The 230,686-nt window shown below is 70.4% G+C and carries 205 protein-coding genes, 2 pseudogenes and 2 riboswitches (2 of these 209 only partly in view); of the genes and pseudogenes, 87 read left to right on the top strand and 120 right to left on the bottom strand.

Going from position 1 to position 230,686, the window contains the following annotated elements:
• A protein-coding gene (locus tag IQ210_RS17885; RefSeq protein WP_194080033.1) for a purple acid phosphatase family protein crosses the window boundary here: on the top strand, positions 1-882 show its 3' portion. It extends 678 nt beyond the left edge of the window; 882 of the gene's 1,560 nt are visible here — the last part of the coding sequence; the start codon falls outside the window, past its left edge; its stop codon occupies positions 880-882.
• A 59-nt stretch (positions 883-941) separates the two neighbouring features.
• Here the strand turns inward: IQ210_RS17885 and IQ210_RS47905 are convergent, their stop codons facing one another.
• Both IQ210_RS47905 and IQ210_RS17880 read right to left on the bottom strand, forming a co-directional pair.
• Entirely contained in the window at positions 942-1,073 is a 132-nt protein-coding gene (locus IQ210_RS47905) for a hypothetical protein (protein ID WP_020121043.1), read from the bottom strand.
• A 221-nt stretch (positions 1,074-1,294) separates the two neighbouring features.
• Entirely contained in the window at positions 1,295-2,236 is a 942-nt protein-coding gene (locus IQ210_RS17880) for a LysR family transcriptional regulator (protein ID WP_194079990.1), read from the bottom strand.
• Between the two features lie 107 nt (positions 2,237-2,343).
• On the opposite strand from IQ210_RS17880, the gene IQ210_RS17875 reads away from it, so the two are divergent.
• Together IQ210_RS17875 and IQ210_RS17870 are read left to right on the top strand one after the other, a co-directional pair.
• Entirely contained in the window at positions 2,344-3,336 is a 993-nt protein-coding gene (locus IQ210_RS17875; RefSeq protein ID WP_194079989.1) for an NADP-dependent oxidoreductase, read from the top strand.
• An 81-nt stretch (positions 3,337-3,417) separates the two neighbouring features.
• A complete protein-coding gene (locus IQ210_RS17870; protein ID WP_194079988.1) occupies positions 3,418-4,296 on the top strand; it encodes an alpha/beta fold hydrolase in 879 nt (292 codons plus the stop codon).
• A 49-nt stretch (positions 4,297-4,345) separates the two neighbouring features.
• Here the strand turns inward: IQ210_RS17870 and pruA are convergent, their stop codons facing one another.
• Both pruA and IQ210_RS17860 read right to left on the bottom strand, forming a co-directional pair.
• Positions 4,346-5,977 (bottom strand): L-glutamate gamma-semialdehyde dehydrogenase, encoded by a 1,632-nt coding sequence (pruA, locus tag IQ210_RS17865; protein WP_194079987.1) that lies wholly within the window; start codon positions 5,975-5,977, stop codon positions 4,346-4,348.
• Between the two features lie 51 nt (positions 5,978-6,028).
• A complete protein-coding gene (locus IQ210_RS17860) occupies positions 6,029-6,955 on the bottom strand; it encodes a proline dehydrogenase family protein (protein ID WP_194079986.1) in 927 nt (308 codons plus the stop codon).
• Between the two features lie 142 nt (positions 6,956-7,097).
• On the opposite strand from IQ210_RS17860, the gene IQ210_RS17855 reads away from it, so the two are divergent.
• Complete coding sequence (locus IQ210_RS17855; protein WP_194079985.1) at positions 7,098-8,330, top strand: PucR family transcriptional regulator; 1,233 nt, start codon at positions 7,098-7,100, stop codon at positions 8,328-8,330.
• 13 nt (positions 8,331-8,343) lie between these two features.
• Here the strand turns inward: IQ210_RS17855 and IQ210_RS17850 are convergent, their stop codons facing one another.
• Positions 8,344-9,045 carry a helix-turn-helix transcriptional regulator gene (locus IQ210_RS17850; protein WP_194079984.1) on the bottom strand — a complete coding sequence of 234 codons (702 nt, stop codon included), beginning with the start codon at positions 9,043-9,045 and terminating at the stop codon, positions 8,344-8,346.
• Between the two features lie 84 nt (positions 9,046-9,129).
• On the opposite strand from IQ210_RS17850, the gene IQ210_RS17845 reads away from it, so the two are divergent.
• The 5 genes from IQ210_RS17845 to IQ210_RS17825 all read left to right on the top strand — a co-directional run bounded on the left by IQ210_RS17845 (position 9,130) and on the right by IQ210_RS17825 (position 14,540).
• Positions 9,130-9,552: a hypothetical protein gene (locus tag IQ210_RS17845; RefSeq protein ID WP_194079983.1), complete on the top strand. Its 423-nt coding sequence runs from the start codon at positions 9,130-9,132 to the stop codon at positions 9,550-9,552.
• A gap of 111 nt (positions 9,553-9,663) precedes the next feature.
• On the top strand, positions 9,664-11,154 hold the full coding sequence (locus IQ210_RS17840) for an ABC transporter substrate-binding protein (RefSeq protein WP_194079982.1): 1,491 nt from the start codon (positions 9,664-9,666) through the stop codon (positions 11,152-11,154).
• A gap of 41 nt (positions 11,155-11,195) precedes the next feature.
• The gene (locus IQ210_RS17835; protein ID WP_322656381.1) at positions 11,196-12,962 is read left to right on the top strand and encodes an ABC transporter permease subunit; all 1,767 of its coding nucleotides are present in this window, start codon (positions 11,196-11,198) and stop codon (positions 12,960-12,962) included.
• Complete coding sequence (locus IQ210_RS17830; RefSeq protein ID WP_194079981.1) at positions 12,943-13,872, top strand: ABC transporter ATP-binding protein; 930 nt, start codon at positions 12,943-12,945, stop codon at positions 13,870-13,872. Before IQ210_RS17835 ends, IQ210_RS17830 begins: the two co-directional genes overlap by 20 nt.
• A complete protein-coding gene (locus IQ210_RS17825) occupies positions 13,869-14,540 on the top strand; it encodes an ATP-binding cassette domain-containing protein (RefSeq protein WP_194079980.1) in 672 nt (223 codons plus the stop codon). Before IQ210_RS17830 ends, IQ210_RS17825 begins: the two co-directional genes overlap by 4 nt.
• On the opposite strand, the gene IQ210_RS17820 is transcribed toward IQ210_RS17825, so the two are convergent.
• Positions 14,527-15,108 carry a TetR/AcrR family transcriptional regulator gene (locus IQ210_RS17820; protein ID WP_194079979.1) on the bottom strand — a complete coding sequence of 194 codons (582 nt, stop codon included), beginning with the start codon at positions 15,106-15,108 and terminating at the stop codon, positions 14,527-14,529. The genes IQ210_RS17825 and IQ210_RS17820 overlap by 14 nt on opposite strands.
• 76 nt (positions 15,109-15,184) lie before the next feature.
• Here IQ210_RS17820 and IQ210_RS17815 point away from each other — a divergent pair, with 76 nt between their 5' ends.
• Positions 15,185-16,702: an MFS transporter gene (locus IQ210_RS17815; RefSeq protein WP_194079978.1), complete on the top strand. Its 1,518-nt coding sequence runs from the start codon at positions 15,185-15,187 to the stop codon at positions 16,700-16,702.
• A 64-nt stretch (positions 16,703-16,766) separates the two neighbouring features.
• Here IQ210_RS17815 and serA read toward each other — a convergent pair whose 3' ends face one another.
• The 6 genes from serA to IQ210_RS17785 form a co-directional block, all read right to left on the bottom strand.
• Entirely contained in the window at positions 16,767-18,356 is a 1,590-nt protein-coding gene (gene serA, locus IQ210_RS17810; RefSeq protein WP_194079977.1) for a phosphoglycerate dehydrogenase, read from the bottom strand.
• A 254-nt stretch (positions 18,357-18,610) separates the two neighbouring features.
• The gene (ilvC, locus tag IQ210_RS17805) at positions 18,611-19,609 is read right to left on the bottom strand and encodes a ketol-acid reductoisomerase (protein WP_079310755.1); all 999 of its coding nucleotides are present in this window, start codon (positions 19,607-19,609) and stop codon (positions 18,611-18,613) included.
• Between the two features lie 117 nt (positions 19,610-19,726).
• A complete protein-coding gene (ilvN, locus tag IQ210_RS17800) occupies positions 19,727-20,251 on the bottom strand; it encodes an acetolactate synthase small subunit (RefSeq protein WP_059198117.1) in 525 nt (174 codons plus the stop codon).
• Between the two features lie 21 nt (positions 20,252-20,272).
• Positions 20,273-22,126 (bottom strand): acetolactate synthase large subunit, encoded by a 1,854-nt coding sequence (locus tag IQ210_RS17795; protein WP_194079976.1) that lies wholly within the window; start codon positions 22,124-22,126, stop codon positions 20,273-20,275.
• A 223-nt stretch (positions 22,127-22,349) separates the two neighbouring features.
• The gene (locus IQ210_RS17790) at positions 22,350-25,355 is read right to left on the bottom strand and encodes a putative bifunctional diguanylate cyclase/phosphodiesterase (RefSeq protein ID WP_194079975.1); all 3,006 of its coding nucleotides are present in this window, start codon (positions 25,353-25,355) and stop codon (positions 22,350-22,352) included.
• Between the two features lie 417 nt (positions 25,356-25,772).
• On the bottom strand, positions 25,773-26,735 hold the full coding sequence (locus tag IQ210_RS17785; protein WP_194079974.1) for a 2-hydroxyacid dehydrogenase: 963 nt from the start codon (positions 26,733-26,735) through the stop codon (positions 25,773-25,775).
• Positions 26,736-26,813: 78 nt separating this feature from the next.
• Here IQ210_RS17785 and IQ210_RS17780 point away from each other — a divergent pair, with 78 nt between their 5' ends.
• Together IQ210_RS17780 and IQ210_RS17775 are read left to right on the top strand one after the other, a co-directional pair.
• Positions 26,814-27,812 carry an aldo/keto reductase gene (locus tag IQ210_RS17780; protein ID WP_194079973.1) on the top strand — a complete coding sequence of 333 codons (999 nt, stop codon included), beginning with the start codon at positions 26,814-26,816 and terminating at the stop codon, positions 27,810-27,812.
• Positions 27,813-28,271: 459 nt separating this feature from the next.
• Positions 28,272-29,426 (top strand): PQQ-dependent sugar dehydrogenase, encoded by a 1,155-nt coding sequence (locus tag IQ210_RS17775; protein ID WP_194080031.1) that lies wholly within the window; start codon positions 28,272-28,274, stop codon positions 29,424-29,426.
• Positions 29,427-29,485: 59 nt separating this feature from the next.
• Here the strand turns inward: IQ210_RS17775 and IQ210_RS17770 are convergent, their stop codons facing one another.
• From IQ210_RS17770 to IQ210_RS17740, 7 genes are all read right to left on the bottom strand, one after another.
• Entirely contained in the window at positions 29,486-29,686 is a 201-nt protein-coding gene (locus tag IQ210_RS17770; protein ID WP_194079972.1) for a DUF6191 domain-containing protein, read from the bottom strand.
• Between the two features lie 39 nt (positions 29,687-29,725).
• Positions 29,726-32,770 carry a helix-turn-helix transcriptional regulator gene (locus IQ210_RS17765; RefSeq protein ID WP_194080030.1) on the bottom strand — a complete coding sequence of 1,015 codons (3,045 nt, stop codon included), beginning with the start codon at positions 32,768-32,770 and terminating at the stop codon, positions 29,726-29,728.
• Positions 32,771-32,991: 221 nt separating this feature from the next.
• Positions 32,992-33,177, bottom strand: a complete 186-nt coding sequence (locus IQ210_RS17760; RefSeq protein WP_194079971.1) for a hypothetical protein — start codon at positions 33,175-33,177, stop codon at positions 32,992-32,994.
• Between the two features lie 198 nt (positions 33,178-33,375).
• Complete coding sequence (locus IQ210_RS17755; RefSeq protein WP_194079970.1) at positions 33,376-33,969, bottom strand: hypothetical protein; 594 nt, start codon at positions 33,967-33,969, stop codon at positions 33,376-33,378.
• 35 nt (positions 33,970-34,004) lie between these two features.
• Positions 34,005-34,577 (bottom strand): GNAT family N-acetyltransferase, encoded by a 573-nt coding sequence (locus IQ210_RS17750; RefSeq protein WP_194079969.1) that lies wholly within the window; start codon positions 34,575-34,577, stop codon positions 34,005-34,007.
• Positions 34,555-36,789: an MMPL family transporter gene (locus tag IQ210_RS17745; RefSeq protein WP_194079968.1), complete on the bottom strand. Its 2,235-nt coding sequence runs from the start codon at positions 36,787-36,789 to the stop codon at positions 34,555-34,557. Before IQ210_RS17745 ends, IQ210_RS17750 begins: the two co-directional genes overlap by 23 nt.
• A gap of 192 nt (positions 36,790-36,981) precedes the next feature.
• Positions 36,982-37,284, bottom strand: a complete 303-nt coding sequence (locus tag IQ210_RS17740) for a hypothetical protein (protein ID WP_194079967.1) — start codon at positions 37,282-37,284, stop codon at positions 36,982-36,984.
• Positions 37,285-37,423: 139 nt separating this feature from the next.
• On the opposite strand from IQ210_RS17740, the gene IQ210_RS17735 reads away from it, so the two are divergent.
• Positions 37,424-38,233: an SAM-dependent methyltransferase gene (locus IQ210_RS17735; RefSeq protein WP_194079966.1), complete on the top strand. Its 810-nt coding sequence runs from the start codon at positions 37,424-37,426 to the stop codon at positions 38,231-38,233.
• Positions 38,234-38,289: 56 nt separating this feature from the next.
• Here IQ210_RS17735 and gatB read toward each other — a convergent pair whose 3' ends face one another.
• The 10 genes from gatB to IQ210_RS17685 form a co-directional block, all read right to left on the bottom strand.
• Positions 38,290-39,804 (bottom strand): Asp-tRNA(Asn)/Glu-tRNA(Gln) amidotransferase subunit GatB, encoded by a 1,515-nt coding sequence (gatB, locus tag IQ210_RS17730; RefSeq protein WP_194079965.1) that lies wholly within the window; start codon positions 39,802-39,804, stop codon positions 38,290-38,292.
• Between the two features lie 15 nt (positions 39,805-39,819).
• Positions 39,820-40,059 carry a hypothetical protein gene (locus IQ210_RS17725; RefSeq protein ID WP_059198130.1) on the bottom strand — a complete coding sequence of 80 codons (240 nt, stop codon included), beginning with the start codon at positions 40,057-40,059 and terminating at the stop codon, positions 39,820-39,822.
• Positions 40,056-41,561, bottom strand: coding sequence for an Asp-tRNA(Asn)/Glu-tRNA(Gln) amidotransferase subunit GatA (gene gatA, locus IQ210_RS17720; RefSeq protein ID WP_194079964.1), 1,506 nt, complete (start codon positions 41,559-41,561; stop codon positions 40,056-40,058). The genes IQ210_RS17725 and gatA overlap by 4 nt, the downstream gene beginning before the upstream one ends.
• Before the next feature lie 6 nt (positions 41,562-41,567).
• Complete coding sequence (gatC, locus tag IQ210_RS17715; RefSeq protein ID WP_007384860.1) at positions 41,568-41,864, bottom strand: Asp-tRNA(Asn)/Glu-tRNA(Gln) amidotransferase subunit GatC; 297 nt, start codon at positions 41,862-41,864, stop codon at positions 41,568-41,570.
• Positions 41,865-41,946: 82 nt separating this feature from the next.
• Positions 41,947-42,435 carry a cupin domain-containing protein gene (locus tag IQ210_RS17710; RefSeq protein ID WP_194079963.1) on the bottom strand — a complete coding sequence of 163 codons (489 nt, stop codon included), beginning with the start codon at positions 42,433-42,435 and terminating at the stop codon, positions 41,947-41,949.
• Between the two features lie 69 nt (positions 42,436-42,504).
• Positions 42,505-44,766 (bottom strand): putative bifunctional diguanylate cyclase/phosphodiesterase, encoded by a 2,262-nt coding sequence (locus tag IQ210_RS17705; RefSeq protein WP_194079962.1) that lies wholly within the window; start codon positions 44,764-44,766, stop codon positions 42,505-42,507.
• Positions 44,767-45,058: 292 nt separating this feature from the next.
• A complete protein-coding gene (gene ligA / locus IQ210_RS17700) occupies positions 45,059-47,251 on the bottom strand; it encodes an NAD-dependent DNA ligase LigA (protein ID WP_194079961.1) in 2,193 nt (730 codons plus the stop codon).
• Between the two features lie 15 nt (positions 47,252-47,266).
• Complete coding sequence (locus IQ210_RS17695; RefSeq protein ID WP_194079960.1) at positions 47,267-48,274, bottom strand: methionine synthase; 1,008 nt, start codon at positions 48,272-48,274, stop codon at positions 47,267-47,269.
• Between the two features lie 34 nt (positions 48,275-48,308).
• On the bottom strand, positions 48,309-48,998 hold the full coding sequence (locus IQ210_RS17690; RefSeq protein ID WP_194079959.1) for an SDR family oxidoreductase: 690 nt from the start codon (positions 48,996-48,998) through the stop codon (positions 48,309-48,311).
• A gap of 16 nt (positions 48,999-49,014) precedes the next feature.
• On the bottom strand, positions 49,015-49,554 hold the full coding sequence (locus tag IQ210_RS17685; protein ID WP_194079958.1) for an LOG family protein: 540 nt from the start codon (positions 49,552-49,554) through the stop codon (positions 49,015-49,017).
• 51 nt (positions 49,555-49,605) lie between these two features.
• Here IQ210_RS17685 and IQ210_RS17680 point away from each other — a divergent pair, with 51 nt between their 5' ends.
• The gene (locus IQ210_RS17680) at positions 49,606-49,932 is read left to right on the top strand and encodes a DUF427 domain-containing protein (RefSeq protein ID WP_194079957.1); all 327 of its coding nucleotides are present in this window, start codon (positions 49,606-49,608) and stop codon (positions 49,930-49,932) included.
• A gap of 29 nt (positions 49,933-49,961) precedes the next feature.
• Positions 49,962-50,744 (top strand): alpha/beta fold hydrolase, encoded by a 783-nt coding sequence (locus IQ210_RS17675; RefSeq protein WP_194079956.1) that lies wholly within the window; start codon positions 49,962-49,964, stop codon positions 50,742-50,744.
• Positions 50,745-50,785: 41 nt separating this feature from the next.
• Here the strand turns inward: IQ210_RS17675 and mnmA are convergent, their stop codons facing one another.
• Positions 50,786-51,913, bottom strand: a complete 1,128-nt coding sequence (gene mnmA / locus IQ210_RS17670) for a tRNA 2-thiouridine(34) synthase MnmA (protein WP_194079955.1) — start codon at positions 51,911-51,913, stop codon at positions 50,786-50,788.
• A 60-nt stretch (positions 51,914-51,973) separates the two neighbouring features.
• Between mnmA and IQ210_RS17665 the strand changes: the two genes are divergently transcribed.
• Entirely contained in the window at positions 51,974-52,639 is a 666-nt protein-coding gene (locus IQ210_RS17665; protein WP_194079954.1) for an N-acetylmuramoyl-L-alanine amidase, read from the top strand.
• Positions 52,640-52,651: 12 nt separating this feature from the next.
• Here IQ210_RS17665 and IQ210_RS17660 read toward each other — a convergent pair whose 3' ends face one another.
• Genes IQ210_RS17660 through IQ210_RS17650 form a run of 3 tightly spaced genes read right to left on the bottom strand, consistent with a single transcriptional unit; the run spans position 52,652 to position 54,337 of the window.
• Entirely contained in the window at positions 52,652-53,815 is a 1,164-nt protein-coding gene (locus tag IQ210_RS17660) for a cysteine desulfurase family protein (RefSeq protein WP_194079953.1), read from the bottom strand.
• A 52-nt stretch (positions 53,816-53,867) separates the two neighbouring features.
• The gene (locus IQ210_RS17655) at positions 53,868-54,137 is read right to left on the bottom strand and encodes a DUF4190 domain-containing protein (RefSeq protein ID WP_194079952.1); all 270 of its coding nucleotides are present in this window, start codon (positions 54,135-54,137) and stop codon (positions 53,868-53,870) included.
• Positions 54,138-54,172: 35 nt separating this feature from the next.
• A complete protein-coding gene (locus tag IQ210_RS17650; RefSeq protein WP_194079951.1) occupies positions 54,173-54,337 on the bottom strand; it encodes a hypothetical protein in 165 nt (54 codons plus the stop codon).
• A gap of 146 nt (positions 54,338-54,483) precedes the next feature.
• On the opposite strand from IQ210_RS17650, the gene IQ210_RS17645 reads away from it, so the two are divergent.
• Positions 54,484-55,110, top strand: a complete 627-nt coding sequence (locus tag IQ210_RS17645; RefSeq protein ID WP_194079950.1) for a TetR family transcriptional regulator — start codon at positions 54,484-54,486, stop codon at positions 55,108-55,110.
• Between the two features lie 75 nt (positions 55,111-55,185).
• Here the strand turns inward: IQ210_RS17645 and IQ210_RS17640 are convergent, their stop codons facing one another.
• The 3 genes from IQ210_RS17640 to IQ210_RS17630 all read right to left on the bottom strand — a co-directional run bounded on the left by IQ210_RS17640 (position 55,186) and on the right by IQ210_RS17630 (position 57,628).
• Positions 55,186-55,578 carry a hypothetical protein gene (locus IQ210_RS17640; RefSeq protein ID WP_194079949.1) on the bottom strand — a complete coding sequence of 131 codons (393 nt, stop codon included), beginning with the start codon at positions 55,576-55,578 and terminating at the stop codon, positions 55,186-55,188.
• 114 nt (positions 55,579-55,692) lie between these two features.
• Positions 55,693-56,697 carry a helix-turn-helix transcriptional regulator gene (locus tag IQ210_RS17635; RefSeq protein ID WP_194079948.1) on the bottom strand — a complete coding sequence of 335 codons (1,005 nt, stop codon included), beginning with the start codon at positions 56,695-56,697 and terminating at the stop codon, positions 55,693-55,695.
• Positions 56,698-56,773: 76 nt separating this feature from the next.
• Complete coding sequence (locus IQ210_RS17630; RefSeq protein ID WP_194079947.1) at positions 56,774-57,628, bottom strand: thioesterase family protein; 855 nt, start codon at positions 57,626-57,628, stop codon at positions 56,774-56,776.
• Positions 57,629-57,774: 146 nt separating this feature from the next.
• Between IQ210_RS17630 and IQ210_RS17625 the strand changes: the two genes are divergently transcribed.
• Positions 57,775-58,998, top strand: coding sequence for an alpha/beta hydrolase (locus tag IQ210_RS17625; protein ID WP_194079946.1), 1,224 nt, complete (start codon positions 57,775-57,777; stop codon positions 58,996-58,998).
• On the opposite strand, the gene IQ210_RS17620 is transcribed toward IQ210_RS17625, so the two are convergent.
• The 10 genes from IQ210_RS17620 to IQ210_RS17575 all read right to left on the bottom strand — a co-directional run bounded on the left by IQ210_RS17620 (position 58,907) and on the right by IQ210_RS17575 (position 70,287).
• Entirely contained in the window at positions 58,907-59,563 is a 657-nt protein-coding gene (locus IQ210_RS17620; protein WP_194079945.1) for a trimeric intracellular cation channel family protein, read from the bottom strand. The genes IQ210_RS17625 and IQ210_RS17620 overlap by 92 nt on opposite strands.
• 46 nt (positions 59,564-59,609) lie before the next feature.
• The gene (locus tag IQ210_RS17615; RefSeq protein WP_194079944.1) at positions 59,610-61,010 is read right to left on the bottom strand and encodes a M1 family metallopeptidase; all 1,401 of its coding nucleotides are present in this window, start codon (positions 61,008-61,010) and stop codon (positions 59,610-59,612) included.
• Positions 61,011-61,107: 97 nt separating this feature from the next.
• Positions 61,108-62,397 carry an ABC transporter ATP-binding protein gene (locus IQ210_RS17610; protein ID WP_314203038.1) on the bottom strand — a complete coding sequence of 430 codons (1,290 nt, stop codon included), beginning with the start codon at positions 62,395-62,397 and terminating at the stop codon, positions 61,108-61,110.
• Positions 62,398-62,408: 11 nt separating this feature from the next.
• Entirely contained in the window at positions 62,409-63,506 is a 1,098-nt protein-coding gene (locus IQ210_RS17605; protein ID WP_194079943.1) for an ABC transporter ATP-binding protein, read from the bottom strand.
• Positions 63,503-64,501: an ABC transporter permease gene (locus tag IQ210_RS17600; protein WP_194079942.1), complete on the bottom strand. Its 999-nt coding sequence runs from the start codon at positions 64,499-64,501 to the stop codon at positions 63,503-63,505. The genes IQ210_RS17605 and IQ210_RS17600 overlap by 4 nt, the downstream gene beginning before the upstream one ends.
• 110 nt (positions 64,502-64,611) lie before the next feature.
• Complete coding sequence (locus IQ210_RS17595; protein WP_194079941.1) at positions 64,612-66,411, bottom strand: ABC transporter substrate-binding protein; 1,800 nt, start codon at positions 66,409-66,411, stop codon at positions 64,612-64,614.
• A 69-nt stretch (positions 66,412-66,480) separates the two neighbouring features.
• Positions 66,481-67,488 (bottom strand): ABC transporter permease, encoded by a 1,008-nt coding sequence (locus IQ210_RS17590; RefSeq protein WP_194079940.1) that lies wholly within the window; start codon positions 67,486-67,488, stop codon positions 66,481-66,483.
• Between the two features lie 313 nt (positions 67,489-67,801).
• The gene (locus IQ210_RS17585; protein ID WP_194079939.1) at positions 67,802-68,596 is read right to left on the bottom strand and encodes an enhanced serine sensitivity protein SseB C-terminal domain-containing protein; all 795 of its coding nucleotides are present in this window, start codon (positions 68,594-68,596) and stop codon (positions 67,802-67,804) included.
• A gap of 148 nt (positions 68,597-68,744) precedes the next feature.
• On the bottom strand, positions 68,745-69,530 hold the full coding sequence (locus IQ210_RS17580) for an enhanced serine sensitivity protein SseB (protein ID WP_194079938.1): 786 nt from the start codon (positions 69,528-69,530) through the stop codon (positions 68,745-68,747).
• A gap of 76 nt (positions 69,531-69,606) precedes the next feature.
• On the bottom strand, positions 69,607-70,287 hold the full coding sequence (locus IQ210_RS17575; RefSeq protein WP_194080029.1) for an AAA family ATPase: 681 nt from the start codon (positions 70,285-70,287) through the stop codon (positions 69,607-69,609).
• Between the two features lie 184 nt (positions 70,288-70,471).
• Positions 70,472-70,566, top strand: a riboswitch (glycine riboswitch).
• A riboswitch (glycine riboswitch) is annotated at positions 70,567-70,672 on the top strand. It abuts the riboswitch before it with no gap.
• 38 nt (positions 70,673-70,710) lie between these two features.
• Here IQ210_RS17575 and gcvT point away from each other — a divergent pair.
• The 6 genes from gcvT to IQ210_RS17545 all read left to right on the top strand — a co-directional run bounded on the left by gcvT (position 70,711) and on the right by IQ210_RS17545 (position 76,210).
• Positions 70,711-71,829, top strand: a complete 1,119-nt coding sequence (gcvT, locus tag IQ210_RS17570) for a glycine cleavage system aminomethyltransferase GcvT (protein ID WP_194079937.1) — start codon at positions 70,711-70,713, stop codon at positions 71,827-71,829.
• 97 nt (positions 71,830-71,926) lie between these two features.
• Positions 71,927-72,304, top strand: a complete 378-nt coding sequence (gene gcvH, locus IQ210_RS17565; protein ID WP_062026852.1) for a glycine cleavage system protein GcvH — start codon at positions 71,927-71,929, stop codon at positions 72,302-72,304.
• A 15-nt stretch (positions 72,305-72,319) separates the two neighbouring features.
• Positions 72,320-73,582, top strand: coding sequence for a serine hydroxymethyltransferase (glyA, locus tag IQ210_RS17560; RefSeq protein WP_228047874.1), 1,263 nt, complete (start codon positions 72,320-72,322; stop codon positions 73,580-73,582).
• Between the two features lie 59 nt (positions 73,583-73,641).
• Positions 73,642-75,009 carry an L-serine ammonia-lyase gene (locus IQ210_RS17555; RefSeq protein WP_194079936.1) on the top strand — a complete coding sequence of 456 codons (1,368 nt, stop codon included), beginning with the start codon at positions 73,642-73,644 and terminating at the stop codon, positions 75,007-75,009.
• 85 nt (positions 75,010-75,094) lie between these two features.
• Positions 75,095-75,652 (top strand): glycoside hydrolase family 25 protein, encoded by a 558-nt coding sequence (locus IQ210_RS17550; RefSeq protein WP_194079935.1) that lies wholly within the window; start codon positions 75,095-75,097, stop codon positions 75,650-75,652.
• A 15-nt stretch (positions 75,653-75,667) separates the two neighbouring features.
• Positions 75,668-76,210 (top strand): MOSC domain-containing protein, encoded by a 543-nt coding sequence (locus IQ210_RS17545; RefSeq protein WP_194079934.1) that lies wholly within the window; start codon positions 75,668-75,670, stop codon positions 76,208-76,210.
• A 50-nt stretch (positions 76,211-76,260) separates the two neighbouring features.
• On the opposite strand, the gene IQ210_RS17540 is transcribed toward IQ210_RS17545, so the two are convergent.
• Entirely contained in the window at positions 76,261-76,938 is a 678-nt protein-coding gene (locus tag IQ210_RS17540) for an NADPH-dependent F420 reductase (protein WP_407699706.1), read from the bottom strand.
• Positions 76,939-77,005: 67 nt separating this feature from the next.
• On the bottom strand, positions 77,006-78,004 hold the full coding sequence (locus tag IQ210_RS17535) for a zinc-dependent alcohol dehydrogenase family protein (protein WP_194079932.1): 999 nt from the start codon (positions 78,002-78,004) through the stop codon (positions 77,006-77,008).
• Positions 78,005-78,106: 102 nt separating this feature from the next.
• Here IQ210_RS17535 and IQ210_RS17530 point away from each other — a divergent pair, with 102 nt between their 5' ends.
• Positions 78,107-79,039 (top strand): AraC family transcriptional regulator, encoded by a 933-nt coding sequence (locus tag IQ210_RS17530; protein WP_194079931.1) that lies wholly within the window; start codon positions 78,107-78,109, stop codon positions 79,037-79,039.
• Here the strand turns inward: IQ210_RS17530 and IQ210_RS17525 are convergent.
• Positions 79,036-79,719, bottom strand: a complete 684-nt coding sequence (locus IQ210_RS17525) for a FadR/GntR family transcriptional regulator (RefSeq protein ID WP_194079930.1) — start codon at positions 79,717-79,719, stop codon at positions 79,036-79,038. The two genes, IQ210_RS17530 and IQ210_RS17525, sit on opposite strands and share 4 nt — an antisense overlap.
• Before the next feature lie 180 nt (positions 79,720-79,899).
• On the opposite strand from IQ210_RS17525, the gene IQ210_RS17520 reads away from it, so the two are divergent.
• A complete protein-coding gene (locus IQ210_RS17520; RefSeq protein ID WP_194079929.1) occupies positions 79,900-81,543 on the top strand; it encodes a 2-isopropylmalate synthase in 1,644 nt (547 codons plus the stop codon).
• Between the two features lie 133 nt (positions 81,544-81,676).
• Positions 81,677-81,901 (top strand): hypothetical protein, encoded by a 225-nt coding sequence (locus IQ210_RS17515; protein ID WP_062717586.1) that lies wholly within the window; start codon positions 81,677-81,679, stop codon positions 81,899-81,901.
• A 275-nt stretch (positions 81,902-82,176) separates the two neighbouring features.
• Here IQ210_RS17515 and IQ210_RS17510 read toward each other — a convergent pair whose 3' ends face one another.
• Complete coding sequence (locus IQ210_RS17510; RefSeq protein WP_194079928.1) at positions 82,177-82,389, bottom strand: EF-hand domain-containing protein; 213 nt, start codon at positions 82,387-82,389, stop codon at positions 82,177-82,179.
• Positions 82,390-82,440: 51 nt separating this feature from the next.
• The gene (locus IQ210_RS17505; RefSeq protein ID WP_194079927.1) at positions 82,441-83,355 is read right to left on the bottom strand and encodes a helix-turn-helix domain-containing protein; all 915 of its coding nucleotides are present in this window, start codon (positions 83,353-83,355) and stop codon (positions 82,441-82,443) included.
• Between the two features lie 50 nt (positions 83,356-83,405).
• Here IQ210_RS17505 and IQ210_RS17500 point away from each other — a divergent pair, with 50 nt between their 5' ends.
• The gene (locus IQ210_RS17500) at positions 83,406-84,074 is read left to right on the top strand and encodes a GNAT family N-acetyltransferase (protein WP_194079926.1); all 669 of its coding nucleotides are present in this window, start codon (positions 83,406-83,408) and stop codon (positions 84,072-84,074) included.
• Here the strand turns inward: IQ210_RS17500 and IQ210_RS17495 are convergent.
• The 7 genes from IQ210_RS17495 to IQ210_RS17465 form a co-directional block, all read right to left on the bottom strand.
• Positions 84,028-84,639 (bottom strand): ADP-ribosyltransferase, encoded by a 612-nt coding sequence (locus IQ210_RS17495; protein ID WP_194079925.1) that lies wholly within the window; start codon positions 84,637-84,639, stop codon positions 84,028-84,030. The two genes, IQ210_RS17500 and IQ210_RS17495, sit on opposite strands and share 47 nt — an antisense overlap.
• 75 nt (positions 84,640-84,714) lie before the next feature.
• Positions 84,715-85,893: a YncE family protein gene (locus IQ210_RS17490; RefSeq protein ID WP_194079924.1), complete on the bottom strand. Its 1,179-nt coding sequence runs from the start codon at positions 85,891-85,893 to the stop codon at positions 84,715-84,717.
• Positions 85,893-86,660, bottom strand: a complete 768-nt coding sequence (locus tag IQ210_RS17485; RefSeq protein WP_194079923.1) for a polysaccharide deacetylase family protein — start codon at positions 86,658-86,660, stop codon at positions 85,893-85,895. Before IQ210_RS17485 ends, IQ210_RS17490 begins: the two co-directional genes overlap by 1 nt.
• 20 nt (positions 86,661-86,680) lie before the next feature.
• On the bottom strand, positions 86,681-87,184 hold the full coding sequence (locus IQ210_RS17480) for an ATP-binding protein (RefSeq protein WP_059198166.1): 504 nt from the start codon (positions 87,182-87,184) through the stop codon (positions 86,681-86,683).
• 300 nt (positions 87,185-87,484) lie between these two features.
• Complete coding sequence (locus tag IQ210_RS17475) at positions 87,485-88,252, bottom strand: enoyl-CoA hydratase/isomerase family protein (protein ID WP_194079922.1); 768 nt, start codon at positions 88,250-88,252, stop codon at positions 87,485-87,487.
• Positions 88,253-88,331: 79 nt separating this feature from the next.
• Positions 88,332-89,576: a L,D-transpeptidase gene (locus IQ210_RS17470; protein WP_194079921.1), complete on the bottom strand. Its 1,245-nt coding sequence runs from the start codon at positions 89,574-89,576 to the stop codon at positions 88,332-88,334.
• Between the two features lie 167 nt (positions 89,577-89,743).
• Positions 89,744-90,961, bottom strand: a complete 1,218-nt coding sequence (locus tag IQ210_RS17465) for a L,D-transpeptidase (protein WP_194079920.1) — start codon at positions 90,959-90,961, stop codon at positions 89,744-89,746.
• 150 nt (positions 90,962-91,111) lie between these two features.
• On the opposite strand from IQ210_RS17465, the gene glgX reads away from it, so the two are divergent.
• The 3 genes from glgX to IQ210_RS17450 all read left to right on the top strand — a co-directional run bounded on the left by glgX (position 91,112) and on the right by IQ210_RS17450 (position 98,059).
• The gene (gene glgX, locus IQ210_RS17460; protein WP_194079919.1) at positions 91,112-93,355 is read left to right on the top strand and encodes a glycogen debranching protein GlgX; all 2,244 of its coding nucleotides are present in this window, start codon (positions 91,112-91,114) and stop codon (positions 93,353-93,355) included.
• Positions 93,356-93,430: 75 nt separating this feature from the next.
• The gene (locus tag IQ210_RS47900) at positions 93,431-96,526 is read left to right on the top strand and encodes an NACHT domain-containing protein (RefSeq protein ID WP_194079918.1); all 3,096 of its coding nucleotides are present in this window, start codon (positions 93,431-93,433) and stop codon (positions 96,524-96,526) included.
• A 129-nt stretch (positions 96,527-96,655) separates the two neighbouring features.
• The gene (locus IQ210_RS17450; protein ID WP_194079917.1) at positions 96,656-98,059 is read left to right on the top strand and encodes a sulfatase family protein; all 1,404 of its coding nucleotides are present in this window, start codon (positions 96,656-96,658) and stop codon (positions 98,057-98,059) included.
• Here the strand turns inward: IQ210_RS17450 and IQ210_RS17445 are convergent.
• From IQ210_RS17445 to IQ210_RS17430, 4 genes are read right to left on the bottom strand one after another with little or no spacing between them, the layout of a single operon-like run.
• Positions 98,056-98,685 (bottom strand): response regulator, encoded by a 630-nt coding sequence (locus tag IQ210_RS17445; RefSeq protein WP_194080027.1) that lies wholly within the window; start codon positions 98,683-98,685, stop codon positions 98,056-98,058. The genes IQ210_RS17450 and IQ210_RS17445 overlap by 4 nt on opposite strands.
• 22 nt (positions 98,686-98,707) lie before the next feature.
• Positions 98,708-99,937, bottom strand: coding sequence for a sensor histidine kinase (locus IQ210_RS17440; protein WP_194079916.1), 1,230 nt, complete (start codon positions 99,935-99,937; stop codon positions 98,708-98,710).
• Between the two features lie 25 nt (positions 99,938-99,962).
• Entirely contained in the window at positions 99,963-100,697 is a 735-nt protein-coding gene (locus tag IQ210_RS17435) for an ABC transporter permease (protein WP_194080026.1), read from the bottom strand.
• A 29-nt stretch (positions 100,698-100,726) separates the two neighbouring features.
• A complete protein-coding gene (locus tag IQ210_RS17430) occupies positions 100,727-101,632 on the bottom strand; it encodes an ABC transporter ATP-binding protein (protein ID WP_194079915.1) in 906 nt (301 codons plus the stop codon).
• Between the two features lie 183 nt (positions 101,633-101,815).
• Here IQ210_RS17430 and IQ210_RS17425 point away from each other — a divergent pair, with 183 nt between their 5' ends.
• The 8 genes and pseudogenes from IQ210_RS17425 to IQ210_RS17395 all read left to right on the top strand — a co-directional run bounded on the left by IQ210_RS17425 (position 101,816) and on the right by IQ210_RS17395 (position 113,849).
• A complete protein-coding gene (locus tag IQ210_RS17425; RefSeq protein WP_194079914.1) occupies positions 101,816-103,636 on the top strand; it encodes an ABC transporter ATP-binding protein in 1,821 nt (606 codons plus the stop codon).
• On the top strand, positions 103,633-105,495 hold the full coding sequence (locus IQ210_RS17420; protein WP_194079913.1) for an ABC transporter ATP-binding protein: 1,863 nt from the start codon (positions 103,633-103,635) through the stop codon (positions 105,493-105,495). Before IQ210_RS17425 ends, IQ210_RS17420 begins: the two co-directional genes overlap by 4 nt.
• Positions 105,496-105,514: 19 nt before the next feature.
• Positions 105,515-107,287: an ABC transporter ATP-binding protein gene (locus IQ210_RS17415; protein WP_194079912.1), complete on the top strand. Its 1,773-nt coding sequence runs from the start codon at positions 105,515-105,517 to the stop codon at positions 107,285-107,287.
• A pseudogene (locus tag IQ210_RS17410) lies at positions 107,284-108,492 on the top strand (ABC transporter transmembrane domain-containing protein); the annotation flags it as partial. The gene IQ210_RS17415 and the pseudogene IQ210_RS17410, both read left to right, overlap by 4 nt.
• A gap of 73 nt (positions 108,493-108,565) precedes the next feature.
• Positions 108,566-109,039, top strand: coding sequence for an ABC transporter ATP-binding protein (locus IQ210_RS48480; RefSeq protein WP_407699704.1), 474 nt, complete (start codon positions 108,566-108,568; stop codon positions 109,037-109,039).
• A 327-nt stretch (positions 109,040-109,366) separates the two neighbouring features.
• A complete protein-coding gene (locus tag IQ210_RS17405; RefSeq protein WP_265679118.1) occupies positions 109,367-111,376 on the top strand; it encodes a M4 family metallopeptidase in 2,010 nt (669 codons plus the stop codon).
• A gap of 208 nt (positions 111,377-111,584) precedes the next feature.
• A complete protein-coding gene (locus IQ210_RS17400) occupies positions 111,585-113,252 on the top strand; it encodes a M4 family metallopeptidase (protein ID WP_194079910.1) in 1,668 nt (555 codons plus the stop codon).
• Positions 113,253-113,321: 69 nt separating this feature from the next.
• Positions 113,322-113,849, top strand: a complete 528-nt coding sequence (locus tag IQ210_RS17395) for a DUF1990 domain-containing protein (RefSeq protein ID WP_194079909.1) — start codon at positions 113,322-113,324, stop codon at positions 113,847-113,849.
• A gap of 37 nt (positions 113,850-113,886) precedes the next feature.
• On the opposite strand, the gene IQ210_RS17390 is transcribed toward IQ210_RS17395, so the two are convergent.
• Entirely contained in the window at positions 113,887-116,508 is a 2,622-nt protein-coding gene (locus IQ210_RS17390) for a glycosyltransferase family 1 protein (RefSeq protein ID WP_194079908.1), read from the bottom strand.
• A 332-nt stretch (positions 116,509-116,840) separates the two neighbouring features.
• Between IQ210_RS17390 and IQ210_RS17385 the strand changes: the two genes are divergently transcribed.
• The 6 genes from IQ210_RS17385 (at position 116,841) to IQ210_RS17360 (ending at position 126,905) form a co-directional block, all read left to right on the top strand.
• Positions 116,841-118,043, top strand: a complete 1,203-nt coding sequence (locus IQ210_RS17385) for a S8 family peptidase (RefSeq protein WP_194079907.1) — start codon at positions 116,841-116,843, stop codon at positions 118,041-118,043.
• 225 nt (positions 118,044-118,268) lie between these two features.
• Positions 118,269-120,338, top strand: coding sequence for an alpha-1,4-glucan--maltose-1-phosphate maltosyltransferase (locus tag IQ210_RS17380; protein ID WP_194079906.1), 2,070 nt, complete (start codon positions 118,269-118,271; stop codon positions 120,336-120,338).
• A complete protein-coding gene (gene treS / locus IQ210_RS17375; RefSeq protein ID WP_194079905.1) occupies positions 120,335-122,035 on the top strand; it encodes a maltose alpha-D-glucosyltransferase in 1,701 nt (566 codons plus the stop codon). Before IQ210_RS17380 ends, treS begins: the two co-directional genes overlap by 4 nt.
• A gap of 94 nt (positions 122,036-122,129) precedes the next feature.
• Complete coding sequence (locus tag IQ210_RS17370) at positions 122,130-123,500, top strand: maltokinase N-terminal cap-like domain-containing protein (protein WP_194079904.1); 1,371 nt, start codon at positions 122,130-122,132, stop codon at positions 123,498-123,500.
• A gap of 27 nt (positions 123,501-123,527) precedes the next feature.
• Positions 123,528-126,011 carry a 1,4-alpha-glucan branching enzyme gene (gene glgB, locus IQ210_RS17365; protein ID WP_194079903.1) on the top strand — a complete coding sequence of 828 codons (2,484 nt, stop codon included), beginning with the start codon at positions 123,528-123,530 and terminating at the stop codon, positions 126,009-126,011.
• Positions 126,012-126,077: 66 nt separating this feature from the next.
• The gene (locus IQ210_RS17360; protein WP_194079902.1) at positions 126,078-126,905 is read left to right on the top strand and encodes a hypothetical protein; all 828 of its coding nucleotides are present in this window, start codon (positions 126,078-126,080) and stop codon (positions 126,903-126,905) included.
• On the opposite strand, the gene IQ210_RS17355 is transcribed toward IQ210_RS17360, so the two are convergent.
• The 4 genes from IQ210_RS17355 to IQ210_RS17340 all read right to left on the bottom strand — a co-directional run bounded on the left by IQ210_RS17355 (position 126,902) and on the right by IQ210_RS17340 (position 130,526).
• Entirely contained in the window at positions 126,902-129,115 is a 2,214-nt protein-coding gene (locus IQ210_RS17355) for a HelD family protein (protein WP_194080025.1), read from the bottom strand. The two genes, IQ210_RS17360 and IQ210_RS17355, sit on opposite strands and share 4 nt — an antisense overlap.
• 153 nt (positions 129,116-129,268) lie before the next feature.
• Positions 129,269-129,583 (bottom strand): thioredoxin family protein, encoded by a 315-nt coding sequence (locus IQ210_RS17350; protein WP_079306119.1) that lies wholly within the window; start codon positions 129,581-129,583, stop codon positions 129,269-129,271.
• A 17-nt stretch (positions 129,584-129,600) separates the two neighbouring features.
• Positions 129,601-129,987: a MerR family transcriptional regulator gene (locus tag IQ210_RS17345; protein WP_194080024.1), complete on the bottom strand. Its 387-nt coding sequence runs from the start codon at positions 129,985-129,987 to the stop codon at positions 129,601-129,603.
• 29 nt (positions 129,988-130,016) lie between these two features.
• The gene (locus tag IQ210_RS17340; protein WP_194079901.1) at positions 130,017-130,526 is read right to left on the bottom strand and encodes an Lrp/AsnC family transcriptional regulator; all 510 of its coding nucleotides are present in this window, start codon (positions 130,524-130,526) and stop codon (positions 130,017-130,019) included.
• Between the two features lie 45 nt (positions 130,527-130,571).
• Here IQ210_RS17340 and IQ210_RS17335 point away from each other — a divergent pair, with 45 nt between their 5' ends.
• Both IQ210_RS17335 and IQ210_RS17330 read left to right on the top strand, forming a co-directional pair.
• Positions 130,572-131,486 (top strand): NAD-dependent epimerase/dehydratase family protein, encoded by a 915-nt coding sequence (locus IQ210_RS17335; RefSeq protein ID WP_194079900.1) that lies wholly within the window; start codon positions 130,572-130,574, stop codon positions 131,484-131,486.
• Position 131,487: 1 nt separating this feature from the next.
• Positions 131,488-132,363, top strand: coding sequence for an aldo/keto reductase (locus IQ210_RS17330; RefSeq protein WP_194079899.1), 876 nt, complete (start codon positions 131,488-131,490; stop codon positions 132,361-132,363).
• On the opposite strand, the gene IQ210_RS17325 is transcribed toward IQ210_RS17330, so the two are convergent.
• Positions 132,360-133,655, bottom strand: a complete 1,296-nt coding sequence (locus IQ210_RS17325; protein ID WP_228047871.1) for an AAA family ATPase — start codon at positions 133,653-133,655, stop codon at positions 132,360-132,362. The genes IQ210_RS17330 and IQ210_RS17325 overlap by 4 nt on opposite strands.
• A 142-nt stretch (positions 133,656-133,797) precedes the next feature.
• Entirely contained in the window at positions 133,798-134,436 is a 639-nt protein-coding gene (locus IQ210_RS17320) for a maleylpyruvate isomerase family mycothiol-dependent enzyme (RefSeq protein ID WP_194080023.1), read from the bottom strand.
• Between the two features lie 107 nt (positions 134,437-134,543).
• Between IQ210_RS17320 and IQ210_RS17315 the strand changes: the two genes are divergently transcribed.
• Positions 134,544-134,984: a MarR family winged helix-turn-helix transcriptional regulator gene (locus IQ210_RS17315; protein ID WP_194079898.1), complete on the top strand. Its 441-nt coding sequence runs from the start codon at positions 134,544-134,546 to the stop codon at positions 134,982-134,984.
• A 41-nt stretch (positions 134,985-135,025) separates the two neighbouring features.
• Positions 135,026-135,493, top strand: a complete 468-nt coding sequence (locus tag IQ210_RS17310) for a hypothetical protein (protein WP_194079897.1) — start codon at positions 135,026-135,028, stop codon at positions 135,491-135,493.
• Positions 135,494-135,509: 16 nt separating this feature from the next.
• Here IQ210_RS17310 and IQ210_RS17305 read toward each other — a convergent pair whose 3' ends face one another.
• Entirely contained in the window at positions 135,510-136,289 is a 780-nt protein-coding gene (locus IQ210_RS17305; protein ID WP_194079896.1) for a DUF2127 domain-containing protein, read from the bottom strand.
• A gap of 220 nt (positions 136,290-136,509) precedes the next feature.
• Positions 136,510-137,901: a cation:dicarboxylate symporter family transporter gene (locus tag IQ210_RS17300; RefSeq protein WP_194079895.1), complete on the bottom strand. Its 1,392-nt coding sequence runs from the start codon at positions 137,899-137,901 to the stop codon at positions 136,510-136,512.
• A gap of 151 nt (positions 137,902-138,052) precedes the next feature.
• Between IQ210_RS17300 and IQ210_RS17295 the strand changes: the two genes are divergently transcribed.
• Together IQ210_RS17295 and IQ210_RS17290 are read left to right on the top strand one after the other, a co-directional pair.
• Entirely contained in the window at positions 138,053-139,753 is a 1,701-nt protein-coding gene (locus IQ210_RS17295) for a sensor histidine kinase (RefSeq protein ID WP_194079894.1), read from the top strand.
• A complete protein-coding gene (locus IQ210_RS17290) occupies positions 139,750-140,448 on the top strand; it encodes a response regulator (protein ID WP_194079893.1) in 699 nt (232 codons plus the stop codon). Before IQ210_RS17295 ends, IQ210_RS17290 begins: the two co-directional genes overlap by 4 nt.
• Here the strand turns inward: IQ210_RS17290 and IQ210_RS17285 are convergent.
• The gene (locus tag IQ210_RS17285; RefSeq protein WP_322656380.1) at positions 140,445-142,883 is read right to left on the bottom strand and encodes a tetratricopeptide repeat protein; all 2,439 of its coding nucleotides are present in this window, start codon (positions 142,881-142,883) and stop codon (positions 140,445-140,447) included. The genes IQ210_RS17290 and IQ210_RS17285 overlap by 4 nt on opposite strands.
• Before the next feature lie 22 nt (positions 142,884-142,905).
• Positions 142,906-143,442 carry a hypothetical protein gene (locus tag IQ210_RS17280; RefSeq protein WP_194079891.1) on the bottom strand — a complete coding sequence of 179 codons (537 nt, stop codon included), beginning with the start codon at positions 143,440-143,442 and terminating at the stop codon, positions 142,906-142,908.
• A 26-nt stretch (positions 143,443-143,468) separates the two neighbouring features.
• Between IQ210_RS17280 and IQ210_RS17275 the strand changes: the two genes are divergently transcribed.
• The 6 genes from IQ210_RS17275 to IQ210_RS17250 all read left to right on the top strand — a co-directional run bounded on the left by IQ210_RS17275 (position 143,469) and on the right by IQ210_RS17250 (position 150,116).
• Positions 143,469-144,329, top strand: coding sequence for a 5'-methylthioadenosine/S-adenosylhomocysteine nucleosidase (locus IQ210_RS17275; protein WP_194079890.1), 861 nt, complete (start codon positions 143,469-143,471; stop codon positions 144,327-144,329).
• A 103-nt stretch (positions 144,330-144,432) separates the two neighbouring features.
• Positions 144,433-146,403 carry a tetratricopeptide repeat protein gene (locus IQ210_RS17270; RefSeq protein WP_228047870.1) on the top strand — a complete coding sequence of 657 codons (1,971 nt, stop codon included), beginning with the start codon at positions 144,433-144,435 and terminating at the stop codon, positions 146,401-146,403.
• A 262-nt stretch (positions 146,404-146,665) separates the two neighbouring features.
• Positions 146,666-146,803 (top strand): hypothetical protein, encoded by a 138-nt coding sequence (locus tag IQ210_RS17265; RefSeq protein WP_194079889.1) that lies wholly within the window; start codon positions 146,666-146,668, stop codon positions 146,801-146,803.
• Between the two features lie 220 nt (positions 146,804-147,023).
• On the top strand, positions 147,024-148,403 hold the full coding sequence (locus tag IQ210_RS17260; RefSeq protein WP_194079888.1) for an extracellular solute-binding protein: 1,380 nt from the start codon (positions 147,024-147,026) through the stop codon (positions 148,401-148,403).
• A complete protein-coding gene (locus tag IQ210_RS17255) occupies positions 148,400-149,260 on the top strand; it encodes a carbohydrate ABC transporter permease (RefSeq protein WP_194079887.1) in 861 nt (286 codons plus the stop codon). The genes IQ210_RS17260 and IQ210_RS17255 overlap by 4 nt, the downstream gene beginning before the upstream one ends.
• Positions 149,261-149,264: 4 nt before the next feature.
• On the top strand, positions 149,265-150,116 hold the full coding sequence (locus IQ210_RS17250; RefSeq protein WP_194079886.1) for a carbohydrate ABC transporter permease: 852 nt from the start codon (positions 149,265-149,267) through the stop codon (positions 150,114-150,116).
• Here IQ210_RS17250 and IQ210_RS17245 read toward each other — a convergent pair.
• The gene (locus tag IQ210_RS17245; RefSeq protein ID WP_194079885.1) at positions 150,053-152,248 is read right to left on the bottom strand and encodes a tetratricopeptide repeat protein; all 2,196 of its coding nucleotides are present in this window, start codon (positions 152,246-152,248) and stop codon (positions 150,053-150,055) included. The genes IQ210_RS17250 and IQ210_RS17245 overlap by 64 nt on opposite strands.
• A gap of 31 nt (positions 152,249-152,279) precedes the next feature.
• The gene (locus tag IQ210_RS17240) at positions 152,280-152,762 is read right to left on the bottom strand and encodes a PPOX class F420-dependent oxidoreductase (RefSeq protein WP_256783081.1); all 483 of its coding nucleotides are present in this window, start codon (positions 152,760-152,762) and stop codon (positions 152,280-152,282) included.
• A 161-nt stretch (positions 152,763-152,923) separates the two neighbouring features.
• Between IQ210_RS17240 and IQ210_RS17235 the strand changes: the two genes are divergently transcribed.
• Positions 152,924-153,637, top strand: coding sequence for a helix-turn-helix domain-containing protein (locus tag IQ210_RS17235; protein ID WP_194079884.1), 714 nt, complete (start codon positions 152,924-152,926; stop codon positions 153,635-153,637).
• Positions 153,638-153,654: 17 nt separating this feature from the next.
• On the opposite strand, the gene IQ210_RS17230 is transcribed toward IQ210_RS17235, so the two are convergent.
• A complete protein-coding gene (locus tag IQ210_RS17230) occupies positions 153,655-154,680 on the bottom strand; it encodes an ATP-dependent 6-phosphofructokinase (RefSeq protein ID WP_194079883.1) in 1,026 nt (341 codons plus the stop codon).
• 226 nt (positions 154,681-154,906) lie between these two features.
• Between IQ210_RS17230 and pta the strand changes: the two genes are divergently transcribed.
• From pta to pyk, 3 genes are all read left to right on the top strand, one after another.
• Positions 154,907-157,000, top strand: coding sequence for a phosphate acetyltransferase (gene pta, locus IQ210_RS17225; protein ID WP_194079882.1), 2,094 nt, complete (start codon positions 154,907-154,909; stop codon positions 156,998-157,000).
• Positions 156,997-158,211: an acetate kinase gene (locus IQ210_RS17220; protein WP_194079881.1), complete on the top strand. Its 1,215-nt coding sequence runs from the start codon at positions 156,997-156,999 to the stop codon at positions 158,209-158,211. Before pta ends, IQ210_RS17220 begins: the two co-directional genes overlap by 4 nt.
• A gap of 82 nt (positions 158,212-158,293) precedes the next feature.
• A complete protein-coding gene (pyk, locus tag IQ210_RS17215) occupies positions 158,294-159,718 on the top strand; it encodes a pyruvate kinase (protein WP_194079880.1) in 1,425 nt (474 codons plus the stop codon).
• Between the two features lie 164 nt (positions 159,719-159,882).
• Here the strand turns inward: pyk and IQ210_RS17210 are convergent, their stop codons facing one another.
• From IQ210_RS17210 to IQ210_RS17195, 4 genes are all read right to left on the bottom strand, one after another.
• Entirely contained in the window at positions 159,883-161,175 is a 1,293-nt protein-coding gene (locus IQ210_RS17210) for a hypothetical protein (RefSeq protein WP_194079879.1), read from the bottom strand.
• Positions 161,165-161,734 (bottom strand): DUF6114 domain-containing protein, encoded by a 570-nt coding sequence (locus IQ210_RS17205; RefSeq protein ID WP_194079878.1) that lies wholly within the window; start codon positions 161,732-161,734, stop codon positions 161,165-161,167. Before IQ210_RS17205 ends, IQ210_RS17210 begins: the two co-directional genes overlap by 11 nt.
• A gap of 137 nt (positions 161,735-161,871) precedes the next feature.
• Complete coding sequence (locus tag IQ210_RS17200; protein WP_109496011.1) at positions 161,872-162,504, bottom strand: DUF6230 family protein; 633 nt, start codon at positions 162,502-162,504, stop codon at positions 161,872-161,874.
• A 647-nt stretch (positions 162,505-163,151) separates the two neighbouring features.
• Positions 163,152-164,132, bottom strand: coding sequence for a tetratricopeptide repeat protein (locus IQ210_RS17195; protein WP_194079877.1), 981 nt, complete (start codon positions 164,130-164,132; stop codon positions 163,152-163,154).
• Between the two features lie 236 nt (positions 164,133-164,368).
• Here IQ210_RS17195 and IQ210_RS17190 point away from each other — a divergent pair, with 236 nt between their 5' ends.
• The gene (locus IQ210_RS17190; RefSeq protein ID WP_228047868.1) at positions 164,369-165,064 is read left to right on the top strand and encodes a TetR/AcrR family transcriptional regulator; all 696 of its coding nucleotides are present in this window, start codon (positions 164,369-164,371) and stop codon (positions 165,062-165,064) included.
• A 49-nt stretch (positions 165,065-165,113) separates the two neighbouring features.
• Here the strand turns inward: IQ210_RS17190 and IQ210_RS17185 are convergent, their stop codons facing one another.
• Positions 165,114-166,814 carry an acyl-CoA mutase large subunit family protein gene (locus tag IQ210_RS17185; RefSeq protein ID WP_194079876.1) on the bottom strand — a complete coding sequence of 567 codons (1,701 nt, stop codon included), beginning with the start codon at positions 166,812-166,814 and terminating at the stop codon, positions 165,114-165,116.
• A 64-nt stretch (positions 166,815-166,878) separates the two neighbouring features.
• Between IQ210_RS17185 and IQ210_RS17180 the strand changes: the two genes are divergently transcribed.
• A complete protein-coding gene (locus IQ210_RS17180; RefSeq protein ID WP_194079875.1) occupies positions 166,879-167,220 on the top strand; it encodes a DUF3817 domain-containing protein in 342 nt (113 codons plus the stop codon).
• A gap of 473 nt (positions 167,221-167,693) precedes the next feature.
• On the opposite strand, the gene IQ210_RS17175 is transcribed toward IQ210_RS17180, so the two are convergent.
• On the bottom strand, positions 167,694-168,203 hold the full coding sequence (locus IQ210_RS17175) for a MarR family winged helix-turn-helix transcriptional regulator (RefSeq protein WP_097269112.1): 510 nt from the start codon (positions 168,201-168,203) through the stop codon (positions 167,694-167,696).
• A 21-nt stretch (positions 168,204-168,224) separates the two neighbouring features.
• Entirely contained in the window at positions 168,225-169,490 is a 1,266-nt protein-coding gene (locus IQ210_RS17170; RefSeq protein ID WP_194079874.1) for an MFS transporter, read from the bottom strand.
• Positions 169,491-169,570: 80 nt separating this feature from the next.
• Here IQ210_RS17170 and IQ210_RS17165 point away from each other — a divergent pair, with 80 nt between their 5' ends.
• Complete coding sequence (locus IQ210_RS17165) at positions 169,571-170,551, top strand: ArsR/SmtB family transcription factor (protein WP_194079873.1); 981 nt, start codon at positions 169,571-169,573, stop codon at positions 170,549-170,551.
• Between the two features lie 153 nt (positions 170,552-170,704).
• Complete coding sequence (locus tag IQ210_RS17160; protein ID WP_194079872.1) at positions 170,705-171,706, top strand: glycoside hydrolase family 6 protein; 1,002 nt, start codon at positions 170,705-170,707, stop codon at positions 171,704-171,706.
• Positions 171,707-171,718: 12 nt separating this feature from the next.
• On the opposite strand, the gene glxA is transcribed toward IQ210_RS17160, so the two are convergent.
• The 8 genes from glxA to IQ210_RS17120 form a co-directional block, all read right to left on the bottom strand.
• Entirely contained in the window at positions 171,719-173,674 is a 1,956-nt protein-coding gene (glxA, locus tag IQ210_RS17155) for a radical copper oxidase GlxA (protein WP_194079871.1), read from the bottom strand.
• A 3-nt stretch (positions 173,675-173,677) separates the two neighbouring features.
• Entirely contained in the window at positions 173,678-175,468 is a 1,791-nt protein-coding gene (locus IQ210_RS17150; protein ID WP_228047867.1) for a glycosyltransferase family 2 protein, read from the bottom strand.
• An 80-nt stretch (positions 175,469-175,548) separates the two neighbouring features.
• A complete protein-coding gene (locus tag IQ210_RS17145) occupies positions 175,549-176,457 on the bottom strand; it encodes an SMP-30/gluconolactonase/LRE family protein (RefSeq protein WP_194079869.1) in 909 nt (302 codons plus the stop codon).
• Between the two features lie 31 nt (positions 176,458-176,488).
• Positions 176,489-177,139 (bottom strand): TetR/AcrR family transcriptional regulator, encoded by a 651-nt coding sequence (locus IQ210_RS17140; RefSeq protein ID WP_059192288.1) that lies wholly within the window; start codon positions 177,137-177,139, stop codon positions 176,489-176,491.
• Entirely contained in the window at positions 177,136-177,852 is a 717-nt protein-coding gene (locus IQ210_RS17135) for a DUF4166 domain-containing protein (RefSeq protein WP_228047866.1), read from the bottom strand. Before IQ210_RS17135 ends, IQ210_RS17140 begins: the two co-directional genes overlap by 4 nt.
• Positions 177,853-177,947: 95 nt before the next feature.
• On the bottom strand, positions 177,948-178,721 hold the full coding sequence (locus IQ210_RS17130) for a hypothetical protein (RefSeq protein WP_194079868.1): 774 nt from the start codon (positions 178,719-178,721) through the stop codon (positions 177,948-177,950).
• A gap of 150 nt (positions 178,722-178,871) precedes the next feature.
• Complete coding sequence (locus IQ210_RS17125; RefSeq protein WP_109496024.1) at positions 178,872-179,165, bottom strand: MTH1187 family thiamine-binding protein; 294 nt, start codon at positions 179,163-179,165, stop codon at positions 178,872-178,874.
• Positions 179,162-179,509, bottom strand: coding sequence for a DUF3817 domain-containing protein (locus tag IQ210_RS17120; RefSeq protein ID WP_079311664.1), 348 nt, complete (start codon positions 179,507-179,509; stop codon positions 179,162-179,164). Before IQ210_RS17120 ends, IQ210_RS17125 begins: the two co-directional genes overlap by 4 nt.
• Before the next feature lie 134 nt (positions 179,510-179,643).
• Here IQ210_RS17120 and IQ210_RS17115 point away from each other — a divergent pair, with 134 nt between their 5' ends.
• The 5 genes from IQ210_RS17115 to IQ210_RS17095 all read left to right on the top strand — a co-directional run bounded on the left by IQ210_RS17115 (position 179,644) and on the right by IQ210_RS17095 (position 182,736).
• Positions 179,644-179,961, top strand: a complete 318-nt coding sequence (locus IQ210_RS17115) for a DUF6191 domain-containing protein (RefSeq protein ID WP_194079867.1) — start codon at positions 179,644-179,646, stop codon at positions 179,959-179,961.
• 126 nt (positions 179,962-180,087) lie between these two features.
• Complete coding sequence (locus IQ210_RS17110; RefSeq protein WP_126277227.1) at positions 180,088-180,720, top strand: AIM24 family protein; 633 nt, start codon at positions 180,088-180,090, stop codon at positions 180,718-180,720.
• Position 180,721: 1 nt separating this feature from the next.
• Positions 180,722-181,372 (top strand): AIM24 family protein, encoded by a 651-nt coding sequence (locus tag IQ210_RS17105; RefSeq protein WP_194079866.1) that lies wholly within the window; start codon positions 180,722-180,724, stop codon positions 181,370-181,372.
• Positions 181,369-182,166, top strand: a complete 798-nt coding sequence (locus IQ210_RS17100) for an AIM24 family protein (RefSeq protein ID WP_194079865.1) — start codon at positions 181,369-181,371, stop codon at positions 182,164-182,166. The genes IQ210_RS17105 and IQ210_RS17100 overlap by 4 nt, the downstream gene beginning before the upstream one ends.
• Positions 182,167-182,259: 93 nt before the next feature.
• Positions 182,260-182,736 (top strand): MarR family winged helix-turn-helix transcriptional regulator, encoded by a 477-nt coding sequence (locus tag IQ210_RS17095; RefSeq protein ID WP_059192295.1) that lies wholly within the window; start codon positions 182,260-182,262, stop codon positions 182,734-182,736.
• A 35-nt stretch (positions 182,737-182,771) separates the two neighbouring features.
• On the opposite strand, the gene IQ210_RS17090 is transcribed toward IQ210_RS17095, so the two are convergent.
• Together IQ210_RS17090 and IQ210_RS17085 are read right to left on the bottom strand one after the other, a co-directional pair.
• Entirely contained in the window at positions 182,772-184,178 is a 1,407-nt protein-coding gene (locus tag IQ210_RS17090; protein ID WP_194079864.1) for a sensor histidine kinase, read from the bottom strand.
• Entirely contained in the window at positions 184,175-184,849 is a 675-nt protein-coding gene (locus IQ210_RS17085; RefSeq protein ID WP_194079863.1) for a response regulator transcription factor, read from the bottom strand. Before IQ210_RS17085 ends, IQ210_RS17090 begins: the two co-directional genes overlap by 4 nt.
• 127 nt (positions 184,850-184,976) lie before the next feature.
• Between IQ210_RS17085 and IQ210_RS17080 the strand changes: the two genes are divergently transcribed.
• On the top strand, positions 184,977-185,591 hold the full coding sequence (locus tag IQ210_RS17080) for a PepSY domain-containing protein (RefSeq protein WP_194079862.1): 615 nt from the start codon (positions 184,977-184,979) through the stop codon (positions 185,589-185,591).
• Between the two features lie 23 nt (positions 185,592-185,614).
• Here the strand turns inward: IQ210_RS17080 and IQ210_RS17075 are convergent, their stop codons facing one another.
• The 3 genes from IQ210_RS17075 to IQ210_RS17065 all read right to left on the bottom strand — a co-directional run bounded on the left by IQ210_RS17075 (position 185,615) and on the right by IQ210_RS17065 (position 189,339).
• Positions 185,615-187,003, bottom strand: a complete 1,389-nt coding sequence (locus IQ210_RS17075; protein WP_194079861.1) for an MFS transporter — start codon at positions 187,001-187,003, stop codon at positions 185,615-185,617.
• 148 nt (positions 187,004-187,151) lie between these two features.
• Entirely contained in the window at positions 187,152-188,108 is a 957-nt protein-coding gene (gene meaB, locus IQ210_RS17070) for a methylmalonyl Co-A mutase-associated GTPase MeaB (protein WP_194079860.1), read from the bottom strand.
• A 34-nt stretch (positions 188,109-188,142) separates the two neighbouring features.
• Entirely contained in the window at positions 188,143-189,339 is a 1,197-nt protein-coding gene (locus IQ210_RS17065) for an acetyl-CoA C-acetyltransferase (protein ID WP_059192300.1), read from the bottom strand.
• 147 nt (positions 189,340-189,486) lie between these two features.
• Here IQ210_RS17065 and mce point away from each other — a divergent pair, with 147 nt between their 5' ends.
• The 3 genes from mce to IQ210_RS17050 all read left to right on the top strand — a co-directional run bounded on the left by mce (position 189,487) and on the right by IQ210_RS17050 (position 195,187).
• Entirely contained in the window at positions 189,487-189,927 is a 441-nt protein-coding gene (mce, locus tag IQ210_RS17060; RefSeq protein WP_093906564.1) for a methylmalonyl-CoA epimerase, read from the top strand.
• A gap of 209 nt (positions 189,928-190,136) precedes the next feature.
• Positions 190,137-194,048, top strand: a complete 3,912-nt coding sequence (gene scy / locus IQ210_RS17055; protein WP_194080017.1) for a polarized growth protein Scy — start codon at positions 190,137-190,139, stop codon at positions 194,046-194,048.
• Positions 194,049-194,251: 203 nt separating this feature from the next.
• Complete coding sequence (locus tag IQ210_RS17050) at positions 194,252-195,187, top strand: coiled-coil domain-containing protein (RefSeq protein WP_194079859.1); 936 nt, start codon at positions 194,252-194,254, stop codon at positions 195,185-195,187.
• Between the two features lie 165 nt (positions 195,188-195,352).
• Here IQ210_RS17050 and IQ210_RS17045 read toward each other — a convergent pair whose 3' ends face one another.
• Positions 195,353-195,913, bottom strand: a complete 561-nt coding sequence (locus IQ210_RS17045; RefSeq protein WP_194079858.1) for a TetR/AcrR family transcriptional regulator — start codon at positions 195,911-195,913, stop codon at positions 195,353-195,355.
• Positions 195,914-196,005: 92 nt separating this feature from the next.
• On the opposite strand from IQ210_RS17045, the gene IQ210_RS17040 reads away from it, so the two are divergent.
• From IQ210_RS17040 to IQ210_RS17020, 5 genes and pseudogenes are all read left to right on the top strand, one after another.
• Positions 196,006-197,343 (top strand): DHA2 family efflux MFS transporter permease subunit, encoded by a 1,338-nt coding sequence (locus IQ210_RS17040; RefSeq protein WP_194079857.1) that lies wholly within the window; start codon positions 196,006-196,008, stop codon positions 197,341-197,343.
• A 9-nt stretch (positions 197,344-197,352) separates the two neighbouring features.
• Positions 197,353-198,306, top strand: a complete 954-nt coding sequence (locus tag IQ210_RS17035; protein ID WP_194079856.1) for an ABC transporter ATP-binding protein — start codon at positions 197,353-197,355, stop codon at positions 198,304-198,306.
• Between the two features lie 2 nt (positions 198,307-198,308).
• On the top strand, positions 198,309-199,079 hold the full coding sequence (locus tag IQ210_RS17030) for an ABC transporter permease (protein WP_194079855.1): 771 nt from the start codon (positions 198,309-198,311) through the stop codon (positions 199,077-199,079).
• Between the two features lie 103 nt (positions 199,080-199,182).
• Positions 199,183-200,565 (top strand): annotated as a pseudogene (locus IQ210_RS17025) (ABC transporter ATP-binding protein); the annotation flags it as partial.
• A 254-nt stretch (positions 200,566-200,819) separates the two neighbouring features.
• Entirely contained in the window at positions 200,820-201,728 is a 909-nt protein-coding gene (locus IQ210_RS17020) for an ABC transporter permease (RefSeq protein ID WP_194079854.1), read from the top strand.
• Positions 201,729-201,740: 12 nt separating this feature from the next.
• Here IQ210_RS17020 and IQ210_RS17015 read toward each other — a convergent pair whose 3' ends face one another.
• A complete protein-coding gene (locus IQ210_RS17015) occupies positions 201,741-202,070 on the bottom strand; it encodes a hypothetical protein (protein ID WP_059192308.1) in 330 nt (109 codons plus the stop codon).
• 223 nt (positions 202,071-202,293) lie between these two features.
• Between IQ210_RS17015 and IQ210_RS17010 the strand changes: the two genes are divergently transcribed.
• The gene (locus IQ210_RS17010) at positions 202,294-203,328 is read left to right on the top strand and encodes an LLM class flavin-dependent oxidoreductase (protein ID WP_194079853.1); all 1,035 of its coding nucleotides are present in this window, start codon (positions 202,294-202,296) and stop codon (positions 203,326-203,328) included.
• Between the two features lie 82 nt (positions 203,329-203,410).
• Here IQ210_RS17010 and IQ210_RS17005 read toward each other — a convergent pair whose 3' ends face one another.
• A complete protein-coding gene (locus tag IQ210_RS17005; RefSeq protein ID WP_059192310.1) occupies positions 203,411-203,803 on the bottom strand; it encodes an SCO5389 family protein in 393 nt (130 codons plus the stop codon).
• Positions 203,804-204,057: 254 nt separating this feature from the next.
• Between IQ210_RS17005 and nucS the strand changes: the two genes are divergently transcribed.
• Positions 204,058-204,729: an endonuclease NucS gene (gene nucS, locus IQ210_RS17000; protein ID WP_194079852.1), complete on the top strand. Its 672-nt coding sequence runs from the start codon at positions 204,058-204,060 to the stop codon at positions 204,727-204,729.
• Between the two features lie 78 nt (positions 204,730-204,807).
• On the opposite strand, the gene IQ210_RS16995 is transcribed toward nucS, so the two are convergent.
• The 4 genes from IQ210_RS16995 to IQ210_RS16980 form a co-directional block, all read right to left on the bottom strand.
• On the bottom strand, positions 204,808-207,315 hold the full coding sequence (locus tag IQ210_RS16995) for an ATP-binding protein (protein WP_194079851.1): 2,508 nt from the start codon (positions 207,313-207,315) through the stop codon (positions 204,808-204,810).
• 275 nt (positions 207,316-207,590) lie between these two features.
• Positions 207,591-207,914 (bottom strand): STAS domain-containing protein, encoded by a 324-nt coding sequence (locus tag IQ210_RS16990; protein WP_059192313.1) that lies wholly within the window; start codon positions 207,912-207,914, stop codon positions 207,591-207,593.
• Positions 207,915-208,075: 161 nt separating this feature from the next.
• Positions 208,076-208,924: a 3-hydroxyacyl-CoA dehydrogenase family protein gene (locus tag IQ210_RS16985; RefSeq protein WP_194079850.1), complete on the bottom strand. Its 849-nt coding sequence runs from the start codon at positions 208,922-208,924 to the stop codon at positions 208,076-208,078.
• A gap of 137 nt (positions 208,925-209,061) precedes the next feature.
• Positions 209,062-209,703, bottom strand: coding sequence for a TetR/AcrR family transcriptional regulator (locus IQ210_RS16980; RefSeq protein ID WP_194079849.1), 642 nt, complete (start codon positions 209,701-209,703; stop codon positions 209,062-209,064).
• A gap of 80 nt (positions 209,704-209,783) precedes the next feature.
• Here IQ210_RS16980 and IQ210_RS16975 point away from each other — a divergent pair, with 80 nt between their 5' ends.
• The 3 genes from IQ210_RS16975 to IQ210_RS16965 are packed head-to-tail and all read left to right on the top strand — an operon-like array spanning position 209,784 to position 211,915.
• Entirely contained in the window at positions 209,784-210,566 is a 783-nt protein-coding gene (locus tag IQ210_RS16975) for an ABC transporter ATP-binding protein (RefSeq protein ID WP_194079848.1), read from the top strand.
• A gap of 13 nt (positions 210,567-210,579) precedes the next feature.
• The gene (locus tag IQ210_RS16970) at positions 210,580-211,329 is read left to right on the top strand and encodes an ABC transporter permease (RefSeq protein WP_194079847.1); all 750 of its coding nucleotides are present in this window, start codon (positions 210,580-210,582) and stop codon (positions 211,327-211,329) included.
• A 13-nt stretch (positions 211,330-211,342) separates the two neighbouring features.
• Positions 211,343-211,915: a cob(I)yrinic acid a,c-diamide adenosyltransferase gene (locus IQ210_RS16965; RefSeq protein WP_194079846.1), complete on the top strand. Its 573-nt coding sequence runs from the start codon at positions 211,343-211,345 to the stop codon at positions 211,913-211,915.
• A gap of 5 nt (positions 211,916-211,920) precedes the next feature.
• On the opposite strand, the gene IQ210_RS16960 is transcribed toward IQ210_RS16965, so the two are convergent.
• On the bottom strand, positions 211,921-212,454 hold the full coding sequence (locus tag IQ210_RS16960; protein ID WP_194079845.1) for a hypothetical protein: 534 nt from the start codon (positions 212,452-212,454) through the stop codon (positions 211,921-211,923).
• 152 nt (positions 212,455-212,606) lie between these two features.
• On the opposite strand from IQ210_RS16960, the gene IQ210_RS16955 reads away from it, so the two are divergent.
• The 3 genes from IQ210_RS16955 (at position 212,607) to IQ210_RS16945 (ending at position 216,362) form a co-directional block, all read left to right on the top strand.
• Positions 212,607-213,776, top strand: a complete 1,170-nt coding sequence (locus tag IQ210_RS16955; RefSeq protein ID WP_228047865.1) for a sensor histidine kinase — start codon at positions 212,607-212,609, stop codon at positions 213,774-213,776.
• On the top strand, positions 213,773-214,414 hold the full coding sequence (locus tag IQ210_RS16950; protein WP_194079843.1) for a response regulator: 642 nt from the start codon (positions 213,773-213,775) through the stop codon (positions 214,412-214,414). The genes IQ210_RS16955 and IQ210_RS16950 overlap by 4 nt, the downstream gene beginning before the upstream one ends.
• Positions 214,415-214,532: 118 nt before the next feature.
• The gene (locus IQ210_RS16945; protein WP_194079842.1) at positions 214,533-216,362 is read left to right on the top strand and encodes a glycoside hydrolase family 18 chitinase; all 1,830 of its coding nucleotides are present in this window, start codon (positions 214,533-214,535) and stop codon (positions 216,360-216,362) included.
• 11 nt (positions 216,363-216,373) lie between these two features.
• Here the strand turns inward: IQ210_RS16945 and IQ210_RS16940 are convergent, their stop codons facing one another.
• The 16 genes from IQ210_RS16940 to prfA form a co-directional block, all read right to left on the bottom strand.
• A complete protein-coding gene (locus tag IQ210_RS16940) occupies positions 216,374-216,820 on the bottom strand; it encodes a DUF2550 domain-containing protein (RefSeq protein WP_059192320.1) in 447 nt (148 codons plus the stop codon).
• Positions 216,821-216,948: 128 nt separating this feature from the next.
• A complete protein-coding gene (locus tag IQ210_RS16935) occupies positions 216,949-217,323 on the bottom strand; it encodes a F0F1 ATP synthase subunit epsilon (RefSeq protein WP_046262507.1) in 375 nt (124 codons plus the stop codon).
• 110 nt (positions 217,324-217,433) lie between these two features.
• A complete protein-coding gene (gene atpD, locus IQ210_RS16930) occupies positions 217,434-218,870 on the bottom strand; it encodes a F0F1 ATP synthase subunit beta (RefSeq protein WP_194079841.1) in 1,437 nt (478 codons plus the stop codon).
• Positions 218,870-219,787 carry a F0F1 ATP synthase subunit gamma gene (locus IQ210_RS16925; protein ID WP_194079840.1) on the bottom strand — a complete coding sequence of 306 codons (918 nt, stop codon included), beginning with the start codon at positions 219,785-219,787 and terminating at the stop codon, positions 218,870-218,872. Before IQ210_RS16925 ends, atpD begins: the two co-directional genes overlap by 1 nt.
• 21 nt (positions 219,788-219,808) lie before the next feature.
• Positions 219,809-221,398, bottom strand: a complete 1,590-nt coding sequence (gene atpA / locus IQ210_RS16920) for a F0F1 ATP synthase subunit alpha (protein ID WP_079311050.1) — start codon at positions 221,396-221,398, stop codon at positions 219,809-219,811.
• Between the two features lie 126 nt (positions 221,399-221,524).
• Positions 221,525-222,346: a F0F1 ATP synthase subunit delta gene (locus IQ210_RS16915; RefSeq protein ID WP_194079839.1), complete on the bottom strand. Its 822-nt coding sequence runs from the start codon at positions 222,344-222,346 to the stop codon at positions 221,525-221,527.
• Entirely contained in the window at positions 222,343-222,897 is a 555-nt protein-coding gene (locus IQ210_RS16910) for a F0F1 ATP synthase subunit B (protein WP_194079838.1), read from the bottom strand. The genes IQ210_RS16915 and IQ210_RS16910 overlap by 4 nt, the downstream gene beginning before the upstream one ends.
• Before the next feature lie 40 nt (positions 222,898-222,937).
• Positions 222,938-223,162 carry an ATP synthase F0 subunit C gene (gene atpE / locus IQ210_RS16905; RefSeq protein WP_030860414.1) on the bottom strand — a complete coding sequence of 75 codons (225 nt, stop codon included), beginning with the start codon at positions 223,160-223,162 and terminating at the stop codon, positions 222,938-222,940.
• Between the two features lie 78 nt (positions 223,163-223,240).
• A complete protein-coding gene (gene atpB, locus IQ210_RS16900; RefSeq protein ID WP_194079837.1) occupies positions 223,241-224,086 on the bottom strand; it encodes a F0F1 ATP synthase subunit A in 846 nt (281 codons plus the stop codon).
• A 216-nt stretch (positions 224,087-224,302) separates the two neighbouring features.
• Complete coding sequence (locus IQ210_RS16895) at positions 224,303-224,734, bottom strand: hypothetical protein (RefSeq protein WP_194079836.1); 432 nt, start codon at positions 224,732-224,734, stop codon at positions 224,303-224,305.
• Positions 224,735-225,045: 311 nt separating this feature from the next.
• Complete coding sequence (locus IQ210_RS16890) at positions 225,046-226,377, bottom strand: MraY family glycosyltransferase (protein ID WP_194079835.1); 1,332 nt, start codon at positions 226,375-226,377, stop codon at positions 225,046-225,048.
• A gap of 162 nt (positions 226,378-226,539) precedes the next feature.
• Complete coding sequence (locus IQ210_RS16885; protein ID WP_194079834.1) at positions 226,540-227,781, bottom strand: serine hydroxymethyltransferase; 1,242 nt, start codon at positions 227,779-227,781, stop codon at positions 226,540-226,542.
• 68 nt (positions 227,782-227,849) lie between these two features.
• Positions 227,850-228,521 (bottom strand): arsenate reductase/protein-tyrosine-phosphatase family protein, encoded by a 672-nt coding sequence (locus IQ210_RS16880; RefSeq protein ID WP_194079833.1) that lies wholly within the window; start codon positions 228,519-228,521, stop codon positions 227,850-227,852.
• Positions 228,518-229,165 carry an L-threonylcarbamoyladenylate synthase gene (locus IQ210_RS16875; RefSeq protein ID WP_194079832.1) on the bottom strand — a complete coding sequence of 216 codons (648 nt, stop codon included), beginning with the start codon at positions 229,163-229,165 and terminating at the stop codon, positions 228,518-228,520. The genes IQ210_RS16880 and IQ210_RS16875 overlap by 4 nt, the downstream gene beginning before the upstream one ends.
• Positions 229,166-229,217: 52 nt before the next feature.
• Positions 229,218-230,057: a peptide chain release factor N(5)-glutamine methyltransferase gene (prmC, locus tag IQ210_RS16870; RefSeq protein ID WP_194080016.1), complete on the bottom strand. Its 840-nt coding sequence runs from the start codon at positions 230,055-230,057 to the stop codon at positions 229,218-229,220.
• A gap of 92 nt (positions 230,058-230,149) precedes the next feature.
• Positions 230,150-230,686, bottom strand: the end of a protein-coding gene (prfA, locus tag IQ210_RS16865) for a peptide chain release factor 1 (RefSeq protein WP_194079831.1). Its footprint extends 540 nt past the window's final position; the window shows 537 of its 1,077 coding nt (coding positions 541-1,077); its start codon lies off the right edge, out of view; it ends in the stop codon at positions 230,150-230,152.

Below are 230,686 nucleotides of genomic sequence, written 5' to 3'. Positions count from 1 at the left end.
TACGCCGACGTCAACGGCCGCGGCGAGAAGACGGACGGCTACGACCCGGCGTACTGGGACCTGTTCCTGAAGCAGAACGAACAGATCGCGCGGTCGGTGCCGTGGATGGTGACGACCGGGAACCACGACATGGAGGCCTGGTACTCCCCCGAGGGCTACGGCGGCCAGCTCGCCCGCTGGTCCCTCCCGGACAGCGGCTTCGACGCCCGCACGGCACCGGGCGTGTACTCCTTCGTGTACGGCAACGTCGGTTTCGTGGCGCTGGACGCCAACGACGTGTCGTACGAGATCCCCGCGAACCTCGGCCACACGGGCGGGAAGCAGACGGCGTGGCTGGACGACAAGCTCGGGGAGCTGCGCAAGGCGGTGGACTTCGTCGTCGTCTTCTTCCACCACTGCGCCTACTCGACCTCGTCGCACGCCTCGGACGGCGGGGTGCGCGAGGAGTGGCTGCCGCTGTTCGCGAAGCACCAGGTGGACCTGGTGATCAACGGGCACAACCACGTCTACGAGCGGACCGACGCGATCAAGGCCGGCGAGGTGGGCCGGCGGGTGCCGATCGGTGCGTCGACCGATCCGACGCGCGACGGGATCGTGTACGTCACCGCGGGCGGGGGCGGCAAGGACCTGTACGGCTTCCCGGCGGGCGTGAAGGAGAGCTACGAGGGCCGGGTGCGTGACCTCGACTCCGTCGACACCTTCCAGTGGACGAAGGCACGGGCCACGAAGGCGGAGACGGTGGAGTGGTCACGGGTGCGCTACCGGGGGTTCTCGCTGCTCAAGGTGGAGGCGGAGAGCGGCAGCGCGCCGCGGCTCAGGGTGTCGGCGCTCGCGCAGAACGGGGAGCGGATCGACCATTTCGAGGTGCGGCGCGGGAGGTGAGACCGCGCCGCACCCCGGCGGGTGCGGCTCCCGGGTACGTGGGGTGCTGCTGACCGGCCTCAGTGGCCGGTCGAGCCGCCGTTGTCACGGCGGTCGAGGGCGCGCTGGAGGGCGGCCGCGGCGTTCTTGCGGTCGGACTCGCTCGTGCGGGACGTGTGACGGACTCGACGGCGGGCGGTCGTCTCGGCCATGAGAAATCGACTCCTTCGAATTCATGGAGGCAACGGGGGGTTGCGAGACGCCGGAAGGGGCGGGGAGCGGTGGGCCGCAGGGGTTGCCTGCGCGGGGCCCGGCTCACGACCGCCATTCGCTTGATCGAGCGAGACGTTCGGCTTCTACAAAGCTAAGGGAGGAGGCCGTGTCTGTCTCCACAATTACTCGGACTTCCTACTATCTGAGACGGTGGATTGGGTCACACCGCTCTGAGCTGGGGTTTTGTGGTGGTCGCGGCGGGATTGGCATGTGCCCGCAGCTCGCGGGGCTCTCGGAGCTCGCGGAGCTCTCGGACGAGGGCGCGTACGGCGGCCGTGCCGGCGAGCTCGGGAGTGGTGACGTACCCGATCTGACGGGTGGGCCGGTCCGGACCGAGATCGGTGATCTGTGTCGAGAGCGGTGCTCCGGTGAGGGACAGCGCGGGCATGATCGCCATTCCGAGACCACTGCTCACCATCGAGAGCACCGCTCCGTCGTCCTCGGCGCGGACGGTCGCGGTGGGAATCCAGTCCTGGGCGGCCCACCAGGTGCGGGTGTAGGAGGAGCAGTTCTCCAGCCAGTCGACGAGGGGCAGTGAGCGCGGATCGGGGTGACCGGCCGGGTGCACGAGCGAGTACGGCTCCTCCAGGAGTACGTCCCCCACGAGCTCCGGCGGGATCGGCGCACTGGTGCCGAAGGTGGCGATACCGAGGTCGGCCCGCCCCTCAGCCACCGCACCGGCGGTCCCCGGCCCGACCTCCCGGACGACGGTGACGGTCGGCTCCAGCGCCGGGTGCCGGGCGGTGAGGCGTTCGAGTACGGGCGGGAGCAGATGGAGGGCGGCGCTGCGGAAGGCGGCGATGCGGAGGGGGCCGGCGACCTCGGCGGGCGAACCGCTCCTGGTCTCGGCGACCAGCACGTCGAGCATCCGCAGCACGCGCCGCCCGTGGGAGACGGCCCGCGCGCCGGCCGGGGTGGGCCGGGCTCCGAACCGCCCGCGCTCGAACAGCACGACGCCCAGTTTGCGTTCGATGCCGCGCACGGCATGGGACACGGCGGACTGGGTGGTGCCGAGCCGGACGGCGGCGGCCGAGAAGCCACCCTCCTCGGCGACGGCGACGAGGGTCCGCAGCTCCTGCGGCGCGAGATCGACGGTGCTCACTTCCGGGCTCCCCACCTGCGAAGCTATGAGGGCGACTCATGGATGCGCCCGTTGCATGAGCCCAACCCTCTGCCCGGCCGGGGCATTCCTCCGTACGTTCCTCGCTCATGACCGACATCGCGCTCACCGTCCAGCAGACCGCCCGCCCGACCGGCTTCCCGACCCCGGACCACTTCCGCTTCGCGGAGTCACCGGTGCCCGACCCCACTCCCGGCACGGCACTGGTGGAGAACCTGTACTGGTCGGTCGACCCCTACCACCGCGAAATGATGGACGGCGACTTCGAGTTGAACGCCCCGCTGGAGGGCCGCACGCTGGGCCGCGTCATCGCGTCCCGCACGCCCGAGCTGCCGGAGGGCGCGATCGTCTTCCACCGCCGGGGCTGGCGCACGCACGCCGTGGTCGGCCCGGCGGAGGCCAGACGCGTCCCCGGGTACCAAGGCGTCCCGCTGTCGGCGCACTTGAGCGTGCTCGGCGGCACGGGCCTGACGGCGTACGTGGGGCTGACCAGGATCGCCGGGCTGCGTGAGGGCGACGACGTCTTCGTCTCGGCGGCGGCCGGCGGCGTCGGTACGGCGACGGGCCGCTTCGCCCGCCTCCTGGGTGCGGGCCGCCTGATCGGCAGCGCGGGCTCGCCCGCCAAGGTCCGGCATCTGACGGAACGGGTCGGCTACGACACGGCGTTCGACTACCACGAGGGCGCGGTGCGGGACCTGTTGGCGAAGACGGCCCCGGACGGCATCGACGTCTTCGTGGACAACGTGGGCGGCGACCACCTGGCCGCGGCGATCGGCGCGCTCCGGGAACGCGGCCGCGTGGTCAGGATCGGCACGGTCGGCCAGTACAACACCCCGGGTACCACCCAGGCCCACTTCAACCACGCGGACGTCGTCGAAAAGAGCCTGCGCATCGAGGGGTTCCTGGTGAGCAACTACCGGGATGTTCAGCAGGAGTTGGAGGAGTTCGCCGTCCCGCACCTCCAGCGCGGCACGCTCGCCCTCGACGAGACGGTGATCGACGGCTTCGAACGGATCGTGGAGGCGTTCCTGCTGATGCTGCGGGGCGGGAACACGGGGAAGATCCTGGTGCGGGCGATCTAACCACTCAAGCGTGCTTGACCGGTGCGGCGACGCGTGATGGACTGACCTAACCATCAAACACTCATTAAGAGGTTAGACAGCATGGCCACCGCTCATCGCACCACCACCGTCCGCGGCCTCGACATCCACTACCGCGAGGCCGGTCCCGCCGACGCCCCGGTCCTCCTCCTGCTGCACGGCTTCCCCACCAGCTCGCACATGTTCCGCGAGCTGATCCCCCGCCTCGCCGACCGGTACCGGCTCATCGCCCCCGACCACATCGGCTTCGGCCGCTCGGCGGCCCCGGACGCCGCCGACTTCCCGTACACCTTCGCCGAACTCGCCGACATCACTGGCGAGTTCACCGAGCGGCTCGGGATCGAGCGGTACGCGCTCTACGTCCAGGACTACGGCGCCCCGATCGGCCTGCGGCTCGCCCTCGCCCACCCCGAGCGGGTCACGGCGATCGTCACCCAGAACGGCAACGCCTACGAGGAGGGGCTGGGGAAGGAGGCCTGGGCGCCGGTGCTCGCGCTCATCGCGGAGCGGACGCCGGAGACGGAGGCGCCGGTGCGGGAGATCAGCTCACCGGAGGGCATCAAGTGGCAGTACCTGCACGGCGTACCGGAGGAGTACCGGGCTCTCGTCGCGCCGGAGGCGTACGAGCACGACGCGGCGCTGATGGCGCGCCCCGGCCAGCCGGAGATCCAGCTGGACCTGATCTCCGACTACGGTTCCAACTTCGCCCTGTACCCGGCCTTCCAGGACTACTTCCGCACCAGCCAGGTCCCCCTCCTCGCCGTCTGGGGCGCCCACGACGAGATCTTCGTGCCGGCCGGGGCGTCGGCCTTCCAGCGCGATCTCCCGAAGGCCGAGATCCATCTGCTCCCCACGGGCCACTTCGCCCTGGAGACCCACGCGGCTCAGATCGCGGACCTCATGCGGGGTTTCCTGGGCCGGCATCTGCTGCCCGCAGGATGACCGAAGGGGCCGGACAACAGCCCGGCCCCTCAGTTCATGTGATGTGACGTCAGCCCATGTGCGGGTACGTGTAGTCGGTCGGCGGGACCAGCGTCTCCTTGATGGCGCGGGTCAGGGTCCAGCGCATCAGGTTCTGCGGAGCGCCGGCCTTGTCGTTCGTGCCGGAGGCGCGGCCGCCGCCGAAGGGCTGCTGGCCGACGACGGCGCCGGTCGACTTGTCGTTGATGTAGAAGTTGCCGGCCGCGTAGCGGAGCTTCTCCATCGTGTACGCCGCCGCCGCGCGGTCGGCCGAGATCACCGAGCCGGTCAGGGCGTAGTCGGACGCCGACTCCATCTGGGTCAGCATCTCCTCGTACTTGTCGTCCTCGTAGACGTGCACGGCGAGGAACGGGCCGAAGTACTCGGTCGTGAAGACCTCGTTCTCCGGGTCGGAGCACTCGACGACGGTCGGGCGGACGAAGTAGCCGACCGAGTCGTCGTACGAGCCGCCCGCGACGATCGTGCAGGTCGGGTCGGACTTGGCGCGGTCGATGGCCGCCTTGTTCTTGGCGAACGCGCGCTCGTCGATGACCGCGCCGATGAAGTTCGACAGGTCGGTGACGTCACCCATGGTCAGGTAGTCGACCTCGGCCGCGAACTCCTCCTTGAAGCCGGAGTTCCAGATCGACGCCGGGATGTACGCGCGGGAGGTGGCGCTGCACTTCTGGCCCTGGTACTCGAAGGCACCGCGGGTCAGGGCGGTCTTGAGGATCGCCTTGTCGGCGCTCGGGTGGGCGACGACGAAGTCCTTGCCGCCGGTCTCGCCGACCAGGCGCGGGTAGGAGCGGTACTTCTCGATGTTGGCGCCGACCGTCTTCCACAGGTACTGGAAGGTCTTGGTCGAACCGGTGAAGTGGATGCCGGCGAGGTCGCGGTGGACCAGGGCGACCTTGGAGACCTCGATGCCGTCACCGGTGACCAGGTTGATGACGCCCTTCGGCAGGCCCGCCTCCTCCAGCAGCTGCATGAGCAGCACGGCGGCGTGGGTCTGGGTCGGGGACGGCTTCCAGACGACGACGTTGCCCATCAGGGCGGGCGCGGTCGGCAGGTTGCCCGCGATCGCCGTGAAGTTGAACGGCGTGATCGCGTAGACGAAGCCTTCCAGCGGGCGGTGGTCGAGCCGGTTCCAGACGCCCGGGGAGTTGGCCGGGGGCTGCTCGGCGAGCAGGTCGCGGGCGTACTTGACGTTGAAACGCCAGAAGTCGACGAGCTCACAGGGGGTGTCGATCTCGGCCTGCTGGGCGGTCTTGGACTGGCCGAGCATGGTGGAGGCGGCCAGCGTCTCGCGCCAGGGGCCGGCGAGGAGTTCGGCGGCGCGCAGGATGATCGCGGCACGGTCGTCGAAGGACATCGCGCGCCAGGCGGGCGCGGCGGCGAGGGCCGCGTCGATCGCGTCCTGGGCGTCCTGCTGGGTGGCGTTGGCGTACGTGCCGAGGCGGGCCTTGTGGTTGTGCGGCTGCACGACGTCGAAGCGGTCGCCGCCGCCCATCCGCTTCTCGCCGCCGATGGTCATCGGCAGGTCGATCGGGTTCTCGGCCAGCTCCTTGAGCTTGGCCTCCAGGCGGGCACGCTCGGGCGAGCCGGGGGCGTAGCCGTGCACCGGCTCGTTGACGGGGGTGGGGACCTGGGTCACAGCGTCCATGAGATCCGTAACTCCTTGAACTTGAGCGGGTGTTCGAGCGGGTGGGCGGGCTCAGCCCTTGCTGACCATCGAGCGCAGGAAGAAGCGCAGGTTCGCCGGCTTCTCCGCAAGCCTTCGCATGAAGTAGCCGTACCAGTCGGTGCCGTAGGCGGTGTAGACGCGCATGCGGTGGCCCTCGGCGGCGAGGCGCAGGTGCTCGTCGCCGCGGATGCCGTACAGCATCTGGAACTCGTACTCGTCGAGCTTGCGGCCGGCCTTGCGGGCGAGTTCCTGGGCGATGGAGATCAGACGCGGGTCGTGGGAGCCGATCATCGGGTACCCCTCGCCCTCCATCAGAGTCTTGAGGACGCGGACGTACGCCTTGTCGATCTCGTGCTTCTGCTGGTACGCGACCTCGGCGGGCTCCTTGTAGGCGCCCTTCACGAGCCGGACGCGGCTGCCGGCCTCGGCGAGGCGGCGGGCGTCGGCCTCGGTGCGGAAGAGGTAGGCCTGGATGACGCAGCCGGTCTGCGGGAAGTCCTTCCGCAGCTCCTCGTGGATGGCGAACATCGAGTCGAGGGTGGTGTGGTCCTCGGCGTCGAGGGTGACGGTCGTACCGATCGCGGCGGCGGCCTCGACGACGGGACGGACGTTGGCGAGCGCGAGCTCGTGCCCGCCCTCCAGTGCCTGCCCGAACATCGACAGCTTCACGGACATCTCGACGCGCTCGCCGAGGCCGAGGTCGCGCAGCCGGTCGACCAGCGCGAGGTAGGCGTCGCGGGCGGCGTAGGCCTGCTCGGGGGTGGTGATGTCCTCGCCGACGACGTCCATCGTCAGCTCAAGACCCTGGTCGGTGAGGCTCTCGATGATCGGTACGACGTCGTCGACGGTCTCGCCGGGGATGAAGCGGTCGACGACCTGCTTGGTCACCGGCATCGCCGAAATCAGACGTCGCATCCTGTCGCTGCGCGACGCGGCGAGAATCACGGGACCCAGCACGGGGCACCTCCACAAACCAGCAGGAACATGCCGCATTCCCACAACTCGGGTACGGCACGGAGAACCACCGTGAAACCTAAGGATCCCTCCGATCGTCGACCATCGACAGCTGTCACGCATCCGTGCCGCAGATCTCAGACAGATGTATGAAGGGTCTGCGATTGTGCGGGAGAATGCGGGAGTGACCGCGGATTACAAAGGTGACTATCAGGAGCTGGTCGACGAGATCTCGGAGCTCCTCGGCGTCCCGGCGACCCTGGAGAACCGCGACTTCGAGCTGATCGCCTTCGGGGCGTACGACAGTGAGGGCGACCTCGATCCCTCGGCCCTGGACCCGGTCCGCACCCGCTCGATCCTGACCCGGCGCTCGACGACGGCCGTCCGGACCTGGTTCGAGGGCTTCGGCATCACGCGCGCGACCGGCCCGGTCCGCATCCCGCCGACCCCGGAGGCGGGCGTCTATCGCGGACGGATCTGTCTCCCCGTACGCCATCGGGGTGTCGTCCTCGGATACGTCTGGCTGCTGGAGTCCGACCCCGGGCCCACCGACGCCCAGCTGACCGCCGCCATGGAGGTGACCGTCCGCATCGGCGCGCTGCTCGCGGACGAGGCACAGCACGGGGCGGATCTGAGCCGGGAGTTGCGGGCGGTACTGACCGCCGAGCGCGGCTGGCAGGGCGACATGGCGGTGGCGGCGCTGCGTACGGCTCTCGGCCCGCGCGGCGACGGCCCGCACGCGGTGGTGTGCGTCGCCCCGTGGCCGTCCGCCGACCCGGACGACGCCCCGTCGGCCCGTACGGTCCCGCACGCGACGGCGCTGTGCACGGTGCCGTGGGGCACGACGGCCCACAGCCTCGCGCTCCTGGTCAGGCTGCGGTCCCCGGAGGCACGGACCCCCGCGCTGACGGCGGCACAACGGCTGCTCGGCGAGACCGAGGCCGGGGCCGCCCGTGCCGCCGGCGCCGCCCGTGCCGCCGGTGTCGGCGAACCCCGCACGAACCTGGCCGACCTGCCGGCGGCCTGGCAGGAGGCCTCGGCCGCGGCCCGCGCCGCCCTGGCGGAACCGGCGCTGGGCCCGATCGCACACTGGTCCGCCATCGGCCCCTACCGCCTGCTGACCGCGCTCCCCGCGGACACGGCCCACGACCCCGCCGTACGCCCCCTCCTCTCCCCCGCCCACCGCGACCTCGCGCGCACCGCCGAGACGTACCTCGACTGCGCGGGGCAGGCCGGCCGCACGGCGGCGGAGCTGGGCATCCACCGGCAGACGCTCTACTACCGCCTGTCCCGGGTCGAGCAGCTGACCGGCCTCGACCTGGACGACGGCGAGGACCGGCTGCTGCTGCACATGGCGTTGAAGGGGGCACGCCTCTAGGCGAGGCGAGGGGTCAGGGTGAGGTCGGCTTGAGGCGCACGCAGCAGTGGCCGGGCTCGGGGGCCAGGCATGCCTCGAAGCCGCTCTCGCCGGAGCCGTTTTCGTCGAGGCCGCGCAGCACCCCCCTCATCAGATGCAGGTTCATGCCGCACACGGTCTGCGTGTGGTCGCGCGCCAGGGCGTGGAAGGGGCAGTTGTCGAGGACGACGGTCGCCCCGTCGCGCCGGGGTTCAAAGCCGTAGCGCTCCAGCAGGTCGAACACGCCCTCGCCGTCGTCCTCTTCGGCCAGCCATAGGCCCAGCTCGTGGGCCTTGCGGTGCAGGACGGTCCGGGTCGGCTCGCCCGTGACCTCGGACTCCTCCAGGGCCTGGGCGAGGAGCCGGCCGGCCAGTTCGTAGTGCCGCTCGGGCAGGTTGACGGTGATCTGCCGGGCGGAGCGTTTGTAGAGCTTGGCGGGGCGGCCCGCGCCGGGGCCGGAGCGTCCGCTGCGGCGCTCGTAGACCACGTCGAGCAGTGATTCCTCGGCCAGCTTGTCGAGATGGAAGGCCGCGGTCTGCCGGGCGAGCCCCAGGGCGGCCGCGGCCTCGTCGCGTCCGACCGGTCCGGGGGCGCGCACGACATGGTCGTACAGCCTCCGGCGAGTGGGTTCGTCCAGCGCGGCGACGGCGGAGACGTCGGGATCGGGTGCTGCTGCCTTCGGAGCGGTCACGAACACCAGTGTAAAAGCAGCGGCGGTTGACTAAAGAGAGCTGGAGCGCTTCTATAACTAGTGAGAGTTGTTGATAGAAGGAGAGTCGCCATGACCTCAGCACCAGCAGCCACCCCACGCCCCCGGGAATCCCTCGCCGACCCCGGCTACCAGGCGTTCGCCGTCCTGCGCATCGGGTTCACGGTGGCGCCGATCCTGTTCGGCCTGGACAAGTTCACCAACTGGCTCGTCGACTGGCCCGGTTACCTCGCGCCGTGGATCGACGACATCGTTCCGGGCAGCGCCCAGCAGGCCATGTACGCGGTGGGCGTCATCGAGATCGTCGCGGGCCTCGTCGTCGCCGTCGCACCCCACTTCGGCGGCTGGCTGGTGGCCGGATGGCTGGCCGGGATCATCGTCAACCTGCTGACCATCCCGGACTACTACGACATCGCCCTGCGCGACTTCGGCCTACTGCTCGGCGCGGTCGCCCTGGCCCGGCTGGCGGAGAGGTATCACCACACGTCCGACTGAGCCGGGGGCAGCCCGGGAAACGGGGAGCCGAGGCGATTACTGAAAACGATTGTCATCATGCTACGGTCGGCGCACACCGTCTCTTGACCACCTCTTTACCCGGAGGGTCCCGTGCGCCTGCCCGCTCGCCGTCTGCTCCCCGTCACCGCCCTCACGGCGACGTCCGCACTGCTCACCGGCTGCTTCTCCGGGGCGGACTCCGCCGCCGAGGGCGACGGCAAACGCGTCCGCGTCGCGATGATGCAGCCGCCGCGCTCGGGGCTCTCCCCGTTGTCGGACGACGCGTTCAAACTGTCCCGCTGGTCGACGGCCGAGACGCTGGTGAAGCTGGACGCCGACGGGGACGCCGAGCCCGCGCTCGCCACCAAGTGGCAGCAGAGCGGCCGTACTTGGACTTTCGAGATACGCGACGGCGTCACCTTCCACGACGGCAGCGAGCTCGACGCGAAGGCGGTCGTACGGTCGCTCACCACCGCCGCCACCGCATCCCCCAAGCCCCGCATCCTCGACGGCGTCGAACTGACCGTGCAGGCCCAGGACTCCGACACGGTCACCGTCACCACGGCCGACGAGGACCCCCTCGTCCCGCAGCGGCTCAGCTCGCCCCAGCTGTCGATCCTCGCGGCGAAGGCGTACCGCGGGAAGACCGTGAATCCCGTCGGCGCCGGCACCGGCCCCTTCGAACTCACCAAGGTCAACGGCACCTCCTCCGCCGCTCTCGACCGCTACGACGGCTACTGGGGCGAGCAGGCCAAGTCCCCGGGAATCGACGTGAAGTTCGTCCCCGACGGCACCGCGCGCGCCGCCGCGCTCAGGAGCGGCGAGGCCGACATCGTCGAGGCCGTCCCGGTGTCGCAGGCCGCGCTGCTGGACGAGGAACTCGTCACCGAGGTGCCGATGCCGCGCACCAACACCCTCTACCTCAACACCTCCGACGGGCCCTTCCGCGACGCCGGCCTGCGCGCCGCCGCCCGTGAGGCGATCGACGCCAAGTCGATCGTGGAGGGCGTGTACGAGGGGCGCGCCGATATCGCCGAGGGGCTGCTGGGGCCCGCGCTGCCGTGGGCGGCCGAGTTGCGGTCGGACGTCAAGCGCGCCGCCGCCGAGAAGCCGGACGGGCGGACGATCACCATCGGCACCTTCACCGACCGCGCCGAACTGCCCGAGGTCGCGGCCACGCTGCAACAGCAGCTCCAGAAGGCCGGGTTCAAGGTCAAGCTGGAGATCCGCGAGTACGCCAACATCGAAACCGACGCGCTCGCCGGGGAGTTCGACGCGTTCATCCTGTCCCGCGCCACCGTCCTCGACTCGGGCGACCCGGCCGCCTACCTCTACAGCGACTTCGCCTCCGACGGCTCCTTCAACATCTCCCAGCTCGCCGACGCCCAGGTGGACGCGGCGTTGAAGAAGGCCGCCGGGACCGGCACGGGTGAGGCCCGGCGGAAGGCGGTCATCGCCGCCGAGGCCGCCGTGCTGGCCACCGACGCCGCGATCCCGATGCTCCACGAGCGGGTGATCCAGGGCGACGCCACCGGGGTCGTCGGCGCCGCGCACGACCCGCGCGAGCGGGAGCTGGTCACCGCGGACACGTACGTCAAGTGAGCGTGGCGAAAGCAGGGCCCAGCCCCAGGAAGGCGTGGCAAGTGCGGCCCTGGACGCGGGCGTTGCCCTCCGCCGCCGGAGTGACCCGCGCTCTCGGCCTCCTCGCGGTGGTCGCCGCCGTGGGTCTCCTCCCCTGGCTCTCCGGCAAGGACCCCGCCCTCACCGTCCTGCGCGCCCGGTCCGCCGAGCAGGAGCCGACGAAGGAGGCGCTGGACGCCGTACGGCGGGATCTCGGGCTGGACGCCGGTCCCCTGTCGCTGCTGGGGAGTTGGGCGTCCGGGCTGGTGCGCGGGGACCTCGGTACGTCATGGGTGTCGGGGACCGAGGTGCTGCCCTCGGTCGTGGCCGGGTTGCAGGTTTCGCTGGCCTTGATGGGGGCGGCCTTCGGCGTCGCCCTGGTGCTGGCCTGTGCGCTGGTCGCGCCGGTGCTGGTGCGGGGGCGGCGGTCGGCCGGGGCGTTCGCGGCGATGCTCGCGGCCGTGCCCGAGTTCCTGCTGGCCACCGTCGCGCTGCTGGTGTGCGGGGTGTGGCTGGGGTGGCTGCCGACGTCGGGGTGGCAGGGGCCTCAGTACATGGTGCTGCCCGCGCTCGCGCTCGGGGTGCCGGCGGGCGGGCTGCTGGGGCGGCTGGTCGCGGACGCGCTGCCGGGGGTGCTGGACGAACGGTGGGTGGAGCTGTGGCGGGGCGCCGGGGTGAGCCGACGGCTGATCGCGGGGGCCGCGCTGAAGCGCGTACTGCCGCCGCTCGTCCCGCAGTTCGGGATGGCCGCCGTGGGGCTGACGGGTGGCGCGGTCGCCGTGGAGACCGTGTTCGCGGTGCCCGGGATCGGGCGTACGGCGCTCGGCGCGGCCAAGTCGCAGGATCTGCCGCTGCTCCAGGGGGCAGTGCTGGCGCTGTTGACGCTCGGGTTGGTCATGGGGGCGCTGGCGGCGTTCACACGGCGTCGGCTGCTGGGCCCCGCCCTGCGTGACGCCTCCCTCGCGCTGCCTCCCGCTCGCCCGGTCCGTACACACCCGGCGGTCCCGTTGATCCTGTTCACACTCCTCGCCGCGGCGATCGGCTGGGGCCTGCTGCGCGACCCGTACGCCGTCCACACCGCCGACCGGCTCGCCGCGCCCTCCTGGTCCCACCCCCTCGGCACCGACGGCCTCGGCCGTGACGTCCTCGCCCGGCTCGGTCACGGCGCCGCCCCCACCGTCGGCACGGCCGCCGCCGTCTGCCTGCTGAGCCTGCTGGTCGCCCTCGCGCTCGGCTTCCTCCCCGGCATCGCCGCCGGCGCGGCCGACATCGCCAACGCCCTCCCCCCGGTCATCGTCGGCATCCTGGTCGCCGCGGCGGCGGGCCCCGGCACCGGCGGCGCGGCCCTCGCGGTCGCCCTGATCTCCTGGCCACCGCTGGCCGCACACGCGGCGGCACTGGTCCAGGAAGTACGCGCGTCCTCGTTCCTGCTGGCCCAACGCGCCATCGGCGCACCCCCATGGTGGATCCTCACCCGGCACGTCCTGCCGTCCGTCGCCGCCCCGGTCGCCCGGCACGCCCTCCTCCGGCTGCCCGGCATCGCCCTCGCCCTGGCCTCCCTCGGCTTCCTGGGCCTGGGCGCCCAGCCGCCCGCCCCGGAGTGGGGCCTGCTCCTCGACGAGTCCCGCGCCTACGTCGAACGCGCCCCCTGGGCCGCCCTCGCCCCGGCAGTGGCGCTGGCCCTGCTGGCGGGGCTCGCGGTATCGGGGGCGGCGTACGCGCAAGGGCGCCGCGCGCCTCGTAGCAGCGAAAGAAGGAAGGTGACCTCCGTTGACCCAGTCGGCGTCTGACCCCCTGCTCTCCGTACGCGATCTGCGCATCGCCTTCGACGGCGTCGAGGTGGTCCGGGGACTCTCCTTCGACGTCCACGCGGGCGAAGTCCTCGCCTTGGTCGGCGAGTCGGGCGCGGGCAAGTCCCTGACAGCGCGGGCGCTCCTCGGGATGCTGCCGTCCGATGCCGTTCAAACAGGCTCCGTGCGGCCGGACTTGTCGACCGCTCGCGGCCGCCGTATCGCCCTCGTCCCCCAGGACGCCCTGTCCGCACTCTCCCCCGTGCACCCGGTGGGCGACCAACTCGCCACCGCCGTACGGTCGGTGGCCCGGGTCTCCCGTGCGGAGGCCAGGGCCAGGGCGGTGGCGGCGCTCGACCGGGTGGGCATCCCGGACGCCGCGCGCCGGGCACGGTCATATCCGCACGAGTTCTCCGGTGGCATGCGGCAGCGCGCGGTCGTCGCGATGGCCACGATCAACGAACCCGACGTCCTGGTCGCCGACGAACCCACCACCGCCCTCGACGAGGAGCGCCGCGACCAGGTCCTCCACCTCCTCACCGAGCAGCGGGAAGCCGTGGGCGCGGCGCTCGTGCTGGTCACGCACGACCTGGACGCGGTACGACGACACGCGGACCGCGCGCTGGTGATGTACGCCGGCCGGATGACCGAACTAGGCCCGGTGCGGGACGTGTTGGAACACCCTCTCGCCCCCTACACGGCGGGACTGCTGGCCTGCCTCCCGCAGACCGCCCGAGGTCGCCGCCTCCCCACCCTCCCCGGCATGCCCCCGACCCCGGACGCGCTGCCGCCGGGCTGCGCCTTCGCACCTCGGTGCACGCGCGCGACGGACGTGTGCCGACGCGAGGAGCCGGAACCGGTACGGGTGGACGGCCACCAGGTCGCCTGTCACCACTGGGAGAAAGTGTGAGTCGTTCGCTTCTCGACGTCCGCGACCTCGTCGTCCGCTACGGCGCGGTGACGGCCGTCGACCACGTCTCCTTCACCCTGGAGGCGGGCGAGACGCTCGCCATCGAGGGCCCGTCCGGCTGCGGCAAGTCGTCGACGGCCATGGCCGTGCTGCAACTGCGCCGCCCGGACAGTGGCGAAGTCCGCTTCGAGGGCCGGGAGTTGACCGGCCTCACCGAACCCCAACTCCGCCCGCTCCGCCCCCGTATGCAGCCCGTCTTCCAGGACCCGTACGGCTCGTTGAGCCCCCGCCACCGCATCCGGGACGCGGTGGCCGAACCACTGCGCCTCCAGGGACTGCGCCCCACCGCCACCGAGATCGCCGAACTCCTCGACCGCGCCGGCCTGGACCCGTCGTACGGCGACCGGCGCCCGCACGAGCTCTCCGGCGGCCAGTGCCAACGCGCCGGAATCGCCCGCGCGTTGGCCTCGAACCCCCGCCTGCTGGTCCTGGACGAGCCGGTGTCGGCGCTGGACCCGTCGGTACGCGCAGGGATACTGAACCTCCTGGCCGACCTCCAGGACGAGCTGGGCCTGGCGTACCTGTTCATCTGCCACGACCGGGCGGTCGTACGGCACTTCGCGGACCGGGTGATCGCGATGCGGGACGGGCGGATCACTTCCCGGTGATGCCCTCGATCACCTGACGGAGGCCCTCCGTGAGCGCGTCGGCGTCGGGCGCGTTCTTGGGATCGAAGATCCACTGGGTGATGAGCCCCGTCATCAGGGTCGTGTAGAACCTGCCGAGGGTGTCACGTGTCTCGTCCGGGACGTCCTCCTCCGGCACACCCATGAAGAGCGAGACGAGAGCCCGTTCGGCATCCCGCTGCTGCTGCGCCAAGTGATCGCGCACGGCGGGCAGTTGATCGCCCATCGCCACGATCTCCACGCTGAGGCGCCACATCGAGCCGGGCCCGCGCATGGTGCCGATGATGTTCGACCACACCTCGCGGAACCGCTCCATCGAACCGGGCGCCGCAACGATCCCGGCGGCCTCACCGTCGAAGGCTTCGGAGAGATCCCCGACCAGCGCCAGGTACGCCTCCGCGAGCAGCGCGTCCTTCGAGCCGTAGTGGTAGCCGATCGAGGCGAGGTTGGTCCCCGACTCCTTGACGATGTCGCGCGCGGTGGTGCGTGCGAAGCCCTTGGCCAGCAGGCAGCGCTTGGCGCCCTCGAGCAGATCCTCACGGTGTCCCATGCGCCCACTCTATCTAGACAAGCGACTTATACAAGCGTCATAGACAAGCGTTTAAGACGTGCGTATAGTCCCTGCCATGACGAACTCGACGAGCACCAACTCCCGCGCCGGACGCCGGGAATGGACCGCCCTCGGCGTGCTGATGCTCCCGCTGCTGCTGGTCTCGATGGACGTCTCCGTCCTCTACTTCGCGATCCCCTCGATCAGCGCGGACCTGGAGCCGTCCGGCACCCAGCAGCTGTGGATCTTCGACATCTACGCGTTCGTGCTGGCCGGCCTGCTGATGACGATGGGCTCGCTGGGTGACCGCATCGGACACCGCCGGCTGCTGCTGATCGGCGCCACCGCCTTCGGCGCCGCCTCACTCCTCGCGGCGTACGCGAACAGCGCCGAGACCCTGATCGCGGCCCGCGCGGTCCTCGGCATCGGCGGCGCGACCCTGATGCCGTCGACGATGGCGCTGCTGCGCACGATGTTCACCGACCCCGGCCAGCGCGCCAAGGCGATCGGCCTGTGGTCCGGCGTGATGACGGCCGGTATCGCGCTGGGCTCGGTGATGAGCGGGGTGCTGGTCGAGTACTTCTGGTGGGGCTCGGTCTTCCTGGTCAACCTGCCCGCGATGGCGCTGCTGCTGGTGCTCGGCCCGGTACTGCTGCCGGAGTCCCGCAACCCGGCGACGGGCCGCTTCGACTGGCTGAGCGTGCCCCTGTCCATGGCGGCCGTGCTCCCGGTGATCTACGGCCTGAAGGAGATCCCCTCCGAGGGCTGGAACGTCCGCTACGTCGTCTCGATCACCGTCGGCCTGCTCTTCGCGGCCCTGTTCGTCCACCGCCAGCGCACCGCGGTCTCACCGATGATCGACCCGGCCCTGTTCCGCGGCCGCGGCTTCGCCCCCGCTGTCGCGCTGAACCTCGTCTCAGCGTTCGGGATCATGGGGTCGGCGTACTTCACCACGCAGTATCTGCAGTCGGTGCTCGACAAGAGCGCCCTGGAGGCGGCGCTGTGGGCGCTGCTGCCTTCGGTGCCGATCGGCGGGGCGGCGCCGGTGGCGACGAGCCTGGTCCAGAAGGGCGTGGCCCGCGCTCGCGTCGTCACCGCGGGTTTCGTGATCGCCGCGGCCGGGTTCGTGGTGCTGGCCTTCGCCGGTACGGACTCGCTGTGGCTGGTGCTGACCGCGTGCGCGGTGCTCGCCGTCGGCGGTGTCGTGGTGATGTCCCAGATCATGGACCTGGCGATGGGCACCGCCCCGGCCGAACGGGCGGGCGCCGCGTCCTCCCTGATGGAGACGGGCTCGGAGTTCGGCGGCGCGCTGGGCATGGCGCTGCTCGGCTCGATCGGTACGGCCGTCTACCGCCACGAGATGCCGGCGTCGGCCCCGGACGTGGCCCGCGAGACGCTGGGCGGGGCGCTCGCGGTGGCCGACCGGGTACCCGGCCTGGCGACGGTGGCCCGGGAGGCGTTCACCAGCGGGATGCAGGGGGCGGCGATCGGAGGAGCGGTGTTCTTGGCGGGGGCCGCGGTGTTGGCGGCGGTGATGCTGCGGGGGGTGGAGGTGCGGGAGCCGGTGGAGGAGCCGGAGAAGGCGGCTGCCTGACGCAAGGAAAAGGCGGGGCGAGCTGAGGATCGACCTCAGCGCGCCCCGCCTTTTGCGTGGTACGTCAGACCAGGTTCACCGCACGCGCCGATGTCGCGCCGATCTCCGCCTCGACCTCCGCCAGCACCGACGCCGCGACCGTGTCGTCGACGGTCAGTACAGCCAGCGCTTCGCCGCCTGCCGCCGCGCGGGCGACCTGCATGCCGGCGATGTTGATGCCTGCCTCGCCGAAGACGCGGCCCACGGTGCCGACGACGCCGGGACGGTCCTCGTACTTGAGGACGACCATGTGGTCGGCGAGCGCCAGGTCGACGTCGTAGTCACCGACGGCCACGATCTTCTGGAGGTGCTTCGGCCCGGCCAGCGTGCCGGAGACGGACACCTCCTCGCCGCTGCCGAGCGTGCCGCGCACGGTCACCACGTTGCGGTGGTCGGACGACTCCGAGCTGGTCGTCAGCCGCACCTCGACGCCGCGCTCCTGGGCGAACAGCGGGGCGTTGACGTAGGAGACCGTCTCGTCGACGACGTCCTCGAAGACACCCTTGAGGGCGGAGAGCTCCAGCACCTTCACGTCGTGCTGGGTGATCTCGCCGTAGACCTCGACGTCCAGCCGTACGGCCACCTCGCCGGCGAGCGCGGTGAAGATCCGGCCGAGGCGCTCGGCGAGCGGGAGGCCCGGCTTGACGTCCTCGGCGATGACGCCGCCCTGGACGTTGACCGCGTCCGGCACGAGCTCACCGGCGAGGGCGAGACGCACCGAGCGGGCGACGGCGATACCGGCCTTCTCCTGGGCCTCGTCGGTGGAGGCACCGAGGTGCGGGGTGCAGACGACCTGGTCGAGCTCGAAGAGCGGGGAGTCCGTGCAGGGCTCCTTCGCGTACACGTCGAGACCGGCGCCGGCGACGCGGCCCTCCTTGAGGGCGGAGAACAGCGCGGCCTCGTCGACGATGCCACCGCGCGCGGCGTTGACGATCCGGACGCTCGGCTTGACCTTGTGCAGGGCCTCGTCGCCGATGAGACCGAGGGTCTCGGGGGTCTTGGGGAGGTGGACGGTGATGAAGTCGGAGACCTCGAGCAGCTCGTCCAGCGACAGCACCTTGACGCCCATCTGCGCGGCGCGCGCGGGCTGCACGTAGGGGTCGTAGGCGACGACCTTCATGCCGAAGGCGGACATGCGCTGCGCGACGAGCGCGCCGATGCGGCCGAGGCCGACGACACCGAGGGTCTTCTCGGCGAGCTCGACGCCCGTGTACTTGCTGCGCTTCCACTCGCCGTTCTTCAGGGCGGTGTTGGCCTGCGGGATGTGACGCGCGGTGGCGAGCAGGAGGCCACAGGCCAGCTCGGCGGCGGTCACGATGTTGGAGGTCGGGGCGTTGACGACCATCACGCCGGCCTTGGTGGCGGCGGAGACGTCCACGTTGTCCAGGCCGACGCCGGCTCGCGCGACGACCTTCAGCTTGTTCGCGGCGGCGATCGCCTCGGCGTCCACCTTGGTGGCGGAGCGGATCAGGATCGCGTCGACGTCGGCGATGGCGGGCAGCAGCTCGGCGCGGTCCGCGCCGTTGCACTGCCGGATCTCGAAGTCGGGGCCAAGCGCGTCGACGGTCGCGGGCGACAGCTCTTCAGCGATGAGTACGACAGGTTTCGAGCTCACGTGGGTCCTCACAAGTCCAATGCATGCGGACGGCCGTCCCGACGGCCGCAGGCGGTGGAGGGATGTCGCGACCCAAAGGTCGCTTGAGCCGCGTGGAAGACGCACGACGCTGTGGGCCTGACGCGTATGTGTGCAGCAGTGTAGTGGCGTATGCGACGGGCTTTTACGCCACTGCGGAAGGATCACCCGTCCGTGGTCGGACAGGTTGGACAACGGGGCCGGAGCATGCCGCTCCGGCCCCGCGGTCGGAGGACTTACGCCTCCTCGTCGACCCAGCTCATCAGCTTGCGCAGCTGCTTGCCGGTGGTCTCCAGGAGGTGCTCGGAGTCCGCGGTCTTGTACTCGTTGTACTTCTTCAGACCGCCGTGGTACTCGGCCATCCACTCACGCGCGAAGGTGCCGTCCTGGATCTCGGCGAGGACCTTCTTCATCTCGGCCTTGGTGGCGTCGGTGATGATGCGCGGGCCGGTGACGTAGTCGCCCCACTCGGCGGTCTCGGAGACGGACCAGCGCATCTTCTCCAGGCCGCCCTCGTACATGAGGTCGACGATCAGCTTCAGCTCGTGCAGGCACTCGAAGTAGGCGATCTCCGGCTGGTAGCCCGCCTCGACGAGGGTCTCGAAGCCGGCCTTCACCAGGGCGGCGGTGCCACCGCACAGGACGGCCTGCTCACCGAACAGGTCGGTCTCGGTCTCCTCGGTGAAGGTCGTCTTGATGACGCCCGCGCGGGTGCCACCGATGCCCTTGGCGTACGACAGGGCCAGCGCGAAGCCGTTGCCGGTCGCGTCCTGCTCGACGGCCACGATGCAGGGAACGCCGCGACCCTCCTCGTACTGACGACGCACGAGGTGACCCGGGCCCTTGGGGGCGACCATGCACACGTCGACGCCCGCCGGGGGCTTGATGAAGTCGAAGCGGATGTTCAGGCCGTGGCCGAAGAACAGCGCGTCGCCGTCCTTCAGGTTCGGGGCGATCGACTCCTCGTAGACCTGGGCCTGGATCGGGTCCGGGACGAGGATCATGATGACGTCGGCCTCGGCGGCGGCCTCCGACGGGGTCACCACGCGCAGGCCCTGCTCCTCGGCCTTGGCCTTGGACTTGGAGCCCTCGTGCAGACCGACACGGACGTCGACACCCGAGTCACGGAGCGACAGCGCGTGGGCGTGGCCCTGGCTGCCGTAACCGATGACCGCGACCTTGCGGCCCTGGATGATGGACAGGTCGGCGTCGGCGTCGTAGAACAGCTCGGCCACTTTGGGTTCTCTCCTTGAGTGCAGGTGTTGCGTCCCACCGTATGACGGCGGGGTGAAGTGAAGTCTCGGGGTCTCGCTATACGGGCGGCCCGGGAGCCCGGCCGCCCGTACCCAGCGTCAGGCAGATCGGTCGAGCGCGCGCAGCGACCGGTCGGTGATCGACCGCGCGCCGCGGCCGATCGCGATGGTGCCGGACTGGACGAGCTCCTTGATGCCGAAGGGCTCCAGCATCTTGAGCATGGCCTCCAGCTTGTCGCTGGAGCCGGTGGCCTCGATGGTGACGGCCTCCGGGGAGACGTCGACGGTCTTGGCGCGGAACAGCTGGACGATCTCGACGATCTGCGAGCGCGTCTCGTTGTCGGCGCGCACCTTCACCAGAACGAGTTCACGCTGAACGGCGCTCGACGGCTCCAGCTCGACGATCTTGAGGACCTCGACGAGCTTGTTGAGCTGCTTGGTGACCTGCTCCAGCGGCAGCGCCTCGACGCTCACCACGATGGTGATGCGGGAGATGTCGGCGTGCTCGGTGACCCCGACGGCGAGGGAGTCGATGTTGAAGCCGCGGCGCGAGAACAACGCGGCGATCCGGGCGAGGATGCCCGGCTTGTTCTCCACCAGGACGGAGAGCGTGTGCTTGGACATGATCTTTTACGTCTCTCTCGCTCAGTCGTCTTCGTTGTCGCCGAAGTCGGGGCGGACGTCCCGGGCGGCCATGATCTCGTCGTTGGAGGTGCCGGCGGCGACCATCGGCCACACCATGGCGTCCTCGTGGACGATGAAGTCGATGACGACCGGGCGGTCGTTGATGGAGTTCGCCTCTTCGATGACCTTGTCGAGGTCGGCCGGGTCCTCGCAGCGGATCGCGTAGCAGCCCATGGCCTCCGACAGCTTCACGAAGTCGGGGACGCGGGTGCCGCGGGCGTCGGGGTTGACGTCCTCGGGGCCGCTGTGGAGCACGGTGTTGGAGTACCGCTGGTTGTAGAAGAGGGTCTGCCACTGGCGGACCATCCCGAGGGCGCCGTTGTTGATGACGGCGACCTTGATCGGGATGTTGTTCAGGGCGCAGGTGGTGAGCTCCTGGTTGGTCATCTGGAAGCAGCCGTCGCCGTCGATCGCCCAGACCGTCTGGTCCGGGGCGCCGGCCTTGGCGCCCATCGCGGCCGGGACCGCGTAGCCCATGGTTCCGGCGCCGCCGGAGTTCAGCCAGGTCGCGGGCTTCTCGTACTCGATGTAGTGCGCGGCCCACATCTGGTGCTGTCCGACGCCCGCGGCGAAGATCGTGCCCTCGGGCGCGAGCTGTCCGATGCGCTGGATGACCTGCTGCGGGGAGAGCTGGCCGTTCTCCGGCTGCTCGTAGCCCAGCGGGTAGGTCTCGCGCCAGCGGTTGAGGTCCTTCCACCAGGCGGTGTAGTCGCCCTTGTGGCCCTCGCTGTGCTCCTTCTGCACGGCCTGGACCAGGTCGGCGATCACCTCGCGGGCGTCACCGACGATCGGCACGTCCGCGGCGCGGTTCTTGCCGATCTCCGCGGGGTCGATGTCGGCGTGGACGATCTTGGCGTGCGGGGCGAAGCTGTCCAGCTTGCCGGTGACGCGGTCGTCGAAGCGGGCTCCGAGGGCGACGATCAGGTCGGCCTTCTGCAGCGCGGTGACGGCGGTGACCGCACCGTGCATGCCCGGCATTCCCACGTGCAGCGGGTGGCTGTCGGGGAATGCGCCGAGCGCCATCAGGGTGGTGGTGACGGGCGCTCCGGTGAGCTCGGCGAGAACCTTGAGCTCTGCGGTGGCGTGTGCCTTGATGACACCGCCGCCGACGTAGAGGACGGGCCGCTTGGCGGCCGTGATGAGCTTGGCGGCCTCGCGGATCTGCTTGGCGTGCGGCTTGGTCACCGGGCGGTAGCCGGGGAGGTCCATGACCGGCGGCCAGGAGAACGTGGTCTGCGCCTGGAGGGCGTCCTTGGCGATGTCGACCAGGACCGGGCCGGGGCGGCCGGTGGAGGCGATGTGGAACGCCTGCGCGATGGTCCGCGGGATGTCCTCGGCCTTGGTGACCAGGAAGTTGTGCTTGGTGATCGGCATCGTGATGCCGACGATGTCCGCCTCCTGGAAGGCGTCCGTGCCGATCGACTTGGAGGCCACCTGCCCGGTGATCGCCACGAGCGGCACCGAGTCCATGTGGGCGTCCGCGATCGGGGTGACCAGGTTGGTCGCACCCGGGCCCGAGGTCGCCATGCAGACGCCGACCTTGCCGGTGGCCTGCGCGTAACCCGTGGCCGCGTGACCGGCGCCCTGCTCGTGGCGGACCAGGACGTGACGCACGCGGGTGGAGTCCATCAGCGGGTCGTACGCCGGAAGGATCGCACCGCCGGGGATACCGAATACCGTCTCGGCGCCGACCTCCTCGAGAGAGCGGATGAGGGACTTCGCACCCGTGACGTGCTCGGGTGCGGACTGCTGTCCTCCGGATCGGGGCCGCGGCTGCGGATGGTGGGCCCCGGTGGCCTGCTCGGTCATCGTCATTCTCTTCTCGATGCTGAGGGTTTTTGCGAGGTTCGTGCGGTTTGAGCGGTTTTACGCTCGGTGCCTGTGCAACAAAAAACCCCTCGTGCCGGAAGGCAAGCGAGGGGAGCGCGCCGGGAGTGGTCGCTGAGCGGTCGAGGGCTCAGCTTCAGCCGACGCGCTTTCCAAGTACGAGAATTCGGGTGCGCATGGCACTGACCCTCCCCCCGGCGCACACCACGTGTCAAGTGGGTGGGACGGGAGTCTCATTATGTGAGCGAAGGGCACTTCCGCCTCCGAGGACCGCGGTACCGCCCCCGAGGACGGCCGTGACACCACTTGTGTACACCCCGGAGCCGCCGCCCGCGAACGCCGGCTCGGCCGGTCCGTGCGGTACGGGGAAGTGGCCGGAAGTGAGCGCCCGGCGCAGCCGGTACTCGTCCAGCGGCCCGGAGAACGCCATCCCCTGGCCGTGCGTGCAGCCCATCGCCCGCAGCGCCACGACCTGCTCCGGCAGGTCCACCCCGTCGGCCACGGACTGCAACCCCAGGTCACCGGCGATCCTGAGCAGCCCGCTGGTGATCTTGTGCAGCCGCGCGGACTCCACCACCCCGTCGACCAGGCTGCGGTCGAGCTTGAGCACGTCCACGGGGAGTCTGCGCAGGGCCGTGATGGCCGCGTAGCCGCTGCCGAAGCCGTCGAGCGCGATCCGGACACCGAGCCTGCGCAGCGCCGCCAGCCGGCGCTCCAGCTCGTCCAGGGAGACCCGGGGGTCGGTCTCGGACAGCTCGATCAGCAGCGATCCGGACGGCAGTCCGTGCCGGGTCAGCAGCGCCTCGATCGAGCCGGGCGGCAGCGAGCGGTCCAGGAGCCGGCGGGCGCTCATCCGGACCGTCACCGGCACGGCCACCCCGGTCCCGGTCCGCTCGGCGGCCTGCTCCACCGCCTCTTCGAGCATCCAGCGGCCCAGCTCGGCGGTCTTGTCGCTGTCCTCGGCGACCCGCAGGAACTCGGCGGGCGTGAACAAGACGCCCTGCGAGGAACGCCAGCGCGCCTGGGCGGCGACCGAGGTGATCCGGCCGTCCTCCAGACACACCACCGGCTGGTGCAGCAGCGCGAACTCGCCGTCGTGCAGCGCGGCACGCAGCCGGGTGGCCAGTTCCGCCTTGCGGACGACGTCCTGCTGCATCTGGGGCGCGTACAGCTCGACGCGGCCCTTTCCGGCCGACTTGGCGCGGTACATCGCGAGGTCGGCATTGCGCAGGATCTCGCCGGCGCCGAGGCCCGGCTCGGAGAAGGCGACGCCGATGGAGGCGGCGACGCGGACATCGTTGCCGTCGATGAGGTAGGGCTGGGAGAGCGTGATCCTGAGGCGGTCGGCGAGCTCCAGGATGTGACGTTCCCTGGCGGAGCGGTCACGGGTGCCGTCGCCGACGATCAGGGCCGCGAACTCGTCGCCGCCCAGCCGGGAGGCGGTGTCGCCGTGCCGGACCGCGTCCTGGAGTCTGCGGGCGGCCTGGACGAGCAGCTCGTCCCCGGCCTGGTGCCCGATCGTGTCGTTGACGGCCTTGAAGCCGTCGAGGTCGATGAAGAGAACGGCGGTGCCGCGGTCGGAGGAGCGGCGGCCGGAGAGGGCCTGCTGGACGCGCTTGGTGAACAGGGCGCGGTTGGGCAGGTCGGTGAGCGGGTCGTGCTCGGCGTTGTGCTGGAGCTGCGCCTGGAGGCGCACTCTTTCGGTCACGTCCCGGCTGTTGAAGATGAGGCCGCCGTGGTGGCGGTTGACGGTGGACTCGACGTTGAGCCAGCCTCCGTCGCCGGACTTGAAGCGGCACTCGATGCGGGTGGTGGGTTCCTCCAGCGGGCTGGCGGCGAGGAAGCGGCGCACCTCGTGCACCACGCAGCCCAGGTCCTCCGGGTGGATGAGATTGGCCAGTTCCGTACCCACCAGTTCCTCGGCGGAGCGTCCGTAGACCCCGGCGGCGGCCGGGGAGACGTACCGGAGGATGCCGTTGGGGGCGGCGATCATGATGACGTCGCTGGAGCCCTGCACCAGGGAGCGGAAGTGGCTCTCCTTCTGGGCCAGTTCCTGGGTGAGGGTGATGTTGTCGAGCAGCATGATGCCCTGGCGCACCACGAGGGCGAGGACGACGGTGCCGCAGGTGAGCAGGACGACGCGGTCGACGCTGCGGCCGTTGAGCACGTTGTAGAGGATGCCCAGGGTGCAGACGGCGGCGGCGAGGTAGGGCGTGAGGGCGGCGAGGGAGCCGGCGATGGGCCGGGCGGCCGGGTACCGGCTGTGATCACCTCCCTGGGCCGGTGCGGGCGGGTGGTGCTGGATGCCGCGGCGCTGCCTCGGCAGGTGTTCGTGGACCACGCGCGTGTGCGGCTCGTCGTCCACCTGCCCGTGCCGCGGTGCGACCCAGGGGGCGTACGCCAGGAGCAGGGAGCCGGCGAACCAGCCCGCGTCCAGCAGCTGTCCCGAGCGGTAGTTGTTGTGCAGCAGCGGCGAGGTGAACAGGGCGTCGCACATAACGGTCAGGGCGAGCGCGCCGATCGCGGTGTTCACCGCGGAGCGGTTGACCGCCGAGCGCCGGAAGTGCAGCGCGAGCACCATGCTGACCAGGGCGATGTCGAGCAGCGGATACGCCAGCGACAGCGCGGTGTGCGCGACGCTGGGACCCTCGGACTTCGCCGCCTGGGCGAGCGCGAGGCTCCACGACAGCGTGAGCAGCGAGCCGCCGATCAGCCAGGCGTCGAGCGCGAGACAGACCCAACCGGCCTTCGTCACCGGCCTCTTGGCGAGGACCAGCAGGCCCACGATGGCGGGCGGGGCGAAGCACAGGAAGAACCCGTCGGCGTAGCTCGGGCTCGGCACGGGCCGCTCCAGGACGACCTCGTACCACCCCCAGACGAGGTTGCCGAGGGAGGCCATGGCCGAGGAGAGCGCGAACAGCAGCCAGGCCGGTCGAAAGCGGATGCGGCGTCGACGGGCGTAGAGGAAGCAGGACACGGCGGCGATGCCCGCCGCGGCGCTCAGCCCGAAGTCGCCCATGATCAGGGCGAGTTCGTCCGAACCCCAGCCGAGCGCGGAACCGACGGCGTATCCCGCGCAGATCAGGGCCAGGACGAGTTGGTGGACCAGACTCGCCCCACCGCCGGCGGACGGCGGGCGGGACAGCAGCACCCCTGGCGAAGGCCGGTCCCGCAGCGCTCCGTTGAGGGTGGTCGTGGGGGGCGGCGGCGAGCTCACCGGACCCTCCAGGTCCGCTGTGCCCCGGGGTCCAGCGGCTCCCGAGTCGCTGGATGCGCATGCCTTTTGCGGCCGCTGTGCCTGCGGTGGTGATGGCTGTGACGGCAGTTGTGGCTGCCGTGGTGACCGCGTCTGCGCGCGGCCGTGTGCCAGGGTCGCCGCCGGCTGCCCCGCCGCGTCGGATCGTTCGTCCATAGGCCGTGCATCGCCCGTCGCCCCCCTCACAGTCTGAAATGTCCATCCCCGGCGCCGAACGGTGCGCGGCGCAGCCCCTGTCGGGACGATACACCAGTCTCGTCACTCAGGGACATAGTTCCTCTACGCTCCGTGACGACCAGCGGCGTTGTGAGCACGGACCGCGTCCGGAAGGTTGCGGAGGGTACCGGAAGCGGATTACGCGCTTGTTGCCCGGAGGACTCAGGCCCTTGTGGGACCCGTCGTAAGGATCACGTTGCGCAGGGGCTCCTGGTTCACGAAACGCCCCAACTGATCCACCAGCAACCGTTTTGCGCGCGGCAGGAAGGCGGACGTGGGCCCGCCGACGTGCGGGCTGATGAGCACGCCGGGCGCCTGCCAGAGCGGGTGTCCCTTGGGCAGGGGCTCGGGGTCGACGACGTCCAGGGCGGCGGTGATGCGGCCGGTCTCCAGCTCGGCGAGGAGCGCCTTGGTGTCGACGACGCCTCCGCGCGCGACGTTCACAAGGAGGGCACCGTCCTTCATCCGGGCCAGGAACCCGGCGTTGACCAGGCCACGCGTGGAGTCGTCGAGCGGCGTGGAGAGGATGACGACGTCCGCGTCGGGGAGCAGGGCGGGCAGGTCGGTGAGCGGGTGCACCGGCCCGCGCTCCGTGGTGCGCGCGGAGCGCGCGACGCGCGCCACCCGCGCGACCTCGAACGGCACGAGCCGGTCCTCGATCGCGGCGCCGATGGAGCCGTACCCGACGATGAGGACGTTCTTGTCGGCGAGCGCGGGGTGGAAGTCGCCCTGCCAGTGCTCCTGTTGCTGGGCCCGTACGAAGCCGGGGATGCCGCGCAGGGAGGCGAGGGTCAGGGTGAGGGCGAGCTCGGCGGTGCTCGCCTCGTGCACCCCGCGCGCGTTGCACAGCCGTACGCCGGGGGCGATGTCGGACAGCTGTGCCATGACGTCGTCGACGCCGGCGGTGAGCGTCTGGACGAGCTGGAGGTTGCGCATCTCCTTCAGCGGGCGGACCTTGACGGGCTGCCGCTTCATGTACGGCACCACATAGACGACGCAGTCGGCCGGGTCGCCCGGGAACTCCTGCTCCCCTGTCTCACCCCCGTCCCAGAACAGGTAGTCGGGGCCCTCGGGGAGCCCCGCGATCTCGTCCGGCGGGATGGGAAGCCACACGTCAGCGCTCATGGTCACGAGGCTATGTCAGGTGCGTGAGGACGCAGAGGTTAGGTTGTGGGGTGCCGGAAGAGGGAGGGTCACGAGCAGGTGGAGCGCAGGACGATCGGCGCGGGGGCACTCGCGGTGGGGGCCGTCGGACTCGGCTGTATGCCGATGAGCTGGGCGTACAGCGGGTCACGGCAGCGGGGCGAGGAGTCTCTGCGGGCCGTGCACACAGCGCTCGACGCGGGCACGACGCTCCTGGACACGGCCGACATGTACGGCCCGTTCACCAATGAGCTGCTGGTGGGGCGGGTGTTGAAGGAGCGGCGCGCGGACGCGTTCGTGTCGACCAAGGTCGGCCTACTGGTGGGCGAGCAGCACATCGTGGCCAACGGCCGCCCCGGGTATGTGAAACGGGCGTGCGACGCCTCACTGCGGCGCCTCCAGACGGACGTCATCGACCTCTACCAACTCCACCGCGCCGACCCCGAGGTGCCGGTCGAGGAGACCTGGGGCGCGATGGCGGAGCTGGTGCAGGCCGGGAAGGTGCGGGCGCTGGGCTTCTGCGCGATGGGGGCGCGCGGCGGCCGCCGCTCCGGGGCCCGTCTGCACGACGCGACGATCAGGCAGCTCCAGCGGGTGCAGCAGGTCTTCCCGGTGAGCGCGGTGGAGGCGGAGCTGTCGGTGTGGTCGCCTGAGGCGCTGGAGTCCCTGCTGCCGTGGTGCGAGGCGCGGGGCGTCGGCTTCCTGGCGGCGATGCCGCTCGGCAACGGCTTCCTGACCGGCACGCTGACGCCCGGCGAGGGCTTCGAGCCGGACGACCTGCGCGCCCGGCACCCCCGCTTCACCGCCGAGATGATGGCCGCCAACCAGCCGATCATCGCGGGCCTGCGCCGCACGGCGACCCGCCACGGCGAGCACGTCACGCCCGCCCAGGTGGCCCTCGCGTGGGTCCTGGCCCAGGGCCCCCACGTGATCCCGGTCCCGGGCACCAAGCAGGAGCGGTGGGCCCGGGAGAACGCCGGCGCGGCGGCGCTACGACTGTCGCCCCAGGACCTGGCGGAGGTGGGGGAACTGCCGGGGGCGCTGGGATCATGGGACTGAGACCCGCGACACGCGACAGCCAGCCCTGAGAGGACGACCGGCCACACCGGACCTGAGCCACGGCCCGGACGCTGCGGGAGACAGGGCCGAGACGTGGCCGATCAGGCGGCCGTACGGCTGCGAGGGCCCGGGGCGGGCAAGGCGTGGTTACTCAGACCGCCGCCCGGCACGAGGAGCCCAATCCGGGCGAGCCGTGGTCGATCAGGTCGCCGTACGGCTGCGAGGGGCCCGGGGCGGGCGAGGCGTGGTCGATGCTGCCACCCGGCGCGAGAGGCCCAGGCCGGGCAAAGCGTGGTCGATCAGGCCGACGCCCGGCGCGAGAGGCCCGGGGCTGGGATCGTGGGGTTGTGGGGGGCTTCGTGCATCGGCTCGTGGAGATCGGGAACCCGCGAGGCGCGAGCGGTGTATGAAAAGGAGAACCCGCCGCGTCGAAGGGACCAGATCGTGCAACGTCGAGTTGTGACGGCCGTGTTGGCCGCGACCACGCTCCTGCTGACGGCCGGCTGCTCCTCCGACGACGGCGGTGAGGGCCCGGCCGGAGGCGGTGCGACGCCGGGGGGTACGACGTCGAAGTCCGCGTCCTCCCCCACCCGACAGGCCGCCGAGGAGACGCCGCCCGCGAAGGGCTCGGTGAAGGTGCTGCGTACCGTCGCCACCGGCCTGGACACCCCCTGGGGCCTGGCCCCGCTGCCCGACGGCGACCTCCTGGTCTCCTCCCGGGACAAGGCGACCATCACCCGGGTCGACGCGGAGACCGGGAAGAAGACGGAGCTGGGCGAGGTCCCCGGAGTGTCCCCGGCGGGCGAAGGCGGTCTGATGGGCCTGGCCCTCTCCCCCGACTACGCCTCGGACCACATGGTGTACGCCTACTTCACCTCGGCCTCCGACAATCGCATCGTCCGCATGCTGTACGAGGAGAAGAAGCCGTCCGGCGAGCAGCTGGGAGCGCCGGACACGGTGTTCAAGGGCATCCCGAAGGGCTTCGTCCACAACGGCGGCCGGATCGCGTTCGGCCCCGACAAGATGCTCTACGCGGGCACCGGCGAGAGCGGGAACACCGGTCTGTCCCAGGACAAGAAGTCCCTCGGCGGCAAGATCCTGCGCCTGACCCCGGAGGGCGAGCCGGCTCCGGGCAACCCGTTCCCCGGCTCCCCGGTGTACTCCTACGGCCACCGCAATGTGCAGGGCCTCGCCTGGGACACCAAACAGCGGCTCTTCGCCTCGGAGTTCGGCCAGGACACCTGGGACGAGCTGAACGCGATCAAGCCCGGCGACAACTACGGCTGGCCCGAGGCCGAGGGCAAGTCGGACGACTCGAGCTTCCACAACCCGATAGCCCAGTGGGCCACGGACGACGCCTCCCCCAGCGGCATCGCCTACGCCGAGGGCTCGATATGGATGGCGGGCCTCAAGGGCCAGCGCCTGTGGCGCATCCCGTTGAAGGGCACGGAGGCCTCCGCCGACCCGCAGTCCTTCCTGAAGGGCGAGTACGGCCGGCTGCGCACGGTGGTGTCGGCGGGCGGCGACAAACTGTGGCTGGTCACCAGCAACACGGACGGACGGGGGAACCCGAAGGACGGGGACGACCGGATTCTGGAGCTACAGGTGAGCTGAGCCTGAAGCCGCGGGTGAGCTGAGCCGGAGCGGCCAGTGAGCTGAGTCGGCGGGCGCCCTCACTCGTCCTCCGGCACCTCCTCGGATGCCTCCGCCTCGGTCTCCGGCCGGCGTATGAGGACCTTCCCGGACGAGAGGTCTATCGGCCCATGTCCCGGGTCGCCGTCACCGACATCGACCCGGGTCAGTTCCAGTCGGTTCTGTTCGTCCCGGGTGTGTTTCCGACCGGGTTGGAACAGCTCCTCGAAGGGGTTGAACACAGGACCTCCCTAGGCCGGCGTCGCTTACAGCGTAAAACGTCACCCCGCCGTCCGACTCGAGAGCCGCTCGGCGGGGAACAGCCCCAGCCGGTGGGCCACCGCGGCCGCCTCGCCACGCCCCGAGACACCGAGCTTGGCGAGGATGTTCGACACATGGACGCTGGCCGTCTTCGGGGAGATGAAGAGCTCCTCGGCTATCTGCCGGTTGGTGCGGCCGGCGGAGACCAGGCGCAAGACGTCGCGTTCCCGGCCGGTGAGGCCAAGGGCCTCGGCCTGGTCGGTGGGGGCCGGGGTCTGCTTCGGGGCGTGGGTCAGGCCCAGGCGGGCGCGCTGGGCGAGCCGGGCGACGGCGTCGGCGAGCGGGCGGGCGCCGAGGTGCTCGGCGACGGCATGGGCGAGGCGGAGCAGTTCCGTGGCGCGGTCGCGCTCGTCCTCGCCGCCGACGGAGAGGAGGGACTCGGCGAGGCGGTGGCGGACGCGGGCGAGGTCGTAGGGGCGGTCCAGGGTCTCGAAGGCGGCGGTGACAGCGGCCCAGTCGTCGGGGTCGCTGTGGCCCTCGGCGCGCCGGAGTTCGGCGCGGACCCAGTGCTCGTAGGCATGCCAGACGGGCACGTTGGTGGCGAGGGTCTTGGCGGCCTTGCGGATGTCCTGGAGGGTCTCGGCGCGGCCGGTCTCGGTGGCGGGCAGGCCGAGCGCGTCGGCCTCCGCGGTGGCGGCGGTCAGGAGCAGGGGCCAGGCGTAGCGCTGGGTGTCGGGCGGGAAGCCCTCGTCCAGGGCGCGGCGGAGGGCGGTCCGGGCGTCCAGGAGGCGGCCTTCGGCCGCGGTGGCGCCGATGGTGATGCGGGCGAGGGGGAGTTCGTGCTGGGGTGCGCGGTCGTGGGTGCCGAAGTGGCCGCGGGCCGCGGCGAGTTGGTCGGCGCATTCGGCCAGGTCGCCGCGGGCGAGGGCGAGTTCGGCGCGGAGGGTGGCGCGGAAGCCGCGGGGTATCGCGCTCTGGCCGACGTGTTCCGACTTGCCGGCGGCCGTGGCGGCCTCGTCCCAGCGGCCGAGGCTGAAGAGGGACTCGGCGAGGTTGCCCCAGACCCAGGCCTCGCTGTCGAGGAGGCCGAACTTCCGGGTGTGGGCGACGCCCTCCTCCAGGATGGGCACGGCTTCGGCGGAGCGGCCGACGGCTTCGAGGGCGTCGGGCAGGTTGACGTAGACGCGGGCGGCGATGGCCGTCATGCCGTTCTCGGTGGTCTGGCGTCGGACCTCGTACATCTCCTCCAGGCCGGCTTCGAGGTCGCCGGCGTGGACGATGAGGCTGCCGAGGGTGAGCCGGGCGCTCATCTCGATCTCGCGGGCGCCGACCATGCGCGCGTACTCCACGGCCCGTTCGGCGGCCGTGAAGGCCTCGGGGCCGGGGACGTGCACCATGGACCAGTTGGCGACCTGGGCGAGGACGTCGGCGTGCACCTCCGAGGGCGGCAGGCCGCGGACCAGGTCCTGGGCGGTGGCCAGTTCCTGCCAGCCGTTGCCGCGCGCGAGCGCCTGCACCAGCCGGGAGCGCATCACCCAGAACCAGGCGGCGCGCACCGGGTCGCCCTCCTCCTCCAGCAGGTGCAGGGCCCGTTTGGTGATCTTCAGGGCGCGTTCCCGCTCCCCGGCGAGCCGGCCGGCGACGGCGGCCTCGGCCATCAGGTCGAGATAGCGGAGCGGGGTGGTGGCGGGGTCGCAGCCGCAGGGAGGGAAGGCTTCGGTGTAGTCGACGGGGCGCAGGTCGGCCCGGACGTGCTCGGGGGCGGTGTCCCACAGCTCCATCGCGCGTTCCAGGAGCCGGAGTTGTTCGGAGAAGGCATGCCGGCGGCGGGCGGTGACGGAGGCGTCCAGGACGGCGGGCAGGGCCTTGGCGGCGTCATGGGCGTGGTACCAGTAGCTGGCCAGCCGCATGACCCGGGCGTCGGCCGGGACCAGGGTCGGGTCGGCCTCCAGGGCCTCGGCGTAGCGGCGGTTGAGGCGGGAGCGTTCGCCGGGCAGCAGGTCGTCGCTGACGGCCTCGCGGACCAGGGAGTGCCGGAAGCGGTAGCCGTCGCCGTCCGGGGCGGCGCTGAGGATGCTGGCGTTGACGGCGGCGCGCAGGGCCTCGATGAGGTCGTCCTCGGCAAGCCGGGCGACGGCGGCGATGAGCCGGTACTCGACGGTGGAGCCGCCTTCGGCGACGATCCGGGCGACCCGCTGGGCGCTCTCCGGCAGCCCTTCGACCCGTACGAGGAGCAGGTCGCGCAGGGAGTCGGTGAGGCCGGTGCAGCAGCCCTCGTGGGAGGCGACGGCGAGTTCCTCGACGAAGAAGGCGTTGCCGTCGGAGCGTTCGAAGATCTCGTCGACCTGGGCCGGGTCGGGTTCGGCGGCGAGGATGCCGGCGATCTGGCGGCCGACCTCGGTGTGGTTGAAGCGGCCGAGTTCGAGGCGGCGGACGGTGCGGAGGCGGTCGAGTTCGGCGAGCAGGGGGCGCAGCGGGTGGCGGCGGTGGATGTCGTCGGCGCGGTAGGTGGCGACGACGACGAGGCGGCCGGTGCGCAGGGTGCGGAAGAGGTAGGCGAGGAGGTGCCGGGTGGAGGCGTCGGCCCAGTGGAGGTCCTCCAGGGCGACGACGACGGTGCGGTCGGCGGCGACGCGTTCCAGGAGGCGGGCGGTGAGTTCGAAGAGGCGGGCCATGCTCTGCTCGTCATGGCGTCCGGCGGGGGCCTCGCCCAGTTCGGGCAGGAGCCGGGCCAGTTCCTCCTCCTGGCCGGCGGCCGCGGCGGCTAGCTCCTCGGGCAGTGCGCGGCGCAGGGCGCGCAGGGCGGTGGAGAAGGGGGCGAAGGGCAGTCCGTCGGCGCCGATCTCGACACAGCCGCCGAGGGCGACGACCGCGCCCCGGCCGCAGGCGGTGGTGGCGAACTCCTCGACGAGGCGCGTCTTGCCGACCCCGGCCTCACCGCCGATGAGCAGCGCCTGGGGCTCCCCGGCGGCGGCGCGGGCGAGCGCGTCGTTGAGGGTGCCGAGCTCGTCTGCACGGCCGACGAACACGGGACTGACGGACCTGGTCTCCACGGGCCCGAGCATCGCACGCGGGTCCGACAGCGCGGCACCGGTTTTCGCGGAGGACGCGATCTTGACTCCGGCCACGATCGAAAACTCCTCCGCCGTAACGCCCTCCGACGCCGCCCCGGCGTGCGGGACGGCGTCGGACTTCAGTGATGCGTCGGTTTTCAGTGATGCCACGGTTTTCAGGAGGACGGCCGCGTCCGGTGTCCGGGTGCGGCCGTCCTCCCTCCCCCCGGCGCTCATGCGGTGCGCAGGAACCGGTGCCGGCGGGAGCGCCCGGTATGCACCTCGCTCTCCGCTTCGCGGCGGGCTGCCTCACGGCGGGCGGCGCGGCGGCCCTGGACGGCCTCGCGGACGAGACGGTCCTGCTGGGCCTGGCGGATCAGGTCGTCGGAACGGAGCTGGGAGAGCTCGTACTCATACATGGTGTGGGTCCCTTGTGAGATTCGGTTTCGTGCTTCGCTTTCTGCGATGCCTCAACCTTCGTCTCCAAGGCGGGTGCGCCACATCGGGAGAGTTCCGCATCTTCGGCGGCCGCTGGGACCTTAGACGTGCGTGAGGGGCCTCAGAACCTGCCTAAGGTGCTTACGGCAGTTCTAAGACCCCTCGTGAACTGCGACGACTCAGCTCGTGGACGGCAGTCCGAGCAGGACGTCGGTGTACTTGAGGACGGCCAGGAGCAGGCCGATGACGCCGAGCGCGACGCCCGCCCAGGAGACCGACTTGATCCAGGCGGCCTGCGGCTTGCCGGGCGCCCCGAAGGCGGGCCGGGCCAGCACGAAGACACCGACGAGCAGCGCGGCCAGCGCGAAGAGGCCGCCCCACAGCGCGGTGGTGTGCCAGGCGTCGCCGTAGACCTCCTTGACCTGCTTGGCGACGCTCGCGGTGGACGAGGTCTGCAGCTGGCCTACGAGGGTCTCGCGGGCGGAGGCGACGGTGGCGATCCAGCCGCCGGTGAGCGAGACGAGGCCGAGCGCGGCGGAGACGACGGCGGCGGCGCCCTGGCCGACGCCGGTGGGCCCTTCGGAGTCGTCGCCGGCAGCGCCATCGAGCACCTCGTGGTCCTCGTCGCTCTCGTCGGTCACCGCGTCGGCCGCGGTGGTGTCGTCGTCGGTCGGGTCGGCCTTGGTGAGGTCGGTGGCGGTCACCGTCTCCTCGTCGGCCTTGGTCTCGGGGCCCGTCGCGGCCCCGGTCTCGTCAACAGTCTTCGTTCCCATGCTCCGCACCGTACGGAGCGAGTCTGAGAGGTCTCTTAATGATCGTTGTGAGCGGCCCGCGCGCGTGCCGCACGCCACTCGGGTGCCAGCACCGACCAGACCTCGAGATCGTGCCGCACCCCACGATAGGGATGCGCCTGCCGGTGCACCCCGTCCCGGGTGAGCCCCAGGCGCCGGGCCACGTTCAGGCTGGCGGTGTTGCCGGAGGCGGCGATCCATTCGACGCGATGGATGCCGCGTTCCTCGACGATCCAGTCGATGAGCAGCCGCATCGCCCGGGTGATCAGCCCGCGTCCGGTGGCGGCGGGCTCCAGCCAGCAGCCGACCTCGGCGTTGCCCTGAGCGGCGTCGAAGTTGAGCGTGAGGACGCCGCCGACGAGCTTTCCGTCCAGCCAGATGCCGTGGTAGCCGCCGGTGTCGTCGGCGCGCATCTGGGCGTAGCGCTGGAGGGTCGCCCGCGCGGAGTCGACGTCGACCACCTGGGAGCCGAAGGCGATGAACTGCCCGATGAACTCCCGGCCCCGCTCCAGGTTCGCCAGGAAGTCCTCGGCGTGCCAGGGTTCCAGCGGCCGCAGTTCCGCCCCGTCACCCAGCGATATCGCGTACATCCTCGTCCCGCTCCTTCTCCAGCTCGGCCACGACGTCCTCCACCCTTTCACGGGGCGCACGGCACTCGGGCGGCTCGATGCTGATGCGGGGCATCCGGCGGTCCAGCCAGCGCGGCAGCCACCAGTTGGCGCCGCCGAGCAGATGCATCAGGGCGGGGACGAGGAGCGTACGGAGGACGAAGGCGTCCAGGGCGACCGCGGCGGCCAGCGCGATGCCGAACATGGCGATCACGCGGTCGCCGCTGAGGACGAAGGCGAGGAAGACCGAGATCATGATGACCGCGGCGGAGTTGATGACCCGGCTGGTCTCGGCGAGCCCGACCCGGACGGCCCGCCGGTTGTCACCGGTCTCCAGCCACTCCTCGTACATCCGGCTGACCAGGAACACCTGGTAGTCCATGGAGAGCCCGAACAGCACGGACACCATGATCACGGGGAGGAAGGGCTCGATCGGCCCGGCCCTGCCCAGGCCGAGGAGCTCGCTCCCCCAGCCCCACTGGAAGATCGCGACGACCACGCCGAACGCGGCGGCCACGGCGGCGACGTTCATCGCGGCGGCCTTCAGCGGAATCCCGACAGACCGGAAGGCGAGCAGGAGCAGCAGGCAGCCGAGCCCGATGACGACCCCGACGAACAGCGGCAGCTTGCCGACGATCACGTCGGCGAAGTCGTCGTACGACGCCGTCACCCCGCCGACCTGGATGTCGAGGGCCGAGCCGGTCTCGGCGCGGGGCAGCACCTCGGTGCGCAGCCGGTCCACGAGGTCGCTGGTCTGCTGGGACTGCGGGGACGAGGTCGGGATGATCGTGAAGTACCCGGTGTCGCCGCCCGCGTTGTAGGTGACCGGGGTCACGGAGGCGACGCCCTCGGTGGTGCGGATGGTGGCGTCGAGGTTGTCGAGGAGCAGCTTGTCCTCGGCGCTGTCGACGTGGGTGACGAGGGTCAGCGGGCCGTTGACGCCGGCGCCGAAGCCGTCGGCGAGGAGGTCGTAGGCCTGGCGGGTGGTCGACGAGGTGGGGTTGTTGCCCTGGTCGGAGGTGCCTAGGCGGAGTCCCAGGGTGGGCAGGGCCAGGACGGTGATGACCACGAGGGCGATCGCGCCGAGCAGCTTGGGGTGCCGCTCGACGAACGCCGACCAGCGGGCGGCGAGCCCGGTGGGCAGCTCGGGCTGGGGTCCGTGCTCGGTCAGGTGCCGCCGTTCGCGCCGGCTCAGGGCGCGCATGCCGATGAGGGACAGCAGGGCGGGCAGCAGGGTGACGGAGGCGGCGACGGTCAGGACGACGGTCAGCGAGGCGGCGATCGCGACGCCGTTGAGGAAGCTCAGCCGGAGGATCAGCATCCCGAGCAGGGCGATGCAAACGGTGGCACCCGCGAACACGACGGCCCGTCCGGTGGTGGCGACGGCGTTCTGGATGGACTCGGCGACGTCCAGCCCGCGTTTCAGCCCGCGCCGGTGTCTGGTGACGATGAACAGGGCGTAGTCGATGCCGACGCCGAGCCCGATCAGCATGCCGAGCATGGGCGCGAAGTCGGCGACGGTCATGGTGTGCCCGAGCAGCACGATGCCGGCGTAGGCGGTGCCGACGCTGACCAGCGCGGTCGCGATGGGCAGCAGCGAGGCGGCGAGCGAGCCGAAGGCGAGGAACAGCACGAGCGCGGCGACGACCACCCCGACGACCTCGGCGACATGCCCGCCCGAGGACTCGGTGAGCGCGATGGCGCTGCCGCCCAGCTCCACCTGGACCCCATCGGACTCGGCACCCTCGGCCGCCTTCACGACGGCCTCCACCTGCGCCTTGTCGAGGTTCTCCGTCCGCTCCTCGAAGGTGACGGTCGCGTACGCCGTACGGCCGTCGGAGCTGATCTGCGCGCTGTTCTGGGTGTCGTACGGGCCGACGACGGACGCCACTCCGGGCAGGTCGGCGATCTTGTCGAGGGTCTGGGTCATGGTCTGCTCGACGGCGGCGGCGCGTACGCCGCCGGTGCCGGACGCGGTGTGCCAGACGACGGTGTCGCTGTCCCCGCCGAGCCGCGGGAACCCCTCCTGGAGCAGCTGGGTGGCGCGGCCCGACTCGGTGCCCGGGACCTCGTAGTCGTTGGAGTACGCGGAGCCGGTGAGCGCGGCGGCCGTACTGACTCCGCCGAGGGCGAGGAGCCACAGCAGAACGACGACGAGTCGTCGTCGGACACACCAGCGCGCGAGGGCTGCCACGTTGCTGCTCCCAGAGGTGAATTGTGGATCTTTGACCGGGAACAGTCGTTCAAATGGTGAACAGCCCGCAAAGAACGCATGAGCAATGCGAGGACCACTCTTGCAGGCAGAAGTGATCGTTTATGCCATTCGTGGGTTTATTCACAGGAGTGGGAGGCAGATCACAGGACAGTAACGACCGCTCTGTCACCCTCAGTCGAACTGGTCGCCCCATGCCATCACCATCACGCCGGCGATCAGCAGCCACAGCGCCCGCCGGGTGCGTCCCCGGGAGCCGAGAACCGCCGCGAGCGCGCACACGACGGCACCGAACGCGTAGGCGGCCGGCACCAGCGCGGGCGCGGCACCGCTCAGCCGGAGGGCCGACGCCGCCAGGCCCGCGAGGGCCAGCAGCGCCCCGGTCCCGGACGCCGTCCAGCGGGCCCGCCGGGCGTCAAGGACCTGGTCGTCGTACTCCTCCTGTATGTCGGAGTCGGAATCCGGGTGCGCGTTCATGGCGGGCGAGCGTAGCGTGTCCGGCTGAGAATCCCCCGGGCTGTCCGCCCCTGGCCGAAGCAGGTGCATTGTTTGAGCGTCCGACCGAGCTCCGACGTATCCCCTTCCGTTTTCCCGGACTCAAGGAGCCCGCTCACCGATGCCAGACATCACCCCGACAACGAGGCCCTCGGATGAGGACCTCACCCGGCTGCTGACCCACCCCCGCTATCCGCGCAGCAACGGCTACGACGTCCGCTGGGTCATCGAGAACCAGATGGGCCCGAACGCGCTGTGGCTGCTGGAATGGCTCGCCCCCGCTCTCGGACTGGACGCCCTGCGCCCCTGTGCGCGCGTCCTCGACCTGGGCTGCGGCCGGGCCATGACCTCGGTCTTCCTGGCCAGGGAGTACGACGTCCAGGTCACCGCGGCCGACCTGTGGATCAAGCCCGACGACAACGCGCGACGCATCGCCGAGGCCGGTTTCGCCGACCGGGTGCTGCCCGTGCACACCGAGGCGCACGACCTGCCGTTCGCCGAGGGCGGCTTCGACGCGATCGTGAGCATCGACGCGTACCAGTACTTCGGCACCAACGACCTGTATCTGCCCACCCTGACCCGGCTGTTGAAGCCGGGCGGGCGGATCGGGATCGTCGTACCGGCACTGCGCGAGGAGATCGACGGCGTGGAGCCGCCGAAGCACCTCGAGCAGTGGTGGGAGCCGGACTTCTGGTGCTTCCACAGCGCCGACTGGTGGCGCCGCCACTGGACCCGCAGCGGAGCCGTCGAGGTCGAGACGGCCGACTGGCTCGACGACGGCTGGAAGGACTGGCTGTTGTGGGTCGACGTGGTCGCCGAGGAAAGCCCCGAGGAGTTCCACCGCACGATGGCCCGCTCGGTCGCCGACATGGTGCGCGCCGACGAGGGCCGGACGCTGGGGTTCGTACGACTCGTGGGACGCCGTAAGTAAGCAGCACTACGGCCCCGGAGGACAACCTTCCGGGGCCGTACGCGTTTTCAGGACCCTCAGCCCTCGCTGACGCCCAGCTTCTCCAGGATCAGCTCCTTGACGCGGGCCGCGTCGGCCTGACCGCGGGTCGCCTTCATGACCGCGCCGACCAGGGCGCCGGCCGCGGCGACCTTGCCGGAGCGGATCTTGTCGGCGATGCCCGGGTTGCCGGCGATGGCCTCGTCGACGGCGGTGCCGAGGGCACCCTCGTCGGAGACGACCTTCAGACCGCGCTTCTCGACGACCTCGTCCGGGGCGCCTTCGCCCGCGAGGACGCCCTCGATGACCTGCCGGGCCAGCTTGTCGTTGAGGTCGCCCTTCGAGACCAGCTCGGAGACGCGGGCGACCTGCACCGGCGTGATGGCCAGCTCGTCCAGCGACGTGCCCGACTCGTTGGCGCTGCGCGCCAGTTCGCCCATCCACCACTTGCGGGCGGACGCCGCGTCGGCACCGGCGTCGATCGTGGCGACGATCGGGTCCAGCGCGCCGGCGTTGAGGATCGCCTGCATGTCGGTGGCGGAGATGCCCCACTCGGCGAGCAGCCGGTTGCGGCGGGCCAGCGGCAGTTCGGGCAGACCGGCGCGGATCTCCTCGACCCACTCGCGCGAGGGGGCCACGGGGACCAGGTCCGGCTCCGGGAAGTACCGGTAGTCCTCGGCCTCCTCCTTCACGCGGCCCGAGGTCGTGGACCCCGTGTCCTCGTGGAAGTGCCGGGTCTCCTGGATGATCGTGCCGCCGGACGAGAGCACGGCCGCGTGCCGCTGGATCTCGAACCGGGCCGCGCGCTCCACGGAACGCAGCGAGTTGACGTTCTTGGTCTCCGAGCGGGTGCCGAACTTCTCGGTGCCGTGCGGGCGCAGCGACAGGTTCACGTCGCAGCGCATCTGGCCCATCTCCATGCGGGCCTCGGAGACGCCGAGCGCCCGGATGACCTCGCGCAGCTCACGGACGTACGCCTTGGCGACCTCGGGAGCGCGCTCGCCGGCGCCCTCGATCGGCTTGGTGACGATCTCGATGAGGGGGATGCCGGCGCGGTTGTAGTCCAGCAGCGAGTGCGAGGCGCCGTGGATACGACCCGTCGCGCCGCCCACGTGGGTCGACTTGCCGGTGTCCTCCTCCATGTGGGCGCGCTCGATCTCCACGCGGAAGGTCTCGCCGTCCTCCAGCTGGACGTCGAGGTAGCCGTTGAAGGCGATCGGCTCGTCGTACTGGGAGGTCTGGAAGTTCTTCGGCATGTCCGGATAGAAGTAGTTCTTCCGGGCGAAACGGCACCACTCGGCGATCTCGCAGTTCAGCGCGAGACCGATCTTGATCGCCGACTCGACGCCGGTCGCGTTGACGACCGGGAGCGCGCCGGGCAGGCCGAGGCAGGTGGGGCAGGTCTGCGTGTTGGCGTCCTGACCGAGCTCGGTCGAACAGCCGCAGAACATCTTGGTCTTGGTGCCGAGTTCGACATGGACCTCAAGGCCCATGACGGGGTCGTACGACGCGAGTGCGTCCTCGTACGACACCAGGTCGGTCGTGGTGGTCACGGTGAAACTTCCCTCTCAGCCCAGCAGGACGTCGTCGTCGCCCAGCCGCTTCAGCTCGCGGTACAGGATGGCGAGGCCGGTGACGATCGCGACCGCGGAGACGGTGGCGTCGATCAGCCGGAGCGTGTCCTGCTCGGTGCGGGCCTTCTTGATCTGCTTGGCGACACCCAACGCGCCGAACGCGGTGGTGGCCATCGACAGGTACGTACCGGACTTGGACTTCTTGAAGTCCTTGGCCTTGGTCAGCTTGCTCACAGCGACGGTGCCTCCTCGAGAAGCGGGTGCCCCCACTTTTCCACGAAGGCGGCCTCGACGGCGGCGCCGACCTTGTACAGCCGGTCGTCCTTCAGCGCCGGGGCGATGATCTGGAGGCCGACCGGGAGGTTGTCCTCGGGCGCCAGACCGCACGGCAGCGACATCGCCGCGTTGCCCGCGAGGTTCGTCGGGATGGTGCACAGGTCGGCCAGGTACATCGCCATCGGGTCGTCGGCACGCTCGCCGATCGGGAAGGCGGTGGTGGGTGTCGTCGGCGAGACGATGACGTCCACCTGCTCGAAGGCCTTCTCGAAGTCGCGCGTGATGAGCGTGCGGACCTTCTGGGCGCTGCCGTAGTAGGCGTCGTAGTAGCCGCTGCTCAGCGCGTACGTGCCGAGCATGATCCGGCGCTTCACCTCGGGGCCGAAGCCCGCCTCACGGGTGATCGACGTGACCGCCTCGGCGGAGTTCGTGCCGTCGTCGCCGGTCCGCAGGCCGTAGCGCAGGCCGTCGAAGCGGGCGAGGTTGGACGAACACTCGGAGGGCGCGATCAGGTAGTACGCGGAGAGCGCCAGGTCGAAGGACGGGCAGTCCAGCTCGACGATCTCCGCGCCCAGCTCCTTGAGGAGGGCGACGGACTCGTCGAAGCGCTGGATGACACCGGCCTGGTAGCCCTCGCCGCGGAACTGCTTGACGACGCCGACGCGCATGCCCTGGACGCTGCCGTTGCGGGCGGCCTCGACGACCGGCGGGACCGGGGCGTCGATGGACGTGGAGTCGAGCGGGTCGTGGCCGGCGATGACCTCGTGCAGGAGCGCCGCGTCCAGGACCGTACGGGCGCAGGGCCCACCCTGGTCGAGGGACGAGGAGAAGGCGACCATGCCGAAGCGGGAGACGGCCCCGTACGTCGGCTTCACGCCGACCGTGCCGGTGACGGCGGCCGGCTGGCGGATGGAACCGCCGGTGTCGGTGCCGATGGCGAGGGGCGCCATGTGCGCGGCGAGCGCGGCGGAGGAACCGCCACCGGAGCCGCCGGGGATGCGGGTGAGGTCCCACGGGTTGCCGGTCGGCCCGTACGCGCTGTTCTCGGTGCTCGACCCCATGGCGAACTCGTCCATGTTGGTCTTGCCGAGGATGACGACGTCGGCGGCCTTCAGCTTCTTGGTGAGGGTCGCGTCGTACGGCGGGATCCAGCCTTCGAGGATCTTCGAGCCGACGGTCGTCGGGATGCCCTCGGTGGTGAAGATGTCCTTCAGCGCGAGGGGCACACCGGCGAGCGGACCGAGCTTCTCGCCCTTGGCCCGCTTCTCGTCGACGGCACGCGCCTGGGCGAGAGCGCCCTCGCGGTCGACGTGCAGGAAGGCATGCACCTTCTCGTCGACGGCCTCGATACGGGCGAGGTGGGCCTCGGTGACCTGCACGGCCGTGAGCTCACCGGAAGCGATCTTCGCGGCGGTCTCGGCGGCGGTGAGCTTGATGATGTTGACGTTGTTGTCCGTCATGACTTCTTAGTCCTCCCCCAGGATCTGCGGCACCTTGAAACGCTGCTGCTCCTGGGCCGGGGCGCCGGAGAGCGCCTGCTCGGGGGTGAGCGACGGACGGACCTCGTCCGCCCGCATGACATTCGTCAGCGGGAGCGGGTGCGAGGTCGGCGGTACGTCTTGGTCGGCGACCTCACTGACGCGTGCGACCGCGCCGATGATGTCGTCCAGCTGTCCCGCGAAGTGCTCGAGCTCTTCGGGCTTCAGCTCCAGACGCGCCAGCCGGGCGAGGTGGGCGACCTCCTCGCGCGTGATGCCAGGCATGCAGCGATCCTCTGGGGTGAGTGTGTGTGGTTTGGGGCCAATCCTATGGGGCAGCGCCCTGTGCCCGTTAAACGGTTTCCCTTCAGCGGCTCTCCCAGGCGGGGCTGGGCAGGAAGTGGTTGTCGTAGAGCTCCTGCACTTCGAGGATGCTCTCCGGGCCGACCTCGCCGAGGCGGATGCGCTGGAGATGGCGGAAGTACTCGAAGCGCTCCACGCCCGGGGTGATGACGATCAGCAGGTCGGCCGTGCTGCCGGGGGCGGCGGCGAAGGCGTGCGGCCTCCCCGGCGGGACGATGACGAGGTCGCCGCGCTCGGCGGTGACGATGTCGTCGCCGGACAGGAGCTGGGCCTCGCCGTCGAGCAGGAAGAACATCTCGGCGGAGTTGCGGTGCAGATGCGGCTTGGCGCCGTCGGCGCCCTGGCCGAGGGTGACGCGCACGGTGGACAGCGCGCCGCCGGACGCGCTGCTGTCGGCGAGCAGCTTCACGGCGACGGGATCGCCGCCGAGGGTCTCGGCCTCGGCGTCACGGACCACCACGGAGTCGTCGAACTTCGGTACGAACAGCGACATCTTCATTCCCCCTGATGACTGGTGTTGATCATTTCAACGCCGGTCCCGGGGAGCTGGTTCCGGCGGTGCCTACTCGTCGGCCGCGGCGGCCGGCAGCGCCGCCCTCGGCCGCTGCCAGCCGCGCGATCCGCGCGCCCGCAGCCAGGCCGTCGTCTCCTCGGCCGGCATCGCCGCCGCGACCAGCCAGCCCTGTACGGCGTCACAGCCGAGGTCGCGCAGGCGTTCCCAGGTCTCGTCGTCCTCGACGCCCTCGGCGACGACCAGCAGGCCGAGGGAATGGGCGAGGTCGACCGTGCAGCGGACGATCTCCGCGTCCTCGGCGTCGACCGCGAGGCGGGCCACGAACGAGCGGTCGATCTTCAGTTCACTGACGGGGAGGCGGCGCAGATGCACGAGGGAGGAGTAGCCGGTGCCGAAGTCGTCCAGGGACATCTTCACGCCGTGGCCGGTCAGCCCGGCGAGGGTGTCGGCGGCGCGCTGCGGGTCCTCCAGCAGCACATGTTCCGTTATCTCCAGCTGGAGGGAGCCCGCGGGGACGCCGTGCCGGGCCAGCCGGGCGGCGACCGAGCCGGCGAAGCCGGGGGTGTGGACGTCACGCGGGGAGACGTTGACCGCGACCGGGACGTACAGCCCCTGCGCGCGCCACTGGGCGACCTGGCCGAGCGCGGTGTCGAGGACGTACTCCGTGAGGTGGGGCATCAGCCCGGAGGACTCGGCGATGGCGATGAACTCGTCCGGCGGCACCTTCCCGCGCTCCGGGTGCACCCAGCGGACCAGGGCCTCCAGGCCCGCCACCTGTCCGTCGAAGCGGACCTTGGGCTGGTAGTGCAGCTCGACCTCGTGGGCGTCGAGGGCGCGGCGCAGGTCGCCCAGCAGGCCCAGCCGGTCCGGGGTGTTCGAGTCCCGTTTGGACTCGTAGACCTCGACGCCCGTACGGTCCCGCTTCGCCTGGTACATCGCCACGTCCGCCCGGCGCAGCAGCCCCTCGGCGTCGAGGGCGTGGTCGGGGAAGACGGCGACTCCGGCGCTGGCCTCCAGGACGAGGGTGAGCCCGTCGAGGTCGAGCGGGGAGCTGAGGGCCGAGACGAGGTTGCGGGCGACCCGGGTCGCGGACGTCGTGGAGTCGGCGACCGGCAGTAACACGGCGAACTCGTCGCCGCCGAGCCGCGCGGCCTCCGCCCCGCGCGGCAGGGCCTGCTGGAGCCGGTCGGCTATCTGCAGGAGCAGTCGGTCACCGGCGAGATGGCCGAGCGTGTCGTTGACCGACCGGAAGCGGTCGAGGTCTATGAGCATCAGGGCCGAGCGGGCGCCGATGCGTTCGGCGTCGTCCAGGGCGGTCCAGATGCGTTCGAGGAGCCACTGGCGGTTGGGCAGCCCGGTCAGCGGGTCGCGCAGCTGCTCCTCCGCCCGGGCCCGGGCCATCCACAGGGTGGAGTCGAGGGCTATGAGCGGGATGGCGAACAGCGGCAGCAGCACCGGCTTGGCCACGGCGACGACGCAGACCAGCGGGGCGATGCCGAGCAGCGCAACCGCGACCAGGCCCTGTCTGACCAGGGCGGTACGGGCGACCGTGGGCAGTCCGCCGGTGCGCGGGGCGTGCAGGTACCACAGCAGGGTGCGGGTGACCGCGAGATAGGTCGCCGCGACGAGGACGATCTCGGGGACCGTGTAGAGGGTCCAGGTGTCGGGGTTCCAGGGGGCCTCGACGGTCGGTACGCGGCCGAAGGCGGCCAGGATCAGCGCGCCGGCGGCGATGCCGAGGATGTCCACCGCGCCGTGCAGGACGCCCTGCCGCCAGCGGTGGCGCCTGGCTATGCCGACCAGGACGACGACGGTGAGGCTGACCATGCCGGCCGGCACCCAGCCGTAGAGGATCAGGACGGCGAGGGTGAGGGCGGCGCCGGAGCCGGTGCCGCCCCACCAGCGGGCGCGGCCGAGCGCGACGAGGTGGCCGACGATGACGCCGGTGAGCACGGCGAGGGCCCAGCCGACGGTGCCGGACGGGAAGAGGGCGTGGCTTCCGGTGAACGCCCGGTAGAAGCCCGCCCCCAGCACGAACCCGGCCGCCGCGACGACCCCGGCGGGCAGCGCGGGCCAGGACAGATGCCGCTCGTGCTCGGCTCCGGGCAGCCCGGGGGCGTGGTCGGCGGTGAGCTGTACGGCGCTGCGGTCGTCCACGGTGGTGTACGGTCCGGCCGGCACGGCGGATCCGGTGGCCCGCGCCTCGTCACGCGGACGCTCCGCGGTGCCCGGCGCCCGGCGGCTCCCTCGCCATGCGCCGGCCAGCCGGCGCAGCCGTGAGTACGGGGCGGCGCTCTCGGTCGGTTCCATTCCCGTCCCTCTCACAGCCGGCGGTGCCCACGCCACGCGGCCCGTTGCCCGACAAACCCTCTACGGCGCCGCGTTGGAAAACCCTTTCCCGTGCTCCTGAGGAGCACGGGGTTGCCCCAACCGCAGCTGGGCACGGCAGGCGCACATCTCAACAGTAGGCCGCAGAAGGCTTCCACGGGCAGCGGTCGTCGACGGTTGCCCGAATGCGCCCCGGCCACCCGTATGCATCTGGTATGCGCCGATCGGGTGGCCTTCAACCGCTGCTCCGCCCTACTTGTCTCGTGCTCCTCGCCTATTCCTCGGTCGGAAGCGCGACTTCGGCGGCTGCTTCCGGACCCTCTTCCAGCAGGACGTTGAAGCCGTCCTCGTTCAGAACGGGCACCTTGAGCTGCATCGCCTTGTCGTACTTCGAACCAGGATTGTCACCCACAACCACGAAAGACGTCTTCTTCGAAACAGAACCGGTCACTTTCGCTCCGCGCGACTGAAGGGCGTCCTTGGCCCCGTCACGGGTGAAGTGCTCCAGGGTGCCGGTGACGACGACGGTGAGGCCTTCCAGGGGGCGGGGGCCTTCGTCGTCGCCGGTGCCTTCCTCCTCGAAGGAGACTCCGGCTTCCTTCCACTTGCGGATGATCTCGCGGTGCCAGTCCTCCGCCAGCCACTCCTTGAGGGACTTGGCGATGATCCCGCCCACGCCGTCGGTGTTGGCCAGCTCCAGCTCGGTGGCCTGCTCGATCCGCTCGATCGAGCGGAACTCGCGGGCCAGCGCCTGCGCGGCAACCGGTCCAACATGGCGGATGGAGAGTCCGTTGAGGAAGCGGGCGAACGGCCGGGTCTTGGCCTCCTCGATGTTCTTGAGCAGCGCCAGGGTGTTCTTCTTCGGCTCGCCCTTCTGGTTGGCGAAGACCGTGACGACCTTCTCCTCGCCCGTCTTCGGGTCGCGCTTGGGCAGGCCGCTGTCCTTGTCGCGGACGTACGCCTTGATCGGGAGCAGCTTCTCCACGGTCAGGTCGAACAGGTCGCCCTCGTCTACGAGCGGCGGATCCGTGGGCTCCAGCGGCCGGGTGAGCGCGGCAGCGACCACTTCGCCGAAGTGCTCGATGTCCAGGCACTCCCGGCCCGCGAGGTAGGAGACTCGCTCCCGCAACTGGGCCGGGCAGGTACGGGCGTTGGGACACCGCAGATCGATGTCGCCCTCTTTCATGGCCTTGAGCGGCGTCTGGCACTCCGGGCACTCGCTCGGCATCACGAACTCGCGCTCGCTGCCGTCGCGCAGGTCGACGACCGGGCCGAGGATCTCCGGGATGACGTCCCCGGCCTTGCGAATCACCACCGTGTCACCGATGAGAACGCCCTTGGCCTTCACGACGTCCTGGTTGTGCAGAGTGGCGAACTCGACCTCGGAGCCCGCGACCGTGACCGGTTCGACCTGGGCGTACGGCGTGACACGACCGGTTCGACCGACACCCACCTTGATGTCGATCAGCTTGGTGTTGACCTCTTCCGGCGCGTACTTGTACGCGATCGCCCAGCGCGGCGCGCGTGCCGTGGAGCCGAGGCGGCCCTGGAGGCGGATCTCGTCGAGTTTGACGACCACGCCATCGATCTCGTGCGCCACGGAGTGCCGGTTCTCGCCGTAGTACGCGATGAACTCCCGTACTCCGTCGAGGTCGTCGACCACCTTGTTGTGCGTGGAGGTGGGCAGACCCCAGGTCTTGAGTAGGTCGTAGGCCTCGGAGAGGCGGGTCATGCCGTCGAAGCCCTCCAGAGCACCGATGCCGTGGACGACCATGTGGAGGGGCAGCGTCGCCGTGACCTTGGCGTCCTTCTGACGCAGTGAACCGGAGGCGGAGTTGCGAGGGTTGGCGTAGGGCTTCTCGCCCGCCTCCACGCGGCGTGCGTTGAGGTCCTCGAAGGCGTCCATCGGGAAGTAGACCTCGCCGCGGATCTCGACGAGCTGCGGAACCTTGTCGCCCTTGAGCCGGTGCGGGATCTCCTTGATCGTCATGACATTGGGCGTGATGTCCTCACCGATCCGCCCGGTGCCTCGGGTGGCCGCACGGGTGAGCCGACCGTTCTCGTAGGTGAGGTTCACCGCGAGACCGTCGACCTTGAGCTCGCACAGCAAGTGGTAGTCGGACGTGCCCACATCGTTCGCGACCCGCTCGGCCCAGGCGGCGAGCCCGGCGTCGTCGAAGACGTTGTCGAGCGAGAGCATGCGCTCGCGGTGCTCGACCTTCGCGAGGTCCGTCTCGAACTCCACCGCGACCGTCTGCGTCGGTGAATCCGGCGTGCGCAGCTCCGGGTACTCGTCCTCCAGGGCTTCCAGGGAACGCAGGAGCTCGTCGAACTCCGCGTCGCTGATGACCGGGGCGCTCTCCGCGTAGTACCGGGTGCGATGCTCCGTGATCTGCTCAGCGAGCTGCGCGTGCTTCTCCCGTGCCTCCGCGGGCACCGTCGTCTCCGCTTGCTTGTCGCCGGCCACCGTGTTGTCCTCCCGTTACTCTGGGTTGTCCGCGAGAGATCTCGCCGCCTGGACGCAGTGGGCGAGAGCCCTGCGCGCGTACTCCGGGGAGGCCCCCGCGAGGCCGCACGCCGGAGTGACCGTCACCGCCTCCGCGAGAAGCCCCGGATGCAGCCCCAGCCTGCGCCACAGCGTCCTGACACCCATGACGCTACCGGCAGGGTCTGACAATGCCGCGTCCGTGCCGGGTACGACACCGGCGAAGAGCCGGGTACCCCCTTCCACCGCCTCGCCGATCGCGTCGTCGTCACGCTCGGTGAGGAGCGAGAAGTCGAAGGAGATCGCCGCCGCGCCCGCCCGGCGCAGCAGGGCGAACGGGACGTCCGGTGCGCACGAGTGGACCACGACGGGGCCGTCGGCGTGAACCCCGACGACGTCGCGGAGCGCGGACTCGACGACCTGCCGGTCGACGGCGCCGTGGGTGCGGTAGCCGCTGGCCGTCCTGACCTGCCCGCGGAGTACGGCGATGAGGGAGGGCTCGTCGAGCTGGAGGACCAGCTGGGCGCCGGGGACGCGGCGCTGTACTTCGGCCAGATGCTGCCGCAGGCCCTCCGCGAGCGAGCCGGCGAGGTCACGGCAGGCACCGGCGTCGGAGAGGGCGGACTCGCCGTTGCGCAGCTCCAGGGCGGCGGCCAGCGTCCAGGGGCCGACGGCCTGCACCTTCAGCTGTCCCTCGTACCCCTGGGTGAACTCCTCCAGCGCGTCGAGGTCTTCGCCGAGCCAGGACCGCGCCCGTTTGGTGTCCCGGCCCGGCCGGTCCCCGAGCCGCCAGCCGCTGGGCTCCACGCGCGCGTACAGCTCGACGAGCATCCCCGCGGTCCGGCCGATCATGTCGGCGCCGGGTCCGCGGGCGGGGAGCTCGGGCAGGAACGGGAAGTCCTCGAAGGAGCCCGTCGCCGTCTTGGCGGCTTCCCGGGCGTCCCCGCCGGGCAGGGAGCCGACGCCGGTGGCGGCGGCGAAGGTGAACTGGCTGTTGGCACTCACCTGGACAGCGTATGCAACGCCGCCGGCCGTTCCGTCAGCGTCCCGGCCGCACCGTCAGGTCGTTGACCTCCGCGTCCCGGGGAAGGTCGATCGCCATCAGGATGGCCGTCGCCACCGACTCGGGGTCGATCCACCGGTCGGCGTCGTACTCCTTGCCCTCCTGCTGGTGGACCTTGGCCTGCATCGGGGTGGACGTCCGGCCGGGGTAGACGGTCGTGACCCGGACGCCGTTGCCGTGCTCCTCGTGGCGCAGGGAGTCGGCGAGGGCCTTGAGGCCGTGCTTGGAGGCGGCGTACGCGGACCAGTCGGCGTGGGCGTTGAGGCCCGCGCCCGAGTTCACGAAGACCACATGGCCGCGCGCGGCGCGGAGTTGGGGCAGGAAGTGGCGGGTCAGCTCGGCCGGGGAGATCAGGTTGACGTTCAGCTGGTGGCGCCAGGACTTCGGGGTGAGGTCGCCGACCGGGCCGAGGTCGACGACGCCCGCGATGTGCAGAAGCGAGTCGACCCGGTCGGGCAGCGACTGGTGGGAGAAGGCCCAGGACAGTTTGTCCGGGTCCGCCAGGTCGCCCACGAGCGTCTTCGCGCCGGGGAACTCCGCCGCCAGTTCCTTCGCGCGGCCCGCGTCGCGCGCGTGCAGGACGAGGTCGTCCCCGCGCGCGTGGAGGCGGCGGGCGACGGCCGCGCCGATGCCGGAGCCCGCCCCGGTGATCACATGTGTAGCCATGGTCGTCATCGTCGCACTACGCGACGCCCTGCCCCTCCTCCAGGTACGCGAGCGCCCCCACCGGCTCCTCCGCGAAGAACACCAGGTCGGTGAGGGGCAGGGGCAGGAAGCCCTCGTCCTCCATGCGCCGGAACTGTTCCTTCAACCCGTCGTAGAAGCCCGCGGTGTTGAGCAGGACCACCGGCTTGTCGGTGTGGCCGTGCTTCTTCAGCTCCAGGATCTCGGTAGCCTCGTCGAGCGTGCCGGTGCCGCCCACCATGATGACGACCGCGTCGGCCTTCTCCAGGAGGAGCCGCTTGCGTTCGGCGAGGTCCTTGGCGATGACCATCTCGTCGACGCCCGGGCGGACCTTGGCGGCGAGGAACTCCACCGACACCCCGACGAGCCTGCCGCCCGCCTCCTGCACGCCGTCGGCGACGACCTTCATCAGGCCGACGTCCGAGCCGCCCCACACGAGCGTGTGCCCGCCCTTGCCCAGCAGTTTCGCGAACTCGCGCGCGGGGCGCGTGTAACGGTCGTCGAGGTCGGCGGCGGAGAGGAAGACACAGATTCGCATGGGGCCACCGTACGCGGGAAGAACCGGGGGCCCGCGAGCGCTTTTCCTCTCATGGCCTCAGGACACACGATCACCATCGAGCAAGGCGACCGGCACGTGCGCGTGGTGCACGGCGAGCAGATCCTGGCGGAGAGCGAACGGCCCCTCGTCCTGCGCGAGACGGGCTGTCCCCCGCGGTACTACCTCCCCGCCGAGGACGTACGCCTGGACCTGCTGACCCCGTCCGACACCCACACCTACTGCCCGTTCAAGGGAACGGCGTCCTACTGGTCGCTGCCGGACGCCGCCGACCTGGTGTGGTCCTATCCCGATCCCAAGCCCGACGTCGCGCAGATCAAGGACCACCTCTGCTTCTACGAGGTGGAAATCATCGATTAGTTCCGTGACCGGTGGCAGTCTCCACAGGCATGGACAAGAAGACTCTTTCCCGCGACGGCACCCCCATCGCCTACGAGACCTCCGGCCAGGGCCCAGCCGTGATCCTGGTGAGCGGCGCGATGTCGACGGGCGGCACCGTGGCGCCGCTGGGCGCGCTTCTGGCCGACCGGTTCACGGCCGTCGTGTACGACAGGCGGGGCCGCGGCGCGAGCGGCGACACGGCCCCGTACGCGGTGGAGCGTGAGGTCGAGGATCTCGCCGCGCTGATCGACGCGGCGGGCGGTGAGGCGTGTCTGTACGGCATCTCGTCGGGCGGGGCGCTGGTCCTGGAGGCGGCGGCGAGCGGGCTGCCGGTCCGCAAGGTCGCCGTGTACGAGACGCCGTTCGCCGACTTCTCCGCGCAGGGGGCGAAGGAGCGCGCCGCGTACACCGAGAACCTGACTGCGGCGCTCGCGGACGGCCGGCGCGGGGACGCGGTGGAGCTGTTCCTCACGCTGACCGGCATGGCGCCCGAGATGATCCAGGGCGCCCGGCAGTCGCCCATGTGGGCCGACATGGAGGCGGTCGCCCCGAGCCTCGCCCACGACGACGCCGTGATGGGCGGCGGCCTGCTGCCGCGGGAGCGGCTGGCCTCGATCACGGCCCCTGTGCTGGCCGTGGCGGGCGGTGCGAGCCCCGACTGGCTGCGCGAGGCCACGCGCGCGGTGGCGGAGGCGGTGCCGCAGGGGGCGTACCGGAGCCTGGAGGGTCAGACCCACATGGTGGATCCGAACGCCCTGGCCCCGGTGCTCGCCGAGTACTTCAGGCCGTAGCGACGGCCGGGCGATTCACGCCGTAGCGATGGCCGGGCGATTCACGCCGTAGCGGCCGCCGTCGCGCGCGTGGTCGTCGCGATCGTCGCCGAGCCCACCACGCGCGTGCCGTCGTACAGGACGATCGCCTGGCCGGGGGCGACCCCGCGGACCGGCTCCGTGAAGCGGACGTCCAGGGAGCCGTCGACCAGCTCCGCGGTCACCTCGGTCTCGCCGCCGTGGGCGCGGAGCTGGGCGGTGTAGGTGCCGGGGCCCTCGGGGGCCGTGCCGCACCAGCGCGGCTTGATGGCCGTCAGGGCGCTGACGTCGAGGGAGGCTGCCGGGCCGACCGTGACCGTGTTGTTCACCGGGGAGATGTCCAGGACGTAGCGCGGCTTGCCGTCGGCGGCCGGGGTGCCGATCCGCAGGCCCTTGCGCTGGCCGATGGTGAAGCCGTAGGCGCCCTCGTGGGTGCCGACCTTGGCGCCGGACTCGTCGACGATGTCGCCCTCGGCCTTGCCGAGCCGGTTCGCGAGGAAGCCCTGGGTGTCGCCGTCGGCGATGAAGCAGATGTCGTGCGAGTCCGGCTTCTTCGCCACCGCCAGGCCCCTGCGCTCGGCCTCCGCGCGGATCTCGTCCTTCGTCGTCACGGTGTCGCCCAGCGGGAACAGGGCGTGCGCGAGCTGCTTCTCGTCGAGGACGCCGAGGACGTACGACTGGTCCTTGGCCATGTCGGAGGCGCGGTGCAGCTCGCGGGAGCCGTCCTCGCGGACGATCACCTGGGCGTAGTGGCCGGTGCAGACCGCGTCGAAGCCCAGCGCGAGCGCCTTGTCGAGGAGCGCGGCGAACTTGATCTTCTCGTTGCAGCGCAGGCACGGGTTCGGGGTGCGGCCGGCCTCGTACTCGGCGACGAAGTCCTCGACGACGTCCTCGCGGAAGCGGTCGGCGAGGTCCCAGACGTAGAACGGGATGCCGATGACGTCGGCGGCGCGGCGGGCGTCGCGGGAGTCCTCGATGGTGCAACAGCCACGCGCGCCCGTGCGGAACGATTGCGGGTTCGCCGAGAGGGCGAGGTGGACACCGGTCACGTCATGGCCGGCTTCCGCGGCGCGGGCGGCGGCGACGGCGGAGTCCACGCCGCCGGACATGGCGGCGAGGACGCGGAGGGGGCGCTGCGTGGAGTGAGTCATAACTCCTCCAGGGTACGGGGGCGCGGGAACCGGAGCCCACGAGTATCCGTTCACGATCACATGGGGGCGACAGAGGCATCCAAGGACGGCGACCGGCGCATCGGCCGGCGCGCCCTGCTGATCGGCGGGGCGGCGGCCGCGGTGGGCACCGGTGTGCTGGCCCGGGACGAGCTGGCGCGGCTGTGGTGGCGTACGCCGGGTGTGGAGAAGCCGCGGGTCGAGGGCGCGGTGGACTACCGGGGCGCGAAGTGGGTGGCGGCCTCCGACGCCAACTGGCGGCGCGCGGACCGGCCCGACGACTACGCCATAGACATGGTGATCATCCATGTCACCCAGGGCAGCTTCGCCAGCGCGGTGAAGGCCTTCCAGGACCCCGGCCACCAGGCGGCGGCGCACTACATAGTCGGCCAGGACGGCCGCGTCACGCAGATGATCCGCGAGCTGGACGTGGCGTACCACGCGGGCAACCGGGACTACAACGAACGCAGTGTCGGCATCGAGCACGAGGGCTTCGTGGACCGGCCCGAGGACTTCACCGCCGCGATGTACGCGTCCTCGGCCCGGCTGACGGCGAGGATCTGCGCGCGCTACGACATACCCGTCGACCGCGAGCACATCATCGGCCATGTGGAGGTGCCGGGGACGGACCACACCGACCCGGGCGAACACTGGGACTGGGACCGGTACATGAAGCTGGTGCGCAAGGCGCGGACGGCCGTGGTCTGAGTCCCGGCGCCGCTACGTCAGCCCCGCCGCCCGCGCCCGTTCCACCGCCGGGCCGATCGCCTTGGCCACCGCCTCCACGTCGGCCTCGGTGGAGGTGTGGCCGAAGGAGAAGCGGAGGGTGCCGCGGGCCAGGTCCGGGTCGGTGCCGGTGGCGAGGAGGACATGGCTGGGCTGGGCGACGCCGGCGGTGCAGGCGGAGCCGGTGGAGCACTCGATGCCCTGGGCGTCGAGGAGCAGCAGGAGCGAGTCGCCCTCGCAGCCGGGGAACGTGAAGTGGGCGTTGGCCGGGAGCCGGTCCACCGGGTCGCCGCCGAGGATCGCGTCCGGCACCGCCGTACGGACCGCCTCGACGAGCGCGTCGCGCAGGGCGCCGATCTCGCGGGCGAACCATTCGCGCTGCTCGGCGGCGAGCCGGCCGGCGACGGCGAAGGAGGCGATGGCGGGGACGTCGAGGGTGCCGGAGCGGACATGGCGCTCCTGGCCGCCGCCGTGCAGGACGGGGACGGGGGTGTACTCGCGGCCCAGCAGCAGGGCGCCGATGCCGTAGGGGCCGCCGACCTTGTGGCCGGAGACGGTCATCGCGGCGAGCCCGGAGGCGGCGAAGTCGACGGGGATCTGGCCGTAGGCCTGGACCGCGTCGGCGTGCAGCGGGACGTCGAACTCGGCGCAGACGTCCGCGAGTTCGCGGACCGGCAGGATGGTGCCGATCTCGTTGTTGGCCCACATGACGGTGGCGAGGGCCACGTCGTCGGGGTCGCGGGCGATGGCCTCGCGCAGGGCGTCGGGGTGGACGCGGCCGTACGCGTCGACCGGGAGGTACTCGACGGTGGCGCCCTCGTGTTCGCCGAGCCAGTGGACGGCGTCCAGGACGGCGTGGTGCTCCACGGGGCTGGCGAGCACCCGGGTGCGGGCCGGGTCGGCGTCGCGGCGGGACCAGTACAGGCCCTTCACGGCGAGGTTGTCGGCCTCGGTGCCGCCGGAGGTGAAGACGACCTCGCTGGGGCGGGCGCCGAGGGATTCAGCGAGCGCCTCGCGGGACTCCTCGACGGTGCGCCTCGCGCGGCGGCCGGCCGCGTGGAGGGCGGAGGCGTTGCCGGTGACGGCCAGCTGTGCGGCGAGCGCCTCGACTGCCTCGGGAAGCATCGGGGTGGTCGCGGCGTGGTCGAGGTAAGCCATGGTGACCCGATTCTACGGGCCCGGTCGCGGGGCCCGGCTTTCAGGCCCGCCCCTAGAAGCTCCAGGACACCGTGCTGTCCAGCTGCATGGCGGCGACCAGGACGACCAGGTCGGCGATGCCGAGACCCAGGCCCAGGAAAGCGCGGCCGCGGCGGGCGGTGCCGCGCCACAGGGCGACGGTCGCCAGGGCGATGGCGACGGGGCCGAGGAAGACGTTGAGGACGAGGAGGCCCACGAGGCCGAGGATGAAGGCGGCCACGGCCATGCCGTCGGCATCGCGGGTGGCGGTGGTGCTGTCGGTGCGCGGTGCGGTGAGCTGCATGGTGATCAGTCCCCCAGAACGGGTGAGTCTGCGGATCAGTGGGTCGAGCTGTGACGACGTGCGTGGCGCTCGCGGAGCGCGAAGATGCCGAGCCAGCCGGCAATCACGGCGGCGGCGACGGCGGTGAAGGTCAGCGGCGCGTGGGCGACGGTGCCCAGGACGGCGCCGAAGAGCAGGAGTGCGGCGACGAGGAACAGCATGGGATGAATCCCCCTCCGAGACGCCCCGCGTGGGCATCTCTCGTTACGTTTCGGTGAACAGTTGTAGTAACACTTGTTCACTGACTACAGAGTCTAGCGCGCGCGACGGCTTCTCAATTCCAGAGAACAGTTGTTTACTGCATGGCATGAGTCACACCCTCGGCATCCGACAGGCCCAGAAGCAGAAGACCCGACAGGCGCTCCTGGACGCGGCGTTGGGACTGTTGGAGGAGCAGAGCCTGAGCAGCCTGGGCCTGCGCGAGGTCACGCGCGCGGTCGGCGTCGCCCCGACCGCCTTCTACCGGCACTTCCGCTCCACGGCGGATCTCGGCACGGCACTGGTCGAGGAGGCACTGGGCAGCCTGCACCCGATGATCCGGACGACGGTGTCCACGGCGGACGACAGCGAGGAACGCATAGCGCGCGCCGTCGAGCTGATCGCCCGTCACGTGGACGCGTACCCCGCACATGTCCGTTTTATCGCCCGGGAACGACATGGCGGGGTCCAGCCGGTCCGGGACGCCATCCGGGAGCAACTGGCCCGGTTCGGCCAGGAAGTGAAGGACGAGCTGGCCAAGGACCCCGAGTCGGCCGGCTGGAGCGACGACGACCTCCTGATGCTCGCCAACCTGTACGTCGACCAGATGCTGATCACCGCCTCCCTGTTCCTGGAGGCCCAGGAGGCCACCCCGCAGGAGCGGGACCGGGTGATCCAGGTGGCGACCCGCCAGATGCGGCTGATCAGCATCGGCCGTCATCACTGGCTGGACTGAGGCCCCGGCCGCGGACGCCGAAGGGCGGCGCCCCCGTTCACCGGGAGTGCCGCCCTTGTCGTACGACCCGCGAGGTCAGCTCTTCGTCGCCGACGCGGTCGCCTGCTGGCTGGGCGCACCGCTCGGCGCGCCGCTGGGCATCCCGCCGCCGCCACCGCCGGGGCCGCCGCAGCCGCCGCCCTGGCCGCCGCCGGGACCACCCTGACCGCCACCCGGCCCGCCGCTCGGCATGCCCGAGGGCGCACCGGACGGCTGGGCGGTGCCGTTGGCCGTGGGGGCACCCGAGGGTGCGCCGCTGGGCATCCCCGAGGGGTTGCCGCTGGGCGCGCCGGACGGTGCCTGACACGACTGCTGCGCGGAGTTGCCGCTGTTCGAGGAGGACGACGAGTCCCCCGAGCCACAGGCCACCAGGGCGAGGGGCGAGAGCGCCAGCAGAGCCACTGCGGGGACGAGACGCACACGCTTCATGAGAAACAACTCCAAGAAAAATGAGGGGAGTCTTGAGGCGGGCACTCAATCAACGCGCCTTAGGGCTTCCTTGGGCCCGCGCTGTCCCCGGCCTGTGCGTAAGGCAAAGCGGTTCTAAAGCCGACCCTCTGACCTGGGGTTCTCTTCCGAATCCCGGCCTACTCGCTGGTACAGGTCCGTGACAGAAGCGGCCGCCCGGGCCAGTTCCGCGCGCACCTCGGGCGGCGAGAGGACCTCCACGCGGTCGGAGAACGCGAGGAGTTGACGGGCCTCGCCCAGGACGCCGTACGACAGCCGGGCGGTCACCCACTCCTGTGCGCCGTCGTCGTCGGGCAGTTCGGTCAGCCAGCCGGTCATCATCCGCAGGAACAGGTCGAGTCGGTCGCGGCGGACGCGGACGACGACGTCGATGCCGCCGGGGCGTTCCTCGACCTGGCGGCGCAACTGCTCCCAGGCGTCGGCGAGTTCGACACCGGGCCGGCGCCGCACGGTGTCCGCCAGCACGGTCGCCGCGCGCACCCGGTCCGCGCGGAACAGCCGCGGCCGCGCCCTGCGGTCGGCGACCAGGTACCAGACGCCCGCCTTGGAGACGAGGCCGTACGGGTCGACCGTGTACGTCCGGATCTCGCGCTCCCCGCTGTGCCGGTACCGCAACCGCAGCCTGCGGTCGGTGAAGACCGCGTCCTGCAACACCTGGAGGTCCACGGCGGGTTGGGGGCCGCCCTTCCAGCGGGTGGCGTCGACCAGGATGCGCCGCGAGGTCACGTCGGCGGCGGGGCGGTGCGGGGCCGGGAGCGCCGCCATCACCTTGCGCAGGGCGGAACCGAGCGCGGTGTCGAGGCCGAGGGCGGCGTGCGCGCCCTGCGCGGCCAGGATGAACAGGGCGCGGGACTCGTCGGCGGTCAGTCCGGTGACGTCCGTGCGGAAACCCGCGAGGAGTTCGATGCCGCCGTGCCGGCCGCGCTCGGCGTAGACCGGGACGCCGGAGGCGGACAGGGCCTCGATGTCCCGGTAGATGGTCCGGACGGACACCTCGAGACGCTCGGCGAGTTCGGGCGCGGGGACACGGCCGCAGGTCTGGAGGAGCAGCAGGATGGAGAGGAGGCGGTCGGACTTCACGGCACCAGGATCGCCGACGGGACCGACAGCCTCGGGCGGGCGCCCGCTCCGCCCGCACCGAAAGCCGTCCCAGCCCTCAGGCCAGCCGCGCCCGAGCCAGCTGCCGGGACTGGGCCACCAGGCGGTCCGCGCTGTCCCAGACCTCGGCGTCCTCCTCCAGGAATCCGCCGGCGAGGTTGCGGGTGGTGATGGAGACGCGCAGCGGGCCCGGGGCCGGGCGGCAGCGGACGTGGACCGTCAGCTCGACCGTGGGGACCCAGCCCTTGAGGCCGATCTCGAAGGCGGTCGGCGGCAGCGCGTCCACCGCGAGCAGCAGGGAGAAGGGGTCGGCGTCGCGGCCGTCGGCGAGGCCGAACCAGGAGCGCATCTCGCCCTTGCCGGACGGGGCGCCGAGGGCCCAGCCCAGGGTCGAGGGGTCCAGCTTGAGCATCAGGCGCTCGGTGATGGCCGAGCTGCCCTCGACGGGGGCCGGCCCGTCCTCGGGGCCGAAGCAGTGGTCCATGGGCGGGAACGCGGGCGGCTTCGCCGTCGTACGGACGTCGTCGGGGAGGGAGTCGAGGTCGCCGTAGGAGGCGAGGACGCGGATGCGTTCGACCTCGGCGCCCTGCTCGTCGTACTGGAAGAGCGAGGCCTGACCGGTGGAGAGGGTGCGGCCGGTGCGGACCACGTCCGTGCGGATCACCGCGGGGCCCGGCTGGGACGCGGTGAGGTAGTGCGCGGAGATGGTGAACGGGTCGGCGTGCGGCAGGGCGTCCGCGAGGGCGCGGCCGAGGACGGCCAGCAGATAGCCGCCGTTGACGGCGTTGATGATCGTCCAGCCGGCGGAGAGGTCGATGTCGTAGACACCGGGTTCCCGGCGGGTGACCGCGGTGTCGCGGTCGAACTCGCTGTCGCCGATCGTGGCGCGCGTGACGGAGGCTGCTTCTGGCATGAGTGAACGGTACAACAGCTAACTACTAAGCGGTAGCTTTGCCCGGCGCCCACCATGGACCCATCCAGGTGAGACCCGGGCAATTTCTCGGTAAGTGTCCGTACTCGTCCGTAAACCCCCGGCCCGGCCTCGCCCTCTGTAGGGACATGAGCCTCACCGGGACCGCGTTCCTCTACACGCTGATCGTGCTGTCCGTCGTCGCCGTCCTGCTTCCGCTGGCGCTGTGGTCGCGGCTGCGCGGGCCGAAGCCGCTGCGCGCCCTGGGCCGGCTGCTGATGGTGCTGTTCGCCCAGGGCACGGCCGTCGCGCTCGTCTTCGTGCTGGTCAACAACGAGAACAACCTGTACGACAACTGGGCCGACCTCCTCGGCACCGGCGACCACGTCCAGCAGGCCGCGAACCTCGGCGCCGACGGCACCGGCGGCATCGCGCTGAAACGGTTGCCCAAAGTCCGCCAGCACTTCACCGCCGCCTCCGGGCCCGGCATGGGCGGCGTCCGTGTCACCCAGCTCAAGGGCCGGGTGTCGGGCGTGAACGCCGAGGTCTACGTCTGGCTGCCGCCGCAGTACGGCAAGCCCGCCTACCGGCACCACAAGTTCCCCGTGGTGGAGCTGCTGTCGGGCTACCCGGGCTCGGCGAAGGCCTGGTTCGGCTCGCTGCACGCGGTGAACCAGCTCCGGCCGCTGATGCGGGACGGCAAGGTGGCGCCGTTCATCCTGGTCGCCCCGCGGATGAACCTGCTGGCCGGGGTGGACACCGGCTGCGCCAACATCCCGGGCACGGTGAACGCCGACAGCTGGCTCAGCATCGACGTGCCGAAGATGGTCACGGACAACTTCCGCGCCCAGTCGGGCCCCGCGGGCTGGGCGGCCGCCGGGTACTCCGCGGGCGGGCACTGCGCGACCAAGCTCGCCGTCGCCCACCCCGACCGCTACATGGCCGCGATCAGCATGTCCGGCTACAACGACCCGATCGGCGAGCGCGCCTCGCTGGCCGCCGAGACCCCCGCCCTGCGCCGCGCCAACAACCCCTACGTCCTGCTGCGCGACGCCCGCACCCCGCCCGCGATCGCGCTCTACCAGTCGGGTCAGCCGGGCGACGGCTACGAGGCGGCCACCGGCCTCGAACAGATCGCGAAGGCCCCGACGACCGTGCATGTCGTCTACGTCCCGAGGAGCGCGGGCGGCCACACCATGGCGCTGTGGCGGCCCCAGGTGGTCCCGGCGTTCCGCTGGCTGACCGAGGAGATGGGGCTGCTGCACAGCAGGGTGGGGGCCGCTACTCCTCGCGTACGGTCGACCGGCGGTTCCAGGCCCGCGGAGCTCGCCAGTGGTAGCGCATCGCCAGCAGCCGCAGCACGAAGGCCGTGATCACGGCGAGGGAGCTGGTGAGCGGGGTCAGGGTGTCGTAGCGGATGCAGAGCACCACCATCGTGGCGCCGACCATCGCCGGGACCGCGTACAGGTCGCGGTCCCAGCGCAGCAGCGACGGCACCTCGTTGGCGAGCACGTCCCGCAGCACACCGCCGCCGACCGCGGTGGCGAGGCCGAGGGTGGCGGACTGGGTGAGGCCGAGACCGTAGTCGTACGCCTTCGTCGTCCCCGTCACGCAGAACAGGCCGAGGCCCGCCGCGTCGAAGACGTTCACGCCGAGCTGGATGCGCTCGACCTGCGGGTGCAGGAAGACGACCAGGAGCGCGGCGAGCAGCGGGGTGACGAAGTACCCCAGGTCGGTGAAGGCGGCCGGGGGCACCGCGCCGATGATCAGGTCCCGGAACAGCCCTCCGCCCAGCGCGGTGACCTCGGCGAGGACGGCGATGCCGAAGACGTCGAAGTTCTTGCGCACGGCCAGCAGCGCGCCGGAGATGGCGAAGACGAAGATGCCGATCAGGTCGAGCGTGTGCTGGACGGAGGGGGCAAACAGTGGCTCAAGCACCCCATATTCTTACCTATGAGCGGGGGTGAACCTTGCAATGCAAGGATCACCCGGCCGGAAGGGCCGGTTTCCCTGTGGTGAAGAGCCAGGTCTGGAACAGATCGTCCAGCTGCTGTCCGGAGATCTTCTCCGCGAGCCGGACAAAGTCGGCCGTGTTCGCGTTGCCGTAGCGGTGGATCTTCGTCCAGGTCGGCAGCAGCTTGAAGAAGGCCGCGTCGCCGATGCGTTCGCGCAGCACCTGGAGGGTCATCGCGCCGCGCTGGTAGACCGCGGAGGCGAACATGGTGTCGCGCTGCGGGTCGCCGACCGTGATCTGCCAGAAGGGGGCGTCGGCCGGGCGGGCGTTGTACCCGGCGAGGAACGAGTCGTGGGCGCTGCGGGTGCCCTGGTGCTCGGCCCACAGCCACTGGGCGTAGGTGGCGAAGCCCTCGTTGAGCCAGATGTCCTTCCAGCGCTCCACCGACACCGAATCGCCGAACCACTGGTGGGCCAGCTCGTGCACGATCGTCGTCTCGTTGCGCACGGCCGAGTAGACCGGTTTCGTCTGCACCTCCAGCGAGAACCCCGCCTCGGGCATGTCGTCGACGATCGCGCCGGTCTCCTCGAAGGGGTACGGCCCGAAGACCTCCGACCAGTAGTCGGTGGCGGCGGCCGTGACGGCGTACACGTCGACGTTGTTGCTGTTCGCGAGGACGGGGTCGATCGCGACGTAGATCGGGGTGCCGCCGGGGGTGGTGCCGGTCCGGACGTCGAACTTGCCGATCGTCGCGGTCGCGAGATAGGTCGCCATGGGCTTGGTCTCGCGCCAGTGGGTGTACGTCGAGCCGCCCTTGTCGTACGTCGAGACGAGCCGGCCGTTGGAGACGCCGGTCAGGCCCTTGGGCGCTTTGATGCGGATGTCGTAGGTGGCCTTGTCGTCGGGGTGGTCGCTGGACGGGAACCAGGTGGAGGCGGCGTTGGGCTCGCAGGCGACGAAGACGCCGTCGGTCGTCTTCATCCAGCCGTAGTTCGAGCCGAACACGATGGGGCCGCCGAGGGGTTCGGGGACGCCGCCGTAGGTGACCCGCACGGTGAAGTCACGGCCCTTGGGGAGGGTGCCGCGCGGGGTGATGCGCAGTTCGTCGCCGTCGCGGGTGAACGCCGTGCGTCTGCCGTTCACTTCGACCTTCGTGACCTCCAGCTGCTGGAGGTCGAGGTCGAACGCGGAGAGGTTCTGGGTGGCGCGGGCGGTGAGGGTCGTACGGCCGTCGAGGCGGTCGGTGTCCGGGTTGTACGCGATGTCGAGGGCGTAGTGGCGGGCGTCGAAGCCGCCGTTGCCGAGGAGCGGGAAGTAGCTGTCGCCGAGGCCGGGGGCTCCGGGTGAGGGAGCGGGGGCGGCCGCGATGACGCAGAAAGAGGCCACCGCCGTGGCGATGGCCCCTAAGCGTGCCGAACGGGAGAGTCTCATGTGTCGTCCCTTTCGAGCGTGTGCCGATAAGTCGGACACGGACGACTGTGGACTCTCCCGGACGGGCATGTGCATGACTTTGCCAAGTCGTCATGCGCTACTTGTCAGTTGACTCCTGACCGTCGGCTTCGGCTTCCGCGGGCTCGTCGGTCGGCTGCGGGTCGGTGGGGGCTGGTCGCGCAGTTCCCCGCGCCCCTTGGTCGGTCGACTCGCCGGTGTCTTCAGAGGCACCGACCTCCGCCGCAACCGCCGCCGACGTCTCCGCGCTCTCCGCCAGGACCTCGTCCGCCACCAGTTCCGCCGCTTCCTTCGCGACCGTCAGCAGGACCGTGTCCTGGGGAGCCTGGTCCTCGAAGTTCTCCGGGTGGTGGCAGGCGACCTGCTGGCCCGGCTTCAGCTCGACGAGCTTCGGCTCGGTCGTCTTGCAGATCTCCGTCGCCTTCCAGCACCGGGTGTGGAAGCGGCAGCCGCTCGGCGGGGAGATCGGCGAGGGCACGTCACCCTTGAGCAGGATGCGCTCGGACTTGGCGTTCTTGCGCTTCGGGTCCGGGATCGGCACCGCCGACATGAGCGCCTTGGTGTACGGGTGCATCGGCGCCTTGTACAGCGACTCGCGGTCCGCCAGCTCGACGATCTTGCCGAGGTACATCACCGCGATCCGGTCCGAGACGTGCCGGACGACCGAGAGGTCGTGCGCGATGATCACGTACGTCAGGCCGAGCTCCTGCTGGAGGTCGTCCAGCAGGTTCACGACCTGGGCCTGGATCGACACGTCGAGCGCGGAGACCGGCTCGTCGGCCACGACCAGCTTCGGGTTCAGGGCGAGCGCGCGGGCGATGCCGATGCGCTGACGCTGACCGCCGGAGAACTCGTGCGGATAGCGGTTGTAGTGCTCGGGGTTGAGGCCCACGACCGACAGCAGCCGCTGGACCTCCGCCTTGATCCCGCCCTCAGGGGTCACGCCCTGGAGCTTGAAGGGCGCGCCGATGATCGTGCCGATGGTGTGGCGCGGGTTCAGCGACGAGTACGGGTCCTGGAAGATCATCTGCACGTCGCGGCGGAGCGGACGCATGCCGCCGACGCCGAGGTGCGTGATGTCCTGGCCCTCGAACTCGACCTTGCCGGCCGTCGGTTCGAGCAGCCGGGTGATCAGCCGGCCCATGGTCGACTTGCCGCAGCCGGACTCGCCCACGACACCGAGGGTCTCGCCGGCCTTGACCTCGAAGTCGATGCCGTCGACCGCGCGGACCGCGCCGACCTGCCGCTGGAGCAGGCCCTTCTTGATCGGGAAGTGCTTCTGCAGCCCGGTCACCTTCAGCAGGGTCTCACCGGGGGCGGCGTCGGCCTTGGTGACCAGCGCGCCATCGCTCTGCGCAGGGATGCTCACTTTGTCCTCGCTCACAGCTTCGGCGCAATCTCTTCGGTCCAGATCCGCTCCCGCTGCTCCTGCGTCATGTGGCAGGCGGCCCAGTGCTGGCTGCCGACCTCGGCGAGCTCCGGGCGGACCGTGCGGGTGACGTTGTCCTTCGGGATGTCCGCGTACGGGCAGCGCGGGTTGAAGGCGCAGCCGGACGGGATGTTGATCAGCGAGGGCGGGGAGCCCTTCACCGGGATCAGCCGCTCCTGCTGCTCACGGTCGAGGCGGGGCATCGAGCCGAGCAGACCCCAGGTGTAGGGGTGGCGGGGCTCGTAGAACACCTTCTCCGCCGGACCGCGCTCGACGCAGCGGCCGCCGTACATCACCAGGATGTCGTCGGCGAGCTCGGCGACGACGCCCAGGTCGTGGGTGATGATGATGACCGCGGAGCCGAACTCCTTCTGCAGATCCCGGATCAGGTCGAGGATCTGCGCCTGGACGGTCACGTCCAGGGCGGTCGTCGGCTCGTCCGCGATGAGCAGTTCGGGGTTGTTGACCAGCGACATCGCGATCATCGCGCGCTGGCGCATACCACCGGAGAACTCGTGCGGGTAGTTGTCCACCCGCTTGTCCGGCTGCGGGATGCCGACCCGGTCGAGCATCTCGACCGCGCGCTTCTTCGCGGTCTTCTTGTCCACGTTGTGGTGGATGCGGTACGCCTCCACGATCTGCTGGCCGATCGTGTAGTACGGGTGCAGCGCCGACAGCGGGTCCTGGAAGATCATCGCCATCTCGCGGCCGCGCAGCTTGCGCACGTGGTCCGGGTCGGCGGTGAGCAGCTCGGTGCCGTCCAGCCAGATCTCGCCGGAGATCTGCGCCTTGCGCTTGCCGTACTGGCCGGCGGTGTGCAGGCCCATGATGCCGAGCGAGGTCACCGACTTGCCGGAGCCGGACTCGCCCACGATGCCGAGGGTCTTGCCCTTCTCCAGCTTGAAGGAGAGCCCGTCGACGGACTTGACCAGGCCGTCGTCGGTCGGGAAGTGCACCTTCAGGTCGCGCACTTCGAGGAAGGCGGTCGGCGTGGGCGAGGCGGGGGTGGGCTCGCCCACGGCCGCTCCGCTCTTGCTGAGTTCGGTCATGCGAGCCTCACTCGGGGGTCGATCACGGCGTAGAGGATGTCCACCACGAGGTTGGCGATCAGCACCGCGAGAGAAGTGATCAGGGTGACGCCCAGAATGATGGGCAGGTCCTGGGTCTTGATGCCGTTGAGCACCGCCTGGCCGAGGCCCGGCAGGCTGAACGTGGTCTCGGTCAGGATCGCGCCGCCGATGAGGGCGCCGAGGTCCATGCCGAGCATGGTCAGGATGGGGGTCATCGTGGAGCGCATGGCGTGCTTGCCGATGACGACCCGCTCCTTGAGGCCCTTCGCGCGGGCGGTGCGGATGTAGTCCTCGCCGAGGATCTCCATCATCGTGGCCCGGGTGATCCGGGCGTACATCGCCGCGTAGAGGAAGGCGAGGGTGATCCAGGGGAGGATCATGCCGCCGAGCCAGCCGGTGAAGCTCTCGTCGAGGGGCACGTACTCGCCCTCGACCCAGCCGAGACTGTACGAGAAGATCGCGAGGCTCAGCAGACCGGTGAAGTAGATCGGGAGGGAGACACCCGCGAGGGCGACGACCATCGCACCGCGGTCCCACAGGCTGCCCCGCTTGAGCGCGGAGAGCACACCGGCGGCGACACCGAACAGCAGCCACAGCACGGCGGCACCGAGCGCCAGACCCAGGGTCACCGGGAAGCGGTCCGTGATCACCGGCCAGATGGCCTGCTCGGTGCGGAAGGAGTACCCGAAGCACGGCGCGGCACAGTGCACGGAGTCGCCACCGCCCACGTAGGTGCGACCGGCGAAGAGACCCTTGAAGAACTCCCAGACCTGGGAGTAGATCGGGTCGCTCAGTCCGAGCTTCTGCCGCACGCCCTCGACGGCGGCGGGGTCGGCCTGCTTGCCCACGAAGCTCAAGGCGACGTCGACGCCCGCCCACTTGGGGACGAGGAAGAAGATGCCGAAGACCACCATGATGATGACCACGAGCATCACTGCGGCGGCGAACAGCCGCCTGATGAGGTAAGCGAGCACAGCTCTCGGCCCGCCGCGGGCCGCGGGCCACCGGAGATCATCCGGTGGCCCGCGCTCCCGCGTCGCCGGCCTTCACCTGCCTTTCGTGCCGTACGGCGGGTGTGCCGGGTTTACTTCGCGGACTTCAGGCCGAGGTTGACGAAGTCGTACATACCGCTGTAGCCGTCCGAGGTGTAGACGTTGGCCAGGCGGTCACCGCGCCAGTTGACGAACTTCTCGAAGACGAAGGGCAGGTAGTAGCCGCCCTCCATGACCGCGTGGTTGATGTCCTTGGCGATCGCCAGCTTGCCCGCGTCGTCCTGCGTCTTCACGTAGGTGTCGAACAGACCGTTGATCTTCTTGTCGTCGATGAGGGCGAAGTTGTTGTTGCCGCTCTCGAGGATGTACTTGCCGTCCCACAGCGGCAGACCGAAGCCCTGGACCGACGGGAAGTCGGCGCCCCAGCCCATGATGATGATGCCGTAGCCCTTCTTCTTCACGTTCGAGGGGCTGCCGATGATGCCGGACGTCTGCGAACCGTCGTACTGGTCGATGTTGACGTCGATGCCGATCTTCTTCAGGGAGGCCTGGAGAGACTCGGCGGTCGCGACCTCGACCGGCTTGTTGTTACGGACGGCGATGGTGGTCTTGAAGCCGTTCGGCTGACCGCAGGCCTTCAGCTCTTCCTTGGCCTTGGCGACGTTGCCGTTCTTGTTCGCGCCGTTCAGCTCGTACGGGTCGTACGACTGGCCCTCGGAACCGGGGACGGTCGGCGGGAGCATGTTGGTGCCGATGTCACCACCGGCGACCGGGCCACCGCGCGCGGTCTGCAGCGAGACGTGGTCGGCGCCGTAGATCACGGCCTTGCGGCAGTGCTCGTTGTCGAACGGCTTCACGCTCTGCGGGAAGGTCGCGTAGCGGATGTAGCCGGAGACCGGGTTGTCCAGGTTGGCCTTGTGCTCCTGAAGGGCGGTGGTGCGGCCCTGCGGGGACAGACCGGTCTGGTTGATGTCCAGGTCGTAGTCACCGGCGAGGAGACGGGCGTCCAGGTCGTTGGCGTTCGAGAAGAACTTGACCGAGATCTTGTCCGGGTAGGCCTTGCGGATCGGGTCCGAGGCCTGGCTCCACTTGTCGTTGCGGACCAGGACCAGGTCCTTGCCCGGGCTGTACGACTGGAACTTGTACGGGCCGGAGGAGAACGGCTTCAGGCCGTACTTGGACTTGGTGTCCTTGTCCTGGCGGACCGGGGAGGCCGAGACCAGGGCGAGGATCTCCTCGAAGTCGGCGTTGGCCTCCGGCAGGTGGAAGACGATGGTCTTGTCGTCCGGAGTGTCGATCGCCTTCAGGCCGAGCTTGTCGGCGGAGGTGTCCTTGTAGGGGCCCTTGTACTCGCCCTTGGGGTCGAGGACGTCCTTCACGTAGACCGGGCCGCCGGACAGCACGTCCTGCGCCCAGACGCGCTCGATGCCGTACTTGACGTCCTTGGACGTGATCGGCTTGCCGTCCTCCCACGTGATGCCGTCACGCAGGGTGTACGTGTAGGTCTTGCCGTCGTCGGTGACCTTGGCGAGACCGGTGGCGAGGTCCGGGGTGAGCTCGGTGCCCTTCTTGCCCGGCTCGGCGGCGTTCGTGACGAGCTGGCGGCTGTAGTAGCGCGCGAAGTTCCACATGAAGCCGTAGTAACCGCGCGTGGTGTCCCACGAGTCGGCGTCCTGGGCACCGGCGAACTTCAGCTCGCCGCCCTTCTTGGCGAGCGAGGCCTGGGCGACCTTGTTGTTCGCGGCGTTGAAGCCGGCCGCGCCGGTCGCCGAGCCCTTGTCACCGCCGTCGTCGTTGCCGCCGCCGCACGCCGCCGTGGTCAGCAGCGCGGCGACCGCGGCGGCAGCGGCAAATGCCTGCTTCCGCCGCCCTGAGGTGCGTTGGGTAGTCACGATCTCGGATCCTCCGGATTTGATGAGAGACCCCGTGTCGGTGCCACGGGACGCTTTTGGTACGGCAGTTCAGCGGGAGCCCTTCGGGTCCAGCGCGTCCCGCACGCCGTCGCCGAAGAGGTTGAAGGCAAGAACGGTGATGAAGATCGCCACACCCGGGACCACCATGTAGGTGGGGTCCGACTTGTAGTAGTCGATCGCGTTCGAGAGCATCTGCCCCCAGGAGGCCGTGGGGGGCTTGACGCCCACGCCCAGGAAGCTGAGCGCCGCCTCGGTGAGGATGTTGGTGGGGATCATCATCGTCGTGTAGACGATGATCGGCGCGACCAGGTTGGGCAGCAGTTCCTTGAACAGGATGTAGAGCCGCCCGGCGCCGAGGGAGCGGGCCGCCTCGACGTATTCACGCTCCCTCAGCGAGAGCGTCTGGCCGCGCACCACGCGTCCGATGTAGGGCCAGCCGAAGAAGCCGATGACGAGGATCATCACGAACAGGCGGACGCCCGTACCGGAGAGTCCCAGCATGTTGTTCGGCATGACGGAGACCAGCGCGATGATGAACAGCAGCTGCGGGAAGGCCAGCAGACCGTCCATGACCCGGCTGATGGCGGAGTCGACCCAGCCGCCGAAGAAGCCGGCCAGGACACCCAGGACGGTACCGATGATCACGGCCACGATGGCGGACAGGAAGCCGACGAGCAGCGAGATCCTGGCGCCGTAGACGATGCGGGCGAAGATGTCGCGGCCGTTGACCGGCTCGACACCCAGCCAGTGGTCGCCGCTGATGCCGCCGAAGGACCCCTTGGGGGTGCCGAACAGCGGGTCGATCAGGTCCTTGTCGTTGTACGCGTTCGGGTCCTGCCCGTACAGGCTGGTGATCACGGGCGCGAGCAGCGCGACCGCGATGAGGAAGAGCACGACGACGCCGCCCGCGAGGGCGAGTTTGTCCCGCTTCAAACGCTCCCAGGCGATCCGGCCCAGGGAACGTCCCTGTACGGCCTTGGCGCCGGCGTTGACCGCCGCTTCTTCGGCCGCGCTCGGGGCCGCTTCCGCGGTCGGCTCGTGCAATGGTGCCGTCATCTGGCAGGGACCCCTCTCAACCGGCGGTAGCCGGCCCGCACTTGCCGCTGTAGCGGCGTGATCAGTCCGTCGTACACAGGGGCGAACCCACCCCTGCTGCGGGAGTCTTCAACGCTTTGGCGATCTGTTGCCAGACTTGGCGAGGAAAGGATGCATAAACGTGATGCGGGCTGCAGGGTTCCGTTATCCGGACGCCGGGTAACGGCGGCCGGACGCAGGCCAGTTGGGGCAATACGGGCCTCGCGGGGCCTTTTACCCTCATCTACGCGCGCAGACACACTCCCGTAACACGGGAGTCTGTGGAGTTGTCGACTCAGTAGCCGCTGGGCGCCGGAGGGTAGCCGTACCCGGCCGCGGGAGCCTGCGCCGGGGCCGCGTGCGCCTCACGGTCGTAGAAGGGGCGGGCGCCGGCCCGCATCCACATCGCGACCGGGTCGTACTCGTCCGACATGGCGACGGTCGACACCGGCAGCCCGTCCGGGACGGCGCCGATGGACTGCTGCATCATCGCGCGCACCGAGTCGACGGCGGGCGGGCTGGTGTCGTAGACGTCGAGACCGATGGCGAGGTACGGCGCCCCGAGCGCCGGCTGCACCCAGGCACGGCGCAGCGAGCGGACCGCCGGGGTGCGGTGGGCGTTCTGCGCGATCAGGGCGTAGAACTGCGGGATCTCGATACCGGGTTCCGACAGGCGCAGCGGGCCGGCGGGCTGGCGCTCCAGGCCCGTCGCGATCCGGCGCAGGTCGAGCCAGGGGATGCCGACGCCGCCGCCGGGGGCGTGCGGGTTCAGCCAGAGGCCGTAGTGGTCGGGGTAGAGGGTGCGTGCGACGTCGACTCCGTCGACGACCTCGTACGAGCGGTTCCAGCCGCTCGCGCTCAGTTCCTGGGCGGAGGTCACGCAGGGCGCGTAGCCGTAGCCGTCGACCTCCATGTTTCCGTACTGGGCGTCCGGGGAGCCCGCCTGACCGTGCCAGAGGAGCATCCAGATCTGGCCGGAGGAGGGGGTGGCGAGGGCGCGGAGGAGTGCCTCGTAGGCGTCGTAGCGCCCCGGCGTCACCTGGCGCAGCATGTGCTCGACCGTGCCGGTCGCTGTGCCGCTGGCACTCACCTTCTACCGCCCCTTCGGGAAAGTTTCGTAGTCGGAAACAGCTTAAGCGTTGGGAGCTCGGGGCTTGCGGTGTGTTGCGGGCTGCGGGTCGGTGGGGGTTGAGCGCGCAGTTCCCCGCGCCCCTTGGGTCCGCTGCCCTCAGGGATGCCTAAAAGTCCCGCTGATAGAACGGGCGTACCTGATCCCGCATCCAATGGCCCACCGGGTCGTCCGCCACGTCCAGGAGGACCAGGTTGACCGGCCAGGCCACCGGTGTCTGCCCCAGGGCCCGGCCCAGGGCGTCCATCGGGAGGGTACGCAAGTCGCCCTCCCATTGGGAGAGTTCCACGCCCACGAACATCACGGGGTCGGCCGTCTCGATCGCGGCCAGGCAGCGGCGGGCCGTCCGGACGACTCCCGTCGCGGCGAACTCGGCGGAGGCGGTGGCGAGGAAGTCGACCGGGTCGTCCTGCCAGTCGGGCTCGTAGAGCTTGACCCGGCCGCCGCTGTTGGGGCCGTCCAGCGGGGTGCGGCCGACCCGGCACAGGTCCGCCACGGCGGGCGGCGGGAGCGGGACGCCGACCACGCCGTCCGGGTTCACGGCGATGCCGACCTGCGGCGGGAGGCCACGCGCGAACTCCACCGCCGGGGCGATGGTGTACGACATGTGCGCGCCGGCGACCTGACGGAACTGTTCCTCGGAGCTGAAGACCGGGACGTAGGCCTGGCCCTCGATCTGCAGGGTGGGCAGGTCGAGCGGGCCGGTGTGGGCGCCGCCGCCGTTCGGCAGCGGGACCCAGACGAAGCTGCGGCCGAGGACCTCGATGATCCGGCCGCCGGCCCCGGGCACGCCGAGGGCGGCCGAGAGCACCTCCTCCAGCTCGTTGCCGGGCCATCCGCCGCCGTGCGGATGAGGGTGCGCCTGTGCCGGGAAGTCCTGTGCCGGGAAGTCCATCTGTCCGTCCGCCTGCCGAGTACCGCTGATGTGGCTGAAAGGCTAACGGGTGCCGGGCCCCTGAGCGCCCTGGCCGTCAGCCCGTGAACCCGATCCTGCGCAGGGCGTCCGCCGCCTCCCGGTCCAGGAGCACCGCCGAGCCCACGCCCTGCGGCAGTTCGCCCTTCTCCACGGAACGGATGAGACGGGCGGCCGCCGTCCGGTGGCGGAGGAAGGCGTAGCGCGAGACGCCCCGGCCGCGCTCGCGCTGGCCCTGCAACGCGGTGTCCACGGTGACGTCGAGCAGCAGCAGATGCAGGGTGCCGCCGCGGCGCTGGGCCGCGCGGGCCAGCCAGCCGCGCACCCAGGACTGAGTGCCGCAGTCGTGCACCACGACCCCCTTGCCGGAGCGCAGGGCGCGGTACAGGCCGAGGTAGTGGGCGGCGCGGACGAGGGGGCGGTAGACCGCGTACGGCAGAAAGCGGGGCGCGCGGGCGTCCCAGCGGTCGCGGGTGTCCTGGGAGTCGATACGGATGCCCTTGACGGCGCGTCGCATCAGGGTGGACTTGCCGCTGCCGGGCAGGCCGGTGATCACGACCAGGTCGTCGGGGGCGAAGAGCAGGGCGTGCGGGCTGTGGCCGGCACGGTCACGCAGGTCGCGGACGACCGGCTGCGGTGCGCACGACTCCCGGACCGTCTCCCGGCGCGGGGCGGCCGGCTGCGCGGGCAGCGCGACGGCCGAGGTGGTGGCGTACGCAGTGGGCCTGTTCACCGTGATCGTCCTCCTCCGGGGTCAGGGGGGTTCCCCTCCCCACCGAGCGTAAAGAGAAGGTAATGGGGTGTCTCTCTTGTTTTGGTGATCGTCCTGCCACAAGCCAGTTACAAAGGGCCGGGCCGAGGCGGCCCTGCCGTCGATGCCCGATGCGTGCAATGATGTCCGCGCCAACTGCATACCGGCCGTTCGAATCCGCGCGGGAGAGTCCCCACCACTGGTTGGGGCGCCGAAGGAGCAAGTCCCTCCCTTGAATCTCTCAGGCCCCGTTACCGCGCGGGCGAGGCACATCTGAAAAGCGAGTCGCCCTCCGGTGGCTCCACCCAAGGTGCAAGTCATGTCCCCTGCGGTCATGGCGAACCTCTCAGGTTCCGATGACAGATGGGGAGGAACGACCTCGCCCGTCATGCCTTGGGAGACAACCGTCCGATGAGCAGCACTGAACCCCGTCTGACCGCGCTCGACGCCCTGCATCGCTCGCTCGGCGCGACGATGACCGACTTCGCCGGCTGGGACATGCCCCTGCGCTACGGCTCCGAGCGCGACGAGCACAACGCCGTGCGGACCAAGGCCGGGCTCTTCGACCTCTCCCACATGGGGGAGATCACGGTCACCGGCCCCCAGGCCGCCGCCCTGTTGAACTTCGCCCTGGTCGGCAACATCGCCTCCGTCGCGGTCGGCCGCGCCCGCTACACCATGATCTGCCGTGAGGACGGCGGCATCCTCGACGACCTGATCGTCTACCGGCTGGCCGAGACCGAGTACATGGTCGTCGCCAACGCCTCCAACGCCCAGGTCGTCCTGGACGCCCTCGTCGAGCGCTCCGCCGGCTTCGACGCCGAGGTCCGTGACGACCGGGACGCCTACGCGCTGATCGCCGTCCAGGGCCCCGAGTCCCCCGGCATCCTGAAGTCCCTCACCGACGCCGACCTCGACGGTCTGAAGTACTACGCCGGGCTGCCCGGCACGGTCGCGGGCGTTCCCGCGCTGATCGCCCGCACCGGCTACACCGGCGAGGACGGCTTCGAGCTGTTCGTGAAGCCCGAGCACGCCGTCGAGCTGTGGCAGGCCCTGACCAAGGCCGGGGAGGGCGTCGGCCTGGTCCCGTGCGGGCTGTCCTGCCGGGACACACTGCGTCTGGAGGCGGGCATGCCGCTGTACGGGCACGAGCTGTCGACCGAGCTGACCCCCTTCGACGCCGGGCTCGGCCGGGTGGTGAAGTTCGAGAAGGAGGGCGACTTCGTGGGGCGCCAGGCGCTGCGCGAGGCCCTTGAGAACCTCAACCACGACGTACCGCGCGTCCTCGTCGGCCTCATCGCCGAGGGCCGCCGCGTCCCGCGCGCCGGGTACGCCGTCGTCGCCGACGGCCAGGTGATCGGCGAGGTCACCTCCGGCGCCCCCTCGCCCACGCTGGGCAAGCCGATCGCGATGGCGTACGTCGACGCCGCGTACGCCGCGCCGGGCACGTCCGGCGTCGGTGTGGACATCCGGGGCAGCCACGAGCCGTACGAGGTCGTGGCGCTGCCCTTCTACAAGCGCCAGAAGTAGCCCCGTAGGTGATGCTGAGCACACGGACGCTGCTCACGCACGCCTTCCGCAGTCCCCCATTCATCAGCAGTCCCCCGCGTACAGGAGAATTCAGGCCATGAGCAACCCCCAGCAGCTGCGCTACAGCAAGGAGCACGAGTGGCTGTCGGGCGCCGAGGACGGCGTCTCGACGGTCGGCATCACGGAGCACGCGGCCAACGCGCTCGGCGATGTCGTCTTCGTCCAGCTCCCGGAGGTCGGTGACACGGTGACCGCGGGCGAGACCTGTGGCGAGCTGGAGTCGACCAAGTCGGTCAGCGACCTGTACTCCCCTGTCTCCGGTGAGGTCACCGAGGTCAACGAGGACGTCGTCAACGACCCGTCGCTGGTGAACTCCGCCCCCTTCGAGGGCGGCTGGCTGTTCAAGGTACGCGTCGCGGAGGAGCCGGCCGACCTGCTCTCCGCCGACGAGTACACCGCCTTTTCCGCCGGCTGAGGAGTCGTACACCTGATGTCCGCACTGAACACGCCCCTTCACGAGCTCGACCCGGAGATCGCCGCAGCGGTCGACGCCGAGCTGGGCCGTCAGCAGTCCACCCTCGAGATGATCGCGTCGGAGAACTTCGCTCCGCTCGCGGTCATGGAGGCGCAGGGCTCGGTCCTGACCAACAAGTACGCCGAGGGCTACCCCGGTCGGCGCTACTACGGCGGCTGCGAGCACGTCGACGTCGCCGAGCAGATCGCCATCGACCGGATCAAGGAGCTGTTCGGCGCCGAGTACGCCAACGTCCAGCCCCACTCCGGCGCCTCCGCCAACCAGGCCGCTCTGTTCGCGCTGGCCTCCCCCGGCGACACGATCCTCGGCCTGGACCTGGCGCACGGCGGCCACCTCACCCACGGCATGCGCCTGAACTTCTCCGGCAAGCAGTTCAACGTGGTCGCCTACCACGTGGACGACGCCGGGCTGGTCGACATGGCCGAGGTGGAGCGCCTCGCCAAGGAGCACCGCCCGAAGGTGATCATCGCGGGCTGGTCCGCCTACCCGCGCCAGCTGGACTTCGCGGAGTTCCGCCGGATCGCCGACGAGGTCGAGGCCTACCTGTGGGTCGACATGGCCCACTTCGCCGGTCTGGTCGCGGCCGGGCTGCACCCGAACCCGGTCGAGTACGCGGACGTGGTCACCTCCACGACCCACAAGACCCTGGGCGGCCCGCGCGGCGGCATCATCCTGGCGAAGAAGGACTTCGCGAAGAAGCTGAACTCGTCCGTGTTCCCGGGCTTCCAGGGCGGTCCCCTGGAGCATGTGATCGCGGCGAAGGCCGTGTCCTTCAAGGTCGCCGCCTCGGAGGAGTTCAAGGAGCGCCAGCGGCGTACGGTGGAGGGTGCGCGCATCCTCGCCGAGCGTCTGACGGCCGACGACGCCCGCGAGGCCGGGGTCAACGTGCTCTCCGGTGGCACGGACGTGCACCTGATCCTGGTGGACCTGCGTGAGTCCGAGCTGGACGGCCAGCAGGCCGAGGACCGTCTCCACGAGGTCGGCATCACGGTCAACCGCAACGCCGTCCCCAACGACCCGCGCCCGCCCATGGTGACGTCGGGTCTGCGCATCGGCACCCCGGCGCTGGCCACCCGCGGCTTCACGGCCGAGGACTTCGCCGAGGTCGCCGACGTGATCGCGGCGGCCCTCAAGCCGTCGTACGACGCGGAAGCCCTGAAGACCCGGGTCAAGGCCCTGGCCGACAAGCACCCGCTGTACCCCGGCCTGAGCAAGTAGTAGTTCCCCGGTGGGGGCACCCGACGACGTGTGCCCCCACCCTTTTTGAAGGAGTTCCCGTGGCCATCTCGGTCTTCGACCTGTTCTCGATCGGCATCGGCCCGTCGAGCTCCCACACGGTCGGCCCGATGCGCGCGGCCCGTATGTTCGCCCGCCGTCTGCGCAACGAGGGCGTGCTGCCCTCGGTGGCGACCGTCCGCTCGGAGCTGTACGGCTCGCTGGGCGCGACCGGCCACGGTCACGGCACCCCGAAGGCGGTGCTGCTCGGTCTGGAGGGTGCCTCCCCTCGTACCGTCGACGTGGAGACGGCCGACGAGCGGATCGAGGCGATCAGGAGAAACGGTTCGCTGAACCTGCTGGGCGAGCACGAGATCGCGTTCTCCTTCGACGACGACCTGGTCCTGCACCGCCGCAAGGCGCTCCCGTACCACGCGAACGGCATGACGCTGTGGGCGTACGACGCGCCCGGGGCGGAGCTGCTGTCGAAGACGTACTACTCGGTCGGCGGCGGTTTCGTCGTGGACGAGGACGCGGTGGGCGCGGACCGGATCAAGCTTGACGACACGGTCCTGAAGTACCCCTTCCGTACGGGCGACGAGCTGCTGCGTCTGACGAAGGAGACGGGCCTGTCGATCTCCGCGCTGATGCTGGAGAACGAGCGGGCCTGGCGCACGGAGGAGGAGATCCGGTCCGGGCTCCTCGACATCTGGCGGGTCATGCAGGCGTGCGTCTCGCGCGGGATGTCGCGGGAAGGCATCCTGCCGGGCGGGCTCCGGGTCAAGCGCCGGGCAGCCGTGACGGCACGTCAACTGCGGGCGGAGGGTGACCCGTTGGCCCACGCGATGGAGTGGATCACGCTCTACGCGATGGCGGTCAACGAGGAGAACGCGGCCGGCGGACGGGTGGTGACCGCTCCGACGAACGGCGCGGCCGGCATCATCCCGGCCGTCCTGCACTACTACATCAACTTCGTGCCCGGCGCCGACGAGGACGGCGTGGTGCGGTTCCTGCTCGCCGCCGGTGCGATCGGCATGCTGTTCAAGGAGAACGCCTCCATCTCCGGCGCCGAGGTCGGCTGCCAGGGCGAGGTCGGCTCGGCCTGCTCCATGGCGGCGGGCGCGCTGGCGGAGGTGCTGGGCGGTTCCCCGGAGCAGGTGGAGAACGCGGCCGAGATCGGCATGGAACACAACCTCGGTCTGACCTGCGACCCGGTCGGCGGTCTGGTCCAGATCCCGTGCATCGAGCGCAACGGCATGGCCGCGGTGAAGGCGGTCACCGCCGCCCGCATGGCGATGCGCGGCGACGGCTCCCACAAGGTCTCCCTCGACAAGGTCATCAAGACCATGAAGGACACCGGGGCCGACATGAGCGTGAAGTACAAGGAGACGGCTCGTGGTGGGCTCGCGGTGAACATCATCGAGTGCTGAACGAGCAAGGGGCCCGCGTGCCAAGGTGGTTGGCGATTCACCCGCCAACCCCTGTCCCCCCTACGGCACTTCAGGGAGTCCCCCCATGCTGCGCGGCATCGACGTAAGCGCGTACCAGTCCTCCTCCTACGGCACCGACGGCCTCTCCTTCGTCTTCGTCAAGGCGACGGAGGGCCGTACGTACACCAACCCCAAGCTCGCGGCCCAGACGAAGCGGGCCCGTGACGCCGGTCTGGTCGTCGGCTTCTACCACTTCCTCTGGCCGGGCAACCTGACCGCCCAGGCCGAGTACTTCGTGAGCAAGGCCCCGGAACGGGCGGGCGACATCCTCGCCGTGGACTGGGAGACCACCGGCGACGGGACGCACGCGAGCAACGCGGAGAAGGACCGCTTCATCCGGAAGGTGAAGGAACTGCGGCCGAACAACCGGGTCGTCCTCTACACGAACCGGAACTACTGGCTCAACATCGACACGACCTCCTACGCCGGCGACGGCCTCTGGATCGCCGACTACGTGACAGCCGGCAAACCCCGCATCAAGGCGAAGTGGCGCTTCCACCAGTACACCGACGACCCCCTGGACAAGAACGTGGCGGACTTCCCGAGCAGGGCGGCACTGCGGGAGTGGGCGGAGGACGCCTGATATAGAGTCCGCGCCATGGGTGGGACGATCACTGCGGTCAGCAGCAACGCAACGTACTCCTTCACCAAGCCGAACCGGGAGAGCATCACGCTGCTCGCCGGACTCGGGGTCGAGGGGGATGTGCACGCCGGGGTGACGGTGAAGCACCGGTCCCGGGTGGCGCGGGACCCCTCGCAGCCGAATCTGCGGCAAGTACACCTGCTGCACCAGGAGTTGTTCGACGAGGTGCGCGAGGCGGGCATCGAAGTCGCCGCCGGGGAGCTCGGGGAGAACGTCACCACGCGGGGCGTCGATCTGCTCGCGCTGCCTGTCGGAACCCGGCTGCGCCTCGGTGAGCGGGCCGTCGTCGAGGTGACCGGGCTTCGCAACCCCTGCCTTCAGATCGACAACTTCCGGCAGGGGTTGCTGAAGCAGGTCGTCACCCGGGACTCCGACGGGAAGCTGCGGCTCAAGGGCGGGATCATGAGTGTCGTCCTGGAGGGTGGGGTCGTGCGGCCCGGTGACGGGATCGGGGTGGAGTTGCCGGACGGCCCGCACGTGCCGTTGGAGATCGTCTGATCCCGGGCGGTGTCAGGCGCTGGAACTCGGGCTTGCGTTCCGGGCTCGCCTCAGCCTCGGAACTCCGGCGTGCGTTCCGGGCTCGCCTCGGCCAGGGCCTTCGTGACCGCTTCGGCGCCCGCCTGGAGTCCGTACACCGGCGTGGCCGGCTGCTGGCGCCAGGAGTCGTCGAGGCCGCCCGCGTCGACCGTGTCGAAGCCGAGTTCGTCGATGAGGGCGCGGACCTTCGCCTTGGCCGCCTCGTCGTCGCCGGCGACCGGGAGGGCCTGGCGGTCGGGGGCGCCGGCCGGGCGGTGGCGGTCGAGGATGTCCTGGGCGTAGGTGCCGTTGAAGGCCTTGATCACGGGGTGACCGAGCCGGCGTTCCGTCCAGCGGCTCTCCGTGAGGCCCTCGTCCTCGATCTCGGCGATCCGGCCGTCCCGCTGCTGCGGGTAGTAGTTGCCGGTGTCGATCACGGCCACCCCGTCCGCCGCGCCGTCGAGCACGCCCTTCGGCAGGTCCGGGACCGCCTTGAGCGGGATCGTCACGACGACCACTTCAGCGCCTCGCGCGGCCTCTTCGACCGGGACGGGCGTCGCGCCCGTCTCCTCCGCGAGCGCGGTCAGGGTGTGGGGGCCGCGCGAGTTCGCCACCGCCACCTCGTGCCCGAGGGCGGTGAGCCGCCGGGTGAGGTTGCCGCCGATGTTTCCCGCGCCGATGATGCCGATCTTCATGACAGACCTTCCCAGATTCGATGCATGTGCATGCGACTGAGTGACGTCAACCCGGGTCGGCGGGGAGGTATTCCGGGTGGCCTCAGATTCGGACGACGATCTTCCCCGTGTGCCGGTTCGACTCCATCAGGCGGTGGGCGTCCCGGATGCGGTCCAGACCCTCGAAGACCTCGGCGATCACCGGGCGGAAGCCCCTGTCGGACAGGCCCGCGTTGAGGAAGGCCGTGGAGCGGCGGCGGCCGGCCGGGGTCGCGGTGAGGATCAGGTTGGCGTACGTGTGGATCGTGAACGGCCAGTTCCAGGGGATCTCGGCGGGGCGCCGGTCCAGCCAGCCGTACGCCACCACCGAGCCGCCCTGCGCGAGCGCGTCGGCCAGCGGGCGGAAGCCGGGGCCGCCGATCGCGTCGAAGATCACCTCGACGCCCCGGCCCCCGGTGATCCGCCGGACCTCCTTCGCCACCGTCTCGGCGCCGCCCTCGGAGACGATCACCTCCGCCGCCCCCACGTCCAGCAGCCCCTGCCGCTTCGCCTCCGTGCGGGTCGTGGCCAGCGGGATCGCGCCGATGCGGCGGGCCACCTGGATCGCCGCCGTGCCGACCCCGCTGGAGGCCCCGGTGATGAGGACGTGGTCGCCGGGCTTCAGGCCGGCCGTCTCCAGGAGGGCGCCGTAGGCGGTCGTGTACGTCAGCCAGGACGCCGCCCCCGTGACGGCGTCCACGGAGGCCGGGCGGGGCAGCACCGAGGTCTCGGGCAGGACGACCCGTTCCGCGTACACCCCCTGGGCGCTCATCTCGATGCCGGGTCCGGTCATCACCGGGTCACCTACGGCGAGTTCGGTGACGCCCTCACCGACCGCCTCGACGACGCCGGAGGCCTCGTAGCCGAGGCGGGAGGCGGGGAGGGTGGGCTGGTAGTAGTAAGTGCCGGAGCGGAAGAGGGCCTCGGCGCGGTTGAGGCCCAACGCCTCGACGCGGACGGCGACTTGGCCGGGGCCGGGATCGGGCACCGGCACGTCCTCGATGGACAGCACCTCGGGTCCGCCTATTTCGTGAAAGAGCACGGTACGTGCGGTAGTTGGCATGGTGTCCACGCTAGGAGCCGCGGCAGAGACGATCCATGTCCGCCGGTCTCCCTTTCCTGTCCGTACGTCTTCGGCCGTCAACTCCCGGCTACGGTGGTGGACATGGACGTACTCAGCGACGCGATCGCCGCGATGCGCACCGGCCGGCCGCACTCGGGCCGGCGGGACAAGTACGCGCCCTGGGGGATGCGGATCGAGGACTCGGAGGGTGCCGGGTTCCATGTGGTGCTGCGGGGGTCGGCGTGGCTGCTGCCCTCGGGCGGCGAGCCGGTGGCGCTCGCGGCGGGGGACGTGGTGTTCCTGGCCCACGGGCGGGGGTACGCGCTGACCAGCGGGCCGGACGTGGAACCGACGGTCGTGCGCTTCCAGCCGGACGCGAATCCGCCCAAGTCCCCGCCCCCGCCCCCGCCTCCGGGACGGGACGCCGTGCCGGACACGGTCCTGCTGTGCGGCGCCTACTGGCTGGACCGCAGCCGGGCCCACCCCCTGCTGACCGAGCTGCCCGAGGTCGTGCACCTGCCCGCCAGGGTCGGCGCCCACCGTTCGCTGCGGGCGACCGTGGAGCTGCTGGGCGCGGAGCTGGAGGAGCCGCAGCCGGGGTCGGACACCATCGTCGCCTCGCTCCTGGACACCCTGCTGCTCTACATCCTGCGCGCCTGGTGGCAGGACGAGGGTCGGGCCGACCGGCATCCCACCGGCTGGGCGGCGGCGCTCGCCGACCCCGCGGTGACGGCGGCACTCCAGGCCATCCACGCCGCGCCGGACCACCCCTGGACGGTGGAGGAACTCGGCGCCCACGGCGGCCTGTCGCGCGCGGCGTTCGCCCGGAGGTTCACCACGCTGGTGGGACGCCCGCCGCTGGCGTATCTGACGTGGTGGCGCATGACGACGGCGGGCCGGCTGCTCCGCGCGGACGACACGCCGCTCAGGACGATCGCCGAACGCACCGGTTACACCTCGGAGTTCGCGTTCGCCAAGGCGTTCAAGCGGCAGTACGGGGTGGCGCCGGGCCGGTACCGCAGGCAGGCGTCCTAGCCCGCGAAGGGGTCCTCCAGTTCCTGGCGGACGACCGCTGCCGCGGCTTCCGCGTCGCCGTCCGCCACCGCACGTACCAGCGCCTCGTGGGCCTCGTCGGCGGTGTTGGGGTCGTGGGTGCGCAGGCCGGTCAGGGTCAGAAGGTCGAGCAGGCCCTGCCTGAGGACCGGAGTGAACTGCCCGAAAAGATCAGCCAGTACGGGGTTGTGGGCGGCCGCCACCACCGTCGCGTGGAAGGCGATGTCGGCGTCGATGAACGCCCCGTCGTCCCTCAGGGATGCCGCCCGGCGGCCCGCCAGCGCCAGTTCCATCGCCGTCACGTCCTCCGGTGTGCGGCGCCGCGCGGCCAGCCGGGCCGCCTGCACCTCCACCGCCATGCGCACCTCGTAGACGTCCGTCACCGCGGCCCGGCGCAGCCGGGTCGGCCAGTCGTCCGTCGGCTCGGTGGCGAGGACGAACACCCCGGCGCCCTGCCGGGGTTGGACCAGCCCCGCGCCGGCCAGCGCGCGCAGCGCCTCCCGGACCGTGGAGCGGCCGACGCCCAACTCCTTGGCCAGGGTGGTCTCACCGGGCAGCTTGCTGCCCACCGCCCAGTGGCCGGCGGCGATCTGGGCGCGGAGGCGTTCGGCGGCCTGTTCCACCAGCGGGCTGGGGCGGAGGGGGCCCGGCGACGACGACATGCTCAATTCACGTTTCTCACTTGTCTGAGGACCTGAGGAGTGGCTAGCGTACCTCCCATGATCTTCCGTGGTCTCCTTCTTCTCGGCTGCCGCGGCGGGGCCTGACGCGACCGGCACCCCGCCGCGGGCGCCGTGCTGCCGCCGGTCTCTTCCGACCGAGCCGAAGGAACCGCCGAATCCATGACCAGCGTCTGGAATCCCCAAGCGCCCAGCCCCATGCCGTACCACCGCTACCGCCCCTACGACGAGCGCGTGAACGTCCCCGTCACCGACCGGAGTTGGCCCTCCGCCCGCATCGAGCGCGCCCCGCTCTGGGTCCCCGTGGACCTGCGTGACGGCAACCAGGCGCTGGCCGAGCCGATGGACATCGCACGCAAGCGGCGCTTCTACGACCTGATGGTCGCGACCGGCTTCAAGGAGATCGAGGTCGGCTATCCGTCCGCCAGCCGCGCGGAGTTCGACTTCGTACGGCATCTCGCGACCGAGGACGCCGTGCCCGACGACGTGACGCCGGTGGTGTTCACCGCGGCGCGGGCTGATCTGATCGACCGGACCTTCGACTCGATCGCCGGGCTGCCCCGCGCGGTCGTGCATCTGTACATCGCCACCTCCCCCGTGTGGCGGGACGTGGTCCTGGGCCGGGGCCGGGACGAGGTGCGGCGGACGGTGCGGGAGGCGGCCGAGCACATGGCGCGGCGGGCCGAAAGCGGCGCCGTCCGCTTCCAGTTCAGCCCCGAGACCTTCAACCTCACCGAGCCGGACTTCGTGCTGGAGCTCTGCGACATGCTGACCGCGCTGTGGGACGCGAGCCCGGACCGCCCGGTCACCCACAACCTCCCGGCGACGGTCGAGATCGCGACGCCGAACGTGTACGCCGACCAGATCGAGTACGTCCACCGCAACCTGTCCCGGCGCGACTCCGTCATCCTCTCCGTCCACCCCCACAACGACCGCGGCACCGGCGTCGCCTGCGCCGAACTTGCGGTCCTGGCGGGCGCGCAGCGCGTCGAGGGCTGCCTGTTCGGCAACGGGGAGCGGACCGGGAACGTCGACCTGGTGACCCTCGCCCTGAACCTGTACGCCCAAGGGGTCGACCCCATGCTGGACTTCAGCGACATCGACCATGTCAAGGAGACGGTCGAGCACTGCAACCGGCTGCCGGTGCATCCGCGCCACCCCTACGCCGGCGACCTCGTCCACACCGCGTTCTCGGGCACGCACCAGGACGCCATCAGCAAGGGCCTCGCCCATCGCGCCGCGCACCCGGACGAGCCCTGGAACGTCCCGTACCTGCCGATCGACCCGGCCGACATCGGCCGCTCCTACGAGGCGGTGATCCGCGTGAACTCCCAGTCGGGCAAGGGCGGAATGGCGTACCTGCTGAAGACCCACCACGGCATCGACCTGCCGCCGCGCATGCGCCCGGACTACTCCCGGGTGGTGCAGGAGGCCACGGACGACAGCGGGCGGGAGATGACGCCGAAGGAGCTGTACGACCTGTTCCGGGCGACGTACGTCGTCGCGGACGGCGAGGTGGCGCTGGAGACCTGGTCCACCCAGCCGGACGGTTCCGGCCGGCACCGCTTCGTCTGCACCCTGCGCGCCGGCGACCGGACCGGCGACTACGAGGGCACCGGCGCGGGTCCGGTGTCCGCGTTCGTCGACGCCCTCGCCGGCGCCGGCTTCACGGTCCGCGTCCTGGACTTCACCGAGGACGACCACTCCGCGTACGCCGAGGTGGAGGTGAACGGCCGCACGGCATGGGGCGCCGGGGAGACCGCGACGGCAGCGGTGCTCTCCGCGGTGAACCGGGGGCTGCGGTGACGGAGGTACTGCGCGCGGAGGGGGTGGAGGTCGTACGGGAGGGGCGCCGATCTGCGGATCGGGTGGACAGCTAGCAATAGCTAGGAGATGCTAGTCGGTGCCGCCAGTACTCGTCGAGCAACCGGGAGCCGCAATGCAGACCCAGGACACCAAGCAGCTGAACGTCCGCCTCCCTGCCGAACTGGTCGACAAGGCCAAGGCCATAGCTCACGAGCGAGGCATGATGCTCTCCGGCTACATCCGCACCCTCATCGAGCGAGACCTCGAGGGCAAGGAGACCCCGGACGAGACGGTGCCGCCACACGTCCTGGCCGCCGCCAAGGCCTTCGCCGAGGCGTTGGAGGCAGGGCGCCGCTGATGGAACTCACCGTCGACCTGCGCTGGGCCCTCGTCATCGCGGACCAGCTCACCGACGGGCCGACGCCGACAACGCCTGGAGAGCGGCCACACTCGCGGCAACCGTGGCGCAGTTACGGCCCTTCGCCTGCCGCAACAACGAGGTGGCCGCCCTCTACGCCTACGCTTCATGGCGCACGCCGGCGAGTCGCTTGCCGTCGCAACGCCCGCACCACATGACGAAGGGGGCGCCCCGGAAGCCTCAGCCGGCTTCTCGGGCGCCCCCTTCCGCGTGCGTCACTTGCTCAGGTACGTCCAGAACTCGTCGAAGGAGAGCACCTTGTCGCCGTTGAGGTCACGGGTCTTGATGATCACCTCGGCCACCGACTCGGTGACGTTCCAGTCGCCCTCCTGGGCCAGGGCGGTCTTGAACTCGGCCGCGGTGATGACGCCGTCACCGTCCGTGTCGATCCGCTCGAACTGCTTGCGTGCCTCGTCGATGTCGGCCACCGATCCGCCCCTTTTCGTCGTACCTTGCTTGGCTTGTTGCCGGAGGTCAGATTAACCGGCTGTCCGAGCGCGCAGAGCGGCGACCACCCACCCGAACTCCGCCTCGTACGCCGCCTGCGGTCCGAGCCCCGCCACCGTCGCCCACAACTGCCGGTACCGGGCCAGCCGCACGTTGGTGCCCGCCTCGAGCCGCGTCAGCACCTCGGCCGGGTCCGCGTCGCCGAGCAGCCCCCGCAGCCGGTCGGCGGCCTCGGGCGCCTCGGGCGCGACACCCCGCTCCAGCGCGTCCCCGGCGAGCTGCACCAACCTGCTCATGAACCACAGCGAGGTGCCCGCGGGCACGTCCGGGCCGCGGTCCGCCGCGTTGAACTCGATCATCCTGCGCATCAGCACCCGGAACTCCGGGTCCTGCATCATCTCGGCGATCTCGACCCACGCGTCGACCTGCTCGGGCGTCGGGTCGTCCGGCAGGTCCGTAGGGGCGTACCGCAGCCGCTCGCGGATGTCGGGGTCTGCGGTGTCCAGCCCGTCGAAGATCTCGGTCGTGAAGTCCTCGACGATCCGGGCCCGTTCGGCCGCCGACAGCCGTGCCAACTTGTTCATCAGGGTCATCTCCTCTGCGGTCGAACCGCGTCGCGCCACGGTCGACAGCACCGCCCGGGTCACCTTGAGCGACCGGATCTGCGCGTCCAGCGCCGTCACATGCGCCGCCGCCACCTCCGCGACCGTCCGCTCCCCGTCCAGCACCTTCCGTACGTCGTCCAGGCCGAGGCCCAGCTCGCGCAGGGTGCGGATCAGCTCCAGGCGGGCGGCGCACGAGGCGTCGTACAGCCGGTACCCCCCGGTCGAACGGGTCACCGGCACGAGTACGCCCTCGTCGGACCAGTAGCGGATGGTCCGGACCGTCAGGCCCGTGGCCCGGGCCAGCTCGCCGATGGTGAAAAGTCCGGTGCCGTCGTCGATCATGTGTGTGAGTCTGGGCCTTCCAGTGGGTGGAGACTCAAGGGGCGGGTGCGGTGGAGACTCTCCGGGACATTCTCGACGCGGCGGCCCGCGGGGTCTTCCCGCCGGCGGACGGCCGGACGACCGTCGTCCCGCAGCACTCGGCCCGGGACGCGGGCGTCCTCGCCTTCACCGCGCACTCCGTCGTCTTCACCGACGAGGATCCGGAGTGGGTGCACGAGACGCTGCGCGGCCTCGACTGCGATCCGCTCGCCGCGACCATGAACCCGCGGTTCCTGGCGGCCTTCCTGGAGCGGACGGGGCGTAGGGCCGAGACCATCGACACGATGCTGGTCGGCCCGCCCCTGCCCGGCGAACCCCCGCTCGCACTGACGGAGATCGAGGACGCCGACCATCCGCGGATCGTCTACGCCCGCGGCCGCCGCGACGATGTGCGGGCCTGGACGGCGGAGGGTGGGGTGCTGGTCATGGGGCGCGGGGTAGGTGGGCGCCTTGAGGTGTCGGTCGAGGTCGACGACGGAGTACGGCATCGGGGGCTGGGGCGGCTGCTCGTGGGCGCCGCCCGGCATCTCGTCGCCGAGCCGCTGTGGGCGCAGGTCGCGCCGGGGAACGCCCGCAGCACGCGGGCGTTCCAGGCGGCCGGTTACCGGCCGGTGGGCGCGGAGGCGCTGCTGCTCAGTGCCAGGCCTCGTAGTGCGGGTTGCTCTGACAGCCGCTCATGATCTCGACCTTGGTGGTCTTGTTCACGGGGCAGACGCCGATGATGTACTTCCGGGCGATGCCGCCGGGGAAGGCGACCTCGACCTGGTCGGCCCACTTGTGGGTGTCGCCGATGGTCTTGTTCACGTCCACGCCGCCGGGGGCGTCGATGTAGTAGTTGTAGCCCGACTTCCACCACGTCTTGTAAAGGTCGTGGTCGTAGGTCGTGGAGACGTACGGGGAGGGCTGGTTGATCAGGACGTACTTCTCGATGTCGTACTGGCCGTTGACGACGTCCTTCGGCTTGAAGCCCTCCGCGAAGACGATCTCGGGGCCGCGGCCGTCACTGCGGTAGAGGGTGCCGCAGCTCTTGCGCCAGACCGGCTCGGGGGTGATGCGGCTGACGTCGACGCTGCGGTCGGCTGCGGCCTTGATGGGGTCGTCGAACTGGACCTTGCAGTCGGGGGTCGTGGGGGCCTTCGTGGGAGCGGTGGCCTTTGCGGGAGCGGTGGCCGCCGTGGTCGCGAAGACGGCGGCGAGGGACAGGACGGCGGCAGCGGCACGCCGCCGCAGACGAGTGGTGATCATGGGAGCACCATCCCGGCCCGGACGTGGCGGGTTGGGGATCTTCACTCGTGCGGCGGCGTGTCAACTGACCGAAGATCAGCGGAAGATGCCGGTGTGGCCCAGTGAGTAGCGGCCGGGCTGCGGGTAGACGGCGAGTCCGTGCGGTCCGCTGCCGACCTTGATCCGGGCCAGCTGCTCGCCGGTGCGGGTGTCGATGGCGTAGACCTCGGCGTCGTAACGTCCCGACAGCCACAGCACCTTGCCGTCCGCCGAGACGCCGCCCATGTCGGGGCTGCCGCCGTCGGGGAGGTGCCACTTCTTCGTCACCTTGTCCTGCGCGAAGTCCCAGACGGAGATGGTCCCTTCGCCCCGGTTGGAGACGTACATCTCGCGCGAGTCGCGGCTGACGTAGAGGCCGTGGGTGCCCTTGCCGGTGGGGATGAGCCGGGGCTTGTCGAACTTGTCGCCGTCGAGGACCCACATGCCGTCGGCCATCATGTCGGCGACGTAGAACCGCTTGCCGTCCGGCGAGATCTTCACGTCCTGCGGCATGGCTCCGCGGAAGGGGAGCTTCTGCTGTCCGACGACCTTCATCTTCTCGGTGTCGACCTTCAGCAGTTCGCCGCTGAACTCACAGGAGACGATGAAGTACCGGCCGTCGAGGGAGAAGTCGGCGTGGTTGACGCCGTAGCAGGTGACCGGGACGGTCTTCTTGCGCTCCATGGTGTGCGGGTCGCGGAAGACGAGTTCGCGGTCGAGGGAGGCCATGACGACGGCGTACTTGCCGTTGGGCGTGAAGTAGAGGTTGTACGGGTCGTGCACCTCGACCGGCTTGCCCGCCTTGCCCGTCCTCGGGTCGATGGGGGTGAGGGTGTGGCCGCGGTTGTTGTTGACCCACAGCGTCTTCATGTCCCAGGAGGGGACGACGTGTTGGGGCTGGCGGCCGACGTGGATCGTCTCGATGATCCGGTACGTCTTGGGGTCGATGACGGAGACCGTGTCGGACTCGGTGTTGGGGACGTAGACGCGGGACGGGAAGTCCTTGACGACCGGGGAGAGCTTGTTGGGGCGGTCGGCGGCATAGACGTCCTGCGGGTCGAGGACCGGTGGCATGCCGGGCAGCCCCTGGACGGGCTTCTTCTTCGGCGGCGCGGGAACGGCGGCCTGGGTGGGGGTGTGCTTGGGCGCGGCGTGGTCGCGGGTTTCGGTGCCGCAGGCGGCGAGGGCGGCGAGGACGGCCCCCGCGGCCAGGGTCTGCTTCACAAGGCGGTGCATCAGCTGAACAGCTCCGTGGTGGTCACCGCGGCCAGGCCGCGGCGGTCGAGTTCTTCCAGTACGGCGGGGAGGGCGGCGACCGTGTCGGCGTACCCGAAGTGCAGGCTCACCACGGACCCGTTCCGGACCTCGCCGAGCACCTTGCGGGTGATCGCGGGGGCGCCGGGGGAGGTGAAGTCCAGGGAGTCGACGTCGTACGACAGGACGTGCGGGTAGCCGACGCGGCGGGCGAGCCGTTCGACGAGCGGGGAGGCCCGGGCGGCACGCGAGGGGCGGAACCAGCTGCCGATCGAGCCGGTGAGCCTGCGCAGCCGGTCGGCGCAGCCCTCGATCTCGGCGAGCGCGTCCGCCTCGGACATGTCGTTGACGCCGAGGTGGTGGAGGGTGTGGTTGCCGAGGTCATGGCCGCCGTCGAGGATGCGGCGGGCGAGCTCGGGGTGCTCGTCGAGCCAGGTGCCGACGGCGAGGACGGTGAGGTGGGCGCCGCGTTCCTCGGCCGCTCGCAGCAACGCCGTGGCGGTGGCGGGGTCGCCGTAGCCGTGGAAGGTGAGGGCGACGCGGGGGCGGGCGCGGGGGCCGTGGGTGAGCTGGGCGGGGCGGCCGGGGAAGCGGCGGGGGCCGGGGGCGGGGGGTTTCGCCGAGGGGCCGGCGGACTTCGAGGGGGCCGGATGAGCGACGGCACCACTGGTGGCACACCCGGCGGTGAACGCAAGCCCGGCGGTGGCACGGAGCACGGCCCGACGATCGGTAGTGGTCACTCGCCCCATTTAAGGGCGGTTTGCCCCGACTACCGATCAGCGACCCGCATCTCGAACCACGTCGTCTTCCCGCGCGGCAGCAGATCGACGCCCCAGCGGTCGGACAGCTTGTCCACCAGGAACAGTCCCCGCCCGCTGATGTCCATCTCCTGCACCGGCATCAGACACGGCAGCCCCCGCGAGGGGTCGCGCACCTCGACGCGGATCCAGCCCCGTCGGCGGCGCATCCGGAGGCCGAACACCCGCGCTCCCGTGTGCCGGACCGCGTTGCCCACGAGTTCGGAGACGAGTAAGACGGCGTCCTCGGTCATCTTGGGGGTGAGTCCCCACTGGCGGAGCACGACCACCTGGGTCAGTCGCCGGGCCGCCGCCGCGGACTCGGGGCGGGACGGAAGCGGAACCTCCGCCTCGGTGGGGTTCCCGAACAACTCCAGCGCCTTCTGCGCGTGTTCGTCCTCGACCGTCGGCGACCAGCGCGCCGCGGTCGCACGGCCGTGTCCCCGCGGCTGTTCGATACCCTCCAGCCCCGCCATGCCCCCATCATGGCCGCCCCGGACGCCCTCCGGGGCCGTTCCTGCCGAATACGCCCCCCGGAATCCACCATTCCGCAGTTTCCGATCGGCATATGCCAGCGGCAGTTCAGGGCCGTCGACAGCCCGTCTGACCTGCGATGGAGGCTCGGTTGGTGGCAATCGACGGTCCCCCTCGACAAGGCAGGCTTAAGGTTGCCTTAAGGCTCCCATAAACCGCCCCATCGAGGGACCCGGATCAGACAGCCCGTCAATTGCAAGTGATTCGGGGAAGTTTCACCGTCGGCTTCGTCACGCCGGCCCTCAGAGGAACTTCGCCTTCCCGGGGCCCTCCTCGACGAAGCTGCGCATGCCGATCTCGCGGTCGGCGGTGGCGAACAGGCCCGCGAACCAGTTCCGTTCGACGGCGAGTCCGGTGTCGATCTCGGTCTCCAGACCGGTGTCGATCGACTCCTTCGCGGCCCGCAGCGCGATCGCCGGCCCCTGCGCGAGCTTCGCCGCCCACGCGCGCGCCTCGGTGTACACGTCGGCGGCCGGGACGACACGGTCCACCAGGCCGAGCTTCTCCGCCTCGTCGGCCTTGACCATCCGGCCGGTGAAGATGAGGTCCTTCGCCTTGGACGGGCCGATGAGCCGGGCCAGGCGCTGGGTGCCGCCCGCGCCCGGGATCAGGCCGAGCAGGATCTCGGGCTGGCCCAGCTTGGCGTTGTCGGCGGCGATCCGGAAGTCCGCGCACAGCGCCAGCTCGCAACCGCCGCCCAGCGCATAGCCGGTGACGGCCGCGACGACCGGCTTGGGGATGCGGGCCACGGCCGTGAACGAGTCCTGGAGGGCGCGGGCGCGCAGGACCATCGCGGTGTGGTCCATGGCCTGCATCTCCTTGATGTCCGCGCCGGCCGCGAACACCTTCTCCCCGCCGTAGATCACCACGGCCCGCACGTCCTCACGACGCGTCGCCTCCTCGGCGAGCTCCTTGAGCCGGTCCTGCGTGGCGACGTCCAGCGCGTTCATGGGCGGACGGTCGAGAAGAATGGCGCCGACGCCTTCGGCGACTTCGAGATTCACGGTCATGCAGGCAGGTTAACGTGCGCTAACGACAACGGCCCCGGTGCAGTAGCTCACACCGGGGCCGTACGTCAGCGTCGTACGACTACTTCTTCCACTCCGCCCAGGACATGTTCCAGCCGTTGTAGCCGTTGTCCGGGGCCACCGTGGCGTCGTTGGAGTGCTTCACGACCACCACGTCGCCGATGATCGAGTGGTCGAAGAACCACGCGGCCGGCGCGGAGCGGTCGCCGCCGCCGCGGTTGTCGCGCAGGCCCACGCAGCCGTGGCTGGCGTTGTAGTTGCCGAAGGCGTCGCCGCCCCAGTAGTTGCCGTGGATGAAGGTGCCCGAGTTGGTCAGGCGCATGGCGTCGGGGACGTCCTTGATGTCGTACTCGCCGCCGTAGCCGACCGTCTCGCCGTTCATACGGGTCACCCGGAGGCGCTCGCTGATGACCATCTGGCCGTTCCAGGTGTCGTAGCCGGGCTTGCCGGTGGTGACGGGCAGGGTCTTGATGACCTTGCCGTCCTGCATGACCTTCATCGTGTGCTTCTTGGCGTCCACGATCGAGACCTGGTTGCGGCCGATGGTGAAGGAGACGGTCTTGGCCTGCTTGCCGTACACGCCGTCGCGGCCCTCGACGCCGTCGAGGTTGAGGTCGACGGTGACCTTGGTGCCCTCGGCCCAGTACTCCTCGGGGCGGAAGTCGAGGCGGTCGTTGCCGAACCAGTGGCCCTCGACGTCGACGGCCGGCTCGGTCTTGATGCTGATGGCCTTCTCGACGTCCGCGGGGTTGGTGATGCCCCGGGTGAAGCGGATCGAGAAGGGCATGCCGACGCCGACCTTCGAGCCGTCCTCCGGCGTGAAGTTGCCGATGAAGGTGTTCTTCGGCGTCAGGGTGGTGAAGCTGGAGTCCTCGGCGGCCTCACGGCCCTCGGAGTCCTTGGCGACCGCGTGCACCGTGTACTTGGTGGACCCGGCCAGGTGGGTGGACGGCGTCCAGGAGGCGCCGTCGGCGGATATCTCGCCGTCGACCTTGTCCCCCTTGGCCGTCTTGACCTCGACGGCCGTCAACTTGCCCTTGCTGGCGCTCACCTTGAGGGCGCCGCTGGTCTCGACGGACTTGGCGCCGTCCTTGGGCGCGATGGCGACGACGGCCACCGACTGCTTGCTCTCCGCGGTGCTCGCGTCCTCGCCCTTGCCGGCGCCGGGCTTGCCGTCCGAGTCCCCGCCGCCTCCGCCGCACGCCGTGACGGCGACCAGCATCACTCCGGACACCACGGCCATCCAGCCCTTGCGCCGCCGCACGCGTGCGTCAACCGACGCCCCCGATATCGGTCGCACGTTCAAAGTGTTTCTCCCCTCGCCGGGCCCGGTCCAGGCCCGCAACCCCCTGCGCGTCCCGCGCACTCGGCGCATATTAACCGCAAGATCCCGGCCGTCGGCGGGGTGCGATTGTCACCGTTCGGTCCCAACCGCGCCCCCTGCACCGCCCGTCGACCCGGCCCCCCACCTGGTTACTTCACCGCGCTGCCCGTCTTCCACTCCTTCCATCCCATATTCCATCCTCCGAGGCCGTTGTCAGGAGCGACCTTTTTGTCATTGCTGTGGACGACCTCGACGACGTCGCCGATGAGGCTGCGGTCGAAGAACCAGCCCGCGGGGGTGTCCGAACTGCCCCCCTTCACATCCCGCAGGCCGACACAGCCGTGGCTGACATTGACCTTGCCGGGGGCGTCCGGCGCCCAGTAGTTGCCGTGCAGGAAGGTGCCGGAGTCGGTCAGGCGCATGGCGTGCGGGACGTCGGGGATGTCGTACTCGCCGCCGAAGCCGACCGTGCGGCTGTTCATGCGGGTCACTTCCAGCATCTCGGTGACGACCATCTTGCCGTTGTAGGTCGTGGTGCGGGGGGCTCCGGCCGTGATCGGGACCGTGGCCAACAGCTCACCGTCCCGTCTGACCTGCATGGTGTGCTTGGCGGCGTCGACGAGGGAGACCTGGCTGCGGCCGACGGTGAAGGAGAACGTCTTGTACTGGAGGCCGTAGACGCCGGGGGCGCCCTCGACGTCCCGTAGGCGCAGAGCGACGGTGACCTGGGTGCCGGGCTTCCAGTAGTGCTCGGGGCGGAAGTCGAGGCGGCCCTTGTCGAACCAGTGGGGGCGGATCTCGACGGGGGGTTTGGCGGTGACGTGGACGGCACGTTCGACGGCGGCGCGGTTCTCGATGTCGCGGTTGAAGGTCAGGGAGACGATCATTCCGGTGCCGACCGTGGAGCGGTTCTCCGGGGTGACGTAGCCGATGAAGCGTTCGTCGGGGACGTAGGTGGTGAAGGTGGTGTGCCGGGCGGAGCGGCGCCCGTGGCCGTCGAGGGCGACGGCGTCGACGGTGTACTTCGCGGCGAGGGCGAGCCGCGTCTCGTCGGGCTCCCAGCGCAGGCCGTCCTCGGAGATGTGGCCGGGCACCGGGGTGTCCTGCGCGTCCTGGGACTTGACGACCTTCACCGACTCCAGCCGGCCGCTGGGCACGCGCACCCGCAGCCGGCTGTCCTGCTCCACGCCCTTGCTGCCGTCGTCCGGGGTGACCCGGATGACGTCCTCGGGTGCGGGCGGTTTCCCGAACCCGCCGAGGTCGAGCCCGCCGGACCCCGAAGTGCAGCCGGCCAGCAGTCCTGCCCATGTCAGTACGGCGGCCAGAGCGGCCCCTGCGCGCCGAGCGCGCCTGTGTGCATGCCTCACAGGGGGTCCAACGATCAGGCCCGCCCTGGGGAAACGTGAGTGCGAGCCTAGCTCTGGGCAGAACAGTGGGGAGGACGACGCGATGGGGAGCCGCGGCCGGGACGCCGTGCGCCCTTTTGACGTCGTTCCGCGAGCCGTGGGAGGCCTGAGGTGTCCAGCGCAGCCGAGCAGGAGGCGGTGGCCGACGACGTACGGCCGGCTGCTGTGAACGGTGCGCGGCGTGTGCCGTCGGCGCCGGCCGTGCCCGTGTGGCCGGGTGCGCCCGTGCCGTTGGGGGCCCGGTTCCGGGTGGGTCCGGACGGGGTCGCGGGCACCAACTTCGCGTTGTGGGCGGGCGGCGCGGAGGGCGTGGAGCTGTGTCTCTTCGACGAGCGGGGCAAGGAGACCCGGGCCCGGCTGACCGAGCTGACGCACGAGATCTGGCACGGGTTCGTGCCGGGCGTGATGCCCGGGCAGCGGTACGGCTATCGGGTGCACGGGCGCTGGGACCCCTGGACCGGCGGCCGCTGGAACCCGGCGAAGCTGCTCCTCGACCCGTACGCCCGCGCCGTGGACGGCGACTTCAGCCTGCCGCCCGAGGTGTACGGGCACGTCCGTGACTGGCCCCAGCAGCAGGTCGCGGACACCGTGCGGGACGAGCGGGACTCGGCGCCGTACGTCCCGAAGGGCGTGGTCGTCCACGACGACGCCCCCGACGACGAGTGGGCGGACGACCGGCGCCCGAAGACACCGTGGGCGGACTCGGTCATCTACGAGCTGCATGTACGGGGGTTCACGAAACTGCACCCCGGCATCCCCGAGGAACTCCGGGGCACGTACGCCGGGTTGGCGCATCCGGCGGCCGTCGAGCACCTCACGAAGCTGGGCGTCACGGCCGTGGAGCTGCTGCCGGTGCACCAGTTCGCCCATGAGGACCATCTGCTGCGGCGCGGGCTGAAGAACTACTGGGGCTACAACTCCATCGGCTACTTCGCCCCGCACGCCGCCTACGCCGCCTCCGGCACCACCGGCCAGCAGGTCGGCGAGTTCCGGCGGATGGTGCGCGCGCTGCACGAGGCGGGCATCGAGGTCATCCTCGACGTGGTCTACAACCACACGGCGGAAGCGGGTGAGTTGGGCCCGACGCTGTCGCTGAAGGGCATCGACAACCGGGGCTACTACCGGCTCCAGTCGGACGCCCGCCGGTACGCCGACTACACGGGCTGCGGGAACACCCTCCACGTCGTACAGCCGCACGTCCTGCGCCTCATCACCGACTCGCTGCGCTACTGGGTCACCGAGATGGGCGTCGACGGCTTCCGTTTCGACCTGGCGGCGGCGCTGGCGCGCTCGATGCACGACGTCGACATGCTGTCGCCGTTCCTCGCGGTGATCGCGCAGGACCCGGTGCTGCGGCGGGTGAAGCTGATCGCCGAGCCGTGGGACGTGGGGTCGGGCGGCTATCAGGTCGGCGCCTTCCCGCCCCTGTGGACCGAGTGGAACGACCGTTACCGCAACGCCGTACGGGACTTCTGGCGCGGCGCGCTGCCGGACGTACGGGACCTGGGGTACCGCCTGTCGGGATCCAGCGATCTCTACGCCTGGGGCGGGCGGCGCCCGTACGCCTCGGTCAACTTCATCACCGCGCACGACGGTTTCACGCTGCGCGACATGGTGTCGTACGAGCGCAAGCACAACGAGGCCAACGGCGAGGGGAACCGGGACGGTTCGGACGACAACCGGTCGTGGAACTGCGGGGCCGAGGGCGAGACGGACGAGGAGCGGGTACGGGCGTTGCGGCGGCGCCAGTTGCGCAACCTGCTGACGACGCTGCTGCTCTCGACGGGCGTGCCGATGCTGGTCGCGGGCGATGAGCTGGGCCGGACACAGCGCGGGAACAACAACGCGTACTGCCAGGACAACGAGATCAGCTGGCTGGACTGGGGGCTGCTGGAACAGCCGGGCTGGAAGGCGCTGTTCGAGCTCACGTCCCGCCTGATCGCACTGCGCCACCAGCACCCCGTGCTGCGCCGCCGCGCCTTCTTCTCGGGGCGGGCGCACTCCGCGGACGGGCTGCGTGATCTGGCGTGGTTCACGGCGCGGGGGACGGAAATGACGGAACGGGACTGGTACGCGCCGGCGGCCACACTCGGCATGTACCTCTCCGGACGGGACATCCCGGGCCGCGACGAGCGCGGCGCCCCCGTCCTCGACGACAGCTTCCTCGCCGTCCTGCACGCCGGCGACCGCCCGGCGACCTTCGTACTGCCGGAACCGCCGTGGGCGGAGCGGTACGAGGTGGTCGTCGACACGTCCAGGGAGGAGCAAGGGGAGGCGCCGGGGGTGGTGCATCGGGCGGGGGCGGCGATCACGGTGCCGGCGCGGGCGGTGTTGTTGTTGCGGGTGGCCGACTGAGCAGTCGCCCCTTCTCCAACTGCCTTCGTGGACAATGCCGTTCATAACGTGCGACCCAGCCGGTAGCCTCGCTTCGTGAGCGGACAGATCCAGACTCTGGCGGGGTCCGTGATCGGCGCCGGCATCCTGGCAGTGGTGTTGTTCGTCGCCCGCCCGTACTTCACGACCTTGTCCAACGAAGCGGCCAACGCGACGCCCCGTGCCGTGCGCAGGCTGTACCGGCGCCTGCGCCCGGTCGGGGGGCGTCGGCTCAGGCGCTATCGCGACCAGGTCCGGGTCGAGAACTCCTGGGTGCGCCTCGGTCTTTCGCAGAGCGACCGGGACGGCGACGACGGACGGGCGCCCGGGCTCCGGGAGGTCTACGTCCCCTTGCACTGCGTGCAGGGTGGCGGCCGCTCCGACGCCGCGACCCTCCTGCTCGGCCACCGCCGCACGGTGCTGCTCGGAGACCCCGGGGCGGGCAAGACCCTGCTGCTCAAGCACGAGATGCTGGAGTGGGCGGACGGCGAGGACGACAGGGTCGTACCGGTGATCGTCGAGCTGCACGCGTGCAACCGCAGGAAGGACTCCTTCGAGGAGCTGATCACCGAGAAGTTCCAGCAGGCGGGTGTCTCCACCGCCGCGGACATGGTGGACACCCGTCTGGACTCCGGTGGGCTGCGGGTGTTCTTCGACGGGCTGGACGAGGTCGGCACCGAGGAGTTCGAACACGTCGTCCGCCGCCTGCACGACTTCGCCGTGCGACACCCCGACTGCGACATGGTCGTCTCATGCCGGACCGCGGCCTACGACCAGCAGTTGCAGGACGTGTTCGACCAGGAGATCCGGATCGCCGAGTTCGACGACGCCTCGATCCTGCGCTTCCTGTCCAAGTGGCCCGGTCTCACCGATCAGGTCACGGCGGCCAGGATCTTCCAGGCGCTCCAGGGGGACCCGGAGCTGATGGTGCTGGCGCGCACCCCGTTGATGCTCACCCTCATCGCCTATCTCCAGTCCGGCGACCGCCCGGAGAGCGTCGGGCCGCTGCCCAACTCCCGTGCCCGCTTCTACGACATGGCGGTGGCCCACCTCCTGGACCGGGACCGGCTGCTCAACCGCAGCGAGTCGATCGGGACGTACCACGCGGGCCGCAAGACGCTGGTGTTGCAGCGGCTCGCCCTCCGTCAGCTGAGCGAGTCGTCGGCACGCGGGGATCAGCAGGAGATCGGCCGCGCCCAGTTCGAGTCCGTCATCGAGGAGTTGCTCCCGGGGTTCGACCTGGACCGCAGCCCCCATCTCCAGGGAATGCTGCGGGAGATCGTCAGCCGCAGCGAGCTGATCAAGGACATCGACCGCGGCCGCCACTACCAGTTCACCCACCTGACGCTGCTGGAATACCTGGCCGCCTGCGAACTGCGGTCGGACGAGGCGCGGTTGATGGACCACTACCGGCGGGACCCGAAGCCCTGGCGGGAGACCGTGCGCATGTGGTGCGCCGTCACCCGTGGCTCCTGCACCGGCGTGGTGCGCGAGATCTTCGACAGCGCCGACCTGGGACGCAAGGTGCTCGCCCTGCAGTGCCTGGCGGACGCCGTGCACATCGAGGAGGCCCTGGCCGAGGAGATCCTGGACTTCTTCCTGCGGCACCTCGGCGGTGCGGGCGACGCCCAGGGGGACATCGCGAAAGGGCTCGGCACGCTGGCGGCCAGCAGCAGCCCTCGGGGGCGGCGGGTGCGGGAGGCGCTCGCCGAGACGGTTCGGGGACCGGCCTCGCCGCGACGCACGGCGGCACTGCGGGCCCTGACCGTGTCCGGGCGCCAGGAGGCGGCCCAGGTCCTGGCACGGCAGCCCGACGACGAGGCCCGCGCGGCACTCCAGGCGATGGGCGACGTGGCGGTGCCGGCGCTGGCGTGGTGGGCCGGGCAGGGCGAGACCTGGGCGGTCCGCTCGCTCGGTGCGGTGGGCACACCGGCCGCGGCGCTGCGACTGGCCGGGCTGCTGTGGAGCGGGCACCCGGTCGTCTACCCCACCGTGCGGGCGGCCGCGTGGAACCTGGCCTCGCTGATGCTCAACCCGGACGTGCGCGACGCGCTGAGCGAGTGGACGCCGCCCGCCGACCTGCCCCGCGACCAGCAGTACGGGTGGCTGTGGGACGGGTTCCCGTACCCCGGCGCGCTGCGAACCGTCGCGGCCCGGGTCGCCTGGCTCATCGACTGCGGCCGGCTGGACGGCCACCCCGCCTCCGATCTGGCCAACGACATGGAACCGGCCGCGGGTGTCGGGGCGATCCATCCGCACATCGGCATTCCCCTGTTCGCCTGCGCCCCCTTCCGCTGGGGGCGGCTGCGCAGCACGGACGCCACCTGGCGCGAGGTCGACAGCCTGCTCCTCGCGGGCTGGGAGACGCTGGAGCTGCCGTCACACTTCTTCCCGCTCAGCGCCGTGGACCGCAGACGGCTGTGCGAGATGGCCTTCGAGAGTCCGGCGGCGGCGTCGAGCCGTGGCAGACAGGTCCTGGAACCTCTGCGCGACGCCCTGCTGCGGATCCACGGCGTGCCGGTGACCCACCAGGCCGTGCTGCGGGCCCTGCCCTGGCCCGTGCAGGTGGAGCTCGTCAGAATCCGGTTCGGCGCGAAGATCCGCTTCGGTGCGCGGTTCCGGGACACCGCGCAGGATCTGCGGAACCGGTGGTGCCAGGTGCACGTACGGCCGGCCCGGCCCAGGGTGTCGACCGCCGTGGCCTGGGCCACGGGTGGCCTGCTGGCCGCGCTCGCCGTGGGAATCGGCGGCACGCGCCTGGTGTCGTCGGTCGTCGGCCAGGAGCCGTTCGGCCTCGCGCCGTGGGGTCCCAAGGGCGTGACCGTCGCGGTGCTCCTCGTCATCGTCATCGCGGCGGGAGTGCTGTTCGTCGGGTTCGGTCCCGTGGCGAGCCCCGACTGGGACGACGAGGTGCCGCTCGGCGCCCTCGCCGTCGAGATCGTCGCCCTGCCCTACCTCCTGTGGGTCGCCCTGGCCACCGGCAGGGACCTGACGGGTGGCTGGCGGATCCCGGTCCTCACAGCCATCGCACTGACCGGCTGCTGCGCCGCCGCGAGCCTGCTCACCGAGCAGGCCAACAGGAAGCGGAACAACCCCTTGCGGGCCCCGCTGTCCGCGCAGCCGGACCTCGCCCCGTGGGCGACTGCTTCCTGACGCACCGAGGGGCGGGCGGGGACAGCGTTTCAGGTGCGTGAACTCCCCGCCGGATTCCTGGCCAAGGCACGGACCCGCTGATCAGACTGGTGCCATCCCCCTTCCCGTGCCCCTGTGCGAGGACTCCGCATGCCCGAAATCTCCCGCCGCGCCTTCGGTGGTCTCGTCGGTGGTGGTGCCGTGACCGCTGTCGCCGGTACGGCCACCGCCGCCGAGGCCGCCTCCGTCGAACGCCCCTTCAAAGCCAGGCCCGGGGCCGTGAGCCGGCGTCCCAACATTCTTGTCATCCTCGGTGACGACCTCGGCTGGGCGGATCTCTCCTCCTACGGTGCCCCGCACATCAGGACACCGCACCTGGACCGGCTGGCCCGGCAGGGGGTGCGGTTCACCGATGCCTACTCGGGGTCGGCGACCTGCTCCCCCACCCGGTTCAGCCTCTACACCGGCCGCTATCCGGGCCGTACGCCGGGCGGGCTGGCCGAGCCGATCGGCAACAGGACGCAGGGGCTGGACCCCGACCACCCGACCCTCGCCTCGCTGTTGAAGAAGGCCGGTTACGCCACCGCCCTCATCGGCAAGTGGCACTGCGGCTGGCTGCCCGACTACAGCCCGACCAAGTCGGGTTGGGACGAGTTCTTCGGCAACCACGGCGGCGTCCTGGAGTACTTCTCGAAGCTCGGCCAGCTCGGCGACTACGACCTCTACGAGGGCGACGCCACCTACAAGGACCTGCGGTACTACACCGAGGTCCTCACCGAGCGGGCCGTCGAGTACGTCGGCCGGAAGCACGACAGGCCCTGGCTGCTGAACCTCAACTTCACCACCCCGCACTGGCCCTGGCTCGCGGAGGGCGACGAGGAGACCGGCGCCGAGATCGCCGCGAAGATCCGGGCCGCCACGTCCCAGGCGGAGGTCGTGGCCGCGCTCAACCACTACGACGGCGGCTCGGTCGAGAAGTACGCGGAGATGGTGGAGTCCCTGGACGCGGCCGTCGGCGAGGTGCTCGCCGCGCTGCGCCGCGCCGGGCAGGAGGAGAACACGGTCGTGGTGTTCGCCAGCGACAACGGCGGCGAGCGTTACTCCTACAACTGGCCTCTCAGCGGCGAGAAGTTCGTCCTCCTGGAGGGCGGCATCCGCGTCCCGACGATCGTGCGCTGGCCCGCCCGCATCGACGGCCACCAGGTCAGCCACGAGCCCAACTTCTCCCCCGACTGGACGGCGACCCTGCTGGAGTTCGGAGGCGCCCGCCCCGACCCGGCGTACCCGCTGGACGGCACGAGCCTCGCGGGCTACCTGCTGCGCGGTGAGGAGCTGCCGGAGCGCGACCTGTTCTGGCGGGTGCGGGCCAACCGGGCGCTGCGGCGCGGCGACTGGAAGTACTACCAGGACGCGGACAAGACCGACCACCTCTACAACCTGGCCGCCGACGCCCGCGAACAGGCCGATCTCGCCCCGGACGAGCCCGAGTTGCTGGCAGAGCTGAAGGCGGCGTGGGAGAAGACGGCCGCCACACTCCTGCCGTACCCCGGCTAGCCGAGAATCCCCCGCTGGTACGCCGTCGCGACCGCCGCCGCGCGGTCGTTGACGCCCAACTTGGCGTACAGGTGGGTGAGATGGGTCTTCACGGTCGCCTCGCTGATGAAGAGTTCGCGGGCGATCTCGCGGTTGGACGTGCCCTTGGCGACGAGTGCCAGCACTTCGCGTTCGCGGGCGGAGAGCGGCTCGTTGCGGGGCGTCCTGACCGCCGACACCAGGCGGGAGGCGACCGCTGGTGACAGGACCGTACGGCCCTGGGCCGCCGCGCGGACCGCGGTGAACAGCTCGTCGCGCGGGGCGTCCTTGAGCAGATAGCCCGTCGCGCCCGCCTCGATGGCGGGCAGGGTGTCGGAGTCGGTGTCGTACGTCGTCAGCACCAGGACCTTGGCGCGGGCGCCGCGGCGGGTCAGCTCGCGGATGGCGTCCACTCCCCCGCCGCCCGGCATGCGCAGGTCCATCAGGATCACGTCCGGGTCGAGGGCGGCGGCGCGCTCCAGAGCCTCCACACCGTTGGACGCCTCGCCGAGGACGGTGAAGCCGGGGGCGTTGTCGAACATGCCGCGCAGACCGTCCCGTACGACGGGATGGTCGTCGACGATCAGCAAGGAGACCTCGTCGTTCATGGCGGAGTCGGTCATGGCGGGGTCAGTCATGGCGGACCAACGGTACGCGAGCCGACAGGGCCGTGCCGTGACCCGGTTCCGACTCCACCGTGAGGGAGCCCGCGATGCGTTCGGCGCGGGCGCGCATGCCGGCGAGGCCGAAGCCGCCGGTGCGGGTGCGGGCGGGGACCGCGGCGGGGTCGAAGCCCCGGCCGTCGTCGCGGATGTCGAGGATGACCTCGTCGCCGAGGTAGGACAGGGTGACGCCGACGCGGTCGGCCCGGGCGTGCCGGGCCGCGTTGGACAGGGCCTCCTGGACGATCCTCAGCAGGGTCGCCGCGACCTCGTCATGGAGTTGCTCGGCGGTGCCGGTGACGGTGAACTCGGCGCGTACACCCGTCCGTTCACCCCATTCGGCGACCGTCTTCTTCAGGGCCTCGGCGAGTCCCGCGTGCTCCAGCGCCACCGGGGCGAGGTTGTGCACCGAGCGGCGGGCCTCGCCGAGGCTGTGCCGGGCCAGGTCGGAGGCGCGGGCCAGATGGGTGCGGGCGACGTCCAGGTCCGGGGCGCCGGCGACGACCTGGAGCTGGGCGATGATGCCGGTCAGACCCTGGGCGATGGTGTCGTGGATCTCGGCGGCGAGCCGCCGGCGTTCGTCGGCGACACCCGCTTCCCGTGCTTGGAGGAGGAGTTGGGCGTGAAGGGCGGCGTTCTCGTCGAGCGCCTGCTGCAACGCCTCGATGGTGGCGGCGCGTTCGCGGGAGCGCTGCTCCTCCTGGTAGGTGAGGTGGGCGACGGCCATCAGCAACGCGTTGTTGGCGACCAGGAGTCCGCCGAACACCGCCACCTGGCCCCAGCTGCGGAACGGCAGCCCGCCGGACTGCGAGCCCGCCACCACGATCGAGGTGGCGAACAGGCCGAGCCGCTGCCGCCGCACCCCCGGGATGACCTCGTCGGCGTCGAAGTAGCCGGTGATCGCGTAGAACGCGAAGAACGGGTTGATCCAGGTGAGGACGAAGGCGATGGCCCAGCGCAGGACGTAGTAGACGACACCGCGCCGGGAGGGGGTACGACGGCCCCGGCGGGGTCCGTGCCACAGCTGGAGCACGAGCGCGGCCACCACCAGGACGCCGGCCGCGTACCACTCGGCGGGCCCGGTGATCAGCCCGCCGGTGGCGGCCGACAGGAAGGTGCCGATGGCGAGCAGCCCGTAGGGGCCCCAGGTGTGGAACTGGTTCCAGCGCCGCTCGATCTGTTCGTCCGCCGCGGTCATGCCCTCAGTCTGCACGGCGGAGCGCCTACTCCCAGCGGAACCAGCGCGCGGCGCCGGCCGTGAGCAGGACCGTCCAGGCGACGAGGACGCCGAGGTGGGTCCAGCCGATCCAGTCGCCCGCCGCGGCCCGGTTCAGCGCCTCGGCGGCCGCCCCGAACGGGGTGTACCCGACGATCCGCGCGAGGACGTCCGGCATCGTCTGCACCGGCGCCCACAGGCCCGCGCAGAACATCGCCGGGAAGAACACGGCGGACCCGACGGCACCGGCGATCTTCGTCGTCCGGGACAGCGCGCAGACGACGGCACCCAGCGCGAGGGACACGAGGACGGCCAGGACCAGGGCGAGGAGATAACCCGCGGGCTGCTCGGGCAGTCGTACGTCGAAGGCGAGCCGCCCGACCGCGAGGGCGAGCAGCGCGGAGGTGAGCGCGGCGCCGCCGAACACCGTCATCTGGGCGGCCAGCAGCGCCGAGGGCCGTACCGGAGTGGTGGCCATCCGGCGCAGGATGCCGCGCTCGCGGTAGCCGGTGAGGGTCTGCGGCATCGCCTGGAGGCCGCCCACGATCAGGCCGAGCAGCACGGCGACGGGGACGTACACGTCGATGGTACGCAGCCCGCCGAGGTCGGCCTCGGGGTCCCGGAAGGACGGGATCGAGCCGAGGATGACCAGGAGCAGGGTCGGGAAGAGCAGGATCCAGAAGAGGGCGCCGGGTTCGCGGCGGAAGAGGCGGATCTCGGTGCGCAGGACGGCGGAGTTCATGCCGCGGCTCCCCTTCAGTACGGCGGTGCTCATGCCGCTGCCTCCTTCGTCAGGTCGAGGAACGCGTCGTCGAGGGTGGCCTCGGTGACGCGGAGCTGGTGGGCGGTGATGTGGAGCCGGGCGAGGAGGGTCAGTACGGCGCTGACGGTCTCATCGGTGCCGGACAGGGTGACGCGGCCGTCGTGGTGCTCGACGGAGGCCAGCGCGGGGAGGGCGTCGAGGTCAGCGTCGTCCAGCGGGGCGGAGGGCGTGAAGCTGATGACCGTTGCCCCCGCCGAACGCCGGATGAGACCGGCCGGGGTGTCCAGGGCGGCGACCCGGCCCTTGTCGATCACTGCGATCCGGTCGCACAGCCGCTGCGCCTCCTCCATGAAGTGCGTGACGAGGAGGACGGTGACGCCGTTCGCGCGGATGTCCTCGATCAGGTCCCAGGTGTCGCGGCGGGCGCGCGGGTCCAGGCCGGTGGTCAGCTCGTCCAGGACGACGATCCTCGGGTTGCCGATGAGCGCGAGCGCGATGAACAGGCGCTGCTTCTGGCCGCCGGAGAGCTTCGCGAACCGGGTGGTCAGCCTGCCGGTCAGGCCGAGGCGTTCGGCGAGGGGCCGCCAGTCGGCGGGGCGGGCGTGGAAGGACGCGTACAGCTCCAGCGCCTCGCGGACGGTGAGCTTGGCCTGGAGCTCGCTCTGCTGGAGCTGGGCGCCCAGGACGCGGGCGACCTTCTCGTGGTCGGCGATCGGGTCGAGGCCGGTGACGCGGACGCGGCCGGCGTCGGGGACGCGCAGCCCCTCGACGCACTCGACGGTGGTGGTCTTGCCGGCCCCGTTCGGGCCGAGGACGCCGAAGATCTCGCCCTCCTGAACGGCGAAGGAGACACCGTCGACGACGGGCCGGCCGCCGTAGGACTTGCGCAGTTCGCTGACTTCGATGACGGACATGGCATCAGCGTCGCGGGACGCGGGGTGCGCGCACATCGGCCGTCGCGCTCGAACGCGCATCAGCCGATCGGTTGATGCCGTCGTACGACCCCTCGAACGCGCAGGTCGTAGGACCAGCGCCCGACCCCGGTCCGGCCAAAACTCGGTGGGCGTTGTCAGTGCCGATCCGTAGGCTCGCTGCTGATGCCCACGACACGTGCAACCCCCGGGAAACGCTCCGCCGTCAGAACCCTGCTGCGCCTGTGGCCGTACGTCAGACCGGTGCGGGCGCGGCTGTTCACCGCCGCGTTCGTCGCGGTCCTGGCCTCCTGTACGGGCCTGGTGATCCCGCTCGTCCTGAAGTGGATGGTGGACGGACCGGTCGCCGACCGGGACCCGGCGGGGGTGTGGCTCGGGGCGCTGTTCCTGCTGTTGCTGGGCTTCGGTGAGGCGCTGCTGTTCGGGCTGCGGCGATGGCTGGTGGCCCGGCCGCTGTCGCATGTCGAGGCCGAGATGCGGGCGGATCTGTACGGGCATCTGCAACGGCTGCCGGTGGCCTTCCACGACCGGTGGGCGTCGGGTCAGCTGCTGTCGCGGGGCACGACCGACCTGATGCTGCTGCGCATGTTCCTGGCGTTCCCGCTGACGTTCCTTCTGGTCAACAGCGTGACGATCCTCGTCGGCGTGATCATCATGCTGATCCAGGACTGGACACTCGGGCTGGTGATCCTGGCGCCCGCGGTCCCGGTGATCGTCTCCTGTCTGCTCTTCGAGCAGCGGTACTCCTCGGTGGCCCGGCAGGCGCAGGACCAGGTCGGCGACCTGACGACGGTCGTCGAGGAGAGCGTCCTCGGCATCCGCATCATCAAGGGCTTCGGCCGGCACCGCAGCCAGGCGCGGGCGTTCTGGGAGCTGTCGCGGACGCTGCGCGGGACGGAGCTGCGCAAGGCGCGGCTGCTGGCCGCGATCCTGAGCGTCATCGTGACGCTGCCGGAGGTGGCGATCGGGGCGGCGCTGGTGCTGGGGTCGGTGCAGGTGGCGGACGGGGAGCTGTCGGCGGGGACACTGGTGGCGTTCCTGTCGACGGCGCTGGCGCTGCGGTGGCCCATCGACTCGATCGGCTTCCTGCTGGCGATGAGCCAGGACGCGGCGAGCGCGACGGAGCGGTACTTCGAGGTGATGGACGAAGCTCCGGAGGCGGAGACGTCCCTGAGGGGCGCGGGGCTGTATCAACATGCGGCTCCGCCACGGGGCGCGACCAGCCCCCACCCGCCCGCACCCGACAACGATGGCCTCCGGTTCCACAACGTCCGTTTCCGCTACCCCGACGCCGCCCCCGACTCACCGCCCACCCTCGACCGCGTCGACCTCCACATCCGCCCCGGCGAGTCCATGGCGCTGGTCGGCGCGACGGGCAGCGGCAAGACGGCCCTCACCGCGCTGGTCCCCCGCCTCCACGAACTCACGGACGGCCACATCACCCTCGACGGCGAGGACATCACCGCCATGTCCCGCGAGGAGCTGCGCTCCCTCGTGGCGATGGCCTTCGAGGAACCCACGCTCTTCTCCGCGAGCGTCGGCGAGAACGTCCTGATGGGCGCCGACGGCCACGAACTGGACCGCGCCCTGTCCATCGCCCAGGCCGACTTCGCGCACGCCCTCCCCCAGGGCACCGACACCAAGATCGGCGAGCAGGGCCTCAGCCTCTCCGGCGGCCAGCGCCAGCGTCTCGCGCTGGCCCGCGCGGTCGTCGGCAGGCCCAGGTTCCTCGTCCTGGACGACCCGCTGTCCGCGCTGGACGTGCACACGGAGGCCGCGGTCGAGGCCGCCCTGCGTGACGTGCTCGCGGACACCACCGCCCTGATCGTCGCCCACCGCCCGTCGACCGTGCTGCTCGCCGACCGGGTGGCGCTGCTGTCGGAGGGCCGTATCACCGCGGTCGGCACCCATCAGGAACTGCTGCGGACGAACGCCGAGTACGCCCATCTCATGTCCGGCTCAGGGGAAACGGAGGACGCCCGATGACCGCGCCGCCGACGGCCGCGCCCACCACCGCCGACGACGAGGCGGAACCGGACGTCCCCGAGAAGGCGGGCGACCCCTTCGACCGTGACGTCCTGCCCACCCCGCCCCGCGCGACCTCCACCCTGCTGCGCTCCCTGCTCGCCCCGATGAAGGCCCGCGTCGCCCTCACCAGCTTCCTGCTGCTGCTCCAGCAGGCGGCGGTGCAGGCGGGGCCGCTGCTGGTGGCGTACGCGATCGACAGTGCCGTACCGGCGTTCCGGGAGGACCGGCACGGGCCGCTGATGGCGGTCGGGGTGGCCTACCTGCTGTGCTCGGTGGCCTCCGGCGGCCTGCAGTACGCGTTCATCCGCGCCTCGGCCCGGGTCAACCAGGACGTGCTCCTCGATCTGCGTGGCCGGATCTTCCGGCACGCCCAGGCGCTCAGCGTCGACTTCCACGAGCGCTACACGAGCGGCCGTCTGATCTCCCGCTCCACCACGGACGTCGAGTCGCTGCGCGAGCTCCTCAACGAGGGCCTCCAGGAGCTGATCACGGTCATCCTGTCCTTCGTCTACATCTCGGCGATGCTGCTCTGGCTGGACGTCGGCCTGGGCGCGGTGGCGGTGGCGTCGTTCGTGCCGCTCTACCTCCTCGTACGGAACTACCGCCGACGCGCGGGACGCGTGTACACGCTCCGCTCGACGGCCATCGCCGCCGTCATCGTGAAGTTCGTCGAGACGATGAACGGCATCCGCCCGGTGCGGGCGTTCCGCCGGGAGGCCGCCAACGACGCCGAGTTCGCCGTACTGAACAAGCGCCACGAACGCACCAACGGCGACGCCCTGTTGGAGATGGCCCGCTATGTCGTCGGCTCCCGGCTGGTCGCCAACACGGCGGTCGCGCTGATCGTGCTGTGGGGCGCCTACCGGGTGGCGGGCGGCTCGCTGGAGCTGGGTGTGCTGGCGGCGGCGGTTCTGTATCTACGACGGCTGTACGACCCCATCGACCGCCTGGGCATGTTCCTCAACTCGTACCAGTCGGCGGCGGCTTCACTGGAGAAGATCGCGGGCCTGCTGGCCCAGACCCCGTCGGTTCCCGAGCCCGTCACGCCCCGCGAACTCCCGCCCCTGGAGTCCGAGCACCCCGGCCGTGAGGTCGTCTTCGACGGCGTCCGCTTCGGCTACCGCACCGGCGGCGAGATCCTCCCCCGCTTCGACCTCACCCTCCCCGCCGGGCAGACGGTCGCGGTCGTCGGCTCCACGGGCGCCGGCAAGTCGACCCTCGCCAAGCTCCTCGCCCGCTTCTACGACCCGACAGCGGGCCGGGTCCTCCTCGACGGCGTCGACCTGCGCGACCTGTCCGTGCCCGAACTGCGTCGCGGGGTCGTGATGGTGACGCAGGAGGCGTTCCTGTTCTCCGGCACGGTCGCCGACAACATCGCCATCGGCCGCCCCGACGCCACGCGCGAGGAGATCGAGCGGGCCGCGAAGGCCATCGGTGCCCACGAGTTCATCAGCGCCCTGCCCGACGGCTACGACACCGACGTACGCAAGCGCGGCGGCCGTATCTCCGCGGGCCAGCGCCAACTGGTGGCGTTCGCACGGGCGTTGCTCGCCGACCCGGCCGTCCTGATCCTCGACGAGGCGACCAGCTCCCTCGACATCCCCGGCGAACGGGCGGTGCAGCGCGCGATGTCGACGGTGCTGCACGGCCGTACCGCCGTCGTGATCGCCCACCGGCTCTCCACGGTCGAGATCGCCGACCGGGTGCTGGTGATGGAGCACGGCCGGATCGTCGAGGACGGCCCGCCGGCCGAACTCATCGCGGGTACGGGCAGGTTCGCGGACCTGCACCGGGCATGGCGGGACAGCCTGGCGTGAGTCTCCGAGGGGGTTACAGGTGATCGACGCGTACGAGGACCCCGGCACGCCCGACCGCCGCGGCGGCTGGCACTACCTGTGGTGGCTGGTCCGCTGCCAGCCCGGCCGCTCCGCCCTCGGCGCGCTGATCGCCAGCGTCTGGATGGTGCTGCTGGCGGCGACGCCGTACCTGATGGCGAAGGCGATCGACGAGGGCCTGGAGCCGGGTGACCTCGGGATGCTCACGCTCTGGTCGGCCGCGCTGTTCCTGGTCGGCGCCTTCAACGCGTGGCTGAGCATCATGCGGCACCGCACGATGACGCGGGTCCGGATGGACGCCAACTTCCGCACGGTCAAGGTCGTCGTGGGCCACGCGGTCCGGCTGGGCGCCGCGCTGTCGCGGCGGGCGGGGGCGGGCGAGGTCGTCACGATCGGGGTGGGCGACGTCCAGACGATCGCCTCCGCGCTGACGGTGGTCGGCCCGGGCGTCGGTGCGGTCATCGCCTACCTCGTGGTAGCGGGGCTGCTGCTCTCCGTCTCGCCGGTCATCGCCGCGGTCGTCCTGCTCGGCATGCCGGTCATCGTCGGACTGGTGGGCCCGTTCCTCACCCGTCTCCAGGGCGCCGAGACCGAGTACCGGGACCGCCAGGGCGTCCTCACCGCCCGCATCGCCGACCTCGCCGGCGGCCTGCGCGTCCTCAACGGCCTGGGCGGCAAGGGCCTGTTCGCCGACGCGTTCAGGCGCGACTCGGGTCGGCTGCGCGAACAGGGCTACCGAGTAGGGGCGGTGACCAGCTGGGTCCAGGCCCTCGGCGTCGGCCTCCCGACCCTGTTCCTGGCGGTGGTCACCTGGCTGGCGGCCCGCCTCGCCGCCCAAGGGGACATCAGCATCGGCGAGTTGGTGTCGGTGTACGGCTATGTCGCGGTCCTGGTCGGCCCGGTGGCGTTCTGGGTCGAGTGCGGCTACATGCTGAGCCGGGGCGTGGTGGCCGCGCGGAGGGTCGTACGGTTCCTGAGCCTGGAGCCGATGGAGGACCGGGGAACGAGGGACGCCCCGGCGGAACCGTCGGTACTGCACGATCCGGAGTCGGGGGTTCGGATTCTGCCGGGCCGCTTGACGGCATTGGCGGGCGCACGTCCGGCGGAAACGGCGGAGGTGGTGGACCGCCTGGGCCGTTACGTCCCGTCGAGGGCGACGTGGGCCGAAGTACCACTGGACGAGATCGTCCTGGCCCAGATCAGACAGCGCATCCTGGTGGCAGACCACGAGGCAGATGTGTTCGCTGGAAAACTCCGAGAGGTGCTGACGCCGCTGAGGGGCGCGGGGAACTGCGCGACCAGCCACAACGGCGCCGCACCCGCCAACGAACCCCAAGACGCACCCCCTCCCGCGCACCTCACCTCCGCCCTCCACACAGCCGCAGCCGAAGACATCGTCCAAGCCCTCCCCGACGGCCTCGACTCCCCCATAGACGCGAACGCCCGCAACCTCTCCGGCGGCCAACGCCAACGCATCCGCCTGGCAAGAGCCCTCGCCGCCGACCCCGAGGTCCTCCTGGCCATAGAACCCACCTCCGCCCTCGACGCCCACACAGAGGCCCGAGTAGCCACCCGCCTCAAGGAAGCCCGCCAAGGCCGTACGACCGTCGTCACCACCACCTCCCCCCTCGTCCTGGCCCACGCGGACACCGTCATCCACCTGGTCGACGGCAAGGTCGCAGCCACCGGCACCCACCACGGCCTCCTCGACCACGACCCGGCGTACAAGGCCCTCGTGGCGAGGGACACCGACGCAGAGGAGCCCGTACGGTGACGACTTCCGGCCACCTCCCCGTGGCAGAGCCGGCCGACGTCAGAAGAGCCGCCCGACGTCTGATCCGCGCCGACCGCCCCGCGTTCATCGCCACCCTCGCCCTCAACGCCGCCGCGGCGATCGCGGGCCTCGGCGGCCCCTGGTTGCTCGGCCGGATCATCGACGAGGTCAGAGCCAAGGGCACCGTCGGCGCGGTGGACCGCCTCGCACTCGCGCTCCTCGTATGTGCCGTGGCGGAGCTACTGCTCGCCCGCTGGGCCCGCTTCGTAGGCCACCGTTTCGGCGAACGCACCCTCGCCCGGGTCCGCGAGGAGTTCGTCGACAGGACCCTCGCCCTGCCCGCGTCCACGGTCGAGCGGGCCGGCACCGGTGACCTCACCGCACGCGGCACCGCCGACGTCTCCACCGTCGGCACCACCCTCCGCGACGCCGGCCCCGACCTCCTCATCAACGCGGTCCGTTTCCTGATCGCGCTCGTCGCGGTGTTCGTGCTCGCCCCGCTGCTCGGCGTGGTCGGGGTGTTCGGTCTGACGCCCATCTGGTTCGCCCTGCGCTGGTATCTGCGCCGCGCCCGGGACGGCTATCTGGCCGAGGGCGCGGCCACTTCGGACGTAGCCGAGATCGTCGCGGCGACCGCGTCGGGGGCGCGCACGGTGGAGGCGCTGCGGCTGGAGGGCGAGCGGATCGCGGCGAGCCGGGACGCGCTCGAGACGGCGCGCCGCACCCGCTTCCACACCCTGTACCTGCGCAGCGTCTTCTTCCCGGCCGTCGAGGTGTCGTACGTCCTTCCGATCGCCGGGGTCCTGATCGTCGGCGGTGTGCTGTACACGCACGGGGCGATGAGCCTGGGGGCCGTGGTCGCGGCGGCCCTGTATCTGCAACAACTCACCGGCCCGCTCGACCAGATCCTGGTCCGGGTGGAGCAACTCCAGAGCAGCGGCGCCTCGTTCGCCCGGGTGGAGGGGCTCGCCCGGGCCCCGAAGGCCACCTCGGACGAGTCACCGACCCCCGCGGGCGACCGCATCGACGTGACCGGCGTGCGGTACTCCTACGGCCGGGGCGGCGAGGTCCTGCACGGGGTAGACCTCACCGTGCGGCCCGGGGAGCGGCTGGCGATCGTCGGTCCGTCCGGCGCCGGGAAGACCACGCTCAGCAGGCTGCTGGCGGGCGTCGACGCGCCCACCGAGGGCACGGTGACGGTGGGCGGCGTTCCGGTCGTCGCGCTCGGTCCCCGAGCAGCTGCGCCGCCAGGTCGTCCTGGTCACCCAGGAGCACCATGTGTTCCTGGGCACGGTCCGGGACAACCTGCGGATCGCCGAACCCGGCGCCGGGGACGAGGAGTTGTGGTCGGCGCTGGCCGCCGTCGGCGCCGACGGCTGGGTGCAGGAGCTGCCCGACGGCCTCGACACCGCGCTCGGGGACGGCGGTCACCGCACCGACGGCTCGCAGGCCCAGCAACTCGCCCTGGCCCGGGTGGTGTTGGCGGACCCGCACACGCTGATCCTGGACGAGGCGACGGCGTTGCTGGACCCGACGACCGCCCGGCACACCGAGCGCGCCCTGGCCGCCGTGCTCCAGGGCCGTACCGTCATCGCGATCGCGCACCGGCTGCACACCGCGCACGACGCGGACCGGGTGGCGGTGATGGAGGACGGCCTGCTGACCGAACTCGGTTCGCACGAGGAGCTGGTGGCGGCGGACGGGGCGTACGCGGCGCTGTGGCACTCGTGGCACGGGGACCGGCCGTCCTGACCTCGCCCTGACCTCGTCCTGACCTTCAGGCAAATTGCCCGTATAACGAACATGACCATCCGGGCAACGGACGATTTCCAGCCAACTTCCTGACGCGGTCCTGACAGAAACCGCAAACTCCTGCGACTCTTCCCACGGCCACGACACAGCAACCCCACAGCATGCGCACAGTGCTGTGCCGCGGTCGAACTCCCGCACGCGCAATGCCCGTTCTGCCCGGCCGGCCCACCAGCCGCCCGGTCTCCCCATGGCCGCGCGACCCGCGGCCCGCAGACGCAGGAGTCAGTGTTGAGAGAGAGTTCCTCCCACAGACGCACCTCCCACACCATGCACCGCCGTGCCGCCGCTGTCGCGCTCGTCGGTGTGTCCGCCCTGATCGCCGCGGCCGTCCAGTCGGGCGCCGCCACCGCAGCCCCGGAGAAGGCACCGTCGGCCGCGGGCAAGGTCATACCGGGCGCCGAGTCGGTCAAGCTGACCCCCGCCCAGCGCGCCGAGCTGCTGCGCACGGCGAACGCCGGCAAGGCGGACACGGCCAGGGAACTCGGCCTGGGCGCCAAGGAGAAGCTGGTCGTCCGTGACGTCGTCAAGGACGGCAACGGCACGATCCACACGCGTTACGAGCGGACCTACGACGGTCTGCCCGTCCTCGGCGGTGACCTGGTCGTCACCAGTACGAAGGCCGACGCCACCGCGTCCGTCACCAAGGCGACGAAGCAGACCATCAAGGTCGCCTCCGTGAAGCCGCAGCTGTCGACCGCCAAGGCCGAGAAGCAGGCGCTGAGCGCGGCGAAGGCGGAGAAGGCGAAGGGCCCCGAGGTCAGCCACGCCCCGCGCAAGGTGATCTGGGCGGCCGACGGCAAGCCGACGCTCGCGTACGAGACGGTCGTGGGCGGCTTCCAGCACGACGGCACCCCGCAGGAGCTGCACGTCATCACCGACGCGGCGACCGGCGCGCAGCTGTACTCGTGGGAGGCCATCGAGACCGGCACCGGCAACACGGTGTACTCGGGCACGGTCAACCTGACGACGACGCAGTCGGGTTCGACGTACAACCTCACCGACGGCGCCCGCGGCGGCCACAAGACGTACAACCTCAACCGCGGCACCTCCGGCACCGGCACCCTGTTCTCCGGCTCCGACGACGTGTGGGGCAACGGCAGCGCGTCGAACCTGGAGTCTGCGGCGGCGGACGCGCACTACGGTGCCGCGCTGACGTGGGACTACTACAAGAACATCCACGGCCGCAGCGGCATCCGCGGCGACGGGGTGGCGGCGTACTCCCGCGTCCACTACGGCAACTCGTACGTCAACGCGTTCTGGGACGACAGCTGCTTCTGCATGACCTACGGCGACGGCTCGGGCAACACCAACCCGCTCGTGTCGATCGACGTGGCCGGTCACGAGATGACGCACGGCGTCACCTCCAACACCGCGGGCCTCAACTACAGCGGGGAGTCCGGCGGTCTGAACGAGGCCACCTCCGACATCTTCGGCACGGCGGTCGAGTTCTACGCGGCGAACTCCAACGACGTCGGTGACTACCTCATCGGCGAGGAGATCAACATCAACGGCGACGGCACGCCGTTGCGTTACATGGACAAGCCGAGCAAGGACGGTGCGTCGAAGGACAGTTGGTACTCCGGTATCGGCTCGGTCGACGTCCACTACTCCTCGGGCCCGGCCAACCACTTCTTCTACCTGCTGTCCGAGGGCAGCGGCGCCAAGGTCATCAACGGCGTCAGCTACAACTCGCCCACCTCGGACGGGCTTCCGGTCACCGGCATCGGCCGGGACAAGGCCGAGAAGATCTGGTTCCGCGCGCTGACCACGAAGTTCACGACCACCACCAACTACGCGGCGGCCCGCACGGGCACCCTCGCGGCGGCCGGTGAGCTGTACGGCACGACGAGCACCGAGTACAAGGCGGTGCAGGACGCGTGGGCGGCCGTGGCGGTCGGTTCGCGCTCCGGTGGCGGCGGCGGTGGCGGTACGTCCTTCGAGAACACCGCCGACGTATCGATTCCGGACAACGGGGCCGCGGTGACCTCGTCGATCACGGTCTCCGGGCGGACGGGCAACGCGCCCTCCAACCTCCAGGTCGCGGTCGACATCGTGCACACCTACATCGGTGACCTCAAGGTCGAGCTGGTGGCCCCCGACGGCTCGGCGTACACCTTGAAGGCGTACGGCACCGGTGGCAGCGCGGACAACATCAACACCACGTACACCGTCAACGCTTCCTCCGAAGTCGCCAACGGGACATGGAAGTTGAGGGTCCAGGACAACGCGGCCATCGACACCGGCTACATCAACAGCTGGAAGCTCACCTTCCCGTAGGCCGGCCGTGCTCCACGGCTGATCGACAGGGCGCCGCCCCGGTGGTTCGACTCCCCGGGGCGGCGTCCTCGTTCACATTCCCGAAACGTTAACCGGACAGTCGGTTTCCAGCCAACATCACTTCAGGGTCATGACATGTACGCGCCCTTGATGTCACTCTTCCCTCACCCGCCGCACAACTTCGCAACCCCCACATCAAGGAGCTTGTGTGACCCCCGTCTACGCGCGTCACAAGCGCACCACTCTGGCCATCGCCACCGCCGTCGCGGCCGGAGCCCTCCTCACCACCGGTCTGACCACCGGTACCGCCGCCGCCCAGACCCCGGCGGAGGCAAGCGGCAAGGCCACCCTCGCCGCCGCGCCCCTCCAGCTGACCCCGGCCGCGCGCACCACGCTCATCAAGCAGCAGCAGGCCAGCGCCGCCGACACCGCCGAGGAGATAGGCCTCGGCGCCAAGGAGAAGCTGGTCGTCAAGGACGTCGTGAAGGACGCCGACGGCACGGTCCACACCCGCTACGAGCGCACCTACGACGGTCTGCCGGTCCTCGGTGGCGACCTGGTCGTCCACGAGTCGAAGTCCGGTGCGACCAAGGGCGTCACCAAGGCGACGACCAGGACCATCAAGGTCTCCTCCCTGACGCCGAAGCTGACCGTCGCCAAGGCGGAGAAGCAGGCGCTGTCCGCCGCCAAGGCCGCGGGCTCGGAGAAGACCGCCGCCGACGGCGCGCGCAAGGTCATCTGGGCCGGCTCGGGCACCCCCGTCCTCGCCTACGAGACGATCGTCGGCGGCTTCCAGGACGACGGCACCCCGAACCAGCTGCACGTCATCACGGACGCCGCCACGGGCGAGAAGCTCTTCGAGTACCAGGGCATCGAGAACGCGACCGGCACCGGCAAGAGCCTGTACTCGGGCACGGTCAGCCTGACCACCACCCTGTCGGGTTCGACGTACCAGCTGACCGACGGCTCGCGCGGCAGCCACAAGACGTACAACAAGGCCCACGGCACCAGCTCCTCCGCGGGCACGCTGTTCACGGACGCCGACAACACGTGGGGCACCGGCGCGGCCTCCAGCTCCACCACCGACCAGACGGCGGCCGTCGACGCCGCCTACGGCGCGGCGGAGACCTGGGACTTCTACAAGTCCACCTTCGGCCGCAGCGGCATCAAGAACAACGGCGTCGCGGCCTACTCCCGGGTCCACTACGGCAACGCGTACGTCAACGCGTTCTGGGACGACAGCTGCTTCTGCATGACGTACGGCGACGGCGAGAGCAACACGCACCCGCTGACCTCGCTGGACGTGGCCGGCCACGAAATGAGCCACGGCGTCACCTCGAACACCGCGGGCCTGAACTACTCCGGCGAGTCCGGCGGCCTGAACGAGGCCACCTCGGACATCTTCGGCACCGGCGTGGAGTTCTACGCGGCGAACTCGGCCGACCCCGGTGACTACCTCATCGGCGAGAAGATCGACATCAACGGCGACGGCACCCCGCTGCGCTACATGGACAAGCCCAGCAAGGACGGCGGCTCGGCGGACTCCTGGTCCTCCTCCGTCGGCAACCTGGACGTCCACTACTCGTCCGGCGTCGCGAACCACTTCTTCTACCTCCTCTCGGAGGGCAGCGGCGCGAAGACGATCAACGGCGTGAGCTACAACTCGCCCACGTCCAACGGCTCCACGGTCACCGGCATCGGCCGCGCCAAGGCGCTGCAGATCTGGTACAAGGCGCTGACGACGTACTTCACGTCGACGACCAACTACAAGTCGGCGCGCACGGGCACCCTGTCCGCGGCGGCCGCCCTGTACGGCTCCGGCAGCACCGAGTACAACGCGGTCGCGGCGGCCTGGTCGGCCGTGAACGTGAGCTAGCCCGAGGGGGGTTGGCGGGCGGCACCCGGGAGGAAGGCATTCCGGGGTGCCGCCCTACCCTTGTTTCCCATGCCGTCGAAAGAGCCCCCGAACCCCTTCACCTATGCCGACGTGGGCGCGACCCGCCGCCCCGGCTTCTGCCCACCGGACTTCCACCCGCTGCACGTCCGCACCCGCATCGGCGAGGGCGAACAGGTCTTCCGCCGCGCCTCCGAAGCGGTCCTGACCTGGGAGATGCACCGCGCGATGGGCGTGGGCATCGACGCGACAGCCGACCGCGCGGCCCCCGAGGTGGACGTCACGGTCACCCTGGCCGGCATGATCAAGGCCCCCTGCCGGGTGGTGTGGACGATCGAGGAACCCCGCCGCGCGGGCTGGGCGTACGGCACCCTTTCCGGCCACCCGGAATGCGGCGAGGAATCCTTCGTGGTCGACCGGACCGGCGACGGCACGGTGTGGCTGACGGTGTCGGCTTTCAGCCGGGGCGCGAAGTGGTACGCGAAGGCGGGCGGCCCCGCGACACGGGGATTGCAGCAGGCCTACGCACGCAGGTGCGGAAAGGTACTGCGCCGACTGACCGGACCGCACGAGGAGTAGCCCTCCGGCCGCTGCCCCGACACCCTGGCCACCCCCGTCACCGCATCAGCACCCCCGCGGCCTCCACCGCCTCCTCCGACGGCACCGCCACCAGGCCCAGCTCCGCGCCGGACGCCAGCAGGCGGTGGGACGGGAGGATGCGGACCGTGTAGCCGAAGGGGCCTGTCCGGTCCAGGGACAGGGGGCCCTCGTAGACCCACCTGCCCTCGGTGTCCGGTCCGCCCACCGGCTTCAGGGGTACCGTCAGCGCGTCCGTGATCCGGTCCTCCTCGTCGACCCGGCCCGACAGGGCCTGTACGTCGACGTCCTCGGGGCTCAGGTCTCCGAGGCCGACCACGACCCGTAGCCCCAGCGTCGTGCCCAGCTCCGCCGTCGCGGTCGTCACGGACGTCTCCACATGGTCGACCGTCACGCTCTGCCATGCGGACCGTACCCGCGCCTTCCATCCCGCCAGCTCCCGTGCCGCGTCCGGGTCCATCGCGCGGTGCGCGTGCGCGGCGGGGGTGTAGAGACGCTCCACGTACTCGCGGACCATCCGGCCGGCCAGCACCTTCGGGCCGAGCAGCGTCAGCGTCTGGCGGACCATCTCGATCCAGCGGTCGGGCAGGCCGCCCTGGCCGCGCTCGTAGAAGCGGGGGGTCACACGCTGTTCCAGGAGGTCGTAGAGCGCCGCCGCCTCGATGTCGTCCCGGTGGTCCGGGTCCGTGCCCGTGCCGTCCGCCGTCGGGATCGCCCAGCCGAAGTCCGGCTGGAACCATTCGTCCCACCAGCCGTCCAGCACCGACAAGTTGAGGCAGCCGTTCAGCGCCGCCTTCATGCCCGACGTGCCGCAGGCCTCCAGCGGGCGCAGCGGGTTGTTCAGCCAGATGTCGCAGCCCGGGTACAGCTTCTGCGCCATCGCCATGCCGTAGTCCGGGAGGAAGACGATCCGATGCCTCACCCGCGGGTCGTCCGCGAACCGCACCAGTTCCTGGACCAGCCGCTTCCCGCCGTCGTCCGCCGGGTGCGCCTTCCCCGCCACCACGATCTGGATCGGCCGCTCGGGGTGCAGGAGCAGGTCCATCAGCCGGTCCCGGTCACGCAGCATCAGCGTCAGGCGCTTGTACGACGGGACCCTGCGCGCAAACCCGATCGTCAGGACGTCGGGGTCGAGCACGCCGTCGATCCAGCCCAACTCCGCGCTGCCCGCGCCCCGTTGCCGCCAGGACGCCCGCAGCCGCTGCCGTACCTCCACCACCAGCTGCTCGCGCAGGTTCCGCCGCAGCTCCCAGATGTCCTGGTCCGGGATCTCGCCCACCGCGTCCCACCGGTCCGACGCGCCGACGGTCAGCGCGTCCTCGGTGCGCTGGGCGCCGATCTGCCGTGCGCCCAGGCGGAACACCTCCGGGGCCACCCAGGTCGGGGCGTGCACCCCGTTCGTGACCGACGTGATGGGGACCTCGTCCGCGTCGAACCCCGGCCACAGGCCCGAGAACATCTCCCGGCTCACCTGGCCGTGCAGCAGCGAGACCCCGTTCGCCCGCTGCCCGAGCCGCAGGCCCATCACGGCCATGTTGAAGAGGTTCGGTTCGCCTCCCGGGTACGTCTCCATGCCCAGGCGCAGGACGTGTTCGACGTCGATGCCCGGCAACTCGGCGTCGGGGCCGAAGTGATGGGCGACCAGTTCGCGGTCGAAGCGGTCGATGCCGGCGGGGACGGGGGTGTGGGTGGTGAACACCGTTCCGGCGCGGACCGATTCGAGTGCCGCGTCGAAGTCCAGGCCTTCCCCGGCGCACAGTTCGGCGATCCGCTCCAGGCCCAGGAAGCCCGCGTGGCCCTCGTTGGTGTGGAAGACCTCGGGCGCGGCATGTCCCGTCAGCCGGCAGTACGTCCGTACCGCCCGCACGCCGCCGATGCCCAGCAACATCTCCTGCAACAGGCGGTGTTCACTGCCGCCGCCGTACAGCCGGTCCGTGACGCCCCGCTCGCCGAGGTCGTTCTCCTCGACGTCCGAGTCGAGCATCAGCAGCGGCACCCGGCCCACCTGCGCCAGCCAGATACGGGCGTGCAGCTGCTTGCCGCCGGGCAGGGCGAGGGACACCTGCGCGGGGGCGCCGTCCTCCTCCCTCAGCAGCGCCACCGGCAGCTCGTTGGGGTCCAGGACGGGGTAGTGCTCCTGCTGCCAGCCGTCCCTGGACAGGGACTGGCGGAAGTAGCCGTGGCGGTAGAGCAGGCCGACCCCGATCAGCGGTACGCCCAGGTCGCTGGCCGCCTTCAGATGGTCGCCGGCCAGGATGCCCAGGCCGCCGGAGTACTGCGGGAGCGCGGCCGTGATGCCGAACTCGGGGGAGAAGTAGGCGACGGCGGCGGGGAGTTCGCCGGGCTGGGACTGGTACCAGCGCTCGCCGGAGACGTAGTCGTGGAGATCGTCGGCGACAGCGGTCAGCCGGCGCAGGAAAGGGCGGTCCTCCGCCAGTTCCGCGAGGCGCCGGGGCGGCACGCTGCCCAGGAGGCGTACGGGGTCGCCGCCCGAGGCGGCCCACTGCTCGGGGTCCACCGACTGGAAGAGGTCGCGGGTCTCCGCATGCCAGGACCAGCGCAGATTGCGCGCCAGGTCGCTCAACGGGCGGAGGGGCTCGGGGAGTACGGGTCGGACGGTGAAGCGACGGATAGCCTTCATGGGCACTGCCACCTCGTCAGGCGTGCGGAAGCGGACGCACCGCGTTGTGCGTCCCGTCGTCGACATCGACGGTATCGGTGAGGGGCCGCCGTAACCACGGTGCCGTGGCGGCGGACAGATCGGAATCAGTCCGGAAATCGCCGCAACCTTCACGCACCCCCCATGGCCGATATGGCTGATTCCGCCCCCGTAGGCGTCCTTGTGGTGACTTCACACCCCACGAGAGGGTGCAAGTGGCGTACGGCCGCAAAAGGCACACCCCGACGGTTCCCGGCCGACTCCCGGGCGCGTCACGACCGCCGTACGCCGAGTCGAGGAGGGGAACTCACACCATGGCACGGACGCGAACCCGGCGTCTGCGCCGGGCGGGGGGCTTGGCCGCGGTGACCTGTGCCGCCGCGCTTTCGGCCAGCACCCTGCCCGCGCACGCCGCACCGGAGGGGCGGATACTCGGCGCCGGAGCCCCCGGCTCCGTCGTCGGAAGTTACCTGGTGACACTCAAGGGGGGAACGACGGCTCCGTCGTCGGCGGGAAAGAGCCTCGCCGAGAAGTACGGGGCGAAAATCAGCCACACCTACGGCACGGTCCTCAACGGCTACGCGATCAAGGCCGACGAGAGACAGGCGAAGCTGCTCGCGGCGGACTCCCGGGTCGCCTCGGTCGTCCAGGACACCCGGGTGACGCTCGACCACACCCAGCGGAACCCCCCGTCCTGGGGCATCGACCGCATCGACCAGCCGGACCTCCCGCTGGACAAGGGCTACACCTGGCCGGAGTCCGCGGGCGCCGGGGTCACGGTGTACGTCATCGACACCGGCATCCGCGTCTCGCACAAGGACTTCGGCGGACGGGCCAGCTACGGCTGGGACTTCGTCGGGAACGACAAGTACGCCGGTGACGGCAACGGCCACGGCACCCATGTCGCCGGTACCGTCGCGGGCACCAAGTACGGCGTCGCCAAGCAGGCCGAGGTTGTCGCCGTCCGCGTCCTCGACAACGCGGGCTCCGGTACGACGGCCCAGGTCATCGCCGGTATCGACTGGGTCACCAAGCACGCCAGGAAGCCCGCCGTCGCCAATCTCAGCCTCGGCGGCTACCACAACGCCCAACTCGACACCGCCGTACGGAACTCGATCAAGTCCGGCGTCACCTACGCGGTCGCCGCGGGCAACGACGGGCTGCCCGCCGGCCTCTACTCCCCCGCCGACGTGAAGCAGGCGATCACGGTCGGCGCGACCGACACCACCGACACCCGGGCGAGCTTCTCCAACTACGGCTCCGCCCTGGATCTGTTCGCCCCGGGGGTCTCGATCACGTCAACCTCCAACAAGGGCGACAGCGCCAAGGCCACCTACTCGGGTACGTCGATGGCGACCCCGCACGCCACGGGCACGGCCGCGCTCTACCTCGCCGACCACCCGAAGGCCACGCCCGCCCAGGTGGCGAAGGCGCTGGTCACGCTGGCGGCGTCCGGCAAGGTCTCCGGACGCGGGCTCGGTTCACCGAACAAACTCCTGCAAGTACCGGGCTCGTAGGCGCGGTATGCGGACACCGGCCCCGTTCGATCCGGACGGGGCCGGTCTTGTGTGTAGACATACGCGTGAGTAGTTAACAAAGTGCCGGATTGCCCACCCGAATAGGGTGGGAAGGCTCCTCCGGTACACCCCCAGCCACAGCACGGGAACACACGGGAACACCACGCAGGACCCACCTCCCCACAACCATCCGCCCACCCCCAGTTGACGCGGACAGGAGCGGTCATGCCCGCCACGCACCACACGTCAGCACCCCCGACACCGAACACCCGGCCCGCCGTCACCGGGCCACCGTCCACCTCGGAGCCACCCTCCACGGACGACACCCCCGCCATCGGACGGATACCGGTGCTGGACGTCCGCCCGGTCGTCCAGCACGGACGCCGCCCCGCCAAGGCCGTCACCGGCGAGACCTTCCAGGTGACCGCCACGGTGTTCCGCGAGGGCCATGACGCGGTCGCCGCCAACGTCGTACTGAAAGACCCCGAGGGCCGGCCGGGCCCGTGGACGCCGATGCGCGAGCTCGCCCCCGGCACCGACCGCTGGGGCGCCGACGTCACCCCCGGGACCGAGGGCCACTGGACGTTCCAGGTCGAGGCCTGGGGCGACCCGATCAGCACCTGGCGCCACCACGCCCAGATCAAGATCCCGGCGGGCATGGACACCGAGCTGGTCCTGGAGGAGGGCGCGCGCCTGCACGAACGGGCCGCCGAAGGTGCCCCCAAGGGACAGCGGAAGATCCTCAAGGCCACCGTGACCGCCCTCCGGGACGAGACCCGCCCGGCCACGGCCCGATTGGCGGCGGCGCTGACGCCGGAGGTGGACGCGGTGCTGGCCGCGCACCCGCTGCGGGAGTTCGTCACCGCCTCCGAACCCCTGCCACTGCTGGTCGAGCGGGAGCGGGCCCTGTACGGGTCCTGGTACGAGTTCTTCCCCCGCTCCGAAGGCACCCCCGAGCGCCCGCACGGCACCTTCCGCACGGCAGCCCGCCGACTGCCGGCGATCGCCGCGATGGGCTTCGACGTGGTCTACCTGCCGCCGATCCACCCGATCGGGACGACCTTCCGCAAGGGGCCGAACAACACGCTGTCGGCCGGACCGGACGACGTCGGGGTGCCGTGGGCGATCGGCTCGCCCGAGGGCGGTCACGACGCCGTCCACCCGGATCTGGGGACGCTGGAGGACTTCGACTACTTCGTGCAGCAGGCGGCGTCGGAAGGTCTGGAGGTCGCGCTCGACTTCGCGTTGCAGTGCTCCCCGGACCATCCCTGGGTGCAGAAGCATCCCGAGTGGTTCCACCACCGCCCCGACGGCACCATCGCGTATGCGGAGAATCCGCCGAAGAAGTACCAGGACATCTACCCCATCGCCTTCGACGCCGACCTCGACGGCCTGATCGCCGAGACGGAGCGGGTGTTGCGGCACTGGATGGACCACGGGGTGCGGATCTTCCGGGTCGACAACCCGCACACCAAACCGGTCGTGTTCTGGCAGCGGGTGATCGCGGACATCAACGCCACCGACCCCGACGTGATCTTCCTGGCCGAGGCCTTCACCCGCCCGGCGATGATGCACACTCTCGGCCAGATCGGCTTCCAGCAGTCGTACACGTACTTCACCTGGCGCAACACCAAGCAGGAGCTGACCGAGTACCTGACCGAGCTGTCGGGGGAGGCGGCCGCCTACATGCGGCCCAACTTCTTCGCCAACACCCCCGACATCCTGCACGCCTACCTCCAGCACGGCGGCCGGCCCGCCTTCGAGGTCCGCGCCGTCCTGGCCGCCACCCTCTCCCCCACCTGGGGCATCTACAGCGGCTACGAACTGTGCGAGAACACCCCCCTGCGCGAGGGCAGCGAGGAATACCTGAACTCGGAGAAATACCAACTCCGCCCCCGCGACTGGGAGACAGCCGACACCATCGCCCCCCTCATCACCCGCCTCAACACCGTCCGCCGGGAGAACCCCGCCCTCCGCCAACTGCGCGATCTCCACTTCCACCACGCGGACAAGGAAGAGGTGATCGTCTACTCGAAGCAGAGCGGCTCGAACACGGTTCTGGTGGTCGCCAACCTCGACCCTCACCACACCCAGGAGGCCACGGTCTCGTTGGACATGCCGCAACTCGGCCTGGAATGGCACGAGTCGGTGCCGGTGCGCGACGAGCTCACCGGCGAGACCTATCACTGGGGCAGGGCGAACTACGTGCGTCTCGAACCGGGCACTCGTCCCGCGCACATCCTCACCGTCCTGCGACCGTCCACCCCGCAGATCGGAGGGTCACCCACAACATGATCGTCAACGAGCCCGTCCAGGACACCTTCGAGGACACCCCGGCCAAGGACCGGGACCCCGACTGGTTCAAGCGCGCCGTCTTCTACGAGGTGCTCGTCCGCTCCTTCCAGGACAGCAACGGCGACGGTGTCGGCGACCTCAAGGGCCTCACCGCCAAACTCGACTACCTGCAATGGCTCGGCGTCGACTGCCTCTGGCTGCCACCCTTCTTCAAGTCCCCGCTGCGCGACGGCGGATACGACGTCTCCGACTACACCGCCGTCCTCCCGGAGTTCGGCGACCTCGCCGACTTCGTCGAGTTCGTCGACGCCGCCCACCAGCGCGGCATGCGCGTCATCATCGACTTCGTCATGAACCACACCAGCGACCAGCACCCGTGGTTCCAGGAGTCGAGGCGGGACCCGAACGGACCCTACGGCGACTACTACGTCTGGGCCGACGACGACAAGCAGTTCCAGGACGCGCGGATCATCTTCGTCGACACCGAGGCCTCCAACTGGACCTTCGACCCGGTCCGCAAGCAGTACTTCTGGCACCGCTTCTTCTCCCACCAGCCGGACCTCAACTACGAGAACCCGGCGGTCCAGGAGGAGATGATCTCCGCGCTGCGGTTCTGGCTGGACCTGGGCATCGACGGCTTCCGACTGGACGCGGTGCCGTACCTGTACCAGCAGGAAGGCACCAACTGCGAAAACCTTCCGGCGACCCATGAGTTCCTGAAGCGGGTCCGCAAGGAGATCGACGCGCACTACCCGGACACGGTGCTGCTGGCGGAGGCGAACCAGTGGCCCGAGGACGTCGTCGACTACTTCGGCGACTACCAGGCCGGCGGCGACGAATGCCACATGGCCTTCCACTTCCCGGTCATGCCGCGCATCTTCATGGCGGTGCGCAGGGAGTCGCGTTACCCGGTATCGGAGATCCTCGCCAAGACCCCCGCGATCCCGTCGGGTTGCCAGTGGGGCATCTTCCTGCGCAACCACGACGAGCTGACGCTGGAGATGGTCACCGACGAGGAACGCGACTACATGTGGGCCGAATACGCGAAGGACCCACGGATGCGCGCCAACATCGGCATCCGCCGCCGCCTCGCGCCCCTCCTGGACAACGACCGCAACCAGATCGAGCTGTTCACGGCTCTCCTGCTGTCGCTCCCCGGCTCGCCGATCCTCTACTACGGCGACGAGATCGGCATGGGCGACAACATCTGGCTCGGCGACCGCGACGCCGTCCGCACCCCGATGCAGTGGACACCGGATCGCAACGCAGGTTTTTCGTCCTGTGACCCCGGCCGCCTCTACCTGCCGACCATCATGGACCCGGTCTACGGCTACCAGGTCACCAACGTCGAGGCGTCGATGTCGTCGCCCTCGTCGCTGCTGCACTGGACCCGGCGCATGATCGAGATCCGCAAGCAGAACCCGGCGTTCGGCCTCGGCTCGTACACCGAGCTCCAGTCGTCCAACCCGGCGGTGATCGCCTTCCTGCGGGAGTACGAGGACGATCTCGTCCTGTGCGTGCACAACTTCTCCCGCTTCGCGCAGCCCACGGAGCTGGACCTGAGCACGTTCAACGGGCGGCACCCGGTCGAGCTGTTCGGCGGGGTGCGATTCCCGGCCATCGGCGAGCTGCCGTACTTGCTGACCCTCGGCGGGCACGGCTTCTACTGGTTCCGGCTCCGCAAGGAAGCCGCCTGAGAGCCCGGCGGGGCGGCTGATTCCCGGTTTCTCCCGCCCCGCCCTGGGCACGCATCAGTAACACCCCGACCACCCGGGGAAAGGACGCGACGCCATGTCGGAAGCCGTCATCCGTACTGCCACGACAAGTCCGGCCCTGCTTGCGTCACTTGATCCACTCCTGCGGGAATGGCTGCCCCGGCAGCGCTGGTTCGCCGGCAAGGGCCGTCCGGTCACCGGATTCACGCTGGTAGCGGCCACCGAACTGCTGCCGGCCGACCGCAAGCTGGGCCTCTACCACCTGCTCGTACAGGCCCATCAGCCTGCCGCCCCCTGGGACTGCTACCAGCTCCTCATAGGCGTGCGCGAGGCGCTGCCACCCCATCTCGCGCCCGCGCTGATCGGACATGTGGAGGAGGGCCCGCTCGCCGGCCGGACGGTGTACGAGGCCCTGCACGACCCGAGGCCCGCCGAGGTGCTCCTGGAGGCACTGCGCTCGCGGGCCCACATCGGCGGGCTCCGCTTCGAACGGGACCCCGGGCAGGACATCCGGTCCGGTCTGGTGCCCCGCGTGATGACCGCCGAGCAGTCCAACACCTCCGTCGTCTACGGAGATACGTTCATCCTGAAGCTGCTCCGCCGGATCGTGCCCGGCGTCAACCCCGACCTGGAGCTGCCGCTGGCGCTGGCCCGCGAGGGGTGCTCCCGGGTGCCCGCGCCGACGGCGTGGCTGAACGCCGAGCTGGACGGGGAGTCGTACGTCCTCGGCGTCCTGCAACCCTTCGTGCAGGGCGCGGCGGACGGCTGGGAGCTGGCGCTGCGCGAGCTGGCCAAGGGCGAGGACTTCAGCGCGGAGGCGCGGGCCCTCGGGCGGGCCACCGCCGAGGTGCACATGGCGCTGGCCCACGCGCTGCCCTCGGTGACACTCGGCGCCGCGCAGCTGCGGCTGCTGGTCGACGGCATGATCGAGCGCCTCGACGCGGCCGTCCAGGCGGTGCCCGCGCTCACGCCGTACGCGCCCGGGCTGCACTCCGCGTTCAGCGCGCTGGCCGATCTCGCGGCGGAGGGCCGTACCTGGACCGCGCAGCGCATCCACGGCGATCTGCATCTCGGCCAGTGTCTGCGCTCCCCCGCCGGGCAGTGGTCGCTGATCGACTTCGAGGGCGAGCCGTCGAAGCCGCTGGCCGAGCGGCGGATGCCGCAGCCGCCGGCCCGGGACGTCGCCGGAATGCTTCGCTCCTTCGACTACGCCGCGCTCTCGGCCGACCCGCCGGCCCCTGGCTGGGCGCACGCCTGCCGGGCCGCGTACTGCTCCGGGTACGCCGAGGTCAGCGGCTCGGATCCGCGGACCGACCCGGTGCTGCTGCGCGCGTACGAGACGGACAAGGCGATCTACGAGGTCGTCTACGAGGCCAGGCACCGCCCGGACTGGCTGCCGGTGCCGATGGCGGCGATCGAGCGGTACGCCACATCCGACCTGTTCTGACTTCACGTTCGCCGAGGAGGCTCCCCCGTGACTCCGCCCACGCCCAGCGGATCGGACCCGAAGAAGAAAGCGACAGCGAAGAAGGCAGCAGCGAAGAAAGCGACGGCCGAGAAGGCGGTCGTGAAGAAGGCCACGGCGAAGAAGGCTGTCGCGAAGGAGGCAGCGGTCAAGAAGGCAGCCGTCAAGAAGGCGACCGCGAAGGAAACGACGGCCAAAAAGGCGACCGCCAAGAAAGCGACCGCCAAGAAGGCAGTGGCGAAGAAGACCGTCGCGAAGGCCAAAAAGACCGTCGCCCCGAAGCCGGCCCCGCTGCCGGAGACTCCCGTCTCCCCCGTCATCGACGCCCACGACCGCGACCGTCTCCTCTCCGGCACGCACCACGACCCCCACTCCGTCCTCGGCGCCCACCCCGTGCCCGGCGGCACGGGCTTCCGCGTCTTCAAGCCGTACGCCCTGTCCGTCACCGTCCTCACCGGCACCCTGCGCGCCGAGCTGCACGACGACGGGGACGGGTTCTTCAGCGGCCTCCTCCCGCTCCGGGACGTCCCCGCCTACCGGCTCCTCGTGACGTACGAGGGCTCGGAACAGGAGATCGAGGACGCGTACGGCTTCCTGCCCGCCCTGGGCGAGCTGGACCTGCATCTGATCGGCGAGGGCCGGCACGAGGAGCTGTGGAAGGCGCTCGGCGCCGAGCCGATGACCCACCAGGGCGTGACCGGCACCCGCTTCACGGTGTGGGCGCCGAACGCCCGCGGCGTGAGCCTGGCCGGCACCTTCAACTTCTGGGACGGCACAGGCCATCCGATGCGCTCGCTCGGCGGCTCCGGCGTCTGGGAGCTGTTCGTGCCCGGCATCGGGGAAGGCGAGCTGTACAAGTTCGCGATCACCCGCCCGGACGGTTCGAAGACGCTGCGCGCCGACCCGCTGGCCCGCCGCACCGAGGCCCCGCCCAACACCTCGTCGATCGTGCACGCCTCGCACCACGAGTGGCAGGACGAGGCGTGGCTGTCGCGGCGCGCGGACAAGCCGGCCCACGAGGCGCCCTTCTCGGTGTACGAGGTCCATCTCGCCTCCTGGCGCCCAGGGCTGACGTACCGTCAACTCGCCGAGCAGCTCCCGGCGTACGTCAAGGACCTCGGGTTCACGCACGTCGAGCTGATGCCCGTCGCCGAGCACCCCTTCGGCGGCTCCTGGGGCTACCAGGTCACCGGCTTCTACGCCCCGACCGCCCGCCTCGGCACGCCGGACGACTTCAAGTACCTCGTCGACGCCCTGCACCAGGCCGGGATCGGCGTCCTGATGGACTGGGTGCCGGCCCATTTCCCGCGCGACGACTGGGCGTTGGCGGAGTTCGACGGGCGGCCGCTGTACGAGCACGAGGACCCGCTCCGCGCCGCCCACCCCGACTGGGGCACGCTGGAGTTCGACTTCGGCCGCCGTGAGGTGCGCAACTTCCTGGTCGCCAACGCCGTGTACTGGTGCGAGGAGTTCCACATCGACGGGCTGCGCGTGGACGCGGTCGCCTCGATGCTCTACCTCGACTACTCGCGCGAGCCGGGCCAGTGGCTGCCCAACGAGCACGGCGGCCGGGAGAACCTGGACGCGGTGGCGTTCCTCCAGGAGATGAACGCGACCGTGTACCGGCGGGTCCCGGGCGTCGTCACCATCGCCGAGGAGTCCACCGCCTGGGACGGCGTCACCCGCGCCACCCACCACATCGGCCCGGGCGGCTTCGGCGGCCTCGGTTTCGGGCTGAAGTGGAACATGGGCTGGATGCACGACTCGCTCGGCTATGTCCAGCACGAGCCGGTGCACCGCAAGTACCACCATCACGAGATGACGTTCTCGATGGTGTACGCGTACAGCGAGAACTACGTGCTGCCGATCTCGCACGACGAAGTCGTGCACGGCAAGCGGTCCCTGGTGTCGAAGATGCCGGGCGACTGGTGGCAGCAACGCGCCAACCATCGCGCGTACTTGGGCTTCATGTGGGCCCACCCGGGCAAACAACTCCTCTTCATGGGCCAGGAGTTCGCGCAGGGCGCGGAGTGGTCGGAGGCGCACGGCCCCGACTGGTGGCTCCTCGACCCCGCCTACGGGGCGGAACCCGATCACCGGGGCGTCCGGGACCTGGTCCGTGACCTCAACGTCGTCTACCGCCACACCCCGGCGCTGTGGCAGTGCGACACCACGCCCGAGGGCTTCCAGTGGGTGGTCGGCGACGCGGCGGACGACAACGTCTTCGCGTTCCTGCGCTACGACGCCGAGGGCACGCCCCTGCTGGCGGTCTCCCACTTCTCCCCCGTCGTCCGGCACGACTACCGCCTCGGCGTCCCCGACGACATCCCCGCCTGGCACGAGACCCTCAACACCGACCTCGGCAAGTACGGCGGCAGCGACGTCACCAACCCGGACACCGTGAAACCGGAGGCCACCCCCTGGCACGGCCGCCCGGCCAGCATCCAACTGACACTGCCGCCCCTGGCAACGGTCTGGCTACGGCCCGCGTAGCCGGGAGCGGCGTTCTTTAAGGTGGTCCGGGTCGATGTCTGTGCGCCACGGGGGAATTGAGGGCTCATGCGATCCGGAGGCAAGCGCGGGGCGGCCGCGGCCGCCCTGCTCTGCGCGCTCGCCGTACTGCTGGTGGGGGCGTGCGGAACGCAGGTGGCCGGTCAGGGCGGTCCCACTCCGTCGGCCACCGCGCTCCCGTGGACCCTGTCCGCGCCCATCGGGATCACCAGCGCCACCCTCAGCGCCGACCAGCGCACGGTGACCCTCGCCGCGACGGTCCCCAGCGGCCCGAAGCCGTGCGTGCGCAACCTCAGAGCGGTCCTCACCGAGCCCGTGCGGAACACCGTGAACGTCCAGGTCACCTACGACTCACCGGCGGGCGACCGAGCCTCCGGCTGCACGAAGACGACCACGGCCAAAGCCCGGGTCAAGCTGACCGAGCCCCTGGGCAAGCACGAGTTGGCGGTCGGCTACCCCGGCACCGTCTTCACCGCCGACGACGCCACCCTGCCCGCCCTGCGCCTCTGCGGCGACTTGGGCTGCACTCCTCCGGCCACCGGCTGCACCACCGCCTCCTACGAGCAGGCGGTGTACGCGGTCGACTCACCCGCGCACACCTACCGCGACGCGGAGCACTGCGACGGCAAGTGGCTGGTCCTGGACATCTCCTGGCGCACGGGACCGGTCTGCGGCGACCAGGCGGACAGCGCGTGCACGTCCAGGCTCGGCGACCGCTGGTTCTACCAGGCCGAGGAGTCGGGCTGGAAGCCGTTCTTCCGCACGACGGAAGGGGGCTGCCAGGCCGTACAGGACAGGGAGCCGGCCTTCCCGACCGCCCTGTGCGCATCCCTGGAGCCCCTCGCCCCGTCTCTGCACCCGAACCACGCCCGCTAGCCGACGAGCGCCTTCGGCAGCCGCCCGGTGTGCAGCACCCCCAGTCGCTGGGTCGCGCGGGTCAGCGCCACGTACAGGTCGCTCGTTCCGTACAGCCCCGGCTCGACCACCAGCACGGAGTCGAATTCGAGGCCCTTGGACTGCCGCGGATCGAGGAGTACGACGGTCCGCGTGAGGTCGGGTTCCGCGCCCGCCGTCACTCCGTCCAGCTGGGCCGCGAGCCTGCGGTGCAGATGGCGCGGGGCGATCACCGCGAGCCGGCCCTCGGCGGGGGTCAGCTCCTCGACCGCCTTGGCGACGGCGCCGGGCAGGTCGTCGGTGGCGCGGACCCAGGGTCGTACCCCGGTCGAACGGACCGAACTCGGCGGTTCGAAGTCCGGGTTCTCGGCCCGTACGACGGCCGCCGCGAGGTCCATGATCTCGGCGGGGGTGCGGTAGTTGACGCCCAGCCGGGTGTGCTCCCAGCGGTCCTCGACATACGGCTCCAGGATGTCCGACCAGGAGCCGACCCCGGCCGCCTCCGCCGTCTGGGCCGGGTCGCCGACCAGGGTCATGGAGCGGGTCGGGCTGCGCCGCATGAGCAGCCGCCAGGCCATCGGCGACAGTTCCTGCGCCTCGTCGACGATGATGTGCCCGAAGGCCCAGGTCCGGTCGGCGGCCGCGCGCTCGGCGGCGCTGCGGTGGTCGTCCTCCTCCTGCCGCTCGGCGAAGCGTTCGGCGTCGATGATGTCGTGCGCCGACAGCACCTCGGAGTCCTCGTCGTCGATGTCCTCGAACTCATAGGTACGGGAGGCGTACGACACGTCGAGGACGCCCTGCGCATACGCCACCTGCGTCTCCCGCTCGCGCTCGGCGCGGGCCCGCGCCACCCGCTCGTCCACGCCGAGGAGTTCGGCGGCCTCGTCGAGCAGCGGTACGTCCGCCACCGTCCAACTCCGGGTCACCGGGCGGCGGATGGCGGCCGCGTCCTCGTCGGGGAGGTAGCCGACGGGGTCGGCGAGGAAGTCCGCGACGAGGCGCTGCGGGGTCAGGCGGGGCCACAACTGGTCGATGGCGGCCCACACTTCGGGGTTCTCGGCGATCTCGTCACGGATCTGGGTGACGTCGCTCGGGTCGAGGAGGCTGCTGCCGTCGTAGGGGTCGGTGCCGACCCGCTCGGCGTACAGCTCGGTGAGGGTGTTGAGGATGTGGCCCTCGAAGTGCTCGCGGGCCACGTTGTGCGGCAGCCGCGCGGCCCGGGTCTTCTCCCGCGCCATCTTCACCAGACCGTCGTCGAGCATCAGGACCTCCCGGTCGTGCTCGATCGCGATCACCGGGTCGGGCAGCGCCTGCCAGTCGCGTACGACGTCGGCGAGGACGTCCGCCATGTCGGCGCGGCCCTTCACGGCCGCCGCCGCGCGGGTGTCGGTCGCGGTCGCCTTCACGCCGGGGAACAGTTCGCCGACCGTCGCGAGCAGTACGCCCGTCTCGCCGAGCGCGGGCAGCACCTCGCCGATGTAGCCGAGGAAGGCGGGGTTGGGGCCGACGATGAGCACGGCCCGCTTGGCGAGCAACTCCCGGTGTTCGTAAAGGAGATACGCGGCGCGGTGCAGGGCGACGGCGGTCTTGCCGGTGCCCGGGCCGCCCTCGACGACCAGCACACCGCGGTGCGGGGCGCGGATGATCTCGTCCTGCTCGGCCTGGATGGTCTGCACGATGTCGTGCATCCGGCCGGTGCGGGCGGCGTCCAGCGCGGCGAGCAGCACGGCGTCGCCGGTCGGGTCCTCATGGCCGGTGCGTTCCTGGTCGCCGAGGTCGAGGATCTCGTCGTGCAGGGCGGTGACCGTACGGCCCTCGGTGGTGATGTGCCGACGGCGGCGCAGGCCCATGGGGGTGTGACCGGTGGCCAGATAGAAGGGCCGGGCGACGTCCGCGCGCCAGTCGATGAGGACCGGGGTGCGTTCGGCGTCGTCGGTGCGCAGTCCGATGCGGCCGATGTGGTGGCTGGTGCCGGACGTCAGGTCGATGCGGCCGAAGCACAGCGAGCCGTCGACCGCGTTGAGCGCGGCGAGCAGCCCGGACCGCTCGGCGACCAGAATGTCCCGTTCCAGCCGGGCCTGCATGGGCGTGTTGCCCTGGGCGAGGGCGTCGGTGACTCCGGCCTCGGTGTCTCCGCGCAGCGCGTCCACGCGGGCGTACAGGGTGTCGATGAATTCCTGCTCACCGCGAATTTCATCGCTGTTTGACAATTCCACTCCCACGCAGATATACTGTGCCTACTGAACTTCTCCGCGGCTCAATTCCCGTAAAGTCGCGAACCATTGAGTCTAAGCAAAAGAATCCCCCCGGCGCAATTGCCGAGGGGATTTTTCCGTTATCGGGAGTCAGACGACGTCGGCGAGTTCCTCCAGCAGTCGCCGCTTCGGCCGGGCGCCCACCATGGACTTCACCGGCTCACCGTCGCGGAAAACCATGAACGTGGGCATGGAGAGAACCTTGTAGGCGTTCGTGGTCAGCGGATTGTGGTCCACGTTCAGCTGCACCACCTTCAGACGGCCGGCCTCCTCCGCGGCGAGCGCCTTCAGCACCGGCCCCATCTGCCGGCACGGCGGGCACCAGTCCGCCGTGAACTCCACCAGCACCGGCAGCTCGGCCCCGATCACCTCGGCCGCGAAATCCGCGTCCGTCACATCCGTCACGGCGTCTGTCGTCTGCATCACAGCTCCTGCCCTCCCAGTTCGCACAGGGGCGCCTCGCCCCCGGCCGTGGCCAGCCGCACGCCGATCTGTGCCCGTGCCGCCTGGAGCTCGCCGATCAGCTCGTCCAGCTCCGCCAGCTTGCGCCGGTAGACGTCGAGCGAGGCCGGGCAGGTGTCCCCCTCGGGGTGCCCGGCCTGCAGGCACTCCACGAAGGGGCGGGTCTCCTCCAGGTCGAACCCGAAGTCCTGCAACGTCCGGATCTGCCGCAGCAGCTTCAGATCGCTCTCGTCGTACGTCCGGTATCCGTTGCCGCCCCGCCGGGCGGGCAGCAGCCCGCGTGACTCGTAGTACCGCAGCGTCCGGGTCGTGGTCCCGGCCCGCGCGGCCAGCTCGCCGATTCGCATGTCCACGAACGTAATCCTTTACGCCGACGTCAAGGCAACAGCGGTTTCCGCTCCACCGGGGAGGTCAGCACGATCGAAGTCGTGGTGCGCCCGAGGGCGGAGACCTCCTCGAGCACCTCCTCCAGGTGGACGGTGTCCCGGACGGCGACCTTGAGGATCCAGCAGTCCTCGCCGACCGCGTGGTGCACCTCGGTGATCTCCGGGCGCTCGATCAGCTCCAGGGTCCTCGGGTGCTTGAGGTTGTAGCCGCCGTGCGGGTTGACCCGGATGAACGCCTGGATGCCGTAGCCGAGCCGGGCCGGGACGACATGGGCGCCGTACCCGCTGATCACGCCCGCGGCCTCCAGCCGGCGCACCCGCTCGGTGACGGCCGCGGGGCTCAGCCGCACCCGGCGGCCCAGCTCGCTCAGCTTGATCCGTCCGTCGGTCTGGAGCAGCCGGAGGATCTCCCGGTCCAGCGCGTCGAAGGCCGCCGAGGTTTCGCTGGTGGCGGGTCGCGGATGCCGTGGTTCTTTCGGTGCCGCGGCCTGAACTCCCATGGTTCCCCCTTCAGGACGTGGGTGTGCGCCGGGAGAATTATGGTCATGGAAAAGGCACGGGAGATACTGGTCATCGGCGGCAGCCGCTATTTCGGCAAGCGGCTCGTCACCCGTCTGCTGGCCGCCGGGGACCGGGTGACGGTCCTCAATCGCGGCTCGTCGGTTCCGCCGCCCGGTGCGTCGCATCTCGTGGCCGACCGCGACGACGAGAAGTCCCTTGTGGCGGCGCTCGGTTCCCGCACCTTCGACGTCGTCGTCGACCAGGTCTGCTACACCCCGCGGCAGGCGGAGATCGCGCGGCGGGTGTTCGCGGGCCGTACCGGCCGCTATGTGATGACGTCGACGGTCGAGGTGTACGAGTACGAGGACTCGATCACGCCCGTACGGGAGGACGCCGTCGATCCGCTGACGGTGCCCGTCGATCTCGAACTGCCCTGGGACGACCCGGAGTTCCTCGACGCCCACTACGGCGAGGGCAAGCGGCAGGCGGAGGCGGTCTTCGCGGCCGACCCCGGCTTCCCCTACGTGGCCGTGCGGGTGGCCCATGTGCTGGGCGGGGACGACGACTTCACGGGACGCCTGGAGCACTACGCCTCCCGCATCCGGGCCCGCGAACCGATCGCGGTGCCCTTCTCGAACCAGCCCGCCACCTACATCCACGTCGAGGAGATCGCCGACTTCCTGGTGTGGGCGGTGGGCGAGGACTTCACGGGGCCGGTCAACGCCGCCTCCCACGGTCTGCTGACCACCGTGGACCTGTGCGAGGCGATCGTCGCGCGGATTCCCGAGGGCAAGGTCGTGCTCCAGCTCGTCGAGGTCGGCGAGGTCTCGCCGTTCTCCTTCTTCCGCTCCTACGGCATGGACAACTCCCGCGCCACACGGCTCGGTTACGCCTTCCGCGCCGCACCGGCGTGGCTGTCGGCGGCCGTGGCGGAGACGCTCGGGAAGGGCGGCAACTGACATGCGGTACCGCACACTTGGCGACCTGAAGGTGAGCGCCGTGGGGCTCGGCGCGATGCCGCTGTCCATCGAGGGACGGCCGGACGAGGAGCGTGCCCGGGCGACCGTGCGGGCGGCGCTGGACGCGGGCGTCACCCTCTTCGACACGGCGGACTCCTACCATCTCTCCGGCGCCGAGCCCGGCCACAACGAACTGCTGCTGGCCCGCGCCCTGGCCGGGGCCGGCTCCGAGGTGCTGGTCGCCACGAAGGGCGGCCGAGGGCGACCGGCTGACGGCAGCTGGACGGTGAACGGCGACCCGCGCCATCTGAAGCGCGCCGCCGAGGACTCCCTGCGGCGGCTCGACGTCGAGGCCATCGGCCTCTACCAACTCCACAAGCCCGATCCCGCCGTTCCCCTCGAGGAGTCGGTCGGCGCGCTGCGCGAGTTGCTCGACGAGGGCAAGATCCGGCTGGCCGGCCTCTCCAACACCGACGCCGACCAGATCCGCGCGGCGCACCGCATCCTGGGCGACCGCCTGGTGTCGGTGCAGAACCGCTACTCGCCGGAGGTCCGGGACAGCGAGCCCGAACTGCGGCTGTGCGCGGAGCTGGGGCTCGCCTTCCTGCCGTGGAGCCCGCTGGGCGGCATCTCACGCAGCTCGCTGGACGGCCCGTCGGGCCTCGCGGCTGCCGGGCGCTTCGCCGCCTTCCACGAGATCGCGGCCGAACGCGGGGTCAGCCCCCAACAGGTGGGCCTGGCCTGGCTGCTGGCGAAGTCCCCGGCCGTGATCCCGATCCCGGGAGCGAGCCGCCCGGAGACGATCCGGGACTCGGCGAGGGCGGCGGAACTGGTGCTGAGCGAGGCGGAGTCGGCCCGCCTTAAGCCGCTCGGCTAGTCCTCCGCCCACTCCTCGTCCGCGATGTCCTGGCCGAGGCCGAGTCCGGCGCCGTAGAGGTCGAGGAGGCGGGCGCGGCCCTCGGCGTCCGGGAGGGGGATCTCGACGGCGAGGTCGACGCGGCCGGGGCGCTGGACGAGGGCGGGTTCTAGCAGGTCGGCGCGGTTGGTGGTGAGGAGGAAGGCGACGTCGGCGTCGTCGCCGAGGCCGTCCATCTCGTTCAGCACCTGGAAGAGCAGGGGTTGTTCGCCGCCGCCGTAGTCGCGGGCCTCGGCGACGAGGTCGCAGTCCTCCAGGACGACGAGGGCGGGCTGGAGCATCCGGGCGAGGGCGCAGGCCGGGCCGATGGCGTCGATGCTCTCGCCGGACAGGATCACCACGGTGAACTGCGGGAGGTGGGAGAGGAGATAGCGCAGGGTGTGGGTCTTGCCGGTGCCGGGCGGGCCGTACAGCAGCAGGCCGCGGCGCAGGTGCTGACCGGCCGCGCGCAGCCGCTCGCGGCGCCGGGCCACGCCCACGACCTGGCGTTCGACGCGCTCCAGCAGGCCGGACGGCAGCACGATCTCGTCGCGGGTGAGGCCGGGGCGGCGGTGGAAGCGGAACGGGCCTAGGCCGTGCCCGAACTGCGAGCCCTCGAAGGAGAGGACCTGGCCGCGGAAGACGTTGTGCTCGCGGACGAGCGCGTCGACCTCGGCGAGCAGCCGGTCCGCGAACTCCTTGTCAGCGGCGAGGACTTCGACCTCGACCTTGTTGCGTCCGTACTCGTCCTGCGGCCCGCGCAGAAGGACCGCGAACCGTTCGTCGCCGTCCGTGCCGAGGTAGAACCCGCAGGAGACGCAGGCCAGTTCGGCGTCCGGGGAGATCGGCAGCTGGGCGTAGTCGACGGCGCCGACGACGAAGCGGTCGTAGCGGTCGGCGGCGTCGATGATGTCGCCGAGGGTGAGCTCGCCGTGGTGCTGAGCGCCGCGCATGCCGATCAGCTCGTGGGTGCGGCCGTCGGCGGCGAACCAGCGCTCCAGGGCGAGATGGACGTTGGGCAGGTCGAAGGGGGCGTACGCCGTCTTCACCACCGGGCGGTCCGTGGGTGCCGAACCGAGGTGGTCGCGAAGGCGTTTGGCGAGGTCGCGGCTGCCGTCGGGGTCGGCGCGCTTGGGGCGGGCGACGGCCATCAGGAACTCGTGGAACAGCTCGTTGATGCGGTCGAGCGAGAGGGCCGAGGGTTCGCGGTCCTCGCCGTACCTGGCCTCGTACTCCTTGGTGCTGAGGATCTCCACCTTGCCCGGTTCCGCCATGCGCTGCCCGCCTCCGTGTGCCGTGGCCGTGCCCTTCGTGGCTCTCCAGCCTGGGCCCCGACGCGTCGGCGGGTCAAAGCATTTCGGGCAAGTGGTCGCGAAGAGAACGGAAAGGGACAGGGCGCGCCACGGGGTCGCGGCGTCACCGGGGAGTCGCGACCCCCGTCCACGGCTCCCCGGTGCGCCCGGCCCACTCACGGGCCGCGTCCGGCCGGCCGGTGAGCAGCAGGAGCAGGGCGGCGATCGGCCCGCGCAGCTCGGCGCCGCTCCCGCGCGTCCACTCGATGTCGGTGGCGACGAGCCGCGCCTTCGGCAGGGGCCAGGGGCGGGGCGGGAGCCGCATGGTCCACACGCGCTCGGCGGCGGCGCGGGCGGCGGTCGGCGACACCGCCCGTTCCCGGCCGAGCGCGAGGGCGATGTCCTGGCCGTGGACGAGGAGGTCGAGCAGGGGTTCGTGCGGTGAGGTCATGGGGGCGAGGCGCCGGGAGCCGATGATCGACCGCAGATGGCCGACGATCACGTCGGTGGGCGCGGCGGCCTCGCGGACGGCCGTGTCATGGATCATCCGGTTCCAGTTCCCGCGGGCGCGGAGCAGCTCCCGTACCGCCTGCCCTCGGGTGATGCGCGCGGCGAGGGTCAGATGGGCGGCCACGTCCCGCACCCGCCAGTCCCCGCAGCGCGTGGGCGTCTCCCACTCCTCGGCGCTCAGGCCCTCCAGCAGGTCCGCGAGGCTCGCGCGCTCGCGGTCGACGACCTGCCACAACTCGTCGGTCTCCAGCATGACGCCCATGGGAACCACCTACTCAAGTGGTAAGCTTCTCTGACCAAAGTAGTCAGAGCCTCTGACTACTGTCAAGCGATACGAGCGATACCGAGGGAGCGTCGACGATGCCTGCGGAGAGCGAGCTCAACACGGGCGTGCTCCTGTTCCTCCCGTACCGGGCCCTGGAGAACCGTGTCTTCGCCGCGCTCGCCGAGGCCGGTTTCGACGACTTCACGCCCGCCCAGGCCCGGGTCATGCAGCGCATCGGCCCGAACGGCACACGGCTGACGGAGCTGGCCGAACAGGCCCAGATCACCAAGCAGACCGCGGGCTTCCTGGTCGACCAGCTGGAGAAGGCGGGCTATGTGACCCGGATACCGGACCCGACGGACAAGCGGGCCCGGCTGGTGTGCGGGGCGCGCAAGGCGTGGGAGGCCAAGGAGGTCGCCGACGGGGTGGTGGCCGAGGTGGAGAAGGAATGGGAGGAGCACCTCGGCAAGCGCCGCATGAAGCAGCTGCGCGAGGCGCTGACGCTGCTGCGGGAGATCACGGACCCTTGGGCCTGAAGACTCTGGCCAGGTTCACTCGATGAACAGGAACGCAGCTGATGCTCACCGCCCTCCTCGCCGTAGCCGGGACGCTCCTCGGATCGATAGTCACCGGCACGTTCCAGCACCTGTCCGCCGGCCGGGCCGAACGGACGGCCGCCGCCGAACAGTTGCGCCGCGAGCGCCTCGAAGCGGTGACAGCCCTCGCCGCGGCCGGCTCGGACCATCGCCGGGCCCTGCGGATGCGCGGGCTCGCCCGGCTGCGCGACGCTGACGAGGCCGAACTGGAGGAGCTGCGCGCCAGGTCCCACGCCACCCGCTCGGCCATCACCCGCCCGCTGGTCACGCTGCGGCTCCTGGTTCCCGATCCGCGGGTCCACGCCACCGCGCAGGAAATGGTCGTGGCCACGTACGATATGGTCGACGCGGCCGGCAGCGCCGAGGAGCTCGACGCGGCACAGGAGGCGGCCCGAGCCGCACACGACCGCTTCGTGGAGGCGGCCGCCGCGTACTTCAGCCCCGTCTAGACGGGTATGGCCGTGTCTACTTCCGCCCCGCCTGCACGGGTACGGCCGCCGCCTCCTCCACCTCCAGGAGCGACGCGCTCCGGCGTTCCGCCTCGAAGGCGCGGTGGCCGCCGCGCAGTCCGAACAGCCGCTTGGCGAGCAGGATGTAGAGCACGGCGAGGATGTTGAGGACCAGGGTGGCGATCTTCAACCAGCTGATGTGCTCGGTGAGTTCGTAGATCTCCAGGGGGAGGAAGGCGGCCGTGGCGACGACCGTCAGATACTCCGCCCAGCGCTTGGCGTACCAGAGCCCGACCGCCTCGACGAGCTCGATGAGCGCGTAGGCCAGGAGCAACACCGCCACCAGGACAAGGGTGTTGTGCTTGTACCCGAAGGTCTTCTGGATGGTGCCGACGACCGGTGAATGGTCGAGGTCGTAGTGGAAGTGCCGGAAGACGGGGCGGAAGACGTCCAGATACTCGTCGAAGAGCCGGCGCACCGCGTCCTGGGAGTTGCTGAACTTCCACACGGCCGCCGCGACCAGCACGATGAACACGCCGCGCACGGCCCGCTCGATCGCCAGGAACCGCAGCACGAACAGATCCCGCAGCACCTTGCCGCGCGGCACGAGGGGCGCCTCGGCGGCCGGACCCGATCCGTGCGGTTCGCCGAGCACGAAGTCACCGCAGCGCAGACAGCGCCAGACCTCGCCGAGCGCGGTGTCGGCACGCAGCCGGATGCGCAGCCGGGGGTCGTCCGGCGCGTACGTCACATGCCCGCGGCGGGCACATGTCCGCCGGTCCCAGTCGATCGACATCCCCCGTGCCTTTCACGAACGCTGAATGAGCCTGCCGCGCCTGTAAGGGGGCAGGCGCGGCAGGCTAGTGGGGGCGGGTAAGAGTTCGGTGAGGCGATTGCTCTTGCCGGTGGTGCTGCCCGGGCGGCCGAGCCACGGGGGAGCTGCTCGGCCGCCCGGAGTCCTTGCCGTTGCCGGCAGGCTCAGGCCTTGGCGAGGCCTTCGGGGATTCAGGCCGGACTCAGGCCTTGGCGAGTTCCTTCTCGCCGCCCTGCTCCGGCACGTCCGCGTGGGCGTCGGCGCCGTCACCGTCGTCGTCCAGCAGCGTCTTCTCGTCGAAGGGCAGCTGACCGGCGAGCACCTGGTCGACCCGGGCGCGGTCGATCTCCTTGGTCCAGGTGCCGATCAGGACCGTGGCGACGGCGTTGCCCGCGAAGTTGGTGAGGGCACGGGCCTCGCTCATGAAGCGGTCGATGCCGACGATGAGGCCGAGGCCGTCCACGAGGGCGGGCTTGTGCGACTGAAGACCACCGGCGAGCGTGGCAAGACCGGCACCGGTGACACCGGCGGCACCCTTCGAGGCGACGAACAGGAACAGCAGCAGCGGGATCTGCTCGCCCAGCGACATCGGCGTACCCATGGCGTCGGCGATGAACAGCGAGGCCATGGTCATGTAGATCATGGTGCCGTCGAGGTTGAAGGAGTAGCCGGTCGGGACGGTGATGCCGACGACGGGCTTGCTGACGCCCATGTGCTCCATCTTCGCGATGAGCCGCGGCAGCGCGGACTCGGAGGAGGAGGTGGAGAGGATCAGCAGGAACTCACGGCCCAGGTACTTGAAGAGCTTGAGGATGTTCAGGCCCGCGATCACCCGCAGCAGCGCGCCGAGCACGATGAAGACGAACAGGAAACAGGTGATGTAGAAGCCCACCATCAGCAGCGCGAGATCCTTCAGCGCATCCACACCGGCCGAGCCGACGACGGCCGCGATGGCACCGAAGGCACCGATCGGGGCGGCCCACATGACCATGGCGAGGACCCGGAAGACGAGCCGCTGGATGTGCTCGACACCACGCAGGATCGGCTGCCCGGCGGAACCCATGGCCTGCAGCGCGAAGCCGCACAGCAGGGCGATGAGCAGGGTCTGGAGGACCTCGCCCTCGGTGAAGGCGGAGACGAAGGTGGTCGGGATGATGCCGAGCAGGAACTCGGTGGTGTCCTTGGCCTCCGCGTCGACCTGGGCGTGGCCGACGTCCTTGACGGCGTCGGTGACGGCGAGCCCGGTGCCCGGGTCGAGGATGTTGCCGACGACGAGACCGATGCCGAGGGCGACCAGCGACATGATCATGAAGTAGACGAGGGCGATACCGCCGACGGCACCGACCTTGGCGGCCTTCCGCACCGAACCGATGCCCAGGACGATCGTGCAGAAGATGATCGGCGAGATCATCATCTTGATCAGGTTCACGAAGCCGGTACCGATCGGCTTCAGCTCGACGGCGAAGTCCGGCGCGACCATGCCGACGACGATGCCGAGGGCGACCGCGACGATCACCGCGATGTAGAGATAGTGGGTGCGGTCCTTCTTGACCTTGGGTGCCGTATCGGGTGCTGCGGGGGTGCTGGCGGCCACGGCTGCCCTCCTTGACGTCTTCGTCGGCATGACCGGCGTGCGGCTCACGTCCGGGCTGTTTGAGGAATGCGGTGACTATCTCCCGCCCTGTGAGGGCGGTCACCCTTCCGTTCATTTAGTTCACGCTTAACGTCGGAGGCACACTGACGACATGCGCATCCCCATCCCTCGACCCCGCAGCCTGGCCGGCCAGCTCTTCGCCATGCAGGCCGTGCTGATAGCGGTGCTCGTGGCGGGATACGCCCTGTTCACGTACGTCAGCGACCGCAGCCAGGCCGAGGAGGCGGCGGGTCGCCAGGCCATGGCGGTGGCGGGCGCGGTCGCGGACTCCCCTTCCGTACGGCAGGCGATCCACACCTCCGACCCCTCGGCGCACCTCCAGCCGTACGCGCTCCGCGTGATGCGCGACGCCGACGTCGACTTCGTGACGATCATGAACACGCACGGCATCCGCTGGACGCACCCGACGGAGACGGAGATCGGCAAGAAGTTCCTGGGCCGGATCGGCCCGGCCCTGGCCGGCGATTCCTTCACCGAGACGTACAAGGGCACCCTGGGCCGCTCGGTCCGCGCGGTCACGCCGATCATGGAGGACGGCAAGGTCGTCGGCCTGGTCAGCGCGGGCATCAAGGTGGAGGCGATCAGCAAACGGGTCCAGGGCCAGCTCACTGCGCTGCTGGGAGTGGCAGGAGGCGCCCTGGCCCTGGGCGCGATCGGCACGTACGCGATCAACGCCCGCCTCCGCCGCCACACCCATGGCATGAACGCGGCCGAGCTGAGCCGCATGCACGACTACCACCAGGCCGCGTTGCACGCGGTGCGCGAGGGCCTGCTGATGCTGGACGGCCAGTTCCGGGTGGCGCTGATCAACGACGGTGGGCGGGAGCTGTTGGGGGTGCCCGGGGATGTTGTCGGTCAGTCGGTAGCCGACCTGGGCCTTCCCGCACCGCTGACGGGGGCGCTGCTGGCGTCGGAGCCGAGGGTGGACGAGGTGCATCTGGCGGCGGACCGGGTGTTGGTGGTGAACACGTCGCCGGTGTCGGGGGGCGAACGGCGAGGGACGGTCGTAACACTGCGGGATGTGACCGAACTCCAGTCGGTGATGGGCGAGTTGGACTCCGAGCGGGGCTTCACGCAGGCGCTGCGCTCACAGGCGCACGAGGCGGCGAACCGTCTCCACACGGTCGTGTCCTTGATCGAGCTGGGGCGGGCCGAGGAGGCGGTGGACTTCGCTACGGCGGAGCTGGAGTTGGCGCAGGCGCTGACGGACCAGGTGGTGGCGGCGGTGAGCGAGCCGGTGCTGGCTGCGCTGCTGCTGGGGAAGACGGCGCAGGCGAACGAGCGGGGGGTGGAGCTGGTGGTGTCGGAGGACAGCCGGCTGGATGACGGGTTGCTGCCGCCGTCACTCCCCGCCCGGGACCTGGTGACGATCCTCGGGAACCTGATCGACAACGCGGTGGATGCGGCGCAGGGGAGTGTGGGGGCGCGGGTGACGGTGACCGCGTACACGGACGGTGGCGAGCTGGTGCTGCGGGTCGCGGACACGGGCGGGGGCGTCGACCCGGCGCATGCGGAAGCGGTGTTCGAGCGCGGGTTCTCGACGAAGCCGGCGGGGCCGGGCGGGCGGGGGCTGGGGTTGGCGCTGGTGCGGCAGGCGGTGGGGCGGCACGAGGGGACGTTGGCTGTGGCGGAGGCGGAGGGGGGCGGCGCCGAGTTCGAGGTGCGGGTGCCCTTGCGGGATGCCGGGGGTACGTCGATTGCGGACATGGTCGAAGATGCGTCGACGACAGCTGCCGTACCGGCCGAGACCGAGCGAGCTGCGCAAGGCACCGCATCCGGAGGCGACGCATGACGACCCAGCCACAGCCGATCCGCGTCCTGGTCGTGGAGGACGACCCGGTCGCCGCGGACGCACATGTCATGTACGTGGGGCGGGTGCCGGGGTTCGTCGCGGTCGGCAAGGCGCACACGGGGGCGGAGGCGCGGCGGCTGCTGGACCGTACGCCGGTGGACCTGCTGTTGCTGGATCTGCATCTGCCGGATGTGCACGGGTTGCAGTTCGCGCGGTCGTTGCGGGCGGCGGGGCATCAGGCGGACGTGATCGCGGTGACTTCGGCGCGGGATCTGACGGTGGTGCGGGAGGGGGTGTCGCTGGGGGTCGTGCAGTACGTACTGAAGCCGTTTACTTTTGCCACGCTGCGGGATCGGCTGGTGCGGTACGCCGAGTTCCATGCGGCGGTGGGGGAAGCGAGCGGGCAGGACGAGGTGGACCGGGCGTTGGCGTCGCTGCGGGCGCCCTCGCCTGCGGCGCTGCCGAAGGGGTTGAGTGCGCCGACGCTTGAGCGGGTGACGGTCGCTCTGCGGGATTCCGGGGAGGGGCTTACGGCGACTGGGTTGGCGGAAGTGGTGGGGATTTCGCGGATCACTGCTCGGCGGTATCTGGAGCATCTTGTGGACGCGGGGCGGGCGGCGAGGGCTCCGCAGTATGGGACTGTGGGGCGGCCTGAGTTGCAGTATCGGTGGGTTCGGGGGGAGGTGGGGCGTTAGGGGGTGGGGGTGTCTAGGGCGGCGGCTTGGGCGCGGGCTTGGGCGGCGCGGTCTGGGGCGTTGGCGCGGGTGAAGGCGTCGGCGGCCTGGAGGTAGGCGGCGCGGGCCTCGGCGGGGCGGTGGGCTTCCTTGTGGACGCGGGCCAGGTTCTCCAGGGTCCCTCCATCGCCGTACCAGTCCTCGAACTCCCGACGAAGCTCCAGAGACTTGTTGTACGCCTCCATCGCTTGCTCCACTCGGCCCGCCACATGCAGGGCGAAGCCGAGGTTGTGCCACACCGCGCCCTCGCGGTAGCGGTCTCCCGTGGTCTGGTACAGGTTGCGGGCGCGGGTGTGAGCCTCAATCGCCTCCCCCGCCCGACCCACCTCGTGCAAGACGAGGCCAAGGTTGCTCCACGCGTCGGCCTCGCCGTGACGCTCCCCGACTGCCTGGAACAGGTCACGGGCCCGGGTGTGAGCCTCGACCGCCTCCCCCGCCCGACTGGCCTGTTGCAGGGCGAGGCCAAGGTTGTTCCACGCCGTTCCTTCACGGAGGCGGTCCCCGGCGGCCTGGCACAGGTCACGGACCTGGATGAGGGCCTCAATCGCCTCCGCCGCACGCCCCGCCTGTTGCAGGGCGACGCCGAGGCTGTTCCACGCGCCGGCCTCGCCGAACCAGTCCCCGGCCCCGTGCGCGGCCACCGCTGCCGCCTGCGCGACGGCTATCCCGTCGTCAAAGTACCGCCGCCAGCGCAGGTACCCGTCCAGGCACAAGGCCAGCCGCACCCCCGCCTCCGCGAACCGCTCCTCTCGCGCCCAGCCCACCGCAGCCACCAGACCCGCCCGCTCCCCGTCCAACCACGCCAACGCCCCCGCCCGGTCCCCGAACCGCTCCGGCTCGACCATCCCCGGCAACCACCGCAACCGGTCATCAGCCGCATCCGCCCAGCGCCAATAGAACTTCAGGACCCGCTCCCGAGCCGCCTCCCCCTCCTCCCGCAACCCTGCATCCCCCGCCACCACACCCGCCCCGAACACTCGCACCAGGTCATGCAGCCGCCACCACCCACGCCCGCTCCCCCGCTCAACAAGATGGGCACGAGCCAGCGCCTTCAGCTCCCGTACCGGAGGCGTTTGCGCGCCGGCCAGCGCGGCGACCACCTCATCACTCACCTCGGGCCCCGGCGCGAGGGCGATCAGGCGCAGCAACCGCGCCTGATCGGGGGGCAGGCGTCGGTAAGAGAGCTCGAAGGCGGCGCGGACGTTGCGCTCACCGTCGTCGAGGTGGTCGAGGCGATCACGGGACTCGACAAGCTCAGCGACGAGTTCGGTAACCGGCATCCCCGGGTCTTCCGCCAGCAGAGCGGCCGCGATCTGCAGGGCCAGCGGCAAGTACCCACAGATACGGGCGAGTTGCTCAGCCGAGTCACGGTCGTCGGCGATCCGGGTGTCGTGCGGATCGGCGATCCGCAGGGCGCGGTCGAGGAGTTCGTCCGCCTCCTCCGGTGTGAGCTGATCCAGAGCCAAGAGCCGCGCCCCCAGTTGGGGCAACCGGTCGCGGGAGGTGACCAGGACATGATGCCGGGAGTCCCCCGGAAGGAGGGGGCGCACCTGGTCCGGCGACGAGGCGTTGTCCGCAAGGACGAGCACCGCGCCGCGTTCCCGAGCCCGCGCGTCCAGCGTCGAGCGGTAGAGGGCTGCCCGCTCGTCCGCCGTGGCGGGGATGTGTTCTGGAGGGATGCCAAGGGCGCGGAGGAGGGCCTGGAGGGCCCGGTCGGCGGTGACTGGCTCCAAGTCATAGCCGTGCAGGTCGACGAAGAGGACCCCGCCGGGGAACCAGTTCCGCTCGCGGGCCAGGTGGGCGGTCTCGACGGCGAGCGCGGTTTTGCCGATGCCGCCGAGGCCGGACACGGCGGTGACGAGGACGGCCGAGGACGCGGAGAAATCGGCCGCGGCAGGGTCCAGCGCGGACAGCAATGCGGCCATCTCCGCCTCCCGGCCCGTGAAACCGCCAGCCCTCGGCGGCAGCCCGGCCATCGCCTCAGGTACGGCGGCAGCGCCATGCTGGATGACCACCTGCACGCCGACCACCTCACGCAGGAAGACCCCGCCCCGGAAGTCAGCGTGATCACCGTCGTACCAGGAGCTACCGCTCCCCGACGCGTGCCGCTCCATGCCCCGCGCGACGGCACCGGCGACACCCCGAGGATCGGAGGCGAGCAGGTCAACAATGGCCTCGCCCCACTCCCGCACCGCATCCCGCCGTACCGGAACCGTCGCCGCCTCAACAATCTCCCGAACCGGCGCCCCGGCGTCGACCCCCACCGCCTGCGCCAGCTTCTCCACCGCCCGGCGCCCGGCGTCCCCGCCCGCGCCTTCAACCAGAGCCGCCAGAAGAGCCGAAAGCCACGCCGCTTCCATCCGCCCGTCCCCCGCCGTTCCGTACCCGTACGTCAAAGGTAGGGCCTCCTACGGGAGTTCACGCCCCGTTCGCGTACCACACCACCTGCGAGGCGAGCCCACCCACGGCGAGCGCCTCCAACCCGGACAGGGCAACGAGCAGCCCGCTGCCTCCCGAAGCCCAGAAGACGACCAGCGCAGCCAACGGCACCCCGCAGAACGCCAGCAGATCCACCGCCAACTGCACAGCCTTCCGCGACCCCCGCCGCGTATCCCCCCGATGAGCGATCTCCCACCCGAACGCCTGCACCCCACCCCCCGGCTTGGCCAACTCAGCCAGCTTCGGCGCGAGTTCACTCCGCACATAGGCCCCAATCGCGGAGATCTTCTGGTCGTTCACGAGATACGTCCACCCGAGCACGACACACACCGGCGGCAACGCCAGCAGCATCGACGCCTGCTTGGCCTGCGCGGCGGCGGCGATGACGGCGGCCACGACGGTCAACGTCACATAGAGCAGGTTGTCCCGGAACCCAATCCGCGCCTTCTGCTCGTCCTTGATGGTCTGATACTCGGCGAGCAGCAACTGCCCGACGGTGACGTCCTGTTCAGCCACGCTTTCCCCTTCCCCCGGCGTACCTTATGAGTGTGCCCGAGACCGTATCCACCGCTCTGATCCTGACCGCGCTCCCCCTCGAATACGCCGCCGTACGCGCGCACATCGAGGAGCGCCGAGAGCGAACACATCGCGACGGAACCCGTATCGAGCAGGGCCAACTGCCGGGCACCGCATGGCAGGTCGCCCTCGCCGAACTGGGCGTGGGCGCCGACCGGGCCGCCGCGCTCACTACGCAGCTCATCGACTGGCTGCGCCCAGAGGCCGTGTTCTTCGTAGGTGTCGCCGGCGGATTGAAGGACGACGTCGAGATCGGAGACGTCGTCGTAGGCACGCAGGTGTACGAGATCCACGGTGGCAAGCAGGCGCCAGAGGGCTTCTTGGTCCGCCCGAAGTCGTTGCCGGGTTCGCACGCGCTGGAGCAGGCGGCCCGTTTCGCGGTCCGGGACATGCCCGACGTACGGCCGCACTTCGCGCCGATCGCGACGGGCGATGTGGTCCTGGCGGACGCCGATTCCGAGATCGCGAAGTTCATCCGCCGGAACTACAACGACGCGGCGGCGATCGAGATGGAGGGCTACGGAGCGACTCAAGCCGCCCATCTGAACGGCCGGTTGGACTCCTTGGTCGTGCGTGGCATCAGTGACCATGCCAACGCCGACAAGCACAAGGCAGATGCCAAGGGTTCCCAGCCGCTCGCCGCGCGGCAGGCTGCTGCGGTGACGGTGGCGGTGCTGCGCAGGCACGGACCGCGTGGCGGTTCCTCCGACCAGGAGGGTCCCCATGCACGCGGGGAGGGCGGAGCCACGTACGGCGGAGACCACATCGACTTCCGGGGCGGCACCTTCTACGGCCCCGTCACCGGGAAGAGAACCGAGCAGCGGTAGGGGTACGGCCCACGGCCCGGTCCCGCGCGCCACGGCGACGTTGCCGCTGCGCCCGCCGGGTTTCACGGGCCGCTCGGCGGAACTGGGCCGCCTGCTACCCCACTTGGCCCCGACCGACGACGCGACGGCCCTCCCGCTGCTCATCTTCGCCGTCACCGGCATGGGCGGCATCGGCAAGACAGCGCTGGCGGTGGAGACGGCCCACCAGGCGCGAGCGAAGGGCTGGTTCCCGGGCGGGACGCTGTTCGTGGACCTGCGTGGCTACGACGAGGATCCGGTCACGGCCGATCAGGCGGTACTGGCCCTCCTGGACGCACTCGGCGTACGGGACCGGGATCTGCCGCCGACGACCGAGCGCCAGTACGACGCGTATCGTGAGCTGTTTGCCATGCGCCGGGAGCGGACGCTGCTGATCCTGGACAATGCGTCGGATCCGTCGCAGTACCTGCCGCTGCTGCCCGGCACTGACCACCACAGGGTGCTCATCACGTCCCGGGACCGTCCCAACGCGCTGCCGATCCGCCTCATCGACCTGGAGACCCTTGCCCCGGACGACTCCGTGGCGCTGGTGAAGCGAGCCTTGCACGACACCGACGAACGCGACGATCGCGCGGCGCGGGAACCCGAGGCGCTGCGTGAACTGGTCGACCTGTGCGGCCACTTGCCGCTGGCGCTCCAGATCGCCGCGGGGGTGCTGCGTCGGCGACGGAATCGGGACATCGCCTCCTTGGTGGCCGAGATCCGGGAGGCCGGGGACCCGACCTCGGTTCTCGACGGTGGCAGTCCCGGTACGGATCTGTATGGTCGCTCGCTCGTTCTGCGACCTGTGTTGGAGGCGTCGTACCGACGGCTGCCGGCCGACCAGGCACGGCTGCTGCGACTGCTTTGCCTGGCGCCGGGCGCGGAGACGGGGACGGAAGCCATCGCCGCGCTGACCGATCTCGACATGGGGGCTGCGCTGTCGCTGCTGGAGGATCTCGCCGCGACTCATCTCGTCACGCCGGTGCGGGACGTTGATCGCTCGGCCTGCGCTTCGCGGTGGCGGTTGCACGACTTGGTGCGGGCGTTCGGGGCGGGTGTGGCGGCGGGGGACACCGGGTTGCGAGAGGAGGGGGAGGCGGCTCGGGTGCGGGTGCTGGAGTTCTACTGCCGGTTGGCGGATGCGGCGGATGACCGGTTGCGGTGGCTGCCGGGCATGCCGGTGCCGGAGCGGTTCGGGGACCGGGCCGCCGCGTTTGCGTGGTTCGACGGGGAGCGGGCCGGTCTGGTGGCGGCGGTGGGGTGGGCGCGCGAGGAACGGTACGCGGCCATGGGGGCGTGGCTGGCTCTGTGCCTGGCGGAGTACCTGCTCTGGCGGCGGTATTTCGACGACGGGGTCGCGGTCGCGCAGGCGGCAGCGGTGGCCGCGCAGCGGACCGGGAACCTGGTCGGCGAGGCCGACGCGTGGAACAACCTCGGCGCCGCCCTGCGGGAGACGGATCGGGCGGGGAAGGCGGTTGAGGCGCACACCCGGGCCCGCGATCTGTACTGGGCCGCCGGGGAGCGTCGCGGCGAGGCCGACGCGTGGACCAACCTCGGCCTCGCCCTGCGCGAGACGGGCCGGGCGGAGGAGGCGATCGAGGCCCATACCCGCGCCCGCGACCTGTGCCGGGCCGCCGGGGAGCGTCGCGGCGAGGCCGACGCGTCGACCGGCCTCGGCCTCGCCCTCCAGGACGCGGGCCGGGCGGAGGAGGCGATCGAGGCCCACATCCGCGCCCGCGATCTGTACCAGGCCACCGGCGACCGCCACCGGGAGGGCATGGCGTGGCACAACCTCGGCCTCGCCCTGCGGGTGGCAGGCCGGGCGGAGGAGGCGATCGAGGCGTATGGCAAGGACGTGGAGATCTGCCGGGGGTTCGAGGACTGGTACGGCGAGGGGCAGACCCTGCAGAACCTGGCCCGCGCTCACGAGGACGCCCACCGCCCCGCCGAGGCCCGCACCGCCTACCTCCAGGCCGCCGACGCCTACACCCGTGCCAGCGCCCCCACGGAGGCCGCCCAAGCCCGCACCTGGGCCGCCGAACTCCCGACGTAACCCCGACCCTCACCCCACCCCCGAACACCCCCGAGCCCCCCCCGCCAAGGCCCCCCACATCCGAGTCCCACCCCCAAACTCCCGCCCCTCCCCGAACCCCCACTCCCCCTCACAAGCCCGCACCACGCCCCCAAGCACCCGCAACGCCGCCCCCTCCGAACATCACTGGCCGCCGCCAGCCGAGGATGAGCGTGCCGGTCGTGCCCCTCGTAGAGAATCACCCGCACCTCCCCATGAGGCCGCCGTCCCCCGCCTCGACACCGTGGAGCTGGACAGCACACACGGGCCGGAGTTCATCGACGCTGGCGCCCAACTCGGCAAGAACCGAGCCCAGTTGGACTCCCCCCAGACCATCGGGCTCGCCCCCACCACCACGTACGACTTCATCACCGCGCCGTAACCGGCCAGGAAGACCACCCCCTCACCGACTCCCCCGAAGCCCTCGCGCCCTCATCCTCAACATCAAGGGAGGCAAGGCCGACCACCTCCTAACCACCTCCTCCAGCCCCCGGGCCCCTCAATCCCACGCACAGTCATTGACCTGACTAGACCACCCCACCTACCTTCACCAGGCACCCATCCCGCGCCGCGCCCCACCCCACGTGAGCCCGCAGGAGGTCATGCCCGTGCGCCCCACCGCCGCCCTCCCCCCACTCCTCGCAGCCACCCTCATAGCCACCGCAGCCCTCACCACCGCCTGTAGCAGCAGCTCCGGCAGCGACCCGGACACCCTGAAGGTCTCCTTCAAGCAGTCCACGGACAACTCCATCAAGGTGATGGACGAGTACCTCGCCGACATCAAGGAGCAGTTCGAGAAGAAGTACCCCGGCAAGAAGGTCGAACTGATCCCCATCAAGGCCCCGGACTCGGAGTACTACACCAAGGTCCAGCAGATGCTCCGCTCCCCCAAGACGGCGCCCGACCTGGTCTACGAGGACACGTTCCTCATCAACTCCGACATCACCAGCGGCTACTTGAAGCCCCTCGACCCCTACCTCGCCAAGTGGCCGGACTGGAACCAGTTCATCGACACGGCGAAGGCGGCGGCCAAGGGCGAGGACGGGAAGACGTACGGCGTCCCGGACGGCACCGACACCCGCGGCCTCTGGTTCGACAAGGGCATCTTCGCCAAGGCCGGCCTCCCCACCGACTGGCAGCCGAAGACCTGGGACGACGTCCTCGACGCGGCCCGCACGATCAAGGCGAAAGTCCCCGACGTCACGCCCCTCAACGTCTACACCGGCAAACCCGCAGGTGAGGCGGCGACGATGCAGGGCTTCGAGATGCTCCTGTACGGCACCAACGACGGCGACACCGACCCCCTCTACGACACCGCCACCAAGAAATGGATCGCCGGCAGCCAGGGCTTCAAGGACGCCCTCACCTTCGTAGAGACGGTCTACAAGGAGAAGCTCGGCCCGGACGTCTCCACCGCCCTCGACCCCAACATCCAGACCATCGTCCGCGGCGACCTCCTCCCCAACGGCAAGCTCGGCATCGACCTCGACGGCTCCTGGCTCCCGCAGGACTGGCTGAAAGGCAGCGGCCACGAATGGCCCGACTGGTCAAGCAAGTTGGGCCTGGCCCACATGCCCACCCAGCACGGCCAGGCCCCCGGCAAGGTGAGCATGTCCGGCGGCTGGACCTGGGCGATCCCCGCCAAGGCGGCCAACCCGGACCTCGCCTTCGACTTCATCAAGACCATGCAGACCAAGACCAACGCCCAGAAGTGGTACGTCGCCAACTCCGGCATCGCGGTCCGCAAGGACGTCGCCGACGATCCCGCGTACACCGCCGCCCAGCCCGGCATCAAGTTCTTCACGGACCTGGTGGCGAGCACGCACTACCGCCCGGCGTTCCCCGCGTACCCGAAGGTCTCCACGGCGATCCAGGAGGCGATGGAGGGCGTCACGACGGGCGACAAGTCGGTGGCGGACGCGGCGAAGGACTACGACGAGGAACTGAAGTCAGCCGCTGACGGCCAAGTGATCCAGAAATGACCCGGCGCTCCCTGGTCCGCATCCTCCCCCTCACCCCCGCCACCCTCCTCCTGCTCCTCTTCCTCGCCGGCCCCATCGCCTACTGCGCCTACATCGCCTTCACCGACCTCCAACTCACCGGCCAGGCCCACGAGTCGTTCATCGGCTTCGACAACTTCCGTACGGCGTTCGGAGACGAGGCATTCCTCAACGCCGTATGGCTGACGCTCGTCTTCACGGTCGTCTCAGCGCTACTCGGCCAGAACACCCTGGGCCTGGCGCTCGCCGCCCTGATGCAACGCGCCTCGAAACCGGTCCGCACACTGACAGGCGCGATAGTCATCACCGCCTGGGTCCTCCCGGAGGTCGTCGCAGGCTTCCTCCTCTACGCCTTCTTCCGCAAGGAAGGCACCCTGAACGCCATCCTCGACTGGCTCCATCTCCCCACCCAGAACTGGCTGTTCACGCTCCCGATCCTGGCGGTGTCGTTCGCGAACGTCTGGCGCGGAACAGCCTTCTCGATGCTGGTGTACTCGGCAGCCCTGAACGAAATCCCCAAGGAGATAACGGAAGCCGCCGAGGTCGACGGCGCGGGCGGCTGGTGCCGCCTCTGGCACATCACCCTCCCGATGATCCGCCGCTCCATCGCCACGAACCTGATGCTGATCACCCTTCAGACCCTCTCCGTCTTCGGCCTGATCTGGGTGATGACGAGGGGCGGCCCGAGCGGCAAGAGCCAGACGCTCCCCCTCTTCATGTACGAGGAGGCGTTCCAGAAGAGCATGATCGGTTACGGCACGGCGGTGGCGTTGCTGCTCCTGCTGGTGGGCGGCCTGTTCTCAATGATCTACGTACGCCTGCTACGGACGGAGGTGTAAAGCCATGCCCCCGACATCCCGCAGAACGCCCACAACCAGCAGAACCACCCACCGCCTGGCCGCAGACGCAGGCCTCTTGGTAGCAGCCACCGCATTCCTCCTCCCCCTCGCCTGGGTCCTCCTCTCCGCCCTGGACCCGGACGCGAACCTGAAGGTGAAAGTCCCCGACAGCCTCACCCTGGACAACTTCGACGCGATCCTGAAGCCGGACATCACCTTCACCCCCCTCCTCAACAGCCTCCTCCTCTGCGGCGGCGGAACGGCCCTGACGGTGGCGTGCGCAGCCCTCGCCGCGTACCCCCTCTCCCGCTTCCGCTCCCGCCTGAACCGCCCCTTCCTCCTCACCATCCTCTTCGCGACAAGCCTGCCGATCACGGCGATCATGGTCCCGGTCTACGCACTCTTCGTCCGCGTGAACCTGATCGACACCCTCCAGGGCACGATCTTCTTCTTCGCCGCCTCCCAACTCCCCTTCGCCATCTGGCTGATGAAGAACTTCATGGACGGCGTACCGAAGGAGTTGGAGGAGGCGGCCTGGACGGACGGCGCGTCGTCGCTCCAGTCCCTGATCCGCATCGTGCTCCCCCTGATGGGCCCAGGCCTGGCCGTCGTGACCGTCTTCTCGTTCGTCATGATGTGGGGCAACTTCTTCGTCCCCTTCATGCTCCTCCTCACCCCGGACCAGATGCCGGCGGCAGTGAGCATCAACGAGTTCTTCGGCAACCGCGGCATGGTGGCGTACGGGCAACTGGCCGCGTTCTCGGTCGTCTACTCGACGCCGGTGATCCTGCTTTATGTGCTGGTGGCGCGGCGGTTGGGCGGGGGGTTCGCTTTAGGTGGGGCCGTCAAGGGGTGAGGCGGGCGTGCCTTGCCCGCTCGGTCGGCGGCGAAGAGTGCTCGCGCCGCCTCGGCCGGGGCATCGGCGACGGTGAACGCGTCGACGGCCCGGAGCCAGTACTCGAGCGCCCGACCGGGGCCCTGCGTCTCCTCGTACACGTGAGCCAGGCTGCGGAGACACTGCCCGGTCCGGTACCAGTCCTCGAAGTCCTCGTGAATCTCCAGGGCCTTGCCGTACGCCTCGACGGACTCCTCCGCGCGACCTGCCTCGCGCAACGCGACACCAAGGTTCTGCCAGGCTCTGGCTTCGCGCTGGCGATCCTGAACAGCCTGATACAGGTCACGAGCGCGCCGGTGGGCGGCGATCGCCTCGTCGACGCGGCCCGCCACCCGCAGGGCGATGCCCAGGTTGGTCCAAGCGCTGCCCTCGCGTTGCGGGTTGCGGGTGGTGCGGTAGATGCCCTGAGCGCGTGAGTGAGCGGCGATCGCTTCGTCCACTCGGCCCTTCCGGCGCAGTGCGATACCCAGGTTGTTGAGGGCGTTCGCTTCGCCCTGCCGCTCATCCAGATCCTGGTAGTGCTCCTGAGCACTACGGTGCGCATCGATCGCCTCCTCAAGCCGGCCAGCCATCCGGTAGGCACTCCCGAGGTTGTTCCACGCGCTCGCCTCCGCCTTGGGATTCCCGGTTCGATAGGCAGCTTCGAAGGCAGCCCGGCTGACGGTGACCCAGTCGTGGTATCGCCGCCGCCACTCCAGATAGGCAGCCAGCCGTGCGGCCAGCCTGAACGCCCGGTCCGCGTAGCGTTGCTCGTGTGCCCATTGGACGGCCGCCACCAGTCCCGTACGCTCCCGGTCCAGCCAGTCCAGCGCCGATTCCCGGTCCTCGAACCCCTCCGGTTCGGGTCTGCCAGGCAGCCATCGAAGGCGGGCGTCTGCGGCGCGTGCCGTTCGGTGGTAGTAGGTGAGCACTCTCAGGCGCGCCTGCTCCGCCTCTTCCACGAGTCGCGGGTCGGCTGCCACCACACCCACCCCGTAGGCCCGTACGAGGTCGTGCAGCCACCATCGGTCACGGCTTCTGCCCCGGGTCACCAGGTGCGCGCGGGCCAGTGCCTCCAGTGCCCGAAGCGGCGGGCTCGGCTCGCCGGTCAGGGCGGTGACGACGTCCGTGGACACGTCGCGTCCGGGGGCGAACGCCAGAAGTCGGAGCAGGCGCGCCTGCTCGGGAGGCAGGCCCCGGTAGGACAGGTCGAAGGCCGCTTGCACACTGCGCTCGCCGTCATTGAGGTGATCGAGTCGGTTGCGGAACTCGACGAGCTCCTGGGCGAGTTCCGCGAGCGGCTTGTTCGGATCCAGAATCAGAAGCGCTGCCGCGACCTGCAAGGCGAGCGGAAGCTGTCCGCAGCGCGCAGCGACCAGTACGGCTGCCTCGGTGTCGTCGGTGACACGGTTGTCCTCCGGGTCGGCTGTGCGGAGCGCGCGGTCAAGGAGTTCGTGTGCCTCGTCCAGCGGCAGTTCACCCAACGTGAGCAGTCGGCCCCCCAGTTGGGGCAGCTTGCCGCGTGAGGTGACCAGAAGGCGATGCCGCGCGTCACCGGGAAGGAGCGGACGTACCTGAGCCGGGGCGGAGGCGTTGTCGGCCAGGACCAGCACCGCACCCCGTTGCCGTCCACGCTCGGCGAGCAACGAGCGGTACAGGGCGGCCCGTTCGTCCTTCCGTGGTGGGATGTGCTCGGGTACGGCACCAAGTGCCCGCAGCAAGGCCTCCAGCGCCTGCTCCGCCGTTACGGGATCGTCGTCGTACCCATGCAGATCCAGAAAGAGCACTCCTCCCTGGAACCACCCTCGGTCGCACGCCCGATGAGCGGCCTCCACGGCCAGTGCCGTCTTGCCGATGCCGCCGAGTCCGGACAGAGCCGCGACCAGCACCGCCTCCGTGCCTCCACCGGCCACGGACGGATCCAGCGCTTCCAGTAGCCGTCCCAGTTCCTCGCCCCGCCCGGTGAATCCACTCACCCGGGTCGGCAAGGCGTCCAAGGCCGTGGGCGCGGCAGCGGCTTCACGGATGTTGCCCTGAGCGATGAAGGTCCCCTTGAACTCCGCGGCCCTGAAGTCGAGATGGTCCCCGTTGTACTCGCCACCCTCGCCAGCCATCACACCCCCTGTACGGCCTGCGCGCCCCGTGCTAGGAACCCTGCTCCGGCAACACCCCACGCCGAAACGGCTCCACCCCCACCACCCTCCGCACCCGCCCCGGCTCGATCAACAACATCACCCGCCGCTCCCCAGGAAGCAGCCACGGATACCGCTCCTCCCCGATGTACTTCCGAGTCAGCCGGTCCATCGACCGCTCCGCCTCCTCGCCCTCCACGAACCGCACCACCCGCCCCCGGATCTCCACCCGGTCGTAAGGGTTCTCCGGATCATGGTGGGAGAGGGAGACGGCGGGATTGCGCCGCAGGTTCTCTTCCTTCACGCGTCCGATTGCCGTGTTGACCATGACGTACTCGCCTTCGAGATCCGCCCACATGGGCGAGATCTGCGGCGTTCCGTCGGCGCCGACCGTCGCGAGGTGCCAGAAGTTCGGCGCCAGCAAGCGCTCGCGAATATGCCCCTCTACCTTGCCGTTCACCTCGTACACGAAGCCGCCGCCCTCCTGGTCGAGCACATGAAAGCCGTTCCCGCGCCATCCTCACCACCACCCCCACCCCGCCGACAGTCGATCCCCAGACACCCGAACCCCTGGCCGAAACCGTACGTTCCTACAATCCGTGATCCTGGCCGAACAGACCGTAGTCACCACCGGCGCACGCCCCTACGTTGTGCCCCGTGCGCCGACCCCCAGCTCTGCCGAACCAGCCAGGCCCTCCCTTCAACGCCCCCGCCGCCCGTCGCCTCAGGACCGCTCTCAACATGGGGCCCGAGCATGTCGCCTACGGCATGCGGGCCTCGTACGGGATGCCGTACGTCACCCCGGACCTCGTGGTCGCCTGGGAGCGCGGCACGGTCTCACCGACCAGCCCGGAGCTGACCGCCCTCGCGGGCGTGCTGTGGTGTTCGCCGGGTGAGCTCATCGGGCGGCCTCGGACCCTGCGCGAGCACCGCATCACCCGCGGTCTCGCGCCCGACGACGTCGCCCGCACCCTGGGCCTGGAGATCCTCGCCTATCTGCGCATGGAGGAGAACAACGACTGGCGCGGCACCGAACGCCAGGCCGCCGCCCTCGCCGAGCTCCTCGAACTCGACCTGCCGGACTTCGTCACCGTCACCGGGCGCGAGCCTCGCCTCGCCGAGCACCTCCGCAGCGCGGTCACCACGCGGTGGCAGGCCTACGTCCGCCCCATCACCAAACTCGTGCCCCTGGACCGGCGACTCCTGGAGGACGCGCTCCAGGAGCTGCACCGGCAGTACCAGGGGCAGATGGTGGCCACGCTCAGCTGGGGCGGCAGCGGCGGCGACAACGGCGCGAGCGCGTCCGGTCAGGACTTCCTCGACCGGATCGTCGATCACTTCTGGACGAACGTCCAGGAGATCACCGGCTAGCCGGACCGCGAAACGTCCTAGAAGACCGACTCCGCCTCGTCCATCCGGTCCTTCGGCACCGTCTTCAGCTCGGTCACGGCCTCCGCCAGCGGCACCATCACGATGTCCGTCCCCCGGAGAGCCGTCATACGGCCGAACTCACCCCGGTGCGCCGCCTCCACCGCGTGCCAGCCGAAGCGGGTGGCGAGGACACGGTCGTACGCCGTCGGTACGCCACCGCGCTGGACGTGGCCGAGGATGACCGGCTTGGACTCCTTGCCGAGGCGCCGCTCCAGCTCGTACGCCAGCGCCGTACCGATGCCCTGGAAGCGCTCGTGGCCGAACTGGTCGATCTCGCCCTTGCCGTAGTCCATCGAGCCCTCGGCGGGGTGCGCGCCCTCGGCGACACAGATGACCGCGAACTTCTTGCCGCGGGCGAAGCGCTCCTCGACCATCTTCACGAGGTCCGCCGGGTCGAAGGGGCGCTCGGGCAGGCAGATGCCGTGCGCGCCCGCCGCCATCCCGGACTCCAGCGCGATCCAGCCCGCGTGCCGGCCCATGACCTCGACGACCATCACGCGCTGGTGGGACTCGGCGGTCGTCTTCAGGCGGTCCATGGCCTCCGTGGCCACGCCCACCGCGGTGTCGAAGCCGAAGGTCCGGTCCGTCGACGAGATGTCGTTGTCGATCGTCTTCGGGACGCCGACCACCGGCAGACCGGCATCGGACAGCATGCGGGCCGCCGTCAGCGTGCCCTCGCCGCCGATCGGGATCAGCGCGTCGATGCCGAAGTCGCGGGCGATGTCGGGGGCGTTGTCGCAGGCCTCGCGGAGGCGGTCGCGCTCCAGCCTCGACGACCCCAGAATCGTGCCGCCGCGGGCCAGGATGCCGCTCACCGCGTCCAGGTCGAGGGTGCGGTAGTGGCCGTCCAGGAGGCCGGCGTATCCGTCCTCGAAGCCGATGACCTCGTCGCCGTACTGCGTGACCGCTCGGTGCACGACCGACCGGATCACTGCGTTCAGGCCAGGGCAGTCGCCGCCTGCGGTGAGAACTCCGATGCGCATCGTGCTGTGTCTCCTGCTCGCTGTTGATACCGGTGAGCCTTGTCCGATTGTTCCACGTCCCACAGCGCGCTGCCGCATCCCGTCTTGACGGGCGCCTTAACCATCGCGAGAGGTATTGTCAAGAGGGTTTCGCTCACACCGGTGGGCGATTTTCCGCTCACCTCGGTGGGCGATTTTTATGACAGCCATGGCAGTGACGCCGAGCCCCAGCGATTGGAGAGCACGCGTGACCCGCAGCGTGTACGTGACCGGTATCGACCGCGGCGACGGCCGCCAGGTCGTCGAGCTGGGGGTCATGGAACTCCTGACCCGGCAGGTCGACCGGGTGGGTGTCTTCCGGCCCCTCGTGCATCACAGCCCCGATCGCCTGTTCGAGCTGCTGCGCGCCCGCTACCGCCTCTCCCAGGACCCGGCCACGGTCTACGGCATGGACTACCACGAGGCGTCCGCCCTCCAGGCCGAACAGGGCACGGACGAGCTGGTCTCGACGCTCGTCGACCGGTTCCATCTCGTCGCGCGGGACTACGACGTCGTCCTCGTCCTCGGCACCGACTTCGCCGACACCCAGCTCCCGGACGAGCTCAACCTCAACGCCCGCCTCGCCAACGAGTTCGGCGCCTCGGTCATCCCGGTCGTGGGCGGCCGCAAGCAGCCGGCCGAGTCCGTGCTCGCCGAGACCCGCAACGCCTACCGCGCCTACGACGGCCTGGGCTGCGACGTCCTCGCGATGGTCACCAACCGGGTCGCCCGCGAGGACCGCGACCTCATAGCCGAGCGTCTCGACGCCTCCCGGCTGCCCGTCCCCTGTTACGTGCTGCCCGACGAGCCCGCCCTCGCCGCGCCGACCGTCTCCCAGGTCACCCACGCCCTCGACGCCCGGGTGCTCCTCGGCGACGACGCCGGGCTCGCCCGGGACGCGCTGGACTTCGTGTTCGGCGGGGCGATGCTGCCGAACCTCCTCAAGGCCCTGACCCCGGGCTGCCTGGTCGTGACACCGGGCGACCGGGCCGATCTGGTCGTCGGCTCGCTCGCCGCGCACAGCGCCGGCACCCCGCCGATCGCCGGTGTGCTGCTCACCCTCGACGAGGTGCCGAGCGACGACGTCCTGACCCTCGCCGCCCGCCTCGCCCCCGGCACCCCGGTCCTCTCTGTGCCCGGCAACAGCTTCCCCACCGCCGAGCAACTCTTCTCCCTGGAGGGGAAGTTGAGCGCGGTGACGCCACGGAAGGCGGAGACCGCGCTCGGTCTGTTCGAGCGCCATGTCGACACCGGCGACCTGCTCAAGCGGGTCTCCGCGCCGAGCAGCGACCGCGTCACGCCGATGATGTTCGAGCACAAGCTGCTGGAGCAGGCCCGCTCCGACAAGCGCCGGGTCGTGCTGCCCGAGGGCACCGAGGCCCGCGTCCTGCACGCCGCCGAGGTGCTGCTGCGCCGCGGGGTCTGCGAGCTGACCCTGCTCGGCCCCGAGGACCAGATCCGCAAGAAGGCCGCCGACCTCGGCATCGACCTGGGCGACGCCCAGCTGATCGACCCCGCCACCTCGGAGCTGCGGGACTCCTTCGCCGAGAAGTACGCCGGGTTCCGCGCCCACAAGGGCGTCACGGTCGAGCTGGCGTACGACGTCGTCAGCGATGTGAACTACTTCGGGACCCTGATGGTCCAGGAGGGGCTCGCGGACGGCATGGTGTCCGGGTCCGTGCACTCCACCGCCGCGACCATCCGGCCCGCCTTCGAGATCATCAAGACCAAGCCGGACGCCGACATCGTCTCGTCCGTCTTCTTCATGTGCCTCGCCGACAAGGTGCTGGTGTACGGCGACTGCGCTGTGAACCCCGACCCCAACGCCGAGCAACTGGCCGACATCGCCATCCAGTCGGCCGCGACCGCCGAGCAGTTCGGGGTGGAGCCGCGGATCGCGATGCTGTCGTACTCCACGGGTACGTCCGGCTCGGGCGCCGACGTCGACAAGGTGCGCGAGGCGACGGAGCTGGTGCGGCTGCGGCGGCCCGATCTGATGATCGAGGGGCCCATTCAGTACGACGCCGCCGTCGAGCCGTCCGTCGCCGCCACCAAGCTGCCGGACTCCGAAGTCGCCGGTCAGGCCAGCGTGTTGATCTTCCCCGACCTCAACACCGGCAACAACACCTACAAGGCCGTGCAGCGTTCGGCCGGCGCGATCGCCGTCGGCCCGGTCCTCCAGGGCCTGCGCAAGCCGGTCAACGACCTGTCCCGGGGCGCGCTCGTCCAGGACATCGTCAACACCGTCGCCATCACGGCGATCCAGGCCCAGTCCCCGACCGAGAAGGCAACCGCCCAGTGAGCTCGTCCCGCGTCCTCGTCCTCAACTCCGGCTCCTCGTCGGTGAAGTACCAGCTGCTCGACATGAGCGACAGCAGCCGGCTGGCCGTGGGGCTCGTCGAGCGGATCGGCGAGGAGACCTCCCGGCTCAAGCACACCCACGTCGAGTCCGACACCACCCGCGAGTGGACGGGGCCGATCCGCGACCACGAGGCCGCGCTGAAGGCCGTGTCGGAGGAGCTGGCCAAGGACGGGCTGGGGCTCGACTCCCCCGAGCTGGCCGCCATCGGGCACCGGGTCGTGCACGGCGGGCAGAGCTTCACCGCCCCGACCGTCGTCGACGACGCCGTGCTCGCCGAGATCGAACGGCTGATCCCGGTCGCCCCGCTGCACAACCCGGCCAACCTCACCGGCCTCCGCACCGCCCAGGCACTGCGCCCGGACCTGCCGCAGGTCGCCGTCTTCGACACCGCCTTCCACACCACGATGCCGGAGTCGGCCGCCCGCTACGCCATCGACACCGAGACCGCCGACGCGCACCGCGTGCGGCGCTACGGCTTCCACGGCACCTCGCACGCGTACGTCTCCCGGGCGACGGCGAAGCTGCTGGGCAAGGCGCCCGAGGACGTGAACGTCATCGTGCTGCACCTCGGGAACGGAGCCTCGGCCTCGGCGGTCCGAGGGGGCCGGTGCGTGGACACCTCCATGGGGCTCACGCCTTTGGAGGGACTGGTGATGGGTACGCGTTCCGGTGACCTGGATCCTGCCGTCATCTTCCATTTGGCGCGGGTTGGCGGAATGTCCATCGACGAGATCGACACTCTTCTCAACAAGAAGAGCGGTCTCATCGGGCTGTGCGGCGACAACGACATGCGCGAGATCCGCCGCCGGGTGGACGAGGGTGACGAACAGGCGCAACTCGCCTTCGACATCTACATTCACCGTTTGAAGAAGTACATCGGCGCCTATTACGCCGTGCTCGGCCGGGTGGACGCGGTCGCCTTCACAGCGGGAGTCGGCGAAAACGCGAGTCCGGTGCGGGAGGCTGCGGTGGCGGGCCTGGAGGAGCTGGGCCTGGCGGTGGACGGCGAGCTGAACGCCGTACGCAGTGACCGGCCGCGGCTGATCTCGCCGGAGTACGCGCGCGTGGCCGTCGCCGTGATACCGACCGACGAAGAACTGGAGATCGCTACTCAGACCTACGCACTGGTCGGAAGTAATACACAGCAGTAACACGCCTGAGCGCATTGCCGCCCATTTGTATCTTCCGCCAGACGGAATATTCCGCGGCGAAACAAACCGATAGGATCGCCCCATGCGCCGTTCGAAAATCGTCTGTACTCTCGGCCCCGCGGTCGACTCCCACGAAATGCTCGTGTCCCTGATCGAAGCCGGCATGAACGTGGCCCGCTTCAACTTCAGCCACGGCAGCCACGCCGAGCACCAGGGCCGGTACGACCGCGTCCGTGCCGCGGCCAAGGAGACCGGCAAGGCCATCGGTGTCCTCGCCGACCTCCAGGGCCCGAAGATCCGTCTCGAGACCTTCGCCGAGGGCCCGGTCGAGCTGGAGCGTGGTGACGAGTTCGTCATCACCACCGAGGACGTCCCGGGTGACAAGTCCATCTGCGGGACGACCTACAAGGGCCTGCCGGGCGACGTCTCGCGCGGCGACCAGATCCTCATCAACGACGGCAACGTCGAGCTGAAGGTCCTGGACGTCGAGGGCCCGCGGGTCAAGACGATCGTCATCGAGGGCGGTGTCGTCTCCGACCACAAGGGCATCAACCTGCCCGGCGCGGCCGTCAACGTGCCCGCGCTGTCCGAGAAGGACGTCGAGGACCTCCGTTTCGCGCTGCGCATGGGCTGCGACATGGTCGCCCTGTCCTTCGTCCGGGACGCCAACGACGTGCAGGACGTGCACAAGGTCATGGACGAGGAGGGCCGCCGGGTCCCCGTCATCGCCAAGGTGGAGAAGCCGCAGGCGGTGGCGAACATGGAGGCCGTCGTGATGGCGTTCGACGCCGTGATGGTCGCCCGTGGCGACCTCGCCGTCGAATACCCGCTCGAGAAGGTCCCGATGGTGCAGAAGCGGCTCATCGAGCTGTGCCGCCGCAACGCCAAGCCGGTGATCGTGGCGACCCAGATGATGGAGTCGATGATCACCAACTCCCGTCCCACCCGCGCCGAGGCCTCCGACGTGGCCAACGCGATCCTGGACGGCGCGGACGCGGTCATGCTGTCGGCGGAGTCCTCCGTGGGCGCGTACCCGATCGAGACCGTCAAGACGATGTCGAAGATCGTCCAGGCGGCCGAGCAGGAGCTCCTCTCCAAGGGCCTCCAGCCGCTCGTCCCGGGCAAGAAGCCGCGTACGCAGGGTGGTTCGGTCGCCCGCGCCGCCTGCGAGATCGCCGACTTCCTCGGCGGCAAGGGCCTCATCGCCTTCACCAAGTCCGGTGACACCGCCCGCCGGCTGAGCCGCTACCGCGCCGAGCAGCCCATCATCGCCTTCACCACCGACGAGGGCACCCGCAACCAGCTGGCGCTCAGCTGGGGCGTCGAGTCGCACGTCGTGCCGTTCGTGAACAGCACCGACGAGATGGTCGACCTGGTCGACGGCGAGGTCTCCAAGCTGAACCGCTTCAGCGAGGGCGACATCGTCATCATCACCGCCGGCTCGCCCCCCGGCGTCCCCGGCACCACGAACATGGTCCGCGTCCACCACCTGGGCGGGGAGAAGTAAGGCCCATTGTGCGGCCGTAGGGAATCCGCTACGGCCGCAGAGGCCCGCTGGCCGTAGGGAATCCGCTACGGCCGCACAGGCCGCTGTACGACGCTGAGGGCGCCCCCTGCGACAGGGGGCGCCCTCAGCGCTTGTGCGGCTCCCGAACGGGCTTGCAGGGGCGCTCAGTCGATGTACTGATGCAGCCCGGGCACGTGCAGGGTGCCGCCGAACTGGCCGGCCTGCACGACCTTCACCTTGGTGAAGTAGATGATCGGGATGTCCAGCGGCGGCGGGTTGTCCGGGTCGAACGTGATCGGGATCAGACCCAGCAGGTTGCCCGAGATCGACTCCGTGTACATCACCGTGTCGCCGTCGCGGATGGTCGACGTCGTGCCCTTGCCGGCCTGGACGTGGTACGTCTTGCCGGACTGCTCGTCGTTGACCGTCTGGTGCAGGTCGCCGATGTCGGTGCCGTCGGAGATGACGTACTTCAGCACCTTCTTGACGGTGCCGTTGGCCGTCTTCACCTTGACGACGCCCTTGTAGGAGGCGCCCTTCAGCAGCAGCGAGCTGGCGTTCAGGTACCACGGGTCGTCGGGCAGCGGCACCTTGTTGTCGACACCGCCCTCCGCGTCCGTGGCGACCGGGCAGTCGTCCGGGTCGGTGCTGGAGCTCGCCGACGGCGACGGGCTGGCGGTGGCCTCTCCGGCCGCCTCCTTCACCGCGTCGGTGGTGTCCTCGGCCGCCTTGGTCGCCGAGTCGGTCGTGTCCTTCACGGTGTCCTCGACCGTGTCGGTGACCTTCTCGGTGGTGTCCTTGACGGCGTCGCCCGCGTCGTCCTTGGAGTCCTCGCTCGCCGAGGCCGACGCGGACGGCGTCGGGCTGGCGCTCGCGGACGGAGTCGCGCTCTCACCGCCGGTGAAGATCCCGGTGATCGCGTCGCCGATCTCGTCCAGCACATTGCCGCTGCTCTCGGAGGCCGAGGGCGTGGGCGTGGCCGTCGAGCCCGACTGCGCGTCGTTCGAGGCGGACGGGGACGGCGTGGGCGTGGCCTCGTCGTCGGAACCTGAATCCGACGAAGAACCGCCGCCCGAGGAACCGGAGTCCGAGGAACCGGAGCCCGCGTCCTTCGTCTCGGAGGCCGAAGGGCTCGGCGTCGCCTTGTCGTCGGAGTCGCTCGCGCTCGCGGACGGCGAGGCCGACGCGGACGCGCCGTCCTCCAGGGCCGCGACGCAGTCCTTGTACTCGTCCGCCGTCAGACTCTTGGCGGCGGGCTGGTCCTCGGCGTTGGCGAGCGTCGGCGTGAACCCCATCCCCATGAGGACCGCCGTCGGCATCGCCGCCAGGGCTATCGCCTTGCCCGCCGGCATGTGGAACCGGGTGAACAGCGGCTTCTTGGGTGCCGCGTGCCGCGGCCCGGTTCTCACACGGGACTCGTCCACATCAGTCCCGTGGGTCACCTCGTCAGCCGGCACTGTGCCTCCCGTTCGCCCCGTTCGCCGGGCTCGTTCCTGACAGATCGTTCGGCTCACCAACGTCGTACGCGTCCTTGGAGAGCGTGGGGACCGCGCCCTGCGGCGCATCGCTCTCTCCCGCACCGGCCTCCGGGACCGGCTGGACCTCGGGCGCCTCGCCCGGCACCCACGCCACGGCCATCGCTCCGCCGACGAGGGCGAAGAGGAAGCCGATGAGGAACCCGCCGAGGTTCGAGACCGGGATGGACACCAGGGCCAGCAGGATCGCCGCGACGCCCGCGAAGGTGCGGACGTGCTTCTGGAACCAGAGGCTGATGCCGAGGACGACCAGCAGCACGCCGATGATCAGGGACCCCGCGCCCGCGGTGGTGGCCATCGCCAGCGTCAGATGGCCGATCTGGAGGTTTGCGTACGGGAAGTAGGCGATGGGGAGTCCGCCGAGCATGACGAACAGGCCGGCCCAGAACGGCCGGGTGCCTCGCCAGGCGCGGAACTTCCGCTTGGCGACCCGGAGGTAGTGCTCATCGCGGCCGGGTACGGCAGGAGTCTCGGCGCTCATGGAAAACAGCTCCCTGTAACGGCGTTGCTGTGGTGGTGAGTTGTGCGTCGTGCGGCCGCTTGTGGAGAAGGTGCGAACAGCCGCCGGAGAGTGGACGGGCGGGGGCGCCACCGGCTCCCCCGCCCGTCAGCGAGTGCTTAGTAGCACTCCTTGACACCCTTGGACAGCGACATCTTCAGGCCGCTGAGCTTGAAGGTTCCGGCGGTGGTCGCCCACGCCGTCTGCTTCACGTCGGTCAGGGTGACCGAGTCGGCCTGCTGGGCGAACCCGTACGGGTTCGCGGTGTCGCCCTTGGCGATACCCGGACCCTTGGCCGCGTCCTTGGCCGCCACGCCGATGTCGATGCCACGGAAGGTGGCGTCGGCGCTGAGGTCCTCGACGTCGATGTACAGGTTCTCGGCCTCGACCGGGGTGCTGCCACCGCCGGCCTTCAGGATGAGGCTGACGGAACCGAGCAGCGGGATGTCAGGGGTGACAACCGACTGGCACAGGTTCTTGATGGTCGCGGACTTGAAGGCCGAGACCGCGACGGGGTGGGCCGTCTTCTTGCCGTCGAGCGTGTAACCCGAGTCAATGGCTCCGTACTGGACGAAGCCGGTGCCGTCGAGCTGGTCGGTCGTCACCTTGAACGACTGACCGGAGACGCTGAACGACGCGGCGAGAGCGCCCTGCGCGAGGGCGACACCTATCGCGGCCGTGGCGGCCACGCTGGGCACCATCACGACGGCGAACCGCTTCCATCTGGTCCCGCCACGCACCTGGGACTCCATATTTCCTCCTTCTCGGACGTACATCTCCTGACCCTGGCTGCCCTGTCGAACAGACGGCTCAGCCGGGCAGGGATGGGAGAAGTGCTACGTCCTCGGGAAGGAGAGCGCCCGTACTCGGAGGCGCGAACCGCGCACCGATCACCGGCGATCACCCCCGAGCGACAACCACTGGTCGCGCCTGACGCACATCACGCACAACCTGGACAGGCTTCGCCGGGTGGGCGAAGACCCCCCTGTCCAAGAGCCGGCGCCACTGCCGCCGGCTCTGCTCGGTGGGGACCCAGGAGTTCCCGCGGGCCCGACCGGCTGTCGGGGTACGGGGAATGGACCGAGCGTCGCCGATCGTGGTGCATTCTCGCCGCCCGCACAAGGGGCTTCGTTACTCGGTAGTAACGGCCGGATAACCGAACAACGACCCGCTGGTCTCGACCGACGACTCCGGGTAGCTCTGAGGGGCCGGACAAAGACGTTGACGGATGGACATAATCCGACAGAACAACGCCCAGAACTTACTTGCAGTAACAGCGGCCGCGATTACCAAGATTTGGTAAAGCGCGGCCGCAGTGACGCTCCATCGGCAAATCTTTCACTCGGGCACCACATGCCCGGGCGTTTAGAGGCTGCTCAGAACGGGGTCCTCGCCCCGGTCAGAACAGCGCCCGCGCGAGCGCCCGGCGCGCCGCGATCACCCGCGGGTCATCGGGCCCGACGACCTCGAACAGCTCCAACAGCCGGACACGTACGGCGTTCCGGTCGTCACCGGCGGTGCGCTGCACCGTCTCGATGAGCCGCCCGAAGGCGTCCTCGACATGTCCGCCGACCAGATCGAGGTCGGCCGCGGCGACCTGCGCCTGCACGTCCGCCGGCTTCCCGGCGGCGTCCTGGCGCACCTGCTGCGGGTCGAGCCCCTGCACCCGGTGCAGCAACTCGGCCTGGGCGAGGCCGAGTTTGGCCTCCGTGTTGCCCGGGTCGTCGCTCAGTACGTTCTTGTACGCCTGGACGGCACCGCCGAAGTCGCCCGCGTCCAGGGCCTGTACGGCGGCCTCCAGGAGAGCGTCGTAGGGCCCCGCGGGTACGGCCGGAGCGGCGTCCTGGGCGGCACCGGGGGCGGCGTCGGGGTCGACCGTGAGGCCGGTGAGCCCGAAGCGCTGCTCGGCGACCTGCACCAGCTGGTCCAGGGTCTGCTGGATCTGCTCCTTGCCGGCGGCGCCCTGGAAGAGCGGCAGCGCCTGCCCGGCGACGACGGCGAACACCGCCGGGATGCCCTGCACCCCGAACTGCTGCATCAGCATCTGGTTGGCGTCGACGTCGATCTTGGCGAGGAGGAGGCGGCCGTTGTACTCGAGAACGAGCTGCTCCAGCACCGGGCTCAGCTGCTTGCAGGGCTCGCACCACTCGGCCCAGAAGTCGATGACGACGGGCACCTCGGTGGACCGCTGGAGGACGTCCCGCTCGAACCCGGCCTCATCGACGTCGATGACGAGGTCGGCGGGCGACACGGCCCCTGGGCCGCCGCCCTGCCGCGCGGCCTCGGCCCGCGCCTGCTCCGCCTTCGCCTTGGCCTCCTGGGCCGCCTTCACCGCGGCGAGGTCGACGACTCCGCTCATGGACATGTTCCGTGGCTGCATGCGCCTATCCTCCCCCGTTCGCGCGCGTAGGTGCTCCATACCCCGGGGGACAACCCCCGGACCCCCGGCCGATCCTCAAGCCGGGGCCTGTTTATTTGGTGATCGACGCCGGGTCCCCACCCCACGCCAGTGGTTTCGCTACGAGTCGTAGCGTAATGGCACTGAGTGCCTCCTGACGACCACCCTCCGGTGATCTCCCTCACGGCTTCACAGGAATGGCCGGTTATGGTCGGGGGATGCAGAGCCGCACTCCCGTCCCACGGGCCTCAGGACGCCCCCGCTCCGCCGCCGCGGACGCCGCGATCCTGGCGGCGACGCGGGAGGCGCTGGTGGAGCTGGGCTGGTCCAAGCTCACGTTGGGAGACGTGGCGACGCGGGCGGCGGTTGCGAAGACGACGATCTACCGCCGCTGGCCGGGCAAGAACGAGCTGGTCGTGGACGCCGTCGCCGAACTCTTCGACGAACTGCGCCTCCCCGACCGCGGCACCCTGGCCGCCGACATCGAGGGCGTGGTCCTCCAGTTCGCGGCGATCCTGGCCCGCCCGGAGGCGAAGAGCGGCCTGATGGCGGTGGTGGCGGAGTCCACCCGCGACGACGCCCTCCGCGAACGCATCCGCGCCTCGATCGTCGACCGCCAGAAACGCCTGGTCCTGGAGGGCCGCGCCCGAGCCCAGACGCGCGGCGAGCTACCCCCCGAGTCGGACCCCGAGGAGGCCTCCCGCACGGTCGACCTGATCTTCGACGTGGTGGCGGGAGCAGTGGTCCACCGCACCCTGGTAAGCGCGGAACCGGCGGACGAGGAGTGGGTACGGGGGTTCACGCGGGTGTTGCTGCTGGGGTTGGCGGGCGCGTCGGACACTCCGAACTCGGCTGAGCCTGCGGGCAGTCGTGCCGCTGGGGCGGCACGGGTGGGCGCAGGCGGCACCCCGTAGCGCCGGGCCGCGCGACCCACCCCCGCCCAGCCCCAGCCGGCGGCAACGATCAGAACCCAGCGGGCTCCGTGTACACCCCCCACTCGTCCCGCAGCACCCCACAGATCTCACCCAGCGTCGCCTCAGCCCGCACCGCGTCCAGCATCGGCCCGATCATGTTGGAACCGTCCCGCGCGGCGTCGAGCATGGCCTCCAACGCGCTCCGCACCGCAGCGTCGTCCCTCCCCGCCTTACGCCCACCCAGCACCCGCACCTGCTCCCGCTCGACCTCGTGAGAGACCCGCAGAATCTCCAGGTCCCCGGTGACGGAGCCGTGATGGACGTTGACGCCCACCACCCTCTTGTCCCCCTTCTCCAGAGCCTGCTGGTACTGGAACGCGGACTCCGCGATCTCCCCGGTGAACCACCCGTCCTCGATCCCGCGCAGAATCCCGGACGTGATGGGCCCGATGGGGTGCTTCCCGTCCGGGTGCGCCCGCAGCCCCCGCTCCTTGATCTGCTCGAAGATCCGCTCGGCGTCGGCCTCGATGCGATCGGTCAGCTGCTCGACGTACCAGGAACCACCCAGCGGATCCGCGACGTTGGCGACCCCGGTCTCCTCCATGAGGACCTGCTGGGTCCGCAGCGCGATCTCGGCGGCCTGCTCACTCGGGAGGGCAAGAGTCTCGTCGAGGGCGTTGGTGTGCAGGGAGTTGGTGCCACCGAGCACGGCGGCGAGCGCCTCGACGGCGGTCCGTACAACGTTGTTGTAAGGCTGCTGAGCGGTCAGCGAAACGCCGGCCGTCTGCGTATGGAACCGCAGCCACTGGGCCTTCGCGGACTTCGCCCCGTACACATCCCGCATCCACCGGGCCCAAATCCGCCTGGCCGCCCGGAACTTGGCGATCTCCTCGAAGAAATCGACGTGGGCGTCGAAGAAGAACGAGAGCCCAGGAGCGAACACATCCACGTCGAGCCCGCGCGAGAGCCCCAACTCCACGTACCCGAACCCGTCGGCGAGGGTGTAGGCGAGCTCCTGCGCGGCGGTGGAGCCGGCCTCGCGGATGTGGTACCCGGAGACGGAGAGCGGCTTGTAGGCGGGAATCCCGGCGGCGCAGTACTCCATCAGATCCCCGATGAGCCGCAGATGGGGCTCGGGCTGGAAGAGCCACTCCTTCTGGGCGATGTACTCCTTGAAGATGTCGGTCTGGAGGGTCCCGTTCAGCACACCGGGATCGACCCCCTGCCGCTCCGCAGCGACGAGGTACATACAGAACACAGGCACGGCAGGCCCACTGATGGTCATGGAGGTGGTGACGTCCCCGAGCGGGATGTCCTTGAACAGCACCTCCATGTCGGCGGCGGAGTCGATGGCGACTCCACAGTGCCCGACCTCCCCGAGGGACCGCGGATCATCGGAATCCCGCCCCATGAGGGTAGGCATGTCAAACGCGACAGACAGCCCGCCCCCACCATTGGCGAGGATCATCTTGTACCGCTCGTTGGTCTGCTCGGCGTTCCCGAACCCGGCGAACTGCCGGATGGTCCACGTCCGCCCTCGGTACCCGGTGGCGTACAGCCCTCGCGTGTACGGGTACTCCCCGGGCCACCCGATCCGCTCGAACCCCTCGTAACGATCCCCCGCACGAGGCCCGTACACCGGCTCCACGGCATCCCCGGAGAGCGTGGTGAAGTCAGCCTCCCGCTTACGAGAAGCGTCATACCGGGCCTGCCACCGTCGGCGGCCCTCTTCGATGGCGTCAGCGTCCATGCTTCAAATTTACTAGGACGTCCTAGTAAAAGTCGACGGCAAACCACCCGTTACTCTCGACGGCATGAAGAAGAGCGTCCTGACCCGTTACCGGGTGATGGCCTACGTCACCGCCGTGCTGCTCATCCTGCTGACGATCGGCGTGATCGGGAAGCGGCTGCTGGGCCTGGACGGGTTCGACGGCTTCGTCACCGGCGTCGGTATCGCCCATGGCTGGCTGTACGTGCTCTACCTGGTCTTCGCCTTCGACCTGGGCACCAAGGCGAAGATGCCGCTGGGCCGCCTCGCCTGGGTCCTGCTGGCCGGTACGGTCCCGACGGCCGCCTTCTTCGTCGAGCGCAAGGTGACCCGCGAGGTCACACCGCTCGTCACCGAGAACGCGACCGCCAAGACCGCCGCGGCCTGAACCTCACTTCGTGATGAAGTGACACTGCACGGCGCGCAGCTTCCCGTTCACATAGAACTTCGCACAGGCCTTCCCGTACTTCGGAAGCCGCTGAGCCGAGGCGCGCCGCAGGGGGTTGCCCCTGCACTCGAGGTGCGTCGCGCCGCGTGACGTCTTGTACGTCCTGTTGTCGGTGTCCGCATAGGCGAAGTCGATCCTCCAGTGCCTGAGCCGCCGATGGAGTGCGTCGAAAAGCAGCCCACCGGGACCTTCACGCCCGCTCCCCGCAGGTCGTAGTCGAACGTCCCGATCGGCGTCGCCCCGGTCGCACTGGCACGGGCCGAGCCTCCAGCCCTCAGAGTCACCGTGGCCATCACCGCGGCCGTTCCCCCGGCAGGCAAGCAGCACACCCTCGGCACCGGATCGATTATGCGCAGGGAAGATCACCTTCAGGTGCGAGGAGCTCGCGCCTGTTGACGGGTGGGTCGGCGGTGTCAGTCCTCGTCGAAGTCGTTCGCCGCGACCCGTAGTGGTCTCAGCATCGCGAAGATCTCGCCGCATTCCTCCGCGTCGTAGACGCCGAGGCCGAAGTCCATGGCCATGAGGTCGCGGGTCGCCGCCTCCACGACCTCGCGGCCCTTGTCCGTGATGACGGCGAGCGTGCCGCGGCCGTCGTTGGGGTTGGGCTTCTTGTCGACCAGGCCGGACTTCACCAGGCGGTCCACCGTGTTCGTCACGGACGTCGGGTGCACCATCAGGCGTTCGCCGATCTTGGACATGGTCAGCTCGCCGGCCTTGGAGAAGGTGAGCAGGACCAGCGCCTCGTAGCGCGCGAAGGTCAGTCCGTAGGGCTTCACCACCGCGTCGACCTCGGCCAACAGGATCTGGTGGGCCCGCATGATCGAGGTGATCGCGGCCATCGACGGCACGTTTCCCCAGCGCTGCTTCCAGAGCTCGTCGGCTCGGGCGATGGGATCGAAGGGAAGACTGAGGGGCTTCGGCACGGCACCGACCTTACCGGCCGGTCACATGGTGGTCAGCCCCGTCTTGGTATTCGGTCGGGCCGCCCCCTCCCCACCCGTCCGCCGCGCCTCCGCCGCCAGCAGCGCACAGCACGCCGCCCCCACCACCCCGGCCCCCGCCACCGTCCACGCCACCCCCGCGAACTGCGCCGCGACCCCCGCCAGCGCCATCCCCACCCCCTGGATCGTCATCAACCCGGCCGTGAGCAGCGTCATCGCCCGCCCCCGCAGCCCCTCCGGCACCGCCCGCACGAACCACTGGTCCAGCCCCAGCGTGTACGCCGAACCCGCCCCCGAGAGAAAGAGGAGAAGCAGCGACACCGGCAGCCCCGGACGCAGGGCATAGCCCACGTACGGCAGCAGCGTCACGCACACCAACGGCAACGCGATCCGTTCCCGCGCCGCCGGGCGGAGCCGGGCGCCCGCCCACAGCTCGCCCGCGATCGTCCCCACCGGCAACGCACACATCAGCAACCCCAGCCCCACCGAACCGGCACCGAGTTCGTCCGCGTACGGCGCCGCCAGCGCCTCCGGCACCACCGCGAACATCGGCGGCACCCAGAACAGGAACAGCAGCACCCTCACCCTGCGGTCCGCCAGCACCTGCCTCGCGCCCTTCAGCGAATCCGTCACCAGCGCGTTCCCGCCCGACGACGCCGCCCGCGCGGGCCGCCGCCGCGTACCGAACCGCAGCAGTCCCGCCGACGCGCAGAACGTGACCACCGTGATCAACAGGGCGTGCCGCGGCGATACGACGGTCAGCAGCACCCCGCCGACCCCGTACCCGGCCAGCAGCGCCCCCTGCGACACGATCCGCAGCAGCGAGCGCCCCAGCACGAACAGGTCCCCGTCCCCGAGGATGTCCGCCAGCGTCGCCATCCGCGTCCCCGCGAACACCGGCGACACCACGGCCAGCGCACACCGCAGCGCGAGCAGCACCGCGATGTGCGCCCCCGGCAGCGTCATCGGCAGCACGCACGCCGCGCACACCAGGTCGCACAGCACCAGCACCCGCCGGGCCGGGAAACGGTCGGCGACCCCCGCGAGCAGGGTGCCGCCGACGACGTACGGCAGGAATCCGAGCGCGAACGCCAGTGCGCTGAGGAGAGGGGAGCCGGTCAGGTCGTAGACGAGGACGGACAGCGCGATCTCGGCGACCACCACACCCAGCAGCGAGAGCAGGTGCGCGGCGAAGACCGCACGGAACTCGCGTACGGCGAAGACTCGGCCGTAGCCGGTGGGTGGGGCGCTCAGGGTCGTGTCCGTCATGGGCAGAGCGTGGCCCTCCCTCACTCCCGCGCCCTAGAGTTTCGGTGCCAGCCGAATCTTCCGGAACCCAGAGAGGCCTCATGCCGTCGCGACTGCACTTCGGGGAGGACGACTTCCTCCGCTGCCGCTTCGCCGTGTCGCCGCTGTGGGAGACGCAGGACGCGGTCCGTACCCTCAAGCGGCCCGACCGGCACGGCTATCACGCGCCCTGGCTGCGGCGCATCCGCGACGCCGCCGCCACCCTCGACCTCACCCCGCTCTGGCTGCTGATGCCGCGCCGGGGACACTCCCCCGACTGGCTCTGCCCGCCGCCGGGCGGGGCGGCCGTCACCTTCGAGGAGGAGATCGCCGCGGTCCGCGCCGCCGATCCCGAGGCGGCCCGGGAGGACACCGCCAAGTCGCTCGCGGACACACCGGGCGCGCTGGAGTCGTCGTACGGCCGGGCCTGGCTGGCCGATCCGGCGCGGATGGTGCGGGAGTTGGCGGACGCCATGGAGGAGGCCTGGCACCGGCTCATCGAACCGGACTGGCCCCGGCTGCGCGCCCTGCTGGAGGCGGACGTGGCGTTCCACTCACGGCGGCTGGCCGAGGTGGGACTCGGCGGGCTGCTGCCGGAGATCAACCGGCGCTGCGGCTGGGACGCGGGCACGCTGACCGTCGAGAGCAACGGCCGGCACGAGCGGCACCTGGCCGGGCAGGGCCTGGTCCTGATGCCCAGCGTCTTCGTCTGGCCGGACGTGGTGAGCGGCTTCGACCCGCCCTGGCAGCCGATGCTGGTCTACCCGGCACGCGGCATCGGCGGCCTGTGGACGGAGCCCGCCGACCGCACGCCGGACGCGCTCGTACGACTCCTGGGCCGCGGCCGAGCAGCGGTCCTGACCGCCCTCGACGAGCCCGCCACAACCACGTCCCTCGCCCACCGCCTGGCCCTGGCCAAGTCGTCGGTGTCAGCACATCTGACCGTCCTCCGCGACTCGGGCCTGCTCACATCACGCCGCTACGGCCACCAGGTCCTGTACGAACGAACCCCCCTAGGAATCGCCCTCACGACAACGCCCTAAGGGGCGCGGGGAACTGCGCGACCAGCCACCCACGCGCCCGCACACGACACACCAGCCCCCGAGCCAAGCTCTTAGTCGAGGCCAAACCCACCCCACATGTAACGATGGGTGACAAACCGTCACCAAAAAGTCACCCTCGCGCAAGGGAGCAGCATGCCCCGGCTGACCCACACCCTCGCCGCCCTCACCCTCCTCACCCTCACCACCGGCTGCTCATCCGCCTCCGACCTCGACGAGGCCTCCGTCGCCGGTGCGGCCAGCGCGAACGTCAGCCCGGACCCGAACTCACCGTTCTGGGTGGACCCGGCCAGCCCCGCCGCCGAGCAGATCGAGCTGTGGCGGCGGGAGGGACGTACGGCGGACGCGGCGCTGCTCCAGAAGATCGCCGATCAGCCCGCCGCGCTGTGGCCGGCCGGCGAGATCGACCCCGGCCCGACCGTGCGGGCGGCGACCGCGGCGGCGAAGACGGCGGACCGTACGGCACTCTTCGTGGCGTACAACATCCCGCACCGGGACTGCGGCCAGCACTCGGCGGGCGGGGCCGCCGACGCGGGCACGTACCGGGACTGGATCGGGAAGTTCGCCGACGCGCTCGGTGACGCGAAGGCGCTGGTCGTGCTGGAGCCGGATGCCGTCGCGCACATCGTGGACGGGTGCACGCCCGGCGAGTACCACGCGGAGCGCGAGCAGTTGCTGGGCGAGGCGATCGACCGGCTCAAGCAGCAGCCGAACACGAAGGTGTACCTGGACGCGGGCAACCCGTCCTGGATCAAGGACCCGGGGAAGCTGGTCGAACCGCTGAAGCGGGCCGGGGTGGAGCAGGCGGACGGGTTCTCGCTCAACGTCTCCAACTTCCAGACGGACGCCGTCACCAAGAAGTACGGCCTCCAGTTGTCCGAGGAACTCGGCGGCAAGCACTTCGTCATCGACTCCAGCCGCAACGGCAACGGGCCGCTGCCGGGGGCGTGGTGCAACCCGCCCGGCAGGGCCCTGGGCACCCGGCCGACCACGAAGACGGACGATCCCGCACTCGACGCCTACCTCTGGGTCAAGCGGCCGGGCGAGTCGGACGGCACCTGCGAGGGTGGTCCGAACGCCGGTCAGTGGTGGCCGGAGTACGCCCTGGGCCTGGCGCGCAACGCCCAGGGCTCGTAGGTCACTTGTACGTCACTTCACCTGGATCCACTTCGCCTCCGACGGAGTGCCGTCGGCGTCCGTCACGAACAGCATGTACCAGCCCGGCGGGACCAGGGTCGGGTCCTTGGGCACCTCGACCGTCACCGAGTCGGCGTCCTTGGTCAGGCCCAGTTCGATGGAGCGCTGCTCGACGTCGGTGGTGTGGGTGACCGCGCTCGGCCGCATCAGGCGGGCCTTGACGATCCGGTCGGGGTGGTCGGTGCGGTAGGTCGCGCGATGGTTCTTGGCGAGGACTTCCGGACCGTCCATCAGCACCGGCCGGTTGGCGGAGTTGCGGTGCAGGGCGGGCGGGGTGAAGACCTCCATCCGCTGCTCGAAGTGGCCGAGCTTGGTGTTCTGCTGGTCGTCGAAGAGCGGGTCGGAGCCGAAGGTGGCGACCCTGCCGTCGGGCAACAGCAGTGCCTCGGAGTGGTAGTTGCGGCCGACCGTCGGGGCCGCGGCCTCGCGGAAGACGTTGTCCTTGGGGTCGTAGAACTGCGCCTTGAGGATGTTGCTGGCGCTGCGGCCGCGGTAGTCCTCGGAGCCGTTGGAGGTGAAGACGGTGTCGTCCGGCATGATCACGCTGTTCAGGTACCGAGTCCCCTGGGGGAGGTTGGGGCCGTCCTTGAAGACGGGGTTGTCCGCCTTGAGGTCGACGACCGCGGTGCGCGGGGTCGACTTCTTGGACTCGCCGACGCCTCCGCCGCCGAGGATCATCACCTTCTGGTCCTGCGCGGGCGGCAGCAGCAGGGAGGCCGAGGTCTCCGTCTCGTCGGGGTCGCGCAGGCCCGGGATCTTCTCGAAGGTGTTGGTCTTCAGGTCCCACAGGCCGGGCTCGCGGCCCATGTCGGCAGGTCCGTAACCGGCGTTGGAGGCCGGGTAGAAGAGCTTGCCGCCCTTGGTGAGGAAGAGCGCGGGGTAGGTCGGGAAGTACCGCTTGGGGCCGCGGGACCACTTCTTGGTCTTCGGGTCGTAGATCTCGTTGTCGCCCGGGTCGATCACGCCGACGTCGTCCAGGCCGGAGACCGCGAGGACGCGGCCGTCGTCGAGGCCGACGAGGGTCGGGTACCAACGCGCCTTGTCCATCGGGTCGACGGGGATGTACCGCTCGGCGATCGGGTCGAACTCGTAGGCGGCACGGATGCCCTGGAAGTCCTGCTTGTCGAGGGTGATCTTCTCTGACAGGCCGTAGACGTTGTCGGCGTCCTCGCCCTTCAGGCCGACGACCTCGTACTGCGCCTGCTTCTCGGTGACCGACATCGGGCCCTTCTCGACGGCCTCGACGAAGACGCGGGCCTCGCTCGCCGACACCTTCGTCTGCCAGGGCTGCATCACACCGGCGGCGTTGTACGTGATCTTGAACTTCTTCTGTGCCTTCGGCACGGTGACGTCGAACTTGGTGACGTACTCGACCCCGGCGGGCGAGCGGAAGCGGGTGCCCTTCTTCAGGACCATCGCCTTGTCGGGGTTCTCGTTCTTCACCCGCATGCCGCCGCCGGCCCGGTCGATCTCGCCGTCGAGGAGTTCGTAGCGGGCGGTGCCGCCGGCCACCAGCAGGCGGCCGTCGGGGAGTTGGGCGTGGCCGGAGCAGAAGAAATCGTCGGGCGTCGGGATCTTCTTGAAGGTGTCCGTCTTCGGGTCCCACAGGATCGTGTCGAAGGAGCCCTCGTCGAATTTCTTCTGCTCGTTGCCGGAGCCCGCGACGATCAGCACCTTGCCGGTGTGCAGCAGGGCCGCGTGGATGGCGTTGGTGCGGTACTGCTCCGGGATGTCGACGGTGTCCCAACTCCCGTACTTCGCCTGGTACTCGGGCTGGGCGATCTTGTACGCGTTGTACTGCTTCCCCGCGAAGTCCAGCGCGGCCGGGGCGTTGAGGCCGGCGAGGATGGCGATGCCGCCGATGCCGAGGACGGTCTTCTTGGTCTTCTGGGACGGCTGGTAGGCCATGGCCTAGTTGCCTCCTGTCGTGGTGCTGGAGGTGGCGGCGAGGGCGGGTTCGCTGCCGTCGACGACTCGTGCGGTCGCGCGCAGCGACTGCCGCTCCCTGCGCTCCTTGAGCGTCGTGGCCGCCCATATCGCCACCGGGGCCAGCGAGATGGCCATCGCCAGGACCGCCCAGGTGCGCATGGCCACATGGGTGTGGTCGAGGACGACCGAGGCGGCCAGCGAGGTCCCGAGGAGGACCGCCCAGAAGAGATGGATGCGGAAGGTGAGGAGCCGGTCCGGGCTGGCGTCCCCGCCCTTGGGGGTGACGACGAAGCGGCTGGGGCGGCGGAGGAGGGCGGCGCCGAAGGACTTGAGGTAGATGGGCGCCGAGAGCGCCGACATCGCCATGCCCGCGAGGCCGCCGGAGCCCTCGGGTTCGTGCGGGGAGACGTTGTGGCGGCGGTTCCACAGGTAGAGGCCGATCTGGAGGGCGGCCGCGTCGCTGTAGAGCATCAGCCAGACGGAGGCGGCGACCTGGGTGCCGGACGCGCCGAACCAGAGGAAGAGGAAGCAGCTCAGGATGCCCAGGAGCCAGTTGACGGCCGTCATCGGGTAGTAGACGAGCATCAGCGTGTACGAGAACAGCCGCCCCGGAGGCATGGTGAACGGCGCCTTCCAGTACTGCTTGAAGAGCGTCTCGTACGTCCCCCTCGACCAGCGCATCTGCTGGGTGAAGAAGTCGGTCCAGGAGGCCGGTCCCTCGCCGACCGCGAGCACGTCGGGGGTGTAGACGGACCGCCAGTGGTGATGGGTCTTCGGGTTGCGGTGCCGGTGCAGTTCGAAGCCGGTGGCCATGTCCTCGGTGATGGAGTCGTACAGGCCGCCGATCTGCTTGACGGCGGCGATGCGTACGACGTTGTTGGTGCCGACGAACATGGGTGAGCGGTAGCGGTTGCCGGCCCGCTGGATCAGCGCGTGGAAGAGGAACTGCTGCGACTCGGCGGCCTTGGTGACGGGGTTGTGGTAGTTGCCGTACACCTGCGGGCCGACGACGAAGGAGACGTCCGGGTCCCGGAAGTAACCCATCATCCGCTCGAGGAAGTCGGGGAGCGGGACGTGGTCGGTGTCGACCGAGGCGAAGAACTCGTAGTCGTCGCCGTGCATGGCGATCCACGCGTTGTAGTTGCCGTGCTTGGTGCGGGCCTTGTGGACGCCCTTGGGGCGGTTCCACTCCGGGACGCCGTGCCGGGTGAAGTGCCGGACGCCGAGCTCCGCGCACAGGGCCTTCGCCTTTTCGTCGTCCCCTTCGTCGAGGAGCCAGACGTCGAGCGGGCCGTCGTGGGTGACCTTCGTGGCGCCTTCGAGGGTGGCGCGGACCATCGAGAGGGGTTCCTTGCCGGGGACGTACGTCGTGAGGAAGGCGACGCGGGTGCCGGGTTCGGGGGTGACGGGGACGGGGTCGCGGGCGACGAGGGTCGCGTGGGCCACGGAGGCCACGTTGACGACCATGAACAGCTCGATCAGCCCGATGGCTATGAGCATCGTGATGTCGAGCCAGACCATCCACGCGTCGCCGCCCTCGCGCTCGACCCAGTGGGTCGGCCAGACGAGATAGACCAGCAGGGCGCCGGTGAGCACCGGTGCGAGGGACATCAGCAGGATGGCGCGTATTCGGTGGGGTTCGCCGGCGAGGAGTGAGGTGTACTGCACCCGGTACGACGAGCCGGACGGCTCCGTCAGCGGTCCGGCCAGTCGGCTGTAGGTGTCGTAGTCGTAGCCCTCCGGCCGCACAGCGCCCTCCAGTGATCGAAACATCCGATATGCCCGATATGGACACAAAAGTGGAGTTTCCTGGGTGTGTCGAACTGGGAGGGTCCAGCCGGGCGACCGTGGACTCAGAGGCGCGGGGCCCCTGTCACGGACATCACCAGCGAGTACAGCGAGGTGGTGGCGGCGATGAACAGGCGGTTGTTCCTCGGCCCGCCGAAGGCGATGTTGGCGACCGGCTCGGGCACCCGGAGGCGGCCGATGAGGGTGCCGTCGGGGTCGTAGCAGTGGACTCCGTCGGCGAGGGCGGCGGCCCACAGCCGGCCCTGGTCGTCGAGGCGGATGTTGTCGAAGTGCACGCCCTGCCGGGCCTCGGCGAAGACCTTGCCGCCGGTCAGCGTGCCGTCGTCGTGGACGTCGTAGACATGGATGCGGGCGGCCCGGGAGTCGGAGACGTACAGCCGCCGCTCGTCCGGGGAGAGGATGACGCCGTTGGGGCCGTCGAAGCCTTCGGCGGCGAGGTGCACCTCCCCCGTCACCGGGTCGATGCGGTAGACGTTGCACGCGCCGATCTCGGACTCGGCGCGATGGCCCTCGTAGTCGGTGAGGATGCCGAAGTCCGGGTCGGAGAACCAGATCGTGCCGTCGGAACGGACGACGGAGTCGTTCGGGGAGTTGAGGCGCTTGCCGGCGTAGTGGGTGGCCAGGACGGTGACCGTGCCGTCCGGCTCGGTGCGGGTGACCCGGCGGTTGCCCTGCTCGCAGGTCACCAACCGCCCTTGCCGGTCGAGGGTGTTGCCGTTGCTGTATCCGGCCGGGGTGCGGAAGACGCCGACGCTCCCGGTGGCCTCGTCCCAGCGCAGGATGCGGTCGTTGGGGATGTCACTCCAGATCAACTGCCGCCACGCGGGCAGGTACAGCGGTCCCTCGGCCCAGCGGCAGTCGTCGTACAGCACCTCCAGCCTGCTGTCGCCGAGCGTGCAACGCCCGGTGCGGAAGCGGTCGTCCAGGATCTCGTACAGGCCGTCGTCGGACATGGGGTCCTCTCGAATATGCGGGGCCTACGGGTCAACGGCGGTTCGTGCGCCGCAGGTGCAGTCGTACCGCACGCTGGGCCACCGGGCCCAGCTCCTCCAACGCGGCGACCAGGACGCCCAGTTGCTCCAGCGCGTCCAGCGCGGCCGTCGCGCCCGGCAGGTCCACGCCCTCGTACAGCTCGATGCCGACGAAGGACGCGGCGACCGCCCGCGCCAGGCCCGCCGGGTCGGTGAACTCCTCGAAGGGGGTGCCCGCGAGGACCCTCCGGAGGACCTTCTCGATCTCGGTGATCCAGGACTCGAGGCCTGCCGCCGTGGCCGCCGCGAGGCTCTCGTGGGTCTGGGCGCCGGCCAGCAGCTGGCCGAGGAGGGCCACATGGCCGCCGGAGCGCTCCTCCTCGTGGATCTGCCGTCCCACCACGAGAAGTTCGGAGAGCGAGCGCACCTGGTCGAAGCGGGGGCGGTAGCGGGACACGGCCTGCTCGGCGCCGTACCGGCAGGCCGCCGCGAGGAGTTCGTCGACCGAGCCGAAGTGATAGAAGACCAGGGCCTGGTTGACCCCGGCCGCCGAAGCGATCGTGCGGGCCGACGCCTTCGCGATGCCCTGGTCGACGAGGGTCCGCAGGGCGCCCTCCAACAACTTGGTCTTGGTCTCCTGCGACTTCGCGGTCTCGGGACTCACGCGCGCGACTCCTCGCGGACCGGGCGCAGTCCGGGGCGGACACCGCAGGAACGGATGTCGCTGTACGTCGCCTTGAAGGAACCCTCGTAGCCGAAGAGGGGCCCGAAGTACTTGTTGACGACCCTGACGCGGATACGGAAGCGGCCGGAGTGGTCGTCGAAGGACTCCCGGACCTCGGCCGTGGCGCCGATCAGCTCGGGCACCCGGACGTCCACCACGCCCTCCCGGAACCGGTGTTCGCCGGAGCGGATGAGGAGCGAGCCGTCGGGCTCGGCGTGGAAGTGCAGGTCGCTGGCCAGGTGCTGGTGGGTGCCGAGGTAGTCGAGGACGCGGTCGCCGCGGGGGCCCAGGACCATCTGGGCGTCGAAGCGGCGGGAGCGGCCGGGCAGGTCGAAGGTACGCACGAAGGTCACCGTCTCACGGCCGTAGGTGTCGGTGTACGGCACGTTCTCGATGACGAAGGGGACGTTGCGGCCGGTGCGCGGGACGAGGATGTTGCGGGTGGTGCCGAGCGCGAGGAACGGCTTCACGAAGGCCCCGCCGTGCCAGATGCGGTCCATGACACCCCGGCCGGTGCAGGCCTCGCCGCCGGCCAGGCCGACGGAGAAGCGGCGCTGGAGCTGGGGGTGGAGGCCGTCGAAGGCGGGGCCCATCGCGGTGCGGAAGATCGAGGCCGTCGAAGGCGCCCCGGAGTGCGCGGGATACATGGTCATCGCGGGTTCTCCGAGGTGCGCGGGAGGCATGGTCGGCTCGGGTGCGCGAGAGCCATGGTCGTCGCGGCTTTCCCTCCGGCGCGCAGGATGCGTGGTCATCGCGGGTTCTCCAGGGTGCGCAGGAGCCGGGGTGCGTGGGCGTGGGTCGGCGGGCGGCGTCGGCAGCGGCGGGCGGCCGGGGTGCCGGGCAGGGGCGGGGCGAAGAGGGCCAGCGCGAGGGCGACCAGGGTGAGCGCGGGCATCCAGTAGAAGAAGAGCGGCGCGAGGGGCCCGGTCAGCCGCAGCAGGCTGCCGTACCCGAAGCCCGTGCAGGCGAGCACGATCACCAGGGCTCGCATGAGCAGCTCGGCGAGCCAGTTCACGCACGCCCGCTCCGGAGTGATCCCGCGCTCCAGCCACAGCCGGAGCCGGTCGAAGGACCAGGCTGTCGCCCAGCCCATGAGCGGCCGGAACAGCAGCCGGTCGGCACACGCGCCGAACGCGCCCCAGCGGGGCCGGTAGTCGTAGCCGGTCAGGAAGCGCACCCCGTCGCCGTCCGGGACGTACCGCCAGTAGCCGCTGCCCTCGGCGAGGAGGGACAGCGGGTGCGGGGAGGAGAAGCGGAGAGCGGAGGTGCGGGTGCCGTCCGGACGCTCCTTCTCGCCGGCCGAGACGCCGGTGCCGGCGATGGTGAGGCCGGGCAGGACGCGCGTCGCGTACCGGAAGTGCTGCGGCTCGCCCTCCGCGCGCGGCAGGTAGTCGATCTCGGTGAAGCGGAGGTCCCAGCGCTGGTGCTCGGACGGCTCCTGGGTCCGCGCCCAGAGCTCGTCGAGATCGGCGCGGATGTGCGCCTCTACGTAGAGACCGTTCCGTAGACCGTTGTGACCCATGCGATTCCCCCAGGCCAGCCTGTTATTTGAGCGATCGCTCAAACCTCTGGGATCAGAAAGTACACCTCTTTGAGCGATCGCTCAAACATCAGGCACGAGAAAACCCCGGCCCGCGCGGGCCGGGGTTCGCAGGGATGCGGAGGCGCCGGGCTACTCGGCGAGGTGCCGCTCCACGGTCTCCACCTTGGAGGTCAGGCCGTCGGTCACCCCGGGACGGATGTCCGCCTTGAGGACCAGGGACACGCGCGGGGCGCGCGCCTCGACGGCGGCGACGGCACGCTTCACCACGTCCATCACCTCGTCCCACTCGCCCTCGATCGAGGTGAACATCGCGTCGGTGCGGTTGGGCAGGCCGGACTCGCGGACGACCCGGACGGCGTCGGCGACGTACTCCCCCACGTCCTCGCCGACCCCCAGCGGCGTCACGGAGAAGGCGACGATCACGAGGTCTTCACCGCCTGCTCCTGGCGCGCGCGGGAGGCGATGACCGCGTCCTCGGCCTCGCGGCGGAGCTTGCGCTCGGCGAAGAAGCCGCCGGTGGGCAGGACGGAGAGGACGAAGTAGAGGGCGGCGGTGCCGAAGGACCACTTCGCCCGGTTCCAGGCGTCGGCCCAGAAGATCACGTACAGGATGAAGAGAACGCCGTGGATCATGCCCATGACCGGGACCGCGTTGAAGTCGGTGGTCCGCTTCAGCACCGAGCAGACGAGCAGAAGCAGGAAGGAGACCGCCTCCGGGGCGGAGACGAGGCGGAGGCGGCGGAGGGCGCTGGCGGTCTTGATGTCCACGGGTCACCTTCGGTGGGAGTCGCGTCGAGAGGGGGCCTGCCGGTTTGTGAACACATGCACAAACGTTCTTCCATTGTGGCAAACGGCTGAGCGGGGGCAGGCTTGGGGGTCCGTGGAGACCCTGAGGAGCGAGTGTGCAGTTTGTCTTCTTCATGACCCTGCCGGGCCTTGTGGTGGTGCTCACGCTGCTGGCCTTCGTCGATCAGCTGCTGCTGCGGGCCGGCCGGTCCGGCGTCCTGCCCTGGCGGAACGCGGGGCGACAGGGGCAGATCTCCTCCACTGGCTTCGAGCAGCTGCACGCTGCCCTGTCCCCCGGCAAGCAGCACGAGCTGAAGGAACGCCAGAGCTCCCTGGTGATGCGGGACGACGAGGAGGACGGGGCACCGCCCAGGTCCACGGTCGACCTGACCGGGGGCAAGGCGGTCATCCGGGTTCCGGGGGCCGGCGGGTGAGGCCGGGAGCCGGGCCGGTGCGGTCGGGCTCGCAGGTGGGCTGCCCCTAGGGGTGCGGTCAGGGTCCGTCTCCACCCAGGGGCTCTGTCCGCGGGAGCCGTCGCGGGCTACCTTCGCAGCGTGGCGATGTTCCGACTTCAGGGCAGCAAGGTGCTCGCCGTCGAGATGACCGGGGACGCCGTGAAGGCGAAGAACGGCTCGATGGTCGCGTACGACGGACAGATGGCGTTCAAGAAGCTCAGCGGCGGCGGTGAGGGCATCCGGGGGATGGTGACCCGGCGGATCACCGGTGAGCAGATGACGGTGATGGAGGTGAGGGGGCAGGGGACCTGCTGGTTCGCCGACCGCGCCTCCGAGATCAACCTCGTCGGTCTCCAGGGCGACAAGCTGTTCGTGGAGTCGAGCAATCTGCTCGCGACCGACGGCGGCCTCAGGACGGGGACGAGTTTCACGGGCCTGCGGGGCGCCTCGCAGGGCAACGGACTGTTCACGACGACCGTCGAGGGCCACGGCCAGGCGGCGATCACCTCGGACGGCCCGGCCGTGGTGCTGCGGGTCAGCCCGCAGTTCCCGCTGAGCGTGGACCCGGGCGCGTACATCGCGCACCAGGGCAATCTGCGGCAGTCCTTCCAGTCGGGTGTGACGTTCCGCACGCTCATGGGCGAGGGCGGCGGCGAGGCCTTCCAGATCCGCTTCGAGGGCGACGGCCTGGTGTACGTCCAGCCCAGCGAGCGGAACACGATCGCGGGGGACGTCTGACATGACCTTCCGGGAGCTCAACTCGAAGATGGTCGAGGCGACCGTCATGCCCGGTCAGCGGCTGTTCAGCCAGCGCGGGGCGATGCTCGCCTACAAGGGCGAGGTGTCCTTCACGCCCAACATGAGCGGCGGCCAGGGCGGCATCATGTCGATGATCGGACGCCGGGTGGCGAACGAGGCGACCCCGCTGATGACGGTCGAAGGCAGCGGCACGGTGCTGTTCGGGCACGGCGGCCATCACGTCCAGGTGATCAACCTCGCCGGCGACACCCTCTACGTGGAGGCGGACCGCCTCCTGGCCTTCGAGGGCACCTTGGAGCAGGGCACGATGTTCATGGGCTCCCAGGGCGGCGTCATGGGCATGGTCCGCGGCCAGGTCACCGGGCAGGGGCTGTTCACCACCACCCTCAAGGGCCGCGGCGCGGTCGCCGTGATGGCGCACGGCGGAGTCATCGAGCTGCCCATCACCCCGCAGCGCCCGGTCCATGTCGACCCGCAGGCGTACGTCGCCCACCACGGCGACGTCCGCAACAAGCTGTCGACCGCGCTCGGCTGGCGCGACATGGTGGGCCGCGGCTCCGGCGAGGCCTTCCAGCTGGAGCTCAGCGGCAACGGCGCGGTGTACGTCCAGGCCTCGGAGGAGAAGCTGTGAGCCAGTACGCGGGCGCGGGCCCGACCGTCCACGACCCGACGACACTGCCCTCCGACGACAACGTCAACAACTACACCTTCTGCGTGGAGCTCAAGGGGAGCCAGTGGTTCCTGCAGAAGGGGAAGATGATCGCCTACTACGGCTCGATCGACTTCAACGGCATCGGGCACGGCCGACTCGACCGACTTGTCCGTACGTCCTTCCATTCGCCTCTGCACGCGAGCGACTGGGTCGTGGCGGAGGGCTCCGGCAAGATGCTCCTCGCCGACCGGGCCTTCGACGTCAATTCGTACGACCTCGAGGACGGCAACCTGACCATTCGCTCGGGCAACCTGCTCGCTTTTCAGCCAACTCTTGCCCTCAAGCAATCGATCGTGCCGGGTTTTCTGACACTGATCGGAACCGGAAAGTTCGTCGCCGCATCTAACGGTCCGGTGGTGTTCATGGAACCGCCGATCCGGGTGGATCCTCAGGCGCTGGTCGGCTGGGCCGACTGCCCGTCGCCGTGCCATCACTACGACCACGGCTACATGACCGGCCTGATGGGCGGTCTACGTGCGATGACGGGCCTCGGCGGGGCCTCCGGGGAGGAGCACCAGTTCGAGTTCGTGGGCGCCGGCACCGTACTGCTCCAGTCGTCCGAGACGCTGATGGCGGAGCAGGCGACGGGCGCGGTCCCCCAGCAGGCCGGAGTGCCCGGTTCCGGGGTACCGTCCACAGGCCCTTCACAGCAGGCGGGCGTACCGCGCCTTCCCGGACAGCTGGGAGACCTCCAGCGTCGCTTCGGGCTGTGAGCGGTAGTCTGCGGAGTGTGACGTCGAACGTGTGCGCGCCGTCACGAACACCCTCACTAGTTCGCCTTTCAACTTCTTAGGTAGACTTCATTCATGGAGACCGAGACGGCCACGCGCTGGCTGACCGATGCGGAGCAGTGCGCCTGGCGCACCCACCTGGAGGTCAACAGGCTGTTGACGTACCAACTCGAGAAGGACCTCCAGCCGTTCGGCCTGACAATGAACGACTACGAGATCCTGGTGAACCTCTCCGAGTCGGAGGATGTCCGGATGCGGATGAGCGATCTCGCGTCCGCCACCCTCCAGTCCAAGAGTCGCCTCTCGCACCAGATCACCCGCATGGAGAACGCGGACCTGGTGCGCCGCGAGAACTGCGAGTCGGACCGCCGCGGTCTGTACGCGGTACTGACCGAGCACGGCATGGAGACGATGAAGAAGGTCGCGCCACACCACGTGGCGTCTGTGCGGCGACACTTCATCGACCTGGTCTCCCCCGAGGCCCTGGCGGAGCTCGACAAGTCCCTGAAGCCCATCGCGGAGCACCTGCGGGGGCAGCGCGGGCGTCCGTGACATAAGGGCCTGTGACTGTCACAGGCCCTTACCGATCAAGCGAGCGGCAGGCGGAGTTCGAACAGGGCTCCGCCTGTCGGTGCGTCGCGGACCGTGAGGGTGCCGCCGTGGCGTGCGGCGACGTCGCGGGCGATGGCGAGACCGAGTCCGGCACCACCGTCGTCACGGCTGCGGGCCTCGTCGAGCCGGACGAACCGCTCGAAGATCCGCTCCCGGTCGGCCGCCGCCACCCCGCCCCCGTCGTCGGCGACCTCGGCGACGGCCCAGGCCCCGTCCCGGCGCACGGACACCGTGACCGCCGAGCGGGCGTGCCGCTGGGCGTTGTCGAGCAGATTGCCCAGCACCCGCTCCAACTGCCCCCGGGACCCGGTCACTTCGACGGCCTCCGCCGTGACGCTCACCCCGTCCCGGCCGCGCGCCTCCCGCCGCGCCACCTCCCCGAGGTCGAGCCGCTTGTCGCCGGGCCCCTCCCCCGCGTCCAGCCGGGCGAGCAGCAACAGGTCGGCGGCGAGCCGTTGCAGTCGTACGGTGTCCTCGACCGCGCCGTCCAGGTCCAGCAACTCCGGGTGCGCGGCGGCCACTTCGAGCTGGGTGCGCAGGGAGGCGATCGGGCTGCGCAGCTCGTGGGAGGCGTCGGCGACGAAGCGGCGCTGCCGCTCCACGGAGCTCTCCAGCGCGGCCAGCGTCTCGTTGGTGGTGCGGGCGAGGCGGGCGACCTCGTCGTGGGTGACGGGTTCCGGGACGCGCCGGGAGAGATCCTCGGAGGCGGTGATCTCCGCCATCTCGCGCCGGATGCCCTCCACCGGGCGCAGGGCCCGCCGGGTGACCAGCCAGGTCACGGCCGCCACGACGGCCAGCAGCAGCGGGAAGCCGGTCAGCATGCCGGTCGTCGTGGTGGTCACGGCGCTCTGCTCGGCGTCCAGGGACGCACCGGCGTGGACGGTGACCAGGCCCCGGTCCTCCGTCTCCACGCGGACGGTGGCGAACCGGTACTCGTCCTCCGTGCCGTCGACGGTCGCGGAGCCGTCGCCGAAGTCGGTGTCCTCGTCGATCTCTCCGGGCTCGAGCGACGTGTCGTCGTCGTCCGCGTCGTCGTCGCCGGACTGCCCGGCCCCACCGCTCGGCGGCCGGGGCGTCACCGCATCGGTGCCCGTCCCGCTGATCCGCTCCAGGTCGTCGGTCGCCGCGACGAGCGTGCCGTTCGCGTCGACGACCTGGACCGGGTAGTCGTCCTCCAGCTCCAGCCGGTCGTACGCGGTCCCGACGGCGATCTGGGAGGCGACCTTGCGTGCCGCGCTCTCCGCCTTGGTGTCGGCCTGGTCCGTCAGATTGGCCCGCAGCGACAGCAGCACGGCAGTCCCGGCCGCCACCAGGGCCACGGCGACCACGAGGACGGCCCCGAGCGTGGCCCGCGCCCGCACGGACCCGAAGAGACGTCTCATCGCTCCTCCGTCTCCAGCCGGTACCCGGCGCCGCGCACCGTCCTGATGAGCCCGGCACGCAGTTTGCGCCGCAGGGCGCTGACGTAGACCTCGACGATGTTGGGGTCGCCGTCGTAGGCGAAGTCCCAGACGTGCTCCAGGATCTGCGCCTTGGAGACCACCTCGCCCGCGCGCGTGACGAGCTGCTCGAGGACGGAGAACTCCTTTGCGGTGAGGGTCACTTCGTCCTCGCCGAGGAAGACCCGGCGGGCCGCGGTGTCGACCTTGAGATCACCGCGCACGATGACGGGCGAGGCCCCGGCGCCGTTGCGACCCCGGCGGCGCAGCAGCGCCTTCACGCGGGCGACGAGGACGACGTAGGAGAAGGGCTTGGTGAGGTAGTCGTCGGCGCCGGTGTCGAGCCCCTCCGCCTCGTCGTACTCGCCGTCCTTCGCGGTGAGCATCAGGATCGGCACGTCGTGGCCCGCGGCGCGCAGGGCGGCGCAGACCCGGTAGCCGTTGAGGCCGGGCAGCATGATGTCGAGGATCACGAGGTCGTACGACCCTTCCGTGGCCCGGTGCAGGCCCTCCCGGCCGTCGTGGACGACGTCCACGGCATATCCCTCGGCGGTGAGTCCCTTGGCGAGCGACAGGGCCAGCCGCTTCTCGTCCTCGACGATCAACAGGCGCATGCCCACCAGGGTCGCAAAGCGAAGCTGAAGATCTCTTCAGGCGGCTTCAGGTTCTCCTCAGCGTCGGTCGGAGAGGGTTGTTCACGTCGAAAGCGAAGCGAAGCACGACAGACCTGGAGGAACTCGCATGAAGCGCAACATCGTGATCGCCGCCCTCACCGCGACCGCTCTGATCGGGGGCGGCACGGCCACGGCCCTCGCGGTGTCCTCGGACGACGACGGGTCTACGCGGGCGGATGTGCGGGTGGCGGCGGACCGGGCGGCGGACGACGACGACCGGGATGACCGCGACGACCGCGACGAGACCGCGGTCGCGGCGAAGGGCGACGTGACCGCCGCCGACGCCATCGCCGCGGCGCTGCGGCACACGCCGGGCACCGCCGCCTCCGTGGATCTGGAGGACGACGGTGCCGGGACGTGGGACGTGGACGTGCTGAAGAGCGACGGCACCGAGTACACCGTGACGGTCTCCCCGGACACCGGGAAGGTCGTCGGCGCGCACAAGGACAACGACGACGACGGCGACGCCGAGGACCGTGCCGAGGTCGCCGCGCTGAAGGGCGCGAAGACCGACGCCCGCGAGGCTGCGCTGGCTGCCGCCGCCAAGGGCACGGTCACCGAGGTGAGCCTCGACGACGATGACGACAGCCGGGCCGTGGTCTGGAACGTGGACACCGCGAAGGGCGACTGGAAGGTCGACCTGGCCACGGGCAACGTGACGGCGGACCGGGACGAGGACTGACCTCTTCTTCGCCCCCGCCGCCCCTACCCGTTCCCACCCCCAGGGGCTGCCGCCCCTTCGACCCCGCCCAGGGGGCTCCGCCCCCTGGACCCCCGCTCCTCAAACGCCGGAGGGGCTGACCGACCAGCCCGTCCAGCGTTTGAGGACGAGGCCCGTTCAGGGCCGACAGCGGGGGCCTGGGGGCGCAGTCCCCAGTGATGGGACGGGTAAGGGCGGCGGGGGCGAAAAACGCTCACGCCCGCCGCCCCCAACGCCACACCCCCCGCCACCACGAAGCACACCCCCAACGGCAGCCTCTCCACCAGCAGCCCCGCCGTCGCCGCCCCGGTAGAACTCCCCGCGTTCACCGCCGTGTTGACCCACGCCCCCGCCTGCGTCCGGAACCCCTCCGGAGCGGCCTCGTCGGCGATCAGGTACGCCGTCGTCAGCGCCGGTGCGACGAAGAACCCGGCGCAGGCGGCGGCGACCGCGAGGGCGCCGATGCCCGGAGCCAGCCCTGCGAGGCACAGGGTCGCGCCCAACCCCGTGGCGAGCAGCGGAAGTCGGACCCGCGCGGCCACCCGCCAGTCGACCGCGCCGTTCGCGAGACCTCCGACCGCGCTGCCCGCCGACAACGCGGCCAGCACCCACGCCACCGTGTCGTCCCCCCGCCCCCGCTCCGCGGCGAACGCGACCACCAACAGGTCCACGGCACTCAACGCGAGGCCCATACCGGCGGCGACCACCACCGGCTGGAGCAGCCCCCGTCCCCGCAGCGAACCCCCGCCGCCGGAAAGGGACTTGGCCCGCCCCGAAGGCGGTACCGCCGCCACCGCCGGCGAACCGACGAACACCAGCGTGCCCCCGGCCATGAGCAGCGCGCCCAGCACCACCCCCACCGCCGGTGACGCGACGCCGATCACCACACCGACCAGCAACGGGCCGGTGACGTACAGGAGTTCCTCGGCGACCCCGTCCAGGCTGTACGCGCGCTGCAACAGCCGTCGGTCGTCGACGAGTCGGCCCCACACTGAACGCATCGTGGGCCCGAGCGGGGGCGCGCACGCGCCCGTGGCGGCGGCCACCGCGCCGAGCACCACCGCGGGCGCACCCGGCCGCCAACTGACCGCGGCGAGCGCGCAGAGCAGCCCCGAGTGGAGAAGGGACATGGGGATCAGGGCCCGCCGAGGGCCGTGCCGGTCGACGAGTGCCGCGCGGTACGGGGACAGGAAGACGACCGTGGCGCCGAACAGCGCCATGACGACACCGGCCACGGCGTACGACCCGGTCGCCCGGGTCACGGCCAGCATCACGGCGATGGGGGCCACGCCGTACGACAGCCGGCCGACGAGGGCCGAGACGAAGGCGCGGCGGGCATGCGGAACGGAGAGCACGGCGGCATACGAGGGCCGCCGCGCGGAGGACGCGGACATGGGAGGTTCCTCTGCGAAAGGCATGAGCAAGGGACGCCGAAGTGCCGCGACGGCTGTGTCAGCGGGTCGCGGTCAGGGGCGCGCTCTATGCCAAGAGAAGGAACATGTGGATCAACGTACCAACATCAACAGTGAGTTGACCAGAGCGTCAGCCCTCGGTCAGCCCCGCCACCAGCTCGTCCGCCGCCCGGTACGGGTCCAGCTCCCCCGCCACGATCCGCTCCGCCAGTGCGCCGAGGCGGCGGTCGCCGTGCAGGTCGCCGATGCGTTCGCGCAGGGCCGTGACCGCGATGGTCTCCACCTCACGGGCGGCACGGGCCTGGCGGCGCTCGGCCAGGACGCCGCGCTCCTCCATCCAGGCGCGGTGCTTCTCCAGAGCCTCGACGACCTCGTCGACGCCCTCGGCGCGGGCCGCGACCGTCTTGACGATCGGGGGGCGCCAGTCGCCGGGGCCGCGGGACTCGCCCAGGCCCAGCATGTGGTTGAGCTCGCGGGCGGTGGCGTCGGCGCCGTCGCGGTCGGCCTTGTTGACGACGTACACGTCGCCGATCTCCAGGATTCCGGCCTTGGCCGCCTGGATGCCGTCGCCCATGCCGGGGGCCAGGAGGACGACGGAGGTGTCGGCCTGGGAGGCGATCTCCACCTCCGACTGGCCGACGCCGACCGTCTCGACCAGGATCACGTCGCAGCCCGCCGCGTCCAGGACGCGGATCGCCTGCGGCGCCGCCCAGGCCAGGCCGCCCAGGTGGCCGCGGGTGGCCATCGAGCGGATGTAGACGCCGGGGTCGGAGGCGTGGTCCGACATGCGCACCCGGTCGCCGAGCAGGGCGCCGCCGGAGAACGGCGAGGACGGGTCGACGGCCAGGACGCCGACCCGCTTGCCCTGTTTGCGGTACGCGGTCACGAGGGCGGACGTCGACGTGGACTTGCCGACGCCCGGTGAGCCGGTCAGGCCCACGACGTACGCCCCACCGGTCAGCGGGGCCAGTGCCGCCATGACCTCACGGAGCTGCGGGGACGCCCCCTCCACGAGGGAGATCAGCCGGGCCACGGCCCGCGGCCGGCCTTCCCTGGCCTGGGCCACCAGGGTGGAGACGTCCTGCATCACAGCTCCGTTCAGATCGACTACGTACGTGAACTCAGGCCTTGGGTACCCGCACGATCAGCGCGTCACCCTGACCGCCGCCGCCGCACAGTGCCGCCGCGCCGACCCCGCCGCCGCGCCGCTTCAGCTCCAGCGCCAGGTGGAGCACCAGCCGGGCGCCGGACATGCCGATGGGGTGGCCCAGGGCGATGGCTCCGCCGTTGACGTTCACCGTTTCGGTGGACACCCCGAGGTCCTTCATTGACTGCACCGCGACGGCGGCGAAGGCCTCGTTGATCTCGATCAGGTCGAGGTCGGAGACCTCCAGGCCCTCCTTCTTGAGGGCGTGCAGGATCGCGTTGGAGGGCTGCGACTGGAGGGAGTTGTCCGGTCCCGCCACGTTGCCGTGGGCGCCGATCTCGGCGATCCACTCCAGGCCCAGCTCCTGCGCCTTGGCCTTGCTCATCACGACCACGGCCGCCGCACCGTCCGAGATCTGCGAGGAAGTGCCGGCCGTGATGGTGCCGTCGCGGGTGAACGCCGGGCGGAGCTTGCCGAGGGACTCCACGGTGGTGTCGCCGCGGATGCCCTCGTCCTTGCTGAAGACGACCGGCTCGCCCTTGCGCTGCGGGATCTCCACCGGGGTGATCTCCGCCTCGAAGATGCCGTTCTTCTGGGCGGCGGCGGCGCGCTGGTGGGACAGGGCGGCGATCTCGTCCTGCTCGGGGCGCTGGATGCCGAGGCGGGTGTTGTGCTTCTCCGTGGACTCGCCCATGGCGATGCCCTCGAAGGAGTCGGTCAGGCCGTCGTACGCCATGGCGTCGAGCATCTCGATGGCGCCGTACTTGAAGCCCTCACGGGACTTGGGGAGCAGGTGCGGGGCGTTGGTCATGGACTCCTGGCCGCCCGCGACGATCACGTCGAACTCGCCGGCGCGGATCAGCTGGTCGGCCAGCGCGATGGCGTCGAGGCCGGACAGACACACCTTGTTGATGGTCAGCGCCGGGACGCTCATGGGGATGCCGCCCTTGACGGCGGCCTGGCGGGCCGGGATCTGCCCGGCGCCGGCCTGGAGGACCTGACCCATGATCACGTACTGGACCTGGTCGCCACCGATCCCCGCACGGTCGAGGGCGGCCTTGATCGCGAAGCCGCCGAGGTCGGCCCCGGAGAAGGACTTCAGCGAACCGAGCAACCGTCCCATGGGCGTACGAGCGCCCGCGACGATCACGGAAGTAGTTCCGGAAGACATGAGGTGCGATCCCCTTCCAGCTGGACAGCCGAGGAGTGAACGAGGGTTTACTTCGAATGTACTGAGTGGCACTCCGTGCCGTCACCGGCCCGTCGGTGTGATCGCTGGCACGTTGCGTAACCATCTCCCGAGCGCTGCACTAACACCATGCTGACGCGAATCGACCACATCGGGATCGCCTGCTTCGACCTCGACAAGACTGTCGAGTTCTACCGGGCCACCTACGGCTTCGAGGTCTTCCACTCCGAGGTCAACGAGGAGCAGGGCGTCCGCGAGGCCATGCTCAAGATCAACGAAACCTCCGACGGCGGGGCCTCCTACCTGCAGCTTCTGGAGCCGACCCGCCCCGACTCGACCGTCGCCAAGTGGCTGGACAAGAACGGCGAAGGCGTCCACCACATCGCTTTCGGTACGGCGGACGTGGACGGGGACGCCGCGGACATCAAGGACAAGGGCGTACGCGTCCTGTACGAGGAGCCCCGACGCGGCTCCATGGGGTCACGAATCACCTTCCTGCACCCCAAGGATTGCCATGGCGTACTGACAGAACTGGTCACTTCGGCGCCCGTTGAGTCACCTGAGCACTGACCCTCGTACATATGGGCCGGTAGGGTTGGGGGCGGTCGCCGCTCTCTACGGGCGACCGCTGGCCGGGGTCCGTGTTTCGGGGGGCGAGCGTCTGGGCTGCAGCCCATGCTCCGCCGTTGATCTGACACCATTCCCCGGGGGCCCCGTTCGGCGGATGGACGAGGCTCGTATGGAGTGACTTGCGACCAGGGGACGGATGGGACCGCGCAGTGCGGGGCTACGAACGCCAGGAGCGAGAGCCGGCGGCTGACGTCGACCACCTCTCTCGGTTCGAGGCCGAGATGGATCGGCTGAAGACCGAGCGGGAAAAGGCGATCCAGCACGCCGAGGACCTCGGCTACCAGGTCGAGGTGCTGCGCGCCAAGCTGCACGAGGCGCGCCGCACCATCATGTCCCGGCCCGAGTTCTCGGGCGGCGACATCGGCTACCAGGCCGAACAGTTGCTGCGCAACGCCCAGATGCAGGCCGACCAGCTGCGTCAGGACGCCGAGCGCGAGCTGAGCCAGGCGCGGGCACAGACCCAGCGCATCCTCCAGGAGCACGCCGAGAACGCGGCGCGGCTCCAGACGGAGCTGCACCAGGAGGCGGTCACCCGTCGCCAGCAGCTGGACCAGGAGCTCGCCGAGCGCCGCCAGACCGTCGAGTCGCACGTCAACGAGAACGTGGCGTGGGCCGAGCAGCTGCGTGCCCGCAGCGAGCAGCAGGCCCGCCGGCTCCTGGAGGAGTCCCGCGCGGAGGCCGAGCAGGCCATGGCGGCCGCCCGCGCGGAGGCCGAGCGGCTCACCACCGAGGCCCGCCAGCGGCTGACCAGCGAGGCCGAGGCGGCCCGCGCGGAGGCCGAGCAGCTGCTGCGCCGGGCCCGCGCGGACGCCGAGCGGCTCCTCAACGCGGCGTCCACCCAGGCCCAGGAGGCCACCGACCACGCCGAGCAGCTGCGCAGCTCCACGGCGACGGAGTCGGACGCCGCCCGCCGCCAGGCCACCGAGCTCAGCCGCGCCGCCGAGCAGCGGATGACGGAGGCCGAGGAGGCGCTGCGCAAGGCGCAGGCCGAGGCCGAGAAGCTCGTCACCGAGGCCAAGGCGGCCGCCGAGAAGGCCCTGTCGAGCGCCGAGTCGGCCAACGAGCAGCGCGTCCGTACGGCGAAGGAGCAGGTCGCCCGGCTGGTCAGCGAGGCCACCCAGGAGGCCGAGACCACCAAGGCGGACGCCGAGCAGATCGTCGCGGACGCCCGCGCGGAGGCCGAGCGGATCGTCGAGGAGGCCTCCGAGAAGGCCCGCACGATCACCGCCGAGGAGAGCGCCACCCAGCTGTCGAAGGCGGCCAAGACCGCCGAGGACGTCCTCAACAAGGCCCAGCAGGACGCGCAGAACACCACCAAGGCGGCCGCCGAGGAGGCTGAGCGGATCCGCCGTGAGGCGGAGGCCGAGGCCGACCGGCTGCGGTCCGAGGCGCATGACATCGCCGAGCAGCTGAAGGGCTCCGCGAAGGACGACACCAAGGAGTACCGCGCCAAGACGGTCGAGCTGCAGGAGGAGGCCCGCCGGCTGCGCGGCGAGGCCGAGCAGCTGCGCGCCGACGCGGTCGCCGAGGGCGAGAAGATCCGCGCGGAGGCCCGCAAGGAGGCCGTCCAGCAGATCGAGGAGGCGGCCAAGACCGCCGAGGAGCTGCTGGCCAAGGCCAAGGCGGACGCCGACGAGCTGCGCCAGACGGCGACGGCGGACAGCGAGAAGGTCCGCACCGAGGCCATCGAGCGGGCGACGACCCTGCGCCGGCAGGCCGAGGAGACCCTCCAGCGGACCCGGCAGGAGGCCGAGCGCCACCGCGAAGAGGTCATCGAGCAGTCCGAGGGCATCCGCAACGACGCCGAGCAGGCCGCGCGCGAGCTGCGCGAGGAGACCGAGCGCGCCATAGAGGCCCGTCGCGCGGAGGCCGCCGAGGAGCTGACCCGGCTTCAGACCGAGGCCGAGGAGCGGCTGACGGCCGCCGAGCAGGCGCTGACCGAGGCCCGTGAGGAGGCCGCGCGCATCCGTCGCGAGGCCGCCGAGGAGACCGAGCGCCTGCGCGGCGAGGCCGCCGAGCGCATCCGCACCCTTCAGCAGCAGGCCGAGGCGGAGGCGGAGCGGCTGCGCACCGAGGCCGCGTCCGACGCATCCGCGTCCCGGGCCGAGGGCGAGGCCGTCGCCGTACGGCTGCGTTCGGAGGCCGCGGCCGAGGCCGAGCGGCTGAAGTCGGAGGCCCAGGACACCGCCGACCGGGTCCGCGCCGAGGCGCAGGCCGCCGCGGAGCGGCTGGCGACGGAGGCGTCCGAGACGCTGGCCGCCGCCCAGGAGGAGGCCGTACGGCGTCGTCGTGAGGCCGAGGAGACCCTCGGCGCCGCGCGTCAGGAGGCCGACCAGGAGCGTGAGCGGGCCCGCGAGCAGAGCGACGAGCTGCTGGCCGCGGCGCGCAGCCGGGTCGAGGAGGCGCAGGCCGAGGCGGTGCGGCTGGTCGAGGAGGCCGACCGGCGCGCCACCGAGATGGTGTCGGCGGCCGAGCAGCACGCCCAGCAGGTCCGCGACTCGGTCGCCGGGCTGCACGAGCAGGCCCAGGAGGAGATCACCGGGCTGCGCAGTGCCGCCGAGCACGCGGCGGACCGTACCCGTCGCGAGGCCGAGGAGGAGGCGGACCGGGTCCGCGCCGACGCCTATGCCGAGCGGGAGCGGGCCAGCGAGGACGCGAGCCGCATCCGGCGCGAGGCGAACGAAGAGTCGGAGGCCGCCAAGTCGCTCGCCGAGCGCACCATGGCGGAGGCGATGTCCGAGTCCGAGCGGGTGCGCGCGGACACGGCCGAGTACGCCCAGCGGGTGCGCACGGAGGCTTCCGACGCGCTCGCCGAGGCGGACCAGGCCGCCGCCCGGACCCGGGCGGACGCCCGTGAGGACGCCAACCGCATCCGCTCGGACGCGGCCTCGCAGGCCGACACCCTCATCACCGAGGCGCGCAACGAGGCCGAGCGGCTCACCACGGACACCATCCGGGACACCGACCAGCTGCGGCAGGACACGGTCGCCGACGCGGAGCGGCTGCGTCAGGAGACCGCGGCCGAGGCCGAGCGGGTGCGGACCGAGGCCGTCGCCAAGGCCGAGCGGCTCATCGCGGACGCCACCGGCGACGCGGAGCGGCTGCGCGCCGAGGCCGCCGAGACGGTCGGCTCCGCCCAGCAGCACGCCGAGCGGATCCGCAGCGAGTCCGAGCGTGTCAAGGCCGACGCCCTGGCCGAGGCGGAGCGCATGCTCAACGCCGCGCGCGAGGAGGCCGAGCACACCCTCGACGAGGCCCGCAAGGACGCCAACAAGCGGCGCCAGGACGTGGCCGAGCAGGTGGACACGCTCATCAACGAGACCACCGCCGAGGCCGACAAGCTGCTCACCGAGGCGCAGACGCAGGCCCACAAGACCACCGCGGACGCGGAGGCGCAGGCCGACACCATGGTCGGCGCGGCCCGCAAGGAGGCGGACCGGCTGGTCTCCGAGGCGACGGTCGAGGGCAACTCCCTGGTGGAGAAGGCCCGTACGGACGCGGACGAGCTGCTCGTCGGCGCCCGCCGGGACGCGACCGCCATAAGGGAGCGCGCCGAGGAGCTGCGCGACCGCATCACCACCGAGATCGAGAGCCTGCACGAGCGGGCCCGCCGCGAGGCCGCCGAGACGATGAAGTCGACCGGCGACCGCTGCGACGCGCTCATCAAGGCGTCCGAGGAGCAGCTGGCGAAGGCTCAGGCGAAGGCCAAGGAGCTGGTGTCGGAGGCCAATTCGGAGGCGGGCAAGGTCCGGATCGCCGCCGTGAAGAAGGCCGAGCTGCTCCTGAAGGAGGCCGAGCAGAAGAAGTCGGCCCTCGTGAAGGAGGCCGAGGAGCTCAAGGCAGAGGCGATCCGCGAGGCCAAGCGCACGGTCGAGGAAGGAAAGCGCGAGCTGGAGATCCTGGTGCGGCGCCGCGAGGACATCAACGCCGAGATCTCCCGTGTCCAGGATGTCCTTGAGGCGTTGGAGTCCTTCGAGGCTCCCGCGGGGGGCAAGGACGGGGGCGTCAAGGCGGGCGTCTCGGTCGGCGCCCCTCGTTCGGGTAAGCCTTCGGACAGTTAACCGACAGGTTCCGACCGGTCACGACCGGTCGAACTCCGGTGCCGTCTGGGGCCTTTGACCAAGTTTTTGGCAAGCCGTCCGTGGGTTAGCCACTCAAAAGGGGTGTCATTCTCCAGATCAAACACGTATCCGCTCGATGACACACCGCTTCGGCCCCTAGGATTCCCCCTATCACCTCACCGGTCTCATTTGACAGGAACCCCATGAGCGACACTTCCCCCTACGGCTTCGAGCTTGTGCGGCGTGGGTACGACCGCGCTCAGGTGGACGAACGGATCTCCAAGCTCGTCTCCGACCGTGACAGCGCTCTCACCCGCATCACCGCTCTGGAAAAGCGCATCGAGGAGCTCCACCTCGAGACGCAGAACGCCCAGGCTCAGGTAAGCGACGCGGAGCCGTCGTACGCCGGTCTCGGCGCGCGTGTCGAGAAGATCCTCCGCCTCGCCGAGGAGGAGGCCAAGGACCTGCGCGAGGAGGCCCGTCGCGCGGCCGAGCAGCACCGCGAGCTGGCCGAGTCCGCGGCCCAGCAGGTGCGCAACGACGCGGAGTCGTTCGCCGCGGAGCGCAAGGCCAAGGCCGAGGACGAAGGCGTCCGGATCGTCGAGAAGGCCAAGAGCGACGCGTCGCAGCTGCGCGCCGAGGCCCAGAAGGACGCGCAGTCCAAGCGCGAGGAGGCGGACGCCCTCTTCGAGGAGACCCGCGCCAAGGCCGCCCAGGCCGCCGCGGACTTCGAGACCAACCTGGCCAAGCGTCGCGAGCAGTCGGAGCGCGACCTGGCGTCCCGTCAGCAGAAGGCCGAGAAGCGCCTCGCGGAGATCGAGCACCGCGCGGAGCAGCTCCGCCTGGAGGCCGAGAAGCTGCGCACGGACGCCGAGCGCCGCGCCCGCCAGACGGTGGAGACGGCTCAGCGTCAGGCCGAGGACATCGTGGCCGACGCCAACGCCAAGGCCGACCGCATCCGTTCGGAATCCGAGCGCGAGCTGGCCGCCCTCACCAACCGCCGCGACTCGATCAACGCCCAGCTCACGAACGTCCGCGAGATGCTCGCGACGCTCACGGGCGCGGCGGTGGCTGCCGCCGGCTCCCCGGCGGAAGACGAGCCGATCTCGCGTGGGGTTCCGGCACAGCAGACCCGCTAGTCAGTAGCACGTTCGAAGGCCCGTACCGTCTCCCCCGGAGGTGCGGGCCTTCGTCGTCGGGCGCGGCTCGGTGGGGGCTGGTCGCGCCCGCGCGGCGTTAGCCGCATATCGGCTGTGACATCAGCCGCTGCCGCGGCGGGGCCCCGCGCCCCTGGGGAGTTGCGGTCACCCTCGGCGTACCAGCGGCAGGAAGATCTCGTCGACGATCTCCGTGAGCGTGGCCTCGGTGAGGGGCTCGCTGCGCATCACGATCTCGTTGCGCACCAGGTCCGTGGGCAGGGTCATGATCCGCGGCGGGACGTCGGCGGTGGGGATCTCGCCCCGGGCGGCGGCCCGTTCGAGCACGGTCGTCATGACCTCCCGCATGATCTCGAAGACCTCGACCCGCGGTTCGCCGATCTCGGCGAGCACTCCGTGCACGACGTCCTGGCCGATGTCCCGCTGCCGCTCCGCCATCTGCCGCAGGACGGCGAGGACGTCCTCGCGCAGCGATCCGGTGTCCGGGACCTGGTCCGCCATCGAGCCGCCCTGGCGGTGGCGCAGCGCGGCGACCACCAGCTCGGCCCGGTTCGCCCAGCGCCGGTACAGGACCTGTTTGCCGGTGCGGGCGCGGGCCGCGACGCCCTCCATGGTCAGCCGGGCGTAGCCGACCGCCTGCAGCTCCGTCCAGGCCGCGTCAAGGAGGTCGGCCTCCAGGGCGGCACCGCGCCGCCGGGTGTTCTCCACAGCCCGCGCCTCCTCAAGAGACCTTGCGTCTCCTACGACCGCAAGCCTATCGTCGCCTTGAGAGACGTTCCGTCTCTTAGGGAGGCAGTCGTGTGTACAAGCTCGCCGGCGTCCTGGTCCTCGGCGCCCTCGCGCCCCTCCTCGACAGCACGATCGTGTCGATCGCGCTCCACACCCTCGGCAGAGACCTGCACGCCGCCACGGCCACCGTGCAGTGGGTCAGCACCGCGTATCTGCTGGCGCTCGCGGCGGTCGTGCCGGTCAGCGGCTGGGCCGTCGAGCGGTTCGGCGGCCGGCGGGTGTGGCTGGCGGCGCTCGGGCTGTTCCTCGCCGGGTCCCTGCTGTGCGGGCTCGCCCAGGGCATCGGGACGCTGGTCGCCTTCCGGGTCGTCCAGGGCGTCGGCGGCGGGCTCATGCTCCCGGTGCTCCAGACGCTGATCGTCCGCGCGGCCGGCGGACAGCGGCTCGGCCGCCTCATGGCCGTGATCTCCCTGCCCGCCGTGGTCGTACCGATCCTCGGCCCGGTCCTCGGCGGCCTCATCGTCGGCCACGCGTCCTGGCGCTGGATCTTCTACGTCAACCTGCCCCTCTGCCTCCTCGCCCTCGCACTCGCACTGCGCTACGTCCCCCGCGACGCGGGCCGCGCCGACGCCCGCCTCGACGTCACCGGCCTCGCCCTGATCTGCCCGGGGCTCGCCGCGCTCGTGTACGGCCTCGCCCAGGTCGGCGACCAGGGCGGCTTCGGGCACGCGCGCGTGCTGCTGCCGCTGACCGCCGGAGCCGTCCTGGTGGCTGCCTTCGCGGCACACGCCACGCGCTCCCCCGAACCCCTCGTGGATCTGCGCCTGTTCCGGGTACGGTCCTTCGCCGCGGCCTCGGTGCTGACGTTCACCGGCGGACTCACCCTGTACGGCGGCATGTTCCTGCTGCCCCTCTACTACCAGCAGGTCCGGCACGAGGGCGTCATGGCCGCGGGCCTGCTGCTGGCGCCGCAAGGCCTCGGCGCGCTGCTGGCCCGCCCCACCGGCGGCCTCGCCGACCGCTTCGGCCCCCGCCCGGTCGTACTGGCCGGCCTCGCGCTCACGGCCCTCGGCACCCTCCCCTACACGACCGGCACCCACAGCGTGCCCTGGCTCGGCGCCGCCCTCGTCGTCCGCGGCTTCGGCATGAGCGCCGCCAACCTCGCCCTCATGGTCGGCGCCTACCGGGACCTCGCCCCGGCAGACGTCCCGCACGCCGGCTCCACCGTCCGCGCCCTTCAGCAGCTCGGCGGCAGTTTCGGCACGGCCGTCCTCGGCGTCCTCGTCCGCAGCGGCACCGGCACCGCCTACGCCCACGCCTTCGGGTGGACCACGCTCCTCGCCCTCCTCGCCGCCGGCGCCGCCCTCGCCCTTCCCGCTCAAGTGGCAGCCGCCCAAACCCCGTCTTAGCGTGGCCGCATGATCGAGCTCGAGGGCCTGACCAAGCGGTACGGCGAGAAGGTCGCGGTCAACAATCTGACCTTCGCCGTCAGACCCGGCATCGTCACCGGCTTCCTCGGTCCCAACGGCGCCGGCAAGTCGACGACGATGCGGATGATGCTCGGCCTCGACCGGCCCACCGCCGGCGACGTCCGCATCGACGGCAAGCACTACGACCGTCTGAAGGACCCTCTCAAGTACATCGGCGCCCTGCTCGACGCCAAGGCCATGCACGGCGGGCGCAGCGCCTTCAACCACCTGCTCTGCCTCGCGCAGAGCAACGGCATCCCGCGCGCCCGGGTCGACGAGGTGCTCGACACCGTCGGCCTGACGGCCGTCGCGAAGAAGAAGGCCAAGGGGTTCTCGCTCGGCATGGGGCAGCGGCTCGGCATCGCGGGCGCGCTGCTCGGCGATCCACGCATCCTGATGTTCGACGAGCCGGTGAACGGCCTCGACCCCGAGGGCATCCACTGGATCCGCAATCTGATGAAATCGCTGGCCGCGCAAGGGCGGACGGTGTTCGTCTCCAGTCACCTCATGAGCGAGATGGCACTGACCGCCGATCACCTCGTCGTCATCGGCCAGGGACGGCTGCTCGCCGACACGTCCATGGCCGAGTTCATCGAGCAGAACTCGCGGTCGTACGTCCGTATCCGCTCCCCCCAGCGCGAACGGCTCCTTGACGTGCTGCACGGGGCCGGGATCACGGTCGTGGAGACCGGCGCCGGCGCGCTGGAGGTCGACGGCGGCAAGCCCGAGCACATCGGTGAGCTGGCGGCGCAGCACCAGATCGTGCTGCACGAGCTCAGCCCCCAGCAGGCCTCCCTGGAGGAGGCGTTCATGCAGCTGACCGCCGAGTCGGTCGAGTACCACGCGCATGCCGACACCCCGCAGGAGCAACAGGTCTGGGGCGACGGCTGGAAGGGGAACTGACCATGGCGGCAGCCCAGGTCGTCCGGTCCGAGTGGACCAAGATCCGGTCGGTGGCGTCCACGGTGTGGACGCTCTCCCTCGCCGTGGTCGTCACCCTCGCGCTCGGCATGCTGATCTCGGCCCTGTCGAAGAACGAGTTCGACAAGATGAACCGCAAGGACCAGCTCTCCTTCGACCCGACCTTCATCAGCTTCGCCGGGATGAGCCTCGGCCAGCTCGCGATGATCGTGTTCGGCGTGCTCGTCGTCTCCAACGAGTACAGCACCGGCATGATCCGCACCTCGCTGGCCGCCGTACCGCAGCGCGGCACCTTCCTGTTCAGCAAGATCGGGGTCGCGACCGGCCTCTCCCTCGTCGTCGGCCTCGCGACCAGCTTCGTCGCCTTCTTCCTCGGACAGGCGATGCTCGGCGAGCACCGGGCGCACATCGGCGACACCGGCGTGCTGCGCGCGGTGATCGGCGGCGGGCTCTACATGACCCTCATCGCGATGTTCTCCATGGGCGTCGCCGTGATGCTGCGCTCGCCGATGCTGTCGCTGGGCATCCTGATGCCGTTCTTCTTCCTGATCTCCAACATCCTCGGCAACGTCTCGGCCACCAAGAAGATCGGCCGGTACCTGCCCGACCAGGCCGGCAGCAAGATCATGCAGGTGGTCACGCCGATTGACGACGACACTCCGTACGGCCCCTGGGGCGGGCTCGCGATCATGGTGCTGTGGGTGGCGGCGGCGATCGCGGGCGGGTACGTGCTGCTGAAGAAGAGGGATGCCTGAGGCTTTACGGCCTCTTGAGTGGAACCGTCAGCGCCCGGATAAGCTCCTAACCCTTACGGGGGCGTGCGCCCTGCTGTCCTGAACCTTTCGATGGGTGCGGAGCATGATCGAGGCAGTCGGCCTGACCAAGCAATATGGCGACAAGACCGCTGTGTACAACCTTTCCTTCCAGGTGCGGCCCGGTGCCGTCACCGGCTTCCTGGGCCCCAACGGCTCGGGCAAGTCGACGACGATGCGGATGATCCTGGGCCTGGACAACCCCACCTCGGGGCAGGTGACGATCGGCGGCTACCCGTACCGCAAGCTGCCGAACGCGCCCCGCCAGGTCGGCGCGCTCCTCGACGCCAAGGCGGTCCACGGCGGCCGGCACGCCCGCAACCACCTCCTCTGCCTCGCCCAGCTCTCCGGCATCCCGGCCCGCCGGGTGGACGAGGTGCTCGGTGTCGTCGGCCTCCAGGACGTGGCCCGCAAGCGCTCCAAGGGCTTCTCCCTCGGAATGGGCCAGCGGCTCGGCATCGCCGCCGCGCTCCTCGGCGACCCCCAGGTCCTGCTCTTCGACGAGCCGGTCAACGGCCTCGACCCCGAGGGCATCCTCTGGGTGCGGAACCTGATGAAGGCGCTGGCGGCGGAGGGCCGTACGGTCTTCGTCTCCTCGCACCTCATGAGCGAGATGGCGCTGACCGCCGACCACCTGATCGTCATCGGGCGCGGCCAGCTGCTCGCCGACATGAGCGTGAACGACTTCATCGCGGCCAACTCCGCGGGCTTCGCGCGCGTCCGCACCCCCGACACCGAGCCGCAGCTGCGCGAGAAGCTGACGTCCGCACTGACGGAGGCGGGCGGCCACGTCCTGCCGGAGCAGGACGGCGGACTGCGCGTGACTGGGCTGCCCCTCCCCCGCATCAGCGACATCGCCCACGACACGGACGTACGGCTGTGGGAGCTGTCACCGCACTCCGCCTCGCTGGAGGAGGCGTACATGCGGATGACGCAGGGGGCCGTCGACTACCGCTCGACGATCGACCAGAAGGCCGGCCTGCAACAACCCCTCCCGCCCGGTGCCCAGCCCCCCATGCCGGTCCCCGGCCAGGGCCAGCCCGACTGGTACGCCCCACCGCCGCCCCAGCAGCAGTACGCCCCGCAGGGCCAGGCCCCGACGGGCCCGTACGCCCCGGGACAGCCCTCTGCGGGCCCGTACGCCGCCCCGGGCGCCCCCGGCACGCCCACCCAGCCGCCCGCCGGCCCTTACGGCGCCCAGGCCCCGACCGCTCCGGCCGCTCCGGCCGCGAACGCCGGTGCGGGCACTGCCAACCCGTACGCCCCCGCGGCCCCGCAGGCCCCCGCCCTCACCAAGCAGGGCACTGCGTCCGCGGCAACCCCGGCCTCGCAGCCTTCCGCGGGCATCCCGGCCTCAGCCCCGACCGCCGCCGCCCCGGCCGCCCAGCCGGGCGCAGGCGCCGCCCCCGCGACAGCTCCCGCGTCCGCCGCGTCCACGCAAGGTCCCGCGCCGCAGTCACCGATCGCCGCGGCCCCGGCAGCCCCGACGCCCGGCGCGCAGCCCCTCCCTGGCGCCGCCCCGGCCGTGCCTTCCGCATCCGCGTCGGCGACCTCGGCGGCGCAGCCCGCCGCCCCGGCCCCCGCCGCCGGTGCCGGTGCCGGTGCCGGTGCCGCCCAGGCACCCGCGCCCAGCGTCGCCCCCGCCCCGCCCGCCGCCGACCTGACCAAGCCCGAGGACGCCCGATGAGCACACCCCAGCCTCAGATGCCGCAGGCCGCCGCGCCCCAGCCTCAGATGCCGTCGGCCCCCGCGCCCCACTGGCAGGCGGCGCCCGCCGGCTCGTACCCGACCTACACCTCGCCGATCCCGGTGGTGCGCACGCACCTCGGGCACGCCATCGCCTCCGAGTGGACGAAGATCCGTTCCGTGCGGTCGACGATGTGGACGCTCGGGGTGTTCATCCTGCTCGTCGTCGGGATCGGCCTGCTGGCCGCCGCGGTGGTGGGGAGCAGCGCCGGCGAGACCGACCTCGCCGGGGAGAACCCGCTGTCGTTCGGCTTCTTCGGCCTGCTGCTCGGCAGCATGTGCATCATCACGCTCGGCGTGCTGACCACCGCCTCCGAGTACGGCACCGGCATGATCCGCACCACCACGACCGCGTGCCCCAACCGGGTGCGGGTCCTGGCGGCGAAGGCGATCGTGTTCTTCGCCGTCGCCTTCGTGGTGACCTTCGCCTCGGCGCTCCTGGTCGCCCTCGCGGACGTGGCCCTGCTGGACAGCAGCGGCGTGCGGGACCCCTCCGGCAGCGAATGGCTCAAGGGCACCCTCGGCATCTCGCTCTACCTCGCGCTGCTCGGCCTGCTCTCGCTCGTCATCGGCTCGATCATCCGGCACTCGGCGGGCGCGATCACCATCATGATCGGCGTGGTCCTGGCCCCGCTCGTCATCGCACTGTTCATGTTCTCGTCCTCGCTGGAGAAGCTGCGCGAGGCCCTGTTCGAGTACTCCATCCCGAACCAGCTGAGCGTCTTCTACTCCAACTCCCTCACCGAGTCCGGCCCGTCCGGCTGGGACCCGCTGTGGATCATGCTCGGCGTGACGGCCGTCGCGTTCGCCGGCGCCTGCGCCCTGCTGGAGAAGCGGGACGTATAGCCCGTAGCAGCCTCAGAACTTCGGCGCGTTCCTGGACCGCTGCACCCGTGTGGTGCGGCGGTCCTTCGCGTTCCAGCACGCCTTGTGCCAGTGCCGGCGCTCGTCCACCCCGGAGTGGTCCGGCCAGGCCACCACGTGCGGGACGCCGTCCGGGATCAGCTGGTCGCAGCCCGGGCAGCGGTAGGACTTGCCCTGGGAACTCGCGCCCGCCACATGACGGACGTTCCACTCCTCGCCCTGCCAGCTCTCCGTGGACTGCCAGCCGCCGTACCGGCCGGACCGGTCGTCCTCGGCGCTCCGGCCGGAATCGGAACCCTTGGGTCGGTTGCGACGCGGGGACACGGAACACCTCTCGGGGCTATACAGGAAGCACGGGCCGTGTCCAGCCTACGCGGCGCGGACGGGGGTACGCGAAGGGCACCAACCCCCACAAGTCCCCCACGCGGACGCCGCATTCGGCAGACAATCCGCAAATCTCTTCGCCAGGCCGTGTCCTCGGCACGTGTCAGACGGTTATGCCGGGTGGGGGAGCTCCGCGTCGGAGCCAAGGAAGCAGGAAAAGCACATGCGCGTTGGAAGTTTCGTGTTGGCGGCCCAGTTCCCGGGACAGGGCCAGGGGGAGGCGCTGCACCGCGCGGTCCGCTCGGCCGAGGTCGCCGAGGAAGCGGGTCTGGACTCGGTCTGGCTGGCCGAGCACCACTTCGTGCCGTACGGCACCTGCCCGTCCGCGATCACCCTGGCCGCGTTACTGCTGGGCCGCACCCGCCGGCTCCGCGTCGGCACCGCCGTCAGCGTGCTGCCCACCGCCCACCCGGTGGCCCTGGGCGAGCAGGCCGCGCTGCTGCACCTCACCTCGGGCGGGCGCTTCTCGCTGGGCGTCGGGCGCGGCGGGCCGTGGGTCGACCTGGAGGTGTTCGGGTCCGGGCTCGCGGCCTACGAGAAGGGGTTCCCGGAATCACTCGATCTGCTGGTGCGCTGGCTGCGCGAACCGTCCGTCGCGGCCGACGGCGAGCGCTACCGCTTCCGTGAGGTCCCCGTCGTACCGCGCCCGTCGGAGTCCCTCGCGGAGGAGGCCGGGCCGGGACCGGAGGTCGTCGTCGCGTGCACCTCCCCGGCGAGCGTGAAGCTCGCGGCCGAGCGTGGGCTGCCGATGCTGCTCGGGATGCATGTCGGGGACGAGGAGAAGGCGGAGATGGTCGGCCTGTGGCGGCAGCAGGCGCGCGCGGCGGGCCGTTCCCCGGACGAGATCGCGCACGCGGCCCATGTCTCCGCCGGCGTCTGCCAGATCGCGGACAAGCGCACGGACGCCGTGGAGGCGTTGGTGAAGGCGATGCCGGGCTGGCTGCGGCAGGGGCTCGAGGCCCATGTGACGGTCGACGGCCGCCATCGCTCGATGCGCGACCCGGTGGCGTACACCGAACTGCTCTGCGGGCTGCACCCGGTGGGCACTCCCCGGCTGTGCGCCGACCGGCTCGCCGCCACCAGCGAGCGGACCGGCATCTCCCGCTTCGCCCTCCTCGTCGAGGGCTCGGGAGACCTCGCGGCCACCGAGGAGAACGTACGACGGCTGGGCGCCGAGGTGCTCCCCCACCTCGGCTGACCGTGGGCCCCGCGCAGAGCTTGCCGCCCCTGTACTGAATGCACCTCCCGCGTACGGAGCGGCAAGCGAACGGCTCGCTGCGTCAGCAGTCCCGGAACTCCGGGGACTGGTTCAGCAGTTGACTACGGACCGAGGTGAAGCGGGCCAACGTCTCGTCCACCGAGGCGTCCAGCGGGAACACCGCCACCCGGTGGCAGTTCTGGAAGGCCAGCCGTACCCCGAAGTGCCGTTGCAGCGCGCCGCGTATCGCGTCACTCGCGAGCGCACGCAGCAGCTGACCGCGTGCCTGCTCGTCCGGCGGGGGCGTCTGGTTGTCGGCGAACGCACCGCCGTCGACCTTCAGCTGGGCCACCAGGGAGCTGATCATCTCCCATGCGTAGGGCAGGGAGGTCCGGACGCAGTCGACGAATTCCGCTTCGTCGACCTCGCCTCGCTCGGCCTTCTCGAGTAGGGCCGGTGAGACGTCGAGCGACATGGGTTCTCCTCTCGCACCCCCAAGCAACAGGGGTTGCCGGACAGATGAGGGAGTCCGCGACGCCGAACACGCTGAGTACATGCCTCGCGACCTCCCGTTTACTACGGTAGGCAACGGACCGTGACGGCACCAGGAGATTGCGTACATAGAGGGTCCCCAATGGGCACACAATCGGCCACAAACGAACAAGGGTCGTTCCGGGTGCTACGGGCCGAATCGCTTCGACGGCGCGCCGTCGAGTAGCGTTGCCCACCATGCGTCTCGTCATTGCCCGGTGCTCCGTCGACTACGCGGGCCGGCTCACCGCCCACCTCCCGTCCGCGCCCCGTCTGATCCTCGTGAAGGCGGACGGCAGCGTCTCGATCCACGCGGACGACCGGGCCTACAAGCCCCTGAACTGGATGTCGCCGCCCTGCACGTTGAAGGAGGGCGCCGGCGACGAAGAGGGCGTCTGGACCGTCATCAACAAGGCCGGCGAGAAGCTGATCATCACGATGGAGGAGATCCTCCACGACTCCTCGCACGAACTGGGCGTCGACCCGGGCCTGATCAAGGACGGCGTGGAAGCACACCTTCAGGAGCTCCTCGCCGACCGCATCGAGACCCTCGGCGACGGCTACACCCTCATCCGCCGCGAGTACATGACCGCCATCGGCCCGGTCGACATCCTCTGCCGGGACTCCGAGGGCCAGACCGTCGCGGTCGAGATCAAGCGCCGCGGCGAGATCGACGGCGTCGAGCAACTCACCCGCTACCTCGAGCTGTTGAACCGCGACCCGCATCTCGCCCCGGTCCGCGGCATCTTCGCCGCCCAGGAGATCAAGCCCCAGGCCCGCGTCCTCGCCACGGACCGCGGCATCGGCTGCACGGTCCTCGACTACGACGCCCTGCGCGGCATCGAGGACGACAAGCTGCGGCTGTTCTGACAGCGGCCTTCGAGGCTCTACGACGACGAGGGCCGGGTTCCCGCACGGAACCCGGCCCTCACTGCTGGTGCGGGCGCGTCAGATGACCGCGCCCGACGCCGAACCCGACGTGCTCGGCGTCCCGGCGCCGCTGCTCTCCGACGCGCTGGCCGGTGCGCTGGAGGAGGCCGGGCCGCTGGCGGAGTCGGACGTGGACGGCGTGGTCGACGGCTCCGGCGTAGGGCTGGTCGTCGGCGTCGGCGAACCCGAGGGCTCGGTCGGTGTCGGAGTAGGCGTGGGCGAAGTCGGCGTCTTGGTCGGCGACGACGAGGTCGACGGCGGCTTGGTCGTCGACGACGGCGGCTTCGACGTGGGCGACTTCGTCCCGCTCGGATCGTCCGAAGGCTCCGCGCTCTCCGTCGGCGTCGGGTCGTCCGACGTACCGAACGTGCCGTCCGGGCCCGGGTCGGTCGGGCGGCTGGTGGCCGTGCCGGTGTCGCCCTTGCCGTCGTCGTTCTTCGGCACGTCGGCGCCGAGGCTGCCGTCGTCCGCGCCCTGGCTGGCCGACGGGTTGACGCCGACCTTGTCGGACGGGTTGTCGGCGTCGTTGTTCGACGTCGCCCCGAGCGTCACCACCGTGCCGAGCACGGCCGCGAGGAGCGCGCCCGCGCCGGCCGCGACGAGGTTGCGCCGGGCGAGGCCCTTGAGGCCGCCGCGGGCCTTGCGGTTGGGCACGGCGGGGGTGGGGGCCGCGGCCCGGTGGGTGACCAGGGTCGAGGGGGCGTTCGGCGGCTGGAGCGGCGGGAAGGCCGGGATGCCGCCGGGCGGCGACTGCGACTCCTCGTGGCGGGCGTCGGACACCTCCTCGCCTGCGGTCGCGGTGATGCCCAGCGGTGTGCCGGACCGGTCGGAGACCAGGGCGAGGGCACGGCGGCCGGCGACGGTGCCGCGCTTGTCGGCGAGGGCGCCGCGCAGCGCGATGGCGGCCTCCAGCTCGGCGCGGGCCCGGTCCAGCTCGCCGGCGCAGAGCGCGAGGATACCCAACTCGTGGTGGAAGTAGGCCTGTTCACCCACCTCGCCGGAGACCCGGGCGGCCTCGGCGCCGCATCGCAGGGTGCGCTCCCAGGCGCTCCAGTGCAGCCCGGCGGCGAACGCGGGCGCGGCGGTGCGAGCCAGCTGGACGGTGACGTTCTCCTCGCCCTCGGCGGGCGGCTCCGCGACCGGCACGAGCACGGTGAGGGCGGCGAGCACGGCGTCGGCCTCGGCGCACACCCGCTCGGGCGTGACCGAGGGATGCCCGGCCCACCAGGCGTAGTGCCGGGCCGCGGCCAAAGCGCGGTCCTCGGTGTCGTCGCCGTATCCGGCGCTCTCCAGCTGGGTTCGGACGCCCGCGGCGAGCCGGTAGCGGGCGCCGACCGGGGTGATCAGGGCGCAGCTCAGCAGCTCGCCGAGTGCGGCGTCGGCGTGGGTGTCGCCGACGAGGGCGGGCAGATGGGCCTGGTGCGGCACCTCGCCGCCGAGTGCCACGGCGAACCGCAGGGCGGCGCGCCCCGAGTCGCTGAGCCGGCCGGCGAGCAGCGCGGCCGGTGCGGCACCCTCGGCGAGGGAGGGCAGCGGCACGTCGTGACCGTCGCCGGCCTCGTAGGGGGCGTCGACCTGGGCGCCCTGGAAGACGCCGAACTCGTCGAAGGCGTCGGCGCTGGCGCGCAGTTCGTCGCGCTGCCGGAGCAGGGCACCGGCCTGCACGAACCGCAGAGGCAGGCCCTCGGACTCGAACCAGAGGTCGCCGGCCCAGTTGGCCTCGTCCTCGGTGAGGACCCGGCCGACGGCACGCTCCAGGAGCTCCACTCCCCCGGCCCGGTCCAGGCCGCCGAGGAAGACCTCTTCGAGGGCCGAGTCGGCGGACGGCGCGGGCACGTCCGGGGTCGCGGCGACGAGGAAGGCGCACTCGGGGGTGGCGTCGAGCAGGTCGTCGAGCGCGGTGCCGCCGAACTCGACGTCGTCGAGGACGACGACCGCGCCGATCTCCCGCACGAGGGCGAGCAGGTCCTCGTGTCCGGGCCGGTGCAGGGGTGCGTCGTAGACGGCGTAGAAGAGGTCGTGGAGGAGGTCGTCGGCGCTGCGGTGGAAGCCGCTCAGGCGGACGACGCCGTCGGGGGCGAGGTCCGAGCAGTCCTCGGCCACGACGTCGAGGAGGCTGGTGCGGCCCGATCCGGCGGGGCCGGTGAGGCGGACGGAGCGGCCGCGGGCGAGCAGCCGCACGAGGCGCTCGCGCTCGTCCTGGCGGGCCAGCAGCGGCAGCCGGGGCGGGGTCGGGCCGGGCGGGACCGGCGGGCGGGCCGCGCGGTCGGTCTCGGCGCGCTCGGCGGCGCTGAGCTTTTGCGGCCGGGCGGGCCGTTCGCCCGGCGGGCAGGCCTCTATCTCGCTGCCGTCGACGGGGTTGACGGTGAGCAGGTGGTCGCCGGCGACCAGTTGCACGGTGCGGGCCAGGGCGGGTGTGCTCTGGCCGAAGTCGGGTGTGAGCGGGTCCCTGGGCGGACGCTGGCGCGACGAGCTGCCGTCACCGTCGTGGCCGTACTCCTCGGGTCCCCGGGTGTTCGGGTCCATAGGTTTCAAGCCCCCCAAAAGCGTCTCGTGTGTCGTGGGTCCTTCGGGACCCAGGCCCCCTCCGGCCTGCTGCACACCGCGCTGTCGCTTCTGGTCCGGGCCCGCTCGTTCAGGGATGTTCACTCAGCGGGCGACCGAACCCTAAACCTTCGCACAGTATCTACGACAGTCCGGGGTACCGCGCCGTCCGAGACGTCACAGTCTCGTGAGGATTGTGCGCGACGCGCCTTTCACCATCGCAACACCGGACGCTCACACCGCATGCACACAAGGGTTCACACCCGGGGCAGCGACTCCACCCCGATGCCGCCCTCGATCGCCAGGATCCGGTGCAGCCGCGTGGCCACCAGTAGGCGCTGCATCTGCGGCGGTACGTCGCGCAGCACCAGGCGTCGGCCGCAGCGGCCGGCCCTGCGGTGGGCCCCCATGATCACCCCGAGTCCGGTGGCGTCCCAGGAGTCGAGCTCGGACAGGTCGAGCACGAGATCGCCGACTCCGTCGTCGACGGCCGAGTGCAGGACCGTACGGGCGTCCGCCGCGCTGCGGACGTCGAGGCGGCCCCCGACGACCAGCTCGACGTGGTCGCCCCTGATGAACATATGCGCTCCCCGTGGTGCGTCTCGTGCTCCGCGAATGTGATGTCCGGTGATGCAACCTCTGACTGCGCGAGGCGGTCAGAGGTTGCCGTCTGTAAGCGAACCGATACCGAATTCACCCCTCGGTGTGACGCCTGAGAGGCGTATGTGAATTCGGGCGTTGCTCAGTACGTGTAGAAGCCCTGCCCGCTCTTGCGACCGATGTCACCGGCGTCAACCATCCGGCGCATCAGCTCCGGCGGAGCGAACTTCTCGTCCTGGGACTCGGTGTAGATGTTGCTGGTGGCATGCAGCAGGATGTCGACGCCCGTGAGGTCGGCCGTGGCGAGCGGGCCCATGGCGTGCCCGAAGCCCAGCTTGCAGGCGAGGTCGATGTCCTCGGCGGTGGCGACGCCCGACTCGTAGAGCTTGGTGGCCTCGACGACGAGCGCCGAGATGAGCCGGGTGGTCACGAAGCCGGCCACGTCACGGTTGACGACGATGCAGGTCTTGCCGGTGGACTCGGCGAACTCCCGCGCGGTGGCGAGGGTTTCGTCGCTCGTCTTGTAGCCGCGGACCAGCTCGACGAGCTGCATCATCGGCACCGGCGAGAAGAAGTGCACGCCGACGACCCGCTCGGGGTGCTCGGTGGCCGCCGCGATCTTGGTGATCGGGATGGCGGAGGTGTTGGAGGCGAGGACGGTGTCCGCCCGCACGATCTTGTCGAGCGCGCGGAAGATCTCGTGCTTCACTTCCAGCTTCTCGAAGACGGCCTCGACGACGATGTCGGCGTCCGCGGCGGCGTCCAGATCGGTGGTCGCGGTGATCCGGCCGAGGGCGGCGTCGGCGTCGTGCGCCTCCATCTTGCCCTTGCTCACGAACTTGTCGTACGAGGCCTTGATGCCGTCGGTGCCACGCTTGAGAGCCTCGTCGGTGACGTCCCGCAGGACGACGTCCCAGCCCGCCTGCGCGGAGACCTGGGCGATCCCGGAACCCATCAAGCCGGCGCCGATGACGGCAAGCTTCCGTGCCACTGTTGCGACTCCCCTTTTGAACGCCTTACACGCTGTTTAAGTTGCCTCTCCGGCGGACCCTAGCGCTCGTGAGGGGCTGTGTGACCGGTAAGTAATGCGCGTCACGTCTCATCTGACGGACATCACACCGGCAGACGTCACGAGGGGTCTCGTACGGCGTAGTTGAGCACCTTCTCGCTCAACAGCTCCTCGATGTCGTCCAGGTACACCAGTACCTCACGCGACACTTCGTCCGGATTGCGCCCTGCGACCATGTCTCGCCCGATACGGACGAACACCTCCTGGTGCACCCAGGCGATCTGACCGGCGATCAGACCCGGCAGCGGGTCGGCGGCGTCGGCGCCCGTCTCCTCGCGCAGGGTGGCTTCGAGGTGGTCGTGGATCTCCTGCTGGAGGCTCCACAGCCGTGAACGCAGCGGCGGGGCCTCGTGGATGCAGCGCATGAAGCGGTCATAGCCCTCCATGAGGCCGAGCCGGGGCGAGACGGCCTCGATCTCACCGCGCAGTTCACGCAGCACCGCACGAGCGGCGGACTCGCCCGCGTCCCGGGCGCGCACCCAGCGCGAGAGCTGTTCGACGACGCCGGAGGACCGGTCGAAGAAGAGGTCCTCCTTCGCCGGGAAGTAGTTGTAGACAGTGTTGACGGAGACGTCGGCTGCCTCGGCCACCTCGGCGATGGTCACCGTCACGAAGCCGTGCTCCAGGAACAGTCCGGTGGCGATGTCCGAGATCCGCTGTCGCGTCTCGCGCTTCTTCCGCTCCCTGAGCCCCTCTGCCATGGTCACCATCCTAGCTTCGTTGGAGCCCATGAAATTTTGGGGCCGTTGCAAAATTTAAGAGACCCTGTTTTTCTAGGGCCATGACCGTCATCAGTACGGCCGGACTGGCCCGTACCTTCCAGACCAAGCGCGGCCCCGTGGCGGCCGTGCGCGGCATCGACCTCACCGTCCGCGAGGGCGAGATCCTCGGCTTCCTCGGCCCGAACGGCGCCGGGAAGACCACCACCCTGCGGATGCTCACGACCCTGCTCGCCCCGACCGGCGGCACCGCCACCGTCGCCGGGCACGACCTCGCCACCGACCCGGCCGGAGTGCGCCGGGCCTGCGGATACGTGGCCCAGTCCGGCGGCGTCGACCCGCAGATCAGCGTGCGCGAGGAACTGGTCACCCAGGGGCGGCTCTACCGGCTCACCAAGACCCAGGCCGCCGACCGCGCCGAGGAGTTGGCCCGCGACCTCGGCCTGACCGAGCTGCTGGAGCGCAGGTGCGGGGAGCTGTCGGGCGGCCAGCGCCGCCGCCTGGACATCGCGATGGCCCTCACCCACCGCCCGAAGGTGCTCTTCCTCGACGAGCCGACCACCGGCCTCGACCCGGGCAGCCGCGCCGACCTGTGGGACCTGATCCGGCGCCTGCGCGCCGAGCACGGCACGACCGTCTTCCTCACCACCCACTACCTCGACGAAGCCGACGCCCTCTCCGACCGCCTGGTGATCGTCGACCAGGGCGTCGTCGTGGCCGAGGGCACGCCGAGCGCGCTCAAGCTGGAGTACGGCGGCTCGATCGACGCCACGCTCCAGGACACGTTCCTCGCCATCACCGGTCGCAGTGCGCCTGAGGCCGACGCCGCCCCCGTAGCCGTATAGGAATCCCTGGAAGATGCTTCTCCACGACACCGCGCTCATCTACGGCCGCTATCTGCGCCAGTCCCTGCGCTCGCGCTTCGCGCTGCTCTTCGGGGTGCTGATGCCGCTGCTGTACCTGCTGTTCTTCGGCCCGCTGCTGACCGATCTGCCGCTCGGTGGGCAGGGCAGTTCGTGGCAGGTCCTGGTGCCGGGGCTGCTCCTGCAACTCGGGCTGTTCGGGGCCCTGTTCGCCGGGTTCATGATCATCCTGGAGAAGGGGTCGGGGATCGTCGACCGGATGCGGGTCACGCCCGTCAGCCGGCTCGGGCTGCTGCTCGGCCGGGTGCTGCGGGACGCGACGGTCTTCGTCTTCCAGGCGGTGCTGCTGGTGCTGGCCGCGCTGGCGATGGGACTCCGGGCGCCGCTCGTCGGCATCCTGATCGGCTTCGCCTTCGTCGGGCTGCTCACCGTCTCGCTCGCCTCGCTGTCCTACGCGGTGGCGATGAAGGTCCGCACACCCCAGGAGTTCGGCCCGCTCATCAACGCCGTGTCGATGCCGTCGATGCTGCTGTCCGGACTGATGCTCCCGATGACACTCGGCCCTGCCTGGCTGGACGTCCTCTCCCACTTCATGCCGTTCCGCTATCTGGTGGACGCGATGCGGGACGCGTACGTCGGCGAGTACGCGACCGCGCACATGGCGTACGGCGTGCTGGTCGCCCTCGGCTTCTCGGCGCTCGCCGTGACAGTGGGCACACGCGTGTTCCGGACGGCCGGGGCATAACTACGCTGGTCGCATGGTCAATCTGACGCGCATCTACACCAGGACCGGCGACCAGGGCACCACCGCCCTCGGCGACATGAGCAGGGTCGCCAAGACCGACCTGCGGATCTCGGCGTACGCCGACGCCAACGAGGCGAACGCGGTGATCGGGACGGCGATCGCGCTGGGCGGGCTCGCCGAGGAGGTCGTGAAGGTCCTCACGCGCGTCCAGAACGACCTGTTCGACGTCGGCGCCGACCTGTCCACGCCCGTGGTCGAGAACCCGGAGTTCCCGCCCCTGCGCGTCGAGCAGTTCTACATCGACAAGCTGGAGGCCGACTGCGACCACTTCAACGAGCAGTTGGAGAAGCTCCGGTCGTTCATCCTCCCGGGCGGCACGCCGGGCGCGGCCCTGCTGCACCAGGCCTGCACGGTCGTACGACGGGCCGAGCGGTCGACGTGGGCCGCGCTGGAGGTCCACGGCGAGGTGATGAACCCGCTGACCGCGACCTACCTCAACCGCCTGTCCGACCTGCTGTTCATCCTGGCGCGGACGGCGAACAAGGGCGTCGGGGACGTGCTGTGGGTGCCCGGCGGGGAGCGTTGACAGCGTTAGCGCTCGCGTTTGGGGAACAGCGTGTAGCTGCCGGCGATGACGACGTTGATGCCGATCAGCCAGAGCATCCGCTGCTGCCACGCCCGCAGTGAGTCGGTCCCGCCGTCGCCACCCACGTACCAGATCGCGGCCTGGAGCAGCGCCATGGCGACCACCGCGGCGACGACCCAGCGGCCCGCGACCTTCCACTCGTGGACGGCGCGGGCCGTGCCGTACTTCGGCGGCCGTACCGGCGGCGGGCCGCCCGCGAAGCGGTGGGCGAAGTGGGCGTCGGCCCAGCGGATCGTGGCGTGGCCGAGCCCCACGGTGAAGCCGATGTAGACGGCGGCCAGGCCGTGCTTCCAGTCGGGTTCGGCGCCGTTGCGCAGGTCGATCGCGGTGACCGTGAACAGCACGAGCTCCAGCAGGGGCTCGCACAGAAGCAGAGCAAGCCCGGTACGCGGCATCTTCAGCAGGTACCGGAAGGCCAGCCCGGCGGCCAGCAGCACCCAGAACGCCACCTCGCACGCGACGATCAGTCCGACGATCATGAACCCGCTCCCTTCCCTCGTCTCCCAGGTTCGGGCCGCGACCCCCCGCTTTCGTCGTCGCCGACGACGAACTCGCCGTACATCGAAAGATGCAGTCCAGGACCGTCCCCGGGGATCAGGCGGGCCGCGCGGCGGCCGTGTTTCATGGGGACATGGCCGTACGACCGCCCCGCCCGCACCGCTTCGACGCGTACATCGCGGGCGGCGGGCTGCTCGGCGGCCTGCTGCTGGTGCTCTTCGGACTGGCCACCCGGCCGTCCAGTGACCCCATCACTCTCTTCGACGGCCCCTGGCCGGTGCTGGTGCCGCTCGCCGTGCTGGCCTGCTGCGAGCTGCTGCGCCGGGCGGCACCCCGGGCGGCGCTGCTGACCGGCACGGTCGCGATCTGCGCGGACGTGGTGACCCAGGGCAGCCTGGCGTCGGTGCTGATGTTCACCGACCTCGTCTACGCGGCCGTCCTGTACGGCCCGCTCGCCTCCGCCCGCCGCATCCAGTGGATCACCGGTCTGCTCACGGTGGTCGCGACGCTGGTGCCGTTCGCGGTGTGGCGGGTGCCGGAGGCGCTGCTGATCGGCGTGGTCGTCGGCGTCGTGGCGTACGGGCCCGCCGCCACCGGCTGGATCGTCCGCAACCACCGTGACGCCGCCGAGGCGGCGCGGCTGCGTGCCGAACAGACCGCGCTGCTCGCCGAGATGGACCGCACCCAGGCCGTCACCGCCGAACGCGCCCGGATGGCAAGGGAGTTGCACGACATGGTGGCCAACCACCTGTCCGCGATCGCGATCCACTCCACCGCGGCACTGTCCCTGGACGACCCGAAGACCTCCGCGGAGGCCCTCGGTGTCATCCGCGAGAACAGCGTCAAGGGGCTGGCGGAGATGCGCCGGCTGATCGGCATCCTGCGCGACGGCGACGAGGAGCCGAGCGCCGTCCCGACCCTCGACGGCCTCGCCGCCCTCGTCGAGGACGCCCGCACCAACGGCCTCGACGTGACGCTGGACGCCGAGCAGGGCACGACCGTGCCCGCCCCCGTCGAGCTGGCCGCCTACCGGATCGTCCAGGAGTCCCTGACCAACGCGCTCAAGCACGCCTGCCCCGGCCGCGTCACCGTCGCCCTCGCCCGCCGCGACGGCTCCCTCGGCGTGCTCGTGACCAGCCCGTACGGCCACCGGGACGGCCCGCGCGCCCCCGGTTCCGGCGCCGGTCTGGTCGGCATGCGGGAGCGGGTCGCGCTGCTGGGCGGCACGTTCGAAGCCGGACCCGACGGTGCCCTGTGGACCGTACGCGCCGCCCTCCCCCTCACCGATGGAGACTCCGCATGATTCGTGTGCTCGTCGCCGAGGACCAGTCCGCCGTCCGTGCCGGGCTCGTCCTCATCCTGCGCAGCGCGCCCGACGTCGAGGTGGTCGGTGAGGCCGCCGACGGGGAGCAGGCGGTGGCGCTGGCAAGGGAGTTGCGGCCGGATCTCGTCCTGATGGACGTGCAGATGCCGCGTCTGGACGGGGTGTCGGCGACCCGGATGGTCACGGAGGAGGGGCTCGCGGACGTCCTCGTGCTGACCACCTTCGACCTCGACGAGTACGTCTTCGGGGCGCTGCGGGCGGGCGCGGCCGGGTTCCTGCTGAAGAACACGGAGGCGAGGGACCTCGTCGAGGCCGTCCGTACGGTGGCCCGCGGCGAGGGCATCGTGGCCCCGGCCGTCACCCGGCGGCTGATCGCCGAGTTCGCGGCGAAGCCCGTACGGCAGTCGAGCGCGGACCCGGCGGTCCTGGACTCCCTCACCCGCCGTGAACGCGAGGTGCTGTCCTGCCTGGGCGAGGGGCTGTCCAACGCGGACATCGCGGGGCGTCTGGACATGGCGGAGGCGACGGTGAAGACGCACGTCAGCCGCCTCCTGGGGAAGCTGGGGCTGCGGAGCCGGGTCCAAGCGGCCGTCCTCGCGCAGGAGTTGGGTGTCTGAGCGGTTGCATACGAGAGTGGTCCAGACCTATTGACCCGTGGTCCAGACCTTTCTATTCTCGCGGCACCGTGGGTACGAAGGCTCAGTCGTGCCCCCATCCCCGAGAAGGAGGCGCGGTATGCGCTTCAGACACAGAGCCGCAGCAGGGTTCGCGACGCTGTTGCTCCCCTTCGCCGGACTGGTCGGGCTGGCCAGTCCCGCCGAGGCGGCGACATCCGCGACCGCGACCTTCGCCAAGACCCAGGACTGGGGCACCGGCTTCGAAGGCAAGTGGACCGTCAAGAACACCGGCGACACCACCCTCAGCTCCTGGACCGTGGAGTGGGACTACCCCTCCGGCACCTCGGTCACCTCCGCCTGGGACGCCGACGTCACCTCGTCCGGCACCCACTGGACCGCCAAGAACAAGTCCTGGAACGGCACCCTCGCCCCCGGCGCCTCCGTCTCCTTCGGCTTCAACGGCTCCGGCACCGGCTCCCCCTCCAACTGCAAGCTCAACGGCGGCAGTTGTGACGGCGGCACCACCAACCCGAGCGACAGCGCACCCAGCGCCCCCGGCACCCCCACCGCGTCGAGCATCACCGACACCTCGGTGAAGCTGACCTGGAGCGCGGCGACCGACGACAAGGGCGTCAAGAACTACGACGTCCTGCGCAACGGCACCAAGGTCGCGACGGTGACGACGACCTCGTACACCGACACCGGCCTGACCGCCAGCACCTCGTACTCCTACACCGTCCAGGCCCGCGACACCGCCGACCAGACCGGCCCGGTCAGCGGCGCGGTCTCCGTGAAGACCACCGGCGGCGGCACCGACCCGGACCCCGGCACCGGCGACAAGGTCAAGCTCGGCTACTTCACCGAGTGGGGCGTCTACGGCCGCAACTACCACGTCAAGAACCTGGTGACCTCTGGCTCCGCCTCGAAGATCACGCACATCAACTACGCGTTCGGCAACGTCAAGGACGGCAAGTGCGTCGTCGACGACACCTACGCCGCCTACGACAAGGCCTACACCGCCGACCAGTCCGTCAGCGGCGTCGCCGACACCTGGGACCAGCCGCTGCGCGGCAACTTCAACCAGCTGCGTGAACTGAAGGCCAAGTACCCGAACATCAAGGTGCTGTACTCCTTCGGCGGCTGGACCTACTCCGGCGGCTTCGCCCAGGCCGCCGCCAACCCGGCCGCGTTCGCGGCGAGTTGCAAGTCCGTCATCGAGGACCCGCGCTGGGCCGACGTCTTCGACGGCATCGACATCGACTGGGAGTACCCGAACGCCTGCGGTCTGACCTGCGACACCTCCGGTGCGGCGGCCTTCAAGAACCTGATGGCGGCGCTGCGTTCGGAGTTCGGCAGCGACTACCTCGTCACCGCCGCGATCACCGCGGACGCCTCCAGCGGCGGCAAGATCGACGCGGCCGACTACGGCGGCGCCTCGGCCTACGTCAACTGGTACAACGTGATGACGTACGACTACTTCGGCGCCTGGGACAAGACCGGCCCGACGGCCCCGCACTCCCCGCTCACCTCGTACTCCGGCATCCCGAAGGCCGGCTTCAACTCGGCGGACGCGATCGCCAAGCTCAAGGCAAAGGGCGTGGCGTCGAGCAAGCTCCTGCTCGGCATCGGCTTCTACGGCCGCGGCTGGACCGGCGTCACCCAGGCGGCTCCCGGCGGCACGGCCACGGGTCCGGCGACCGGCACCTACGAGGCGGGCATCGAGGACTACAAGGTCCTCAAGACGTCCTGCCCCGCCACCGGCACCGTCGGCGGCACGGCGTACGCCTACTGCGGCAGCAACTGGTGGTCGTACGACACCCCCGCGACGATCGGCACCAAGATGACCTGGGCCAAGAACCAGGGCCTCGGCGGCGCCTTCTTCTGGGAGTTCAGCGGCGACAGCTCCAACGGTGAGCTGGTGAGCGCCATCAACAGCGGGCTCAGCTAGCGGTACCCGTACTACGCGACATTGACGCGCTGACCGGGCGGGGCTGCCTCAAGCCACGCGAGAAAACCGGTCAGCGCGTCTTCGCTCATGGCGAGCTCCAGGCGCGTGCCCCGGTGCAGGCAGGTGAGGACGACGGCGTCCGACAGGAGCGCCAGCTCCTCCTCGCCCTCGGGCAGTCGGCGGCCGGCGACCTCGATCGCGGCGCGCTCCAGGACGCGGCGCGGGCGGTAGGCGTAGGAGAAGACGCGGTACCACTCGATGCGGTCGCCGTTGTAGCGGGCGACGCCGTAGCTCCAGCCCTTGCCGCTGGTGTCGGTTTTCTCCGGGACGTCCCAGCGCAGGGAACAGTCGAAGGTGCCGCCCGAGCGCTGGATGAGTCTGCGGCGCAGGCCGAAGACGAACAGTCCCAGCACTACCAGGGCGACCACGACTCCGCACACAGTCAGAGCGAGGACCATCGACACCGACCTCCTCGTCTACTCGGTAACGGATTGGAAAAAACATCCACATTCGCCTCAGCCGCGACCGGGGCCGGATTTCTCCGGTCCCAGCCGCGGCTGAGTGACGTCATACGGTCTCGCGCAGGCTAGCGCGTCGCCGCCGCGCGGATGCGTACGTCCGCGCGACGCTCGGCGGCGGCGTCACCCTCCGCCTTCGCGCGCTCCAGCTCGCGTTCGGCGCGCTGGACATCGATCTCGTCCGACAGCTCGGCGATCTCGGCCAGCAGCGACAGCTTGTTGTCCGCGAACGAGATGAAACCGCCGTGCACCGCGGCGACGACCGTTCCACCATCACTCGTACGGATGGTCACCGGGCCCGACTCCAGCACACCGAGCAGCGGCTGGTGACCGGGCATGACGCCGATGTCGCCGGACGTGGTGCGCGCGACGACCAGGGTGGCCTCGCCGGACCAGACCTCTCGGTCGGCCGCGACCAGCGCGACGTGCAGCTCAGCAGCCAAGGTGGCTCCTCGGGTCACCACCCGGCGGGGTCACCGGGTGTTGGTTACAAGTCTAATGGGCGTGAAAGAGGGGGCGGGACGTACCCCGCCCCCTCGTCAGAGCGCGAGGCTCAGGAGACGCCGAGCTCCTTGGCGTTGGCCTTGAGGTCCTCGAGGCCACCGCACATGAAGAACGCCTGCTCCGGGAAGTGGTCGTACTCGCCGTCGCAGATCGCGTTGAAGGCCGCGATCGACTCGTCCAGCGGGACGTCCGACCCGTCGACGCCGGTGAACTGCTTGGCGACGTGGGTGTTCTGGGACAGGAAGCGCTCCACGCGACGGGCACGGTGGACGACGAGCTTGTCCTCCTCGCCGAGCTCGTCGATACCGAGGATCGCGATGATGTCCTGAAGGTCCTTGTACTTCTGCAGGATCGTCTTGACGCGCATGGCGGCGTCGTAGTGGTCCTGCGCGATGTACCGCGGGTCCAGGATGCGGGACGTGGAGTCCAGCGGGTCCACGGCCGGGTAGATGCCCTTCTCGGAGATCGGACGGGACAGAACCGTCGTCGCGTCGAGGTGGGCGAAGGTGGTGGCCGGGGCCGGGTCGGTCAGGTCGTCCGCGGGGACGTAGATCGCCTGCATCGAGGTGATCGAGTGACCACGGGTCGAGGTGATGCGCTCCTGGAGGAGACCCATCTCGTCGGCCAGGTTCGGCTGGTAGCCCACCGCGGAGGGCATACGGCCGAGCAGGGTCGACACCTCGGAACCGGCCTGGGTGAAGCGGAAGATGTTGTCGATGAAGAACAGCACGTCCTGCTTCTGCACATCGCGGAAGTACTCCGCCATGGTCAGACCGGCCAGGGCCACACGGAGACGGGTGCCCGGGGGCTCGTCCATCTGACCGAAGACCAGGGCGGTCTTGTCGATGACGCCCGAGTCCGACATCTCCTCGATGAGGTCGTTGCCCTCACGGGTGCGCTCACCGACACCGGCGAACACGGAGACACCGTCGTGGTTGTTGGCGACGCGGTAGATCATCTCCTGGATGAGCACCGTCTTGCCGACGCCGGCACCGCCGAACAGACCGATCTTTCCACCCTTGACGTACGGGGTGAGAAGGTCGATGACCTTGACGCCGGTCTCGAACATCTCGGTCTTCGACTCGAGCTCGTCGAAGTTCGGGGCCTTGCGGTGGATGCCCCAGCGCTCGCCGTCGTACTGCTCGTCGACGTTCAGCACCTCACCGAGGGTGTTGAACACCTTGCCCTTGGTGAAGTCGCCGACCGGGACCGTGATGGAGGCGCCGGTGTCGGTGACCGGGGCCTGGCGGACCAGACCGTCGGTGGGCTGCATGGAGATGGTGCGGACCAGGCCGTCACCCAGGTGCTGGGCAACCTCCAGGGTCAGCGTCTTCTTCTCGCCGTCCTTGGCCGGGTCGGCCACGTCGACGTGAAGGGCGTTGTAGATGTCGGGCATCGCGTCGACGGGGAACTCCACGTCGACGACCGGGCCGATGACCCGGGCGACGCGGCCCGTGGCCGTCGCGGTCTCAACAGTGGTGGTCATTAGCGGTCACTCCCCGCGGTCGCGTCGGCCAGGGCTGCGGAGCCACCGACGATCTCGCTGATTTCCTGGGTGATTTCGGCCTGGCGGGCCGCGTTGGCAAGTCGGGAGAGCGTGGTGATGAGCTCTCCTGCGTTGTCGGTGGCCGACTTCATCGCGCGGCGCGTGGCGGCGTGCTTGGAGGCAGCCGACTGGAGCAGCGCGTTGTAGATACGGCTCTCGACGTAGCGCGGCAGCAGGGCGTCGAGGACGTCCTCCGCCGACGGCTCGAAGTCGTACAGCGGAAGGATCTCGCCCTTGGGCGCAGCTTCCTTGGCGACCTCTTCGAGGCTGAGCGGCAGCAGTCGGGAGTCGACCGCCGTCTGCGTCATCATCGAGACGAACTCGGTGTAGACGATGTGGAGTTCGTCCACGCCGCCGTCCGCCGTCTCCTTCTCGATGGCCTCGATCAGCGGACCCGCGACCTTCTTCGCGTCCGCGTAGGTGGGCTCGTCGGTGAAGCCCGACCACGACTCCGCGACCTTGCGCTCGCGGAAGTTGTAGTGGGCCAGACCGCGCCGGCCGACGATGTACGTGTCGACCTGCTTGCCCTCGGCCTCGAGGCGCGCGGTGAGCAGCTCCGCGGCCTTGATGGCGTTGGAGTTGAAGGCACCGGCGAGACCACGGTCGCTCGTCAGGAGCAGCACCGCGGACCGCGTGACCGTCTCGGCCTGCGTGGTCAGCGGGTGCTTCGTGTTCGAGCCGGTACCGACCGCCGTGACCGCGCGGGTGAGCTCGGTCGCGTACGGCGTGGAGGCCGCCACCTTGCGCTGCGCCTTGACGACGCGCGAGGCGGCGATCATCTCCATCGCCTTGGTGATCTTCTTGGTCGCGGTGACGGATCGGATGCGACGCTTGTAGACCCGGAGCTGGGCTCCCATGAGTCAGGTCCCTTCCTTACGTCACTTGGCGGCGGCCGGGGCGTCCTCGCCGAGAAGCTTGCCGTCCGAGGTCTCGAACTGCTTCTTGAAGTCGGCGATCGCGTCGGCAACAGCGGTGAGGGTGTCGTCCGACAGCTTGCCGCCCTCGCGGATGGAGGTCATGAGGCCCTGCTCCTTGCGGTGCAGGTACTCCAGGAGCTCCTTCTCGAAGCGGCGGATGTCGGCGACCGGGACGTCGTCCATCTTGCCGGTGGTGCCGGCCCAGACGGAGACGACCTGGTCCTCGGTGGACATCGGCTGGTACTGAGCCTGCTTGAGCAGCTCGACCATGCGCTGACCGCGCTCCAGCTGCGCCTTCGACGCGGCGTCCAGGTCGGAACCGAAGGCGGCGAACGCCTCCAGCTCACGGAACTGGGCGAGGTCCACGCGGAGACGGCCGGAAACCTGCTTCATCGCCTTGTGCTGCGCGGAACCACCGACTCGGGAGACGGAGATACCGACGTTCAGCGCGGGGCGCTGACCGGCGTTGAAGAGGTCCGACTCCAGGAAGCACTGGCCGTCGGTGATGGAGATGACGTTGGTCGGGATGAACGCCGAGACGTCGTTGGCCTTGGTCTCGACGATCGGCAGACCGGTCATCGAGCCGGCACCCATGTCGTCGGAGAGCTTGGCGCAGCGCTCCAGCAGACGGGAGTGCAGGTAGAAGACGTCACCCGGGTAGGCCTCACGGCCCGGCGGGCGGCGCAGCAGCAGCGACACGGCGCGGTAGGCGTCGGCCTGCTTCGACAGGTCGTCGAAGATGATGAGGACGTGCTTGCCCTCGTACATCCACTGCTGACCGATGGCCGAACCGGTGTACGGCGCCAGGTACTTGAAGCCGGCCGGGTCGGACGCGGGGGCGGCGACGATGGTCGTGTACTCCAGCGCGCCGTTCTCCTCCAGCGCGCGGCGGACCGACGCGATGGTGGAGCCCTTCTGGCCGATGGCGACGTAGATGCAGCGGACCTGCTTGTTCACGTCGCCCGAGCGCCAGTTGTCGCGCTGGTTGATGATCGTGTCGACGGCCAGGGCGGTCTTGCCGGTCTGACGGTCACCGATGATCAGCTGACGCTGGCCACGGCCGATCGGGGTCATCGCGTCGACGGCCTTGTAGCCGGTCTCCATCGGCTCGTGCACCGACTTGCGCTGCATGACCGTGGGGGCCTGCAGCTCAAGGGCACGACGACCGGACGTCTCGATCTCGCCGAGGCCGTCGATCGGGTTGCCGAGCGGGTCGACGACGCGGCCGAGGTAGCCCTCGCCGACGGCCACGGACAGGACCTCACCGGTGCGCGTGACCGGCTGACCCTCCTCGATGCCGCTGAACTCACCGAGGACGATGGCGCCGATCTCGCGCTCTTCCAGGTTGAGCGCGAGGCCGAGGGTGCCGTCCTCGAACTTCAGCAGTTCGTTGGCCATGGCCGAGGGCAGACCCTCGACCTTCGCGATGCCGTCGCCGGCAAGGGTGACCGTACCGACCTCCTCGCGCGAGGCCGCGTCCGGCTTGTACGACTGGACGAAGTTCTCCAGCGCGTCCCGGATCTCCTCCGGCCGGATCGTGAGCTCCGCCATCTGGGTTCCCTGCTCTCCTTGTTGGGCCCGAAGTTTCACTTTGGGGGTCTGGGGGCGACCCCCAGGATTCTTCATGTACGGCCCAACCAGGGCCGTCGTAAGTACGTACTGCTATGAAGTTGCTGCTCAGCCCGCCAGGCGGCGGCCGGCGTCCTCGATGCGGTCCGCGATGGAGCCGTTGATGACCTCGTCGCCGACCTGCACCCGGATGCCGCCGAGGACCTCGGGGTCCACGTCGATGTTCAGGTGGACCTGGTGGCCGTAGAGCTTCCCGAGCGCGGCGCCCAGGCGCTGCTTCTGGGTGTCGCTCAGCGGTACCGCCGAGGTGACGACGGCGACCAGGCGGTTGCGACGGTCCGCGGCGAGCTTGGACAGGGACTCCAGTCCCGCTTCCAGGCTACGTCCCCGCGGCGCGGTCACAAGACGCGTCACCAGACGCTCGGTGGTCGCGTGGGCACGGCCGCCGAGCAGGCTGCGCAGCAGCTCGCCCTTGGCCGAACCGGTCGCGGCGCGGTCGGTGAGCGCGGCCCGCAGCTCGGTGTTCGAGGAGACGATCCGGCCGAACCGGAACAGCTCGTCCTCCACGTCGTCGAGCGCGCCGGCCGTCTGCGCGGCGGTGAGGTCGGCGAGGTTCGCCAGCTCCTCCAGGGCGTCCACCAGGTCGCGCGACTGCGACCAGCGGGAACGCACCATGCCGGACACCAGGTCCGCGGCCTCGCCGCCGACCTGGCCGCCGAGGAGGCGCTGGGCCAGTTCGGCCTTGGCCTCGCCGGCCTGCGCCGGGTCGGTCAGGACCCGACGCAGCGACACCTCGCGGTCGAGCAGCGCGGTGACGGCGGCCAGCTCGTCGGCGAGCGTGCCGGCGTTCACGGACGTGTTGTCCGTCAGCGCGTCCAGACGCTCACGTGCCGAAGCTGTGGCCTCGCGGCTCGCTCCGTGCGCTGTCATCGAGCCGCCTCGGCCTTCTCCTCGAGCTCGTCGAGGAAGCGGTCGATCACGCGGCTCTGCCGGGCGTGGTCCTCGAGGGACTCACCGACGAGCTTGCCGGCCAGGTCGGTGGCGAGCTTGCCGACGTCCTGGCGGAGCGCGGACGAGGCGGCCTTGCGGTCGGCCTCGATCTGGGCGTGACCGGCGGCGATGATCTCCTCACGCTGCCGCTGGCCTTCCGCGCGCATCTCGGCGATGAGCGTGGCGCCCTGCTCCTGCGCCTCCTGGCGCAGACGCGCGGCCTCGTGACGGGCCTCGGCGAGCTGGGCCTTGTACTGCTCAAGGACGCTCTGGGCCTCGGTCTGGGCGGCCTCGGCCTTCTCGATACCGCCCTCGATGGCCTCGCGCCGCTCTTCCAGAACCTTGTTGATGGTCGGGAGGAGCTTCTTGGCGAGGAAGCCGAAGACGATGACGAAAGCGATGAGGCCGATGACAACTTCCGGCCACGGCGGAACGAGGGGGTTTTCCTTGTGCCCCTCTTCAGCCGCCAGGAAAACCAGGGCGGATGTCACATCAGTGCCTTTCGTCGAAAGGGTCGGTCGTCAGTTCGTCTTAGTAGACGAACGGCATGACCAGACCGATGAGGGCGAGCGCCTCACAGAAGGCGAAGCCGAGGATCTGGTTGGCGCGGATCAGACCGGCGGCCTCGGGCTGGCGGGCGAGAGCCTGGGTGCCGTTACCGAAGATGATGCCGACGCCGACGCCCGGGCCGATCGCCGCGAGGCCGTAGCCGATGGAGCCGAGGTTGCCGTCGACCGCAGCGAGCATCTGGGACATGCCAGTTCTTCCTTCTCTTTACGTGACCGGTGGGGGTTGGCCACCGGATGTCTCTGGGGGTGTGACCGAGGGCTCGGCTCAGTGGTGCTCGGCGAGCGCGCCCTGGATGAAGGTGCAGGTCAGGAGGACGAAGACGTACGCCTGAACCGCCTGGATGAAGAGCTCGAAGGCCGTCATCACGATGACCATCACGAAGGAGACGGCCGAGTAGGCGATGCCGATGCCGTTGAGCATGTACCAGCTGGCGATCGTGAAGAGCAGCAGCAGGGTGTGGCCGGCGAACATGTTCGCGAAGAGTCGCACCGCGTGCGTGAACGGGCGGACGATCAGGTTCGACGCGAACTCGATGGTCATGGAGAGCGGGAGGACCGCGCCCAGCGACTTGTCGTAGCCCGTGAAGTTCTTGAAGGCGCCCACGAAGCCGTGCCGCTTGAAGGTCAGCGAGACCCACAGGACGTACACGATCACGGCCAGGACCAGCGGGTAGGCGATGATCGACGTCACCGGGAAGGCGGCGACGGGGACGATCGACCAGAGGTTCATCATCCAGATGAAGAAGAACAGGGAGACGGCGAGCGGTACGTACTTCTCGCCTTCCTTCTTGCCGATCGTCTCGTAGACGATGCCGCGGCGTACGAAGTCGTAGCCGGCCTCGGCGACCATCTGGAGCTTGCCGGGCACGAGCTTCGGCCGGGCGAACGCGGCCCAGAAGAAGCCCACGATGATGACGGAGCCGACAAGCGCCAGCAGCATCGGCTTGTTGAAGTAGAAGCCGTTGCCGTCCGCGTCGCCCAGGAGCGGCTCGAACAGGAACGAGTGGAGGCCCGGGGCGACCGTGTCGAAGCCACACCCGTCGAACAGGTGACAGCTCGTGTCGAAAGCGAGCGTCTGCGTCGGGTCAGCACTCACCGCGGGCTCCTTCATCGTGGCGCATAGGTACGGCAACCTCGTTGTGTCGGCGCGGCGCAGGGCCGCGGTTCGGCACGGGACTGGTGTTACGGATGTGGGGGCGGCTGGGGGGCATCTCGCCTCGCGAGTGAGATTGAGCAGGCGTCAGCTCAGATGCCCGCGCCCGCGATGCCGCAGTTGGCACCGGACGATAGCAGGACTTCTCGTGCGCCTTTATCCCGCCCCTACCCCTCACGACGAGTGCCCCGTTTTTTCGGGCTTGTCGCCCGAATCGGGTTCGACGTAGAGGATCTTGGACTTCATGTGGGCACGCGTCTGTGCGGCGATCCACGCGAGGGTGCCGGCGACGAGAGTCAGGGCGAAAGCCTTGGGGTTGAACAACGTCGTGTTCTTGAAAGCCGCGACGAACACGAACAGCAGCAGGATCTGAGCCGCGTAGAGCATCAGGCCCATCGCCTGGAACAAGTGCGGAAGCGATTTGGCAGTGCGCTGCAGTACGTAGAGACCGATTCCCATGAAGAGGATCACGATCAGCGTCGCGACGCCCGCCCCGATCGCCCCTTTACCGCCGGCGACCACACCACTGACGACGGCGGCAATCGCGCCGACGGCAGCTGTGGGCACAGCAGCCTGGGCCAGGATCCGGACGTCGTTGGACGGCATGGCGGCAACTCCGCTTTCAACGGGGGGAAGGGGTGTCGTCATGGACGAGCGTAGTCCCGGGCCGAGAGGGGACCTCACACCAATGGACCGTCGCACTACGGTCCTTCGGCTCTATCCCGGGTTCTCGTGAACCGTATCACAAACTATTTGATGAGGTCTTTACCTGGTTGGTGTGCTCGCTGTCACACATGAGAGTGACGGTGCGCGTCTGTGCAAGAACACGGCCAACATGTCTGGTATTGGGGCGCTTTGCACCCCCAACTCACTCCCACGACTTGGCAATGCTCTAGTCAGATTCTTACCTTGCCGCGTCAGCGCGACGATCCGGCTTTCCGCCGGTCCAGGAAGCGCGAACGGGCGCCGATGGCGGTCGCCCCGTTGACGCCGGAGACCCCCACCGCGACCGGGGTGCGCTCCTCCTCCTCCTCGACCGCGGGAGCGACCGGCTCCACGGCGGGCGCGGATTCCGCAACGGCCTTGCGGCGACGGCGATAACGCGGCGGCACGAAGGCCTGCGCCCACATCGGCGCCCGCGGCGTGAAGCGCGGCAGCAGCAACAGCAGCAGCCCGATCGCCGAGAGGATCACCACACCCAGCACGATCCACATGGACGCGGAGTTCACGGAGTAGGCGAGAGCGCCGAACGCGATCAGCGCCGACCAGAAGTACATGATCAGGACGGCCCGGCTGTGCGAGTGCCCGATCTCCAGCAGCCGGTGGTGCAGATGCCCGCGGTCGGCGGCGAACGGCGACTGACCGCGCCAGGTGCGGCGCACGATGGCGAGGACCAGGTCGGCGGCCGGGATCGCGATGATCGTCAGCGGCAGCAGCAGCGGGATGTAGACCGGGACCATCTGGTGCACCGTCTGACGCTGGGACCCGCCGAACAGGCTGTCCGGGTCGACCTGCCCCGTGATGGAGATCGCACCCGCGGCCAGGACCAGCCCGATCAGCATCGAGCCCGAGTCGCCCATGAAGATCCGCGCCGGGTGCATGTTGTGCGGCAGGAAGCCCAGGCACATGCCCATCAGGATGGCCGCGAACAGCGTCGCGGGGGCGGCGGCCTCGATGCCGTACGAGTACCAGATGCGGTAGGCGTACATGAAGAACGCGGCGGCCGCGATGCACACCATGCCGGAGGCGAGGCCGTCCAGGCCGTCCACGAAGTTGACCGCGTTGATCGTGATGACGACCAGCGCCACCGTCAGCAGGGTGCCCTGCCACTGGGTCAGTGCGACGGTGCCGACACTCGGGATCGGCAGCCACAGGATCGTCAGACCCTGCATGACCATCACGCCGGCGGCGATCATCTGGCCGCCGAGCTTGATCAGGGCGTCGATCTCGAACTTGTCGTCCAGGACGCCGATCAGCCAGATCAGGGCGGCGCCGGACAGCAGCGCACGCGGCTCGTTGGACTGGGAGAAGACCCCGTTGAGGTTGGTGAGGTGGTCGGCGACCAGGAGCCCGGCGCACAGGCCGAAGAACATGGCGATACCGCCGAGCCGCGGAGTCGGTTCCCGGTGCACATCACGGGCCCTGATCTCCGGCATCGCTCCGGCCACGATCGCGAACTTCCGTACCGGCCCTGTCAGCAGATACGTCACCGCGGCCGTGATGCAGAGCGTCAGCAGGTATTCACGCACGGGCTTCCCCACAGGTCTCGCTGGCCATCTCAGCCCCACACCCTAGCGACGGACGCATATGGTTGGGGACTTCCGGGTAGCGACGATGGTTGCACGTGTGGCTGTGCACCCGGGCCGGAACCAGGTGTACGAGGGGTTCGACGAGGGTGCGCCTACCCCGGATCAGGCGGGATACGGCGGAAATCTGCCCGCGAGCTCCCGCACTTCTTCACGGGCCTTCTGGCTGTCGGTCTCCCCGCGCAGCACCCCCGCGAGCAGGGCGGCGACGCCGGCCATCTCCTCCTCCCCCATCCCCTGCGTGGTCACGGCGGCGGTCCCCAGCCGCAGCCCACGGGCGTCCCCGTGCGGCAGCGCGCAGCAGTCGAGGACCATGCCGGCCGCCGCGAGCCGCCCGCGCGCGGTCCGGCCGTCGACGCCGAGCGGCGCGGGGTCGACGGTGAGCAGGTGGGTGTCGGTGCCGCCGGTGGTGACGACGAGCCCCTCGGCGGCCAGGCCGGCCGCGAGAACCCTCGCATTGGCGACCACCTGATGGGCGTACGCGGTGAACGCCGGTGTTGCCGCCTCGCCGAACGCGACGGCCTTGGCGGCGATGGTGTGCATCTGCGCGCCGCCCTGGGTGAACGGGAAGACGGCCCGGTCGACCCGCTCGGCGAGCTCCTCGCCGCACAGGATCATCCCGCCGCGGGGGCCGCGCAGCACCTTGTGCGTGGTGGCGCAGACGACGTCGGCGTACGGCACCGGACTGGGCGCCGCTCCCCCGGCGACGAGCCCGATGGGGTGGGCGGCGTCGGCGATCAGATAGGCGCCCACCTCGTCGGCGACCTCACGGAAGAAGGCGTAGTCGATGTGGCGGGGGTAGGCGATGGAGCCGCACACGATCGCCTTGGGCTGGTGGTTGCGGGCCAGCGTCCGCACCTGCTCGTGGTCGATGAGCCCGGTCTCGGCGTCGACGCCGTACCCGACGAAGTCGAACCAGCGCCCGGAGAAGTTCGCGGGCGACCCGTGGGTGAGATGCCCCCCGTGCGGCAGCCCGAGGGCGAGCACGGTGTCGCCGGGCCGCAGCAACGCGGCGTACGCGGCGAGCACGGCCGACGACCCCGAATGGGACTGCACATTGGCGTGCGCGGCCCCGAACAGCGCCTTCGCGCGGTCCACGGCGATGCGCTCGGCGACGTCCACGATCTCGCAGCCGCCGTGGTGCCGGGCGCCGGGATACCCCTCGGCGTACTTGTTGGCGAGCGGCGACCCCAGGGCGGCCAGCACGGCGGGCGAGGAGAAGTTCTCGGCGGCGATGAGCTGCAACGACGTCGACTGCCGCGCGAGCTCCCCGAGCAGGATCTCGGCCAGCTCGGGATCCTGCCGCCGCAGGACATCGGCGGTCTCGGGCGCATGGGTGACCGACATGGTGAACTCCGGGCGTCGACGGTGACGTACGACCAATGTAGGCCCGGTACTCCCGAGGTGCTCGGCTGTTACGCCCGCGCAGGCACCCCCGTCAACGCCGTCACCACCGGATCGAGCGCCTGATGTATCTCGTCCCCGACCGACCGGAAGAACCCCAGCGGGGCCCCGTACGGGTCGTACACCTCGTCCGCCTCCGCCGTCGGGGCCAGGAGCCACCCGCGTAGAGCCGCCGCCGCGCGGACCAGGGCGCGGGCGCGGTCGACCACGCCGTCCTCCAGGGGCGGCAGCGTGGTCGGGTCTATCGCGCGGACCAGGCGGGTGAACTCCTTCAGGGTGAAGGTGCGCAGGCCCGCCGAGTGGCCCATGGAGATGACCTGGGCGCGGTGGTCGCGGGTGGCGGTCAGGACCAGGTCGGCCATGATGACGTGCTCGTCGAGGAGTTCGCGGCCGGTGAAGCCGGAGGCGTCCGCGCCGAAGTCGGCCAGGACCGCCTCCGCGTTGGCCTCCATGGGCGCCCCTTCGTGGCCCCAGGTGCCCGCGCTCTCCACGACGAGGCCGCCCCACAGCGGGTCGCCGAGCCGGTTCGCCAGGGCATGACGGGTCAGCCGCTCGGTGATCGGCGAGCGGCACACGTTGCCGGTGCTGACGTGGAGGATGCGGAAGGTGTCACGCGGGAGGCCGGTGAAGGTCCGCGTCTCTTCCATGTCCCATATGCCACGCCCCGCGTCAGGGGCCGTCAATTCGCCACCTCGAGGTCGGGTACGACCTTCCTGAGCTCCTCCGCGGAGATCGCGCCCGCACGGAGCAGGACGGGCACCTCGCGCGTCACGTCGACGATGGAGGACGGCACGTTGCCGGGCGTCGGACCGCCGTCCAGGTACACGGACACCGAGTCGCCGAGCATCTCCTGGGCCGCGTCACAGTCCTCCGGCGCCGGGTGCCCGGTGAGGTTCGCCGAGGAGACCGCCATCGGGCCGACCTCCGTGAGCAGCTCGATCGCCACCGGGTGCAGCGGCATACGGACCGCCACCGTGCCCCTGGTGTCGCCCAGGTCCCACTGGAGGGACGGCTGGTGCTTCGCGACGAGCGTGAGCGCGCCCGGCCAGAACGCGTCGACCAGCTCCCACGCCATCTCGGAGAAGTCCGTGACGAGACCGTGGAGCGTGTTCGGGGAGCCGATCAGGACGGGCGTGGGCATGTTGCGGCCGCGGCCCTTGGCCTCCAGCAGGTCGTGAACGGCCTCGGAGGAGAACGCGTCGGCGCCGATGCCGTACACCGTGTCGGTCGGGAGGACCACCAGCTCGCCACGGCGGACGGCGGACGCGGCCTCGCGCAGACCCGTCGAGCGGTCGGTCGCGTCGTTGGTGTCGTATCGCCGTGCCATGTCTAACGGGCCTCCTCGTACACGTACTTCGGGTCGAAAGTCTCCACGGCGGTCACGGCAGCGCCTTGCGTGCCGTGGCGAACCGGGGGCGGTTGTTGAGGTCGGGGTGGTCGGCCGCGTCGGCCCAGCCCCGCTCCTCGGTGAAGATCCACGGCACCTGGCCGCCCTGGGTGTCGGCGTGCTCGATGACGACGACGCCACCCGGGCGCAGGAGCCGGTGCGCGGTGCGTTCCAGACCGCGGATGAGGTCGAGGCCGTCCTCGCCGGAGAACAGGGCGAGTTCGGGATCGTAGTCCCGCGCCTCGGGAGCGACGTACTCCCACTCGGTGAGCGGGATGTAGGGCGGGTTGGAGATGACCAGGTCGACCTGGCCGTCGAGGTCCGGGAAGGCGTCCAGGGCGTTGCCCTGCCGCAGATCGACCCTGGACCCCTCGACGTTCTTGCGCGTCCACTGCAGGGCGTCCTCGGACAGCTCCACGGCGTGCACGCGGGAGCGCGGGACCTCCTGGGCGAGGGCGAGCGCGATGGCGCCGGAGCCGGTGCACAGGTCGACGATGCAGGGCTCGACGACGTCCATGGCGCGGACGGCGTCTATCGCCCACCCGACCACGGACTCGGTCTCCGGGCGGGGCACGAAGACGCCGGGGCCGACCTGGAGCTCCAGGTACCGGAAGTAGGCGAGCCCGGTGATGTGCTGGAGCGGCTCGCGCTGCTCTCGGCGGGCGATGACCTCCCAGTACCGGGCGTCGAAGTCCGCGTCCTTCACGGAGTGCAGCGCGCCCCTCTTCACACCGTGCACGAACGCGGCGAGCTCCTCCGCGTCGTTGCGCGGCGAGGGCACGCCGGCGTCGGCCAGCCGCTGGGTGGCTTGAGCTACCTCAGCGAGCAGCAGACTTCGGGGGTTTGGGGGTCGCTCCCCAAAAGATTGCTGCACGCAAGTCCTCCGTGTCGTACTCGGTCGTGCGTAGGTCCCGTGGGTCCCTCTTACGCGGCCGCCAGCTTCGCCGCCGAGTCCGCGTCGACACAGGCCTGGATCACCGCGTCGAGGTCGCCGTCCAGGACCTGGTCCAAGTTGTACGCCTTGAAGCCGACGCGGTGGTCCGAGATGCGGTTCTCCGGGAAGTTGTACGTACGGATCTTCTCGGAGCGGTCGACGGTACGGACCTGGCTGCGGCGGGCGTCGGCGGCTTCCCGCTCCGCCTCCTCCTGCGCCGCGGCGAGCAGCCTGGAGCGCAGGATACGCAAGGCCTGCTCCTTGTTCTGAAGCTGGCTCTTCTCGTTCTGGCAGGAAGCGACGACTCCGGTGGGAATGTGCGTGATGCGCACGGCGGAGTCGGTCGTGTTGACGGACTGCCCGCCGGGGCCGGAGGAGCGGTAGACGTCGATGCGGAGGTCGTTGGGGTTGATCTCGACGTCGACCTCCTCGGCCTCGGGCGTGACCAGCACACCGGCCGCGGAGGTGTGGATACGGCCCTGGGACTCGGTCGCCGGGACGCGCTGCACACGGTGCACACCGCCCTC

Source organism: Streptomyces justiciae, from assembly GCF_015163075.1.
GTDB classification, from domain to species: domain Bacteria; phylum Actinomycetota; class Actinomycetes; order Streptomycetales; family Streptomycetaceae; genus Streptomyces; species Streptomyces justiciae.
Note: the sequence above shows the minus strand (reverse complement) of the source record. Positions and strands in the feature narration are given on the sequence as shown.

Coding starts and splice junctions, on each gene's coding strand:
- IQ210_RS16875 (WP_194079832.1), bottom strand. CDS start 229,165: ATGGCACGGCGATACGACACCAACGACGCGACCGACCGCTCGACGGGT.
- IQ210_RS17420 (WP_194079913.1), top strand. CDS start 103,633: ATGACCGCGCCGCCGACGGCCGCGCCCACCACCGCCGACGACGAGGCG.
- IQ210_RS17075 (WP_194079861.1), bottom strand. CDS start 187,003: ATGTCCGCGTCCTCCGCGCGGCGGCCCTCGTATGCCGCCGTGCTCTCC.
- IQ210_RS17010 (WP_194079853.1), top strand. CDS start 202,294: ATGCGCGTTGGAAGTTTCGTGTTGGCGGCCCAGTTCCCGGGACAGGGC.
- IQ210_RS17505 (WP_194079927.1), bottom strand. CDS start 83,355: ATGATCGACGACGGCACCGGACTTTTCACCATCGGCGAGCTGGCCCGG.
- IQ210_RS17430 (WP_194079915.1), bottom strand. CDS start 101,632: ATGTCCGTCATCGAAGTCAGCGAACTGCGCAAGTCCTACGGCGGCCGG.
- IQ210_RS16940 (WP_059192320.1), bottom strand. CDS start 216,820: ATGGTCCTCGCTCTGACTGTGTGCGGAGTCGTGGTCGCCCTGGTAGTG.
- IQ210_RS17495 (WP_194079925.1), bottom strand. CDS start 84,639: ATGATCACCACTCGTCTGCGGCGGCGTGCCGCTGCCGCCGTCCTGTCC.
- IQ210_RS17820 (WP_194079979.1), bottom strand. CDS start 15,108: ATGGGACACCGTGAGGATCTGCTCGAGGGCGCCAAGCGCTGCCTGCTG.
- IQ210_RS17630 (WP_194079947.1), bottom strand. CDS start 57,628: ATGCCAGAAGCAGCCTCCGTCACGCGCGCCACGATCGGCGACAGCGAG.
- IQ210_RS17655 (WP_194079952.1), bottom strand. CDS start 54,137: ATGCAGCTCACCGCACCGCGCACCGACAGCACCACCGCCACCCGCGAT.
- glyA (WP_228047874.1), top strand. CDS start 72,320: ATGTCCGCACTGAACACGCCCCTTCACGAGCTCGACCCGGAGATCGCC.
- IQ210_RS17005 (WP_059192310.1), bottom strand. CDS start 203,803: ATGTCGCTCGACGTCTCACCGGCCCTACTCGAGAAGGCCGAGCGAGGC.
- pruA (WP_194079987.1), bottom strand. CDS start 5,977: ATGGACGCTGTGACCCAGGTCCCCACCCCCGTCAACGAGCCGGTGCAC.
- IQ210_RS17485 (WP_194079923.1), bottom strand. CDS start 86,660: ATGGGGCGAGTGACCACTACCGATCGTCGGGCCGTGCTCCGTGCCACC.
- IQ210_RS17230 (WP_194079883.1), bottom strand. CDS start 154,680: ATGCGCATCGGAGTTCTCACCGCAGGCGGCGACTGCCCTGGCCTGAAC.
- IQ210_RS17785 (WP_194079974.1), bottom strand. CDS start 26,735: ATGAGCGCTGACGTGTGGCTTCCCATCCCGCCGGACGAGATCGCGGGG.
- IQ210_RS17440 (WP_194079916.1), bottom strand. CDS start 99,937: ATGACCGCGGCGGACGAACAGATCGAGCGGCGCTGGAACCAGTTCCAC.
- IQ210_RS17190 (WP_228047868.1), top strand. CDS start 164,369: ATGCAGAGCCGCACTCCCGTCCCACGGGCCTCAGGACGCCCCCGCTCC.
- IQ210_RS17080 (WP_194079862.1), top strand. CDS start 184,977: ATGAAGCGCAACATCGTGATCGCCGCCCTCACCGCGACCGCTCTGATC.
- IQ210_RS17065 (WP_059192300.1), bottom strand. CDS start 189,339: ATGTCTTCCGGAACTACTTCCGTGATCGTCGCGGGCGCTCGTACGCCC.
- meaB (WP_194079860.1), bottom strand. CDS start 188,108: ATGCAGGACGTCTCCACCCTGGTGGCCCAGGCCAGGGAAGGCCGGCCG.
- IQ210_RS17090 (WP_194079864.1), bottom strand. CDS start 184,178: ATGAGACGTCTCTTCGGGTCCGTGCGGGCGCGGGCCACGCTCGGGGCC.
- treS (WP_194079905.1), top strand. CDS start 120,335: ATGATCGTCAACGAGCCCGTCCAGGACACCTTCGAGGACACCCCGGCC.
- IQ210_RS17160 (WP_194079872.1), top strand. CDS start 170,705: ATGCCCCGGCTGACCCACACCCTCGCCGCCCTCACCCTCCTCACCCTC.
- IQ210_RS17490 (WP_194079924.1), bottom strand. CDS start 85,893: ATGCACCGCCTTGTGAAGCAGACCCTGGCCGCGGGGGCCGTCCTCGCC.
- IQ210_RS17815 (WP_194079978.1), top strand. CDS start 15,185: ATGACGAACTCGACGAGCACCAACTCCCGCGCCGGACGCCGGGAATGG.
- IQ210_RS17020 (WP_194079854.1), top strand. CDS start 200,820: ATGAGCACACCCCAGCCTCAGATGCCGCAGGCCGCCGCGCCCCAGCCT.
- IQ210_RS16975 (WP_194079848.1), top strand. CDS start 209,784: ATGACCGTCATCAGTACGGCCGGACTGGCCCGTACCTTCCAGACCAAG.
- IQ210_RS17475 (WP_194079922.1), bottom strand. CDS start 88,252: ATGACCGTGAATCTCGAAGTCGCCGAAGGCGTCGGCGCCATTCTTCTC.
- IQ210_RS17340 (WP_194079901.1), bottom strand. CDS start 130,526: ATGGGAGTTCAGGCCGCGGCACCGAAAGAACCACGGCATCCGCGACCC.
- IQ210_RS16995 (WP_194079851.1), bottom strand. CDS start 207,315: ATGGACCCGAACACCCGGGGACCCGAGGAGTACGGCCACGACGGTGAC.
- IQ210_RS17185 (WP_194079876.1), bottom strand. CDS start 166,814: ATGGACGCTGACGCCATCGAAGAGGGCCGCCGACGGTGGCAGGCCCGG.
- IQ210_RS17360 (WP_194079902.1), top strand. CDS start 126,078: ATGCGATCCGGAGGCAAGCGCGGGGCGGCCGCGGCCGCCCTGCTCTGC.
- IQ210_RS17305 (WP_194079896.1), bottom strand. CDS start 136,289: ATGTCGATCGACTGGGACCGGCGGACATGTGCCCGCCGCGGGCATGTG.
- IQ210_RS17870 (WP_194079988.1), top strand. CDS start 3,418: ATGGCCACCGCTCATCGCACCACCACCGTCCGCGGCCTCGACATCCAC.
- glxA (WP_194079871.1), bottom strand. CDS start 173,674: ATGGCCTACCAGCCGTCCCAGAAGACCAAGAAGACCGTCCTCGGCATC.
- IQ210_RS17320 (WP_194080023.1), bottom strand. CDS start 134,436: ATGCTGGAGACCGACGAGTTGTGGCAGGTCGTCGACCGCGAGCGCGCG.
- IQ210_RS17130 (WP_194079868.1), bottom strand. CDS start 178,721: ATGGGTCACAACGGTCTACGGAACGGTCTCTACGTAGAGGCGCACATC.
- IQ210_RS16915 (WP_194079839.1), bottom strand. CDS start 222,346: ATGACAGCGCACGGAGCGAGCCGCGAGGCCACAGCTTCGGCACGTGAG.
- IQ210_RS17095 (WP_059192295.1), top strand. CDS start 182,260: ATGGAGACCGAGACGGCCACGCGCTGGCTGACCGATGCGGAGCAGTGC.
- IQ210_RS17710 (WP_194079963.1), bottom strand. CDS start 42,435: ATGTCGCTGTTCGTACCGAAGTTCGACGACTCCGTGGTGGTCCGTGAC.
- IQ210_RS17625 (WP_194079946.1), top strand. CDS start 57,775: ATGAGCCTCACCGGGACCGCGTTCCTCTACACGCTGATCGTGCTGTCC.
- IQ210_RS17525 (WP_194079930.1), bottom strand. CDS start 79,719: ATGTCGTCGTCGCCGGGCCCCCTCCGCCCCAGCCCGCTGGTGGAACAG.
- IQ210_RS17750 (WP_194079969.1), bottom strand. CDS start 34,577: ATGTACGCGATATCGCTGGGTGACGGGGCGGAACTGCGGCCGCTGGAA.
- IQ210_RS17735 (WP_194079966.1), top strand. CDS start 37,424: ATGCCAGACATCACCCCGACAACGAGGCCCTCGGATGAGGACCTCACC.
- IQ210_RS17180 (WP_194079875.1), top strand. CDS start 166,879: ATGAAGAAGAGCGTCCTGACCCGTTACCGGGTGATGGCCTACGTCACC.
- IQ210_RS17200 (WP_109496011.1), bottom strand. CDS start 162,504: ATGGAGTCCCAGGTGCGTGGCGGGACCAGATGGAAGCGGTTCGCCGTC.
- pyk (WP_194079880.1), top strand. CDS start 158,294: ATGCGCCGTTCGAAAATCGTCTGTACTCTCGGCCCCGCGGTCGACTCC.
- IQ210_RS17580 (WP_194079938.1), bottom strand. CDS start 69,530: ATGGACTTCCCGGCACAGGACTTCCCGGCACAGGCGCACCCTCATCCG.
- IQ210_RS17545 (WP_194079934.1), top strand. CDS start 75,668: ATGGGTGGGACGATCACTGCGGTCAGCAGCAACGCAACGTACTCCTTC.
- IQ210_RS17295 (WP_194079894.1), top strand. CDS start 138,053: ATGCGCATCCCCATCCCTCGACCCCGCAGCCTGGCCGGCCAGCTCTTC.
- IQ210_RS17705 (WP_194079962.1), bottom strand. CDS start 44,766: ATGGAACCGACCGAGAGCGCCGCCCCGTACTCACGGCTGCGCCGGCTG.
- IQ210_RS17650 (WP_194079951.1), bottom strand. CDS start 54,337: ATGCTGTTCCTCGTCGCCGCACTCCTGCTCTTCGGCGCCGTCCTGGGC.
- IQ210_RS17170 (WP_194079874.1), bottom strand. CDS start 169,490: ATGACGGACACGACCCTGAGCGCCCCACCCACCGGCTACGGCCGAGTC.
- IQ210_RS17105 (WP_194079866.1), top strand. CDS start 180,722: ATGACCTTCCGGGAGCTCAACTCGAAGATGGTCGAGGCGACCGTCATG.
- ilvN (WP_059198117.1), bottom strand. CDS start 20,251: ATGTCCAAGCACACGCTCTCCGTCCTGGTGGAGAACAAGCCGGGCATC.
- IQ210_RS16960 (WP_194079845.1), bottom strand. CDS start 212,454: ATGATCGTCGGACTGATCGTCGCGTGCGAGGTGGCGTTCTGGGTGCTG.
- gcvT (WP_194079937.1), top strand. CDS start 70,711: ATGAGCAGCACTGAACCCCGTCTGACCGCGCTCGACGCCCTGCATCGC.
- IQ210_RS17085 (WP_194079863.1), bottom strand. CDS start 184,849: ATGCGCCTGTTGATCGTCGAGGACGAGAAGCGGCTGGCCCTGTCGCTC.
- IQ210_RS16980 (WP_194079849.1), bottom strand. CDS start 209,703: ATGGCAGAGGGGCTCAGGGAGCGGAAGAAGCGCGAGACGCGACAGCGG.
- IQ210_RS17425 (WP_194079914.1), top strand. CDS start 101,816: ATGCCCACGACACGTGCAACCCCCGGGAAACGCTCCGCCGTCAGAACC.
- mce (WP_093906564.1), top strand. CDS start 189,487: ATGCTGACGCGAATCGACCACATCGGGATCGCCTGCTTCGACCTCGAC.
- gatA (WP_194079964.1), bottom strand. CDS start 41,561: ATGACGGACAACAACGTCAACATCATCAAGCTCACCGCCGCCGAGACC.
- IQ210_RS17255 (WP_194079887.1), top strand. CDS start 148,400: ATGACCCGGCGCTCCCTGGTCCGCATCCTCCCCCTCACCCCCGCCACC.
- IQ210_RS17755 (WP_194079970.1), bottom strand. CDS start 33,969: ATGGGAACGAAGACTGTTGACGAGACCGGGGCCGCGACGGGCCCCGAG.
- IQ210_RS17345 (WP_194080024.1), bottom strand. CDS start 129,987: ATGCGAATCGGCGAGCTGGCCGCGCGGGCCGGGACCACGACCCGGACG.
- IQ210_RS17605 (WP_194079943.1), bottom strand. CDS start 63,506: ATGACCGAACTCAGCAAGAGCGGAGCGGCCGTGGGCGAGCCCACCCCC.
- IQ210_RS17330 (WP_194079899.1), top strand. CDS start 131,488: ATGCGGTACCGCACACTTGGCGACCTGAAGGTGAGCGCCGTGGGGCTC.
- IQ210_RS17845 (WP_194079983.1), top strand. CDS start 9,130: ATGACCTCAGCACCAGCAGCCACCCCACGCCCCCGGGAATCCCTCGCC.
- IQ210_RS17645 (WP_194079950.1), top strand. CDS start 54,484: ATGAGTCACACCCTCGGCATCCGACAGGCCCAGAAGCAGAAGACCCGA.
- gatC (WP_007384860.1), bottom strand. CDS start 41,864: ATGCCTGGCATCACGCGCGAGGAGGTCGCCCACCTCGCCCGGCTGGCG.
- atpB (WP_194079837.1), bottom strand. CDS start 224,086: ATGAAGGAGCCCGCGGTGAGTGCTGACCCGACGCAGACGCTCGCTTTC.
- IQ210_RS17385 (WP_194079907.1), top strand. CDS start 116,841: ATGGCACGGACGCGAACCCGGCGTCTGCGCCGGGCGGGGGGCTTGGCC.
- IQ210_RS17435 (WP_194080026.1), bottom strand. CDS start 100,697: ATGAACTCCGCCGTCCTGCGCACCGAGATCCGCCTCTTCCGCCGCGAA.
- IQ210_RS17855 (WP_194079985.1), top strand. CDS start 7,098: ATGTATGAAGGGTCTGCGATTGTGCGGGAGAATGCGGGAGTGACCGCG.
- IQ210_RS17035 (WP_194079856.1), top strand. CDS start 197,353: ATGATCGAGCTCGAGGGCCTGACCAAGCGGTACGGCGAGAAGGTCGCG.
- IQ210_RS17405 (WP_265679118.1), top strand. CDS start 109,367: ATGCACCGCCGTGCCGCCGCTGTCGCGCTCGTCGGTGTGTCCGCCCTG.
- IQ210_RS17450 (WP_194079917.1), top strand. CDS start 96,656: ATGCCCGAAATCTCCCGCCGCGCCTTCGGTGGTCTCGTCGGTGGTGGT.
- IQ210_RS17195 (WP_194079877.1), bottom strand. CDS start 164,132: ATGCAGCCACGGAACATGTCCATGAGCGGAGTCGTCGACCTCGCCGCG.
- IQ210_RS17135 (WP_228047866.1), bottom strand. CDS start 177,852: ATGACCATGTATCCCGCGCACTCCGGGGCGCCTTCGACGGCCTCGATC.
- IQ210_RS16885 (WP_194079834.1), bottom strand. CDS start 227,781: ATGTCGGTCACCCATGCGCCCGAGACCGCCGATGTCCTGCGGCGGCAG.
- IQ210_RS17685 (WP_194079958.1), bottom strand. CDS start 49,554: ATGCGAATCTGTGTCTTCCTCTCCGCCGCCGACCTCGACGACCGTTAC.
- IQ210_RS17290 (WP_194079893.1), top strand. CDS start 139,750: ATGACGACCCAGCCACAGCCGATCCGCGTCCTGGTCGTGGAGGACGAC.
- atpA (WP_079311050.1), bottom strand. CDS start 221,398: ATGGCGGAGCTCACGATCCGGCCGGAGGAGATCCGGGACGCGCTGGAG.
- IQ210_RS17875 (WP_194079989.1), top strand. CDS start 2,344: ATGACCGACATCGCGCTCACCGTCCAGCAGACCGCCCGCCCGACCGGC.
- IQ210_RS17275 (WP_194079890.1), top strand. CDS start 143,469: ATGAGTGTGCCCGAGACCGTATCCACCGCTCTGATCCTGACCGCGCTC.
- IQ210_RS17520 (WP_194079929.1), top strand. CDS start 79,900: ATGACCAGCGTCTGGAATCCCCAAGCGCCCAGCCCCATGCCGTACCAC.
- IQ210_RS17325 (WP_228047871.1), bottom strand. CDS start 133,655: ATGGCGGAACCGGGCAAGGTGGAGATCCTCAGCACCAAGGAGTACGAG.
- IQ210_RS17145 (WP_194079869.1), bottom strand. CDS start 176,457: ATGTCCGACGACGGCCTGTACGAGATCCTGGACGACCGCTTCCGCACC.
- IQ210_RS17150 (WP_228047867.1), bottom strand. CDS start 175,468: ATGTTTCGATCACTGGAGGGCGCTGTGCGGCCGGAGGGCTACGACTAC.
- IQ210_RS17640 (WP_194079949.1), bottom strand. CDS start 55,578: ATGAAGCGTGTGCGTCTCGTCCCCGCAGTGGCTCTGCTGGCGCTCTCG.
- IQ210_RS17370 (WP_194079904.1), top strand. CDS start 122,130: ATGTCGGAAGCCGTCATCCGTACTGCCACGACAAGTCCGGCCCTGCTT.
- IQ210_RS17335 (WP_194079900.1), top strand. CDS start 130,572: ATGGAAAAGGCACGGGAGATACTGGTCATCGGCGGCAGCCGCTATTTC.
- IQ210_RS17110 (WP_126277227.1), top strand. CDS start 180,088: ATGTTCCGACTTCAGGGCAGCAAGGTGCTCGCCGTCGAGATGACCGGG.
- IQ210_RS16955 (WP_228047865.1), top strand. CDS start 212,607: ATGGCCGTACGACCGCCCCGCCCGCACCGCTTCGACGCGTACATCGCG.
- IQ210_RS16945 (WP_194079842.1), top strand. CDS start 214,533: ATGCGCTTCAGACACAGAGCCGCAGCAGGGTTCGCGACGCTGTTGCTC.
- IQ210_RS17740 (WP_194079967.1), bottom strand. CDS start 37,284: ATGAACGCGCACCCGGATTCCGACTCCGACATACAGGAGGAGTACGAC.
- IQ210_RS17675 (WP_194079956.1), top strand. CDS start 49,962: ATGGACAAGAAGACTCTTTCCCGCGACGGCACCCCCATCGCCTACGAG.
- IQ210_RS17690 (WP_194079959.1), bottom strand. CDS start 48,998: ATGGCTACACATGTGATCACCGGGGCGGGCTCCGGCATCGGCGCGGCC.
- IQ210_RS17615 (WP_194079944.1), bottom strand. CDS start 61,010: ATGAGACTCTCCCGTTCGGCACGCTTAGGGGCCATCGCCACGGCGGTG.
- atpE (WP_030860414.1), bottom strand. CDS start 223,162: ATGTCCCAGATGCTCGCTGCGGTCGACGGCAACCTCGGCTCCATCGGC.
- IQ210_RS16990 (WP_059192313.1), bottom strand. CDS start 207,914: ATGTTCATCAGGGGCGACCACGTCGAGCTGGTCGTCGGGGGCCGCCTC.
- IQ210_RS17165 (WP_194079873.1), top strand. CDS start 169,571: ATGCCGTCGCGACTGCACTTCGGGGAGGACGACTTCCTCCGCTGCCGC.
- IQ210_RS17205 (WP_194079878.1), bottom strand. CDS start 161,734: ATGAGCGCCGAGACTCCTGCCGTACCCGGCCGCGATGAGCACTACCTC.
- IQ210_RS17245 (WP_194079885.1), bottom strand. CDS start 152,248: ATGGCTGGCGAGGGTGGCGAGTACAACGGGGACCATCTCGACTTCAGG.
- IQ210_RS17550 (WP_194079935.1), top strand. CDS start 75,095: ATGCTGCGCGGCATCGACGTAAGCGCGTACCAGTCCTCCTCCTACGGC.
- IQ210_RS17260 (WP_194079888.1), top strand. CDS start 147,024: ATGCCCGTGCGCCCCACCGCCGCCCTCCCCCCACTCCTCGCAGCCACC.
- gcvH (WP_062026852.1), top strand. CDS start 71,927: ATGAGCAACCCCCAGCAGCTGCGCTACAGCAAGGAGCACGAGTGGCTG.
- IQ210_RS17030 (WP_194079855.1), top strand. CDS start 198,309: ATGGCGGCAGCCCAGGTCGTCCGGTCCGAGTGGACCAAGATCCGGTCG.
- IQ210_RS17390 (WP_194079908.1), bottom strand. CDS start 116,508: ATGAAGGCTATCCGTCGCTTCACCGTCCGACCCGTACTCCCCGAGCCC.
- IQ210_RS17380 (WP_194079906.1), top strand. CDS start 118,269: ATGCCCGCCACGCACCACACGTCAGCACCCCCGACACCGAACACCCGG.
- IQ210_RS17395 (WP_194079909.1), top strand. CDS start 113,322: ATGCCGTCGAAAGAGCCCCCGAACCCCTTCACCTATGCCGACGTGGGC.
- IQ210_RS17480 (WP_059198166.1), bottom strand. CDS start 87,184: ATGGCGGGGCTGGAGGGTATCGAACAGCCGCGGGGACACGGCCGTGCG.
- IQ210_RS17765 (WP_194080030.1), bottom strand. CDS start 32,770: ATGCTCGGGCCCGTGGAGACCAGGTCCGTCAGTCCCGTGTTCGTCGGC.
- IQ210_RS17760 (WP_194079971.1), bottom strand. CDS start 33,177: ATGTATGAGTACGAGCTCTCCCAGCTCCGTTCCGACGACCTGATCCGC.
- atpD (WP_194079841.1), bottom strand. CDS start 218,870: ATGACCACCACTGTTGAGACCGCGACGGCCACGGGCCGCGTCGCCCGG.
- IQ210_RS16965 (WP_194079846.1), top strand. CDS start 211,343: ATGGTCAATCTGACGCGCATCTACACCAGGACCGGCGACCAGGGCACC.
- mnmA (WP_194079955.1), bottom strand. CDS start 51,913: ATGACTCACTCCACGCAGCGCCCCCTCCGCGTCCTCGCCGCCATGTCC.
- IQ210_RS16895 (WP_194079836.1), bottom strand. CDS start 224,734: ATGCCGTCCAACGACGTCCGGATCCTGGCCCAGGCTGCTGTGCCCACA.
- IQ210_RS17795 (WP_194079976.1), bottom strand. CDS start 22,126: ATGACGATGACCGAGCAGGCCACCGGGGCCCACCATCCGCAGCCGCGG.
- IQ210_RS16925 (WP_194079840.1), bottom strand. CDS start 219,787: ATGGGAGCCCAGCTCCGGGTCTACAAGCGTCGCATCCGATCCGTCACC.
- IQ210_RS17250 (WP_194079886.1), top strand. CDS start 149,265: ATGCCCCCGACATCCCGCAGAACGCCCACAACCAGCAGAACCACCCAC.
- IQ210_RS17050 (WP_194079859.1), top strand. CDS start 194,252: ATGAGCGACACTTCCCCCTACGGCTTCGAGCTTGTGCGGCGTGGGTAC.
- IQ210_RS16950 (WP_194079843.1), top strand. CDS start 213,773: ATGATTCGTGTGCTCGTCGCCGAGGACCAGTCCGCCGTCCGTGCCGGG.
- IQ210_RS17530 (WP_194079931.1), top strand. CDS start 78,107: ATGGACGTACTCAGCGACGCGATCGCCGCGATGCGCACCGGCCGGCCG.
- IQ210_RS17665 (WP_194079954.1), top strand. CDS start 51,974: ATGGGGGCGACAGAGGCATCCAAGGACGGCGACCGGCGCATCGGCCGG.
- IQ210_RS17680 (WP_194079957.1), top strand. CDS start 49,606: ATGGCCTCAGGACACACGATCACCATCGAGCAAGGCGACCGGCACGTG.
- IQ210_RS17660 (WP_194079953.1), bottom strand. CDS start 53,815: ATGGCTTACCTCGACCACGCCGCGACCACCCCGATGCTTCCCGAGGCA.
- IQ210_RS17445 (WP_194080027.1), bottom strand. CDS start 98,685: ATGAACGACGAGGTCTCCTTGCTGATCGTCGACGACCATCCCGTCGTA.
- IQ210_RS17515 (WP_062717586.1), top strand. CDS start 81,677: ATGCAGACCCAGGACACCAAGCAGCTGAACGTCCGCCTCCCTGCCGAA.
- IQ210_RS17590 (WP_194079940.1), bottom strand. CDS start 67,488: ATGACGGCACCATTGCACGAGCCGACCGCGGAAGCGGCCCCGAGCGCG.
- IQ210_RS17535 (WP_194079932.1), bottom strand. CDS start 78,004: ATGCCAACTACCGCACGTACCGTGCTCTTTCACGAAATAGGCGGACCC.
- IQ210_RS17310 (WP_194079897.1), top strand. CDS start 135,026: ATGCTCACCGCCCTCCTCGCCGTAGCCGGGACGCTCCTCGGATCGATA.
- IQ210_RS16970 (WP_194079847.1), top strand. CDS start 210,580: ATGCTTCTCCACGACACCGCGCTCATCTACGGCCGCTATCTGCGCCAG.
- IQ210_RS47905 (WP_020121043.1), bottom strand. CDS start 1,073: ATGGCCGAGACGACCGCCCGCCGTCGAGTCCGTCACACGTCCCGCACG.
- IQ210_RS17315 (WP_194079898.1), top strand. CDS start 134,544: ATGCCTGCGGAGAGCGAGCTCAACACGGGCGTGCTCCTGTTCCTCCCG.
- nucS (WP_194079852.1), top strand. CDS start 204,058: ATGCGTCTCGTCATTGCCCGGTGCTCCGTCGACTACGCGGGCCGGCTC.